The sequence below is a fragment of the Candidatus Paceibacterota bacterium genome, assembly GCA_041666545.1.
In the GTDB taxonomy this organism is placed as follows: Bacteria; Patescibacteriota; Minisyncoccia; order Phycocordibacterales; family JBAYGS01; genus JBAYGS01.
In genome coordinates this window covers 57370-277981 of sequence record JBAYGS010000001.1, presented here as the reverse complement: position 1 = coordinate 277981, position 220612 = coordinate 57370, and the positions used below count along the sequence as shown (strand labels likewise).

Here is a 220612-nt window from a genome sequence, read left to right as displayed (position 1 = left end):
GCCTTGAAGCTTTTGGGTGAACGCGCGGGAGTGCCGGTGGTTTTTGAAAATCCCGCCGTTAAAGATGAAAGAGAAAAATTGTTTGAGGCAATGGAGGAAGCGGCCAAGTTTTATGAAGAAAATTTGGTGCAAAATTCTGAAGCGAAAGATTATCTCTTAAAAAGGGGATTGACCGAAAAGACTATCTCGGACTTCCGGCTGGGATACGCGTTAAATGATTGGCACACTCTTGAGCACGAGCTTGCGGGTCGAAAGTTTAGCGAGGAAATCTTGCTTAGGGCCGGTTTGGTTAAGAAATCTGAAGGCCGAGTCTATGACACCTTCCGAGACCGGATTGCTTTTCCGATTTGTGATGCTTCCAGTCGGGTTGTGGCTTTTTCCGGCCGAATTCTTCACGACGACGGCAAGTCGGCCAAGTATCTCAATAGTCCGGAAACTCCGCTTTTCACCAAATCGAAAATATTTTTTGGCTTTGATAAGGCGAAACAGCAGATTCGGACTCTTAATTATTCTATTTTGGTTGAGGGGCAGATGGATTTACTAATGTCCCACCAGGCCGGATTTATCAACACAGTAGCTTCTTCTGGCACAGCGCTCTCCGAAGAACAATTGGTTCTTTTGAATCGGCTGTCATCAAGAATTATCATGGCTTTTGATGCTGATGGTGCGGGTTATAAAGCGGCCCTAAGAAGCACCCAACTGGCTCTGGAAAGGGGGTTTGAGGTGAAAGTTGCCAATTTGCCGGCCGACGAGGATCCGGCCTCGCTCATTCTTAAAGACAAAGAGGCTTGGAAAAAGGTCATCAAAGAAAGCACTGATGTAATTGATTTTGCCCTAAAGCGAGCGATTGAAAAAGGTGGCCGCGACAAAGTTAAGGCAGTCCGTCAGGAAGTTTTACCTTATGTAGCATTTTTGGAGAGCGCGATTGAGAAGTCCCAAGCCGTTGCCAAAGTTGCCAGGGCACTCGGGGTGAAAGAAGAGGCCGTCTGGGAAGATTTGGGCAAGGTCAGGCATCAGGAAGAAAGGCAGATCGAAAAGGAGGAGGTGGCGGAAGGTCCAAAAGTCACTCGCAAAAATTATATCGGCAAACGCCTAATTGCGATTCTTTATTGGCAGAGATTGGCCGCGACACCGTTAATCTCGGTTGCCGAGATGGAACAAAAATTTAAGGAAATTTTAGGGGTCGAAAAATTTGCGGAGGTAGATAAGTTTTATGAGAAGAAAGCAACCGAGTTATCCTTTGAGGCCGAAGTGGCCTATGCTGATGCCAATAAATTGGATCGAGAAGTCGCGGAGTTGTTCAGTGAGTTTTATAAGGAAAACCTAAGGTCAGAGCTAAGTGCGGCCATGGTCGAATTGAGAGAAGCCGAAGTTTTGGGTGATAAAGCTAAAGCTGAAAAGATTTTAAAGCAGTGCCACGAAATTTCGCTCAAACTTAAGACCTGAATAGCCCATCTCGCTTTAAACTCTATTTTTATATATAATTAATCTTTACAAAATGCCCAAAAAAACTACTAAACGCCAAGTTGGCAAGAAGAAAGCCTCCACAAAGAAAGCCTCTTCAAAGCCAAAAAAGAAGGTTGCCAAAGTAAAAGCCAAAAAAACGGGGGTTAAGCCGAAGGTTGCCGGGAAAAAGCCCGACCGGAAGCATCGGGATTGGCTATCTAAGGCTGAAAAATTAATTACGAAAGGCCGAGAACGCGGCTTTGTGACCTACGACGAGATTCTCAAGGAATTTCCGAACATTGAACAGGATGTGATGTTTTTGGATGAGCTCTACAACAAACTTTCGGTGGCCGGTATCGATATTTTGGAGGGGGGAGGCATGTTGGAGATTGATGCGCCGGAAGCTGTCGCGCCGAGCCGAAAATATTCCTATAGCCGAGGCGATTCATCTTACGACTCCATTCAGATCTATCTTAAGGAGATTGGCCAGTATCCTTTGATTTCCGCCGTAACCGAAAAAGATTTGGCTAAGCGAATTGAGAAGGGTGACGAAGAGGCAAAAAATCTGCTCGCACGCGCCAACCTGCGTTTGGTGGTTTCGATTGCTAAAAAATATGTTGGCCGCAGTCCTGATCTAACCTTGCTCGACTTGATTCAAGAGGGCAACCTCGGCCTTTTCAAGGCCGTTGATAAATTTGATTGGACCAAAGGCTACAAGTTTTCGACCTATGCCACCTGGTGGATTAGGCAAGCGATTACTAGAGCCTTGGCCGACCAGTCGCGCACGATTCGCGTGCCGGTGCACATGGTGGAAACAATCGCCAAATACAAACAAGTTGTTAGACGCCTGTCACAGGACTTGGGCCGAGAACCTTTGCCGGAAGAAATTGCGACCGAAATGGGTCTGGATGTTGAAAAGGTTTATTCAATTGAAAAAATTGACCAAGATACCGTTTCTCTGGAATCACCGGTTGGTGATGAGGGTGACGACGGTAAATCGACCCTGGGTGACTTTTTGCCGGATGATAAAATCCTTTCACCGGATCAGGAATCCTCGAGACGAATTTTGGCTGACCAAGTCAAACAAATTTTGGGCGATCTTTCACCGAAGGAGAGAAAGATTTTGGAAATGCGTCATGGTTTGATGGACGGTATTACTCATACTCTCGAAGAAGTGGGGAAGGAGTTCGGGGTCACGCGCGAACGAATTCGTCAGATTGAAGCCAAGGCCCACGAAAAAATCCGCCAGCACGAGAGAGTGAACCGACTGCGAAACTATTAATTACCGAAAAAGCGCAAGGACGCTCGACTATTGACAGTTCGGGTGTTTTGTGTATAATTAAAGAAGATAGACAGGTGCAAATTCTGACCCAAAACAAAGAATGAAAATTCAAATAAGGAGATTGACATGAGCACAGTAAAGTGTCGGCAGGCGCTCTGGTACCGTGAGTCAGGTTCCGACAATAAAGACATCAAGGCCACACGCGCTACTCTTGAAAAGCTTTTCGGTGGCAAGATGGTAGATTGGCGGAGCGATAGATTGTGGAGTGCCGTGGATCTTGTCCGGATTAGGGACATCCGACTACTCGGTGGCGATGCCTTTGTTGGCCCTAGTCGACTTAGCTTAAGTGGAGGAGAAGTGCTTTGGGAAATGGGGCAACATCAGACATGGATCCCACTCGGTATCGAAGTCTTGTGTCGGCTGATAACTGAGTCGTCGCTCATTCCAAAAGAGTGGCAAGAGGCAGCGCAAGGTCAGCATGCCAGTCGGATCTTTTTTGATGGGGAAATTTTGACCACTATGAACAAGGAGAGGGTGTCGCCATTTTTGGCGTTCGTGTCAGATGAATGGGTGGTTGGAACAGTTCCCTTGTCTGACCCTCGTCTTTATTTCGACAAGATGGCGGTGGTAAAAAGCCGTTTATCACATCGCCTCTGGTCCGCGTTCTTCCCGGAGTAGTTTCTAGAATAGTCAGTCTGACTCCATTTGACCAAGAGGTTGGATGGAGTTTTTAATTAAAAACGCCCCGAAGGTTTCGGGGCGTTGTGGTGAAAATAGTTAGGCCGTTTTAAGAGGGGTCTTGAGGTGGGGTTTTTTGCGGCCTTTGGCCGGACGAAGGAGGAAGTGCAACCTCTTGCCGACCCGACTCATTCGGACGATTCTTGGCTTGAACTTGTAGCTGGTTGCTGTCCCCTGGCCGTCAAAGAATACGGGAATGATATTGATAATATTCATAAGTTTTTCTTATATAATTTATACATATTTTACAGATAAAAGCAAGTCAGGATTTAATTTGGCTCAAATTGCCGAATGTTATACTTAACTCGTGAAAAAAGACGAAAAATTTGTTGAGCTGTACAAGAATCTCAATCCGGAGCAGAAAAAGGCCGTAGATACTATTGATGGCCCAGTGATGGTAATTGCCGGGCCGGGTACTGGTAAGACCAAAGTCTTGACGATGCGAATTGCGAAAATTCTGGCGGAAGGCTTGTCGCCGGCCGATGGGATTTTATGTCTAACTTTTACTAATACCGGCGTGAAGGCCGTGCGTGAGCGTTTGACCGAAATCATCGGACCATCGGCCCTGCGCGTGGTTATTTCCACTTTTCACAGTTTTGCCAGTTCCTTGATTGAAGAGTTTTATGAGGAGTTATCCTTGGAGCGCCCCCCGAAATTGCTTGATGAAAAAGATGCGGTTCTGCTTTATGATGAATTGCTTGAAAACAATGACTGGGAGTGTTTGCGTTTACGGAGTGGTGGCGAGCACAATTTCGGCGATTTAAAGTCCCTAATTTCACTTTTAAAGCGCGAGAGAATGGTGCCGGCAGTTTTCGCCAAAGAGATTGAATCGGAAGTTGTGAGAATTCAAAATAATCCCGAAAGTTTGTCTTCGCGTGGACCCACGAAGGGTCAATTGAAGTCGGCAGAAAAAGAGAAGGTCAAAAATCTTGAAGGGCGCACGGCGGAGACGGCTAGGTTTTACGAACTTTACGAGCGGACTAAAAAGGCACGCAATCTTGTTGATTACGATGATATTTTGGACTATTTGCTTGAGCTGGTTTCGAAGTCGTCTGAAGTTCGCGACACGATTCGTGAGCGTTTTCTCTATGTCCTGGTTGATGAGCACCAGGATTCAAGTGGGGTACAAAATGGTTTTTTGAGTGCTGTTTGGGCGGATGTCGAGAAACCAAATATTTTTGTGGTTGGTGACGATCGTCAGCTTATTTACGGTTTCGGCGGAGCTTCTTTGTCACATTTTCAGAATTTTCTTGAAACGTTTCAGGGTACCAAGCTGATTGCGCTCACGCAAAATTACCGCTCGACTCAGAATATTTTGGATTTGGCCGGGGAACTGCTTCAAAGTGATTTGGTTAAAGAGCCGCTTGTCGGTAACAAGGCCGGGTCGCAAGCGATTCGTTTGATTGAGGCGCAGTATCCTCGAGACGAAATTTTGTCGGCCGGTCTTGAAATTAAGAAAAAAATTGAGGAAGGAATCGCCCCTCACGAGTGTGCCTTGTTGGTGCCCAAACAAGCCCAGGTCAGGACGGCGGTCGCGGTTCTTAGGGATTTGGGTTTGCCGGTGGCGCGAGGTAAATCTGCCAGGCTTTTGGGTTTGCCGGTGACGCAATCCTTGCTACGGATTTTTCGGGTAATCGCCTCACCGGCGGATCCTGTTTATTTGGGTGAACTCTTGCTGGATACTATTTCTGGCGTACCGTTTCTTCAGGCTCATAAATTTTTACGTCTGCAAGGTAAGAAAATTTCACTTGAGTCGTTTGAAAAAGCGGAGAACGAAATCAAACAATTAGGCGAACTTGTTGTCGGCTTTGTCAAGGTTGGACGAGAGAAGGATGTCTATGAACTTATTCAATATGTCGGCGCGGAATTATTTTTCCAGAATGCCGACAGCCACAGAAAACTGCTTACCGAAATTGAAGTGGTACGGACTTTGCTGCACTTGGCCCTGGTTTCAATGGAAAAGAATCATAAGCTGACTTTGTCGAATTTCCTGGAATTTCTTGATCGGCTTGAATCTTACGGTGAAGATGTGCCGCTAGCGGTTTTCGAAAGTGATGAGGGGGTAAGGGTGAGCACGATGCACGGCTCTAAGGGTTTGGAATTTGAATACGTTTGGATTGCGCATTTGGATGAGAATTCGATTATGAAAGGGAGGCACTCAGGCTTTACCTTGCCGGAATCAATCAAAGAGAAGATTGCTAAGAAGGATGAGTTAACCGCGAGACGTGAGCTCTACGTGGCGATTACCCGCGCCAAACGTCACTCGACGCTATCTTATCCGGTTATGAGTTATTCCGGGAATGATTTGAAGTTGGCCAAGGTGATTGCGGAAATGCCCGAGGGACTTTTTGAAAGAAGGAGTGCCGGAGAGACAGAAAAAAGTATTCAAGCTGAAAATTTATTCGCTTATGTTGCGGCGACTCCGATTGTTGTCCCGGAGGATGCCAGGAAAGAAATTGTCGAGTTTGTAAAGAAAGAGTACTCGGACCGGTCACTGTCGGTCACGCATCTCAACAACTTTTTTAGCTGCCCTTGGAAGTGGTATTTTAGGAACTTTATCCGTTTGCCTGAGCCGGAGTCTGAGAGTCTACATTTTGGTAATCTCGTTCACTCGGCGATTGAAAAAATTTTAAAAAATAAAATTACTGCCCCAAAGGAGTTGCCGGTTTTGATTTCGGGAGTATTGGATGAACTCTTGATTTGGGATGATCGCGAAAGGGTTCGATTTTCTAGAGATGCATTCGCAATTTTGGAACCTTTGGTTGTCGATTTTGTGCCTAAACTTGGCGAAGCTCGGTCAGAGACAAACATTGCTTCTTATCGAGACCCCGACGTTCCGAATATTGCGATTACCGGAAAAATTGATTTGATTGAGGCTTTGCCTGACGGCACTTCTTCCGTCACTGATTTTAAAACTGGTAAGGTTAAAACCCGAAAGGAGATTGAGAAGAATACGGAGGATGGGCGAATGAGTGATCTGTTGCGTCAGCTGGCCATGTATTCATATTTGTTGATGCAGGTAAAAAATGAAAAACCGGTATCGCTCTCACGACTTTTCTTTGTCGAGGCTGAGGTTGGTGATAGGGATAGATTTTATGAAAGACAGATTGGCTCTACTGAGATTGAACTTTTACGCAAGGACATCAAAGATTACAACTTCCTGCTTTCTTCGGGTAAGTGGCTCGACTTACCTTGTAATTTTAAACCTTTTGGTAGGCAAAAAGAGTGCGAGTATTGCGTTCTGGCAAAAAATTTCAAATCGAGTCTGTCAGTTTAGTCCGCTTCTGAGTTGAGATTCTCAGGTTACTTGCCGAGTAAGAGAGAAACTGTTTGCTCAAACAATGGGTAGGGAATGGCGCCACTTACGCTAACTTTTAGGCCATCGGTCGAGGTTTTGACTGGCAGTTCGCCTGTCTGCGAGTCTCGATATTTTTCGTATAGAGCCAAAACGGAGGCGATGGTTTGGCTAGAAAACGGCTTGTCGGCAATAATCACCGAGTGGGGCGTGCCTTGGACTCCGACCCCGATGCCGTCTTGATATTGGTCGTCTACTTTTTGCGCGTATTTGCCGCTATTCAAACAAGTTTGGAAACTTTGCTCATTAACTTGCTCGGCTTTGGCCAATTGAAGTAGCACCGCCGGGTCAAGATTGTTATTGGCCGGAGTAGTGCTGAAAATTGCGTTGAGATATGTCCAAAAACCACTGTTGCCTTTAAGCTCGTCCACGCACTCGGTGGCCTCGGCTTCTTTGCGAGTTTTTGGGTGAATGTTATCAAGCGGGAAGTGGCGGTAAATCCAGGCAATTTCTCCGGTTTTGCCGTACTTACTCACGATTTGCTGCATGGTGGTGTGGAAAGTCTTGCAGAATGGGCATTCAGTATCAGAGAACTCAACAATTTTTAGTTGGGCGTTAGGATTACCCAAAATATGTTCGTCGGCGGAAACTGCTTTGAGATTTATCTCACTCTCATTGCTCACGGCCCTTCCGGTTGGGACTGATGGGGTAGTACTTGGCGTATAAGAAGCGTAAAAAACCGCCCCGGCAATGAGAGCTCCGGCAATCACAATTGCGGCCGGTAAGGTTAAAGAATTTTTCTCCATTTGATATTTTTGCTAGTTGCTAACAGGTTCAATCTTAGCATGATTAAGAATTAAATCTATTCAAATTTTGTGCTAGAATGCTTTTACTTATGATTATTGTCATTGCCATCGGTGCTTTTGCGGCCACCCTTCTTGGGGGACTGTTCGCCTTGCGCTATCAAGATAAATTGCATTTAATTTTGGGTTTTAGCGCCGGTGCGGTAATCGGCGTGGCCTTTTTTGATTTATTGCCGGAGGCCGTCGGGCTTTCGTCCGGTTCATTCGATATTTCTACAGTTTCTAGTGTGATTGCCCTGGGCTTTGTTCTCTTCATGATTTTGGACCGAGTTTTGGCGGCCTGTCATCATGATGACGATCATTGTGAAAACCAAAGTCATCGCGGACGCTTAGGGGCGGGGAGTTTATCCTTCCACAGTTTTTTAGATGGCCTAGCTGTGGGTTTGGCATTTCAGGTTTCGGTTTCAGTTGGTCTTGTGGTGGCGATTGCGGTTTTGGTCCACGATTTTTCTGACGGTATTAATACCGTGGGCATGATTCTTAAAAATGGTGGCACCAAAAAACAAGCTTTCAGTTGGCTAACTCTCGATGCTTTGGCGCCGGTCTTGGGAATTATTGTGGCTTATTTTCTAAAGGTGCCGGAACAAATTTTAGGAATTTTACTGGCGATTTTTTGTGGTTTCTTTTTCTATATTGGCGCGAGCGACTTGTTGCCGGAAAGTCATCATCGTCATCCAACCATTTGGACAACAGTCACTACTGTTTTAGGTATTGCCGTTCTCTACGGCGCAATTAAGTTGGCGGGGATTTAATATTTATTGTAAATAAAAACCACCAACAAGATTGCGTCTTGTTGGTGGCGGAGGACAGTGTTTGGCTCAGGCCAGGCAATGGTCGAGAACCAGCTGCGCAGTGGCGCGGATCCGGACGATGTCCTTTTCCAGCTCGCCCGGGGGCAAACTGCCGGAGGTGCAACCCATGATGGGACGATCCAAACGCTCCTCTCCGAGCAGTGGCTGTTGGGATTGCCAAGCCAAGCGGGCCGCGATTTGGCCGATCTTGGAAGTCGGCTCGGCGTCCGTCCCTTCACTCGCCATCGTCTTCAATGCGGAAGCGAGGTCGGGGCTGACTCCGAGTGCGATGGCGATTTCGGCCGCTTCCACCACAGCATACAGCCGCGGCAGACTCATGGCGACTTTCTTCCAGTCAGCAAGGGTGGCTTGTTGATCGGCGGGTTTGCCGAGGTTGGCGTTAAGAAGGGCGAAATCCCGGCTTTGGAAAAATGCTCCAATTTGCGAGCGGACTTCTGCGTCAGACACGTTTTTCATTTGTGGCCTTTGGTTTGCGGTTCTGTACCTCCTATAAGAGGTCTCTTTTGCAAGTATAGCATATTACATGCTATATGTCAAGGCCTTAAAAAGGCAGCGTATGAGTCATCGCCGAGTGACTTTTTTCTTCCCATTTGCTGGTGTCGATTTTTAATTCCTTGGTGTCTTTGCCGTCGAGGTATTTAACTTTGCCGTTTTCAAGCATATATTCGTAAAGCTCCTTGGTGATTTTGACATCTTGTAGACAGTAAGAACGAACTTTTTCAACTTCACCTTGCTTCCATAATTTAATTGCTTCCAGACCGTTGCCGGTTTTATTTTTACCCAAAGTTGCTTCGGCCAAAGTGTCTAATTTGATTCTTCGGCCTAAAACATTCTGGACTTCCTTCATCAGGTCTAAACTTTTAATTTTGGTTAGATCGCCTGGGTAATATTTATCTAAAAGCGGAATATCGAAATGGTTGGAGTTGTAGCCTATCAAAATATCAGCTTTTTCAATAATTGGCCAAAGCTTCTTGAGCTCGGATTCCAAAAAACTGCTGTAAGAATCGGTTTCGGAATCATAAATGCCCACGACAGAAATCGTGAGGGCGGCCGGGTCATTAACACCAACATCGGAAAAAAGATTGCTAGTCTCGATATCAAAGACGATCTTGTGCATAAGATGTTTGACTCGACACGAATTACGAATTAGCGCGAATGACACTAATAAAATCAAATCCAAGTTCTGCATTAGTGTAATTCGTCTTCATTCGTGTATTTGTGTCGTGTGCTACTTTTTAATAATTTTTACTAAAGATTCAACCTCGCTATCACCGATTTCAGTCTCCTTACCATCAGAAAGGCGCTTGATTTTAAACTTGCCGGATTTGACCTCATCTTCGCCGATGACTGTGACAAAAGGAATCTTGTTCTTGTCGGCATATTTAATCTGGTCGCCGATTTTTCTCTCGGTATAGTCGACAGCGGCAGAAATACCAACCTCCCTCATCTTTTGGGCGATTTCGTTGGTGTAATCGGCGGCTTCTAGATTGGTGGAGCAGATATAGATTTGAGTTTTCGGTTCAAATTTTGGAAGTAGGCCATAGGTTTCCAGAACATCACGGATGACGACATCTCCCATGCCAAATCCGAAGGCCGGAATCTTTTCCTCTCCAAATATGGCCAAGAGGTCATCATAGCGGCCACCACCAAAAATTGAGCGACGATTCTTGGGATTGGTGTCGAAAACCTCAAAAACAATGCCGGTGTAATAATCGAAGCCACGCATCAGGGTTTGGGTAAAGACCACATTGGTGATGCCAAGTTGTTCCAATTTTTCAATCAGCGTCTTGATTTCGGCGACAGCGGGTGCAACTTTTTCGGCACTGCCGATAACCTTAATAAATTCGGCAAAGTTCTCGGTATTTAAGAGTGTGAGAAAGTCATCACTTCTTTCGCCAATCATTTTCTTGATTTCTCCGGCAAATTCATCCTTTGAGATTTTCTCTTTCTTGTCAATCAGTTTGGAAATTTGGTAGGATTCGCCTTCATTAAGCATAAAAAGATCGCGCAAAATATAATTCATGATTTTGCGGCTATTGATTCGGATTTCGAATTGGTTATCCTTCAGGCCGAAATTACGAAGTAGGGTAGAGGCGAGAGTCAGGGTCTCAACTTCGGCCTGAATATTTTTGATGCCGAAAACGTCGGCGTTCAATTGCCAATGTTCGCGCAAACGACCTCTCTGGGGTTGTTCATAACGAAAAAGATTGGGAATCGAATACCAGCGGACCGGAAAGGCCATTTCTTTTCGCTTGGCGGCGATCAATCGTGCGACACTTGGGGTCATTTCCGGTCTTAAAGTGACTTCGCGCTCACCGCGGTCAGTAAAGGTGTAGGTTTGATCGTTGACGATTTCCTCACCGCTTTTGGCTCGGTAGAGTTCGGCTGGCTCCAGCACGGAAGCCCCGTACTCTTCATAACCGAAACTTTCCAAAGTTTTTTTCATGACTCCAAAAATGTAGTTTTGGGTGAATTGGTCGGCAGGGTAAAAATCTCTTACGCCTTTGTAAGGTTCAGTTGAGAGTTTTGGTGTTTTGGTATTTTTTTCTGACATGAGGCTAATTTTAACAGACTAAACGAGTAAACTAAAGCCCCGCCCCCTTGCGGGGGCGGGGCTTTAGGCTTTAATTTAAATTCTAAAACCTAAATCCTGCATTTCCACGAAAGGGACGATTGGCGGCTGATCGGCGATCATATGGATAGCTTTGTCGGCGATGATAATGGCATCAATAGTGGCCACAAAAACCAAAGCGACAATCAACCACTTGCGAATATTATCCCAAGTCAGATGCTTCATAATTTCGTAAGGTAAAACAATGGCATAGACTGAAAGCGAGAAGGGAATTAGGAGTGTGATGAAGAACAGGGCTCCCCAGAATAGGTAGGCAATATCCAAAAGCGGGGTAGAAATATTAAAAGTGTACCAAAGGAATTTAAGGGCCAAAATGACATTTTCAAAGTAAAAAAGGGCGAAATACACGAAAAAACCGAGATAAAGCACGGTGACAAAGGAACGCAAAAGCGGGGCGAAATAAAAGCCCAAAACCTGCTTATAATACGGCTTGTTGTCTTTGCTACTCATGTTTCGGTATCATAGTATACCTACGGTGTTTTGTCAAGTTTTTGGAAACAATTGTCTGGGTTTGTGTTTTTGGGCTGGTCGTGTATACTGTTTTCGTTGTAGAGTTTCTCTAGGGGTAAAGGTTTCCTTGGCCATAGTGAAGGTCGTTCTACAGGTTAATAAAATAGTTTACGATACATGGCTAAGAAATTGTATGTAGGCGGTCTTCCATATTCAACTACCAATGATGAATTGAAGGACGCTTTCTCTAAAATGGGTGAAGTCATTTCGGCAAATGTTATCATCGACAAGATGACCGGTCGCTCACGCGGCTTTGGTTTCGTGGAGATGAATGACGACGACGCTTTGAAAGCGGTTGACGCAATGAACGGAACTGATCTAGGAGGCCGAAAGATCATCGTCAACGAGGCTCGCCCAATGGGTGATCGACCTCCACGACGAGGTGGCTTTGGCGGTGGCGATCGAGGTGATCGACGCAGCTTCTAAGCAGAAGTTTGTAGTGAGTAGTGAGTAGTTTGTAGAAAATGAAAGCGAAAGCGCAGGCTAAAACAAAAACTCCCTAGGGGGAGTTTTTGTTTTACCGACATTTCAGGTATAAAAAAGCGCCCTTCCGGAGGAAGGGCGCGTGCTGGCTTGGTTGCGGAACTAAATGCTAAGAACTTCAAGGCTCAACCGGGTGTGGCTCATCCTTGAAGATCTGGCGAGCGAGCGCCGGCGCCACGAAGACTGCCGGCTGATTGCTTGAGGTGATTCGGGCGTTAGAGATCAGTCCCAGGCTGTGCATGATCAGGCTCTGGACTTCTTGCACGCCGAGATCCTCAGCAACCTCCACGAATTGGTGGCTGACCTGCGGACTCTGCATGAAGGGCTTGATTGGCAAGGTCTTCTGGTCGAAGGCCTTCAGTTTGTGGTCGATCGATTCGACAGTCGAGTCGTCGACGCGGCCGTCCTGGGTTTCGGAAGCCCGTTTGGTGATTCTGTTCCGACAAGCCTGCTCCGAGGCGTTGAACCAAAAGGTGGCCAGCTGATAGCCACGACTCTTCAGTTCTTGGACGATAGTGTTGGCCTGTTGCTCTGTCCGGATAGCGCCATCGAGCACAATCATCTTTTCCTTGTGCGCGGTGAGCCAAAGTTTGACTTGCCACATGACCGTTTCGTCGGCCACCAAGATTCCGGAATCGATGCAGTCGATGGACGGACTATGCTTGGCCTGCTGTTTCATCTCGCGGAAGAGTGCTCCAGTTTCCAGAACCGAGATACCCATTTGCCGAAGAGGTTCTGCGCCCTTGCCCTTGCCACAACCGCTCCGACCGATCAACACCACTGCAGTTTTGATATGCCTCATTCTGCCTTTCTTTACTTGTTTTTGTTTGTGCTTTATACCTAGTTCCTGCAATCTTGCAAAGAACAACCAGTTGAAAATGGTATCAGGGTAATAAATTGTTGTCAATCGATTGAACCTATTATACCCAAAGACTACCCAAACCGAGACCCTCTTTAATTTTGGCAAAAATCTGTGCTAAGATGAATAAACTAAATTTTCTAAACTAAATGAAACATCTAAAAAAGCCGATTTTCTATATCCCCTCAATCGTTCTGGTTTTAATCGTCATCGCTTTGTTTTTGATTTTCTCGCCCAAAAAAGTTGAATTGCAAACTATTGTGGTATCTCCGCAGACTTTAACTCAAGAGGTAAGCGTGACCGGCAAAGTGGTTGCGAAAAATGATGTTAAGCTGGGCTTTGAAAATAGCGGCCTAATTAGCGCGGTGTATCGAGATGTCGGTAGTGTCGTCAAGGCTGGCGACGCCATCGTGGCCCTAGATAGCTCGGAAATTTTCGCCAAGTTGCTTCAAGCTGAAGCGGAAAGAGACCGGACGCAGGCTGAACTTGATCAGCTGAAACGCGGCACGAGACCGGAGGAAATCGACATTGCCAGAGTGAAAGTCGACAACGCCGAAGTGACGCTTACGGATGCTCGGAAAAATTTGGTCGACAAGCTTAATGACGCCTTTGTAAAGTCGGATGACGCGATTCGAGCTAAAGTTGATCAGTTTATCACCAATCCGCGCGCTCAAAATCCTAAACTAAATTTTCAAGTCGATTCTCAACTGGCGGCCAAGATCGAATCAACACGGCTGGCCCTGGAAGGGACCCTGACTCTCTGGCAGACAAGCTTGGTCAACCTGACCATAAGCTCCGACCTCCTAACTTATTTGGCAAGCGCCAGCGACAATCTTTTTGTCATCAACAATTTCCTAAACGATGTGTCTTTTGTGGTCAACGCCTTGCAGGCTTCGGCCAGTTTGACCCAGACGACAATTGACTCCTATAAGGCCGATATTCTAACGGCGCGCACGAATATCAATACTGCTATTTCCAATTTGACAACCGCCGGTGAAAAGTTGCGGGCGGCCGATTCCAACTTGCGTCTGGAAAATAATAATCTCAAGTTGTCATTGGCCGGCGCGACAGCCGGAGACCTTGAGGCCGCAGAGGCTTCACTGAAATCGTCCGAAGCCAATGTCCTCAATCTGAAAAGCCAGCTGGCGAAAACCGTAATCCGCGCGCCTTTCGCCGGAGTAGTGAGCGTTCAGGATGCCAAGGTTGGCGAGATTGCTACTGCCGGTAAGATTTTAGTATCACTCTTTGGTTCAACCTTGCACATTGAGGCTTATGTGCCGGAGGCGGATGTGGCCAAAATCCATCTCAAGGATCAGGCCCGGGTGACCTTAGACGCCTATAGCAGTGAAATAGAATTTCCAGCCGAGGTGGTCTTCATGGACCCAGCTGAAACAGTGATTGAAAATGTTTCCACTTATCGAATTCTGCTCGAATTCAAAACTGAAGATGAGAGAATTCGTTCTGGTATGACGGCAAACTTGGATATTATTACCGCCACCAAAGAAAAGGCTTTGGCTGTGCCACAGCGGGCGGTTATCGGTCAAAATGGTGGTAGTTTTGTTAAAGTTCTGGTCGGCAATGAAATCGTGAATAAGGATGTAAAAATCGGCATTCGTAGCAACGATGGCCTGGTGGAGGTGATTTCCGGACTGGAAGTGGGCGATACGGTGATCATAAATTAAAAAACATGTCCCAGTCTAAAGATTCGGCAGTGGCAATCGAGACTCGCGATATACACAAGTCTTATTTTGATGAAGGCGGGGAAGAGACCAAGGTTCTCCAAGGGATTTCCTTCTCAATCAAGGCAGGCGAGTTTGTGGCGATTATGGGACCGTCCGGTTCGGGTAAATCGACCCTGCTTCACATTTTGGGTTTTTTGGATTACCCGACTTCCGGCGAATATTATTTTGGTGGCCGTCGTTTTGAGCATTTTGGCGAGGACGAGTCGGCCAAGTTGCGTAATGAAAAAATTGGCTTTGTGTTTCAGGCCTTCAACCTGTTGCCGAGGACTACGGTTTTTGAAAATGTTCGCTTGCCCCTTTTCTATTCAAGAATTCCGGAATCTGAATGGCAAGAGCGGACCGAGCGGGCCATTGACTCGGTCGGCTTGTCGCACCGGATGCACCACGAGTCAGCCGGCCTCTCCGGCGGAGAAAAACAACGAGTGGCTATTGCCCGCGCTCTGGTTGTCAGGCCGGAGATTATTTTCGCCGATGAGCCAACTGGCAATTTGGATTCAAAATCTGGCCAAGTGGTCATGGATATTATCCGTAAACTTAATGAGGAGCACGGGCACACGATTGTTTTGATTACCCACGAGACCTATACGGCCGAACAGGCCGGCAGGATTATCAGGATCAAGGACGGCTCGATTGAGAGCGATAGCAAGGTGTCAAAGCGAAGTGTTTTTATGAAATAATTTATGACTCTGAAACATATAGCCAGAACGGCGGTTAGAGGTCTCTCGGTGAATAAAAGCCGCTCGATTTTGACGATTCTCGGCATCGTTATCGGTATTATGGCGATTATTGTGATTGTTTCCTTGGGCAACGGCGCGCAAAATCTAATCCTTGGTCAGATCCAGGGCATGGGTTCAAAAACTGTTGTGGTTATCCCGGGCCGAGAACCAAGCGGGCCGGCCGATTCGGCTCAGATTTTTAGCGATTCGCTTAAGCAGAAGGATCTCGAGTCTCTGCGACAAAAAATAAATGCTCCGACAATCGCCAAAATTGTGCCGGTGGTTTTTGGCGGTGAACAGGCATCTTATGACAACGAAACCTATCGATTGACGATTTTCGGTGCCTCGGAGGCAATGGCCCAGATTTTTGACATGGAACCGGAGACCGGATCTTTTATAACGGCAGATGATGTTCGTGGTCGGGCCGATGTGGTGGTAATCGGTTCCAAGGTCAAGAAAGAACTTTTTGGACAGAGCGACGCTTTGGGACAAAAAATCAAAATTAAAGGCCGGACTTTTCGGGTAGTCGGAGTTTTGGCGGCCAAAGGCCAGGTTTCTTTTTTCAATTTTGACGAGGTGGCGATCGTGCCCTATACCACGGCTCAACAATTTATTTTCGGCATCAAATACTTTCACCGCTTTATGATTGAGGCCGAGTCTGAAGAATTGATTTCGGCTACCGTGTTTGATGTGGAGAGGACTTTGCGGGCCAATCACTCGATTAGTGACCCGAGCAAAGATGACTTTTTCGTGCAAACTCAAGCTGACTTGGCGAGCCGGCTTAGTGTCATCACTACAGCGCTAACCTTATTTTTGGTGGCGGTGGCCGCGATTTCTCTGGTAGTTGGCGGTATTGGCATCATGAATATTATGCTAGTGTCGGTGACGGAACGAACGAAAGAAATTGGTTTACGCAAAGCTGTCGGCGCTTCCAATCGCGACATTATGCTTCAATTTTTATTTGAGGCGGTTATTCTAACTTTGCTCGGCGGGTTGGTCGGAGTCATTCTGGGGGTAATTATTTCTTTTGGCGCCTCAATTATAATTGGCAAAGTGGTTGGACTGGGCTGGCAGTACGATTTCCCTTATCTGGCGCTCATTATCGGCCTGGCGGTTTCCGGTTCAGTTGGTCTGGTGTTCGGAGTTTATCCGGCTAAACAGGCGGCTAAGAAAAGTCCGATTGAGGCCCTAAGGTATGAGTAATCCCAAAAGTGGTTGTGCCGGTATTTAGAAATGAAATGAAAAAGGGAAGCGTGCGTCAACGCTTCCCGTGTTACTCCTGACTTGTTTCAGTCACTTCGCTTCTTGCGAGCGAGGTGCAATCCGAAGCGTTCCAGGTTTCCAGTTTTGGAGTCTTGCGACTTTCACTGCCCGGAGGGATCGGTAATTCCACAATAATCTGCTGGGTGGCCGGCAGAATTTTGAATACTGTCCCGATGCGACTGCCTTTTTGGACTTGTCGACCGGGGAAGGCTTGCTGTACTAACACCTGAATCACCACCTTTCTTGACCGAGCATGCGATGCTTTAGGTCGGTTTGGGGTTTATGGAGATTTTGACCTGTCTGTACGATAGCAGATTGGGAATAATGTGGCAATTCGTTGACATGAAGTTCTTTTAGGCATACCTTGGTTATAGAAAATTCAGCTCAAGGCACTTATGAAAATTATAAGCTTGCTCGGTTTCTTGTCAGTGCTTTTTGTCGGTTGCGCTTCGCCGGTTCGGCCAGTTTCGACTGTCGCGTCGCCGGAAAAAATATTGGGAAGTCCTTTCAAAATGGCGATGTCCGGCCTCTCCACGGTTAAGGATGCTTACGGTAAAAGTGCGATGATTTTGGAACCCAGAGATCTAATCGGCTGGGGTATCACCTTGAATCTAAGCGAAAGACTTTTTGACAACACGCCGGTTGATTTCGAAGTCCGTTTTGATTCCAGAACGCACCACCTCTGGATTAGAGTTTTTCCGGAGACGGAGGGGAGTACGCCATTTCCGGTTCCGTCTGATGATAATTGGTTGGTGCTTATCAAAAACCATGGCCGGACATTTATCCATCGTGAATTGCCGGATGTCGACATCTTTTCGGTTGTGCCCGGCTCTGCCCAAGATAGTGAAAGTGGTGGCGATTCGGTCGGCCTGGTCCTAGTCTTAAGCAAAGGCGAGCTGATTTTGAATCGGCTGATGCAGTACGATGTTGATTATCGGGTTAGCCCGGTGAAGAGTGCGATGGATTCCCTGATTTCAGTCACACTACGTTCTGTAGACACGACAAATCAGAGGCAAACCAAAATCCATTAAATTTGGTCCAGACTTGCGTAAAATTATGGTTGTGCTAGTATCGACCTTGGCTAGTTCATGTCTTAGGAACGGGGGTAAAAAAGCGCCCCTCGCGCTAATGACGCAACGGAGTGCTATCCACTTCCTTGCCGATGCTGCCGAGGAGTCCGTAAACAACCGAGAGCCGAAAGCCCAATAGCTGATAGGTGTCGCCCTTCTGGCCGACAACTGACGCCCTTGAGCAGGGCTTGAACCCGACCCGTGAACCGGCCACTATTTCCCCGCATGCTTGCATGTGGGGATTTTTTATTCGCATGCCCTGCCTGCCGGCAGGCAGGGCCTATTCGTAAGGGTGCTTAACTTTTTTGACTAAATTTCATTTTTTTGGCACAGTGTAGTTGTTGAAATGAAATCGCTAGCTTACGGTTATATAAAGCAAAGGTCGCAAATTGTAAGCTGGCTAAGGACCCATTTAAAATATGGAAGTGGGTTCTAGGGAAGGGCAACCTTCCCTAATGCCTTTAAATTCTTAGTCTATTTAGTAATCGGCATGTCTTTACTAGAAGCTGAAATCGTGAATCTGAACTCTCATCTCGAAAATCTTTCCGATGAGGAAGTTTTGGTGTATTCAATCAAAAATCCAGATGCTTTTTCAGTTATCGTGGATCGCTACGAGGATGCGTTTGTGCGAAAACTGCGGATGATGCTACGCGCTTCGGATGAGGTGCAAGATATTGTTCAGGATGCTTTCGTGAAAATCTATCTTAACGCCTCCAAGTATCGGCCGGTCCCCGGTGCTTCATTCAAATCTTGGGCCTATCGAATTTTGCTCAACACCTGCTTCACCAAGATGAAGAAGCTAAATCTGGAGAAGACTCGTCTGATGGATTTGGAACCGGAGGTGGTGGAGAATCTGCCTGATAAGGCTGATAGTTGGCAAAAGCACCTCGAGCTTGATGAATTTTTGTCAGTTATTTCCAAAATTTCTTCCGGAGCCAAAAGCCTACTGCAGAGTATCGTGGTAGATGGCAAAACTTCTGAAGATATCGCGACCGCCGAAGGAATTTCGATTTCAGCCGTCAGGACCAGATTGCACCGAGCCAAGAAGGAATACAAAAAAGCCAGCACTAATCTAATTTAAAAAATGTCTCAAACTATCAAACAAAATGTCATGGCGAGGGTCAAGTTCCTTTTCTATCTAAAGCGGGTTTTCCAGCCTGTAGTTTTGGAGATCTCGGCCGTCGTGCTCTTTACCGGTCTCACAGCCTCCCTGGTCTCGGTCGGTCATGTGGTTGCCAACTCGATGGGTGTGGCCGACCGCTTGGCGGCAATCGAATTTTTTGCCCAGGCATTTTTGCGCACTGATTTTATTGTTCAGTTATCGATTTTGGCGATTTTAGCCTCTGGACTTTTTCTGATTCGGGATATTTATCGGTCACTTAGAATCACTGACGGCTTAATGTTGCGTCGACAGTTGGCTTAAATCTACATTTTAGTTAACGGCTCATTTCCACCATTTGAGCCGTTAAAAGCTCTAAAAGCCGGAGGCAGGGCTTGTTTTTCCTTCAACTTTGCCTAGAATTGGCTTATGGAAGGAATAATTCTAATTGATAAACCGTCCGGCATCACTTCTTTCGATGTGATTCGTCGGCTAAGGACTAAATTCGGCGCCAAAAAAGGTGAACCAAAATGGAAGATGGGTCACGCCGGCACACTTGACCCGATGGCTTCTGGCTTAATGATTATTGCCTATGGCCCAGCTACCAAGAGGCTGAATGAATTTCTTAAATTACCAAAAGTGTACGAGGCGGGAATTTTGTTAGGCGTGAAAACTGATACAGGTGATCTTCAGGGGAAAATTTTGGAGACGGTTTCTGCCCAGGTTACAGCCGAGGCTTTAAAAGTGGCACTTAAGGAGCTAATCGGCACGCACGAGTTTGCCGTGCCGGCGTATTCAGCAATCAAACAGGGTGGGGAAGCGCTTTACAAAAAAGCTCGGCGGGGAGAGAAAATTGAGCTACCCAAAAAGCCGATGACAGTGAAAAAAATAATTCTTAAGAGTTTTTTACAAGACGGTCAGTATCAGATTATCAAGGCTGATTTTGAAGTCGGCAGTGGCACCTACATTCGTACTCTGGCCGAAGAAATTGGTTATAAACTAGGCCTACCGGCCACCCTTCAGGCATTAAGGCGGACCCAAATCGGCGATTTTTCAATCGGACAAGCCGAAAAATTAAACTAATTAAAAAACTATTGTAAATATTGACAGGACTTGCTATCTGTGTATACTGCGAAAAGAAGTTCGAAAACAACAAGTTTAACTCAACGAAAGGATTAGTGTGCAACTCAACGGTATTGAAATCAGTCGTCGGGAAAATCGCAAGCTTGCAGTTGTCAAAGTGCCGTTTTATGTCCGGACTCACCTCATTGAAAGTCGAGTGGCTTTTTTTATGGGCCTTTACGCGGCTAAGGCGGCGGTTGATCTGCCGGTAATTGATCAGTCTGACAATCTGGTGGATGGTCGGCATCGCTTCGCGGCCCTCGAGCGCCTTGAAGTGGTTGAAGCTGAATTCGGCATTGCGAAGGAGCAAGACCGGACGAAGCTCATCGTTCTGGCTTGCCAAGCCAATCTGGGCGGGTCTCTGCCGCCGACTCAACAGGATTTGGTCCATACCGCCGAGTTGCTTTTCAAACAAAAGCAGACGCGGCGCCAGATTATCGATCAGCTGATTGGAATCAGCGGCTTCCCGCGCGAATTTGCCATTCGGGTAGTGGATGATGCCAAGTCAAACATTGCCGAGGCGCGGCTCAATCAAGCAGTCCACGCAGTTGTTGACGAAGGGCTCACGGTTGTGGAGGCGGCGGCGAGATACGAGGTCGACGGTCGGACTCTTCGGGGCAAATTGTCGGGCAAGCCGGTCAAGAAAATCGGTGCCGGAGAATTCAACGCGGCCTTCAGTACCAAGTTCCGTAGTCATTCGGCGAGTGTGGCTCGCCAAATGAGGACACTCAAGAATGGTGTTGATGATGGTACCATCTCGGAGACTTCAGCCAAGGCGATTATCTGCCACGTGAAGCGTTTGGTCAGGCGGACGGAGAAGTCATTCAAGGAATGGGAACGACGGTTTGAGGCATCTTTTGATGCCAACCGCAAACTGGCCAAGCCGGGAAAGAAGCCCTAATTCGTCAAAGTTTTTCGAGTGAGACAACCCGCCCAAAGTGGCGGGTTTTTAAATACCAAAAATTGTTGACAAATCTAGTTAGTTATGTATATTTAGGACAGAATAGTTTAGCTCAAAGCCAACGCTTTTAGCTTTTGAAAACGCTAGTTAATGAGAAAGGATGCAAATGGAAAAAATATCTGGAAGTGTAGAGTTTTGCTTTACAGAGTTGGTTTCGAAGCACCCGTTGGAAATTGCCAAGATTGTGGAATTCACCGGTCTTCATCCGAATACTGTCCAAAACTGGATTGTCACCAAGAGAATGCCAGAAGGCGAAAACTTGGTCAGGCTCCGCTACTTTTTGGATGCCCACGGTTGTGAAGTTTCCGAACTGAAAGGGATTAGTCCTGAAGTGTTGGAATTGGGCAGGTTGGTGGCCTTTAAGGTCATAACTTTCGGGGAGGCGGCCAAGGTTGCGGACTATCCCAATGCGCACTCGCTGATGCGAGTTCTTTTGGGTCGGTCCGGAGTTTATCCTGTTCGGCTCAAAAAGATTGCGGAATTTCTGGCCCTGAAGCAAGCCGAATTGGTTCAGAAAATCCGGGTCTTCACGGCCGGCGAATCGTCGTCGGCGGGAGAGCAAGTTGTTCCGGTATTCGAAGCCAACATTCACACCGATCTCAGTCACGATCTTATAATCTCGGCCTTGGCCTTCCAGGTTCAGGCAATTTTGCCACTCGCCCAGTTGGTGGTTTCGGACGGTTTTACTCCGGAAGAGAGAAACAAACTCAGGGAGTTGGCCGGTGCGACCAGCATCTTTAAGCTCGCGAATCATCTCAATCGACTCTGCGGCGAAAAAGCTCGCGGAGCTGATAAACGCTAAACACGAGGAAAAAAATGAGCACTGCAACAGTTGAGCTGTCGCCTACAAGTGGCACTCGCAACCTTAGCCGGGTGGCTTATCCGTTAGGAATTGGACTCCTGCGGTTTGCCGAAGATTATCGGACACTACCGCTCGTCATTTTCGAACAGGTCCAGAACGCTTTGGATGTTAACGCAACCAAAATCTGGATCTATGTCGATCAGAAAAAGAACCAAATCATCATTCGGGATAACGGCGGCGGCACGAGTCGGGAAAACTTCGACAGGGCGCTGACTTCCTGCTTGGTTTCATCCAAGATTGATGTGACCGACAAGTTTGGTCGGTTTGGCCAAGGTCTCATCAGTCCTCTTGGCAAATGCAAACGGAACACCTTCATTTCAAAGTTGAGAGGCAGTTCCGACCATTTTGTCGAGTGGGAATTCGTGACCGAAGACATTCGTCGCCAGGTTGGCGAGATCTATATTCCCAACCGTTTGCGGCGTGATATTCGTGATGTGGAGTGGAACACTGAAGTTCGACTCTACGAAACTACGACTGACGCGATTACGCGCCGGATGTCTACCGAGTCGCTTCGTTCCGGAATTATCGAGCGCTACAATGTCGTGCTGTTGAAGCATAAGGTTGTGGTGTTTGTCGATTTCGTTGACGAAGATGGCGAGCTTGCCAGAGGCAGCTTTTCAGGTCGGGCCTATACCGGCAAACAACTGACCGACGAGTTTATCGATGATCCTGCCTGCGGGATGAGCTACTTTCGGCTCTGGCTTGCTCAAGCTGATCAGCGTGGTCGGCGGCGGGGCGTGGTAAAAGTCGGGATTGTCAACAATCCTTACACATTCGCTCTCTCGAAGATGCTTCGTCAGGTGAAAGATGAGGATTGGCTTCTGCCGGACGTGGCGGAAGCACTGTCCTCCGGAGTTTTCGAGGGCGAAATTGTCGGCACCAAGCTTGAGCTGCATGTCGGCCGGGAGAAGTTCATTGCCAACGAAGCCTTGAGGGGCTTTTGTACGGCAATTAATGCCTGGTTTGTCGGCGTCGGTTCAAGCTACTACGAAGAGACGGTTAAGACTCAAACCGAAGAGCGCTATGTTCGTTTGGGAATTCAAACTCTCGAGCGATTTCAGTCGGTGATTAAGACTGAAGCTTTCGCGGGCCTGCTCGGCGTCATTAAGAGTTTCAAGATTGGCAGTGTTGGTACCAGACACACTAAACCCGATGACACGAAGGTGCTTGAGGGCGAGGAGTTTACTGGTACGGCAGTCGGAGGTGGCGCCGGTAAGGAAAAGGAACCGAGCAAGGATCCTGATCCGGTCGCGGTGCCGAAGCCACCGACAGATGAAAAGCCAGAGCATCATCCGCTCGTGGTCGATTCTCCTAGTGGTGGTCTTCGGGTGCCGGTCAAGCGCAACAGTCTCGGTCTCCGCTTCAATCACAGTTTGATGGAAGGTTCGGATGATCTTTGGCAGTTGGACGCTGAAGCTGGCGTACTCCACATCAATATCCGGCATCCCCATTGGGTGGCCTGTGAATCATCGGATCGCCGGTTGGAAGAACTCCAACTGCATATCCTGATTCACGCTCTCGTCCTGCAAACTATCCCGCGCGGTGATTGGCGGGACACTAGCCGTTTGACCCTTGCCGAACTCATCGGGCCTTTCGTTGGTCTAATGTTGGCAGGTCGCAAGAAAAATTCCACTGATTAAAAAGTGGTAACCCTCGGAGCAATCCGGGGGTTTTTTAATTTTCAACTATTCTGAAGTTCTTGAGAATTCCAGAATGGTTTTTAGATTGATAAATAAATCAGATACTCCGTGTTGCCGTCGGTGCCGTGGATCGGGGACTCGATTTGTTTCAAGAAAACAAAACCGTTTTGTTCGGTCCAAGCGATTACATCTTGCAGAGCTTTTTCTCGGATTTTCACATCGGCGACTACACCCTTTTTATTCACAATATCCGGCCCGACTTCAAATTGGGGTTTGACTAAAGCAATAATTTTAGCTTGAGGTTTTAAGAATTTTTTGACGGCCGGTAAGACTTTGGTTAGGGAGATAAAAGAGACATCGATTACTGCCAAATCTGCCTGTTCCGGTATGGAAGCCAGATTGCGAATGTCGGTTTGCTCGATTGAAACTACTTTTAGATTTTTCTTTAATTCCGGATTAAGTTGGCCGGTGCCAACATCGACGGCGTAGACTTTGATTGCACCATTCTGAATTAGGCAATCGGTAAAACCACCGGTTGAAGAGCCAACATCAAGTACGACTAAACCGCTAGGATTTAGTTCAAATTCATCCAGGGCTTTTTCCAGTTTGACTCCAGCTCGGCTGACGTATGGCAAATCGGCAATAACTTCCAGTTTATCGATCGGGGAGATGTTGGTGCTGGATTTTTCGGCCGGCTGTTCGTTTAGCAAAACCGCACCCTGTTCAATTAAGGTTTGAGCGATAGTCCGACTTCGAGCCAAACCGCGATTCACTAATTCGACATCAAGGCGAGACATGGTAGGAAGTATAAAGTATTAAGTATAGAGTATATGGTATGGGGAAAGAAACGAGGTTTATTTTTCTGCCAGTTTGCCCATTTCAAGGGTTAAATCCTGCATCTTTTTTACAATTTCATCTGTCTCGTCAAAACCTGCAACAGCCATATCAGTTTTTGCAGAATGGAATATTTCCTCCTGAGCTCGCTTTTTAAGGTCCTGCGGAAGCAGTTCTGTTACTTCGTTTATTTTTCGTTCTATATCAACAATTTTAAATCTAACATCCTCAGTAAGTTTATATATTTTTTTCTCCGCTTCCGTCTTTTCACTTTTTGCTGAGACTCTGGCAGCTTCGCTCGCTCTCTCGTCTCCATATTTCTTGCCGATCCAACCTAGAGCTGCAGCAATGGCCAATAATCCGGATAGGGCAATAGCCAGTTTCTTTTTTTTCTCACCAACGTATTTTTTATGCTCGACTCCGGCTCTTTCAATAAATGTTAAAAATTTCTCGTTTATTCTGACCTGTTCCTCTGTGATGGCCGGTACATCCCATTTGTCGCCAATTTGCCTCTCAATTTCGTCTCGAATGTGCTGACCTTTTGTCAAGTCACCTTCAGTCAGGATATTTAAGGAAAATTGTCCTTCTGCAACTTTCTCACCCTTGTACAAATAGCCAGACTTTACCGGCTCGATTGTGAATCCGGAGATGGATCCGTCTGACAAAAGTCTCTCGGCGATTGTCTCTAGTGTTGCCTCTTCGCTAAAGATTGCAGAGATCTTTACTGCGTCAATCATTTTTTCGGCTGACTCATGATTTTCATCACCCCCCTGATTTGCCTCAAGATTATTTTCCATATATAAAATCATATGACAAATGAGCGTATTAATCAAACAAAAAGCCCGATTTTCGCTTTGCGAAAATCGGGCTGAACCTAACTAATGCCGACTAATGCCGGCCATTTTTGGCAACGAGCGTTGTGCCGATCACCAAGAACGAACCGAAAACCAACCAAGTGAGGGGAATACCAGCCGATCTGGCGAGCAGTCCGCTTAACAGTAGGCCGATGGCACCACCGAAGTGGTGGGCAATCGATTCGAAGGACAGGATTGTAGCTCGCTCTTTCGATTCGATGTTGTTGTTCAGGTAAGCATCTTTGATGGGCACAACCATGCCTCGAGGCAGTTCGTGGAGCAGGAACAAAGCAATCGCTAATCCGTAGTTGCCAAATTGCCCCATAATGGTGATCAGAATCCCAATAGAAATTTCAGAAGCAAGCAGAGCTTTTCGCTCGTTGCCATGAAATTTTTTTATTAGTCTTGGAGCCAAAGCTGATCCGATCATACAGAGAGTCAAGTTTCCGACCCAGATCATTCCCAGAATACTTTTGCTTACTCCGCTATTCTGGAAAAAGATTTGCCACTGCATATTCGGCGCCATTACAACCACATACTGAAGGGCCATAATAATCAGAACAAATCTAATTGCCCGGTTATTGCGACTGTAGTGGAAGCTGGTTTTGACGGTTCGAATAAAAGCCTGCCAACCTTCACGCCAGTTCAGTTTTTGTTTGACAAAATAGTCTTCGCGTAAAACTATTAAGCTGTAGCCGGCAACTATGAACATGCCGATTGATCCGACAAACCAGGGTAAGGCCAAATCCCATTCAGCGATGACAGCCCCTATCAGTCCGCCAGCCATACTGCCGAGTCTGCCGATTGCTCCAGCTTTTGAGAAAATCGGTGCAAGCGGTTCAGCATGGCCGTGGTGTTTCAGACTATCAACTAGCCAAGCACTGAATGCTCCGCTTGAAAAAGTCGCCCCAACAGCCAGAACCATTTCTGCCATAACGAATCCCCAAAAACTTTGAGAAAAGGCGTAGGCGCCTAGCCCTAAAGCATAGAGGAAACAAGATATGATGAAGGACGGCTTTCTTCCGAAGACATCTGCGAAAGCCCCAGTTGGGATTTCACAGATGAATAAGGTCGTGAAAAAAGCTACATTGACTAGGTTAACTTCGAATAAGTCCAAACCATGAGATTTGAGAAATAAGACGTAAGTTGCTGAGCCGATGCCGGTCCCAAACATTCCCACTAAAGCGACTAATGCTAGATATCGATGGATAATTTGTTTAGCCATAACTATGCTTTCCTGGTTGAATTTTTAAAGAACAAATCTGAATGAAGGTTGAGATTTTTTTGGCCGAGCCACGCGGCTTTAGGCAAAATGAAAAATCCCGGCTTTCATTCAGCCGGGATTTTTCTAAGCAAAATTAATAGCTGGTTAAATTAAAATTGGGGAGTTAAAAAAATTACGGCTGAATATAAGCGTTCACAATCGGCGTCATTAAGAGAAACGCCAAAAGTGCCACGAGGATAGGTGGTGTTCTTATTAATATTCATTTGGCCGTAAAAATTAGGCATGGAAATATGATACCGTGCCGGCTTAGCGATGTCAAATTAGTTATTGACACGCAGATAATTAGCTGTATTGTATAAATAGATAGAAAAAGAAAGGTGACTTATGAGTGAAGCCAAAACTGAATGGTTTATCGAAGCTGATGAAGCTACCAACCGAATCATCGCGGAGCAAGTGCCGGATGCCGAGGAGTGTCCGGGAATCATTTGTGGCGATGGCCAGGCCAGAAACCTCTGGCGGGTTCCGGCTCATCAGGTGGCAATGCTTGCGGGAAATCGCCGGAAGCTCGGCTTGAATTTTACGGTTTTTTGTCGAGTTGATACCCGTGGAATCCACGTATCGTTTCTTTTCAACAGCCCCCAAAAGCGTTCGGCCTGGAAAAGGGTCGTTATGGCGGCCTGATTTCTTGGCTTTTCGCCCCTTGCGCACTTTTGCGGGAGGGGTTTTTAAATACCTGGACCTGTGTATTACTCGCTGTTTACCTCTTGGACTTAGGAGTATAATAATGGGGTAATTAAAGTCGATCATTAATAGTTAATTTATTAAAAGTTATGAAAGGATTACACATGGTCGCTTTTATCCTCCTTATCATCGGTGGTCTAAACTGGCTTTTGGTAGGCCTCTTTAGCTGGGATATTGGCGTCATCTTCGGCGGACAGGCAGCAACGATCTCCAAGGTGATTTATGTCCTTGTCGGTCTAGCCGCTTTGGTTGAAGTTTTCAGCCATAAGGGCAATTGCAAGGCTTGCGGTACTGGCCAAGCAATGTAATTTAGCGTAAATGCTAAATAAGTAATTGTAATTGGGCTAAAACAAAAACTCCCTCAAGGGAGTTTTTGTTTTAGCCCCACTTTTGTATTTGTGGCTACTTTCCGTCACAATCAAAGCAGAAGACGAAAGACCGGTAGGCGAAGTAGATGGCGAAAACCAAAATGATGCCCGAAAGCCACATCGGAAAAGTAAAACCAAATAAGCGTGAGTCGATGCCCAAAATAATTCGCAAAGCATCAAGCCAGGCGATTATCAGAAATAAAAGCGAAATCAGTAAGTATGGCCAGTAGCGACGATTTTTCTTGAATTCCAAGACATTAATTGGTCGGCGGGTGAATTTCATAAATCAATTTTACCATGACCGGAGTCTTGGCCAATCCCCAGATTAGTTTTGGCCCTGAAAGCGGGCGAAGCGAGCTTCCGAAAGCAATCTGCCGGTCGCCGATTCCAGATTGGTCAGTTCGCCGGAAGTTATTTGAGAGTCGTCGGCTCTGAGCGCGATCTTTAAGGCGTTGCCCAGGCTCACGGCCGAAATTTCGGAAGCGTAGGAGGTGATAATGAAAAAGAGCGGTCTCGGCTTCAAGATTTTGGCACATTCAGCAAGCAAAGTAGGGAAGAGTTCCTCGAATTTCCAAATTTCACCCTTTGGTCCTCGGCCAAATTTTGGCGGGTCCATGATAATACCGTCATAAAAATTGCCCCGCTTGATTTCTCTGCGGACGAATTTTAAGGCGTCGTCCTCAATCCAGCGAATGATCGATTTCTCCAAGCCGGAGAGTTTTTGATTTTCCTTGGCCCAGGCGATGCTAGTTTTGGAAGCATCAACATGCACAACCTCGGCTCCGGCCGAAGCGGTCGCCAGGCTGGCCAATCCGGTGTAGCCGAAAAGGTTTAAAATTTTTACTGGTTGCTTAGTTTTACCGATTTGCTCACTAGCAAAATCCCAGTGTGGCGCCTGTTCCGGAAAAACGCCAAGATGCCGGAATGGTGTCGGCTCAGCCCAAAAAACGAGTTTCTGATATTGCAGTTTGAATCGCTTGGTAAATTGTTTTCGATATTTCCAACCGCCCTTGTCCTTTTCGCCGGTTTCAAAAGTCGCTGAGGCTTTTTGCCACTCGTCTTGGGGCAAGTGGGGAGGCCAGATAGCTTGCGAATCGGGACGAACAAAAAGAGTTTGGCCGAAACGCTCAAGCTTTTGGCCGTTCCCGGAATCAATCAGTTCATAATCTTGCCAATTTTTAGAATAAAGCAGTTCCAGTGGTTTGTTTGACATAGTTCTCATATGTTAGCATATAAGTAATTAGGTTAACCAGACTCACTTTGATGTTTAAAAATCCATTTGAAAATTTTGGTCAGATTCCCAAAAGACCCGAAAAAATTGAGTCTAATCGAGACGACTCGGAATTTTATGAGCGCCGCTTAAGACTGACCGCCGAAATCGAAGCCTTGGTGAAGGAAGAAATTACACTTAATACTAAAATTAGAGATATTGAAACCGGTCGCGAGCCGAATTATCACCTTTATGATGAAGGGGAAAAAGACTGGCTAGCTTCGAACCCGAGTGCTCTTTTGGAGGAATACCGCTTGAGACGAGATGAGATTAAAGCTGACTTGGCTAAATTGCGAGAAGAATTAAAGTAATTAAAACCCGCATTGCAATGCGGGTGGTAAACCATCTACCAGCCTCGGTAGAGGTAAAAATATTTGCTTTTGATTGCTCGGAAAGGGTAGAGGCCACCAATCTTGTGGCTGGGGATTTCTTCGGTGATCGCTAAAAACCGAATGGGCCGAGATTGCCACCTGGCAAAGGAAACTCCGAGCCAGACTTCAAGAGCGCCTGGAACCGTTGTGTTCCAGATTTTTCTTTTCAGACGCCAGAGCTGTTTCTTCGGGTCGCCGACTCTTTGGTAAATGCAGAAAAGCTGATCTGGGCGTTTTTCGATTTTCATTCCAGAGTTTTCCCTTTTTTGAAATGAGCTACTTTCATCAATCTACTTGAAAAGTCGATTTTGTCAATTAAAAGCCCCGCAGGTGGGTACACCTGCGGGGCGAAGGAATCAGATTACTCACCACCCAAGCTCTATAAAAAGCAATTTCTGGGCGACTTGGGCCAAGAGGAAGGCGTCATGATCGGCCCGGTGCGGCTTGATTCTGGTGTCCGGAATGCCGAGCTCTCTCAGGTTGGCATTCCATCTTTGGGTGTAACCCCGGTACAACGAGTCGAGATCGAGCCCGCCCCAACCGTAAGGGGATTTGTTTCGGTGATTCGGACCAAAGAAAAGATTGATGAAGCCACTGTCAAAAAAGACGGTGTCAGCTACGGCCTCAACTTTGAGTTTATTGCCAAGGGTCACCCGCTCAATCCAAGCCAGAAAGCGCTCCATGGCCAGCCTCGGATCCTCGCCAACTTTTTGTAGGTAAGCCATCACTCTTTCCGGCTCAAACAGGTTACTGTCAGGATCAAATCTCTTGTCGGTCCGGATGCGTTCTTCGAGACAGATGAGTTGTCGGCAGCCGACTTTTAATGCTTCAACCTCGAAATTAATCGTGCTAGGCCGGAGTTCAGTGTAGAAAATCAGATCAGGAAACGATGTGATTCGATTGCCGATTAGGTTTGCGTCTCTTGTGACAACGCAGGTTCCAAAGGATAGGGCGCAGTGGTGGCCAAGTCGATTCCCGGCGGCCTCAACATCATTAGTAATGTAAACGGGCCTTTCGTCAGTATTCATCATTAGCCTTTTTTAAAATGTTCAGGTTTCTCTAAGTTCTAATCTACAGTTAAAATCAAAAAAGTCAAATGACATAATCTATATCCTCTTACGGTATTTACCAACAAGCAAGATTTCCCCGAGCATGATTTTCCAACATACAATTTTATCGCGACCGCGAGTAAATTGTATGTTGGGAAAAGGTTTTGATTGGTGCCACTGATATTCGGTCGATGCCAAATATAAAGGCCAGACACTTGGTGTCTGGCCGGCGGAAGGGCTACTTTTTTTTCTTGGATTTCTCGCTATCGTCCGTCTTTCGAACCACCTCGATTGTGCAGTCGTTGATGACCGCGGCCATCGCGCCAACGGCGACGAAGACAGGCGCGCCGATGGTGGCGATGAGGCCGACATTGATGGGGAAGCTGGCAACGGTCTTGCCGTCTTCACCCTTGATGCGGATTTTGCTGGCGTTGCCTTTGGCGATGATGTCTTTGACCTTCTGGAGCAGTTCGCCACCTTTAACTTTGATGGCGTCAATGATCTCTTCCTTCTTCATACTTTTCCTTTCTTTTCCGAGTTCGGTTTTGTGCTTGAACTCTGACCTATAATTATCATATTCAAGTAGGAAGTCAACCACGTTAGAGATTTTTTGTTAAGAATGGCAGTCACAAAGCCAAACTCCTTTTTGTTTAGAACACCGGAGACACCTTAACTGCTACGGTCGTCGTTGCGGCGACCTATCTCTAACGGGGTCAAATCAATTTAAAAGGGCCGCGCGAAACGCGCGGCCCGAACTCGATTATCTTGTCGGCAAATTAGAGAGCTGACTCTCATAAAGGATTATGTAAGCCTTTTTTGCCCGGATTTGTAGCGAGGGAGCAAAACTTGTTATTTTGCTCGCTGGCCAGGTAAGTTGAAACTGTCTTTGCAAATCGGCAACCCCAAATCCGTTATCAGCGGTCCAACTATCTCGGCTACCGCAATTGAGGGCGGCAAAGAGTTGGCGAGAGTTGTCACCCTCTTCGGTCAAAAGTAGATAGCCAAGACCTACTTGAGTAAAGGCGGCAATTTTCTGCCCCCTGTTGTCCTTGAGCCACCTGTTGAGAACTTCCACCTCGGAATTGGTGGGATTGTCGGGCTGAACTTCGATGAACTCAAAATTGGCCGTTTTCACCTTGTCCTTTTGGTGCTTTCGGAATTCGGAAATTTTTTGCTTGATCCAACTGCTGTAGTTCGGGTAGAAATAAATTCCAAAAGTGACGCAGAGTGTAAGTGTGACGAGGGTGAGGAAGGTCTTCATAATTTTTTTTGTCGGAATTTCTTTTTCAACTATACATATCAAATATAAAAAGTCAAATAGTCCAACCCGCGAAAATGCTTGACAAAGCTTGATATTTATGCAATATAGGTAGGAGAAGTTCGTTCGTTGACATTTGCATCTAGAAAAAACGGCTTAAATGAAAGGAAAAGCCAAGAAGCAAAGACAGACGAGCTGTCAGAAAACAAACAGGAAAGGCAGAATAATGAAAAAATACAAGATAAAGTTGCTCGCAGTTTTTGTGGGCCTTTTGGCGGCGTTCAGTCTAAGTCTCCCCGCGGCCCAGTACATCGCTTCGCCGCCTCTTACCGAGGTGGTCAAGACGAAGGTTGGCCCGGTTCAGGAAGGTTCCGTGATGGAGCTTCCGATTATCACCTGGGGTGGCGACATCGCCACCATCCATGCGAATGGCGGTGGCGTGAATACGGCGCCAGGCAGTATCTTCGCCCAAGCCGGTTTGAAGTTCAAGTTGGTTCGCGAGGATGTTTTCGCCAAGCAGTTGGAGCATTATATTTCCGGCGTGACTCCGTATCTGCGGGGCACAGCAGGAATGATGAATCAGGCTTCCGAATTGACAGCGAAGGACCCGCGCACCAAATTGGTTGTCATCTACCAGATGACCTGGTCATCTGGTGGCGACTGCTTGGTGGTTAAATCCGGCATCAATACAATCAAGGATTTGAAAGGCAAGACCGTCTGCTTGCAGGCCTACAGCCCGCATGTTGAATATCTTGCCACGGTCCTCAAGAGTGCCGGCCTCCAGATGAGCGACGTCAAAATCCGCTGGGTGAAAGACTTGACGGGTACGGCGGAAGCTCCTAGCGAGGCCTTCAAGAAGGATCCCTCTGTGGACGCTTGTTTTGTCATCTCGCCCGATGCGGCGGCTTTGACTTCAAACGGCACCGTCGGCACCGGCTCTGAAGGGTCGGTGAAGGGGGCGAAAATCCTTCTCCGCACCCTTGCCAGCCGAATCATTCCCGATGTTTACGGAGTGAGAAGCGATTACTTCGAGGCTCATAAAGCGGAGGTTGGAAAGTTCGTCCATGCACTTCTGTCGGCTCAGGAAAGTCTCAGTCAGCTCGTAATCGGTAGTGCCAATCGCAAGGCCGAGTATGACAAGTTGATGACGGCTTCGGCGAAAATCTTACTCGACAGCGAGCAGGCGGTTGCTGATGCCAAGGGACTTTACGGCGATTGTGAGTTTGTCGGCTATGTGGGGAACGTGAAGTTCTTTGCGACACCGACGGAAGTTCGTAAGTTTGAGACCTTGACGAAGGAGATGCAGGATGCATTTCTCGCGATGGGTCTTCTGACCAGCAAGGTCGGTCTATCCCATGCCGGGTTTGATTACGAAGCTCTGAAAAGGGGTCTGACTCAAACCGTGGCGAGCGAAACTCCTCGGTTTCAAGTGAGCGAAGTTGCCAAAGTTATTGACCAAAGGACGAAGCAAGGACCCCTGGCCAACGGCTCGATTCTTTCACTCGAAATCTACTTCAGCCCGAACCAGAACAGCTTCAACGCTGAACTGTACAAGGCTGATTATGACAAGGCGATTGAATTGGCAGCTACCTACGGCGGTGCGATTCTCACGGTTGAGGGTCATGCCGACCCGACGCAGTATATCGACAAGAAATTGGCGAATGCGCCGGAGTTGGTTCTGTCGCGTTTGCGGCAGTCGGCCAAGAATCTTTCCTTGACGCGGGCAATCGCGGTTCGGGAAAGCTTGCTCAACTACGCCAAGTCGAAGGGTGTGGTGATGGACCCGTCGCAATATGCGGTGGTTGGTCACGGGTTTGAACAACCCAAGACCGGCATTGCGAATGGCGAACCAATCCGTCCCAAGACTCAACAAGAGTGGGCTTCCAACATGCGGGTGGTGTTCAATCTCATCCCTGTTGGTGACACTGAAATGCAGGTCTTCGCGCCGGCGGGAGGTGCGAAATGAATAAGCTCATCAAGCGCTTCGGTTTACTGTTCCTCGGGGTGTTCATCATCTCGGGCTGTGGCGATCAACCGCCGAGTCAGGCCACGGCCGCTCCGCCCAATCCCAGTCGTCTCGGAGATGTCTGGATCAAGGGAGTGGAGACCAAGGGCGTGGTGCTCGACGCCGATTTGATGCGACGAAACATCTACCTCGTCTTTGATTGCTCCGGCAGTATGGCGGATGCCAAGAACGGCGAGCCGAAGATTGTGACGGCCAAGCGGGCAATTGAAGCCTTTGGTCGGAAAATCCCGGCCGAGACTTCTCTTGGTTTGGCCATCTTCGACTCGAACGGACCCTCCGAAAGAGTGCCCCTGGGGGTTAACAATCGCAAGCAGTTCTACCAAACTGTACAGTCAGCTGGTGCCGGCGGTGCGACTCCGCTCTCGAGTGCGGTTCGCCTCGGCTACGAACAACTGCGCAAGCAAGCGGTTCGGCAACTTGGCTATGGCGAGTACCACTTGGTCATTGTGACCGACGGGGAAGCCAACGCAGGCTTTGATCCGGGAAATGATGTGAACATCATCTTGCGGGATTCACCCGTAGTGATTCACACCATTGGCTTCCACATTGGTAGCCGGCACTCGCTCAATCAACCGGGACGAACGGTTTACAAGGAAGCCAACAATCCGGCGGACCTTGAAAAGGGTTTGGCGGAGGTGTTGGCCGAGTCCGACAAGTTCTAGTTGCAATGTCAGTCGCCCCACACGTGCATGCATGTGTGGGGCTTTTTTGTTAAGAACCCTTACGAATAGGCCTGCCTGCCGGCAGGCAGGGCATGCGAATAAGAAAGCCATCCAGAATTTATGTTGACAAAACAAATTTTATGTGTATAGTGGGAAACAGATTTGTGAACCTTTAAAACCAATCAAAAAGGATAAAAATGAAAAAAAGTAGCTTCGCCCCGTTTATCGTTATGGTCGTGGTGATGTTGGGCATCTTCGGCGCGTTCAAAATTCTGCTCATGGTCAAAAGCCATTTGCAGAAGAAAACGAGTGACGCCAAAGATGTCAAAGCCAAGATTACTTTGGCCTACGACGATTGGATCGGGTATTTCCCGGTCAGTTCCGGACGGATGAAAAAGTTCCTTCGCAACGAGGGCTATTTGCTCGAGTGTCAGAACGACGGAGCCGATTACCAAGCGCGGAATAAAAATCTGCGCGATGGCAAATTGGACTTTGCGGTGATGACAGTCGACTCCGAAATCCTGAACGCCGCCGCCCACGATTTTCCGGCGACGATTATCATGGTCATCGACGAATCCAAAGGCGATGACGCAATCGTGGCCTACACCAATTTGGTGCAAAACCTCGACTCGCTGAAAAGTGGGGTCTCGCCACGGATTGCTTACACGCAAGGTTCGCCGAGTCATCAATTGCTAAAAACGGTCGCTTCGCACTTCAATGTGCCGGCTCTGAAAAATCTTGATCGCGAACATCGTTTCGAGACCAAAGATTCTCAAGAAGCCTTGCGCCTGTTGCAGAGCAAAAAAGTTTCGATGGCAATACTCTGGGAGCCGAATGTCTCCAAGGCTCTGCAGATTCCGGGCGTTGGCAAGATTATCGGGACGGAAAGCATCAGCCGGGCCGTAGTCGATATTTTGGTAGTGAACCGCGAGTTTGCCACCAAGTATCCGGAGCGGGTTGACCTGTTCCTCAAAACCTACTTCCGAGTGTTGAAGTTTTATGCCGACAACCCCGAAGAGTTTAAGAAGGACATTCACGACGAACTCAAGGTGCCCAAGGAGGCAATCCAGACCATGCTCGATGGCGTACGCTTTGTAAATCTTAGCGAGAATTGCCAAGAGTGGTTTGGAGTGAGCGGTCCTGGGCAGATTGCTGAGCAAGGCTTGGTTGATACGATTGGTTCGACAGTCTCCATTCTTTTGGAGGCCGGCGACTTCAAGGAGAGTCCCTTACCGGACAAAGATCCTTATCGGATTATCAACAGCACCTTCATTACGGCGATTTACCAAAATGGTTTGCGGACCGGTTTCGCAAGTCTCGATGGGGGAGTCAAAGCTCTCGATCCGACGGCGGCGCTGGCGCGGTCGTTCAAGGTTTTGACTCCGGCGCAGTGGAGCAAGCTTCGATCAGTCGGAAGTATTCGGGTTGACCCGATTATCTTTCAGACCGGCTCTTCTGAGTTAGGAGTTTCCGAGAAAGAAAAGTTGGACGCGGCGGTCGAAAGGCTGAAGCACTATCCGACTTTTCGGATTCTTATCGGCGGACACACCTCGCTTGATGGTGACCAGACTGCCAATGCCACCCTCTCGGAACAGCGGGCCGAATCGGTTTCGAGGTATCTCTCGATTACCTATTCGATTGACGAAAACCGAATGCGGACCGAAGGCTTCGGTGGCAAGAAACCCTTGCCTCGGGCCCCGGGCGAATCTGATCGGGCGTATGGGTATCGTCTGCCACGAGTGGAGATTACGCTCATGGCCGAATCCTACTGACTGGTTTGGGCCGATTAGTCGGCTGAGTTTACCGGTGGTGTCTTCCATCTTATTTCGTCCGGCGGGTCCGGGCGATGCATAAGACTGGGAGGCACTACCGGTTTTTTGTTTGACAAAATCATTGTTTTATGCTAAACATATTTCAGATTGTTATTTGGAAAAACTCAAAAAAAGGAAATGATATGACAGACTTCAATCAAGACTTGGAACAAAATCCAATTCGTTACCCTCTGGTTCAGGCGACAGTTCTCAAAGTGAGTTCTCGGATGCCGAAACCGACTCCGAGCATGCTCCGGAAAACTGGGACTCTGGTCACGGTTAATCCCGGCAGTAAGTTTGCCGCTTCAGCCCCGAAAGGGGTTGGCCGGATTTTTGCGCCAGACCCGAGGGAAGAGGGCTGGTCGTGGGTCAGCTTTCCTGACGGTGCCAAAAATCGTTATCGCATCGGTATGTTCGGTGTGCAGGGTGGCGCTTGCGATCTGGAACTCGCCGAAGGCGAAAAAGAGCGGTTTGCGACCGTGAATTACTCGGGTCAGATGATTGAGGTGCCGATCGACGGTCTCAACATCGAACCGGGTGATGTGGTCAAGCTGGAACGCGAAACTCTCCGCGCCGTTGGTGTGGAGCCCGCAGTTCCGACCGGTAGCATCGCTTTCGTCTCCCAGATTATCGACAAGGAATTGGCGGTGGTAGATGTTTCGGGTGGACGCCGGACAGTTTTTGCCGGTAAGTTTGCTGGCAAACTGGTTCCGAATGGCCGAGTCGTACTCGACTCGGCCCTCGCGATCGTGCTCGAAAATTACGGTCTCGAAGACGACTCGTTTGAGCTCGATCAGGCGACCGGCATCACTTGGGACGACATTTGTGGCCAAGAAGCGGCCAAGGCGTTGTTCTTGGACTCGATGGAGAGGCCGATGCGCTTTCCAAAGCATTACAAATTCTTTGGCAAGAAGCCGGCGGCCGGCTTTCTGCTCTACGGCCCTCCGGGTTGTAGCAAGACAATGTTTGCCAAGGCGGTCTACACTTCCTTGGTCAAACGTTGCGAAGAGAAAGGTGTGAGTCCCAAAGGCGGCTTCATCCTGGTTTCTGGTCCGGAGTTGCTCGACAAGTATGTCGGCGTGCCGGAAGCGACCATCCGCCACATCTTTGCGCGAGCCCGCGAGTTCTATCGTCGGACCGGCATCATGGCGGTTATCTTCATCGACGAGGCTGAAGCGATTTTGGCCAAACGCGATTCGGGGATTTCGAGTGATGTCTTGAAGACGATTGTGCCGGCCTTTCTGGCGCAGATGCAAGGCGTGCGGGAATCGGGCGCGATTGTGATTCTGGCGACCAACAAGCCGGAGAGTTTGGATAGTGCGGCAATTCGGCCCGGTCGAATCGATGTGAAAATCGAAATCAAACGGCCCACGAAGGTAGCGGTTCGGGAAATCTTTCTCAAGAACTTTAAGGGTGTGGCGATTTCCTCCACTACCTCGGCTGAATTGTTGGCCGAAGTCGGCGCGATTTCGGTTTTTTCTCCGGAGCGGAGAATCTACGAAATCAAGAAGGCTGACGGTACGACTGTTGACTTCACCTTGGCCCATATTGTGAGTGGGTCTATGATTCCGGCGATTGTCGCCGATGCCAAGCGTCTGGCTTTGGAGCGGGAACTCTTGAAGCCGGAGCCGACCGAAGGTTTGACCGATGCGGATCTGGTCGGAGCCGTCGACAATATCGCACGGCAGGAGTTTGGCATGGACCATGGAGATGCATTGCGGGAGTTCACGCACGACTTCATGGACCAGATTGCCAATGTGCAAAAGCTTCATCAGATCGGTGTCTGATCGAAGCAACCGTCTCTCCGAAGAGGGAGACGGTTTTTTATATATTCATGTGCCCTGCCTACCGGCAGGCAGGCGTATTCGTAACGGTTATTAACTGTTTTTTAATATCCGAGACCACGCCAAGTTTGGCCTAAATGCTTGACAAAAACTATACTTTGTGTATAGTGGGAAACAGATTTGTGTTCGTTGAAAACTTCAAATAACTAAAAATATATAGAAAGGCTGAAAATGAACGAAAACCCGAAAGGCGCGTCAGTTGAGCTGGATTACAGCGAAACGGCCGCTCGCAGGGCGGCTTTGTCAGATACGATTCAGCATCCGCTTACCCTTTGGCCCCCGGCCCTAGGCGTGGCGGCAGGATTTGGTTTGGGACTTTTTGGCATGGTGACAGTCCCGGCAGCGCTTGGGATTGCCGCCGGTTGCACCTTCGTCGGTGCCGCCAATTGGGCCATCAAATTTTTCGGTGGACGCGACGCGTGCCTGCAAAGGTATTACGCGGAGCTTCACGATCGATTTGAAGTCATGAAAGAGCAAAAGTTGGAGACGGTTGCGACTGACTTGAAAAAACTTGGTTGCAATCAAGGTCGAGAACAGGTCGGGCAGTTGGCAGACAAGTTTGAAAATCTGCGAACTGTTCTTTCCCGAGTTCTCAACGAAGGCGAGCTGTCTTTTACCAGATTTCTGGGTTCGGCAGAAGTGGTTTACGCTTCTGCCGTCAGTAATTTGGAGCGAGTTGCGAACATTCTCACTAACATCAGCGATATCAATCGCGGTGATATTTCGAGGAAGCTCGACTTGTTGAAAAGAAAGTTGATACGCACTTCGGCTGACGAGCGAACTGTGAAAACTTTGGAGGAGCGAGCCAAGCTTTACGACGACAGCCAAGCTGAGGTCGCCGAGCTTTTGGCTCGAAACGAAGAAGTGCTCACAGCTATCGATCAGGCCGGCTCCGCTGCGCTCAAAATCAAAGGTCAAGGCAATGGCGAGTTGGAAGGTGCCATGAGTGAATTGGTCGGTCTGATTAATCGAGTCAATAACAGATCGAAGGTTAATCCTCTCGATTTGCCAGTGGAAAAGCAAACCTAAACAGCAGAACAGAAGAAAGGAAGAGATAACATATGTCAGAACAAGTTCTCGTGTCAGCGGCGCCAGTGGCGCCTTTACAGGTTGCAAAACCTGATCAGGTCAGAAGGGATTTGGGTTTTTTGAGCGCGGATGATTTGGACAGCAAGAAAAAAGTCGATCTTCAGGTGGATCAAACCGCTCAAGAAGTGCTCGACAAGATTCTTGGTTGTGATCTGAATCAGCCCAGCCAAAGAGTCCAGATGGAGGCAGCTGTTGAATCAATCGGCGCCCCGCTCGTCAAAGGATTGCTCGCCAAAAGCGGCCTCCTTAATCGACAAGTTGGGAAATTGGCAACCACAACCGAAGGTCGGCCGGTGGCGAAATCGCTGATTGATCTCAAAGTGCAGGTTGATCATATCAATCCTGCTCGCTACAACATCTTGGCACCCGGTGCCTTTGGACGAGTGTTGTCGTACATTCCGTTTGTGGGGATTACGGCCAACCGGTACTTTACCAAGTACCAATCGGCCAGTGGCGTAATCGAGGCGATCGTTTTCCAAATGCGAGAAGGGGCAGCCCAATTGCAGAGGGACAACGATTTTCTGAGTGAGGATCAAGCGGAAATGCGCAGCCTGATCTTGCGTCTGCAGAAGACGGTTCAGGTTGCGAGACGTCTCGACGATAAGCTTGCAGAGAAAATTGCCAGCATTGATCCGGAAAGCGAGAAGTGCAAATTTCTTAACGAAGAAGTCTTGTTCCCTCTCCGCCAACGGATCGTGGACCTTCAGCAAAACCTACTGATCAATCAGAACGGCGTGATCGTCTTCGAAGTTATCCGTCGTACTAATCGCGAATTGATTCGCGGAGTGCGCCGGTGTGAAGAGGTGACAGTCAATGCTCTCAGGATTGGTGCCGCGGCGTCAATCGCCCTTGCTGATCAGCGTGTGATTCTGAAGAGTCTCGAAGCCATGGATGAGACTGCCAACGAAATGCTTGTCCAAATGGGCCAACTTGTCAAAACAGGTGTGGCCGATGTCAACAAGCGGGCTTCCGGGCAATCTCTGAGTCTTGATAAGCTGAAGACGTGTTTCGCAGACGTGGTGTCTGCTGTTGACGACATTTCTCGGTTTAAGCAGGAAGCTTTGCCGCAAATGGCGCAAAACATTGCGGAGATGGATCGGATGGCTGGCGAAGGAGAGAAGGTGATTGGTCGGATGGAACGCGGCAACGCGCAACGTTCGACGATTAGCCTCGAGCTCGAGCCTTCCGGTGCCCCTCTCAATGCCTAATTGGTTGGGAAGGAATCGGCCCACGGCAGGACGGTCTTGCCGTGGGCCATCAGTCAGAAAACAAAACCCTAAAGCAATAAGAATTGCTCGGGTAAAACAAAAACGAGAAGTCAGAAAGCCCTAAAACAGGCTCCGCCTGTTCGGGCAAGAAAGGAAAAGTCAGCATGAAAAAATACCTCAGCCTTCTTATTTTGACCATCATCAGTTTGGTTGCTTCCACTGCAGTGCAGGCCGGCGAAACCTATCGGTATCTCTGGTCCCATTACACCGGCTGGGAGCCGTGGCAATACATCAGCGACTCCGGCATTATGAAAAAGCATGCGGACAAGCACGGCGTGAAAGTCGAGATTGTCCTCATCAATGACTATGTCACCTCGATCAACCAGTACACCGCCGGTTCGGCTGTGGGTTGCGCGATGACCATCATGGACTGTCTCGATATGCCGGCCTCCGGCGGTATCGATTCCGACATCCTCGTGGTCGGTGACTACTCGAACGGCAACGACGGAGTGGTGCTCATGAATGCCAAATCTTTGCGCGAAGCGAAGGGTCGACAGTTCATGATCGTGAAGGACTCGGTTTCCAGCTATCTTCTCTCCCAAGCTCTCAAGGCCGAAGGAATGAAGGACGGCGATGTGACCGAGGTCAACACTTCGGATGCTAACATCGGTGCCACCTTCGCCAGTTCCGGTCCCAAGGGCGCTTGCGTCACCTGGAACCCGATCTTGATGCAGGTGCGTAATTTGCCCGGCGCGAAGATGGTCTTCGACTCATCCAAGATTCCCGGCGAAATCCAGGATCTTATGGTGGTTCGTCGCGACGCTCCGGAAGGTGTCAAAAGGGCACTGGTCGGAGCATGGTTTGAGGCGATGGAGATCATGACCGGCCAGGGCAAGAAAACGGATGAAGCGATTGCGGCCATGGCGAAATTCGCCGGTGGTACGGTCGCCGAGTTCAAGGCCCAGTTGAAGACGACCTACATGTTCTACAAGCCGGCGGATGCGCAGGCTTTTGCCAGCGGCCCGCAAGCTAAGAAGGCAGCCAAGACCGTGGCGGAGTTCTGTTTCGATCATGGCCTGCTTGGTCAAGGTGCGAAGTCGGCCCAACATATCGGGATCGAATTTCCCGATGGGTCGGTTTACGGCAATCCGAAGAATGTGAAGATCCACTACAAGGATCCCACCAGTTATTTGAAGTAATTATTTGCCGGAGCGCGAAGCGTTCCGGCCCAACCCCTCATCTGCTACGGCAGGCGAGGGGTTTTTATGTTAAGAACCCTTACAAATAGGGCATACGAATAAAGTACGCGAATAGCGAGACCACGAATACGCACACACGAATTCAGCTATTCGTGTATTGGTGTCGTGCGCTAACGCGTACCGGTGTCGTTATTTGTCTTGACCCCGTTAGAGATTTTTTGTTAGGAATAGCGATCACGAAACCAACTTAGCTTTTACACAAAATGTTTGGAAACAGTGACGGCCACGGTCGTCGTTGCGACGACCTATCTCTAACGGGGTTGACAGACGGCTGAAAATGTGTATACTCAAAATCAGAACCCAGTAAGGATTTAAGCCCTAAAAAGCTTGTTCTTTAAAAACAAACAAACTAGAAAGGAACCAAATGGACAACAACATCCATTGTCGGACTCCGTTATTCTTTGGCATCAATGCCAAACCGGGCGAGAAGCTTTCAAAACTTCTCGGACTCTTGCCGGTTGCGCTCTTGCTCCTGGTTTATTTCCTGATCGCCCAAAAGCGTCACGAAAAAAATCCGGATGACAAACTGATGCCGTACTTCAGTCAGATGTACGGCGAAATGAAGGAAATAATCACTGTCCCGGACAAGCGTTCGGGCAAGAATTTTTTCCTCGAAGATACCAAGGCGAGTCTGCGAAGGCTTGCCATCGGTGTCGGTATTTCCGCAGTCTTTGGCTATGTGGCCGGAATTATGATCGGACTTTTCCCGGGCCTGCGGTCCTTGTTTATGCCGATTATTACTGTCCTCTCAAATATCAACCCCTTGGCGGTGCTAGTCATCGTCTTGGTGGCGCTTGGTATCGGTGAAGCTTCCAAAATTTTTCTGATTGTTTTCGGCATCGGGATCCCGATTGCGCGAAGCGTCGAACAAATGGTGGAGCAAATCCCGAACGAGGTTAAGGTCAAGCAATTGACTCTTGGTGCGTCGCAGTTTGAAGTCTTGATGCGCATCGTGGTGCCACAGATGTTTCCGCGACTCATTGACTTGGTTCGAGTGTCGCTCGGCGCCGCTTGGATCTTTGTGATTGCGTCAGAAGCGGTAGCGTCAACGGAAGGTTTGGGTTATCGGGTTTACCTCCAACAGAGGTACATGAACATGGCCCTGATTATTCCGTATGTGATGTATATCACCGCCCTGGCCTACAGTTGCGACTACATCCTAAAGCTCTCGCTTAAGTTGCGTTGCTTCGCTTGGTATAGCAAAGTCAGCAACTAGAAAGGAAATATGGAGACAAAAACCAAGTACGACATTCTGGTTGAGAGCGCTTACCACGGCTATCCGGATCCGAAAGTTCCGGGTGGCCGCAAAGTGGTGCTCAACAATGTGGACATCAAAATCAAGAGTGGCGAGTTCGTGACCATGGTCGGGCCTTCCGGTTGTGGCAAGTCGACCCTTCTCCGTTTGATTACTGGGCAGGAGCAAGTCGATACCGCTCTGCAGTTTCAAATTATGGGCGGTCCGGCCGGTTTCCCTGATCGCAGGCGTGGTGTGGTGTTTCAGAATTACACTCTGGCTCCACATCTCACTGTTTTAGGGAATATCCTCTTGAGCCTCAAGTACCAAGCAGATCCTTGGCGGGAACTATGGTCGCCGAAGTGGAACCGACAGGCCAGATTGCTGGCCGAAGGATATCTCAAAAAAATTCGGCTCGAAGGCGCCGGGGACAAGTATCCTCACGAACTTTCGGGTGGGATGAAACAGCGAGTGGCGATTGCCCAAACGCTGATTACAATCGACCTCTTCGCTATGCCGAAAATTCTCTGCATGGACGAACCCTACGGGGCTTTGGATCCGTCGACTCGTGAAGAGTTGCAGGTCTTCATCCTGGAGCTTTGGGAGAAGTACAAGACGACGGTGATTTTCGTCACCCACGATATCGAGGAAGCGGTTTTTCTTGGTTCGCGAATCGTCACTCTCTCACAGTTCTGGCAGCCGGATGTTTCGGGCAATTCAATCACGACCGGAGCGAGGATTGTCTTTGATCAGCTCTTGCCGCGCCAGGCTCTCTCGACCAAGGTCAAAACCACGCCGGAGTTTGCAGCGATGGTGGCTAAGGTCTTGGAGCAAGGCTTCCGGCCGGAACATCGCGTCCATGTGAGCAAGTTCAACTTGTCTCATCCGGATTCGTTTCGGACACTCTCAACCGAGGAAGACCCGAAAAACGGGAAATTCTCGGAAGTGGCTCTGAACGGAAACGGCCATGGGGCAGGGAAGTAGTTTGTTTTCGTCATAGTCCCTCTAGCGCTAGTCGCTCGGGGGATTTTTTAATTGCCGTGCTCGCTATTGCAGTGTTTTGCAAAACACTGCAATAGCGAAGAAGATAAAAAGCCGAAGTTTTGCCCTCGCAAAACTTCGGTCGCGCCACATCATCAAATAAAAAACCGCTCCGACATGCTTGCGCACGCGGAGCGGGTGAATTAGGCGGTAGCCTCCTTCCGTCGATAGTTGTAGCCCCAAGGGCGAACGACCAAATGGCGGAAGTAGTGCCAGTCAAACTTGGACCAGAAGGTTTCTTCCAGCTTCTCCGTCTTCCACGGCAGGGTGAAATTGTCTTGTCCAGAGAAGGTATAGTGGGGGACGAGGTCGAGAAGTGAGGGCTTAAAAATTGGCCCGCGGTCGAGGTATTTCTTGACAGCCCGATACACCCGATCAACTTTTACAATCAGCTCGGTTGGTGATAGGGTCTCGGACCGGCTGTAAGGCTCTTCAAAATGCAGAACGACCTGCTCGTTCTCGCAGTCTCGTTCAATGCTCATACTGCCGTAACTTCTGAACCCCTCGATCTCCACCTTTGTTGACCCGAAGATCGGCATGTCGTGGTAGATGCCACCCCCGTGCTCGTGAAGGGTGTCCTCGAGCCAGTGAGGATTCTCTTGGAGTAGGGTTCGGAAGGATTTGAAACGAATGTAAAAGTCCACTCGCCAGTTTCCCTTTCGCGGATTCCCGGAGTCCTCAATGTGTTCGTTGTACCGGAGCATCACGACGAACCCCTTCCCGTGCTTGTGAAAGAATATGGAAGTGGCCCGAGCGGCGACTGTCGGGACATGGTACTCACATTCGGTGCTGTCGATCGGCACCGTTGAGATGTGAGCAAATCCGGCGCGAACCATTTCACGCTGGACCCCGTCGAAATAGCCTTTCGGCATGAGTTTATCTATCATTTTTCCTTTCTTACCCGAGCAGATTTAGCAATCTGTTTTAGGGTCTTAGCCGAGCACTTGGTGCTTTAGGCCTTGGTTGTTTAGGGACTAATTGGACAATGTTCGGTCCAACTTTCTGCCGGCAATTATATCATATCTCATACTAAAAGTCAATCAATAAAAAATCCCTCAACAAAGGGAGTTTTCTCTACATAAGACCGTCTTACGCGTAAGACGGTCTTATGTAGTTTGATATTAAAAACCGCCCAAGAAACCTCGGAGGTTTCTTGGGCGGGGCGGGGAAGTTATTCTTCCCACGGAAGAAGCTCGAGAACTTCGACTCGGCTGGTCTCGAACCAGCCACCCGGGACCAGATGAACTCGGTTGCCGACCGGTCGTTTGTTGCGACCCTCGTCGCACGGATGTGCCATGAGCACCTTCACGACCGAGATTGCGTCACCAATTTTGACCTTGAGCCGGCAGGTTTGTCAACACTCGCTAAGATCCATCTTCGTGGGTGAGGCCGGTGCAGTCTTGGCTTCGGCTTCGACAATTTTGGCCAGCTTTTGGACCGTGGTAGTGATTTCCTTCGTTGAGTTATCGACACATTCGTAAACTGCGCACAAGCGTGAATCGGCAAGACAGAGCAGCTTCAGTTCCTCATGTCCTTGGCGGTCGGTTGTGTAAATCAGTGTCGGCACTGCGATGTACTTTCTCCGGAGGACTGCATAAATGGCCATCCCTGTCCGGATGTAGCCATAAGTGCTGTGTTCGTTGACCTCCTCGGTATCACCCTGAGGAAGGAAGTTGTCCATGACCAGGATGTCCGGCCATGTCTCCTTGGGGCCGGTGAAGGCCTCGAGTACCTGAGCCGCGTCCCTACGGAAGTCCACCCGGAAGCCCAGATCTGTGAGTATCCGGACTCTTGTTGATGAAAAAATCGGATTACCGTTTGCGAACAAGATCTTCACTTTTGTCCTTTCTTTTTATTCGAAGCGACCTTTTGAGTCGTTCCGAGTTTGTTTTTTGGTTTGACTTTCTGCCTAGAATGTTATCATAGATTGAGTATTTTGTCAAATAACCAAAAAGGCCTCCAATATCAAGGTCCGACCTTGATATTGGAGGCCAAGCAACACGGGTCTTATCTTGATTCTCCCTCAAAATTCTGCGCCACCTCGCCAAATTGCATGGTGGCCGGATCGAGTTTAAGCCAAACGCTTTTGCCAACTGATGGGGAAGTGGTAAACGGTTCGTCGGGTTTTCGAATGGCGTAATTTACGATAATAACATTTTTTCTTGCCGTCCCAACCGCCGTAATTCCTTCTTCCAGCACTGTCGATTGGGGAGCAATGCGGTCACCCAACAAAAATCCTTGCGAGCCGATGTAACCGTTTGGAGTATTGAGCGCGGCGACAAAATAATAAAAGGTGCCACTACCGCCGGTTTCTTGAGTTAGCAAAAAGGCCACATCTTCCTGGCCGTCATCATTGAGGTCATGTCTGATCTCGTTGCCAAAATATCGGGTGGTAGTTTTGGTCGCGGATTCCGGAGCGCTTTCAGTCTCAGCTACACCATTAACCAAAGTGACTTTTTGATTGCCGATTTCATAAGTGGCATTTTTCTCATTAATTCCGCCCTGGACAGGGGCGGCCACTTGGGCTTTCGGCTTGAATAAGTAAATACCAGCTATAATCAAAATAATAACTATTAAAATTGTCGAAACATTTTTTGTATTCATGGTTTTAGTATAGAGCTTTCAGTTTTAATTTACAAATTAAAAGGACTCTCATGAGAGAGTCCATCGCGGTCTTAGTAGGGCATTCCCCAGCCACCAAGTGTTTGGTGGTAGCTACCGTCTTCCATGCTTCTATCGTGTATGATGGGGCCTTGTCCTCCTTGCATATCGGATTGATTTTCCCTCTCCGTGCTTGACTTGCGACCCCTGTTTTTCCGCGGTGTTTTGGTCGGTTCTCGAGTCCTTTTCGACAATTTCTTTTTCGGCATAATTTAGTCCTTTCTATCTAGTTGAAGGATATATCAAGCTGGGCCTCCGGGTCAATCCTGCAAGACCAAATCTTACAATTTTTAACAGATTAAAATGTGGCGACACCAAGGTGTCGCCACATGTTCTAGAATTTGTAATCCTAGATTTCGTATTCGATTTCTGGAACCTCCACTTCGCGAACAAACTCGGCTCGGCGTTTTGCAAACGCCACTGCTCCGCCATTCTCAATGAAGTGTTGGATTAACCACTCCGGATGGTGCCAAAGTTCCCAGTCGTCACACTTATGCTCCAAACGGGTACAATGTCGGTTGATTGGGCAGGTCAAGGCCTCGATAATCTGTCGCTGCAAAAACCGAGAGTTATCAAAAACTACTATTCTCATAACCCTCCTTTCCAAAAAGGTTTACTGTAGACAATTATACCTGAATGTTTTCTTAGATGAAATATCTAAAGTAAGTTTGTCGCAATTAAAAAACCCGCACGCGTTCGCGCGTGCGGGGTGGGGAGGTTGGATGTTAACGGCGGACCAATTGCCGTCCCTTAAGCATCTTGCCGATTTGCCAGAGATCATGTATCTCCGGGTAGGTCGCCTTCAGAATCAGGTCGAAATGATTCGGCTGCAATTTTCTGCCGTCGGCAAGTGCGGGTGCCTTGTTGGCGAAGGCGCCGAAGCGCTCCTCGACCGTATTGAGGATTGCCAAGATGGCTTCGTCTGTCTGTGCGCGCCTCTGTCTCTTGAGCTCGGGGATATCATGCAGCACGAGCTCATTTATGACCGTGTTTAAGGCCTCGATCGTGGCACCGTTTCTTCCGAATTCGGTCACTATTTCTTTAACGGGTCTCATTCGGTCTCCTTTCTTTCGGGTGCGCCTGACACATTCCTGGGCTTGTAGAGTTTCCACAACGCGAACGCCTCTGGCCAGGCTTCCTGCAGTAGGGGGCCGAAATGTTCGGGGCTGAGTCTAGTCTTGCCTTCGACTGATGGCGCGAGCCTGGCAAAGGTCTCAAAACGTTCCTTCGCTGTGGCGATGATGCCGAGGACACCACTGACAGTCGTCACAGTTCTCACTCGCTTCATTTCTGGAATGTCGTGGACAAGCAGTTCGTTAACCGCTTTGGTCAAGGCCTCACTTGTAGCACCGCTCTTCTTGAATTCTTCGACTATGTCCTTAACTTTTCTCATTTTCACCCTTTCCGTTTTTCGGGTTAACGGTGGTGACGAAGCCGAATTTGAGCTCAACCTGCGAGGGATCAATTTGGTTCGCCTCCAGGAAATCAAGCAGGTTTTGCAGCGTGATGTCCTTATGGCTACTATGGACCCCGACAAGCAATTTGTCTTTGTTTTTACCGCTTCTTGCTGCCTTTTGCAGAAAGAAACGGTCGGTTTTCAAGGCTCTTGGCATATATTCCTTTGGCTATACCAGCTACAAGCCGGCGTTCTGTTCTGTCGGGGACTGTATCATATTCATGCCAAAAGTCAAGGTGCAAAAGGTCGCCCAGCGCTCCGGCGCGGGGCGGTCTCGCTTTCCTGAATTAAAAGAGGCCCGAAAGTGTCGGAACACTTTCGGGCCAAAACGATTTAGATTTGTGACTGAGTCGGAAGCGACAGAGTGAGCGGACGGCAAGGAAGCCGGTTTTTAAGCTGGTACTTGCCCCTCTTGAGTCGGGCCAGGTGGTTGAATCCGTACCACCGATAGACTACGGTGCTTACTGAATTGCGACTCACCAATCTGCCGGTTCGGCAACCGACTCGCCTGGCAACCTCGGTTTTGCTGAGCGGCTTCTTGGCCAGCTTGAACACTCTCCAGACCAAATTTGCGACTTCGCCCTTCGATAACTGCGGCTTGGGCAATTTTATTTCGGGTGCAAAAAGATAGGTGTACATTGTGCCCCGTCCGAATCTGGAAGAGACGCGAGTGCGAATGAGCGGGCCGCCTTTCTCGGAAAGGCGCCTCAAGAAGTTGCAAGCGATTTCGATCTTGACCCCGGTCTCACCCGAGACATCGGCCGAAGTGAATGGTTGGCCCGCTTCGGTGCTGGCCCGGCGCATTTTCAAAAATTCGTACATCAGTTCATACGAATCGTTCGGATTTCTGACCTGTCCTTTCAATGGCTTCCTTTCTTTTGTTTTTGTTTGTCTGACCAATCTAACTCCAAAAGACTCTCTTCGCAGGCTAGCATATTTATGAAAATTGTCAAATATAAAATTCTGAATTATACAATGAAAGTGGAGACTAAAGGTTTCAAAACTGTGCACATGAGGCAAATAAAAACCACCTCGAGACTCTCGTCGGGAAGTGGTTTGTGGGTTAAGTGTCTAAGCTGCCACAGAGAAGCAGTTGTTTGGCTCAGAGGCCTTACTACGACACCTGGATGCTTGCAGGTGAGCCACAATTTGGCGGTGAACAAGATACAGGGTTTCGTATACCGAACGGCCGAACTTGAATCGACCGGTATCGCTATAGAAAGCGATTAGCCTTGCTTTGTCTGCCTCGAGGTGCGCGATTTTTTGTTCGAAGGTGGCGCAATCTTTCTCGTAATCTTCAAGCATTCTCCTGGCAAAATCGCTGTTTTCCTTCCGGTACGCCTTGATGTGTTCCAGAGTTCTTGTCAGGGTTCTCTGGTAGTCGGCGAGCGTCTTTTTGACCAGACTCTTCCCGTCGATTAGATACAGCGAGTAGGTGGGGAAGTTTTTCCTGAACAACTCAATCACAAATTCCAGTCGGTTTTTTGGTAATTTGTACAAATACCGATTTCCACTCTGTTTGGCTGACTGAACCTGCTGGATGAGAATCCGGCTCTTGCCAGCTAAGGAAAAGCCGATGGTCATTATGTGCTTGCGTTTGTAATAGACCAAGTAGGCAAAGGTTCCGTCGATGTAAACTCGACTGAACTTGGCGTGGCCGTACTCATTGTGATAGGTCGTGTAATCCAAACGAACTTCAAAATTTGGATCATCCGAGAAGGTGAAATGACGTAGACGGTCATAAATTTCGACGATCTCATTCCAACCACTCTTGTAAAATGACCAGCGCCACATGGAATTTGTGATTTTTTGGATCACTTCGTGTCGCACGTTTCGCTCGAAGAAGTCTCGGACCGAGCTACTCATCCTAAATTTTGAGGAATGCTTGAGCATACAGAGTTCCTCAAAAGTGAATCCGGCGAAAGCCTCAAGCGGCAGTGCGTGATACTTATCAATCATCTCGGCGTCATCGTCGGTATTCTCGAGGAGCCTTTCGCCCCATTCACCAAAGCGTTTCGCGATGCTTGCAATCGAGGTGGCTGGCTGAGAATCAAAATCCGGACTTAATTTATGGAGTTCCCACGAAAGGGAACTTAAGCGTAATCCTTTCATTTTTCTCCCTTGTTAAGGAACCGAATCGGTTTACGGTTTCTTTTACAACGATAACATACTGTTTGGTGTTGTCAAGTATGGGCAGAGTAATGAAAAAGCCGCCCGGCGGCCGGGCGGCGCTATCGAAACATTGTTTTGTGATAATGGGCAAGTGACGACGGTGTTGGTTTGGGTAGCCGTCCCCGTGATTCAGTCCTCATGCTGTAAGCAAAGCCGTCCGCGCTTGCGCGCTAGGATGTAATTCGCTCCCGAAGGTTGGAATTTAATAAACCAAACCTTTCTGATTAGGTCGTCAAACTCAGCCTCCCCGATTTTCGGAAAAGTCCGAGATTTTCGCAGGATTTTTCCAATTGCCAACCGTAAAACATTCTTCTGTTCGTCGGTTATGGGCAGTTGAGCAAGTGACTCCTCCCAATTGGTGTCAGGCAAGATTGTAGGCATAAAGTGTGAATTTCGGTTTCAATTAACTCCGAAAATAACTTAGCATACATTGAATTGAATGTCACAAATTAAAACCGCACCATTGGGCGCGGTTAGCCAATCTTTTTCTTTTGGCTTTTCATTATGCCGACAATGCCAAAAATGACTGCCAGAAGCCCAAGCAGTTGTCCCCCGGGGCTGTCGTCAATCTCGCCGTAGACAAACATCAGTGCTCCAAGTGTGATTTCAATAACCGAGTAAATTATCCTCTTTTTGTTCATGCGAAAATCATATCACAAATATTGTTCGCGAGACCGATAAGCATTTGTTTCTAAAGTAATACATTTTGTCAGTTTGAAGTTTTTTAAATTCCTGTGCGATTTTTGGAAATAAAAAAGCCGCCCGGAGGCCGGGCGGCGATAGCTAATGTACTTTTTTTGGGAGCAAGGAAGCGACGATGGTGTCGATGTGGGCCATCGCTCCCACCCCTTTTGTCTTGCAGGCCAACATACCTTCAACTGGTTCGATTGTGCCTGTATTGTAAACTCGCTGAATCGTTGCCAGATTGTCTTGAGTGATTGGATTTGACCACATCCGAGTGTTCATGGCCGGAGCCAAGATAATTCGCTTTTCCCTCGGCCAGGCCAAGACCGTGCTGGTCAGGAACTTGTTGGCTTTGCCGTGTGCCATGTCCGACAAAGTGTCGGCCGAAAGCGGGGCAATCAACAGTTGGTCGGCCCATTCACCCAAATCAATGTGGAGAACAGGAGTGTCTTTGACATAACCGCCTTCGGTCCACTCAGACTTGTCGGTGAGCACCGGAATCGGTACATCTTCCTTTCGGAAAAAGTACAGGGCCCGGTCAGTCGCGATGACTTTGAGCTCAAGTTCGGGTACTCTTTCCATGAGGGTTCGAACCAGTTTCGGAGTAAGTTTGGCAGCCACACTGCCGGTCACGCCAAGGAGTAATTTCATAGGCCGAGTTCTTGGTAGAGGTTCTCGGGCAGTTTGTCTCGACTGGTGCGAATCGGATTTCCGCCCTTCACCGAGATGATGAAGGCCTTAGCCGTCAGACCTTCCAGGGTGTTGGCAACAATGAAGTCGGCCGAGGAGTGCTTCATACTTTTCGTGGCGATTTCAATGAGCTCGGCGTCGGTCATGTCTACCTGGAGCTTGAATTTAACGAGTATTCCTTTGAAGCCCCACGGTTCACGAATCAGGTCGACGATCTTCACTGTTGGAACCATTTTCATCCACAACTCGGGGTGATCGGAACCGATTTTGCCAGAGCTGTCCAGTTGGCTGAGCTCGCGCAGGAGGTGCCCACCAATTTCGACAGCCTCGCCGGTCTGTTTGTACATGCCGGCAACCTTATAGTCAGAGACCGCGGCCGAATGAATAATCGCGTCGAAGGCTAGGTCTTGGACCAATGCCCTCATTTTAAAACGCAGTTGTTCAAACGAACTGAATGACAGGACTTCCAAATTCGGATGACACTGCTTTGCGAGGTCAGGATGCGATGTGAGTAGAGTCACCTTACAACCCTGCGTGGCGAAATATTTTGCGATTGCGACTCCGGTTCGACCTTTGAAAATGTTGTCGATACCGCGAACTCTGTCAATCGGGACCCGGGTGTTGCCGGCTGTCACGAGTATTCTCTTTATGCTCATTTGATCTGCCTTTCTTTATGTTGCGTGTGTTCTGTCCAGAAACCTGATAGCATTTCCTGCCAGAATTTTCTTTAACCCAACCTCACTCAATTTCAAGCGCCAGACCAGATCCAAAGAATCTTCATAGCTCTGGATAGGGAAGTCGGTCGCAAACATGACCCGATCTTCTCCGTTCGGAAGTAAAAGAAACTTTTGGATTTCCTCGACGATAAGTTTGCGATACTCGGGCATGTCCTCTTCGGCGCCGGAGACAAATTGTCCGGAGATGTCGGTAAAGACATTCGGGCAACGAGTCATCACTTCGCGAAGTTCCTCAAAGTGAGGGTTCGAGAGGTGACTGACGACGAATTTAACTTTCGGAAAATCCCGGGCCGGTTTTTCAACATACTTTGGTCGGGAAAGCTCGTTCCATTCTTTTGGGCATCGATGCAGTTCGCCACCATGAAGCATCACCGGCAGGCGATAAGTTTCCGCCAGCTGATAGATCCCGACAAGTTGGGTTTCGCTTGGTTCAAAACTCTGATAGCCGGGATACAGTTTGATGCCGGCGATTAAACCAAGTTGGGCCAACTTCTCAAGCTCGTCGATTCCGGTACGCAGTCCATTTATGACATTTAGACTGCCGAACATTCGAAACAGTGGTCGTCCCTCGATCCGTTTTAGCAGATCGTGATTGTGGACACCGGTTCCCCGGTGGGGGAAGTAGGTTGCCAACAGAATAATGGCTGAGATGCCATACTGCTTGGCCAACTCCTCTAGTGTGGCAATGGTCGCCGAAGTAACGTGGAGACCCTTCATCTGGTGATTTGATGTGTGTGCGTGGATGTCGATTATCAAGGTTCTGCCTTTCTCTTTAAACTTTTTTCTGCTGTTCTTGTCTGTTTCTAGCATAAATATAGCAATGTGTCAAAGCACCGTAATGGTTTTGGTAAATTAAAACCGACCACGCTTCAAAATGAAGTGGTCGGTAGGTGAGGCAAACTCTAAAAATTAAGTGCCCACATCGGCTCCGTTTCAACCCTCATGTCGAGTGGACTGTCTTTCTCGACCTTCTTCGCGGTTTCCTCGAGGGTCATGGCCGGAGTCAGGTCTTCAGGTTTAAGACCCAGCGTGACTGATAAGTTTCGGCATGATTCGGGAGTCAGGCCAATATCTGAAAGGGGAATTGATCCCCATAAATGAGGGGCGACGCTGAAGCCCGTCATTTCAAAAAGGACATCTTTAACAAAAACTTCGGCGGTGTGAAGGTTCATAATTTTGCTGGGTTGACGGGCTTCTATCTAGGGTCAGCCTATCACAATGGGTTAAACAAAAACAGCGCCGAAACGCTGTTTTTGCAAATGACCTCTAAGCTCCGGGAACTGGACCGCGGGTACGTTTTTCGAAACTTACAGTTTCAGTACCCCGATTGGATTTTTCCCGCGCCACTGTGGCTTGAAAAAATGCTCAATCGGGCTTCGAATCCAGTCCGCAAGTGAAATCGTTCACTTGCTTCCTCGGAGCGAGGTCAAACAAAAACAGCGCCGAAACGCTGTTTTTGCAAATGACCTCTAAGCTCCGGGAACTGGATTCGCCCGCGACTAAAACCTCGCCGCCGCTCGGCCTTGTCTGGGCACCGCCTCGTTGGTTTTGTCTGCTGACAAAAACACAACTCCGGCGTTCGAATCCAGACGGACGCAAAGCAGTTTGCGTCCTTTCCCGGACCTTAGATGAAGCAAAACCGCCCAAGACGGGCGGTTTGCTAAATGACCTCTAAGCTCCGGGAACTGGATTCGAACCAGTGACCAATCGCTTACACTTAATTCATCATTACTGATGGCGTGGACTATATCACCACCATATCCTTGCGGATTTAGGTGCCTCGGTATCTAGTCTCTACGGCGCCCGAGCATATAAACTTTATGTGCTCGGTTCCCACGGTATTGCCCTCAATTTTTAAATAGTAGGGTTCCACCGTTATCCCGAAGTTTTCGATTTACCTTTCGATAAAAAGCTGCATTACTCTACAGGCGACTGCTCTACCGCTGAGCTATCCCGGAGCTTAATTGTCATTTATTATTCGGTTTTCAATTTACTCTGCGCTGTCTAATTTCGTTATGCCCGCTCCGACTTCTCGGTGACAGTTGGCACACAGCAAGGCACACTTATCTAGTTCCGCTTTTACTTTTTCCCAGGATCTTGTGTACCCTTTATCACCAATTGCGAAACTTTTGTCTCGCTTGTCTAGATGATGAAGTTCTAATGCTCCCGGATACCTTTCATAACCGCAAACTTGGCATTTTCCGCCCTTGTATTCAATAGCCAGCAGCTTAATTTTTTTCTACGCTTTGCTACGGCCTTAATCAAGGCTTCTCGACGATCTGCGTATTTTCTATTATCTGGCATAGTGATAAATCAAAGAGCTGGCTTATAATAGCAAAATTTTTGAGAGTTGCAAAAGTCAGAATGAAAACCACTAGCGGGTGCTAGTGGTTTTCATTAATCCCTAGTTTTTCGAAAATTTACTTCTCAAACATCTCGCCGTGCTTCCAGGGTGTCCCAAGCTTTGGCAAAGCGAAACGGTCTAGTCCGTACCAGCCGGCAATACGCCAAGCTAGAATCAAAAATAACTGCAAAATGCCCAGAACAGGGTTGGTGCTCACGGTGCCAGCCAAAAGATAGTTGAGGTTCATAAAACTGCCGAAGAAGGCGGCAATGCCGGTAAACAAACCCAAAATCAATCCCAGACCAACCGCGATTTCGCCATAAACTACCAGATTGGAAAAAACGATTGGGTGATTCAGTACGAAATTTTGAATGAAGCTCGCATACCAGCCGGCAACATCAGGGTGCTCGCCTACGGTTTTTTGTAGGGCTCCTGCCAGAAATCCTTTGAGGGCGGTGCCAGCCTGTTCGCCTAACCAAGCCGGAGAATTAAGTTTTGAAATTCCGGCCATTAGCCATTCATAACCAACATAGAGTCGGATAACGAGCCAAAGCATGGCCAGTCGGGTGTCGGCAAATAAAAGTCTGGCCAACTTTGGCTCCGGAATGGTCGCGACAAATTTTGATTTAGTCTCCATATTTTTTTTAATTTCTAATTAAGTGAAAAGGCCAACCTTTTGTCATATACTATATAATACATATCGAATCCTCGATAGTGGGAGATGTGTCCCGTTAGAGATATTTTGTTTCGAATTTAAAGATTTTCTCAAGTTGCTGTGAAAAATTGTCTTTCGTTTTGCTCCGCAGACTTCGGAAGCGTTTCGTTAATTTGTCGGTGTGGGGTATTATTCATCTAATGTTAATTTCACATAGGGGTGTCAAAAGTACACAACTTCACGCTTCCTATCTCTAACGGGATGTACATCAAGGTAAAAGTCAAAACCAATTCGGACGAGGAGTTGTTTGAAAAAGTCTCGGACACGAGTTTTAAGATACAGGTCAAGGAAAAGGCCGAGCGCAATCTGGCCAATACTCGCGTGATTGAGCTCTTGCGACGACATTTCGGGCCGAAAGCCGGTCAAATCCGGATTGTGAATGGGCACCATAGCCCGAGCAAGCTTGTCGCGGTCGGGGATTGATAGGCAGTCTTAATAATTTTTGCTAAAATTAAACTATGACAAAAATCAATACTAAAATTAAAGCCACCGACATAACTTTAACTCCGGAAATTTCCGATTACCTCGACAAGAGACTTTCAGCTTTGGAAAAATTCGTCGATGCCGAGGACGATGCCAACATTTGCTTTGTTGAATTGGCTCGTACCACTTCTCATCATAAAGCCGGAGATATTTTTAAAGCCGAACTCACTCTCCATTTGGGCGGGCAAAGTTTTCGAGCCGTCTCGGAAATGGCCGATCTGCACTCAGCGATTGATAAAGTTAAGGATGAGTTGTTGCAAGAGTTGCGAGGCAATAAAACCAAGCAAATCAGTCTGATTAGACGAAGTGGCCGACAGATCAAGAATTTGATTAAAGGTATCAGCAATTGGCGTCCTAACAAAAAATAAATTCAATTTATGGTGAAATCAAAGACACAGCAAAAACTGTTGCCGCTCGAACTTGCGCTTGCAATAGTAATTATTTTGGGCATTCTAGCCTATGTTCTCGGTCCTTGGCGGCCAAGTCCAAAGGAGACGGACACGACCAACTTATCAACCACTAATAGTTTAAATACAAAAAATATGGCAGTTAAATCGAGCGAACAGCAAATTAGTAGAGCAATTTTGAAAACCACTTCCGGCAATATTGAAATCCAATTTTTCAGTGACAAAGCGCCGGCAACCGTGGCCAACTTTGTGAAACTCACGCAGTCCGGTTTTTATGACGGAGTTAAATTTCATCGAGTTATTAAGGATTTTATGATTCAATCCGGCGATCCTCTAAGCAAAGGCGATAACACTGCTCTCTATGGCCGAGGTGGTCCCGGCTACACTTTTCCGGATGAGATCAATGACCAAAAAATTGTTCGTGGTGTGATTGCCATGGCGAACGCCGGACCAAACACCAACGGCAGTCAGTTTTTTATTGTCACGGCGGCCGCCACTCCGTGGCTCGATGGTAAACACACTGTTTTCGGCAAGGTTGTTTCCGGGATGGATGTCGTGGATAAAATCAACAATGTAATTACAGGGGAGAGTGATATTCCTAAGACGCCGATTGTGATTAATTCAATAGAACTGAAATAAAAGTATATAGTATTAGGTGTATGGTATATGGTATGAAGAGGGAAAGAAATATGGGATAAAAGACACTAAAACAGCCCCAAGGACAGGGCCGTTTTAGTGCTTGACAAATTGGCGAGGATTTGCTATTGTGCTGAAAGAGAAAGGAAAAATTATGAAAAAAGCCGAACATGTTCTCCAGGGAATTGCCGAGGATGCTGAGATGCGCTTTTCTGAAGCCCAGGAGTTAGTAGCAAAGATCCTTCTTGCTGTGAATCCGGGGGTTGTTCTGTCAGAGTATCAGCAGGTAAATTTGGTTGAGAATATCACCACCAAGGCTAGGCATCTTCGCTTTGCAGAGCGTGAAAATTCCCGTGAGAGAGTTCAAAACGAGCTTAACTGTTTTGTCCTCTTGGTAGCGACCTATATCAACTCTTGCCGTTCCGGCTCGTAAAGGTTTGGCAGATCTAGCACCTCGCTTCGGCGGGGTGTTTTTAATTTTTTCCCTAAAACAAATTAAGAATTTGTTCGGGCAACCCTAAACCAATCGGATTGGTTTAGGGTCTAGTCGCAAAATCTTGGTAGCTAATTTCCTTTTTGCCCTCGGGAACCACTCTTTCGATTACAAATTGGCCATCTCTGAAACTGGCTTTTTTGATAATGACTCGAATTTGTTTGCCACCCTTTTCTGCAAAGAAATAAGTGCCCGGCCAGCCGAAGTAAGCGCGATATTTTAAATAGTTAGTTTTTGGGTCGGCCGTGAGATTGATGAGTCCGTCTTCTTTTTTAATTTTGTGACAAAAAGTCGCTTTGGCCGGGTCCTGTGTCTCTGGGGCGATGTTTTCGGAAATTATTTTTTCAGTAGTTTTAATTAAAAGGCTCTTGGCGATTTCATTTAGTCTCATTCGCAATTCCGGGGCAGTTTCATCCGGTCGGATTTCCGTTTTCTCGCTTGCTACTACATCTCCGGCGTCAAGCTCGTAAACCATTTTTTGGATTGAAACTCCGGTTTCAATGTCTCCATTTAGAATTGCCGACTCAACCGGTGTGGCGCCACGATATTTTGGTAGTAGGGAATAGTGGACATTAAAACTGCCAAGTTGAGGAATTTGTAAAATTGATTCCGGGATGATTTTGCCGTAGGCGGCAACTAGGAACATTTGACAATTGACCTTTGACAACTGACTGATGAATTCAGAATCTTTTAAAGAAGTGGGTTGGAGGCATTCAATATTATTTTCGATAGCCCAGGTTTTAACTGGTGGTGGTGTGACAATCATTTTTCGGCCGACTGGTTGATCGGGGTTGGTAATTATAACGGCAGGAACAAAACCGGCCCCTTTTAAGGCCTCAAGCAAATCTGCCGCCAGACTTGGCGTGCCGAAGAAAGCAAATTTTGTTTTTTGATTATTTATCATGCAGTTTCTTCGGGGGGATCTCAACGATGTCCTTGGCCTTATCAATAAAGAGAATACCTTCAAGATGATCAACCTCGTGCTGGAAAACTTGAGCTAAAAGACCGCTGGCGCCGCGAGTGATTTTTTCCGCCTTTTCGTTGTAAGCCTCGACGGTGGCGTTCTCGGAGCGTTTGACTCGACCGTATAGCCAGCGGACTGAAAGGCAGCCCTCTTCCATAAAATCCTTCTTGCGAGAGAGCTTGATAATTTTGGGGTTGATGAAAACTAAATCAGAGCCGTCTTTTTTAGTCGACCTGACCTTCTTTGACTGCTGGGCGAGAATTTTTCCAGAGACAACAAAAATCCGCAACGGTTCACCGATTTGCGGGGCGGCGATAGCAACGCCGTCATCCTGAGTGGCTAGAGCCTCCTTCATTTCAGAAATTATTTTCTGAATCTCCGGTTTACCGATTTGCGAGACCGGAACTTCCTTAGCCTTTTCTCTAAGGACTGGGTTGTCACGGTTTACGATTTCCAGCATAATTTAGCATTATATAATAGAACCACGAATATGTACACGACACAAATACACGAATGGGGACGAATGACACGAATATTCATGTGTCCTATTCGTAAAGGTCCTTAACAAAAAACCCACCGTCGCTTGCGCTAAGGCGGGTGAGAGTGGGGAGGTTATTCGAAGATTACGATTTTTCCTAGTGGGCACCGGCGGACCAATTGGAGGAAGATTCTGGCGGTTCCCGCTAGCTCCGGGTCAGGTTCGAAGACTGCCGCAGAGTGAAATGATCCGTCACTGCCGTCCTGTCTCAGGAAAATCCCTCCGGAAAGATATTCCCAGGCCTGTTTCACTTCTGTGGGAGTGGCAGTCGGGGAGATACTTTTTCTTAAATGTGAGTTCACCAAAGCCTTGAGGAGGCGTGCCAGCTCTGCCGGCAATTCTCCCTTCTTGCTCATCTCGTCCAGTTCTTGTTGGTAGTTGTTCACGGAAAGAACGATGGGTAAGGACGATTTTTGCTGAGGTGGTCGAATTGTGCCCTCCCGCGTGCCACTGTCGGTATAGATTGTGGCTTCTCCGGCGGCCCTGACCACCGCTTGCGCTCGGTTATTCAACATCCAGAAAGTGACCTCATCGGCATGACAGTTGGAGTGTTCACCCCGCAGGTCGCTAGTGTTCAGTATAATCTTCATTTGCGGTTCTGTTCTTTGCGGTTTGTTTCCTTGCTACACTATTTCTGTTTCGGCGGGTAGATTGCATTGTAGTTGCCATTGCTCTGAAATGTCGCTCTGCCGACGGCACGAATCGCCACCTGCACTTCCGGCTTGAATTTGTCGAAGCGAGTCAAACTTGTGCTGCACTTTTTATGCTCCGGCTTGAGATCGAATGAGTCAGGAAATAGTTCCATAGACGGTCCTTTCTCGGGTTTTGTTGGGTTCACTGCTCTGCCGGTAGACTATCACATATCACAAAAATGTCAACTTTTCTTTGACTTTTCTTGATTTCCCACCCTGCACTAATTGTGGCGATTGCTACAATTAGTGCAGGGTGAGGCCATTCTTTTTTGTGGCAGAGTTTTCTATCAAATCTCTTCTTCTCGCTACTTTCTGCTAACTACCCACTACCCACTACCAATCCCGACGTCAGAAGTCGGGACCCCGACCGAAGCGTCGGGGCTAGATAAGGTTTTCCGGATTAATCGCGATACTCCAGGCCGGCGATAAGCTCCGAAGTTTATTGAGCAACTCTTCATTTGGCCACTGGGCTTTAGGAATTTTGATTAAGGCATTCATAATGTGCTTGCCTTTAATAACAGCGACGAAGGCTGGAAAAACCGCCGGCTTAAATTTGGTAAAATCAATCTCAAACTTTTTCATTTCACCAAGCGCGTATTCCTTGGTGCCGCGGAGCGACAGTTTAATCAGTACGGTAAAAGGCGGATAATTAAAGCTTTGGCGCACCTCGATTTCATCTTTGTAAAAGTCGATGGTATTGCCGGAAAGCGCGTATTCAAAAAGCTTCTTTTCCGGGTTGCGAGTTTGAATTAGAAAGTTCTCGGTGCTTAGAGACCTCAAGCGCAAAAGAATTTGGAAGACGCGCTCATCAATTCGAAAATCCGGAATAGCAAATAAGGCGTCAAGCGAAGCTACCGCACAGTTTTCGATTTTCTGGTCGAGATAGGTCAGTGCCATCTCTGTGCCCAAAAGAATACTGCCGGGCGAAGCGTAAAATTTTTTGGCCACTTCGGCGGCCTGCTTCTGGGTCTTGGTCTTGTCTTTGCTAATCTTGAAAATATTGGCATCTGGGAAGTGGGCGGTGATTTCGGCTTCGACCCGGTCGACTCCGATGCCAAGTGGTTTGAGACGCCAGCTGCTGCAATTTTTGCATGTTTCTTCAGCACTGCGCTTTGTTCCGCAACGATGACAAAGGAAGAAATTGCTTCTGGCCGATGAATAAAGGATTACCGGAGCTTGGCAGTGCTCGCACATCACGGTTGTGCCACAGTCGCTACAAACCGTTTGTGGCGCCAAGCCTCGCCGAGCAGAAAAAATAAAAAGCCGGTCGTTATTGTTGCGACTCCGGTTGACGAGATCAATTAGCTCATCACCAAGAACAGAAAAAGTCTTTTCCGTGCCATCGCCCTGGCGCTTAAGGTTGACTAATTTCGTGCTGGCAGTGGAAAGTGAGCGAAATTTGAGCGGTGTATACTCAACGAGTTCGCCGCCCTTGGTGCGCCAAATAGTTTCGATTCGGAGCAGCGAGTCGCCGAGAATCAAGCGAGTCTTATTTTCCTTGGCGAAAGCTTCGGCTAACAAGCGAAAATCCAAGTAGGGTCGGGCCTGCGACATATATGATTTGGAGCTTTCCTTTTCAAAAATGATAGTGCCGATATCGTCTCTGGGTACGGCTAGAAAGTTGGCGGTGCCGATAATTAAAACTGAATGGGCTTCGGCCTCAAGTTTGTTCCAAGTCTCCAGTAAGTCTTTTTTGGGTAATCCGGAGTGCAGCAAAAAGACAAAATTCTTAATGCCCCTTTCGAGAATGTCATAAAGAGCCTGGGCCTCGAAGCTGGTGGGTAAGCAAAGAAAAACTGAAGATTTTTTGGCGAATTCCTCGCGAATCAAACTTTTATAGTGCGAAAGTCTTTCTTCATCATCCGCTTGAATGACGAGCTGTTCTGTGTGTGGACGAGACTTGTTGGTCGAAGCGCCGATTTTTCCTTTGGCCTTATCTTTAACTAGCTTTTCCAAAATAATTGGCGCGACGGCGGTGTTTAAAACCGAACCGGTTGTCGCGGAAAGATCGGTCGCCACGGCTTTGCTGGCCTTGATAAAAGCTTCCGGCAGACCACCTTTGGCTCCGATTTTTGCCAGTTTTTTAATTTCAAATCCAGCCGAGCGCAGTTCAGCTCTCGCGTCACTCGCGTTCTCAACCTCGGCAACGATGGCTGGTATTAGCTTTTTGCGAAGAGGGACAGAAACGATTGTGCCGACAGTCAAGTCCTTGGAGGTGAAATAGGAGAGCGCCTCAAGGCCGGTCGTTTTGGAGATGGGTATGACCTTGATCAATTTGAGCCCGACTGATTCTGTTTGGTCCATGGCACTATAGTCGCAGAAATATTGACTGATTTCAACTTCTTGGGATATTCTAATAACAGAAGGACTTGCTTATGACTATGATTAAAGTTTACCATCGGCCTCTCCACGATTGCCCGGTTTTAGGAAAACTGGTTCTGGTGATGCAACTTAGGGCCTACCATGATGAATTTTGCCTCTGCTGTGAACATTGCGACGGGCAAGTTGCCAGCTTTGAGCTTAGGGAAAGTGTGGAGGAAGTTCGTGAACCGCGTTCTAGGATTTGTTTGCCCGGCCACTCTTGTGGCCGGGCTTTTTTATCAAGGCTCAACCTCGCTAAGCGAGGTTGAGCCTTGATATTAGATCTCTCTCAAAATTTTTATTTTTGCGCCGAGGCTTTGCAGTCGCTTGACGATGTCTTCATAGCCACGATTGATGCTGTAAATGTTTCGTAAAATCGAAGTACCTTCGGCGGCGAGCATGCCGATTAGGATAATGGCGGCCGGACGAAGCGCCGGCGGACAGACTACTTCAGCTGCTTTCAATTTGGTCGGTCCATTCACAAAAAGTCGATGCGGGTCGGCCAAAATTGTATCAGCACGCAATTTGTCGAGCTCCTTGTAATAGATGGCGCGCTCCTCGTAGACCCAGTCGTGAATCAAGGTCTGACCCCTCGCTTGGGTCGCGATGACGGCGAAAAATGGCAAGTTGTCGATGTTGAGCCCAGGATAAGGTCGGGCCTCAATTTTGTCGGGCGGGGCGGTCAATTTTGATGGATAGGTGGTGATATCAACTAAATCAGTCTCACCATTTCGGGCCTTGTAGCGTTTGGAGATTTTAAAGCGAAAACCCATTTTTTCGAGTTTCAGAAGCTCAATTTCCAAAAAGTCGATCGGGGCGCGGGTAATTGTGATATTCGATTTGGTGGTAGCGGCGGCCGCGATAAAGAACATTGAGTCAATCGGGTCCTCACTAATCGAATACTCGACATCCTTTTTGATTTCCTTGAGACCGTGCACAATCAGAGTCGAGGTGCCGATACCTTCGACTTTGACCCCGAGGGCCTGCAGGAAAAAGCAAACATCCTGGACTTGATAGTTGGCCGAGGCGAACCGAATCGTGGTTTTGCTGGGAATGAGCGCGGCCGCCATTAAAACATTTTCAGTCACCGTATCGCCGGTCTCGTAGAGAACGATATAATTGGGCTTCAACTTTTTCTGACTGATTCGGTACTCTTTTGATTTTGTCTCGATTTTCACACCAAGTTTTTCCAGGGCGAAAACATGAGGCGCGATGGTGCGGGCGCCCAAACGGCAACCGCCAACGTGAGGCAAGGAGAATTTCTTCAAAAAGTGGATGAGTGGGCCGATGAGCATAATAATGCTCCGGGTCTTGGTGCCGGCCTCGATATCAAAATTTTTGATATTGAAATTCTGTGGCGGCTCAATTTCCAAATCACTGTTTTGCCAACGAACTTTAATATCAAGGCTGGTGAGTACTTCGATAATGCGGTTGACCTCCTCAATTTTTGGGACATTTCTCAAGGTTGTCTTGCCGCGGTTTAAGAGGGAAGCGCAGAGCAAACCGACGGCCGCATTTTTAGAGGTTTTAGTTTGGATGGTGCCGGAAAGGGGAGAAGCGCCTTGAATTTGGACATCAAGTCGCCCCTTCGATAGCTCAATTAAATTTCGTTCCAAAGCGGCACTAATTTTTGAAAGTGTTCCGGCCGAAATGTTTTGCGAGCCGGATTCGAGTCTGGCGATGGCACTCTGGGTGGTGCCAATTTTCTGAGCCAGCTCTTCCTGGGAAATGCCCCGCTCTTCTCGCAGGTTTTGAATCAATTTTCCTAAGGAGGCCAGGGTTTTATCTTTTTTCTGATGTTTCATGTTTTATGTCTAATGTTTTATACATACAATATAGCATAGACGCTATATTAATTATAGGGGTAAAAATTGGGGAAAAAGAAAAGCCCTCCGGGTGGGGAGGGCTTGGGGACTTGCTACAATTTTTTGATGGGCACTTCCCATGGAGTTGGGGAGTCCTGACCTTCGCGTCGCCCTTTCAGGAAAGCGGCGATGAGGATTGCCAGGGTGGCGCCTACCATGATCACGACCACATAGGTCGGGACCTCGAAGAACCAGAACGCCCCACCCATCATGAGTATTGCCAGGAATATAATCGGCCAAAAGATGATTTTATTCATCATAATTTGCCTTGGTTAGGGTTTACGGCTGTCCGAATACAATTTACCAGATTAAAATTTTATGTCAAGCAATTTAAAAGCCGCGCTCGTTGCGAGCGCGGCTGGGGGCTTACTGTTTTGGGCGGGCACTTTCGAGTAGCTGTTGGACAGCAGACTTGATGGCTTCATCCACTTCGATCGAAATGTTCGGGTCCCCGTCATATCCGGTGCCGGGACCCGGAATATTGAGGTACTTTCTGAAACGCAGGTAATGCCCTTGGTGGGCGGAACTGCCTCCGTGCTCGGTGATGAGCATTTCGCCGAATTCTATCTGACCGTCCGTCAAAAATGCCCCCTTCATGTCTTTGTCACTGAAAATTCGGGTGCCAGTGTCAAATTCCTCCCGACTGTGCCTGACCAGCCAAGTGACCAGCCAACGGTAAGCTGGGGTGGCATCAGGGCGAAGTCGAATTGTTAAGTTGGCGACGCTGGCCTCAATGACCAGCTGTTTGTTTGCCAAGTCAAGAGTTTTGACTTGGCATTTACCACTATGGAGGTGGTGCCAGATTGGTATACCGAACAGTCGGGATCGCGGCGCTATTTCTGTCATAAGCTTCCTTTGGTTCAGGTTGTCTAAAGCGATTATCGATATTTGCGGGCCGTTGTCAACCCCGTTAGAGATTTGTTGTTAGGAATGGCCGTGGCTGGGTAATTAAAGTCTTTACACAGTTTGATAGATGCTGAGAGTAGCCACGGTCGTCTTTAGAAGACGACCTATCTCTAACGGGGTCAAGTATTAAAATTCTCTGTATACCATATACTATATACCGTATACCTAATACTTTTTTCTCGTGTCATTTTTCTCCAAAAAACTTGGAATTGACTTGGGTACAGCCAACACCTTGGTTTTTGTGCCGGGCAAAGGGATTGTGCTAATGGAGCCGTCGGTAGTGGCGGTTTCGGAGCAAGATAATAAAATTTTGGCGGTCGGAGTTGAGGCCAAAAATATGATCGGCAAAACTCCGGAGTCGATTATTGCTTACCGACCAATGAAAGATGGTGTGATTGCCGATTATCGCGTGACAGAAGCGATGCTCCGTTATTTTATCGACAAAGCTCTCGGCCCCTTCAACTTTTTCCGACCGGAAGTAATGGTCTCTGTGCCGGCTGGTGTCACCTCGACTGAAAGGCGCGCGGTTATTGAAGCGGCAATTAAAGCTGGCGCCAAAAATGCTTATGTTGTGAAGGAGCCGATTTTGGCGGCAATCGGGGCGGGAATTCCAATTTACGAACCAATCGGCCACATGATTGTTGATATTGGTGGAGGCACCACTGATGTGGCGGTGATCTCTCTTGGTGGCATCGTGTCCTCAACTTCGGTCAAGTGTGCCGGCAACCGAATCGACTACGCCATCACCGACTACATTAAAAAAACTTTCAATTTGGCCATCGGTGATCAGACGGCTGAAGATATTAAAATTAAAATTGGCTCGGCAGTTTTGGTTGAGGAGGAGCTCGCCCTTGTCATCAAAGGCCGAGATTTTCTTTCGGGCCTGCCTCGTTCGACGGAAATTAAGACGAATGAAATCGTGAAAGCGATTGCCAAGGAACTGCGCGACATGATTAAGGCTATCAAGGATGTGTTGCAGGAGACTCCGCCGGAACTTGCTGCTGACATTATCGACCGGGGCATTATTATGACCGGCGGGTCTTCGCAATTACGCAATTTGCCGGAGCTGGTTTTTCGCCGAACTGGCGTGAAGGCCATTTTGGCCGACGACGCACTCTACTGCGTTGCCAAAGGCACCGGTATTGCGCTCGAACACCTGGATACCTACAAGAAATCGATTATCGCCAAGCGCTAATTCTTTGAAAATGACAAACCGAAACCAATCGAACAAATCGGTTAAGTCCCGGCTGGTTTTGGACCTACCGCTTCACCACGCCTACTGCCTTTATGGTCCGGCTCCGGAAATTTTTGAGAATCTCAAACTATTTTTGGAGGGAGAATTAAAAATCGAGACAGTTGGCAACCCGGATTTTTGGCAGGCCGATTTCGAGAGTTTTGGTGTGGAGGAAAGTCGGGAGCTCATCAATCGGCAACTGTTAAAATCGGCCGGCGGCGGTAAGAAAATAATTATTGTGAAAACCCCGTCGATTACTTGGGAGGGGCAGAGCGCGCTTCTAAAGGTTTTCGAGGAGCCGACACGGGAAACCCATTTTTTTCTGATTTTGCCTTCAGTCGAAAGATTGCTGCCAACCTTTAAGTCCAGATTGATGATTGTGCCTTTCGTGGGCACGAAGGATGAAGATTTGTCGCCCGAAGTCCAAAAATTTCTGAAAGCCAATTTGGCTCAGAAATTTGAGATTAGTAAAAAAATGGCTGAGCAAAAAGATGCCCAGTTGGCGATCAGATTTTTGAATTTGCTGGAAGAGAATTTGGCGGGGGAGTCGGTAGTCAAAAACCAAAAAACTTTATCGGCGATTTTACAAGCCAAGAATTATCTGAGCGATCGGGCGCCGTCCATCAAAATGCTTCTCGATTGGGTAGCCATGAGTACCAATAACCAAATAACGAATCAACCAAAACAATAACCTGAAGCCTGTCCCGTTAGAGATCTGTTGTTTTGTCACTCGTCAATATTCTTCGCCTGCGCACTATTTTTATCGTGTCATTGCGGTTGGACATTCCTGGTCATTCTGAATGACCAATCTCTAACGGGATGATATAATATTTTCATTACAAACTTAGTTTTAGTTTATGACTCATTATGTGTGTAAGGGTCTCTGTGGAAGCGAGTCGGTTTTGCCCGGTATCTGCGATTCTTCTAGTTGCGAAAAAACCGGCAAGCCATTAATGGAATGTAAGTGTGCTGACGGTAAGCACGAATCAATCGGTCGTTTGGCCAGTCGAGGGATATCCGACGATTCTCCGGCCGGTAAAGGTGACAACTAAGCGGTTCTTTTAAAAACTTCATGGGACTAGATTTTTTAATCAAAAACGGGAATGAGCTATTGGCCACAGTCGCCTCTGCCGATTACTGGAGAGATTTTTCAAGCTGGTTGGCATTGCCACTGGCGCTAGTTTTAACGACCGTCATCAGTTTGCTGATTTGGCATCGCCAGAAAAAAGCTGATCTCTTGAAATATGAGTTTATCACTGTGGTGGCTCACAAATTTCGAACTCCGCTCACATATATCAAATGGTCGGCCGAAAATTTGGCTCTTTCCAATGACCCGGCCGAACGCAAAAGGGCGGTTGATGAGATTTTGACCGCCAATGCTCGCTTGGTGGAACTCACGAATGCACTTTCAGATTTATCGATGGCGAATGGCGCTTCCTATTTTTATAAATCAGAAAAAATTGAGCCACGAAAGTTAATCGATAGTGTTTTGGGGACACTGGATTACCAAATTAAAAAGAAAAAAATCGATTTGCATATTCGTGAACTCGTCACCTCTCGAATTGTTGGCGATTTTCGTCGCCTCACTTTTGCTCTTGGGATTGTCGTGGAAAACGCCGTCATGTATACGCCGGCCGGCGGCTCGATCGGCATTACGGTTTCCCAAAGTGACAAGCTGGTCTCGATTGCGGTCAAGGATTCTGGAGTCGGCATTTCCAGGGAAGAACTGTCAGCGATGTTTTCCAAATTCTTCCGTGGCGCCAAGGCCAAACAAATCGACAGTGGTGGCGTTGGTATCGGCCTGTTTATGGCTAAAAAAATTGTTGAAAAAAACGGCGGCCAAATCGAAGTTTTTTCGGAAGGAGTTGGGAAAGGGGCAACATTCGCTATTAAATTACCGGCCGTGAAATAGCGTTTGGTTATTGTTTCTTGGTTCCTGGTTATTCTGGTATCATATTCAGATGTTTCAAAAATTTTTACTTAAAAAAATGCTGTCGACCCAGTTAAAGGGTGTGCCGGAGGCGGAGCAAGACCGCTTGATTGCCATGATTGAAAAAAATCCGGATTTATTTAAAAAAATTGCCGAGGAGGCTAAAGTTTTGACCGACTCGGGCAAGGATAAAATGGAAGCGGTTAAGGAGGTGGTTTCTAAATACCAAAAGGAGCTTAGCGGAATTCTGTAAATCTAAATTATCTGTTCCAGACTCACTAATTTTTAAAGTTTTTCAAACTGCACTAAATTCTGCTATCGCAGAATTTAGTGCAGTTGGTGAAAATGCTTTAGTGAGTCAGTGAAATAATCAGTTTTCGTATTTCGGACGATTTGTGATATCTTTTGGAGCATGTCTCTAAGTATTGGTATCGTCGGTCTGCCTAATGTTGGGAAGTCCACTCTTTTTAACGCTCTGACTCGCAAGAGTGTCTTGGTGGCGAATTATCCTTTTGCCACGATTGATCCGTCGGTGGGGGTGGTGGCGGTTCCGGATGAGCGCTTGCAAAAGCTTTCTGACTTTTCCAAATCGGCCAAAACCGTGCCAGCGGCGGTTGAATTTGTTGACATTGCGGGACTAGTGAAAGGGGCTTCGGTTGGTGAAGGTTTGGGCAATCAATTCCTGACCAATATTCGTGAGACGGACGCCATTGCCGAAGTGGTGCGAATTTTTGAAGATGACAATATTATTCATGTTGACGGCAAAATTAATCCCCTTAGCGATATTGAGGTAATTAATCTGGAATTGATTTTGGCCGACTTGCAGACGGTCTCAAAAAGAATTACGAATATCGGGAGAGATGTGAAGGCCGGCAAAAAAGAGGCAAAAATTGAAGAAGGACTTTTGGCCAAATTGAAAATCGCGCTTGAGGCAGGGAAGTTGGCTTCGACCGTTCCGGCCGATGATTTTGAGAAACCAATGTTGAAACAGCTCTGTCTGATTTCAGCCAAACCGATTATTTATGTTTTGAATAAAAAGGCCGGCGGCAAGAATTTGGATGATCTTAATGACGAAAGGTATCAGAAGCTTTTGGAATTTTTCAAACAAAATAATGCCAAGTGGGTGGCGGTGGATGCTGGGTTTGAACAAGAGCTCAAAGATATGGGGGATACGGATAAGAAAGAAATGCGTGAAGGCCTTGGCGTGAAAGACGATGGTATCAACGACTTAATTAAAAAAGGTTATGAGACTTTGGATTTGATTACTTATTTCACAACCGGCGAGGATGAAACTCGTGGTTGGACCATCAAAAAAGGTTGGACCGCGCCGGAGGCCGGCACGGCGATTCATGGTGATTTCAAAGAAAAATTTGTTAAGGCCGAGGTGATTGAGTGGGACAAACTGCTCTCTGCAGGCTCTTACAGCAACGCCCGCGAAAAAGGTATGTTGAGGACGGAAGGGAAGGAGTATATCGTCAAAGGTGGGGATGTGATTGAGTTTAAGATTTAGGCAAGAAAAAATCACAGAAATTTAGGAGTCTCAGGGAATCGCCTGGTTGACTAGCAACGCTCCCAAATTTCTGTGATAACCAATTCGCGTCGCCCCTTTCGGAGAAGTAGGAGATTGGTCAGTGTTCTCGCTACGAATATATTAATATTATCAAACTTCTAAAAAAATGAAAGATGGTAGTGCGATAGAGTTTAGAATATAGATAAAAGGCCATCACCGAAATGATGGCCGAGACTGGTCGCCGGTCGGAACTTACTTGGGGCTTGGGGGCAGAACATTCGCGGGGACCTCGATGGCGGTTTCGCCCTTGCCCATTTTTCTTCGGATGTTGCGGGGGAGTTCGCTACCGGCAGGGACTGACCCGATGATGATGAGTGTGTTGCGGTCGGTCTTGAAGACGGCTGGACAGGGGCCGACACCGCACCGAGCTTCAGTGGGAGTGATTTCTTTGGCTTTCATAGATAAGAACCCTTTCACTCGGAATTATCACATAAGATTGTCTAATGAACAAGGGGCTAAAAGAGGATGAATAGGCCCCCGTGTCAGCAGTTGTTGAAAAATAAAAACCCACCAAGACTGACGCCTTGGCGGGCTGAAGTTGGGGTCGAGGCTTTCGCAAAGGATTGTTCCGCTCGCCTTACCTTCAGATTCTGTGCTACCGGCGCTTGTTTTGGTGCCGACTTTTCGGTTTCGTGGCACTTAATGCCGCCAATTTCTTATGGCGCTCGCTCCTGAACGCACTGTTTTTGACGGTTGTAACTCGTGCGCCAATCAAGACCTTAAGAAATTTCCTGGCAGCTTCCTCTTCAAGCCGGCTAAGCCGCCATATTCCTTCAGGGTCTACCAGTCGCTTCAAATTGCGGACTGTCGCGGCGGCCTCGAAGTCCTGCTGTTCACAAAGCTCGGCTGTTACCTCCTCCAAAATTAACTTAATCGTCGCTCGCATATTTTCCTTTCTGTTGAAAACGAATCTGAGGCTATTATATCATAGCTGTATAAATTGTCAAGCGAGGCACAATGGCGGGTCTACTAGTGTTGACAAGAGGCGGTTTATATGATAGTTTCGGATTAGAGCCATTTTCGTACTTCAAAAAAGAAAGGCTGAGAATATGAAGGATATGAAGAAACCGCCGAAATCTTATCTCAATTCACGGCGTCCGACCTTCCATGAAGCGGCGGCGCTTGAGGGGGGTACCTTTATGGAAGCTATGGCTTCCTTGGAAAGGAAGGGCTACTTCGAACCTGCCCCTGGGCCATGGAAGCTTGGTATTCAGGATCGAGGCATCGGGAGAAACAACTTTGCCATTCTAGACCGTTTTGGTGATTTGGTGGTAGAAGCTCCCAGTCGAGCTACTGCCGATTTAATTATCGCGGCGGTTAACGCGAGTCGGAAGAAGAAAAAGTAATTTACAACCCGCCATCTCAAAACAGAACCCTCTGTCACGAGATGGCGGGTTTTTAATTGAAAAAGCCGAAGCGCGGAGCGCTTCGGCGTAAGGGTGATGTTGCCCTAGTGTTGACCGGTGGGCGAGGGATCGGTTGCCGACCCGACGACCTCAGCCAAACCACTATCGGTTGCTGTGTAAAATTTGCCGGCCATCGGGATAGGTGATTTCGGTGGCACGGAGGTGATAAAGCTCATGCTCTTGGGGCCACCTGCAGTTTCACCGACGAGCATGACCTTCGCAAGATTGTTGGTGTAAACACAGTGGACTTTGAAAACCTTGCCGGTGATGCCGGCGGGAAGTTCGATAATCGAAGTCTTGGCCACTTCCTCCTTAAGTTGGTTTTCCGCGGCCCTTTTCTTGGCCTTGACGATGGCAGGTAGGAGCATGGCTGCCATTATCCCAATAATTGCCAGTATCACCAATAACTCAACGAAGACGAATGCTCTCTTGTTTCTGGTTTTAATTTTCATACGGTCCTTTTCTGCTTTGCATTTTACATAAAATATTTCTGATGTCAAGGAGGCCGAGATTCTGTTTTATGGGGTTCTCGCTTTCTTAAACCGCTCTCGTCAGAGCGGGTTTTATAATGTAAAATTAACGGTATTAAAAATAATCTAATTATTAACATGGATCCAAATTCAGTTGTTTCGATTGCTAAGCCAAAAATGGGGCCAAAGGATTTCTTTCTAAATGTGGCGGCGGCAATCGTGATGTATGTCTCCGCGGGCAGTTTAATCGCTCTTTTGTTTTCAACTATCGATTATTGGCTGATTGATACTGTCAATTATTACAGCTACGGTTTTACTGGTGGGATGCGTTTTGCGATTTCTTCGCTCATTGTGCTTTTCCCGGTTTATCTTTGGCTCATGACCTTGATTCGTAAGGATGCCGACCTGCATCCAGAGAAGCGTGAAGTCGGAATTCACAAAGTGATTGTGTATCTGACATTGTTTTTGGCGGGCGGACTTATCATCGGAGATCTGATTGCCGTGATTAATGTTTTTCTTTCCGGTGAAATCGCCACCAGATTTATCCTAAAAGCTCTGGTGATTTTGATTGTTGGCGCTCTGATTTTCTCCTACTATCTCTACGATTTACGAAAAGGTAGTGCTGGTGACAGGCTGGTCCGCAATGCTTACAAGTGGGGCACGGCGGCAATTGTGCTGGTTTCCATTGTCGTTGCCTTCCTTGCGGTCGGTTCGCCAATGACGGCTCGCCAGGCCCGATTCGATGATCAAAGGGTAAGTGACCTACAAAATATTCAGTGGCAAGTGATTAGCTATTGGCAGAGCAAGGGGCGGTTGCCGACGGCTCTAACTGATCTTGAGGATTCAATTTCCGGCTGGAAAGCGCCAAAGGATCCAGAGACCAAGGTTGACTATAGTTTTGGCGTTAACGGTTCGGAGAGTCTGAATTTCAAGTTGTGCGGCAAGTTTGCCCTGGATAATTCCAAAGACACCCGCAGGGCCAATGATTACAGCTATGGAACCAATGAGAATTGGCAACACTCGGCTGGAGATTTCTGTTTTGCCAGAACGATTGACAAGGACCGCTATCCGGTAAATGTGAGGACTGTGCCGATGGGTTACTAAAAATTTAAAAAGCCGGCTCGTCAGACGAGCCGGCTTTTCTCTTTGAAAAAAACACTAATGGTTGTATGATTTTGCCTATGCACAGCAAAGACTATAATCATCGCAAAATTGAATCGAAGTGGCAGAAGATTTGGGCAAAGCAGAAAATTTATGCCACTAAGGAAGATTCAAATAAAAAAAAGTTTTATATTTTGGACATGTTCCCGTATCCATCCGGTGAAGGGCTTCATGTTGGGCATCCCAAGGGCTATATCGCAACCGATATAATTTCGCGAATGAAAAGAATGCAGGGCCACTCGGTGCTTCACCCGATGGGCTTTGATGCGTTCGGTTTACCGGCTGAGAACTATGCCATCAAAACCAAGACTAATCCGGCGATTGCGGTCGCCAAGAATGTTAAACGCTATAAAAAGCAGTTGGAGATTTTTGGTTTTGATTATGATTGGAGTCGGGAAGTAAACACGACCGACCCGGCCTATTACAAGTGGACGCAGTGGATTTTCTTAAAACTTTTTGAAAAAGGTTTGGCTTATGAATCCTTTGAACCGATCAACTGGTGCCCGTCTTGCAAGACCGGTTTGGCGAATGAGGATGTGGAAGATGGCCTTTGCGAACGCTGTAGCAGTGTGGTTGAGAAAAAGCCGATGCGTCAGTGGGTTTTGAGAATTACTGATTATGCCGAAAGACTGCTTGCCGATTTGGACGCGAAGGATAAAACTGGCGGGCCGATTTTAAACTGGCCGAATTCGATTATCGAGCTTCAGAAAAATTGGATTGGGAAGTCGGAAGGATCGGAGATTAGTTTTAAAGTTTCAAGTTTAAAGTTTCAAGTTGAGGAGGAGATTAGAGTGTTTACGACCAGAGCCGATACGCTTTTCGGCGTCACTTATGTGGTGTTGGCGCCGGAATCAAAATTACTCCAAGACTTAAAACCAAAAATTCAAAACTGGGACGAGATAGTACGATATATCGTACTATCGAAGAATAAAACCGAAATCGAGCGCACAGCCGAAAATAAAGAGAAAACCGGAGTCGAGCTGAAAGGTATTAAGGCGATTAATCCGGCCAATAACGAGGAAGTGTCAATCTGGGTGGCCGATTATGTTTTGGCTGACTACGGCACCGGCGCAGTAATGGCCGTGCCGGCCCACGATGAGCGCGATTTTGCTTTTGCTAAGAAATATAATTTGCCGATTAAGGAAGTTATTGCTCCATACTTTAAAACTGTTTCCGGACCGGATGCTGTTCGTGCCGACAAAAAGACAGAAAAGCGGAAAACGGTTTACGTGATCCTGAAGCATTGGCAAGAAGATAAGTTTTTGTGTTTGGACTGGCAAAAATTTAATTGGCACTCCTTTATTATCGGCGGGGTTGAAGACGGCGAAGATGTCACGGAAACCGCCAAGCGTGAAATCCATGAGGAGACCGGCTTTAAGAATGCCAAGTTTATTCGTCGGGTCGGAGGAGAAGTTCACAGCCACTACTTTGCCGGTCATAAAGATGTAAATAGATATTCCCTGGGCCACACACTTTATTTTGAGCTAGTGGATGGCGAGCAAGATGAAGTCTCTGAATCTGAAAAGGCCAAACATTCTCCGGTCTGGATTGAGCGCGCCAAGATGCCAGAATTCCTTAACCTGCCTAATAATCAATACGCCTGGGGCCTCTTTGATAAAGAGCAGGCTTTTGTTGGACACGGTGTTTTAATTAATTCAAGTAAATTTAATGACACTGAGTCGGCATTGGCCAAAAAAGAAATTACTGAATTTGCCGGCGGGAAAATGATTACCAAGTACAAACTCCGAGATTGGGTCTTCTCGCGTCAAAGGTATTGGGGCGAACCGATTCCACTTGTGCACTGTGCCCAATGTGCCCTTGAGACTGATCGGGCAAAGGCGAAAACTACTCTTAACTTTTATTATGAGCCGGTTTGGCGAGATTTGAAGTCAGGAGTCAAAACTGTAGAAACTCGTGCCCTTAACCCTGAAGAAAAAGGGAGATATTTTGGCGATTTCAAGGTTGGTGATTTGTTGCTTTTCAGCCGCAAGGACCAAAAAACTAGGAAAGTTAGGGAGGAACTGGTTTATCGAGTCAAATCATCTAGAGTCTATAAGAATTTTGACGAGGTTTTTAAAGATAAATCTATTTTGTCGCAATTAAGCAAAAAGAATTTTCGATCGGCGAAAGAATTGGAGATTGCCTACAGTGCTTTTGGAGCTAATTATGTCGAAAAGATTAAGCAGAATGGTTTGGTAGCCTGGGAGATTGAACCGGTCACCGTGGCCGTACCGGTGCCGGAAAAAGATCTACCGGTCAAATTGCCCAAGGTTAAATCTTACGAGCCGACTGGCACAGGTGAGTCACCGCTTGCCGCGATTTCTAAGTGGGTGAATGTGAAATGTCCGAAGTGCAAGGGTCCGGCAAAGCGCGAGACGAATACGATGCCACAATGGGCCGGCTCAAGTTGGTACTATATCGCTTATTGCATAAGCGAAAATCTCAAATCGCAAGAAACAATAACCAAACAAATTTCAAGCAACAATATTCAAAATAAAATTAAATACTGGCTTCCGGTAGATTTCTATGTTGGCGGGGCTGAGCATGCGACCCGACATTTAATCTATGCTCGTTTTTGGCATAAGTTCCTGCTTGATATTGGCGCCGTTTCGACAGTTGAACCTTTCACTAGACTTCAAACAGTCGGCTTGATTATGGGCGAGGACGGACGGAAGATGAGCAAGCGTTGGGGTAATGTGGTTAACCCTGATGATATCTCTGAAAAAGTCGGCGCCGACACTTTGCGTCTGTACGAGATGTTTCTGGGGCCTTTTGATCAAGCGATTGCTTGGAGTACCGAAGGAATTGCCGGCTCACGCCGATTTTTGGAGCGAGTCTGGCGGTTACAGTACAAACTTACAACTGACAACCAACAACAGGGGAAACTGGAAATTCTATTTAATCAAACAATCAAAAAGGTTTCAGAAGACATTTCCGAAATGAAATTCAACACTGCTATTAGCTCACTGATGATTTTGCTTAATGAAATTGAAGCAGTAGGGAAGTTGGGTGAAGATTATTTCAAGATCTTATTAAAACTTTTGGCTCCGTTTGCGCCACACATCACGGAAGAGCTGTGGTCTAATTTGGTAAGCCCTAATCCGCGAGGACGCAGTCGGGCAAGTAAGAAATCCATCCACCTTGAAGCGTGGCCGACTTTTGATCCGGCGAAAATTCAGGACTCAACCGCCAAAATTGCCATCCAAATCAGCGGGAAAACTCGGGCGATTTTGGAAATCGATATAGGGGCAAACCAGGCTGAGATTGAGCAAAAGGCCAGGCAAATGAGCGAGGTTTCTAAGTGGTTAAATGGTAAGAAACTGATTAAAACCATTTATGTAAAGGGTCGCTTGCTTAATTTTGTAGTTAGTGATATTGTATAGTGCATAGTAATAAGGCCGAAATTTGACAATAAAACACTATTAACATATAGTGTCATTTACCAAGTATTTATTTATTAATTTATTAATCGCGTCAAAGCGTATCGACAAACATGTCAAGCATTAATTTCAAATCAAAACAGGTCGTCAAGCATCTAATCACCGCTCTTCCTGAACGGGGCCGGGATATTATTACCAGTCGTTTTGGCTTGGGCAAGGATTTCGAAAAAATGACCCTTGAGGCCATTGGTAAGAAATACGGCATCACTCGCGAGCGGGTTCGACAGATCGAAAACTACGCTTTGGCGCAGATTAAGAAGTCTAAGAATTACAAAGACGAGGCCGACTCTTTTGCTCAGCTGTCAGATTTGGTCCACTCGCTCGGTGGGATTATTTCCGAAAAAGACCTTTTGAATCATGTCGCCAAGGACAAGAGCATTCAAAACCAAATTCACTTTATGTTGGTCTTGGGCGATGCTTTCTTTAAGGAGAAGGAAGACGAGGAATTTCAGCATCGTTGGCATGTCGATCATGAACTTTCCAAGAAAATTCATGAATCTCTGCGAAAACTTTACAAATCTCTTTCCGATGAAGACATTGTTCCGGAGTCGGATTTTGTCGAGACTTTTCTTGAGCACTTGAAGGATGTTTCTGATAAGTACAAAGATGAGGAGGTGATTAAGCGCTGGTTGGCCCTATCAAAAAATATTGGCCGAAATCCTTTAGGTGAATGGGGTAAGGCTTCCTCCTCAAACATCAAAGCTAAGGGTATTCGAGACTATGCCTACCTAGTTTTGCGTAGGCACGGTTCCCCAATCCATTTCCGTGAGGTCGCCAAGCAGATTGGCAATATTTTCAGCAAGAAGGCTCATGTGGCAACTACTCACAACGAACTAATTAAGGACCCACGATTTGTTTTGGTTGGACGAGGTCTGTATGCTCTCAAGGAGTGGGGTTATGCTCCGGGAGTTGTCCGAGATGTGATTCGAGCGGTTATCGAAAAGAACGGCCCGATGGTTAAAAAGGATGTTATTGATAAGGTTTTGAAGGAACGCTATGTTAAAGAGAATACGATTGTAGTCAATCTGCAAAACCCTAAGTATTTTAAGAAAGATAAGGAGGGCAGGTACGCAGTTGCGTAAATCTAAATCAAAGATTTGAAAAGCCAAAACCCCGGAAGGGGTTTTGGCTTTTAAGGGCATTCGTTTAGCTATCCTAGATAAATCTTTCCCCAAAGATGGCTAGAAACAAACCAAAGAGTGGGGTATGATATAGGGAATGAAGGATCTTTTGATCAAATTCCTCGATCTCTTTTATGCGCTCGCAACCTTGGAGCGAGAGAGGTACTTCCGCAGTTTCTTTTTTGCTTTAAGCGTGGTTGGGCTTATTTGGTGGTGGCAAAAAGCTTTCCAATTTCATCCGGAGTATTTTGCTCCAAGTTGGCAGCTAATTTTGGCGTTAGCTCCGGTTTATGTGCCCCTTATCCTTTTGCGTATTTTTTGGAAAGTCTGGTTTGACTATATCCGCTCTGACTTTATTCGGAAGCAAGGTTCGGTGCTTTTGGAGCTAAAAATTCCTAAAGAGACTAACAAGTCACCACTCGCGATGGAGATTTTTTTGACTGCGCTTTTTCAGACCGGCTCTTCGAGTTATGTTGACACTTTTTGGAAGGGTAAGGTGCGCCCCTGGTTTTCGCTCGAGTTGGCCTCTTTCGATGGCGAAGTCCATTTTTTCATTTGGACTCAACTTAAGTGGCGAAACATTATTGAGGCGCAGATTTATGCTCAATATCCAAATGTTGAGATTTATGAAGTGCCAGATTATGCCGCTGGCATACCTTATGACATTTCACGATATCCATTTTGGGCGACTCATTACAAGTTGACCAAGGATGATGTTTTTCCGATCAAGACTTATGTTGACTACGGTTTGGATAAAGACCCGAAGGAAGAATTTAAAATTGACCCGATTACTTCAGTTTTGGAATATTTAGGTTCCTTAAAAAAGGGTCAAATGGCCTGGATTCAAATTCTGATTCAAGCTCACCGCAAGAGCACCTTTACTGACGACGCCACTTTTAGTTTTGGGCGAGATTGGGTGAAGGAAGCGAAATCCAAAATTGAGGAGATTAGAAAAGAGGCGACTCCGGATCGTGGCCCTGATGTGACAGCTTTTCCTAATCCGACCAAGGGTCAAATTGAACAAATCGGTTCGATTGAAAGAAGTTTGGGTAAGTTCCCATTCGACACGATGATGCGAGGCATGTTTTTCTGGGACCCAAGTGAATTTGATGCGGGTGGCATTTCTGGCCTGATCGGCAGTGTTCGCCAATATAGCTCAAACTTTTTCAACGGATTCAAACTCGGTAAATTTACCGACTATGACTATTGGTGGCTCGACCCGGGGCGAGTGCGCCGTACGCGTCTGGAGAGGCATTACCTCGACGCTTACCGCCGCCGGGCTTTCTTCCAGCCACCGTACAAAAATTATCGTAATAAACCGTTTATCCTGACAACCGAGGAGATTGCGACCATCTACCACTTCCCAGGTGGTGTGGCGGCGACCCCAACCTTTGCCCGAATTATGTCCAAAAAGTCTGAACCGCCATCTAATTTGCCAACCTAGTCTACGGTTCCTATGGATTTGTTTGTCGAAAAAAAATTGCCGGATTATGCGCGGTCCGGTCTGCGTGGTACGAAATCACGGAGGCGGATTATGGCTTTTGGTGTGGCGCTTATAATCGGCTTTGTAGCGGCTACCTGGTGGCAGGCACCGGCCAATTTCCCCAAAAGTACTTTGATTGCGGTTTCTAAGGGGCAAGGTCTATCTTCGATTGCTAAAACTTTGAAAGCCGCACATATTATTCGTTCAGAGTTTTGGTTTAAAGGATTGGTGGTGATTTCTGGCGGAAGTCGCGGTGCACAAGCGGGGGATTACAATTTTGATATACCGCAAAATATTTTTGTGGTGGCTGACCGAATTGCGCGCGGAGTTTACAACTTGAAGCAGATTAAAGTCACGATTCCCGAAGGCCTGTCCAATCTTGAAGTGGCAAAAATATTTTCCGTGAACCTGCCGCGTTTTAATTCTAAGGAATTTCTGAATTTAGCTAAAAGCAAGGAGGGCTATCTTTTTCCGGACACTTACTGGTTTTTACCAAATGTTTCAGGTGCGGAAATTATTTCAGCAATGTCGGACAATTTCGATAAGCAAATTATTTCAATTACTGATCAAATCCAAAAATTCGGCAAACCACTTAATGATGTGATAATAATGGCCTCAATCATTGAAGAAGAGGCGAGGATTATGGAAACTAGGCAAACTATTGCCGGAATTTTATGGAAGCGCTTAAAAGAGGGGATGTTGCTCCAAGTTGACGCGCCCTTCTCTTATATCAATGGTCAGGCTTTGCCAAAAGTTTATTTGGACGATTTAAAAATTGATTCACCCTACAATACCTATTTATATAAAGGTCTGCCACCAGGTCCAATCGCAAACCCCGGCCTTGATGCGATTAAGGCGACTATCAATCCAGTTGCCACCAAGTATTACTATTATCTTACTGACAAAGACGGCGTGATGCATTATGCCGTGACGCACGATGAGCATGTAGCCAACAAAAACCTCTACCTGAAGTAGAGGTTTTGGAATCATGAATTAGGATTTAGGAATCAAGAATTGAAAATCCAACATACACTACAATTTCCGTACGGAAATTGTAGTGTATGTGGGGAATGGGTGGGGAAAATTAAAAACCGAGCGCGGGGCGCGCTCGGTGGGTGGGTGGGGGCTATTCAGGGATACTTTTTCCGGTAATATTTCTGAAGAGATTTGGCTAAGCGGTTAAGCTGGCCCTGGGTTATCTTGATTTTAGCGTCGCTGAGAAGGCTGAGGATTAGTCTCCGGCCACGATCCCTCTTCAGGGCATCAGCGCAATCGAATCTCTGCAGTGTGTCAAAATTCAGGATACTGTCGCGGATTAGCCACTTGAGGTTCGCAAGTGCTTGGGGTCTTTTTCTCATTGTCTCTATTGGGGTTGCGGTCTCTACGGTTTGGACGGGTCGATTTCAAAACTGACTTCATAACAGATGGCGACCGTCAGGGCGGAAAAGCCGACTGCCCCTTCTATTGATATTCCACCTTGTCTTGCGAAAATAATGGCAATAACCATTGCACTTCCGGAGATAATAACTGCTCGAACTGCTTTTCTCAGTTTCATAAAGAGCCTCTTCAGTTGAGGTTTTCTATCTAAAGTGATACCATGCGTATCTATGAAAGTCAAAGGTCCAAGGTCAAATGTCAAATGTTCTCGATCGTCTGTCTGTGTCGGCCTTTCCGGCGGGGTTGACTCGTCCGTTTCGGCCGCCTTACTCAAAAAGGCCGGTTTTGACGTGACCGGAGTTTTCATCAAAGTCTGGTCGCCGGATTTCATAAGGTGTACCTGGAAAGAAGATCGACTTGATGCGATGCGGGTTTGCGCTAAATTAAGAATTCCTTTCAAAACCTTGGATTTGGAAAAGGAATATAAAAGGGAAGTGGTTGATTGTATGATTCGAGAATACAAAGCTGGTCGAACCCCGAATCCTGATGTGATGTGCAACCAGCAAATAAAATTTGGTGCCTTTTTCAACTGGGCGATGAAGCAGGGTGCAGATTATGTGGCGACGGGACACTACGCTCGAGTCGCTCCGAGCGTGACTCGGGAAATTCCAAATTCCAATATCCAAGCTCCAAACAAAACTGGAAAGAAAAATTCTAAACTACTCGCTACCCACCACTCACTACTCACTGCCGAGGATACAGCTAAGGAGCAAAGCTATTTTTTGTGGACATTGACGCAGAAGCAATTGGCTAAAACACTTTTCCCAATCGGTCATTTACAGAAAAGTGAAGTTAGAAAATTGGCAGAAAAGTTTGACTTAATCACGGCAACCAAGAAAGACAGTCAAGGACTTTGTTTTATTGGGAGGGTGGATATGAAGGATTTTCTCAAAAGATTTATCAAAGAGAAACCCGGAAAAGCCTTGAATGTCAAAGGTGAAGTAATCGGTTCTCATGATGGTGTCGTTTTTTACACTCTTGGAGAAAGACACGGTTTCCAGATTTCTAAGAAAACTCCCGAGAGCGAGAGGTTGTATGTCGTCACCAAAAATTTGAGAAATAACACCATTACGGTCTCCAACAATCCAAAAGATACTGAAGTTGGACCCAAACAAGAGTACCGACTATCGAAAGTAAACTGGATCTCAAAACCACCGAAAGATTCTGTTAAGTGCGAAGTGCAAATCAGGTATCACGGTGAAATGATAGGCGCAGAGATTTCCAAACTTAGTGGTACGAAAGCCGTTATTCATTTTTCGCTGCCGCAGCTTGTGGCCTCGGGCCAATCGGTGGTATTTTACAAAAATAATGAATGCCTCGGTGGCGGAGTTGTAAACTAGGTAGATAGTATATGGTATTAGGTATATGGTATTATAAAAATAATCTCCCGATTTTTAATTTTTGAGATTTACATTTTAATTTAATATCATGGATTTAATCAAAGCGGACGGTGAAAGGGAAGTGTTTGATGAAGGCAAGTTTCGCAATTCTTTGACACGCGCCGGCGCGCCGGATGCTCTTATCGACAAGATTGTTGTCCAAATTAAGCCCAGGCTGAAGCATGGCATGACAACCAGCGAGCTTTACCGGCTGGCTTTTGATTTGCTAAAAAAATATGAACGACCGATTGCTTCCCGCTATTCTTTAAGACGGGCCCTTTTGAGTTTCGGGCCGTCCGGATTTCCTTTTGAAAAATTCTTGGCCGATTTGATGATTGAGCACGGCTATACCGCGCTTACTGACCAAATTGTAAGCGGGCACTGCATCACTCATGAGCTTGATGTGGTGGCCTATAACAATGAGAAGCTGATAATGATTGAAGCTAAATTTCATAATGAACCCGGTACGAAGACTGATGCCAAAGTGGCTCTCTACATCAAATCCCGAAAAGATGATTTGAGTAATGCGGAATTTAATTATGGTCACAAGCGAAAGATGGATGATTTTTGGTTGATTACTAATACCAAATTCTCAAGTAGTGCGATTCAGTATGCCAAGTGTATTGGTTTGAAAGTTGTCGGTTGGAACTATCCGTCCAAAGGTAATTTGCAAGACATGGTTGAAGCTTCCGGTTTGCACCCGATTACTTGTATGACTCATCTCACGAAAAGTGAAAAAGATATTTTGTTGGGCAACGGTTTAGTGCTTTGCCGAGATGTTGCCGGTAAACCTGAAGTATTGTCATCGCTTGGGTTTTCTGATCTCGAGGTCGAAAAGGTTTTAGCCGAGGCCGAGATGTTGTGTCGTTCCGAGCGACCGGCTCTGCCGACACATCTGGCCTAAAATCAAGGGTTTTTGGGGGCAGTTTGGTGTTTGAAAGCTCTCAAGGATTGACGGCTGGCTTTTTTGGTTTCCAATAAACTCTGTGGGTTTACATTGGGGTAATTTTAGCTAGACTGTAGCTATATAATTTAACTTATTAAGAAATATGGACGAGAAGAAATCAAACGGTAAGTATGTGGTCATCGCAGTAGTCGCCTTCTTGGTCGGCTTTGGCAGTGCCTGGTTGTGGCTCACTAAATCTCCAGCCGGAGTCGCAATCGTTGGTGACAAAACTTCCGGCAAGGTTGAAAATAAAACCGGTCTAGAAATTACCGGCAATTCAATTGTGGTCGGCGACCAGGTTGCAGGGATTTCTGCGAGCATTGATTCGGTGAAAGTCGAGAAGACTTCTTGGGTGGCGATTCATGAAGACAATAACGGCGCACCAGGAAACATTTTGGGGGCGCAGCTTTTCGAAGCCGGTGAGCACTCCGGTTCAGTAGAGCTTTTGCGCGGTATGTTGCCGGCCAAAACTTATTATGCCATGATCCATACCGAAGACGGAGATCGAGCCTTTGATCCTAAAAAAGATTTGCCATTAATCGATGATGTTGGCCAGCCGGTTTGGGCCATCTTCAATACTCTAGCTGAATAAAAGATTTAAAACCGCCCTTCACCTGTCGCAGGTGAAGGGCGGTTTTCTGTTGCTTTTGTTGTATATCTGTGTTAGTGTCAGGAAAGAACAGAATCATCAAAAAGGAACTAAATGACAACTTTGTTTGACCCAGTCTATGACCCGTCTCAAGGAGGGGCTGTGGGTGATCTCGAAAAGTCCGGTTTTGATATCACCATTGTCGCCAGGATGAAGCACGGCGCTCTCTATAACGCGATTAGAAAGCGGGGCTGGACTGTAGGGCAAGCGGCGGAATTTCTTGGACTTCAAAAAGGAGTGCTCTATGAGGTTTTGGCAATGAAGCGCCTGCCACCACTAGTTTTTTCCAAACATCGGGCTAGTCGTAAGGCTGTTGCCAGGAAGGCTGGAATTTTGGAGGAGAAGCTGATGAAGCTCACTGGCCAAACGATTGACGAGCTTTTCCCTGAAGAAGTTCGTAGTGAGTTGTTTCTTGGTCGGGCTCGATTGATAGTGATTGATCGAAAGGTATCACCAAGCCAGTTGCTTGAACTCGCGCAAGGTCATTTTGCGCATCAACTCGAGGCGCCCCCGTCTCCGGCCGAAGAGGCCACTAACAATGAAAAGTGGGAAATCGTCTCAGCTTTTATCAAAAAGCATTTTGACTGGCGGAGTGCTCAAATGTTCCAGTTGTACTATTTCGGCGATGTGACCATGGCGGAAATTGGACAAAAGTTCGGGGTGACCGGCAGCAATGTTGGCGCAATCCTTCGGCGCGTCGAACGAAAGCTCAAGACGCACCCGGAGCTTAGTGAAATTCGTGGTGAGTCCAGTCAGATTGGTGAAACCTCAGATCTTTTGGAGTGGGCCAAAAACAATCGCAAACGGATTTCCTGGCTGGCCAAGAGAAAAAGATTCTAAATATTCCAAACCGCCGGTTCGCTGGCGGTTTTTAAATGCCCAAAGTCCCATACTTTATACTTTCAACTTTATACCTTATACTGATTGCATGGCCTACGAAAAAAAGACCAAAAGGAGCGCCAATTGGAATTATGGCGGGGAAAGGTGGCGTTTATCGCGGTCAAAAATTGACCTCTTTACCGAGTGTGAGAGGTGCTTTTATTTAGATAACAAAATCGGCGTTTCTCGTCCAAGGGGGCCGTCTTTCACTCTGAATCTTGCCGTCGATGCACTTCTGAAAAAAGAGTTTGACATTCACCGTGCGAAAGCGACCCAGCATCCACTCTTGAAGCGCTATGGGGTTGAGGCGGTACCGTTTCAGCATAAAGATATTGATCTGTGGCGCGATAATTTCCAAGGCCTGTCTTTTTATCACCAGCCGACCGGTTTTACCGTCTCTGGTGCGATTGACGATCTCTGGGTTAATCCGGCTAAGGAGCTCATTGTGGTTGATTACAAAGCGACCGCCAAAGACGGCAAAATGGACGCTTTGTCGGATACTAAGTGGGAGGCTCAATACAAGAGGCAAATGGAAATTTATCAGTGGCTCTTGAGGAACATGGGTTTTAAGGTTTCTGATACCGGTTATTTTGTTTATGTAAACGGCAAAAAGGATCGGGAGGCGTTTGATGGTCGATTGGATTTCGATATCACTTTGATCCCTCACCTCGGCAAAACCGATTGGGTAGACGGCATCTTGCTCAAAATTAAGGAGTGTTTGGACTCGGCCGAACTTCCGAAGGCCGGCGCTGACTGTGAGTTTTGTCCTTATCGCGAGGCGGTCGGACTTTCAATTAGAGAATTATATAAAGCTAATGAAGCGAAAAAAGCCAAAGTCAAAGAAGTCGGTGAAGGGAAAACCCTCTTTTAGATCTCAAGTTCTAAGGGTGGTCGCCAAAATTCCGGCTGGCCAAGTTATGACCTACCAGCAGGTCGCCAAGTTGTCTGGGCATCCGCTCTGGTGTCGTGCTGTGGGATCGATTTTAAAAACCAATTTCGATCCACACATCCCTTGTCATCGAGTGATAAAGAGCGACGGCACGCTCGGGGGTTACAACCGCGGCCCGGCTCGTAAAAGGCGAATTTTAAAAGCGGAAAAATTTAAATTTGTTTGAATAATTAAAATGGATAAAGAACAGTTTCTGACTCATCTAAAAGAGGGGACTAAGGTATTTCAGAATGAAGCCATTGAGAAAGCTTTTCGGGCGATTGACCGAGCCGATTTTGTGCCGGCAGATTATCAGATCGAAGCCTACGAGGATTACGCCTTGCCACTGGGTTTTGGACAGACTATGTCTCAACCGTCGACGGTCGCTTTTATGTTGGAGCTTCTGGAGCCTAAAAATGGTGATTGGGTCTTGGATGTTGGTTCGGGCTCCGGCTTCTCTACGGCGTTGCTCTCTCACGTCGTTGGCAAATCCGGAAAGGTAATCGGTGTGGAAATTGTGCCGGAATTGGTAAAATTCGGCCAAACCAATTTGGCCAAGTATAAATTGCCTCAGGCTAAAATCATAAGCGGCAAGGATCTTGAGATTGGTTTCCCGGAAGAGGCACCTTATAATCGGATTCTGGTTTCGGCCGAGGCTGAGTTAATCTCCGAGGAACTGCTAAATCAGCTTAAGATTGGCGGGATAATGGTAATGCCGGTCAACCATGAACTCGTGCAAATCAGAAAGACTTCCGAGACCGAAATCGAGACCGAGGAGTTTCCGGGATTTAGTTTTGTGCCTCTGATATACTAGAAATCTATTTAGCCATCTTTCCTAAGCTTATGAAAAACATCGCCAACTTTCTCTTTGAAATAGGAATCCTGTCCAAGACACCGAGAAGCGGTTTTCATTTCTTGGGTACCGGCGATCAGAGCGTGGCCGAGCATGTCAATCGGGCGGTTTACATCGGCTACACCTTGGCGAAACTCGACGGCAAAGTTGACGCCTCGAAAGTGATTAAAATGTGTCTATTTCATGACTTGGCCGAGGCCAGAGTTTCAGATTTGAATTATGTCCACCAAAAGTATGTTGAACGAAAAGAGGCTAAGGCAGTGGATGATTTGACTCATACCTTGCCTTTCGGAAAAGATATTTTAGAGACCATTCATGAATATGAAGAGCGCAAAACTCCGGAATCGATTTTGGCCAAAGATGCCGACAATTTGGAATGGATTATTTCCTTGAAGGAGCAAGTTGATATCGGTAATACCAGGGCCAAGGATTGGATTAATTCTGCTCTGCAACGGCTTAAGACCAAAGTGGCGGAGGATGTGGCGGCGGAGATTATGAAGTCGGAATCGACCGATTGGTGGTTCGGCGACAAGAATAGTTCTTGGTGGGTGAATCGTAACAAATAAGATGGTCAAGACAGATTTAATGCGAATAATTAAGGAGGAGGTTTTGGCGTTAAAAAGTTCTCCGCTTTACGAATATCGGATTTCAAACAATTATTTCCCGGTAATCGGGGAGGGAAGCCATGACTCGAGGATAATGTTCGTTGGTGAAGCGCCAGGCCGAAATGAAGCCAAAACTGGCCGGCCATTTTGTGGCGCGGCGGGAAAAATTTTGGATGAGCTTTTGGATTCAGTAAAAATTCCTCGCACCGAAGTTTATATAACCAATATCGTCAAAGATCGTCCGCAGGAAAATCGCGACCCTTCACCCGAGGAAATAGAAATTTATGGGCCTTTTTTGGATCGTCAGATTGAAATTATTCAACCAAAAATTATTGCGGCACTTGGCCGGTATTCCTACGGCTACATTATGAAAAAATTCGATTTGGATTTTGAAATGGAGCCGATAGGCAAGGCTCATGGTAAAAAATATCCAGCCAAAGCGAGCTACGGCGATATCCATATCGTAGCCCTCTATCATCCGTGTGTGGCGATTTACAACCGGACTAAATTGCCTGAATTGAAGGAGGATTTTAAAATTCTAAGCAAAGTTAAGTAGGTATTGACAAGAAATACAAAAAATGTTAATCTGAAAAAAGATACTTAGCTGTATGGCTAAGTCGTTCTCTGCACCACAAGGTGGGGAATAAGGGGCTATATCCGTGCCCTAAACGGATTGTTCACTAAGAAAGGAGTGCTGTATGGCACAACAAACCAGAGTTAGAGTCGGGACCTTTAAAGTCACAGACGGCCCATCAAGGGAGCTTTTGAGAGACGCTGTTGGCGGACTGCCCGGGCATCGTCCTGGAGTAGAGTTTGCTCTTGATGTACCAAATCGACATCTTCCTAGGTTTCGTTTTGTCGCAAACAATGATCCGAAGTGGCTTGCTGAGCGAACTACCGTAGCACTGTTTGGTTGCGTGAACAGTTTTACCTGGGTGGGTGATTCTGGAGAGGATTTTATCCTTCGGGGTCGGTTTGTGAGATTGAACTTCCAAGATTCCTTTGGCAGTTACATTGTTAGGTACAACACAAGGAATCGAACTGGATTAATGTCGATTATGCGGGGCTAGAGGTTATCGCCAGGCCTGAATAGGTCTGGCGATATTTTTGTTTGCAAGATTGGCTTTTAAAAATATTAATAGCTGTTATATTTAGAGGATGAATTCCGTTAGAAATAGGTCATAGAGAATGACCGTAATACTTTAAATTATGGTGGCCTTTGCGAGTGAATCTGCTAGACTAAGTAACACTAAGTTATTAACTAAAAATTTCTAACGGGATGAAAACCACTTGGAATCTTGATTTGCTATACAAATCCATCTTGGACCCGAAAATTGAACAAGATATTAAAGCTCTGGAAAGGGCCTACGGCCTTTTTGCTAAGAAATATAGAAATAGCAAATCATATACAACTGACGAAGGTGAGCTCTTTAAAGCACTGACCGATTACGGGTATCTTTTTGACAGTTTGCGATCTTCTTGGGCTTTAAACTATTTGGGTTATCGCCAGGATCTAAATGCTCACGACCATGAGGCAGAGGCCAAGTCCAATCTTTTGCTGGACCGCCTGACCAAAGCTGACAACTCGCTTTTATTTTTCCGGTTGGCACTGGAGAATATTTCTCCGACCCTACAAAAGCAGTTTTTGAAATCAAAACAGCTCGCCCCATTCAAGTATTATCTCAAAACAGTTTTCCGATGGTCCAAGCATCATCTCTCCGAGCCGGAGGAAAAAATTCTCAGTCTAAAAGCCCAGCCGAGTCAGAGTCTGTGGGTAGCCGGCAATGAGAAAATTTTGGGCAGGAATTCAATCACCTTCGGCAAAAAGAAATTGTCGATCGGCCAGGCCATAAATTTGGTGGCCGATTTGCCAGGAGGTGAAAGAGTGCTCCTGCACCGCGAGATTATGGCCAGACTGAAAGATTTGAGTAGCTTTGCCGAGGCCGAACTCAACGCGATTGTCATCGATAAGAAAATTAACGATGAATTGCGCCACTTTAAAAAACCTTATTCAGGTACGCTTCTCTCCTATGAAAATGAGGAGAAAACCGTAGAATCCTTAGTGGCGGCCGTAAATGACCACGCTTCAATTAGTCATCGCTTTTATCGCTTAAAGGCCAAACTATTGAAGGCTAAAAAACTGACTTATGCCGACCGCAATGTTTCAATCGGCCACATTAACCATAAATTTGCATTTGCCGATGGGGTGGACTTGATTAAGAAATCTTTTGGCGCGGCGGATCCGGAGTTTGCCAGAATTTTTTCGGATTATCTTGAAGCCGGGCAAATTGATGTTTTTCCTAAAGTCGGCAAAACTGGCGGAGCCTATTGCTCGAGCAACCAAATCGGTCCGACTTTCGTGCTCCTTAATCATGTGGACACGGCCGACTCGGTGATGACCTTGGCACACGAGATGGGTCATGCAATTCACGGTGAATACAGCCGTAAAAACCAACCACCACTTTATCGCGATTACACGATTGCCTCGGCTGAAGTTGCCAGCACCTTTTTTGAAAATCTGGCTTTTGAGGAAATCTTCAGCCGTTTGACCGAGGCTGAGAAGGTTATCGCCTTACATGATCGGATCAACGATGACATTCAAACTATTTGGCGTCAGATTGCCTGTTTCAATTTTGAATTGGCGCTTCATAATCAGATTAGGGCGAAGGGCGCTTTAACTAAAGAAGAGATTGCGGCTCTAATGAATTCAGAAATGAAAAAATATTTGGGTTCGGCGGTCGAGCTTACCGAGGACGACGGCTACTTCTTCGTCTATTGGTCCCATATCAGACGCTTTTTCTATGTTTACTCCTACGCTTTCGGCCAGTTGGTCAGCAAAGCGCTCTACGAAAGATACCGGGCCGATAAAGGCTACCTGGCCAAGATTAAACAGTTCCTAAGCGCCGGTGGCAGTCAAAGTCCTGAAGACATTTTCCGGTCAATTGGTATTGATGTATCTGATCCGGCTTTCTTTGTTGAGGGCTTGAGATCGGTCTCGAAAAACATCGACCGGCTTGAGTCGCTCCTCAAAAAGCGGTAAAGTGGAGCCTATGAAGCTAAATGATGTTAGGACAAAATACCTAAAATTTTTCAAAAGCAAGGGACACAAGATAATCCCTTCGGCCTCTTTGATTCCAGAAAACGATTCGACGACACTTTTTACCGGTTCAGGTATGCAACCCCTGGTGCCGTATCTTTTGGGCCAAAAGCATTCGGCAGGCACGCGCTTGGCCGATTCACAGAAGTGTTTCCGGAGCGAAGATATTGAAGAAGTTGGTGACAATCGTCATACGACTTTCTTTGAGATGTTGGGTAATTGGTCGCTGGGGGATTACTGGAAGGAAGAGCAACTCAGCTATTTGTACGAGTTTTTAGTTAAGGAGATCAAACTTGATTCTAGAAGACTTTGGGTGAGCTGTTTTGAAGGTGACAAAAAGCTCGGACTTCCCAAGGATACTGAATCGGCGGAAATTTGGCGAAAATTAGGGATCGAAGATAGTCACATTAGATTTTACGGTGCCACGAAAAACTGGTGGTCACGTTCTGGGGTGCCGGAAAATATGCCAGCGGGAGAACCAGGAGGTCCGGACTCTGAAGTGTTCTTTGATTTTGATCCTGATGATGAAAAGGGAACTCATGCTGGTTCACAATGGAAAGCTGATAAATGTCATCAGAATTGTGACTGCGGACGTTTTATGGAAATCGGTAATTCGGTCTTCATGGAATATCAAAAACAGGCCGATGGAAGCTTTAAAAAATTAGCCCAGAGAAATGTAGACTTTGGTGGAGGGCTTGAGCGAATAACTGCAGCGACGAATTACGACCCAGACATTTTGACCGGGAGTGTGTTTGAACAGGATGGCCTTTCGGTAGTCAGAGCAATAACTTCTGTTCTTGGCGATGACCTGAGATCGCTCAGAATAATTGCAGATCACTTGCGTTCAGCGATATTCTTGATTGTCGACGGCGTGCTTCCGTCAAATGTTGATCGTGGATATTTTTTGCGCCGTTTGATTCGTAGGGCAGTCTCTGTTATCCCAAACAAGACGATTTCGGAATTAGAAATAAAATCGATTGTTGAAATGGTTGCTTTTGTCTACAGCGATACTTACAAAGAAATTGATAATCGGAAAGAGGAGATTATCTCGGTGATTTTTCATGAAGTCGTCCAGTTTGGTAAGGCTTTGCAGCACGGTTTGAGTAAATTGGAAAAAAACGCAAATTCAGACATCTCAGGTGCAGATGCTTTCTTGCTGTTCTCGTCCTACGGTCTACCTATAGATATGATAGTAGATTTTGCTAAAAAGCGTGGCCTTTCGGTCGATGTTGCTGGATTCCGAGATGAGATCGAAAAGCATAAAGAGATTTCTCGCGCCGGTGCCGAGAAGAAATTTAAAGGCGGGCTAGGGGACACATCAGAAATGTCGGTTAAGTACCACACGGCAACCCACCTGCTTCACCAGACGCTTCGAGATGTTCTAGGTAACCACGTTTCTCAAAAAGGCAGTAATATCACGCCGGAGAGATTGCGTTTTGATTTTACTCATCCGCAAAAAATGACCGATGAAGAGAAGAAAAAAGTCGAAGCGATTGTAAATGAGAAAATTCAGGCCGAACTCGATGTTCATCGAGTCGAATTGCCAAAAGCTGAAGCGGAAAAGTCTGGCGCCCTGCATTTCTTTGGTGACAAATACGGCGAGACGGTTTCAGTTCACTATATCGGCAATGATTTAAGCTCAGCCTACTCAAAAGAATTTTGTGGCGGGCCTCATGTGAAAAATACTTCCGAGCTCGGTCACTTTAGAATCCAAAAAGAAGAAGCGGTTTCAGCTGGCGTGCGGCGTATTAAAGCTGTACTCGAGTTATAATTGTGTCAGCCTAGAATTTTTCGCCACGCAGGCACTCTTTTTCCAATCTAAGATAAACCGCCACATGTGTGTGCTCTGTAGCTTTTCCTACAGGTTTTCTTTAGCTGTTCCTCATACATTTTTATCGCGGTCGTGGAAAAAATGTATGAGGAGGCAAGGTGGGCTGGCGAGGATCTGCCGTGGGATTGGAATGATTTTCCGGAACTAAATGGTGACAATATTTTCAGGTCTGTCGCCACCTTAGAATTTGGGACTGATAAAATTTTGAAGGCAAAAGGGTCAATGGTTGCTAGTCATTGGTCAAGCCAAATTTGGTGCGAATTTGGCGATCGTTTTCAATGGAGTCAGCAATCACATATAGCAAATCTTTACCGACCTTTAGGTCGGCCTTTAATAAGGTGATGAAATCTTCACAATCGTAGGGATAAACCCAGACACTATTCTGGAGTCGAATGAAGCCGATACTGCCTAAAATATTTCTGATTTTATCCCGCAAACTGTGCCGATACTCCGGAATATCAAAAACCAAGATTCGCCATTTTTTGTCCCATCGGTTAGGCCGCTTAAGCGCATAGCTTTTAGCCTCTGATATTCTCAAAAACTGTTCGCCTTTGTCGGTTAGTCGTAGATAACCACCGGCTTGCCACTTAAGAAGACCCTGCTTAATAAGTCGATTTCGTGACCGATTTACCCGTGATGTTAGGTTTGGGCTTTTTGAATTTAGAGATCGAAACATTTTTAGAGCGTTGGGTGCGAGCAGGGCAACGGACAACACCCCGGCCGCTTTTACAGCCAGCAGAAGTGTCTCCTTGATTTTCTCCCTCTGCTCCCGTTTTCCTGATTGTTCTTCAGCCTTTCCCATAACATACAAATTATACACGACCGCGAGTAATTTGTATGGGGATAATGATGAGGGGATAGGGGGAAGGCTTGTTGCAAGGTGTTGGTCGGGTATTGGACTGCGGTTCGAATTTTTAGATAAATTAATGACCTCCTCCCCGGCCTCCGCTCCGCTACGACCGAGGTTTCCTTTCAAGGCATCAGAATGATTACGGCTTAGCACATCAGAATGCGCTAAGCCGTTGCCCACTCAGCCCCGCCCTAGAGAGGGAAGAGTCGGACGGGGTTTCCTGGGATTGAAAAAACCTCACCCTGGGAAGAGTGAGGTGTGAGCGAATTAAGTCAGCTCAAGATTTGATGGTTCGCCAGCCGAGCCTGAGGGAAAGAATTTTCCAATCGAGCCAGGCCAAACCAAAGCCGGTGAGGGCGCCAACCAAGGTGGCCGTCAGCCGGCCAAGGTGAGGCAATTCAAGCGAACGGCCGGCGATAAATCCGGCGATGGTGCCGGCGGTAAAGCAGATCGCATAAACGGCCCGCTCATCACTGTGGACAAGACGAATCAGGTTTTTCAGGTGGCGAGCTGTGAATTTCACGACAGTCAGAGGAATGAAGGGGACCCAGAATAAGGGGTTCAGGTATTTGAACCCGGAACTAATCTGGGCGATGTCTTTCTCAAAGTACTCCTTAGATTCGTTGCGGAGCCCATGGGCGGAGAGTACCGCAACGGTAATCCCCAACCCAAAACCGAATTGTAGGCCGGTGATAGTTGCATTAGCAAGAGCTTGGAGTGGCGACAGAAGGAACACCTGGCCAGCGCGATGGAAGACTGTTAAGTCGATTGTTGTGCACACAAGAAAAGTTGCTAGGAATACCTGCGGCACGAGAATGGTGATGAATGCGGCCCCAAGAGTGTAATCGCGGATTTTCAGAGACCGCATTTCTGCGTTGCTGTTCGGCATGGTGTGGCCGAAACAATTCTTAAATTTGGCCGAGATTTCCGACTTGGCCTTGCCGTAGGTCTGCCGACAGCCGACGAGGAAGCCAGCATAATCCGCCGAAATCCAGCCGGTCAAGGCGGAGATGGCCGAAATGAGCCACCACCAGGCTTGAAACTCAAACGCCAGAGTGGCGCCAATCGCTCCACCGCACGCACAAAACAGAAACCGCTTTTGAATGCTTGTCATAATTTCCTCATTTTTTGATTGTTTTTCTCAAGGAGCTGCTCTCTAAATAATACATAATTAAGGAAATTTGTCAAACATCACAAGTTAGTCGTAGGTGGCGACAAGTATTCACAGTTCAACCGCCAGTCTTCATGTTATAATTTATAAATGAATTTTTTCCCTTTCAGAAGACAGCCAAAGGAAGAAGTTAATTTGATTTTGGAAATTGGCAGTTCAAGTATCGCGGCCACCATTTCAAAAATTTCTAAAATTGACCGGCCGGAGGTTGTCTACACTTATCGAGAGCCGATTCCAATCGAGCCAAATCGGGACCCAAAGCGTTTTGCGATATTGACGCTCGAGACCTTGAATCGTGTTTTAAAAAGAATTTCTAGAGAGGGCCTGGAGCACCTGCATTTTACTCGTTTTGGTGCTGGGAAGATTAGGCAAGCTCACTGCATTTTATCCTCACCGTGGTTTGCTTCAGAAACGAAAAGACTAGTGATGCGACAAGACAAACCTTTTGAAGTTACGCCAAATCTGGTCGCCAAATTGATAGAGGGTGAGGAGAGCCGGTTTTTGACCGTGGAGGAGGCGAGTGATTTTGGCGAGCACGGTGGTCGGCAAATGGTGAAGCTGGAAAAACACGTCATCCAATTGAAGCTCAACGGCTACGAAACCGCCAAGCCATACGGGAAAGAAGCGGATGAATTGGCTCTAACACTTTTCTTGAGTGTGGCTCCGGCTGATTTACTCCAAAAAATTCAGGAGATGGTGGCGCGAGAGTTTCTCGGTGTCTTACCTAAATTTCACACCTTCACTTTGTCTAGCTTTTCGGCCCTCCGAAATATTTTTCATTCCGAAACCGATTTTCTTTTGGTTGAGATTGGTGGTGAAGTCACTGAAATCTGGTTGGTTCGGGATGGAATTTTGCATGAGGCGGTCTCATATCCGCTTGGCGGTAACTCTCTAGTTCGGGCGGTGGCCAAGGCGGCCGGAGCGCCGAACTCGGTGGCAATTTCGTCAATCAAAATGCACCAAGAACGCTTGGTCAATTCGCCGACTGAAGAAGTCAAAACACCGCTTGCCCTTAAAGAAGCCAACGAAGAAACTAAATTGGCATGGCTCAGGCAGTTTGATTCGGCCCTGAAACGGCTCGGTGCCAACGAAGTTTTGCCGGAAAAACTTTTTTTGATTACCCACGAGGAATTTATGGAAACTTTAGTTCTATGGGTTAAGAGTGCCAAGTTTACTCAGTTTGCCGCACTCGAGCAGACTTTCTCGGTCAAGGTTGTCTCGGTTGCCGATCTTCGGCAATTTTGTCGACTCGGCAAAAAGGCCCAAATCGACCCGTTTTCAATCCTACATACCATTTTTCTAAATAGTCTTTAGGGGTGCGACTTATGCACAGGCGAGAATTATCTAGACCTGTGTTAAAATTTAGGAAATAACCTCTTTTGCCATTTTAATTATGCCTAAAAATATTTTACAAGATGTTTTGCCACCAAATGAGCGAAGTATTCGCAAGATTCCTCTGCCTAACGGCCGGAAAGTTCGACCGGTAATGAAGCGCAGTGACCGCCTGCAGATGCCCGATGACGACCGACATTCTGGACTAGCTCGTAAAGTGCTTTGGGGTTTGGCCGGCTTGGCCGTGATTTTTGCCGCGGCCGCTTTCATGTCCTTATTCTCAAGCGCGAAAATTAGTATCAATCCAAAATCAGCGACGGCAAATCTAGACGCTTCTTTTGTGGCCTATCCGGAATCAGTGAGCGATAGTAATTTAATCTACCAAGAGTTGTCACTGAAAAAAAGCGATAGCGAGGAAGTCAAGGCCAACGGCGAGGAAGCGGTTTCGCAAAGTGCCTCCGGTCAGATCATCATTTACAACAACTACAGTGGGGCAACACAGAGGCTAATTAAAAATACCCGCTTCCAGACTGCCGAAGGTCTAGTCTATCGCATCCATGATTCGGTGACTGTGCCGGGTCGAACCAAGAGTGGCGGAGTTTATGTGCCGGGCAGTGTGGAGACAACTGTTTATGCTGATGAAGCCGGAGAGAAATACAATCTCGGCCTGGTTGATTTTACAATCCCGGGCTTCAAGGGTGATCCAAGGTATCAGGGTTTTTATGCCCGTTCCAAGACTACTATGATCGGCGGTTTTGTTGGCACGGTGAAAAAAGTTGAGGAGGCCGATCGAATTGCCGCCCTTGCCAAAGTTGAGGCTCGCCTTAATGAGGCTTTGCGCGCCGAGGTAAAAAAATCTATTCCTCAAGGCTTCACAATTTTCAATGAGACCATCAAGATTGGTTTTACGCCAACCCCGATTGCTACGGTTGATAAAAATACGGCGTCAGTCGGCGAAACCGGTGAACTTAAAGCTGTGATTATCGAGTCTGGTCGCTTGGCTCGGGCTGTGGCGGAATCGACTCTGGCTACATTCGATAAGAAACCCGTCGAAATCGCCAATCTAGCCGACCTGAAATTCGCCCTGGTTAGCCAAGGTGCCGGCAAGACCGGGAGTGATCAGGCCCTAACCTTTACTTTGAAGGGTCAGCCGATAATCGTGTGGAGTGTTGATACTAAGGCCTTGAAAACCGATTTGGTCGGCTTGGTAAAGTCTGACACTAGCCGAGTCTTTGCCAACTATCCTGGCATTAAAGATGCTTCGGTCTCAGTCCGACCTTTCTGGAAGAGTAATTTGCCGGACGAGGAAAATCGAATCAACATCGAAATTGTTGAGCCAAAAAATTAGTCACCAAAAACCGGCGGGCGCCGGTTTTTTGTATTCACTGCGATAATCTGATTGGTGTAAAATGACAGTATGGTCAAAAGCCGAGGAGTCAGAAAAAATCGCCAGCAGAAAACTCTTTTCGAGCCAATCCTGCCGGAACTAAAAAATAATCCGAAAAGAATCATCGCCCATCTTGATATGGATGCTTTTTTCGCTTCGGTTGAAGAAAGAGACCGACCGTATCTTTCTGGTCGACCAATTGTGGTTGGCTCGGATCCAAACGGTGGTCGAGGTCGGGGAGTGGTTTCAACCGCCAATTATTTGGCCCGAAAATATGGGATTCGCTCGGCCATTCCAATTTCTCGCGCTTGGCAGTTGGCCAAGGAGGCCAAAAAGCGCGGTGAGCCGGAGGTGATTTTTCTTTCGACCAACTTTCACGCTTACGAAACTACTTCGGAGAGGATTGGTGCCTTAGCCTTGGCCACCCTACTTAAAAATGGGGCTGATAGTCGAGAGCCAATTCTTGAGAGTGCCGGAATTGACGAGATGTATCTTGATTTAAGTTTTGCCGGCAGTTTCGCCAAAGCTCGAAAAATTGCCACTGCGATTAAGTTGGAAATTAAAAAACAGGAAAAACTGACTTGCTCGATTGGCCTTGGCCCCAACAAATTGATTGCCAAAATTGCCTCCGATTTTAAAAAACCTGATGGTTTGACGGTAGTCGAAACTGGCGAGGCGGGAAAGTTTATCGAACAAGTGCCCCTGCGTTCGATTCCAGGAATCGGGCCGAAAGCTGATTTGGCCTTCAAAAAAAGACGGATTTCAAGTGTTGCCAAGGCCAGAGAGCTATCTTTAGCGGAAATGATTGATATTTTCGGCAAATTTGGCCACGAGCTGTTCGGAAGATTGAGGGGGATTGACCTCCGGCCGATTGAAGTTGTCGAGGCGGCCAAATCGATCGGCCAGCACGAGACCTTGCCGGAGGATTCGAATGAGCTTGGTCAGTTATTGCCGAGAATCGAAGAAATGGCCAGGAAGATTTGTGTCAGATTAAAAACCGGCGGTTTTCAGAGTTTTAAAACCGCGGTGCTTACGGTGCGTTTTTCGGATTTTACAACTAAGACCAGATCAAAAACTTTCACTGTTCCAACTGATTCTGAAGAGGCGCTCGAAAAGTGGGCAGTTAAGACTCTTTTGATGTTTTTGGACAAAAGAGAAAATAAATACGGTCAGCCGATTCGTCTAGTCGGTCTGCGAATTGAGCATTTAAGCTGATGCGGACAGGGTAGGGTTCGAATGTGCTATCCCGTTAGAGATATTTTTGTTCTGTACATTATTGCGGCTCCAAATTTTACATACTCTCTCAAAATAAAGTGGTTATCCCCACGTGACGGTCATCCGGGATGACCTATCTCTAACGGGATGCTATCATAATAGCCTATGAGTTTTGGGCCGGAACAGTTATCGGATATTGGAACCTTCGCCGGACACCTTTCTTACTTAGGTATCTTTTTGAGTGCGATTTTTTCGGGCGGTATTACTTTCTTCCCGGAGGAGATTGTTCTAATTACGGCGGGCTATGTGAGTAGTACCGGCTCACTCAACCTTTACGCGGCAGTCTTGGTCTGTGTCGTGGCAATGATTTTGAGCGATACGATTTTGTTCGGCTTGGCTAGGCGCAACAATAAGCATATCAAGACCCTTCGCTACTATGCCGGTAAGGTAAAAATTACCCGCAATCTGGAGTTTGTCCGCGCCCACCTCAAGAAATTTGTTTTCGTGGCCAAGTTTTTGCCTCTCTTCCGTTTCGTTGGCCCGATTATGGCCGGTACTCTGAAAATGAAACCGTACCTATTTCAAATTTACAATCTTTTCGCAATTGTTCTTTACACTCTGCTTTATGCCGGCATCGGCTATATTTTCCATAGCCAATTTTTGGTCCTGGTTTCAAAATTTGAAAATGTTCGACATGGAATTTTCGTTTTTGTAATGTTTATCTTGGGTGTGGCCAGTTATATTTTTGTTCATAACAAAATCGATCGTTGGTTAGACGAGAATACTCCCGAAGAATACAATGACTGAAACAATTTTAATTATTGGTTTTGCAGTTTTGATGCTACCAGCCTTGGGTTTGGTTTTTATTCCCTTTGCCCCGACTCTGCCTTATCTGGTTTTGGTGTCTTTAATTTTCAGCGCGCTCGGCTCCTTCAAGGCCTTAACTTTCAAAGAGTTGGGTGTTCTTGGTTTGCTTTGGCTCATCTCAATTCTGGTTGATTCATTTTCCGGACTTTTAGGAGCGCGATATGGCGGAGCTTCCCGCCAGGCTATGCTTTGGGGCCTGATAGGTGCCCTAGTGGGCTCATTTTTGCTACCTTTCGGGCCTTTGGCCGGCCTATTTCTGGGAGTGCTAATAGGGGAGATTTATGGTCGTAGGGGGCCAAAATCGGCCCTAAAAGCGGCCACGGGCAGTCTTATCGGGACTTTGGCGGGCATAATCATAAACCTGGTGATTGTTGTCACCTTTATAACGCTTTTTCTGGTTTTTGCTTTTTAGGAGTAGCTAGCTAATCAGACTCTGGCCAAGCATACTCTTCGGCGCCCCGAGATTTAAAAGTTGCAAAATTGTTGGGGCAATATCGGCGAGTCCGCCATCTTTCAATTTGTAATCGTGAGAAGTCAAAATGGCCGGGACCGGGTTCGTGGTGTGCGAGGTGTGAGGGATTCCAGTCTGCTGGTCAACATTGATTTCGGCATTACCGTGGTCAGCTGTGATAAAAGCGACTCCGCCTGCAGCCGTGAGGGCTTCGATAACTCGCTTGAGTTGCCGATCAGTCTCCTCGATAGCCTCGACAATTGCCGGGACATTCGCGGTGTGGCCGACCATGTCTGGGTTGGCAAAGTTGATGAAAATAAAATCATCGCCGGCCTTGATTTCCTCAACGGCCTTATCGGCAATTCCTTCGGCCCGCATTTTCGGAGCCTGGTCGTGAGTCTTAATATCCTTGCGACTCGGCAGCATAATGTGCTTTTCGTTTTTGTAGGGTTCTTCTCGTCCGCCATTTAAAAAGTAAGTGGCGTGAGGGAATTTTTCTGTCTCGGCGATGTGGGCTTGAGTGAGTCCGGCTTTGGAAATTTCAGCGGCCAAGGTCGTTTCGATTTTGATTGGCGGGAAGGCGACCAGGCATTTGTAATCCGGGTCGTATTCGCAAAAAGTGACCACCGCCAAATTGTCGGCTTTTTGGCGCTCCAAAATTTTCTCGGTGAGCATTCGGGCACGGTCAGCTCGGAAGTTGAAGAAAAGCACGCCGTCATTTTTGCTGATAGCGCAACCCTGACCTTTTTCGTCCAAGCAGACAATTGGTTCTAAGAGTTCGTCTTTAAGATTTTGTTTATAAAGTGATTCAAGGTAAGCGGAGGGCTTGATGCTGCAAACATTACCCTTGCATTCAAAAATTGCCTCTTCGGCTTTTTTCAGACGGTCCCAGTTTTGATCTCGGTCCATGGCATAAAATCGTCCGGAGATTGAGGCGATAAAAGCGTTGCCAACTTCGGCAACAACTTTTTCCAGGTCTTTCAAATAACCGGCGCCACTTTGCGGGGCAGTATCTCGGCCGTCAGTGAAAACATGAATAGCAACTTTTTTAATTCCAACTTTTTTGGCTAGACGCAGGAAAGCATAAAGATGCTCTTGGTGGCTGTGGACCCCGCCGGAAGAAACCAGACCTTGAGCATGCAGGACCGAGTCATGTTTTTTGACATGCTCGAATAGGGAAGTGAAGGCTGGATTTTTATCAAACTCGCCAGATTCAATTGACTTGCCGATTCGTACAAGTTCGGTATCGCAAATTTTTCCGGCGCCGATCGTGGTATGTCCGACTTCGCTGTTGCCCATCTGACCTTCCGGGAGGCCCACGGCGTTGCCAGAAGCCTTAAGTAGGGAGTGTGGGTAATCTCGCCAAAGGGAGTCGAAGAACGGCTTTTTAGAGGCCGCGATGGCATTATCTTTTGGGTCCTCTCGATAACCCCAGCCGTCGAGGACGATTAAAGCAACTTGTTTAGATTTGTTCATAGAGCCTATATTTTAGCCTATTTTGAGGCCGGTTTCTAGGGCTTGATATTTTGTATGGATATGTGATATAAGGATAAAAGAAAACCTGGACCGTATTCAACAAATACAGCCCATACAAGTAGGAGAAAAAAATGAACCTTGTTCTAAGAGTCCGACACGGGTCAATCTTGCCGGAGTTGCTGAAGATGCTTCTCAGTCTTGAGGGTGCGATTATCCCCAGGCTCGGTCAGGCTTTTGACCCTCGGGAAATGGATCTCGTTTGGACAGTGTCCAGCATTTGGGGTGATGACAGAGAGATTGAGGCCGAGCGGCAGAAGGAGTTTGAGTTGGAAGCCGCGATTTGTCGGCATGGTCGCACAGTTTCCGTTGGACCACATGTCGGAGATGAGGATGCGCCTTCTCCGAGAACCTGGGTTGAGATTGTGGCGTGTTCGACCGCGGTTCGGCCCCGGGATACGCAGTTTACGTACTGGACCCATTGGTTGTGGGACGGTCCAGGTTCGGGGATGTTTGAATCTCCTTGCGTAAAGATCACGGACTATTTTGTGCAGGAACTGGGTGAGGGTCTTCATTAAAAGGGGTTGTGGATTTGTTCTCTCAAACCGCCTAGGCGTAAGCTTCGGCGGTTTTTTAATTTACCGCGACCGCTTGACATTTAGCTACGAAGTATGATATAATAAGTGGAGAACAAGTAACCTCCCGCTACCCCTCAAGTAGGACACTCGTTAAGTTTGTAATAATACTCCGAAGGTGTCTGGAAACCAATGATTTCTCTCGGTCGGTCGTTTAGGAAGGACTGTATTTCCTGCAACTCTTCCTCAGTCACTGACCCGATGTCTCTTCTTTTGGGCACAAAACATCTGATCCAACGGTTGGTATTCTCAACCAAGCCCTTTTCCCAAGAATGGTAAGGGTGTGTAAAATATATTGGTACCTGCAGGAGGGCTTCCAATTCTCTCCAGCAGGTGAAAGCCAGGTCATTGTCCGTGGTGATACTTCTCAAGGCAACACCGTGGAACAGACCGGAAAGCGCGGCACGAATCGTGTCGCGTTTTCTGTTGGGCAATTTCCTGACCCAAGTTTTCTTGGCCACGAAGTCCACCGCGACCAAAAGTACCCACGAGCTTTCTTTTGACACAATGAAGTCGAGCTCGAGGTGTCCCGGTCCGTTCCGGACAGGGCGGGAATCGATATATTTCCGGCCGTCTTTCAAGGTTTTCCACCGCCCCCGTTTCCGTCCGCCCTTGTGATTGTTCCAGCCCCAAAAGAGCAGGTGTTCCAGGCCTCTCGACTCGGCAAATTTGTAGATGGCCTTGGCAGAACAACTGATTCCGAGCTCTCTTTTCAAGTACCCGCTGATTTGCTTGGGTGACCATTTCTTCTCCAGTCTTTCTTCGACAAACAGACACAGGAAACTTGAGAGTGCCACCTTCAAACATTGTCGCTTGGCTCGTCACCTTTTCATTGAAACCCGCTGTTTGGCTTTGGTCGCATCATATATGCCATTAACACTGTGTTTCTGTATTTCTCGGCTGATTGTATTCGCGCTCCGACCGAGAAACTCGGCAATTTGACGAACAGCCGAACCGGCGCGATACATTTTCTCAATCGCAAACCTCTCCTCAAAAGACAAATGATGATATTTCATATGACAGTTGATTAATTGCTAGTCCATTAATTCTAACTGTCCTACTTCAAAGGTATCTGGGGGAAAAACAACAAAAAAAGAAAGGAACTCAAGTGAAGACTCTGAAAAATATCGGTTTGACTATTGCTTTGATCGTTGCGATTGCTTGCCCGGCCTATTGCATCTGGAAGCTGATCAGTAAAAGTCAGCACCTGGCGGAGAAAGGAAAAGTTGAGGGCCACTTCTGGCTTCCGGAAAATTCAAAGGTCTTTACGAATTATTCTGAATGGGACAAAGCCTCTACCAACGGTTGCCTGTTCCGCTTTGGCAGAGACACGATCGAGTTCGGAAAGTTCAAGGAACTTGACGGGCAGTACCTGGTCTATATCTCGGAGTATGAGGCTGTATACAGGAACTGCCAAGGGGCGGTTATGCTGCAAGCTAGTCGCAGTTATGCTCCTGAAGCACTTGTGGTCTCCACCAGCAATTTCAAGTACCTCGGTGGTGGCAAGGTTAGCTGGGATGTCAGTTTCGACAAACGCAGTACGGCTGTTGCTGTGGTCGGAGGTTTACTGGTGGGGGTACTTGTGGATGTGGCAATTTTTATCGGTACCGTCATTTCGGTCGCCATTTTCTGCGGTTTAGCCAGCTGCATAATGAACTGGTGGGACGAACGCAAAGAACGCTGTTCAGCCACCACTCGCTAAAGCTGACGACGCCGATTCACCCCCCTCGACGGAAGTTGAGGGGGGTTTTAATTTACAAAACGCCCCGCGATTCCGATCGCGGGGCATTCTTCTTCTATTTTTTTAAAGCGGACTTGCCGGCATATTTGGCTTCTTTGCCAAGTTCCTCCTCAATTCGCATCAGTTGATTATATTTGGCAATTCTTTCCGAGCGGGACATTGAGCCGGTCTTAATCTGTCCGGTACCAAGACCGACCACGAAATCAGCAATGGTGGTGTCTTCAGTTTCTCCCGAGCGGTGGGAGACGACGGCAGTAAAACCAGCCTCGTGGGCCATGTTGATGGCATCAATAGTTTCGGAGACTGTGCCAATCTGGTTTAGTTTAATTAAAATCGAATTGCCAGCCTTTTCCTTAATGCCTCTTTCGAGTCTCTTGATATTGGTGACAAAGAGGTCATCGCCCACAATCTGAACTTTTGAACCAAGCTTTTCGGTGAAGAGTTTGAAACCGTCCCAGTCATCTTCAGCCAAGCCGTCCTCAATCGAGACAATCGGATATTTCTCAATCCAGCTTTCATAAAGGTCAACCATTTCTGCGCTCGTCAGATTTTTCTTTTCTGTGGCCAAATCGTATTTGCCATCTTTGTAAAGTTCAGTGGCGGCGGCGTCAATGGCGATAAAAATGTCTTGGCCTGGTTTGAAACCGGCCTTTTCAATGGCTTCGATGATGACCTTGAGTGCCTCTTCGTTGGAAGGTAGAGACGGAGCATAACCGCCTTCATCGCCGACAGAAGTGTTGAGGCCGCGCTTGGCCAAAATTTTCTTCAAAGCGTGAAAAGTTTCGGCGCCATAACGGATTGCTTCGGAAAAAGTCGGCGCGCCCAAAGGCATAATCATAAATTCCTGAAGGTCGGTAGAATTTTCGGCATGCTTGCCACCATTTAAAACATTCATCATCGGAGAAGGCAAAAGAAGCGGTTTTTTCGTACCACTGATTTCTCGGAAATATTGATACAGCGGCTTCTTCTCCGACTTGGCCGAGGCATGAGCAAAGGCCATCGAGACGCCGAGAATGGCGTTAGCACCAAGTTTGCCTTTGTTCTCGGTGCCATCAAGTTCGATGAGTTCGGTGTCGAGTTCGCGCTGATTGAACTCGTTGCCGACTAGGCGGTCTTTAATTGTCGTGTTCACATTCTGCACAGCTTTAAGGACTCCCTTGCCGCCAAAGCGAGTTGTGTCTCCATCTCGAAGCTCCACGGCTTCATGTGAGCCGGTTGAAGCACCGGAAGGAACGGCCGAACGGCCGAAAGAGCCGTCAGATAGCGTTAAGTCGACCTCGACCGTCGGATTACCTCGAGAGTCAATAATTTCACGAGCCTTCAATTCTTTTATTTTTGCCATGGTTTTAAATTAATGAGGTTCAATTATAACTCCGCCTGCTCCAGCTTGCCAGTTGTGGCAAAGTGTTGGAGTTAGTATAATTTGTTGGTTATCATTAATTTTAATTTTAAATGCGGAAATTAAATCAATACAAAAATCAAGATCTCGGCTTATTCTTGGTGCGGTTGGCTTTGGCGGTTGTCTTCATAATTCATGGTTGGCTCAAGCTTACCGACATGTCCGGGACTGTTAGCTTTTTCGAATCGATGGTTGGTGTCGCGGGTTTTTGGGCTTATGTAGTGGCGCTGGTCGAGTTTGTTGGAGGAATCACGATGCTTCTGGGAGTCTGGACTTATTGGACCGGTGTGCTTCTGGCCATCAATATGCTTTTTGCCATTATACTCTTTAAGCTTGGCAAGGGCTTTGTCGGCGGTTGGGAGTATGACTTTGTGCTTCTGCTCTGCGCTTTATCGATTGCCACGGTTGGTCCGGGGATTTATACGGTTAAGAAAATTATTGGGCGTTAAAGAAAAACAGCCCCGCCTTGCGACAAGGCGGGGCTGTTTTGTTTTCCGCGTTCTAGACTCGGCTTAACGGAGCTCTCTTTATAATTTCCAAAATTTCATCCACACTGTCGGTAATCGTGTAAAGTCTGGTATCCGGTTCGTCGATAGTTTTATGTTCATGTAGCATGACTGATTTGATCATTTTATCGATAGGTGCCCAGTAGTCTTGGCCTACGAGAATAACCGGCGCCCAAGGGATTTTATGTGTTTGAATTAAGGTTAAAATTTCAAACAATTCGTCAAAGGTTCCGAATCCGCCTGGGAAAAATAAAAAAGCTTCGGCGGAAAATGACAGGACGACTTTTCGGACGAAAAAATAATAAAAAGATAAGGATTCATTGACATAAGGATTAGCAACCTGCTCCTCGGGTAGTTGGATCAAAAGCCCCACCGATTTGCCGTTGGCGTCTTTGGCGCCACGATTGGCGCCCTCCATGATTCCCGGACCGCCGCCGGTGATAATGGCATAGTCGAGTTTCTTAACAATTTCCGAAGCAACCTTTTTAGCTTTTTCGTAGTGGACATTGCCTTCCGGGAAGCGGGCTGAACCGAAGAAGGTGACCGACTTGGGGTATTTACGAATAAAAGAAAATCCATCGACAAATTCCTGTAGGATTACTGATAGGCGGTGCTGTTCTTTGGGGCCGAGACTGGCCACAATGTCATCGATTGTGTGAGGGATTCGGTTTAATTGGAAGTCCGGGATATTAATATTCTTGCGCTCTTTATCGTCTTGCATATTTTTTAAGTTTAATTAGGGCAATTGTACGCTAGGGCAAGAGTCGGGGCAAGCTATTAATCTGTGGAAGAGTGCTTTGTTGAGCTTGGCTTTCGTACTATAATAGAGGAACTATTAACGCGGTTTTAATTTAGTTTAAATTATTATGAAATCACTTTCGACTAAAGAGGCGATTGCAGTCGCTGTTGCAATCGTAATCCTCCTCGCACTGGTTTTATTCGAAAATCCTATTGGCTCAGGAATCAATTTCACCAACAAAGCACAAACGGCCGCGCCGGTCGTTCAGGACTCCGGCTCGGAGGCGATCGTCGTCGACGATGTGCTAATCGGCACAGGTGTAGAAGCTGTGGCCGGCAAGACGGTGAGTGTAAACTACACCGGCAAATTTACCGATGGCCAAGTTTTTGACACGAATCTTGGAAAAGCGCCTTTCGGCTTCGTACTGGGCTCCGGACAAGTTATTCCGGGTTTTGATAAGGGTCTAGCTGGAATGAAAGTTGGCGGTAAGCGGGTGATTACCGTGCCACCGAGTGAGGCTTATGGTAGCCAGCAAGTTGGCCCAATTCCGGCCAATTCCACTCTGGTCTTCGAGGTTGAAATGCTCGATGTAAAGTAATCTAATTTGATGAAAGCAGATTGGGCCCGCCGAATTTTTGCTCCGCAAAATTCGGCGGGCCGTTTGCTTATCTTGAATTTCTCTGTTAATTTTGATTGACATGACTAAGGAATTTGGTTTTAAAATTGAGAAAAAACTTGCGAATGGTTTGGGACGAGCGGGTGTAATCCAAACTCCCCACGGCGAAATCAAAACGCCGGCTTTTATTGTGGTTGCCACTAAAGCCAATGTGAAATCACTGACGGTTGAGCAGGTCAAAGGTTTGGGCGCGCAAGCGGTTTTGGCGAATACCTACCACTTATATTTGGAACCGGGCGATGAGTTGGTGAAAAAGGCCGGGGGTTTTCCTAAAATGATGAATTGGCAAGGCCCAACCTTCACCGACTCCGGCGGATTCCAGGCTTTTTCGCTTGGTGTGGCTTTCGGTACGACAATCACCAAACTTTCAAAAGGCGAGACTGAAGCGGCCGATTCGACCAAAAATTTTGCTCGTAGTACCGACCAGGAGCCACTCGCAAAAATTACCGAGGACGGTGTGGAGTTTAAATCCTACCGCGATGGCAGTAAGCATTTTTTTACGCCGGAAAAATCGATGGAGATCCAACGCAATCTTGGCGCCGATATTATTTTTGCCTTTGACGAATGCACCTCGCCGACAGCCGACAAAAAATATCAAAAGGAGGCGATGGAACGAACGCATAGATGGGCAGCGCGAAGCCTGGAAAGGCATCGCGAGTTGCAAGCTGAAAGTGAAAAGTTGAAAGTTGGAGAGGGAAACAGAAAACAAGCCCTATTTGGTATCGTGCAAGGTGGTAGATTTCAAGATTTAAGAAAAGAAAGCGCCGAAGTAATAGGGAAGATGGATTTTGACGGTTTCGGCATCGGTGGCTCATTTGATAAGACCGATATCGGTCTTTCAGTTGGTTTGGTCAACAAAATTTTGCCTGAAGAAAAACCGCGACACCTTTTGGGTATCGGCGAACCGGAAGATATGTTTTTGGCGATTGAAAATGGTTGTGACACTTTTGACTGCGTGGCTCCAACTCGCACTGCAAGAAATGGCACGCTTTATACCAAAGAGGGGAGAATTCACATTGAAAATAATCAGTATCGGGAAGATCTGGGCCCGATTGAAAAAGGCTGTGGCTGTTATACCTGTAAAAATTATTCAGTCGCGTATCTCTCCTTTCTTCACCGTGCCCACGAATTAACTTTTCATCCACTGGCTTCAATTCATAACCTGTATTTTTTGGTTAATTTGGTAGATAAAATCCGTCAGTCAATTCTCGACGGTAATTTCGAAGAATTTAAGAATAGCTTTCTAAAAACCTACAAGTAAAAAAGCGAGACTCAGGTCTCGCTTTGATTTTTCCGGCAGGCTAGTGGTCGCCCATGACATGTCCGCAGTTTAAACATTTGTAAACTGCACCGTCAGGTGTGGTCAATGTGCCGCAATCTGAACACGTTGGCGGATTGCCAACCGCGTGACCGCAAGTAATGCATCGGTAAACTGATTCATCCGGCATCATTCCGCCACCACATTTCGGGCATTCCGGAGGATTGCCACCGGTAATTCTCCTTTGATCACCACCGTCCGGCACAACACCGTGTTGAAACGCTACTCCGCCTCCGTCCGCTTCAACAAATTTGCCGGGTATCGGGTTGCTTCCGCCGTCGGGACACAGTTGTTGATTGCAATATGTGCAGGTGAAGTGGTCTCGGACCCAAGTCCTCACAGTCTTGCAGGTCGGGCATATCGGATGCTCTACCGGCGGTTCAGGTGCTTGAAGCTCCAGAGTATCTGCCGCGCCAAGCTCCTGGAGTTCGACATCAAGCACCAATCCGGGCTCAGCCTCCGGAGGTATCCGATCAAGCAGTTCATTGCTGAATGCCGTGATGTCATCGGTTCTTTTCTCCACTACTGCTTCGACCAGGAGAACCATTAATTGATCCTTCCTAAGTGATTTTAGGTTGGTCGCCATATAGTCCTTTCTTTTAAACAAGTTTTCCTCAAATCATCCTACTCGTTCCTGACTATTTTGCAAGTGATTCTACATAGGGCAGTCCTATGACATAGGACTGCCCTATGTAGAGAAACTGTGTAGAGAATGCCGGATATCCACAGGAGAAGCTAAAAAGAGGTGACAAAATGCACAGGTTTTGCTAGGATTTACCGACACCAATGAAAATTCATTCCTACATTTCCATTAAGAATTTGCCTGTCCTCACAGAAGATTTGAGGGTTGGTTCTTGGTGTTAAGAAAATTTATCTCAACATTAAAAACGAGCCCTCAAGTCAAAAGCTTGAGGGCTCTTCGTTTGGCTTATGCTAGGCGGATTGTTCCTTCGGTAAAACTCAATAAAGCACAACAAAGAGAAAGGTATAAAATGACACCCGAGATGGTTATGAAGACCTCGCACGAACCGGTTTACGCTGAACTGTCGCAATTCAAATTCAAGCGAGATGAAGTTTACACAACTCCGGCCTGCGGGAAAATCGCTATGCCCAGACACGGTCAGGAGGGTTATCGGGTTGTTGGTGACGCGAATGTCCCAGCAACTCAAAAAGTTGTCTTCTGGAACCGAGACGGCTATAACAGCTGGATTACCATGACGAAGCGCGAGGAAATTCGGCTGGCGCGCAGGAACGATTGGCTCGTTAGTCGGGCCACAGCCGAATGTCAGGCCAGACAGCGGAAGCGAGATTGCCTAGGCCTGGAGAATCAGTCTCCATTTGCGGGTTATGCTCCGGGATAATTCTTGAGCAATCTTTGGGTGGGTTTGCAAATGCCTCGGCATAATGCCGGGGCTTTTTTGTTGGGAACCCTTACAAATAGGGCATGCGAATAAAACGAGAGTTGGGAACTGACAACTAATAGCCCACAACCTACAACAAACAAAGGTATTAAAGTTAAGGATTTTGTTGTATAGTGTTGCGATGGAATTTAAGCTAAGAACTGGTTATGAACCAGCAGGAGACCAACCTACGGCAATCAAGGCCCTGGTTTCAGGGGTTAGAAAGGGCCTTACCAAACAGACTCTTTTGGGCGTGACCGGTTCGGGCAAGACTTTTACCGTTGCTAATGTGATTGAGCAAATCCAAAAGCCGACTTTGGTAATTGCTCACAACAAAACTCTCGCGGCCCAACTGGCCCAGGAGTATCGGGAATTCTTTCCAGAGAACGCCGTTCACTATTTTGTCTCTTATTACGACTACTATCAACCGGAAGCCTATATGCCGGTTTCCGACACTTATATTGAGAAGGAGGCGATGATTAACGAGGAGATTGAGCGCCTGCGTCACGCTTCGACTCAAGCCTTACTCACCCGCAAGGATGTGATTATTGTAGCCTCGGTCTCCTGTATTTATGGCTTGGGCAGTCCGGAAGAATACGAAAAAGTGAATTTAAAGTTAAAAATTGGTGACAAGATTTCTCGTGCCGAAATGATTAGAAAATTGATTGGGATTTATTTCGAGCGCACCAATGCCGATCTTGAGCCGGGTAAATTTCGGGCAGTGGGGAATACGGTCGAAGTGATGCCTGTCAACGAGAAGGTAATTTACCGATTTGAATTTAGCGAGGAGATAATTGAGAAAATTCGGCAGATCGATGCGATTTCGCGTTCCGAAATCGGTGGGCTGGATTCGATTTTTATCTTTCCGGCCAAACATTTCGTGACACCGGAGGCAGAGCGGGCTCGCGCGATTGCCGACATTAAACTCGAGCTTGAAGAGCAGTTGAAGGTTTTGAAGAAGGAAGGCAAGGTGCTCGAAGTAGAGCGTCTGAAGCGTCGGACCAATTATGACCTAGCGCTTATTCGAGAAGTTGGCTATTGCAATGGTATCGAAAATTACTCGCGCCATTTTTCCGGTAAAAAGCCTGGCGAAGCGCCTGATACCTTACTTTCATATTTCCCGCACAAGGCTGACGGCTCACCGGATTTTCTCACTATCATCGACGAATCGCACGTGACCGTGCCACAACTTAATGGTATGTATGCCGGCGACGCCTCGCGGAAAAAAACCTTGGTTGATTTCGGTTTTCGCTTGCCGTCAGCGAAGGATAACCGGCCTTTGAAGTTTGATGAATTTGAAAAACGAGTCGGCCAGGTAATTTATACTTCGGCCACGCCGAGCAATTTCGAAAGGGAAAAGAGTCAACAGATTGTTGAACAGGTGATTCGTCCGACCGGACTTATTGACCCGGTTGTGGATATTAAGCCGGTTGTTTCGAGTAAAGAATATTTGGGTCAGGTGAAGGATTTTATTGAAGAAGCCGAGAAAACCATTAAACACGGCGGTCGGGTAATTGCCACGACTTTGACCAAGAAGATGGCCGAGGATTTAAGTGAATTTCTCAAAGAACGTGGCATCAAAGCTGAATACTTACACAGTGATATCAAGACGATTGATCGAATCGATATTCTAACTGAATTCCGACGCGGCAAATTCGATTGTATTGTCGGCGTGAACCTTTTGCGTGAAGGTTTGGACTTGCCGGAAGTCGAGCTTATTGGAATTCTTGATGCCGACAAGGAAGGCTTTTTGCGTTCGGATACTTCACTCATTCAAACTATCGGCCGAGCGGCGCGAAATGTGCACGGGCGGGTGATTCTTTATGCTGATGTGGTGACCGGTTCAATCAAGCGGGCGCTCGACGAGACTAATCGCCGACGAGAGATCCAGGTTGCTTACAATACAAAGCACGGTATAACTCCGCAGACGATTATTAAAAAGATTCACGATATCACCGAGGAGATGAGAAGTGAGCATGACAAAGCTGTGGCCTCGCTCGTTGAAATTGATACCCAATTGTTCGGCAAGAATATCCGCAAACTAATTAAAGAAAAAGAAAAGCAGATGAATGAAGCCGTAAAGGTGCTGGACTTTGAGACAGCCGCTTTAATGAGAGATGAAATTGAGGCGATCAAAGTCAAAAGTGGCTCTAATAAGTCAAAAAGTAAGGTCAGGAGGAAGAAAGAATGAAAATACTTGACAAAAAAGGTGGCGTATGCTATACTCTAACAGATGAACATTGAATTCGGGCCACACCAGCCTGCGCTCTTACATTATAAAATTAATTTAAAAACTAATAACTAAAGAGCGCAGACTGGTGTCGCTAAAGCTAAAAACAAAAACCCCGCGAAGCGATTCGCGGGGTTTTTGTTTGTGCGGGTTTGACAGCTTGTCATAAATGTGTAGTCTTAAGACAGAAACGAGAAAGGGAATTTATGATGAATAATATGACCGGAATGATTGTGGACCGAACTAGGACCATGATTGCCGATTGGCAACAAGAAGGCACCTGGGCCTATTGGATTGTGGACGATTACGACACGGTGCCGATGACTCCGGTTCGAGTCCGGTATACCAAAGGGGTTTGGCAAAATGTCGGCTGTTGCCTTCAAGATAAAATCGACATTCCTCCCGAAGAGGTTTTGGAATTTTGAAGAGTGGCGCGCGGGTGATTAAAATTCACCGCGCGCCTTTAAATTTATCAAAAAGAAAAGGCGCGGACAGAGTCCGCGCCTTAATAGTGAAAGTTGCTGATGTTCAATGGTGCCAAGGGGGCGGGCATTTTCTGGTTTCGGGCTTCACTCGTTCGGTGTGCCGGTTGGGCTTGAAGGATTTTCGCGGCGGGGCTTCTTCGGACGCTGTGGGGGTTTTGCCGTGGCTGCCTATGCTACCACCAAACAAGGAACCCGAACGCAATCCTGAAGGAATGAGACCGCGACTACCACTGCCGATACCAGAACTGCCTGAGACTCGGAACATCATCACTGCCATAACTGCCTTTGGTTGAGGTTGGTACAAGACTATCCAGCTTTAATTCTACACGAAAATATAAAAACGGCGAGGGGTTCGCCGTTTTAGGATCGAGCCTTATGGCAAGGGGAGTCGGCCTTGTCCGGCCACAGCGTCCTGACTTAACGCGGCCCTTTGGGCGAGCCTTTTCAAAGAAGGGCTTTCGGTCCGTTTCAGGCGATCCTGTTGAGCCTTGCTTAAAGGCGATACCGGTCGATTGCCGATTACTTCTGCCAACTCGGGCCGGTCAGCAATCGTTCGAGCGAAGTTGAGGAGCGCGTGGCACCTCGAAGCGGAAACAGTCTTCATAAATTATTCTCCAATCTACCGCCATACTACCATACTTTATATGGAGAAGTCAATAGTAGAAGAAAAGCCCGGTTTTCTTATATGGATCCATCGGCTGCGGGCACATAGCCTGATGTGTCGGGCAGTTCGCACTTCAGCTCTTTTAAGGCGGCAATTTTGGCGGCAGCCCTAGCTCGACAGTTTGGGCTTACACAAATGCTATTAACCATGGTGCCTGCAGGGTTCAGTAAGGTGGCATAACCTGCGTCATAAAGTTTACCGCTGAAGCTGTATGCTGGAACCACGACAGTATATTCCCCAACTGTTGGAGGTTCACAGGTGGCGATGTATTCTTGGTCCGAATTGTAGCAGGTTAGCTCGTCAGTGACCTGGCTTTTAAGAAAAGCGAGGGCCATCTCATCGGCCAACTCTTGGGAGTCAGCAAAAATCTGATTTTTGGGAACACTCTTGCTAATAACGGTATCTCCGACAGGCATGTCGGCGGCCGCAAATTCCTCGCAACTCAGCTGATAACTTAGGGCGCTATTACCGTAAGCTTTGTACTTAAAACCGCCAAAAAGCCCGGCAGTTTGGGGGCCGATCAAGCTACCGTTTCGGGCTAGGATTTTTGAGCTATTGCGCCCGGCAAAAACAATCACCGTAATAATGGCGATTAGTAAAATCGTTCGGAATAAAATAATCAGAGCGCGGGTTTTGCTTTGTGGGCTCATGATTTAAAACAAGGATTCCACTACTTTTTTAACGGTGGCGCCGTCAGCTTGGCCTTTAAGCTCTTTCATCACGGCTCCGACTAAGACACCGAGTTTGCTATTATCGGTCACTCCTAGTTCCTTTTTTTTGGCCTCGGCGACTTTTGTGATGTCGGCTTCGCTCATCATTTGAGGGAGAAAGGTTTCTAGAATTTTCAATTCGGCAGCTTCACTTTCAGCCAAATCGTCACGGTTGCCGGCTTTGAATTGCTCGATTGAATCCTTTCGTTGCTTGACCGAGCGTTTGATTACCGTGAGGACATCTTCATCGGCTAACTCTTGGTCCGGCTTTTTGCCTTTGGCGACCAATTCGTTGGTGAAAGCGGCCAGGAGGCCACGCAAGACTCCTAAACGCACCGCCTCGCGTTTGAGCATAGCGTCTTTGACTTGGCTTCGAATATCGTTTTGTAGAGACATGGTAAGGTGAGTAAAAATTTGGTCTTAATACCATATACTATATACCCGATACCTTATACTTTCCAGTCTTCTGGAGTATAATGTTTTTATGTCAGACACACTTTTGATTATTCTTACGGTTTTGGTCGCGATCCTAATTGGCGCGGTTATTTTTTTAATTATGAAATTTAATAGCCGAGCGGGTGCGAATGAGGAGGCGGAAACTAATGGTATGAAGCTTTTGCTTCAGCAGGTCAACGAATTGTCTCGCACCGTCGATGCCAAGATTGGCGAGGGGACCAGGCAAATGAATGATTCTGTAAAGATGCAATTAAGTGAAAGCCGAAATGTGACAGGGCAATTTTTAAAGGAGCTTTCCAACATCGCCGACAAGGTGGCGAGAGTTGAGGAGACCGGCAAAAACATGGTGACTTTTGCTGACCAACTGCAGTCGCTTCAAGATATTTTGAAAAATCCAAAACAGCGGGGGATTTTGGGGGAGTACTATCTAGAAACCCTTTTGAAAAATGTTTTGCCTCCGGGGAATTATCAAATGCAGTATGCTTTTAAAAATGGCGAGATTGTCGATGCGATTGTGCGGGTAAAGGATAAAATTATTCCGGTTGACTCAAAGTTTTCCTTGGAAAACTACAACCGTTTAGTTGAAGAGAGAAATCCGGCGGAAAAGGAAAAACTGGAAAAAATTTTCGTCAATGATTTAAAAAATCGAATTGTTGAGACTTCGAAATATATCAGGCCGGGCGAGGGGACGATGGACTTTGCTTTTATGTTTATTCCGCACGAGGCGATTTACTATGATCTGTTAATCAATAAAATCGGCGCTTTAGCCGACGATACGGAAAACCTAATTCAACGGGCGGCGGGGAAGTACAAAGTGATAATTGTTTCGCCGACCTCGTTTTTGGCCTATCTGCAGACCGTTTTACAGGGCCTAAAAGCGATGCAAATCGAGGAGCAGGCCAAAGAGATTGTGAAGAATGTTGATGGCCTAATGAAGCATTTAAAGAGCTATGATGAGTACCACAATAAGCTTGGCAACGCTCTCTCCACGGCGGTAAATCAGTACAATATTTCCGGTAAGGAATTTAAAAAAATTGATAAAGACATCCTAAAAATTACCGGCGTTTCGGCCAAAATTGAGCCGGCGCTCCTAGCTAAGCCGGAGAGTGATGAACTGGAGGGGTAATCTTGCGAGTTCGTCGCAACCTTAGGGGTTTTCCATATCTTTATATTCGTGTGTGCGTATTCGTGGTCTCGCTATTCGTGCACTTGCTTTTTAATTGGCTTTGTGTAAAATAGTCCCATTATGCCAATCAAGAAAGGCGCAAAACCAAATAAGACTGAAGAATTTGCGGTTATTGCTACTGGCGGAAAACAGTACAAGGTTTCCGTGGGTGAATCAGTGCGAATCGAGAAACTTCAGGGCGAGCACCAGGTTGGTGGCAAAGTTTCCTTTGATAAGGTGCTTTTGGTTGATAATGGCCAAGATACCACTATCGGCACCCCTTACATTTCCGGTGCCAAAGTTGAGGCCGAAATTGAAAAGATTGGCCGATTGCCAAAGGTGACTGTCATCCACTACAAGCAAAAGAGCCGATACTACAAAAAGGCCGGACACCGACAAGATTTCTTCCAAGTTAAGATTACGGCGCTCAAGTAAAAAAACCGATCCACTAGGGTCGGTTTTTTTATTAAGCTAAAACCGCAAGCCCGGTAGGGTTTGCGGTACAGTTGGGACGGAGGTTTTTCTCTTGGCCACTTTGTACTGGCTAGTGGCAGATTATGGCGGCGAAGCCAAAACCGAAGGCGCATGAGGCGGCAATCCAAAGCAGTTCCTGAAGTTTGCCTACTACAGGCTTGTTCGGATCGTGAATCGAAAGTGCCCAGCCAATGATTAAAAGGATGGGCAGGCTAAGCAGGGCTTGCATAACATCCTTTTGTTGAGATTTCTACTAAAATAGTATCACCCCGCTTGGAAAAATCAATCGACTTGTCTACCGAAAGCTAGAAGCGATTTTTGAGGGCGCTCTTGATTGTCTCTCGGTCGGCGTATTCGAGTTCCGCACCGGTCGAGAGGCCACGGCCTAGGTGGCTAATTTTAATGTCGCGGTCGGCAAAGTTTCTCCTCAATTCAGCCTCAACAAAATCACCGGTGTGTTCGCCGTCGGGGTTTAAATTCATGGCCAAGATGATTTCCTTGATTGCCGGCTCGGATCCGACTCGATTAAGCAAAAGTTGTAAACGAATTTTCTTTTCGGGCTCCGGTTCGAGAATCGGCAGGTTGCCGCCAAGAATAAAATAGTTGCCGTGGTAGCTGTTGGCTTTCTCGATGCTTTCCAAATCAATATCTCGGGCGACTATCATTAAAGTTTCGGCTTCGCGATTTTTGTCTCGGCAGATATTACAGATTGGATTGCCTGCGCGCTCCTTTTCAAAATAACGCTGACATTTTTGACAGGCGATAATGTTGCCTCTTAGTTCGGCGATTAGTGAAGCGAGCTCTTTTAGGGCGGTGGGCGGTTGGCTTAAAAGGAAGTAGGCGAAACGACGCGCCTGGCGGGGCCCAATTCCCGGAAAGTTTCGAAACTTTTCAACTAATTTGTCGATGGCGTTCATATAATTGAGGCACCCTCTCCGCCGGCAGTGTCAAAATCGCCGAAGTCAGATTTTTCGACGCTTAGGAAGGTGGACTTGCGGTCATCAAAGTAAAGTTGAACTGTGCCGGTTGGCCCGTTGCGGTGTTTTTCGATCATAATTTCTGCCACATTTGATTTGCTACCCTTACTAGTGTCTTCCTCGCGTTCACGATGAATGAAGAGAACCACATCGGCGTCCTGCTCGATGGAGCCGGAATCGCGGAGGTCGGAGAGGCGAGGTTTACCGCCACGAGCTTCGACGGCACGGGATAACTGGGAAAGCGCTAGGACCGGCACATCAAGTTCGCGGGCCAAATTTTTAAGGGAACGGGAGATTTCCGTGACTTGCTGGACCAAGTTGTCGGTCTTGTGGGAGTTGGTCGGGACCATGAGTTGTAAGTAGTCGACCACAATGAGACCGAGACCCTTTTCGCTTTTAAGTCTTCTCGCAATGGCGCGCATTTTCAAAATGTTGTTGCCGGCCTGGTCATCGATGTAAATCGGGGCCTTGGAAAGGCTGGCGAGCGAATCTCGAATCTTGCCGAAGTCTTGCTCCATGGAGAGCTTACCGGTGCGAAGTTTCCAAGCGTCGACTCGGGACTCGGCGGCGAGCATACGGTCGACCAGTTGCTGAGAGCTCATTTCCAAAGAAAAGATGGCCACAGGAATTTTGTGGGTGATGGCGGCCTGGCGGGCAATATCAAGAGCGAGCGAAGTTTTACCCATCGACGGTCGAGCGGCCAAAATAATCAGGTCGGATTTTTGGAGGCCAGCTAATTTGTCATCTAGACCCGGAAAACCGGTTGGCACGCCACGCAGTTCGTTGCCGGACTTATGAAGCTTGTCGAGGCGCTCCCAAGCTTCATCGAGAGCATCCCCCATGGTGATATATTTGTGGACGCTTGAGTTGTTGGAAATGTCATAGACATGTTTTTCCGCTTCGTCCATAATCTCTTCGAGCTCATTTTCCTCGTTGTAGCCTAAAGCGCCGATTTGCTCGGAGGCGTGAATAAGCCGGCGCATCATATATTTTTTCTGAACAATTTTGGCGTAGTGCTCGACATTGACGGATGAGGGGACGGCGTTGGTGAGTTCCGAAAGATAACTCATACCGCCGACTTGCTCCAAAGCTCCCTTGTCATTGAGACGAGCGGAAAGAGTTAGGCTGTCGATGGCTTGGCCTTTGCCCCAGAGCTCGATCATGGTCTCATAGATCAGACGATGTCTTTCGGTGTAAAAAGATTCGGCGTTTACGAGATCCAGAACTTCGTTTAGAGCATCCGGGCGTAGCATTACTGATCCCAAAAGCGCCTGCTCGGATTCGAGGTTGTGTGGCGGTACTCGCAAAGATTTTTTATTATTCTCGTGCATTGGATTAATTCTACGGGCGTTCCTTAAACTGCGCAATCCAAAAAATCGCACAAACTGTGGTCAAACTGTGTATTGCTTTTTGTCTTGACCTCTGCGGTCTGGGTGCTACTATTTGCGAAGAACAGTCCACGAAAGAGAGACCAAAATGAGCTCACAACCCAAAAGGCGGTTAACTGGTAGGACAGCCAAACCTAAACGTGGTTTTGCGGTCTCGAGCGAGGCCTTACGAGAACAGGCCGATTGGCAGGCGTTGAGTCTGGAACTTCGCAAGGTTCGTCACGCCGGTCACAAGCTGCCAAGAAAGCCTGATCCTTTGGAGGTTCTCTAGAAGCGAGTAAGTTAAGGGCCGATCTAGCGATTGGCCTTTTTAATTTCCTGGCCGGATTTGGAGTCCAAAACTTCGAAACCTTGATCCTCGATTTGCTTGCGCAATTGATCCGCCAAACTCCAGTCGGATTTCTCCCGCGCGGCTTGTCTCTCTGTGACAAGCTCCGCTATAGCTGTCGGGATCTCAAAAGTTTCAACTCTATCTAAAGTGAGCCCAAAAACTCGATCAAAATCAAGCAAGGTGGCCTTTTTATCCGGTGCAGAAATTTTGTCATCTTTAACTAATTCCCAAGCCAGGGCCAGAGCTTTTGGCAGGTCTAAATCGTCAGAAATAAATTCGTTGAATTGTTTTTGGTAATTCGGTTCAATTTTTCCGGCAGATTTGATCCCGGAGACAAAATTTCGTAAACGGCCGAGAGCAACTTCGGAGGCTGTTACGACCGGCACAGAAAAATTTAGCGGACTTCGATAGTGAGTGGTAAGCAGCAGATAGCGGTAGGCGAGGGGACTGGTCCTGAGCTTGAGGAGCGAATCGATAGTTAAAAAATTATCTTCTGACTTGGCCATCTTTTCGCCGGCAGCCAAGGTGAGAAAAGCGCTGTGCAACCAAAAGTTAGCGAGTGGTTTGTCATTAGCCGCTTCGCTTTGAGCAATTTCGTTATTGTGGTGAACCGGAATGTGGTCGATGCCGCCGGTGTGAATGTCAAAAGGTTGCCCCAAATATTTTTCCGACATGGCGGAGCACTCGATGTGCCAACCGGGGAAGCCTTTGCCCCAAGGACTTTCCCACCCGATTTGGCCATCGAATTTCCAGAGGGTGAAGTCGCGTTGGTCCTGCTTTTCCAGATTGGCGGAAATTCGCGCCTGCTTATTTTCCTGATTTAAGCCACCCAGCTTTCCGTAAGTTGGCAGTTTGCCGACAGCAAAATAAATTCCATCGGAGGTTTTATAAGTGAAGCCCTTAGTCTCCAATTTTTTGATGACCTCAATATCGTCATTAATGTGCTCGCTGGCTTTTGGCAGATAGTCGGGAGTGAGAATGTTCAAAGCTCTGAGGTCAGAGACGAAGGCTTGGGTGTAAAAATTGGCCAATTCAGCCATAGCCTCCAAGGTCAGAGGCTTGCCTTCGCGTTTCAGGGCTTTAGTCATCTTATCCTCGCCGGAGTCGGCGTCACTTACAAGCTGGCCGACATCGGTGATGTTCACGACTTGTTTAACCTTGAAATTTTCATATTCGAAAACTCGCCTCAGCAAATCGGCAAAAACATAAGCGCGTAAGTTGCCCAGGTGCGCATAGTTGTAGACCGTCGGTCCGCAGTGATACATCGAAACTTCACCTGCTTTTATCGGGGCGAAATTTTCCTTTTGCTTGGTCAGAGTGTTGTAGAGTTGAATCATGAATTATGGGTTATGAATTAAGTGAGGAATTTGAATTCATAATTTCCAATTCCTAATTCTGGCGCGCCTCGCGCCTACAGCCAGCGTTTCCGCTTGAAGGCCAGGAAAATAATTATGCCGATTATTGCCATCGTGCCGGAGATAATCCAGAAGTCATTTTTCACGCCAACGAAGGGCCAAAAGGAGGTGTTCATGCTGTAGAGCGAAGAAATGAACGATAAAGGCAAGATGATGAAGGCCATGACCGTGAGGGTTGTCATAATTTCATTTTGCTTTGTAGAAAGAAGGGAATTGTTCGTCTCGCGCAATTCGGCCAAAGCCTCGATGTGGCTTTTGATAATCTTGTCGACTTTGAAATATTCACTGCTGATTGCTTGAAGATAGTGCTCAAATTCGCCAGCGAAAAATATTTTACCGGCTGCTTCGAAGGATTGAAGAATGTCGTTATGGAGTGAAATCGTGGTTTTGAAATTCAGCAAATTTCGGCTGATTTTGGAAAGAGCGAAAACCATGGCGCGCTCTTCGCCGGCAAAAATCTGGGTCTCGATTTCTTTGAGCGAGTCTTCAATCGCCTCCAACTCATTGGTGCTGGCGCGATAGATGCTTTTCATCATGTGATAGAAAATGAAGCCGGCATGGTCGCCAATATGACTTTTGTCGAGAATGCTGTTGACCTCGAAAATTTTTGCAAATTCATGGAGAGGGTCGACTGTGTCGTAGTGCGAGGTGATAATGACATCTTTGCCGATGACGAAATCAATTTCCTGGTTGGCGCCGGCAGTTTTCTGGTGACTGTGCTTCAGGGCGGGGAAGTGGAGAATTAGATAAATGAAATCCTTATAGAGATCAACCTTTTGCTTGAGGCTGGGATTGATCAATTCATCGGCGATTAGGGGGTGAATCCGGTACTCTTCCATAATCGAACGAATTTCATCCTTGGTCGGAGACTCCAAGTCAATCCATTTGAGTTTTTTGTAGGTGTAGATATTAATCATGGGAATATTATATCATCCCGTTAAGGTTAGGCTATGTCCGATTGAAGTTGGCTGCAGATTTCTTGACATTGTTTCAGTGTCGAAGTAATATGGTCGCTATGAATAATACGAGTCACAAGAGTTTGCTCTCGGGTCTCTTGCTCCTCCCTACGGTGGAGAGTTTGCTCGTATTCAAAATCTAGTTAATGTAGACAAGGAGAATTAAGGTAGATTGTGAACACAAGTCAGCTCTTCACCCGAAGACGCTGATTTTTGTCTAGACTAGAGTCTCGATAAAAAGTGGGGGGCTGTTCCTTGAAAAACAACATAATTGTATCCGAAACCACTCCTTGTTATGAAAATTAAACCTGGCAAGTACGCGTCTTTTCCTGTTATTGTCTTACCTGACCGCAAGTGGCCGTCCCGAGTTTTGACACGGGCGCCAATCTGGGCGAGTGTAGATCTGCGCGATGGCAATCAAGCTCTTCCGGTGCCGATGAATGTCGCCCAGAAACTGGCGATGTTTCAGTTACTCGTTAGGCTTGGTTTCAAAGAAATTGAAATCGGTTTTCCATCTGCTTCGAACACCGAGTATCGCTTCACGCGGCTTCTAATCGAAGGCGGACATATCCCCGATGATGTGACCATTCAGGTGTTGGTTCAGGCCCGCGAAGATTTGATTGACGCCACTTTCAAAGCGCTCGTTGGGGCCAAGCGGGTTATCATTCATCTGTATAACTCAACTTCTCCGGCGCAGCGCCGGGTTGTTTTCTGCAAGTCCAAGGCCGAAATCAAGGCGCTTGCTGTCTATGGCGCAGAACTGATAAAAAATCGGTTGGGGTTGCTTGTTGGGACCCAGGTGACGCTCCAGTATTCTCCTGAAAGTTTTTCAGCCACTGAAGTTGAATTCTCAAAAGAAATTGCTGAGGCGGTCATGGATGTTTGGCAGCCGACACCGGAGCGGAAGATGATTCTAAACCTACCGTCGACCGTCGAGGTTGCGATGCCGAATGTTTACGCCGACCAGATTGAGTGGATGTGCACAAATATTAAATGGCGCGAGTCTTTGATTATCAGTTTGCACACACATAATGATCGGGGTACGGGTATTGCCGCTACCGAGTTGGGATTGTTGGCAGGCGCCGACAGAGTCGAGGGTACGCTTTTCGGAAATGGCGAGCGGACGGGCAATTTGGACATTGTGGTCTTGGCCTTAAACCTCTTGATGCACGGCATCGACCCTGGTTTGGACTTCAGTGAACTTGGCGCGATTCGCCAGGTTTGCGAACAGTGTACGGGCATGCTTGTCCCGCCTCGTCAGCCATTTTCGGGTGAGCTGGTACTTACGGCTTTCAGTGGCTCTCATCAGGACGCCATCAAAAAGGCCCTGGCGGAGCGCGAAGCGGATGGTCGAATAGTTTGGGATGTTCCGTATTTACCGATTGATCCGCAAGATATCGGTCGGCAATATCGGGAAGTCATTCGGGTTAATAGTCAATCCGGCAAAGGCGGGGTTGCCTACCTCTTGGAAAAAGAATTCGGCATACTTTTGCCGAAGGAAATGCAGAGGGAGTTTGGACCCATCGCAAATGACCAAGTAGATTCTCTGGGGCGCGAAGTGACGCCGACCGAATTGAGAGAGATGTTTTATAAGGAATACATTGCACTCGATTATCCCTGGTCGCTCGTTAAGTTTAAATCGACAGGTGACGGCGAATGCGTCTGCAACGCCGAAATTCTTCACGACTACAAAGTGGAGTGGGTTACCGGTGCTGGCAACGGTCCCATCTCGGCCTTTGTTCAAGCTCTGCTAACTCAAGCCCTGGCGGATTATTTTACTGTTGTCTCTTACCACGAACATTCTCTGGGTGTCGGCGAGAGTGCCGAGGCCATTGCCTATGTTCAGATTGAAAATTCCAAAGGTTGGCGTTGCTGGGGAGCAGGTACGGATACCAACAGCGAAAACGCTTCGATTAGGGCGATTTTAAGTGCCTTGAATCGACTTGATCTAAAAATTCGCAAGGCTCAAGGTCTGCCGTCCTCAGAATAGTTATAGTTCTTGTTAAAGCCAAACCGTTGCGACTGAAGTCGTGGCGGTTTTTTTATGTGGCTTTCAAGTGTTCGTAAAGCTTGCTCCTGGCGACTAGCTTTGAGATAATGGAGCCCATGCGAAACTGGCAAAAAATTGTTGTTGCTTTAGTTGTAATCGGGGCATTAGGGATTTCCTTTGCCTCCGGAGTTTACCTTGGACGGGAAAATCAGCCGGCAATTTCACAAATTAATTCAGTTATTAACAAAGAGGCTTCAGCTTCGGTGGAGGCTGTCGACTTCGCTCCTTTTTGGGAAGCCTGGAAAACTATCGATGATAAATTTGTGCCGACGGGTAAAGCGGCTACGACTACCAGCAATCAAAAGCGGGTTTGGGGTGCAATTCAGGGCTTGGCCTCCTCTTTGGGCGATCCTTATACGGTTTTTTTCCCGCCGGATGACGCGAAAATTTTCGAAAGCGAAATTAACGGTAATTTCTCTGGCGTTGGTATGGAAGTTGGAATTCGCGAGGGAGTCCTGGTGGTAGTTTCGCCACTTAAAGGTAGCCCTGCCGAGCGGGCCGGACTAAAACCGGGCGATAAAATCATTAAAATTGACAATCAACTATCATCGGATTTTCCGGTTGAGAAGGCAGTTAAACTTATTCGCGGTAAAGAAGGTACGGTCGTAAAGTTGACGGTTTTGAGAAATGGCGACGGCGGTCCCAAGGAGTTCTCAATTACTCGCGAGACCATCAACATCCCAACTGTCGATACCGAAGTCAGAAGTACTCTCTCGGTTGATGCGCAAGGCAACGGCACTCTCGCAAATGGCGTTTTTGTTCTGCGACTCTACAATTTTTCGGTTAATTCGGCCGATTTGTTCCGCCAATCACTTCGTGAGTTCGCCCTCTCCGGTACCAACAAACTGGTTCTTGATTTGCGTGGCAATCCCGGCGGCTACCTGGAGGCGGCGGTAGATATGGCGAGCTGGTTTTTACCGGTTGGTAAGGTGGTAGTAAGCGAAGATTTCGGCAAAAAGCAGGAACCGCTAATTTATCGCAGTAAAGGCTACAATGTCTTTAATGATAATCTGAAAATGACAATTTTGATTGATGGCGGTTCGGCTTCAGCCGCCGAGATTTTGGCGGGGGCGCTAAAAGAGCATGGAGTCGCCAAATTGGTGGGCGAGCAAACTTTTGGTAAGGGGTCAGTTCAGGAATTGATAAAATTGACTCCAGACACCTCGTTTAAGGTCACGATTGCCAGGTGGCTGACTCCAAACGGCAAATCAATTTCCGAAAATGGCTTGATACCGGATGTGGCGGTCAAGCCGACCGAGAAGGATGTGAAGGCCGGCAAGGATGTGCAGTTGGATAAAGCGATTGAATTATTAAACAATTAATAGAGTTATCAGCAGTTAATTTAAAAAAATGAAAGTCATCTTAATGAAGGATGTGCCGAAAGTCGGAAAGAAGTTTGAGGTCAAAACAGTTGCCGATGGTTTTGCAATTAATTCGCTCATTCCACAGCAGTTGGCAGAGGCCGCTACTCCCAAGGCACTTGCGCGTCTGGCGACAATGAAGGCCGAGAGTGAGACTGAAAAAAAGATTCAGGAGAATTTGCTTCTCAAAGACTTGAATTCAATTAAAGGTCAGACAATCAAAATTGAGGAGAAGGCCAACGAGAAAGGTCACTTGTTTGCTCAGGTTCACAAGGTGGAGATTGTAAAAATTCTCAAAGATAACTTGCAGGTCGACTTTTTGCCGGAGAATGTGATGCTGGATAAGCCAATTAAGGAAGTCGGAAAATTTAAATTGGTAATTGCGGTTGGTGATAAGAAAGCGGAGTTTAGTCTTGAAGTGTCACCGAAGAATTAAGTTCAGAAAACAAAAAACTCCCCTAGGGGAGTTTTTTGTTTATACCTAGTTTACATTTACTACTCGCTTAGTGACAACATCAGAGTTAAATTTGGTTTGGCGCTTGGTACCAAAAGAAACTGTGCCATCCTTAAGAGCGAAGAGGGTGTGATCTTTGCCGACGCCGACATTTTTACCGGCCAAAGTGTCTCGGCCCTTTTGTCGAATAATGATCGAGCCGATTTTAGCTCTTTCGCCAGCATAAAGCTTCACGCCCAAGAAGCGTGGATTTGAATCGCGACCATTTTTAGTTGAACCGGCGGCTTTTTTATGTGCCATGGGGAAGTTGGTAGTGAGTAGTTTGTAGTGAGTGGTAAGGAAAAAGACTACAAATAATCACTAAATTACTGATATAATAACCAGGTGAGTATAAAGGAAATGGCTTTAAAAATCAAGGGGGTGGGGGAAAGGCGGGAAATCTTCATCTCGCTTCTTATTATTCTGGTGGCTTTTGGCAGTTTTGGGCTTGGTCGGCTCTCTAAAATCTACGATACTCGGCCAGAGGTTAAGGTCAGGCTAAGTGACGGTACGGAGGCAGTTCCAGAGGCTGATTTGAGTGGCAAAGTTTCGGTCAAAGCGTCAAATCTGGCGGCCGTTTCAGTTGCCGAAGGCTCCGGAAAAGTGGTAGCATCTAAGTCTGGCACTAAATATCACTTTCCGTGGTGCGCCGGGGCCAGTCAGATTAGTGAGGCCAATAAAATTTGGTTTGACTCGGTGGCAGCCGCCGAGGAGGCCGGGTACAGTAAGGCGGCAAATTGTAAGGGACTCTAACTAGCCCCGACGCTTTGTCTGACAAAGGTCGGGGTCCCGACTTCTGACGTCGGGATTGGTAGTTAAGAAAATAAGGAGGAGAAGAAAGAAACGGGATGTAGTATAACGGTAGTATGTACGATTCGGGTTCGTACGATCCGGGTTCAAATCCCGGCATCCCGACAAGCGGAGCGAAGCGGAGACTTTCGGGATGAGTGAGCAAACTGCTTTGCTCACATCCGGGATGTGAAAGGCTTTTCCTTATCGAGTCTGCGAGATGGAAAAGCACCTGGCTATGTAGTAGCCAAATCCCGGCATCCCGACAAGTCGAACGAAGTGAGAATTGGCGGGATGAGCATGTGCTGGGGAGCACATGCGCCCGGGATTTGAAGCCCTGTTGAGTATAAATTTGAGTCCGTTGCGGGCGAAAAATTTATCCAACAGGGGTACTGAAACTGTAAGTTTCAAATCCTGGCGCACTTTCTCCCTAACCCATAGGCTCTGATCCTGTAAGGATCAAATATCCCGGCATCCCGCAGTTGAATTGTTACAGTGAATTAAATTTATGTTTTCTAGACCAGATAATTTTGAAGCGATGCTTGGTGGTAGCCATGTCAATTTTAGGAAGCGTGAGAGGTCACCACTTTCCGAGCAAGAAAATGAGCTTAGATTGGAGAATGAACGGAGACTGCAGGAGGGGATTGTAATCTTGCGGAAATTTAGAACGCAAGCACTGGCAGATCAGGATTTTGCCGAGTGCCAGAGTCATCTAAGAAAAGCGCATCAATTCTCTAGCAGAATGGCCGATGTAATTCTTGATCAAGCAATTAGCGAAAAGCCAACATCGGTTAACCCTGATTTTTTGGAGACATTGCGGAAAATGCGGGATGATTATCAGGACACAGGCGCAGGCTCGGCACATGATCTTCCTCCCCAATTTTCGATAGGTAATCTGTTTAGGGCGGTAGACGATATGCTGGTCAGGGTTGAAGAAAAGTGTCAATCATTGAAAAACCCGAATCACAGATTGACGGAGGAGGAAACACGGTATGTGTTGCAAGAGTTTCTGTTGGGTACAAATGATCTTAGTGTGAATGCAATAAAGAAGTTTTTTCTTAAAAATACAAAGATTGGTGGAATTTTGAGCGGCGGAAGTGTTTATGTTGAGGTTGTTAAAAAACTAGTCGAAAGATATTCTGACCAGGCTCTCACTGTAAATACTTTTGCAATTGCTGTCGATAAGGAAAAGAAAAAAGCAGTTTTTGAATCTGATGACGCCGATGATACTATGCAAACAGTCGTAGTTGTTGATGATATGATTGATAAGGGTGGTACGATACTGACCGCCCTTTGGGCTGTCGGCGAACAGTTTCCAAATGCTACAATTTATTCAGGAAAGGGCACTGACCAACCTGGTGGTTTTGAAGAGCGTCGGATTCGGAAGCACATGACCCACCTTAGTGTGCTATTTCAGGATTTTGCCGACTTTTCCGAGGCGGGCAGGAATGATGAGGCACTTATGCTTTTTGAACAAGCAGAACAATATGCCAAGAGTAATGGAGTGCTTTTGCAAAACGGCTGGTATAAGCGGAAAGAGCGGATTGAAAAACTAACTGGTAAGGGCGGAGGACAAAAGTGATTGTTCAAATGGTTTAGACTCACCAGAGATTTCCTTATTGAATGAAAAAGAATTTCAAAAAAATTGCTTGGCAGGTTGTGGCGATCGGCCTCATTTTGGTCGGTGCTGCGGGGCTTCTTTTGCCGTTTCTTCAGGGGATAATTTTTATTTTGCTTGGTCTATTTATTTTATCCCTAGTTTCTGACCCTTTTAAGACTCGGTGGCATAACTGGCGAAAAAAATTTTCTGGTCTCCACGCAAGGATCTCAATTATTGAGGAGAAAATCGAAAAGAAAATTGGTCACTGGTTCCATGATTAGATTTTGTCTTCTTTGATTCTTATACCGCATACCTTATACTTAATACCATATACTCTTAAAATGATTGTCGTTGATGTTGAAACATCAGGTTTAAATCCGGACAAGCACTCACTTCTCTCAATTGGGGCAGTCGATTTTAGTAATTCAAAAAGGCAATTTTATGAAGAATGTCGGATTTGGGACGGTGCCCATATTGATGGCGAGGCTCTGGCGGTTAACGGTTTTACTAAAGAGCAGATTGTTGATCCAAAGAAGAAATCTGAGGCCGAGATCGTGAAGGACTTTCTGGATTGGGCGCAAGCTTCCGAAGAGTACACGGTAGCGGGGGAGAACCCGTCGCTTGATGTGGCTTTTATTGTGGCGGGGGCTAGGAGAGCTCATATGACCGCGCCACTGCATCATCGTACAATCGATTTGCACTCAATTTGCCTCGCCGACATGATTAAAAGGGGAATCAGGCTTCCAATTAAGGACAAAAAGACAGATTTGAATTCGGATAAAATAATGGCTTATATCGGAATTCCGGCCGAGCCGAAACCCCACATCGGAATCAATGGGGCGAAGTGGGAGGCAGAGGCCCTTTCCAGATTGCTATATAACAGGCCGTTTTTCGAAGACTTTGGACAATATCCAATCCCATGGCTCAAAAACGGCCAATCCTAGCCGTTTTTATCCAAAGACTTCGGCCGGCTGTCAAGTAAAAAATGGCTTCATTAAGCCATTTTTTGGCATTTGACACAAGGTTCTGACCGTTGTTTAGTATTGACAAGTGCCCACGAATATGCTAAACTATTGCAAATAGAGCTTCGGCTCTGTTTTTGTTTCTCTAAAACGAAACAAGGTGAGATTTCCTCGAATATTTGTGGCTTTACTACAAACTACTAACCACTCACTATAAACTAAAATATATGATTGAACTTGCAACCACTTTGACACTTTTAGTCTCAACTTTGTACGGCAGTCCGGTCGCTTCGGCCGAGGGGATTGCTTCGGTAAGCTCTGAACCGCAGGCGATTGTAAGCCCGATTACTTTGGAGGATCATGTGAAGGAATACTTCAAAGATGCTCCGATTATGGCCGAGATCGCCAAGTGCGAATCGACTTATCGGCAACTTACTAAAGATGGCAGGATTCTCCGTGGCGAGGTCAACCGAGCCGATGTGGGCGTGATGCAGATTAATGAGTTCTATCATGCCAAGCAGGCCAAAGAAATGGGCTTTGACATCAAAACTCTTGACGGCAACCTGGCCTATGCCAAGTGGCTCTATGAGAAAGAAGGTACCAGGCCTTGGGCTTCGTCTAAACCATGTTGGAAACAGTCGGTAGCCGCTTCGGCTCCGCTCATCGCGAAACTAAACTAAGTCAATTAAAAGAAATCCAGTTTTCCAGTCATACAATTTACTCGCGGTCGTGAGTAAATTGTATGACTGGAATATGGATAAGGAAAACAAAAACCTCCGCCACTCGCGGAGGTTTTTGTTTTCTGGTAGGGTTATTTAAGGAGAAGTTCTTATGAATCGAGAAAAAGTTCACCCGGTTGAAGTTCCCGGTCGCGCACTTGAATCAAACAGTATTCTCGGTGAAGCCATTGGTCGGCTCAGATATGATCAACAGCCTTTGATTCTCGAGGCCCTGGCCAAAGAGCTCGGCCGACAGTCCAAAGGTGATAGAAAGCGAGGTCGCATTAAGCTTTCGGCCTTGCTCGCCAGAGCTCAAACTGAGACCTTGGCCCTAAAGAAAACCTTTGGTGAAATCCTGAAGTTGTGCCGGCCCTACATGAGTAGGGAATTTGAGATTTGGCCGGAAGCCAAAAAAATTCGCCGACGGCGGTGAGCCATAACACCGATCGATTACTTTTTAACCCCTTAACGAATTTATTTGTTGAGGGGTTTTAATTATTCCGGAAATACAATGTATCAAAAGAAAAAGGAGACCTCCAGATTGAAGATCTCCTCATTGAACGCGCTCGCAGTTGGCTTTAAGGTACTCGTAGAGCCGCATGCCAGTGCTCTCGTGGTCTGGGCTCTGTGGTGGGTTCGGAAGATCTGTCAGAATGACGAATGTGGTCTTAATGTTCCGTTCGTCATCCTGCCAGTGAACCTGCACCTGGTCACCTGGCTTTACTCTATACCAATCACGAGTATAGCTAGAGCGGGCATGGCGACGAGCAGTGTTGTCGTCCATTAGGCCCATCGCGCGAGCTTCCGATTCTGCGATAGGTGATCCATTGCATTGGACATCGAAAATGAAGTCGGATAGTCCGATATAGCTTCCGAGCAAGATAATAGTACTCACAGCTAGATTCCTTTCTTGAGCAATTATAGCATATCAACCTCTCACTGTCAATTATTGGGGGAGGGGGGTCAAAAGGTGGACACGCATCGTCTCGCTTTAGATTATGTGTCGCACAATATATCTTTTGTACATTAATAAATCCCTGAACCGGATTTGTACATATTACAAAAACGAAAACCGAGGCCTAGTTGGCCCCGGCAGTATTTAATAGATCGACATTTGGTCCTGAAGTATTGAGCTGTGGCTGCTCGCCATTCTTGATGTGGCCAAGCGCTCCGGTAAAACTCTCCCAGAGTATTCCGATAAAGATATTGTTCCAAAAATAAGTGACCGGCTGTGATAAGTAGTTATTCCACACATTGGTGACGATACCCCAGACATAGCCTAAGTTATTTTGGGCTAGCGGTGACTCAACTATGCCCTTGATATCAATATGAAAGTAGCTTAAGACCAGAATTGCAACCAGAACGATGAGAACGGTTCTAACTAGACCTCGATTCCTGGGAAAATTGAATATATTCATTGAGTGTAATTATACAAAATAAAAGCCACTAAAAACAAGCCTACAAGTAGGATAACGGATTCAGGTATGCTTTCGGGTCAGCAATCGGAACGATTGCGTTTTTGCAGTTGAGGCTGTTCTCGTACTTGACAATTCTTATACCCTGTGTTGCATAGACACCAAAGTGTAAGTGGGGTCCGGTCGCATAGCCGGTACTGCCACTATAGCCAATAATATCTCCGGTATTCACGGTTTGTCCCTGTCTTACTGAAATTACCGAAAGATGGGCGTAGAGAGTAGAGAGACCGTCGTTGTGGTCAATCATGACCCAGCGACCATACGAGTAGCAACCTTTAATCAAGTCGGTATCCCCTACTCCGGTGATTTTTCCGGCGCCGGCAGCCTTGATGGCTGTGCCGATTGAGGCGCGGAAATCTATGCCGGTGTGGCCTTTACCGTTATAGACTTGAGGATTCTTTGAAGCAAAATCAGTGTTGCCGAAATATTGAGTGATTAAGACCTTGTCGACTGGCCACTTAAGTACTCCAGTCCCGACTGAGGGTAATTTTGAAGGGTCGATCGCAATTTGCAACTGCGACTCAAAGGCAAACAACTCGGCCTCGAAAGCGGACTTTTTTGCCAGTTTATCCTTTAGGATGCGCTGATATTCGGACTCCTGATTTTTGGTGGCAATTAGCAAATTATTTTGGGCAGCCTTGTTCTGGTTTACAACCTGCTTTTGACCGGAGAGATTGTTTTTGAGCTTGCCGAGTTTGTCCTTTTCGGCTTCCTGGGATTTCCTTTTGGATTCAAGGTCGGCCTTGGTGGCGATCAACTGATTGATTTTTTCACGCACACTTTCTTGCAGTCGGTTTGAGGCTTCGATATCGTTCCAGACTTCACTGAAGCTGTTGTAAATAAGAGCCGCCTCAACCATTGATTGGCCCTCACTGCGGTCGACTTCCCGTAAGATTTTTGCCACCGCCTCGGTATTGGTCTCAATGCTCGCTTGCTGTTTTTTAATCTCTAGTGTCAGCTGATTGATGGTATAGCCGGTAGCGGCAATTTGGGTTTCGGTCAGGGCGACATCGCGGTTTAGTTTGGTGATGGTTAGGTTTAGGGTCTTGATATAATTTTGCAGAGTCTTGGCCTTGTCACCGACTTCGTTGATTTGTTTCTGGTAAGTCTCAATTTCCTTTTCCAAATCTGAAATCGCCTGATTTTTTTCGGCAATTTTGGCCTTGAGATCGTCAATTTCGGCTCCCAGAGATGGCGAGGCCAGGAATCCAAAAACGGCAAGAATCGAAACTGAAATTAGAATTCTGGAAACAAGCGTCTTCATTTTGGCAGTTATTTCAGACTTAGAATTCGAACCGCTTCCTCCAGCCGTCTTACAGTCGCGGTTTTGCCAATCATGGCGGCAACACTAAAGGGGTCGGGTGATTTATCCAGGCCAGTCAAGCCAAAGCGCATTGGCCAGAGGACCGCCCCGCGCCCAGTTTTCTCGGCGTAATCCCAAACGGCAGTCCTTAGTCGGTCTTTATCTGCAAAATCGCTCTCGTCTATCGGCCGAATGAGACCAAGGATTTGCTCGAGGTTTTGAGCGGTTCTCGTGGCGTCACTCCCCTTCCAAATCAATTTTTCTCCGTCATATTTAGGGTCGGATTTTAAGTAATTAATCTCGCCTGAGGTGAGCATTTTTTTAATGTCATCCCAAACCTGGATTCGCTCGAAAATCGTCTCGAAAATCAACTTAATTTGGGCGGGGCTTTTACCTTCCAGAATTTCTGTCGGCAAATAGGTTGTTGGCTCGAAATCAGGTTTTCTAATTTCCAGTTTCAGGTACTCTTTGTTTAACCAGTTTAGCTTTTCGAGGTTGAAAATTGCCCCACCCTTGTTTACTTTCTCGAGCGCAAATTTTTCAATCAGCTCGCTTTTGGTAAAAATTTCCTTGGTGGCATCGGCGCCCCAGCCCAAAAGTGCCAGGAAGTTAAGCATGGCTTCCGGCAGGTAGCCGGCATTTTTAAAATAACTCAAGGAGACGCTCTCGCCATGTTTGCGCTTGGAAAGTTTGGATTTATCCGGAGCTAGAATTAAAGGAATGTGGGCATAAATTGGCTGAGGGGCGCCAATGGCCCTTTGGATCAAAATTTGCCTTGGTGTGTTTGAGATGTGGTCTTCACCTCGAATGACATGGGTGACGCCCATTTCGAAATCGTCGACTACCACCGCCAAATGGAAAATCGGTTCATCCAAGCTTTTGGCAATGACAAAATCCTTGAGCTCAGCAGTGTCAAAAGTAATTTCACCTCGGATTTCGTCGTTGAAGGTAATCTTCTCGCCCGGATTTCTAAAACGAATTACTTCGGCCCGGCCGCCTTCCTTGGGGGCTTCCTTGGAAATGTAGGCTGTTCCATCGGCAATCATTTTTTCCAGATAGCCACGGTAAATCGTGGTTCTTTCGGATTGGCGAACGACCTTGTCTTGATTGTCGAATTCCAGCCCGAGCCAGGCCAAGGAATCGAAAATTTCTTTCTCGTATTTGGCTTCCGATCGCTCCTTATCCGTGTCTTCAATTCGGATCTGAAAACGGCCCCGATTGTGCCTGGCAAAAAGGTAGTTAAAAAGCGCGGTCCGGGCACTGCCGATGTGAAAAAGTCCGGTTGGTGATGGTGCAAAACGAACAACTGGCTTCGTATTTGAAGTCTTAGTCATAAATCTATTATAGCAGAAAATCGCGTAGTTTTAAGGCTGCCTGCCGGTTAGATTATTTTTCGTGGGAGAGACCAATTCGAATAAGTTCTCGGGCGATTTTATCGGCGGCGTCGGGTCTAGCAAAAGCTTTGGCGCCTATCGACATATTTTTTAAAATACCCGGGTTCCCAAATAGGCGGTTAATTTCGGAAACTAGCAAGTGGGTGGAAAAATTCTCCTCTTCAATGACTAACGCTCCCCCACTTTTGGCATAAGCGAAAGCGTTGCTTTTCTGGTCGTGGGAAATTGACTCCGGTATCGGCACGATGATACTTGGAATTCCCCAAATGGCAATTTCAAAAATTGTTGAACCGGCTCGAGAGATTATCAGCTTGGCAGCGCCGGCGCCCATTCGCATTGCTAAGTCGTTTACATAAGGTAATGGCTTGTAGCGATTTTTGTAAGTATTGTCCTTGAGAATTGATTCGGCAGTAGCCCTGACCTCCTCAAATTTCTCCTTGCCGGTCTGATGAATAATCTGGTAGCTGGCCAATAAATCTGGCAAGGCATCCAAAATGACATCATTAATAGCGGAAGCGCCCTGTGAACCGCCGAGAATCATGATGACCGGCAGGGTCGGTGAAAATTGCCAATATTCGAAAACTCCGGCCGTGGTTGGGGTGACAATCTCGGCTCGAACGGGGTTGCCGGTGTAAGCAACTTTTTCTTGGTCAAAAAATTCACCGGCTTCGGGATATGAGACGGCAATTCGCTTGGCGAACTTCCCTGCCCATTTGTTGACTCGGCCCGGCGAGCTGTCTGACTCGTGGATCATGACCGGAATACCGAGCAGTCGGCCGGCGAAGAGTGCCGGAAAACTGGTATAACCACCTTTACCGAAAATAACATCAGGAAAAATTCTAAAAATAATGATGGTGGCCTTGAGAACCCCGAAAGCTGTTTTGAACAAATCAAAAAAATTTAACAGTGAAAAATAGCGTCGGACTTTGCCGGCCGGACTTTGGACAAAGGTGATTTGATTATCGAGCAGAGCGCGTTCGTTGTAAGGCGCATTCGACATAAAGTACAGACTGGCCTCTAGCAGTTTCTCATCCTTGGCAATTTTGTTAAGGGCTTCAGCGACGGCGATGATTGGGTAAAAGTGTCCGCCCGTACCGCCGCCTGTAAATAGAATTTTCATAGCTAGTAGTTAGTAGTAAGTAGTTAGTAGTTAGTAGGTTCAGAATGAATTTTGCTCCCATACACCATCACATTAAGCATTTTCATGATTTCGGTTAGCAATGAATCAATTTTCTCATACTTTAGATTTTTACCAAAAGGCAAGCGTCTTAAGATTTCAATTTGTGTTTCAAGTTCTGACCCTGAGCCAAAGGAAATACTTAGGAAGTGCTGAAAATCCTTCTTGCTCCGTCGCCGGCTTCCTTCAGTTATATTTGACGGAATCGAGACGGCGGATCGTTGGATTTGTGAAATTAATCCGTAGGTTTCTGACCTGGGCAGTTTCGCGGTAAGTGCATAAATCTCTGTCACCAGGTCAACTCCTTTTTGCCACACAATAAGTTTTTTATAACTTTTTTCCATTTCCGCTATTCTGCATTTCCTACTTACTACTTACTACTAACTACTTACTATATCTAGAAATGTTCAAAATAATTCCAATTTCTGCCAGGACAAAGAAGAGTGCTGTGCCGCCGTGACTCACGAAAGGTAGAGTAATTCCGGAAAGTGGCAGAAGACCAAGCATCGCGCCGATGTTCAGATAGGCTTGGATAATGATAAGTATAACAATGCCGACCACTACGAGTCTACTGAAGGCGTCCGGTGCTTGGGTTCCGATTTTAAGCCCACGCAAAGTAAAGTACAAAAATAGAAGTAAAAGCGAGACTGTCCCCACGAAGCCAAATTCTTCTCCGGCTACCGCGAAAATCGAGTCCCCAATCGGTTCTGGTAAGAAGTTAAATTTTTGAATACTCTGTCCGAAACCGCGCCCCGTGATTTGGCCCGACCCAATGGCGATTAAGGACTGCTGGATCTGATAGCCGGCACCCAAAGGGTCGCTGGCCGGGTTTAAAAAGACTGTAATCCGTGACATCAAATATGGTCGCTGCATCGCGAGGAGACCGATGGCAAGGAGTGATAAAATTCCCAGAATGAGGATATCTCTAAAACGGCCACCTTCCGAAATAAACATTGCCAAGCCGGCAGCAAAAATAACCATAAAAGTGTCGGTGTCTGGCTGGGCCAAGAGGATGGCCCCGACAAGCCCGACAATAATCAAAAATGGCAACATGCCAAACCTGAATAATTTTATCTTCTCCTTCACACCGGATAGCCAGGCGGCAAAATAAATGATGAAGCCGATTTTAATCAGCTCGGCCGGCTGGAAGGAAATTCCGGCAACAATTATCCAACGGGTGGCTCCCCCATGACTGAAACCGAGTCCTGGAACATAGACCAGCAGGCTCACAAGCAGCGAGCCGAGAAAGATATAAAAAGCGTAAGTTCGCCAGAATTTGTAATTTAATCTTGAAGTGAGATAGGCGGCGATAGAGCCAAAGACCAGTCCGAAGACAATTTGGTTAAAGGCGGTACTGCTAAAACTTGCCCCGGTTCTCGCGAGTAGCCCCATCGAGGCAGAAATGAAAATCAAAAGGCCGACAGCTGCAAGCAGGAAAACCGCAACTAAAAAAGGTTTGTCGAGAGGTTTATCGCGCATACCTAGCCAATTAGTCCGAGGATTAGACCGATAATGGCAAAGACGACACCTAAAACCCAGTAGCGCATGGTGACTTTATAGGCCGGCCAACCGAGCGCCTCGAAGTGGTGATGCAAAGGCGCGACCAGAAAAACTTTTTTCCCATTTCGGAATTTTTTTGATATATACTGGATAATAACAGAGGCTGTGGTAATGACGAGTGGAAAGGCGATAATTGGCAAAACAATCAGTCCGTGCCCTTCACCAACTGCGTCTGTCATAAACGCCACAATCGTGAGGGTAATCGTCAGGGCCATGCTACCGGTCTCGGACATATAAAATCGCGCCGGCGGGATATTGAACCAAAGGAAAGCGAGAATGGCGCCGACGATCGTCACGCAAAAAGCCGCCAAGTTGATTTGTTGCTGGTAGAAAGCAATGCCGGCGTAGGCGGCAAAAATTGCCGCAAAAATTCCACCGGCCAAACCATCGAGCCCATCGATGATACCGCCAGAGTAGATGGCGGCCGCAACAATAACAAAGAGTGGCACGAAGAGCCAGCCAATCTGCAATTCCCCACCAAACGGGAGACCGATTGAAGTGATGCCGAGCTTAAAGTAAAACCAGAGGGCCGATAGCAAGGCGACGAAGCCGACAATCAAGAGGCGTTTCTTCAATGAGAGCCCGCCGGCAATATGATCACCGGTGCCACGGATGTCCAAAAGGTCATCGACCCAGCCGACCAGGCCGCCGAAAACCATCGCAAAGAGCGGTACCCAGGTTTGTGAGCGACTTAAAAAGTCCAATTTTTGCGTAAAGTCCGAAGGGAAAAACCGAGCCAAAAGCCAAATGAAAATTACCGTAATGGCAGTTGAGCCCCAAATAATGATGCCACCTAATCGGGGTGTGCTGGTCTCGCGGACCTGGTGAAGCTTATTAAAAATTGGCGTGCTACTGCCGTCAAAAGAGACGGTCTTGGCCTTTTTTTTCCACATTTCCTTTCGATACAAAATGGCGGTTAGAGATGGGGTCAGTAAAATTCCGATGATGAAGGAAAGTGCGGCCGGAATAAAAATTTTTACGATGTCGATTATCATTTAGTCTTATTTAGAGTTTACTCTAGGTTCGTGGTCTCCGAGATACTCAATGGCGGATTTGACAAGCGCCAGTGCGTCATCGAACCGGCCGGTTTCAGTTGATCCCAAAATGGAAACAATGACCGGGTGCATCAGGCCGGCATCGAAAGCGATTACCAAGTTGCCGCCGGCCAAATCGGTGAAGCCGGTCTTAGAGGCGACGAGGCCGCTAATTTCCGAAACGATTTTGTTGGTATTTTTCGCGATATGGATACCATCATTAATTTTAACAGAAAAATCAGGATAACCGGTATCCAGAAAAACATCTGCATGTCTGTTTAGGGCATAGCCAAACAGTTTGGCGACATCCCGCGCAGAGCCATAGGCGCCACTTGTGCTACTGCTTACATCAAGTCCGGTTTCGTTGAGGAAAAAGGTTTGGGACAGTCCGAGGGTATTTGACTTCTGATTCATCAGGTTAACAAATTTACCTCGATCGGATAAATCGGCAGTTTGGTTTTGGTTTAGTGCCTGTTCGCCGATGGTCTCGGCGATGGCTCTTACTCCGTCATTTGATGAGGCGGTAAGTGAAAAACCTAGAATTTTGCGAAGTGGCCAGTCCTCCCCGACTTTAAGGCCACTGTCCCCTTCTTCTCGAAGTGAAGAGTTGCTAATTCTAATATTTGTAAAATCTGGTACCGCCTCGAGAGCGACGATTGCCGCCATGGTTTTCGTGAGCGAAGCCAAAGGCAGTTGCGCCTCGGCGTTCTTACTGAAAATCTCCCTGCCGGTCGTAAGGTCGAAGACATAGGCTGCCCTGGCCCCGAGCTCAATTGACTTGAAAGGGTTGGCGGCTTCTTGTTTGGCGATTAGCTCGACCTTGGTTTTCTCTTCTGCAACTTTAATTTCCGAATAACTGATGAGACCTCGGATAATCGCAAAAATAATTAAAATAACCGCCACCGAAAAAATTGTCGGGTAGTATTTTTTCCAGAAAATTATGTAGTTTTGATTACTGGGTGGCATTTTGGTTGTTCTCATCCTGATGGCTCGCCTGCTCGGGCGCTTCGAGCTTACCCTCACTTGTCGCCTTTTCAGTTTGAAAGGCCTCAAGTTCCTTTTTGACCGCCCCGTATTCAGGTAAGTCACTGATTTTGCTGATACCCAAGAGGGTTAGCAATTCGAAGGTTGGTCGATACAAGAAGCGGCGCTCATCTTTGGGATCGCTGATTCTTTCAACTAAGCCTCGGATTGAGAGATTTCTTAAGATAAAACTTGAATTGACACCTCTAACATAATCAATTTCTGATCTGGTAATCGGTCCTTGATATAGCACAATCGCCAAAGTCTCGAGACCGGCCTTACCAAGTTCTCGTGTCAGCTCTTCTTTAGTCAGCTCTTGAATCAGGGTCGAAGCATTGGGTGCGGTGGCGAGTGTGACTTCGTCGTCTTTCCTCACCAGTCGAACACCACGAGTTTCCAGGTTGGTTGCAAGTTCGGCGAGCCGGCTTTCGAGTTCAGGAATGGAAACTTTGACCATGCCGGCCAGTTTTTTGACAGTGATCGGCTCGCTTTGCCAAAACAAGACTGCCTCGATTAAGTTTAGAGTTTCCTTTTCCATTTGATTAATTATAAGTTGGTAAGCCGACGTGATTGGTCTCCATAAAAATGTCATCGAACTGTCTTTCTTGTCTGACCTGGATGCTACCCTGCTTGACGAGCTCGAGCATTGCCAAAAAACCGACGATGATATTAACTTTCCCGGCTTTGCCGAAACCGGAGAATTCCTTAAAGCTCATTTTCAGATTCCTACTGATTCGTTGGGTTAGGTTGCCGATCATTTCTTCAAGGCTGATAACTTTGTCGACAACCGCCTTGGGTACAAATTGCTTCTTTGGCAAGTTTTGTAGGGTGTTATGAATGGCGCCAAGCAAGGATTCCAGAGTAATGTCGGCGCTTGGCGAAAAAATCGGAGCTGTTGGTCGAGGCTCTGATAAAAATAATGGTGTGGCTCCAAGTTTGGGCCGAATCATGGTTGCCAAGGCTTTGAAGCGTTGATAAATCTTAAGTCGCAATTCCAAATCTCTGATGTCACCCCGCTCTTCTTCGGTTAGCTCCAGGGTCGGCAGAAGCGATTTCGACTTGATAAGCAAAAGTGTCGAAGCAATCAGGACAAAGTGGGCCGCCTCCCCGACCGGAAATTGTCCCAGGCCTTTAATATAGGCAATATAGTCGTCAGCTACTTTCGAAAGGGCGATATCATTAATCAGCAGCTTACGCTTCTCAATCAATTGCAGGAGCAGGTCTAAAGGGCCTTCAAAAACAGCGGTTTTCACCTGATAGGTTGCGCCAATCATCCTTGAAATATAACCCAAAAAGGCCATTTCCTCAAGATATTGATTATTTCCCATACCTCTTTTCTCTATCCTTGGTTATTGTTTCTTGGTGCCTGATTATTCCCCACCTTGGGCACGGGGTTGTCCACAGTTTTTTTGAGTTTTGGATTTTCTCTTTGTTATACTACTACTTCCCTCCGCTCCGGCGGATGTATTTTTTTCTCAAAATTCTAATCAAAAATAGTTCTTATGATTTTTACACCCAAAATTCAAAAGGCCATCGATGTCTCGGCGCTTGCCCATCGCGACTTCAAGCGAGTAGGCCTTGATCTACCCTACGTCGTTCATCCTTTTGCGGTGATGCTGATTCTTTCACAATACACTGAAAATGAGGATTTACTTTGCGCCGCCCTGCTTCACGATACGGTTGAAGATAATTTCAGTTATTCAATCGACTATCTGACTCGAGAATTTGGGCAAGGTGTGGCAGATTTAGTTGATAGTGTGACGGAAAAACGGACCGCCGATGCGAGCGGTTGCTTCAAGGAAAGTTGGCAAGAGCGTAAGGCCGGTTACCTGGCGAGGTTGTCCTCTGCCACCGAGGGTGCAGTTTTGATTTCAGCAGCGGACACAATTCAGAATTTGGATTCACTGGTCGCAACTTATGAGAAGTGCGGGCCACAGATTTGGAAGAAATTCGGCGCTTCCATTGAGCGTAAACTTTCCTATTATCGGCAGATTGAAGCAATTGTGAAAGTCAAAACCACCTGCAGGATTCAGGACGATCTGACCTGCTCCTTGCGCCGACTCGAATCAGTTTTAGCTGCTCCGCTTTCTTCAAGAGTTTTTACCGAAAGTCTACTCCGACAATCGGACGTCAATTCGGTTTAGGTCTCGTGGGAAAAGAGTAGCTTCTTTCACGTTGTCCAAGCCAAGCATTTTTTGGGTCAATCTCTCCAAGCCCAAGCCGAAACCACCGTGCGGCGGCATGCCGTATTTGAAGGCCTGAAGGTAGAAAGCAAATTTCTCCGGATTTAATCCTTTCTCTTTCATCGAAGAAACCAGAGCGTCATAGTCGTGGATTCGCTGGGCACCGGTCGTAATTTCCACTCCCCTGAACAAAAGGTCGAAGCCTTTGGTGTAGGTCGGGTCTTTCTCATCTCGATAGGTGTAAAAAGGCCTTTTAGCAGTCGGGAAATTGGTGACGAAGATAAAATCTGAACCAAACTCTTTTTTGGCATATTCACAGAGCCATCTTTCATGCTCCGGCTCGAGATCCGGCTCATGGGTGCAATCCTTACCGGTCTCCTTGGTAATCAATTTCTGGGCCTCTCGCAAAGACAGAGCCGGAATTTCTTTTGGTACTCTTGGAATTTCGGCTTTCAAGGTGGCGAACTCACCGGCGCAGTTGGCCTGTAAGTCAGCCTCCAATTTTTGGAGGAAGCCAGTCTCGGTCAGCATCACATCTGTGTGGTCTTTGATGAAGCCCATTTCAATATCGAGCGAGGTGTACTCGTTTAAGTGGCGAGTGGTACTGTGCTTCTCGGCTCGGTAGACGTTGCCGGAAGTGAAAACTCGCTCAAAAACTCCCACCATAATTTGTTTGTAAAGCTGTGGGCTTTGCGCCAAGTGGGCCACATGCTTGAAGTAGGTAATGTCAAAAGAGTTGGCTCCACCTTCAGCATCGTCACCGATAAGCTTTGGGGCCTGAAATTCAATGAAGCCCTCGCTCATAAAATAATTGCGAAAACTCTTCATGATTTGTGACTGAACTTTGAAGATGGCTCGGGAGCGATCCTTGCGCAAGGTGAAAGGTAGGTTGTCGAGATAAGTGTCGATGTTAACTTCAGTATTTTTTTCAAACGGCAATTCTTGGGCTTTGCCGAGCACCTTTACTTCAAGCGCCTCAATTTCAATTGTCCCATTAAGCTCATCCTTGTTAATCATTTTCTCGGGCCGGGCGTTCACCTTGCCCTTGATTTCCAGTACCCACTCCGGCCGCGATTCCTTTGCCACCTCTTGCGCCTCCTTATGGTTTGGCAAAATTACCATCTGAACTTTGCCGGTGACATCTCGCAAATCCATAAAAATCAGCTTGCCGTGATCTCGCCTGATATCGACAAAACCGGCGATTGTAACTTCCTCGCCTACCTTGGTTTTTAAGTCCTTGATGTATGCTCTTTCCATGTTAATGGTGAATAGTTAATAATATAAAATAAAACGCCCTTGCAAAAACGAAACGATTTTCGTTCTTGCAAGGGCGTGCGATGATTCGCCGCGGTACCACCTCGCTTATTTCTCTTTTAGGCTTTAACGGGCCACCCGTGAGGGTCTAATCAGGTATTTGTACCCTTTCTTCCCCAAGCTCCGCCTTGTTTTAGGCATCAATGCTTTCCTGTATATTAGCATATCCGATAGGGCTGCCAATGATTGACAAAGTACACCGTTTATGCTATAATAGCCAAAATTGATCTTTAAAACTCTCTCTAGCGATACCAGCTCCCTACTTATGAATTATAGGAATTTGGTATCGCCGGAGAGAAAAGGCCGGCGATGTCGGGTTGGTCACTGTGTGGTCAACTCTTTGCGTGTCGCTCTATCATAATTAGCGACAAGCCATGAGTCATCCGAGACTCTGATACGGACGGCATAGAATTGGCCGCAAACTAACTTAAGGAAAAGTTATGAAAACATTAGTTGGAGTCGCAGAGCTATGGGTTACCCTAGTAGTGTCTTGTGTGCTGGGGTGGCTTATCGCCGCTCTGGTTATGGAGTGGCACGAACATCATCGTCGGGGGAATCCGCAGATCTCTTCCGGCCGGAAGTTGCTCGGCATTTGGAGGGGGTTCCTCCGATTGCTGTTCTTCTTCCTGCAACTCCCCAAGCTCAGAATCGTCCGCCGACTTCTTGGCGGTCACTGGGAACGTTGGTGGGTTGATCATCCGGTTTGCTCTGATGTCTGGCACTGGGTGCCAGAATGTCACGTACAAAATGGCAACCGGCCATCAGCCATATGCCGGGGTCGTCCGGTCTGTGAAGACCACGGCAGGCCGACGTGGTCCGTCAAATACCTAGAGGGGGCATAGTCGCCTCGACCAGCAGAGGAGCTCACGCTCCCCTGCTGGTTTTTAATTTCAAGGGTTGACAAAAACACTGTGTCATGCAAAATATGGAGAGAAATGGAGAGTACTTATTATGAAAAAAATATGGAATATTCTTATCGGTGCCAGTCTTTTAAGTCTGTTGCTACTCTTGCCAGCCTGCAACGACTCGAACGGTGAAAATACGCGGATTGAGCAGGGTCGTGTCGAAAAAGTCTTTATGCATACGGGAACCCACTTCTCGTTTTTAGTTGAGCAAGGCACGAATAGCTATGTCCTCAGGGACTTCTACCTGCGCCGTCAGCGGGCTCGGTTTATTGTCGATGTCCGGCCGGAGGATAGTATGTGGGTCAAGATTAAAATGAACAGGATGGGAATGGCCGAGGAAATGGAGATTCATCTCCGCTCTCTGTCCGAGGTCAACGGTTCGGGCTGGCAGGGTACTAAGGGGCGCGCCGGCAGTACCACGGTAATCGAATAATCTGCAACAAACTCCGAAGCGGGTCGCCTCGGAGTTTTTTCAATCCCAGGAAACCCCGTCCGACTCTTCCCCCTCTAGGGCGGGGCTGAATGGGCAACGGCTTAGCGCATTCTGATGTGCTAAGCCGTAATCATTCTGATGCCTTGAAAGGAAACCCCGGTCGGAGGCTTGGCGGAGGCCGGGGAGGGGGTCATTAAAACCAAAACTTTAGCTCCCGACCTACCCCCATACATTATAATTTACGACCGTAAATTATAATGTATTGCGTTAATGTTACTCCTTATATCCCTTGGCTTGGAGCCTAAAGAGACCAGCGTAAATGCCATTTTGAGCAATCAGTGTCTTATGACTGCCGATTTCAGCTATTTTTTTGTCTTTCAAGACAATAATTTTGTCGGTCTTTTTAACAGTCGAGAATCGGTGAGAAATTAAAATAGCCGAGACCGAATCCGGCAGAGCGGTAAATCTCTCGAAAATTTTAGCCTCTGATTCAGCATCTACCGAAGCGGTCGGTTCATCCAAAACCATAATTTTAGGGTCGCGGAAGAAGACTCTGGCCAAGGCCAGTTTTTGGATTTGACCCTTTGAAGGGTCAATCCCCTCCTCAAATTCTTTACCGAGCATCTGTTCATAGCCTTTCTTCCATCTCATGATAAATTCATCGGCCTCCGCCATTTGCGCAGCCCTGGAGATGTGCTCGTGCTTGGCTTCGACCTGTGAACGCCCAAGCGCGATTACCTCCCGGGCCAAAAAATTGTAGGAAGCAAAATCCTGAAACAGGACACCTAAATGTTTCCACCATGAGTCCAGGTCGATTTCTTTCAAATCAACACCATTCACCAAAATCTGTCCCGCAACTGGATCATAGAATCGGCACAACAGTTTAATAAGCGTAGTCTTCCCTGAGCCATTGATTCCTACTAGAGCCAGTTTTTCACCCGGCTCAATTGTAAAACTAATGTCTTTAAGAATTAAGCTCTCACTCTTCGGGTATTTAAACGAGACATTTTTGAACTCAACCCTGGGCGCGATTGTGTAGTCCACGAGGGTCGGATTTTGCGGCGGTGTGATTATTGGCTGAGTTTCCATAATACTGAAAATATCAGTCACAAAAAGATTTTCCTCGTATCTCTTGCCGACATTCAAGAAAAATCCGGATAGTGCGTTGCCAAACTCAATGACCGAACCGATTACGAAAATCATCGTACCGGGACTAATCTGACCGGAGAAAGCTGAATTGGCAACAGTAAAACCAAAAAACAGATAGGCTAAGCCACTCAAAATCAGAGCAAATAGGGTCAGTCGTGTTTTGCGCCACTCGTTAGCCTTTTGGTCGCTGCTAAAATCGGCTAGAATTTTATTGATGCGTTTGGAAAATTCGGAGACGTTCTGAAATAGTTTTAGTTCGGTAAGCTTCGGTACGTCATAAAAATGCCCGCGCAAATCCCAATAGCGTCTTCGGTCGTGCGCGCTCGCGTTAAAAATTCCCCAAACATCGCGGCTATATTTGATTTCCACGTAGAGCTTGGGAATCAAGGCTACGAAAATCAGCAGGAAAAACACCCAATTGTAGAAAATCAAAATTATACCGGCCACGATGACCCCGATAATGTTGGAAATGTTGGCAATCAGGCCGTCAGCTAAATTTACAATCGGCCACATCCCCCTTTCAGCCGCATTATTCAGTAAATTATTGAAGTTCGAATCTTCATATCTCGCCACATCAATTTTGGCCTTGTGTTTGAGATAGCGCAATTCGAAAATCTTCTGAATATCAATATAAAATCTTTTATCAAAATAACCTTTCAGACTGTAAATAAATTCTGGCAAAACCAGAAGCAAAACCACGAGCCCGAGCACGTATGTCAGTTTACCGGAATTCGGCACGGCAATGACGTCAACCAACAAGGCATAGGCGCCCTGTTTCAGAAACGGCAAAGCCGAAACCACCAGGGTCAAGCTAATGATCGTTATTAGGAGACGGCCCTGATCTTCAAAGCAGATTTTCAGGATCCTAACGGCGTTTTTCCAAAGGCTTTGGAGCCCCGTCAACTTCCACTCCATTTTGTTGTAATCCATAAGTTTAAGCGGTCAAAGTCAGGCCGGTCAGTTTACGGACCTCTGCCATTTTAGCTTCAGCGCGGGCGCGGGCTTTGTCGCCTCCAGCTTTGAGAATTGCCAAGACCCCTGCCCTATCCTTAAGCAGTTGCTCCCGTTTTTCACGGAAGGGTGTCAAGAATGAGACGAGGTCATTGTAAAGAGCCTCCTTTAATTTTTGATACTTGCCGGCAAATTCTGTGTAAACTTTTTCAAGCTCGGCTTCCGGTTTAATCAGCTTATGAATGGCGTAAACATTTTCGGGACGTCCGGAGTTGGAATCGGTGACAATCCCCATAACTAGTTTTTTGATCTCTTCATCTGAAGCGAAAATAGGAATGGTGTTGTTATAGCTCTTGCTCATTTTTTGACCGTCAATTCCGGGGACCACGGCGACATCTTTCAGGATGTAAGGTTCAGGAATTTTAAAGGCTTTACCGAAGGTGCGGTTAAATTTTTCCGCCGTGTCGCGAGCGTATTCGACATGTTGTTTCTGGTCTTGCCCCACCGGTACGATATCAGCATCCTGGATTAAAATATCAGCGGCCATCAAAATTGGGTAATCAAAAAGTCCGATGTTGGCCTCTTTACCTTTGGCGACCGCGTCCTTATAGGCGTGAGCTCTTTCGAGGTATGGCACAGTTGTTAGACAGTTGAAAATCCAGCAAAGTTCGGTCACTTGGGGCAGGTCGCTTTGCTTGAAAAGCGTCATTTTCGTCGGGTCAAGACCCAAGGCCATGTAATCTACCGCAATGTTAAAACTATTCTCTGATAGTTCCTTGGCATCAAGGAGAGTTGTCATGGCGTGATAGTCGGCGATGAAAACATAGGAATCGTACTTATTTTGCAATTCTACGAATTGCTTGATCGCTCCGAAATAGTTGCCCAAATGCAAATTGCCGGTTGGTTTGATGCCCGATAGTAAAATTTTCTTTTTGTCGGCCATAGTTGCTTCAGTATATCTCAAAATTTAATTGTGATAAAGCAATTAAAAAACCTCCCGAAGAAGGAGGCTGGGTTTTAGATTGCCACGATTTCGACCTTGGGCAATTCGGCGAAAATACTCCTCTTGGCTTGCAATCTGTCAGGTGTGGTCATCACCACGAGCCGGTCAAAGCCAAGGTAGGCAGTTTTGACCATCTGGTCACCGTTAACATGGGTCCTAACTCCTCCTAGGTCTAAAACAGGCACAATCACCTTTGCGGTAATTCCTAAACGTGCCAGTTTGTCCTCAAGAAGCGCTTGATTTTTCAGTAGCTCGCCTTCCGCCACCTGTCTCAGTTGTGGGGTTGCCAATTCCCGACCAAGTGGACCATGGGATTTTCGTTCGATTCCGATCTTTTCGAGGGCAGCATTAATCTGTGAACCACCACCGACACAAATCACCAGTCGGTGATACTGTAGTCGCGACATCATTCTTAGAAACTCTGCTGAGGTAAAAAGACCCCCAGAAACCTTTACAAAAATTTTAGGTAACATAAAAGCCTTTCAGTATTCTAGGTTTAGAATACTCATATTCAATTGAATTGCAAGCTGGTGTCCTCTAGGCTAATTTGTTCTTAAAAAATGAGACGAGTTCGTCGGATCTAATTCGGACTTGTTCCATCGTGTCTCGGTCACGGACAGTGACAGTGTCATCTTTTTCAATGGTGTCGAAGTCGACAGTAATGCAAAATGGCGTGCCGATTTCATCTTGCCTGCGATAACGCTTGCCGATGTTGCCATTGTCATCAAACATCACTCGGCCAAATTCCTTTTTCAAGGTTTTGTAGATTTCTTGGGCTTTTTCAACCAACTTCGGCTTGTTTCGGAGAAGCGGCGAGACTGCGAGCAATACCGGAGCAACTTTAGGGTTAAATTTCAAAACAATCCTCTCATCCTCGCCAGTTTTCTCTTTTTTGAAGGCGCTTGAAAGGACCGCCAAAACGGTTCGATCAAGACCAAATGATGGCTCGATGCAGTGTGGCACTAAAGTCTCGTTGGCTTCGGTGTCAGTATAAACCAAAGTCTTGCCACTTTCGGTTTCGTGGGCTTTCAGGTCATAATCGGTACGGTAAGCCAAGCCGTAAAGCTCGCTTTGGCCAAAAGGGAAATCAAATTCAAAATCAATCGTGCGTTTGGAATAAAAGGCCCGATCGGCATCGCCGATTTCTTTTTCGTGGACTTTGTCCGCAGAAATTCCAACGGCCGAGATAAAGTTTCTCATTTCAGAAACGAAATGTTCAAAAATCTTCTCCCAACCCTCTGGTTTAACAAAATATTCAATCTCCATTTGTTCAAACTCACGAGCTCGGAAAGTGAAGTCTCGAGGCGAGATTTCGTTTCGGAAAGCCTTACCGACTTGGGCCAGACCAAAAGGCAATTTAGGATGGAAGGAATCCAAAACATTTTTGAAATTCACAAACATACCTTGAGCGGTTTCCGGTCGCAAATATGACAAACTTCCTCCACCTTCTTCAGGGCCGACATTGGTCTTAAACATCATGTTGAATTTTCTCTCTGGGCCGAAATTGCCCCCACATTCCGGACACTTGGTGGCGCCGTTTAGGTGGTCAGTGCGGAATTGTTTTTTGCATTTTAGACATGGGGTGAGAGGGTCGGAAAAGTTAGTCGCGTGGCCGGTCGCCTGCCAAACTTTTTGATTCATCAAAATCGCGGCATCCATCCCGTACATATCGTCACGGTCGAGTACAAATTGTTTCCACCAAATCTGGCGGATGTTGTCTTTAAGTGCCACACCCAAAGGGCCGTAGTCCCAGGTTCCGGAAAGACCGCCGTAAATCTCGGAGCCTTGATAGATAAAGCCTCGCCTCTTGGCGAGTGAGATTATATCCTCCATGACGGCCGGGTTGTCCTTGGCGGGAGCTTTTTTCATATGAGAAGTTTATCAGAATTTACCAAATTAGAAAAGCGGCAATGGATTGAATTGAGAATTATGAATTAGGAATAATGGGAAACTGATAACCTACAGCCATAGCCAAATTCGTAGGGGCTTTCAACTCCGTGCCCCAATTTGTGTGCGCGTATTCGTGGTTTCGTGATTCGCATACTATATTCGTGTGCCCTATTCGTAAGGGTTCTTAACTTCTTTGTATTCGCATGCCCTATTCGTAAGGGTTCTTAACGATTGATGAAATCGCGATTTTTGATATAATCCATAACAAGTTAAATTTTAAATATGTCTATCGAAGATACACGCTCTGAGCGTCTGGCCAAATTGGAAATATTGAGGGGACACGGCATCGATCCTTATCCGGCCGAGTCTTTTCGTAGTCATGATAATCGGACTTTTGCCGAGTCTTTTGAGGCGCTTTTGAAATCCGGAAAGTCGGTCACCCTGGCTGGCCGGATTATGTCTCGTCGAGATCAAGGTAGCATTATTTTCGTCGATTTGTTTGATGGCACCGCTCGTGTCCAGGCATTGATTAAGAAAGATGACTTGGGTGAGGACAGTTTTAAATTGTTCACTGAAACAGTTGATACCAGCGATTTTATAGAGGTGACAGGCACCCCATTTACTACCAAACGCGGGGCCAATTCCCTACTCGGCACCAGTTGGCGAATGCTCGCTAAAAGTCTGCGCCAAGTGCCGGACGAATGGTTTGGTCTGAAGGATGAGGATGAACGGTACCGCAAACGCTACTTGGATATGCTTTTAAATCCCGAGGTGGCCGAAATTGCGAGGAAGCGCTCGATTTTTTGGAATGCGGTCCGTTCGTTTATGCTTGTGCGGGGTTTTGTTGAAGTTGAAACTCCGATTCTGGAGACCAAAACTGGTGGCGCTGAAGCCCGACCTTTTATCACTCACCACAATGCCTTGGACTTGGATGTTTATCTTCGCATTTCGACCGAATTGTGGCACAAGAAGTTGATGGTCGGCGGGATTCCAAAAACCTTTGAAATCGGACGAGTGTTCCGAAACGAAGGTATGTCCTACGAACACGCTCAAGACTACACTCACTTCGAATTTTACGAGGCTTTTCAAGATGCGAGAAAGGGTGTGCCGATGTTGATTGATTTGTATCGCGAAGTCGCCCAGAAAACTTTCGGCACTCTGAAATTTACGATTGGAAAGTTTGAGATTGATCTCGGGGCAGACTGGCAAAAGCTTGATTACAACGACCTGATGTCTGAAAAATATGGTTTTGACCCCTGCACGGTTGATTTGAACACGGTGTTTGATTCTCTGAAAAAAGAAAAAATTCCTCACGAACCCAAGATTGATGTCGGGCGAGGCGTGGATTTGCTCTGGAAGCAAATCCGCAAGACTCTCGGCGGTCCGGCAGTTTTGACTGGTATTCCGGTGTATCTGGAACCACTCGCTAAGATGAATGCTAAAGATAATCGGGTAGTTGATCGCTTTCAGATTGTCCTGGCGGGTAGTGAAGTTGGCAAGGCTTTTAATGAGCTTAATAATCCTATCGATCAGCGTGAGCGCTTTGAAAAACAGCAAAAACTCCGTGATGCCGGCGATGAAGAGGCCCAAATGGCCGACTTTGAATATGTTGAGGCGATGGAATATGGCATGCCGCCGATGTTTGGTTTCGGTGTCTCGGAGCGACTCTTCAGTTTCCTCTCTGGTAAAAGCATCCGCGAAGCTCAGCTTTTCCCTCTCATGAGGCCGAGGGTATAGTCGCTGATTATGCTTTTTCCCATTCGTCACTTGTAATTTCCGCCTGCCTAAGTATCTCTGCTACCAAATGTTTTGAAATGTCGCCTTTGTGTGGGTTGGGGATTCTCACTTTTAGATCCCTTTTGGCCATAAAAAGATGACGACTACCGGAATAGGGGCCGTCAAAACCCAGTGCCCGAAACTTTTTAACTAACATCCGAAGCGAGATGTTCCTAGGCATAGGAAAAATCTTTGCGTCGATCGAAACTCAGTGGTAAGCCGGAGATTTTGTTTCCGTTTCGCACTTGCAGTAAAATCCAATCCTCAAGCACCTCACGGAGCTCTGCCCGACAAGACTCAAGGGTTTTGGCATTTGCCCAAACACCCTTAACCCCTTTGATTTCGCCAAAGTAGGTCTTGTCTTCTAGGATTTTATATAGAGCATTTTTAAGCTTATTTTCAACAAATTCTGAAATCATATATTTGATAGAATAGCATATTTTGTGTCATAAAACAACCTCAGCTTAATTCTAAAACTCTTTAACTCCTCAACATCTAAACTTCAAAACTTCTCAACTAATCCCTTGCTTCCTCAACCTCCACATAGAATTGGCTACCCTTGCCCTTACCTTCGGATTCGGTCCGATCCTACCTTCGAATGGAACCGATGGGAAACTCAAGATAACCTTTTAACAAAAATCATCTCTGGATGACTTGGGGGTAGCAAAATAAAAGCCCACCCCGATATGAACGAGGTGGGCTTGTTTGTTGCCGAAAGAACTACTTCTTCGGCCGACGAGAGATGTTCCGGTGTTCCCCGATAAGTCGAAGGAACTCAACCTTCGGAAACAGAATGCCTTGACGAACACAGAATTCCTCCAAAAGATCTTCGGGGATGCCTATGCCGGTTTTCAAAGTGAATGCGTGTTGCGCATCCAACTCCTTAGAGGCCACGATCTTGTCGAGATACTTCCTGCTGCGACGCATCAGCTTCTCGAAGCTGTCACGCTCCTCGCTGAGCCAGTGAGCAATAACAGATTTCTGACGGAAGGTCAGGTCCTTGTTATCAATCACTTGACTAAGGGAGTCTGCCCACTCCTGAAGAATGGTCAGATTGATCCCCCGCAGGAAGACACCAATCATTGCACGCCGAAGCGCACGACGGAGAAGATACCCTTCCCGAGTGTTGCTTGGGACGATACCTTCCCGAATCATCAGAATCGAGGTCTTGACATGATCAAGTATGACCCGTGTCCATGCCGTATCACCAACGCGCTGATTGATGAGTTGATAGGTCAAATCGTACTGATCGATTTCGTGAATCGAAGCACGATCCTGAAGAATCATTGCGAAACGCTCGAGCCCTGCGCCTGTATCCACACACTTCATAGGAAGCGAGGAAAAATTCCCCTGCTCATCCTTGAAGTATTGCATGAACACTCCGGCATTCCAGATCTCAATGTGCCGCCCAGGAACCAGCACGTCGTCGATTTTTTTCTCGGCGAATTCCTCACCTCGATCAAAAAAAACTTCAGTGCACGGTCCACATGGACCACTGGTTCCAGCTGGACCCCAGAAGTTATCGACTGGCGGTCGGCCAATGATACGATCTCGTGGCAGGAACTTTTCCCAGATACGGGCTGACTCTTCATCGCTCGGCACACCGGGTAGACTTTCGTCGGCCATGAATACTGTGGCAGAAAGTCGGTCAACAGGGATTCCGAATCCGTCGGTAATGAGTTCAAAGGCAAGCTCAATAGCTCGTTCCTTGAAATAATCTCCGAAGGACCACGACCCCATCATCCGAAAGTTCGTTCCGTGATAAGAGTCGCCGACGCTTTCAACATCCACAAACCTGATGCAGTCCTGCACATTCGTCAGACGTGGGGATGGGGGCTTCTCTTGGCCCGTGAAGAAGGGCTTGAGCGGAGCCATGCCCGAGTTAATGAACATGAGGGTCGGATCGTTCTTTGGGATGATCCCTGATGGCTCGATGAGACGATGATCACGTTTCAGAAAATGCCCCAGAAATGTCTGGCGCACTTCCTCTGTTGTCTTGTACGGCAGTTTCATTGCAGTATCCTCTCTTTTGTTAAGGTTTCAAATCCTAGAATAGATTAACATGTATTCTAATTATTGACAAGAGTATAGTTGACCTGGCACCGATTTTGTTATAGTCTTATGCTAGAAGCAATTAACTAAAAGCTCTTTAACAACCTCAAAATTAGGAGAAAAAACATGAAATGGTTTGAACGGCTCTACTTCGGCACATGGCAACTTGGAGGACAGTTCAAAAATCTGTCCCCCGCCTACATTGAATCGCTTCTACTTTTCGCCATCAGCTACGGTATTCGTCGTTTTGATACGGCGGCTGTCTATGGTGGAGGGGAAGTTGAAGAGATACTTGGTTCATGCTTGCCGGAAGATGCGGTCATTGTGACCAAAATTCCCGCGATCAAAAAACCTGATTTGAAAGCTCCTGCTCCAATCAATGAATTCTACTCGCGTGATCATCTCGATCAAAGTGTAGAGAACTCACTGAGTAGGCTCAGGAGAACACAGATCGACACAGTCTTACTGCACAACTGGCTTCCTTCATGGTCGTCAGACGCAGTGTTTATTCTTCAGCACCTGCAAGAGGTGAAGGATAGTGGTATCGCTAAAAAGGTAGGAATTTCTCTGCCAGACGATTTTTCATCAGACATCAGTGATAAGGTCTTGCCTTACATTGATGTTGTCGAAGCTCCTTTCAATCGGAATCAAAAATGGGTGCTTAAGCAGCTCCCTTCTTTACTCGCGATGAAAAAGGAAATTCTTCTGAGAAGTCTTTTCTGCCAGGGTAAGTTGCTTACCAGTCACACCGCCGAGCAGCTCGTCAAAGATGCCCTGCAGCTTAAAACATCCGTTGTCATTGGTATGACGACGGAAGAACAAATAAACCGCAACATCAACCACTTGAAAGGAGTTGTCACATGAATTCCAAACAGGAATACTTCGCGGCAGCCAGTTCGGAACCGCGTGTCACAATCAACGGGATGACTACGGGCCGAGAATTTTCTGTGCGTGAATACACGTATGGAGTTCTTGTTCCTGACAGTAATCATCCCCTCTCGTGCGTCAGTGTGTCTAACAGCTCACTGAGTATTGATCTCTGGATTGGATGCTCGTGGCAGTGCAGATACTGCCACGTGCAAGACACCAATCAGGATCTTGCTGATCAAGGCACAATGCCGAAAAGACCGAGGCGACGCAATCAGTTCACCGTTGACCAAATCATCGACGAACTGATCAAGCATCCATTCTTCGTTGCAAATGAGACAATCATCAGCATCGGAACCGCAAGCACTGAACCGTTCGCTCCTGGACCGGTCACAGATAGCACATTCGAGATCATGGAAGCATTCGTGCAACGTGGTCTGCGAAATCCCTTTTGGATCGTCACTAAAGGTGGCGTTCCGAAAGGGAGAAAGCTCGATATCGCCCGCATCACAAATGCGACGCGGGGCTTGATGTTGTCTCTGTGCTGGGCAGACAATCCTGATACGATTGAACCTGCTCACAACAACCGCTTTCTGAATGCTGAAGAAGCAAAGGAAGCTGGTGCCACCATCGCATGGTACATGCGACCGATCGTTCCTGAATGGAGCGGAAACAAGGATCGCATCGAAATGATGATGCTCTGGGTCGAAAAGCACTATGGCAACGTCATTGACATGATCATCCCTGGAGGATTGCGTTGGACTGAAGGTATCGAAAATGGCCTGGTGGAGATTCACAAACTTCCCATGCCAAAAATTCCTAAGAATGACAATGTGAAGATGCTGCCTCAAGATCTGATAGACTTTATCTTTTCCTTGAGCGCTGAACACTTCTCTGGAGTTCCAGTATACCTGAAATCCTCATGCGCGCTTACTCGGATGCTCAAGATTCCTAGCATCACTTCGGTTCAGGCATTTGCCAGACACGAGTGTGAGGAGTCTCGTTGTCCTCTTGCTCAGCGGCAAATCTGTGCTCATGGATCAGCATATTCCATGAACATCGAACGTGCTCAGGCAATATTGGATAATCTCGGGATTCCGGCTCATGTCGTAAGTTGGGACACTAACCACGGACTTGTCACTCATCCCGTGATGAACAAGTTCACCTACGCAGTCAGGCAGACTGTATTCAAACACTTGGCAATGGGAGGTTCCACATGAAGTCGTATGCTGAAATAAAGCGCCACTTCGGGACCTTCGGTTTCAAGTGGCAAGACAGTGTTCCGATCGCAAGTTCAAATCCGAAACTCCTGTTTAACATCTCTGGTGGAGTTGTATTCGAAGACGCGATCTCTAATGGGACATCTCCCAAAAGTAGTCGCGTCGTCTCGGTGCAAACCTGCTTGAGAACTGATGGATGGGAGAAAATCGGTCGTTCAGGAAGGCATCATCTAGCATTCGACATGCTTGGCCACTTTTCCCTCTACGAGGACAAAGAAGCTGAAGTGAAGGATGTGATGATCGAAAGTGCATGGAGATATTTGACGGTGTGCTTAGGTATTAATCCCAGCACACTGTCAGCGACCGTGCACCCACAAGATGAAACGTCTCAAAGAATCTGGGAAAGGCTAGGTGTTAGGATCATCAGCAATGATGGAAACGTCACTTATACACCGACTCGGAACCGATGCGGCGTTCGTACGGAGATTGTTTGGCAAAATCCAGGCACAGGGAAGTCAATGGAACTTTGGAACTTGGTCTTTACCCAATTCCAAGGCGAAGTCCTCTTTGAATCTCCGCTGGAGATGATTGCTGCCGATTCAGGGGCTAGTATTGATCGCATCGTAACTGCCGTTGAGTGCAGCCGAAGCGACTATGAAAACTCGAACTGGGTAGGTGTGGTCAGCTCTCTCACTAAACGATCCAAAGTTCAGGATCAAGCCAACATGTGTCGCTTAGCCGATCTCGGCAAGGCGGCGGTGATCCTGGTATCACAAGGGCTTCGGCCTGGAAACAAGGCAGCGGACTATGTTCTTCGGAAACTTATCCGAGAAGCATTCATCCTCTGTCAGCAGGCATCGATTCCATTTGATGAGTTTGTCATGATATCAGGAAACCAGTGGTCTTCGGCCGAGACGGTGAAAACCGTATTTGCTGAAGAGGTGTCAAAATTCGAGAAAGGCCTTGAGCGTGGGAGAAAAGAGTATCAAAAGCTCGTTTACCACAGGGATGGCCCTCTAACCGAATCAGACATCGAGTATCTGGCATCCACATTCGGTTTTCCAAAGGCCTTAATCGGGTTTGAGGAAGCGAAACGCGGAAAGGGGGCGCTATGAAAAGTAGCGTAACCTCTGATCTTGCTCACGTTCTGCGTGAGATGCAGGGTATGAAAATGCTCTTACGTGTCGGACGGAAGAGGAATTCGTCGGAAGGCAAAATTGATCTCTTGGCAGGTTGCGATGAGGGTAGAATTGAGACATATTCGTCCATCATCGAATCTTTACTGAGAAAACGATGGCCTGATGGAAACTTTTTCGTGTGCGACGATAGCGTACGCTTTGATCTACCAGCGGGTACGGGTGGTGTCGCAGTTTGCGATGTGGCCCTACTTGTTCGGCAGGTTGAAGGATGGATCAAGGGCAAGAACCTGGGCGGTCAACATCGCTCATGGGCTACCGGGTACTGGTTGCCGGAGGCGTTGTGCGGAGATTTGGCTACGGCTGAAACTTTGTACGACGTAACCGACACCGGTGACCGCTTGAGGGAGTTACTTATTCCCTATCCTGCTTTGCTCTCGAAAAACATCATTGAGTTGTGCACTGAAGAGATAAAACAAAAACTCTCAACACTTGAAAAATTGCATGGAAATGCAACCATCGAGCGAGAGCTATGCCTCTCAGATGCTACAGCTGCAATGATCAGGTTGGCGTTTGCACGCAGCCGCCAGTACCTCCGTGGATTCCGTTCGCTTGAGCGACAAGCAATTCTCCTTCGGCCCTCGGACCGGCCTATCTATGAAATCGCCCTCGGACTTTCTAAAAGGAAAAGGGTGAAGGATCTGACAGGTAATATTGAGAAGTTGCTCTAACATGGAGACATACGCAAGTGTGTCTCCATTTTTATTCAACAATAGTTTCTTCTCCGTTTTCTAGGAGAGCAGCCTGGGAGTCGTTCAAGCGCTCAACTCTCACTCCGTATTTTTTCTCAAAATCAGCCGTTGCCGGCTCCTTTTCTGAGGAATAATGAGGAAGAATAATAAGATTAGTAATGCTAAAACCAGCAAGATCTTTTAAGCCGATATCATTTGGTTCGGGTTCTACCTCGTTGGTGATGTCAATTGAAGGACCGACAATAATGCTTCCGGCACTAACGCCAACATATACACCACCTCGACTCAGGAGGTTTTCAATTGAAGTTTTAAAATTTGCTTCTCGGGCAAATTTGAGAAGCTTAAAAGTGTTTCCTCCACATACATAGATAACTCCGTATGAAGAAAAGTCTCTGCTTGGCTCTGCCTCAAGATCAACAAAATCAATCTTAACGAATCCCATTTCCTCTAACTGTTTTTTTGCCAATTGAGAATATTTATTTTGATCCTTACCTTCTGCCGCCGTTGTTACTATTGCAACAGTCTGGCTTCTAGGATCAGCAAAAAAACTCTGAAATCTTTTTGCGATATTTCCAGAAGATAAACCTGTTGATGTTAGAAGTAATTTGCCAGATTTCATATGGCTTTTGTTATTAAATTTACTTATGTCTTCGCTCGGCGAGCTTAATGAATAATTCTTGCATGTGCTCTAGAAAACCAGACTTATAGTCTCTCAAGAATAAATCTCGTACTTCCAATTGATAAAGCTTGAGTTCGGACAGTTTACTAATCTCGATCCACATTGGTTCATATACTTGTTTGCCACTCTTCATCTGATGAATTTCTTCCGAGTCCGATCTCAATTTCGGCTCTCCTGAAATGTAATCGCAGAGGTAGAAAAAATTCTCTTCACCCGTATCCCAGGTAATGTGATATACGGGTCTTCCTACCTTTACTTTGATGGTTGTTTCCTCATCAATTTCACGGACCGCTGTTTGTTCTGATGTTTCGCCGTCTTCCTGTCCGCCACCAGGAAATACCCAGTATTCATCGCCTCTATTGATACGATGCATCACAAGAACTTTATCGTCCTTAATTACTATTCCAGCTGAACGGTTTCTTTTCATGAAATGATTTTAATTCGTTATATCCCTCCTTTAAGGTAGCGTACCTCACAGGAGGGGGCTTAAATTACCGAGTCCTAATTATTCCTTGGCCCCCAGCTCCACATAAAACTGACTCCCCTTACCTTTACCCTCGGATTCGGCCCAGATTTTGCCTTGGTGGGCTTCGATGATTGATTTGGCGAGAATCTAAAATTACTGATATAGTGAGTGGTCCCCTATGTCGAGGAATATGACATTCTTGTCGACAAATTCAAAAATAATTCTACACTTTCTATTAACCGAAAAACTCCATTGATTTCTTAATTTTCCGTGAAGTTTGTGAGTATCGAGACTCGAATTAAACGGATTAATTCGAAATATCTTTTCCCTATCGATTGCCCTTGCCTTGAGCGTAGTCGACAATTTGCTAAATGACTTTGCAAATCGTGGATGAAAATAAATTTTCATGCAATCTTTTACAAAAGATTTTTAAGAGAGTTCAGAAGAGGTAATTTACCAGCTCTTTTAAGTCTTTTAGCTTCTCGAGACCAGCGTAGAACATCATCACCTTTTATTTCTTCATTGCCGGAAATAATGGCTAAAAAGCGATCATACTCCCGTCTAGGAATAATGACTAGTTCCTCCCCCTTAGTTATTGTTTTGGGAATAGCGATTGTGCTCATATCGTAAATAATACCACAGCGAAATTGGATGCGCAATAAGTCCACTACCTTCTAAACTTCCAAACCTCCCAACTTCAAAACCCCGGCGTTTCAGTCGGGGTCCCGACCTTGCGACAAGCGTCGGGGCTTTTTAACTTCTCAACTAATCCCTCGCCTCCCTAAAACCGTTCCGAACGGTTCGGGCGACCAAATTTACTAATCTGGTTTAGCCTCCAACTCCACATAAAACTGGCTGCCTTTGCCTTTGCCCTCCGACTCGGCCCAGATGTAGCTCCTAATAATTTTTTCAAAAGATTGCAAAATTTAAAAACCCGACAAAATACATCGGGTTTGCGTGGTTGTTTTAGTCGCAGTTAAGATAGTCTAGCAACGCTTCGGTTATCGGCATGCCGGTGAGATTTTCAATCCAAACCCATTGACTATTAGGGTTCATTTCAAAAAAAATGTACTGGCCGGACTGGTCAAACGCAAGATCAAAGGAGGCGAAGTGAATTCCGAAGGTGCTCATCACAGAGAGAATTTTCTCATTAATTGCGGGTGGTAATTCAATCTGAGTATGTGGCACATTCTTGAAATCATATTTTCTCCAGTCGATTTTAGTTTTCTCGCTCTTTTGGGACTCAATTTTGCAAGAGAAGATTTGATCACCTACGACCGTTGCCCTGATCTCGTAGAGTTTTTCGATACAGGTCTGGAAAACAACTGGCACACATTTCAATTCCGATAATCTAGCCAAATCCTTTTCTGTAACTTGGCTCGTATAGATCGCTTCAAACTCTTGCCGATCGGTATGGACTTTACCAAAACCACCAAGAGATTTGACAACAATCATGCCACCGTGCTTTTCATAAAATTGCTCCACTAGCACCCTGTCTGTTGTGACCAAGGTGTCAGGAACAGTCAATCCCACTCGTTTCGCACACTGAAGCTGAAGGAGTTTGTTGTAAGCGAATTTTAGCCGGTGCTCGGGATCCAACACCCGGCCATCCGGAAGTGAATTAATCCACCACTCAAACAATAGTCTCCATTCTTTTTCCGCGTACTCGTTTGCTTCTGGGTCAGGAAACCCCATTTTGATTGTGGGAATTCGCCTTTGCCACACCCTTTTAATCTCCCTGCTATCGATTTTGCCGGTGTTGGCATCAATAGCCCAGGAGCCGTTACCCATGATCGACACTGTTCCTTCTTTCGGCAAGGAGTCCAGATCAACCCTGTGAACTCCTATCCCGCGCATTTTTGCTTTTTCACAGACAAAATCTGCCGTTGGGTCGTAGGACTTGGTTAGAATAAGAATCATAAATCCTCAATTTTTGAATGTTCGGTTGACTTCAAAATTAGAGTAATATAGCATGGTAGACATGTCAAGGAAAAGATTGAGTAAAATTGTGGGTCTGTTCTTAGCTGGCCAACGAGATAGAAAAGCGAAACTTTTCGAAAAAGACTTCGCTCTTATGGTTAAGAGGGACAACTATCGACTGGCAGAAGCTAAGCGGATAGTTAAAAGTGGACAACTAAAGAATGGTAAGGAATTTTACTGCGCAGCTATGATATTTCACCATAGTGGCAAGCTCTCCGACACAAAAATTGCCTTGCGACTTGTCAATGGGAGTATGGAAAGGAATTATAAACCAGCGAAATGGCTTTTCGCTGCCGTCACAGACCGAATTCTCACCCAACAAGGATTAAAGCAGAAATTCGGGACTCAATTTCAGAGAAACATTAAGACCGGCAGGTGGAAGCTGTTTCCGATCGATCCAAAAACGACCGACTCGGAAAGGATTGAGTTTAATGTCCCAACCCTAAAGGAAATAAAAGCTAAACTGGTGAGACTTAATAAAAAAACACTTTGACTAGAAATCTGATCTGATCAAAGTGTGTGCTTGTTCCGTCAAAACTTACGGGTCCTCATCATATTCGGTTTCTCTTCCGCCGGAGCTTGTGGTGTAGTAGGTACCGCCACACGCCTGCGAGTTAGCGACCTCTTCTTTCAAGTCGACGCTAACCTTGAAACCGAACATGAAGGGTTGTTGGGCCTGGGAATCCATACAATCGCCTTTCATTTTGGGTTTTTTTGGAGCAAATCCGACACCTATCGGCTGTTCCCTTGTATTCTAGCTAAATTTTCTTAGTTTCGTCAAGTTCGACATAGAATTGTGAACCCTTCCCCTTCCCCTCCGACTCGGCCCAGATTTTGCCCTGATGGGCTTCGATGATGGCTTTGGCGAGATACAAACCGAGACCTGTGCCGCTAGTGTTGGTCAAGCTGGCATCTTGGGCGCGGCTAAATTTGGCAAAGAGTCTCGGCAGAGTATCTGGCGAAATTCCCACCCCCGTATCCTTGACGGCAAACTTGATTTTCTTGCCATGCTTAGTGACGGAGACTTTGACGGAGCCTTTAGGTGTGTATTTGACCGAATTGTCGATGATGTTGGCGATGACCTGCTTGAGTTTGACCTGGTCGCCGTTGATTGGGAATTTTTCCTCCTCCTTGGATTCAAAAGTAAAATTCAGGCCGGCTTTGTCGATATTCGGTTTTAATTCATTGACAATCTCTTTCACCAAATCTCGAAAATCAAAAATTTTAAAATCATATTTCATTCGGCCCTGCTCGATGCGCGAGACATCCAAGAAGTCACTAACCACGAGGACAAGTGATTCGGTCGATTTATAAATATAGTCGAGCGCCTCCTTCACCTTGGCCGAAATTCGGCCGTAATCTCCTTCCATAATGAGTGACGCGTAGCCCTTGATCGCGGTAAGCGGGCCGCGGATTTGATGGGTTGCCAGCGACACAAATTCACTTTTCAGCTGATCCAACTCCTTCAGCTTTTCATTCGCCACCGCCAAATTTTTGTTAACCCCTTCCAGGGCCTCATTCGACGCTTCAAGCTTAGCGGCCAATTGCTCGATTTGTTGGCGTTGCTCAACTTCGCGATACACACTTTTAATAAGTAAATAGCCGAAGATTCCGACAACGATGAAAAGACCCCCTTTGAGGACTGCTTCAGTAGCCGACTTGGATAGAACGGCTTGGACAAGTAGAATAATTTCGATGAAGAAAACTAAGAGCTCGGTGGCGATTGTTTTTGCGTCGAATAATTTAAACTTTAAAACTGAGTAGCCTAGCAAAAATGGAAAGGCGGCGACCAGAAAATTTCCATATGGCGGAAGAGGAATCCCGAACCAAAGTGGGAAATTTGTCAGACCGCCACCAAAACCAAGAATCGCTCCGATGAGTATGTAAAGAATCTGTCCCTTGCGATCGTTGTCAGCGGCAAGTCGATACGAGCGGATCAAAATATAAATTGTATAAAGAATTAAGCCGACATAAATATAAGAAAAATAAATGTCATACACCATTCCGGCATTTGGCCAGAAGGTAAAAATCGATTTACCTTCTAGGTTTGCAATAAAAAGTGGTGAATTTACAAAAAAGATAATGATTACGGCGATTGCGTAGACAATTTTTAGAACAACACAGTTATATGTCCTATTTTTAGTTAGCTGAATGACCCAATGAAAGAAAAAAATTGGGATAAACAATGATCCAACAGAGAGGGTGCGCACCCAAAAGAGGGCGGTTGTGTAGTCACTAGATAAAAGCCACTGCCAATAGCTGAAAGACCAGAGAGCTAGAGCTGCAGTCATCAAAAAGTATAACTGGTTCGAACGATCCTTCCAGTTTTTTAAAATAACAAGAACACCGAACGCGGTGGCGACAATCCCGTTGATTAAACCCGATATCGCAAATATCTCCATAATTATTTTCTTACAACACCTATTATATGAACTTTCAGGGGCTCTGTAAAAATGTCGGGTTCGGCGTTAAACCCGCTTTGCTTTAAAATCGTGCGAATATCTTCAGGCGTCTTGTAGTACATTTTGGGCCAGCCAGTCTTGTAGACAAAAGGCATTTCCGAATTCGGAAAAACATTGGCGACAATAAACATACCGCCAACTTTGAGGGCATTATAGATTTGTCCGATGACTTGGGTGCCTCGATCGTTTTGAAAGTAATCTAGCAAACCAACCATTTCAACTAGGTCGAATGATTCTGGGCTCACCAGTTTTGAGATATTACGAGCATCGTCATTAATCCACTCAAAACAGTGGCCGAGCTTTTGTTGCTCTGCAATCTTTTTACCCAGCTCGATAGCTCGAGCATCTTTATCAATATTGGTTACCTTAATTTGAACATTCGGGTGGTCTTGGAAGATTCGATTCAGAACGTGCATAATCGCTCGAGACGAACCGCCCCCAACATTTAGAATCCTAACGGGGTCAGTGTCTACACTTTTCTCGGAGATTATTTTCACAAGCTCCTTTTCAATCGCCAGCTCTACAATTTTTAACCGATTTCGAATCGCTTTTGGCTGAGAAATCACATGATGCCAGAAACTATCGGCCAGTCCTTGCCAAAATCCTCTTGAAAAAATACTCCGGCTGTGGCGGCTATACATGGCTTCGAGGGCATGAGTCGATCCTCCCCTCTCTACCACGGCCGAGGCATCCTTGCTAGATTTTTTCATCATTTTCTGGACTAAGGAGGCGGGTAGATTGTTCAATAAAGGAACAGTAAAAATCCTAATGACTTTTACGCCAAGACTATGTCTTTCCAGATTTTCGGTCGATAAGTATTTTTCCATATCAATCAATGATATCAAACCAGGCTCACGTGGTAAACGGATAACCTAAACGCTCAATTTGTCTTAGCGAGACTGTCCTTAAAGAATGATAGGTAATTTTTTGGATTGGCATAAATATCATGATGGTCGCCTTTAACCAAATGAAAGTCTATGTAGCTTAAATTTCTAAGGTCTCGCATCCCTTTAATTGGGAAAACCCAATCGTCAGAGCCGTGAATGATTACAGCCTTGAGACCGCTTCGGTATAGTTTTTCTAAAAGAACCAAAAGCTTGGTATGAGAAATGGCTCCGCCCTCAAGTAGGCCCATAATCGGGTTCTTAAGAAAATATTTTGCGGTTTCTTCAGCAGATCGCAACAATCGAACGCGGGCCGCCGGTTCTCTAGCGGCTCTAGCCACCCCCTCCAATAGGTTCAGAATAAAACGGCCAACTAGTTTAATGAATGTCTCTTCTCGCATCAGGCCACAGGGTCCAACTAGAATCATGTTCCGAAAAAGTTCCGGCCGGAGCGAAGCCGATATAATACAATTAATAGCTCCTTCAGAATGAGCAATCAGGCTGACTGCGTCCACTTTCTGCGCCTCCAGTATTTGCAGGATAGTCTCAGCTTTTTGTAATTCCAGATGAGGCAAATTGCCCTTTGTAATCAATTTCAGATCCTGCCTTGAATGTTCAACACATAAAACCCGAAATCCGGCCTCAAATAACACCCGGATGGTATCCTTAAAGGTATTCGGTGTCTCTCCCCAACCGGGTCCCAAAAAAATCGGCACCTCGACCGCTTGATTTGGGGCAACATCCACAAAGTAAATGTTTTTACCGCGGACAGTTACTGAAAATTTTTTCCGAAACTGCTCTTCGAAATTCATACTGCAAATTCAAAAATTCTGATTATAATTTCGCCATCTCCTCGGCTGTGACCTGAGTCCCCTCTTTAATCCCCAGCATTTCCTCAATCGCTCTTTGGCTTAGCATGGGGGTATTATATCAAATCCCTATCTTTCTGCCGAAAAATTTAGAAAGCTAATTTTTTTAATAATTTTTGTGCATCTTTTTCGGCTTGAGCAGTATATTCCTGTAGGCCTGAAATTCTTCTGATAATTTTGTGTTCGAGTAGATAGATAGAATCCAGTCGCGTTTTTTCAAGAAAATAACGATCATGAGAGACTAAAATAACCGTTCCTTCATACTTTTTAAGTAACTCTTCCAAAACTGCGGTGGCTTCAATGTCCAGATGATTTGTCGGCTCGTCTAGGATCAAGACATTTACAGAGAGTAGAGAGAATATTGTGAGCGAAAGTCGGGCACGGGCACCTGGGCTTAATTCTGAAATCTGACCTCGAATATTTCTCTCAGAGAAACCAATTTTTACTAAAGCGTTGTAAATCTCATTCTCGGCAAGTCCTGTCTTTTGCATTAAAAAGGTCATCACCATTTCGGTTCGTGGAAGATTGTTATGTTCCTGCATCATATTGCCGACACGAACTCCTGAACCAATGCTAGTCTGGCCACTTTTAGGCATAGTTTCTCCCGAAATAATTTTGAGCAAGGTCGATTTGCCCGAACCATTTTCTCCGACTAGGCCAATTCGTTTACCGTATCTAATCTCCAGAGAAACAGGGCCAACGGAAAAACCACTAGCATAGCGCGCCACCGCATCGACCAGATTGATATCCGCCTGTGCACCTGAATGTATAGCTTCTAGGTTGATATTGAGCGGGATTTTTTCTTCAATCTTTTCAATTTCTTCCATCTGTTCAATTCGCTTTTCCAACGTCTTAGCCCCCCGCCCTGATTTACCAGCTTGTTCCCGTTTGAAACCTCTTAAAAACTTATCGTTGTCCGTCCCCGTCCAGCGTGTGCCCTTAGCAGATTTTTCTTTTCTTTTTTTTGCCTCCAGCGTAAGTCGTTCAATTTCCTGTTGCTGAGATAGATATGATTCCTTTTGTCGCTTAATCAACTTTAATTTTCTTTCGAGGTAGGAACTATAACTGCCTTTTTCTGCGGTTATAGTATGTTTCGCCCAATCCAGCTCCAAAACTCTACTAGTCACGTTATCCAAGAAGCGTTTATCGTGGGAGACGACAATGTAAATTGCGTGGGATTTTTTAAGAAAATCCTCAAGCCAAATGAGAGAGGGTATGTCAAGATTATTGGTCGGTTCATCAAGCAGCAAAAGGTCAACGTCTTTAAGTAGCAATCCAGTAAGCGCAATTTTTGTTTTCTGCCCACTACTTAAACTTGAAAGCTCTCTGTCTAGAGAAATGTCACCCAAACCAAAACCTGCCAGTACCAGTTTCATTTGATGCTCAAAATTATATTCAGCCGCTTTGCTCCCAGCCTTATTTCCAAAGTCAGACACAAGATGAATATATGAGAGTATTGTCATCTCTTCGACAAAACTTACATCTTGAGGCAAATAACCAATTCGAATTTTGGCTGGGTATTTGATCGAGCCACCATCATAATCTTCTATGCCAGCAAGAATTTTGAGCAAAGTAGTTTTCCCTGTGCCGTTTGGTCCGACAAGCGCGACTTTCCATCTATCTTCCAGACAAAAAGATATCTCATTGAGAGCAACGAGTGTTCCGTAGCTTTTTGAAATATTTTTGACTTTAATCATCATTTTTATTTTTCCGATATCTATTTGAAAATATAAAGAGCACGTTTTTCGCGTGCCCTTTAGTATCCGTGTCGTCGTTCAGATGTCGAATTCACCGGCACGAACTCCTTGCAAAAACGCCTTCCATTCGGAGTGTGTAAATGCGAGGGTTGTTTTGGAAGGATCCTTTGTGTCGCGAACCGCCACCACATCGGGGGTGCGGGCCACGGCAACACAATTGATGATTCCTCCTGGCTGGCTGTAGCTCGATTTCACAAAAGAGCTGTCGGGGACTGGTCTGCTTATCATACTGATTTCCTCACCATTTGGGGTTTGACTGGTTGTTAGGAGTAACCGCATTTACGGTTCTCTGATGTTAAGTATAAGTACTCTATATATTACTGTCAACATGAGCAATATTGTTCCAACAACCAGCAAAAATTCTAAAACTGCTCTTCAAAATTCATGCGGAAAGTCAAAATTTTAATTAAAAGGCCATCTTCAAACTCTTGGCCATCTCCTCGGCCGTAATTCGAGTCCCCTCTTTAATACTCAACATCTTCTCAATCGCTCTTTGGCTTAGCATGAGGGTATATATCAAATTTTCAGACTCTTCCCCTTTTTTCTGAAACCGACCACGCAATTTTATAAATCACTTGGTTATACCGACCCTAACCGCGAATTAGTTTTTTATAATCGTCCCAACTGCCCATTTCCAAATCGGCGCGGCGTTTTTCTAGGTTTGCCTCGTCCTCGATTGGCAGGAACTGAACATCGTCGCCATTTTTCTTGTATTGCGTGCCGTAGAGCTGGGGGAGATTTTTTAAAATTCTCAGTCGGTCAATCAGATACCCCAAATCCTTTCGACGAATCTGCTCATTGTTTGCTTTTAAAAATATTTCAATTACCTTGCCCATAAAGCCGTGGTCGCAGGAGTGCTGTGTAATTAAAAAGGCGCTTAAGTAGGCCTTTTCTGAGGCCACGTTTCTAAACGGAAAACCATATTCAGCGATAATCTGCTTAAGTGTCTCTGTGCTTTCTTGGTTTATTTTTTCTAATTCTGGTCCAGACAACTTCCCTAGTCTAAATAGCTTAATAGATTGTTGGTCTGTATCGTAAAAATCTTCGATGATTTTCGTTTGCTTTTTTGGGTACATATCTATTCTACCATTCGCGCGAATTAGCCGAGTTTGCTGATTTCAAGCATGACACTCTGGGCGGCAGATTTAAAATATTCGGCGTTACCGTCTGGACTTGATGGTGATTGAATACCAGCGAAAACATCTGACTGATTCATCGCTTTTCCAAATGCAACCTTGACGTGGCGTCGGCGGAGTAGGAAATCTGAAAGGGAGATTTGGAAATGGCCACTGATGTGTACCGGCACAATCGGAATGTCGAGAGTGTGCGACAAAAAAGCCACTCCCCCGTGCCCTTCCTGCATTTGGCCGTCTTTAGTTTTTCGGCCTTCGGGGAAAATCAGTAAACTTTTACCATGGCCCAAAATCTTAATGTGGTCTTGGAGTGATTCGGCGTAGTTGTGTTTTCCCGAATGAAGCGCGTGCGAGCCCCAAATTTTGAAAAATAGTCCACCGTAGAATATTTGTCGCCAGCCGCTGTTCTGATAGAACTTCTGCTCTCGTGAGGTGTAAAACATCGGCATCAATCGTGATAGAAACGGTAAGCTGGCCGGCACGAGAATCGGATCAAGCTCACTTGAGTGATTGCAAGCAAAAATCAGGCCGTGGTTATTCGTGACAGACTTTAGATTTTCCACCCCGTCGATTTTGAGGTGCAGAAAAAAACGAAAAACTGGTCGAGTAATCGGCCAAATCAGAGTCTGTAATACCAAAGGTGAAATTAAAAAAAATCGATTCATTCTGAATAGGATGGGTATTTCGTGGCTGACTGTGCCAAAATTATACCAGATCCTGACTTTCTTGTCTTGTTTTTTCGGACGCGAGATTTTGTCTGCACCCAAAAATTCACCGCCACCTTATTATTCGCCTATTCGCGCGAATCAGAGATATATTTAATGACCGGATGAGTGCTGGCCAGACGGTAGAACATTTGCAGACTTCGCTGTTCCTTTTCAACAATATCAGCCGCGTATAGAACGCCCAGGTGCTTGGAGGTGGCCTTGAATGAGAGCTTGATTATGGTCGAAATGTCGCTCACACTCGCCTCTTTGTTTAGCGCTAAATATTTAATAATGGCGATGCGTCGTTTATTTGCCACAGCTTTTAAAATTTTTTCCAAATTATTCATTTTATTCTTTACTTCAATTTACATTTGCTCTCTGTTATCTACTCTCGACCCCCTCATCTATTCTACCATTCGCGCGAATAAGCCCATAGACAAAATGTGGATAGTGTGAGGGGGTAAGTAGTGAGTAGTGAGTAGTGAGTAGTGAGTAGTGAGTAGTGAGTAGTGAGTAGTGAGTAGTGAGTAGTGAGTAGTGAGTGGTGGGTGGTGAGTAGTGAGGCGCTTTTATTCCTTCTTGAGACTGTTTGCGATCTTTATAGCCTTGGACATGAGGTGACTGCCAACCGCTCCCCAGTCGAAGTATTTTTTATAGTCGGAAGGGTCGATAAGCTTGATTTCAGTGATGTCTCCGTCCGGGTCGGAGATGAAGTCGCCAAAAGGCTCAACGAGACAAACCGAACGGGTCTGTCTGACAATTTTTGTTGGCTCGAAGACATCTTGATAACCGATAAATTTCTGCTGTAAAACGCGCATATTCGTTTCCTCCTTGACCTCGCGAGTGACGGCTTCTTCAAAGGTTTCGCCTGGCTCGATGCCACCACCTGGTGGCGTCCAACTTCCCTTTTCTCCATTGTAGACCAGGACAAATTTGCCTTCGCAGAAACAGAAGGCGTGGACGCCTTGCACAATTCTACCTTCGAGCCTATTGGTCGGGTTGGCCTCGCGATAAATCACATCTAGAACCTGATTGGCCTGATTTGTGAAAGTCGATTTGATTTCCATGTTTTGATTATAGCAGATGATTAGTCCTCGAAAATTAAAAGCCGCCACTAGGTTTTAGGGCGGCGGGGCTTGGTGGAAATGGCCAAATTAGGCTACGGATGCCTCCTTGTCGGCGCTCGGCGAAAATTTCACCGTCTCGTCTTCCTGCAGGCTCAAATGCGGATCAGCTTCGATGGCCTCGATGCTAAACCACTGGTCGAGTGTTTTGCAATAGAACAAACGGCCATCACTGGTGACTTTCGGCTCGGTTGAGGTTGCACTCATAACGTCTGTCCTTTCTTGGTATGTTCCTCTACCGTAAAGTTTAGCGCTCGCACACAGTGTGTCAAGCTGATTTGGCAAATTAAAAACCCCGTGAATTGCTTCGCGGGGCTAGATGAACTGAGTGAACTAAGGCGCGATGATACCGAGCTTTTCTCGAACCAGCTCGAGGGTCGGCCGAATTATCTCACGGGCTTTTAAGCCACCGAAGTGCAGGACTTCACGGACGAATTCCCTCTTCCCCCCCAGTTCGCGGCGTTTGACGCGAACTGGTTCAAGAATTGAGTTCACCATTTTGGCGAGTTCAGCCTTGCACTCCTGGCAGGTTCGCGAACCGACCCTACATCCGTTTGCAACTTCTTGAAGCAAGGAGGACTCCTCCCCAAGAAGGACTTGGTAGACCGGATAGATTGAGGCACAATTTTCGGGAACACCGGAATCGTCGCGTTTGACCTTGTTCTTGTCGGTGACTCCGTGCTTGGCATACTTTTTCGCCACAACCTCAGCGGCGTCATCAATGAAGATGCAGGAACTTTCGTCTGACTTGGCCATTTTACCGCCACCGAGGCCCGGGATCTTAACCTTCTGCTCTCCGATTTCGGGAATCACGAAGGTCTGGCCGAAACGGCGGTTGAACTTCTTCGCCAAACGACGCGCCAATTCAACATTTGGAATCTGATCAGAACCAACCGGCACTAAGGTCGCCTTTGGACCCAGGATGTCGGCAGCCATGAGGACCGGGTAAGAGAGATGGCCCAGATTCATGTTGGCACCACCACGGAGCAGATCCTTGAGTGTCGGCAGAACTTCGAGTTCACCTTTGTCCTGAATCATCGAAAGATACAGGGCAAGCTCGGCAATTTCTGGAACACTGGACTGCGCGTAGATGATTGATCGCTCCGGATCGAGTCCTGCGGCGATGTAATTCATGGCGATTTCAACACTGTTGCCGGTAACGGTGGCGGCATCCTGACAGGTCGTCAGAGTGTGCCAATCGGCAATGAAATAGAGACACAGGTTGTCGCCTGTTGAATACTGGACGAACTGTCGGATTGCACCCAGGAAATTTCCCAGGTGAAGACGGTTGGTCGCCCGGATTCCAGAGAGTACCACTTGTCGAGATTTGCGGTCCATATCGATAAGCGATTGGACTGTTGTGTCGGTGACAAACTCTGTGTGGCAACTGTCGCAGATGAGAATCTTGAATTTTTCCGTGCCAGATGTTGCCTTGTGGCAGACCGGGCAGAGCATCAAGATTGAATTGCAGCCTGGACAGTGGCGGACAGAGGCACCAGGATCATTTTCGATGCCACACGTATTGACCTTACACTTTCCACAGTGGAAAGTGACAGATTTCATGGCTCGCACTTCCTGTTCGACTTTTAGCTCAGGAGACCCTTGTCTCCTGGACGCCAACAGTTCAGAACGGTCCAGATTTGGTGGGCAGAGAATTCGACGGATTTCACTAATTTCGGTAATCGGAACGGCTTTCGTTTTCATTTGTTATTGTCCTTTCCTGTCCGAACCTTATCATCTGGAAGACAAAAGTCAAGTTGACACCAAGAGTTGGATTCAAGTAAACTTAAACAAACTTATTTCGATCCTCGGCGAAATGTTTCCGAGGGCTGGGTCGAAATTTGCTGCCGACTGTAAGATAGTTGGTAGCGAAAGTGATTTCTGCGATAGTGGAAATCCGGACTCCCCCGTTATCAGGAATGCTGTTGTTTGCCTGAAGTGGCGTAAGACAGCGAAGTGGCAGAAAGGAATACCTTTTTGCAAATAAGGTGGCACCGCGGTAATCCGCCCTTAGTACATAATCATTGGATTGTGTTATAAGGGCGGATTCTTGCTTTTGGGCAAGAAACTGCCGCAATAGTTCCTTAAAATCTTCGTCAATCGAGGAGCAATTATGAAGACGCCAAGCGATTTTGTTTTGGCTGGTAGTGGAAAAGAAGTCAAGTTTCGAGGTTTCAGCGTAGGGGTGCTGGCAAAACCTAAACTAGCTTTCAGCAGAGCTCCAAAGGATTTCTCAGAGGCCCTGCTGGAAAAACTCTACCGAACTGGAATATCTAGTTTCGGCCGTCCTGAAAGCCGGGGCTTTTATGACGATGTGAAGGAGCATACGCAGGATGGAGACATGCTTGCCTTGGCCTATTCCGACACGGATGTGCTCGGGTTTGCCTCGGCCAATCTTCATTCAGAGCATGATCTCTTCTATCTGTTTGGGGTTTTGATTGGGAAACAACACAAGACTCGCGGTGTTGGTATTGCGACAGTTAAGACACTGTTCGCAGAGTCTGGACTTCGGAAGATTGGGTTTACCACCCAAAATCCCGTCATGTTCTGTTTTTTGCGGAAACTTTGCAAAAGGGTTTCCGCAAACCCGGCCAGTCCAATTGTTCCTGCCGAGTGGCGAAAATCTGCAAAGGTGCTCATGAGCGACCGAAACGGTAGCTTCAATGAGCAAACCTTCGTGTCACATGACCTCTACAGTCAGTGCCTGTACGATGAGATACCGAAGTCTGATGATGAGGAAGTTAACCGATGGTTTCAGACTTCCTTGCGGATTAGAGACGGCAAAACCCGTGACGGCTTTCTGTTTTTGGGCGAAGCCTGCTAATCCTAAATATTCAGGGTTCCTTTTACCACTTAGTTTAAGGAACCTTTTTTATACATATGAAAAAACTGACATCAATATTAATTAATGGTGGCACTCATGGCACAGAAAGCCTGGGCCAGAGAGTGATCGCTTCTTTAAAGGAACTCGACCTGTCAAAAGGTAGGGTTGATTTTATGATTGCCAACGAGCGAGCGGTTAAAGAAAGGAAGCGCTTTATCGAGTCTGACCTTAACCGGTCGTTTCCCGGAAGGAAGGATGGCACTTATGAGGAGCGCTTAGCTCATCAGTTGTTACCTAGGATAAAATCCTACGATGTTGTAATAGATGTTCACTCTACTGAAAGCGAGCTTAAATCCTGCGTGATTGTCACCAAACTTGATGCTGAGACAATGAAAGTTGTTAAGGCTACGAATGCAAAAAATGTTCTCTACATGAAGGCAACCGAAAAAAATGCCCTGATATCAAACGCGAGAATTGGGATTGGACTCGAATTTGGCAAAGACAGAAGCACTAAGACTTTTAAGGATACTCGAAATGCCATTCTTCTGATACTTCAGCATTTTAAAATTTTAGATCGATCTGGCCTAAATCCGGAGCAGAAGAAATTATTTCTCGAAGTCTATGCCACTGTCCCAAAACCGAGGGGCTTCCGTCTGACAAAAGGTGTTGAGAATTTGAAAGTTTTTAAAAAGGGCGAGGTCTATGGTTTTAATCCTTCGAACAAAACTGAGATTAAGGCCACACAGGATTTTTACCCAGTCCTATTTGGGGAAAAAAGGTACAAAGATATTTTCGGCTTTTCTGCAAAAAAATTAAATGACAACTAGGTAATTTGTAAAGTTGTCATGATTCCTAATTGTGATAACCTTGGCACAGAGTAGCTTCCTTGCAGCGGCGTCGGCTAATGGTAGGCCAGCGGTCTCCAAAACCGCCCGTAGGGGTTCAAGTCTCCTCGCCGCTGCCAATTTCAAACCCCGATGACAAGTCGGGGTTTTTTAATGCCTAGCGGAGTTTGGCCGACAATTCAGAGACAGTTTTGGAGCGGATTTGTTCGTGAATGTCGTTAATTTCTTTGCTGGTCAGGGTTCGCTCCGGAGAACGGTAGACAACTCGAAAAGTGTAGCTGATGTTGTCCTTGCCGAATTTTTTCTCATCATCATAGGTGTCGAGTAGTTTAACCTCTTCAATCAAATTGCCACCACAGTCGCGGACAATCTCGTAGTAGTTATTGAGGCCGACGCCTTTGCCAACAATGAAGGAGATGTCGCGAACGGCTTGCGGGTATTTGCTGACTTCCTTGAATTTCGAATCCAAACTGGTGAATTGGCGGGTAATTCTTTCGTCATCAGACCAAAGTACTCGGATATCATTGATACCCATTTTAATCATCGCTAAACGATCCAAGCCGAAGCCGAAGGCCCAGCCATTGTAAACTTTTGGGTCAACACCCAAGTTCTCGAGAACAATATCCCGGACCAGGCCCGCTCCAAGAATCTCCAGCCAATTGCCGTTCATCATGATGTCCATTTCGACACTCTGGTGCGTGTAAGGGAAATCATCCGGAATCACCTTCCACTCGACTTTCTCGCCGTAGAGACTTTTGGCGATATCGACCAGTACATCAACTAAATCTTTTTGGGTAATGGTTCGCTTCTCGCGTTTGCACAAATAAAGGCCGTCGATTTGGTGGAAGGCCGGAAAATGGTTGCGGTCAATTTCGTCCTTGCGATAAACCTTACCAAAACAAAGCGCCCCCGCTTCCCCGTCGTTGTTGAGTTTTTTGACGATTGAAGGTTCGCGGAGATAAAAGGGCCAGACATCGGTCATCTGGGTCCGCAAGACCATATCCGGCGAGGCGTAATAGGTGTCACTTTCGCGTCGGCTCGGGTGATCCTTGGGCGTATTTAGGACATCAAAGTTGTTCTTAACGCTGATAATTTGGGGAATTGAGACAATATCGAAATCCTTGAAGCGCGGCAAAGCAACAACCTTGTCGACAATAAATCGGATTGGTGAGTTTGTCTTTAGCGTCAGGTCTGGTAATTTTAAAAGATTTTGAATTCTAATACCTTTAAAATCCGTTCGCTTGTGAATTTCGGCGAGTAATTTAGCCTCGGTTTCGTTTTTAATTTCCAGATGGGTCCTCATATTTTTAGCTTAAATTGATTTTGGAATCATATCAGCGCGGAAGCATTTCGGCAATCCTGGCCATCAAGTATTGGCTACCGGCTTGAAAATCTTTGACCGTAGGGTGTTGTTGCGGTACCAGGGCGGAGGCTTGAATCGGATCGCCATAAGTGATGACTATCCGGCGCTTGAATAGTAGCAGGTCGCGCAGGCTGAGCTTGTAAAGACCGTGAATCGCAATCGGCACTACCGGCTTTCGGTAGGTATGGGCGAGAAAGGCCACGCCACCGTGGGCAAAGTCAATTTCCCCATTCACAGTTCGCTTGCCCTCGGGGAAAATTGCCACACTACGACCGGCTTTCAAGAGCGAATCAAAATCCTGCAAGGAATAGGCGTAGTCACGATGACCGGAATAGGCCGGATAGGAACCGAGCAGTCTAAAAAGCAGGCCACCGTAAAATATTTTCCGCCAGCCGGATTTGGTGTAAAACTCTTTCGGTCGCGAGACATAATAGAGTGGGGCTAAGGGTCCGAAAAATGGCAGGCCGATGCGCAACAAAGGAACATCAAGCTCGCTCACATGATTGGCGGCAAAAATGGCGCCACTGGAAAGAGCGCGGACTTTTTCCGTCCCGCGAAACTCTATTTTGGCGAAAATCTTAAAAAACAGCCAGGCCAAAGCGCAGATAATCGGCTGGAGGATTTGTGGTATTAGTCTCGGGACCCAATATTTTCGGTTCTTCATAAATGTAAAAACGGGTCGCCCCGTATCACCATTATAGCGCTTTCGGGTTGCTTTTTCATACCAGAGTGATAAATTTAGAAAAGAACAAGAGGTCGGGATAGGACAACCAAAGGAAGTTGCGTGCAAGTTAACCTAAAGTTTGACAATAGCTTTTCAGCTAAGAGTCTGGCTGGCACAGCGATACCGCTTGGGTCGGCAAGTAGTGGTCTGGGGTCGCCGCCGATCGAGCGTTTCAAGGGAAGGGCCAATTGCCAGGATCCCAAGTGTCAGCATCCTGAAGTAATCTTATCTACCTACAATACCACCACGGTATTTGAAGGAAAAAATGAGATTCGAGTCTGTTTCGCCTGTCAAAAGAGACGACATGCCGAATTGTTGGCTACGGCCGCGCTTCTCTCTGCTCCGGTAAGTCAGGTTGAGCTCATGGCTGCCGCCAGAAAGGTTGCGCAAATGGTCGGGCATCATTCGATTACCGGACGCAAGACCAAAAGTCTTTCCTGATAACGCAGAAACTCGCGAGTCTCGCGAGTTTTTAATTTCTGCTATTTGATGTTGATGACCTTGTAGCTCACAACACCGGCCGGTGTCTTGAAGGTAAATGTTTCGTCAACTTTTTTACCCATCAAGGCGAGCCCGAGCGGTGAGAGATTGGACAGCTTGCCGGCGGCCATGTTGGCCTCTTCGGAGCCGACAATCTGGTACTTATATTCAGTCTTCTCTTTGCCTTTGTGGACAACCACAGTAGAACCAACCTCAACCTTTTCGCTGTGGTGAGATCCGACAATCGAAGCGGTCTTGAGCATATTTTCTAGATAGCCGATACGGTCTTCAATCTGGGCCTGAAGCTCTCTGGCTTCCTGGTATTCGGCGTTTTCTGACAAATCGCCCAAGGATTTGGCCGCTTCCAGGCTTTCTGCCACCTCCTTTCGCTTCACAGTTTTGAGGCTTTCTAGCTCGATTTTTAGCTCGTTAAATTTGTCTTGAGTTAGGTAAGATTTTTCTTTATCCATAAAAAATTGGGTTAAAAGTTGAGCCATTATACAGAAATCAGGGCCAAAGTCAAATGACTTGGTCTCACAACTTTAGGGGTTTTGGACCCACTAAGCCCTTGTACTCTACTCAAGATACTCGGGGGCATTTTGGTATAACCAGTCTAGAAATTGACGCATTACATAGGCGGCGCCGACCAGATTGGCGACTGGTCCCTTTTCCATAATTACCGCGAAGGCGTAATGTGGATCTCGATATGGGAAAAAGCCAGTCACCCAGGAGTTGACGAAACTTTTAGTGGTGCCGAGTTCGGCTGTACCGGTTTTACCGGCGACTTCGACTTGCAGAACATTCAGAGCCTGGGTCGTGCCCATGAGCACGGCCTGTCGCATCCCCTCTCGCACCACGGCATAATGTTTTTCGTCAATCGGAATTTGCAGAAATTGAGCCGGAGTTTCCGACCTGATAATTTGCGGGTCAAAAAGTTTTCCGCCGTTCGCTACTGCACCAATGGCGCGCACGATTTGAAGCGGTGTCACTTGAAAACCGTATTGACCGATAGCGGTGTTGTAGGTGTCGCCGACTCGCCAAGTTTTATCCTCAAAGTTGTCAGCTTTCCACTCCGGGTTGGGAATCGTGCCGGCCGTCCCGTTGAACATCTCGCCCGGCACATCACTACCCAGACCAAACAAGCTGACATACTTATCGATTCGGGAGATTCCCAAGCCGGGCTGACTCTCAAATCCGCCGCCAATTTCGTAAAAATAAACATCCGACGAAACAGCCAGGGCCTGTCTCATATCAACCCAGCCGTGGGCGCGCCAATCTCGAAAAGTTGATTTTTTGGTCGGGTCATACTGGTTTGGAATTGAGATTGAGCCGGTACTCAAGATTTTTGTGCTCGGGTCTATCACATTTTCTTGGAGGGCCCCGAGAGCGACAAATGGTTTGACGATTGAGCCAGGGGTGTAAAGTCCGGCGATAGTCCGAAAAAGAAATGGGGTGCGTTTGTCATTAACCAAGGTGGCGATTTTCGCCGAATCGTCTCCATCAGTAAGTACCTGCGATTGGTACTCCGGATAGGTTGTAAGCACGACGAGCTCTCCGGTTTTAACATCCATGATTACGCCGGCCCCGCCGGTAAATTTTGACGAATTCGCTAATTCCTTGATGAACTTAAACATGGCCGATTGCAATCCGGAGTCGATTGAGAGAGTCAGACTCTCGCCGTCTTTAGGAGGACGCAGGACACTCTCGGACTGGATTTTATTCAAGGCATCTGTCTCGGTGATTTTGAGGCCGTTCTGACCACCAAGCTTATCGTTGTAGGTCTTTTCCAGCCCATCGAGACCGATGAAGTCTTCGCGATAGTAGAAGCCAGCACTATCCTTAGAAGGATATTTGACATAACCCAACAGGTTGCCCACGCCATCAATCGGCGCGTAGCGACGGAGGGAAAACTGGGTTTCCTTGGCGCTTGGAATATTCCAGGCCAAGAGATTTTTATTGCGGTCGGAGATAATTCCCCGCTCGGCAAATACCAGAGTGTGGCGCAAGCGATTGGCCTCGCTCTTGGCTTCGTAAAGCGCACCCTCGGCGATTTGTAGGTGCCAAATACGGGCACCGAACAAAGCTCCCACTAGGAGCAAAAAAATGCCGGCCGAAATCACTGAAATTTTGGAGATGGCTTTTTCCAGCCGACCTTCGAATTGGTAAACATCAAAGGCCGGCAAATTGGCGCCGTCAAGCAGAATTTCGTCCGGGTCGATTTCGCCACCCCTTCTCATCCCTCGTCGCACAAATATTCTTTTAATTTTAGCAAACCACATTGTTTTCAATTATCACCCAATCAACGATTGTAGACAATCAGCCGAGTTTTAATGATCGTGGCCAGCAACAGAACCGAAGCCGAAAGCAAAAGGCCGGCAAAACTTCTAAAAATTTCTCCCGAGATGTGTCCTGGCCCGTAAAGCAGATCGAAGCAGAATCCCAGAATAATGATTTCGTAAAAGTCTTTAAAAACAAAAACTGCGACCAAACCGAGAGCAAATGTCAGCCACCACGGCGTGAGAAGCAACGCCAAAAGAAGCAAAACGCCGGAGACCACTCTCGTTAATATTGGTCGAGTTGTCATCTGATTTAGTTAACAGTAACCCAGTCTAACTCGGAGACATTGACCGGATTTTTAAAGTAGATAGTCTGAAAAGAGTCGGTTGGCTTGAGTAAGACATCCTCAACTACGGCGAAGGCGTGGGAGTCAATTTCAGGAATTACAATCGCATCGCCAGATTTAACCTCGACTTCTCGGGGCAATTTGGCTTCAAAATTTCCACCACCTCGACCAATAGCCGTGGTGATAACTCCGCTGTCGCCAATCAGAGCGTCGGCGCTTTTACCTGGAAAGGAAAATAGTGTGGCGCGAGCCGTGTTTGTGAAAACCTCGGTTATTTGGGCGATAGCCACACTGCCAAGCGCAACAACCCTATCACCTATTTTAATACCATTTTCTTCACCCCGATCAATTAAAATTGTGTCGAAAGGCGTCTGGTTGGGACCACTGATCACCCGTGTCAGAATTTCGGATCGGTTGATTTCTTTCCGACCCAGTAAATTTTTCAATTCAAGATTCTCTGCGGAAATCCGATTAAACTCCAGAAGTTTAGCGTCCAGACCTTGAATTTGCTGTCTTAGGCCGGCAGTTTCAATAATCAGGGACTGCTTTGCCTGAATTAGACTGCTGTCCACGAGGAAGCCCCGCCAAGCAGCAGTTTTAAAATCCCAGAATGGCCGGGCCAAATCTATGGCCAAATTTCGGATCGGTGCCAGACTACCGAACCAGCCTAGAAGGAGGACGACTACTAGAATCGAAACTAATCGGGCAAAAATCGGCCGGCTTCGTCTAGAGCTACTTCTTAGGTGGTAGGTCATCTTCGTTTTCAATAAGTACTTCCTGGTATTGGGGCAAATTTTCCAAAATCACGCCGGCCCCGCGCGCAATCGCCGTTAGAGGATCGTCAGAAACGAAAACCGGGATTTTCAAATAGTCAGAAAGTAGGCGATCAAGGCCACGGATTAGTGCCCCGCCGCCGACCAAGTGGATACCGCGTTGCATGACATCGGCCAAAATTTCCGGCGGAGTGGTTTCCAAAACTTCCTTTGATGATTCGAGCAAGTTGTCAATTGATTGAGCCATGGCCTCCCTAATGTCCGAATCGGTGACGATTACCTCGCGAGGTAGTCCGGTCACCAAATCTCGGCCACGGATCGTAGCTTCAGTCGGGCGTTCACCGGAAATCACCGCACCAATTTTAATTTTCACCTCCTCAGCAGTTTTTTCACCAATCAAAATTTTAAACTCGCTTCTGATGTAAGCGATAATATCATTATTCAATCGGTCGCCGGCCACGCGCAAATTTTTCGAGCGCACAATCCCGCCGAGTGAAATCACCGCGATATCCGAAGTACCTCCGCCGATGTCGATTACCATATTGCCGACCGGTTCCATTACCGGCAGTTTAATGCCGATTGCGCCGGCCATCGGCTCCTCAACAATCAAAACTTCCCTGGCGCCGGCGTTTTTGGTGGCGTCACGCACAGCGCGAGTCTCGACATTGGTGACACCGGACGGCACGCCGACTACCACGCGCGGGCCAAAAAATTTCTTTTTCCCACCTTGGGCTTTATTCAAAAGGTAGAGAATCATTTCCTCGGTCACTTCGAAATCGGAAATGACCCCGTCAACGAGCGGGCGTACCGCCACGATGTGGGCCGGTGTGCGGCCGAGCATTTGTTTGGCCTCACTACCGACGGCGACCACGCGTCCGGTTTTTTGGTTGATAGCGACTACCGACGGCTCGTTGATGACGATGCCTTCCCCACTCACATAAACCAAAGTATTAGCCGTGCCCAAGTCGATACCGATATCCTGGGAAAACATCTCGCCAAATTTATTTATAATTCTTTTCATAAAATGTAATACCAATCCACGAATTTTATCCCAATCTACGAATAACTAATAGGAGAAAAACTTCCCATTCGGATATTAGTTGATGGGAATCAAATTCGCAGATTGGTATTTTAGACCTGGCTTAAAATGTGCTCCTCTGCCACAATTCGGACTGCCCCACCCTTGCGCTCTTTGACTTCCACGCCACCAGCCTTCAAGGATTTATCACTCACGACTACTCGAAGCGGGAGACCCAGCAAATCGGCTTCGGCAAACTTTTCGCCGGCGCGCAATTCTCGGTCATCGAACAAAACTTCCGTGCCACTTTTGAGTAGAGCCTCATAAATTTTCTCCGCCTTTTCCTTAATCTCCGGCTTGCCACCGTCAACTGAAATCAGGTGAATTTGGAAGGGTGCCACCGCTTTTGGCCAGATGATGCCATTTTCATCGGAATTAATCTCAACAATGGTACCCATGACTCGGCCTGGGCCGATGCCGTAGGAGCCCATAATCACCGGTTTCTTAACGCCGGCCTGATCAAGATACACCAAATCCAAGGCTTTGGAAAACCTATCGCCAAGACTGAAAATATTGCCGACTTCAACCGCTTTTTTGACTTCGAGTTTGTCGCTTTTACAGTTCGGACAGGTTGGCTGATCTTTAATAATTTCCTCGTTGACGGCGATGCGGCAGGAATTACAAACATAAATATTATCTTCACCGGCTGAGGTCAGAGTTTGGAATTCGTGGGAATATTTGCTAAAACTTCCTCCGGAAGCAAAAGTCACATAGGTCTGATCACCCAAGCCGACTTTTTGGAAAATTCGACTGTAAGCGCCCTTAACCCTTTCATAAAATTCATTGTGCTCTTTTTCGTCTTTAGAAAAAGAATACAAATCCTTCATCAAAAATTCTCGACCACGCAAAATGCCACTCTTGGCGCGGGCTTCATTTCTAAATTTGGTTTGGAATTGGTAGGCTGAGAGTGGTAAATCCCGAAAAGAGCTGATGTGATTTTTCATCAAGGCCGTCAGTGGTTCCTCGTGAGTAAAACCTAAGCCTAATTCAGTGCCACTTTTTAATTTAGTTTTAAACCAGTTATCAACTTTATCGTCGCTCCAGCGGTCAGTCTTTTCCCAAACAGTTTTTTCTTGTAGCGCCGTCAAAAAAAGTTCCTGGGCGCCCAAGCCGTTCATCTCCTCGCGGATGATCCCAACAATTTTGTTTAAAGTCCTTAAGCCCAAAGGCAAATAAGAATAGGCACCGGCCATTTCTTTATTGATAAAACCGGCTCGAATCAAAAGTTCGGCGTTCTTGGCCACCTCATCTTTTGGAGCCTCTTTGCGTGATTTAGTGAAAAGTTGTGACTGGCGCATTTTGTTGGTTCATAGTTCAAAAATTTAGTGCCAGCGACTCTGACTTCAAAACTTTCAAACCTCTAAACTTAGGATTTGTCCCAATATAGTACCGCAAAAATGGCTTTAAAACGATGTTGACAACTCTAATTTAATCTGTATTGTTAGAAATAGAACCGTTGGGATCTGGCACTGCTACTTCCCCTAAAAAATCAAATCAGACTGAAATTATGAACCTTCTCGATCAACTAAGCCTAGACATCGCAAATTTGGATGGTGCAGGCATCTTCTGGTTAATGTCCCCGGTCTTCTGCGGCCTGTGTGTACTTTTTGGTGGAATTATTTTGCTACGCCAAGTGCGCAAGAAAGCAACCCTTTACTCGGTCTTCTCTCACGGCCGGAGTCGGCGGGTGATGTTCTTTGCAACTGTTTTGTCACTGTCCATTCTCTCGATGGTGTTGGTCCTCCTCGGAACATTGCCGCCTGTCCTGTTGTCAGAGTTTCGATTCGAAACAGTCAAACCCATGACAATGCTTGAGAACCGGGAAGGCCATGTTTTGAGGATTTTCCGACACGGTGAGTTTGTTCGCCGTTCGGATTTGAAGCTCTGGACCGGCCAGGGCTATCACCTGACCGACTATCACGAACAGACGGTGGAGGTCGCCATGGTGGTTCGACCAGTCACCGAAAATCCCAAGGTCCAGCAAATCTCTTACCAAATCGTTTACAGCGAAGGTGGCAGTCCGCGGGCCAAGGTCCAGGCGACGGCCTTCAAGCGCAAAATGGGAGCGGAAAGGCACCTGGGCAGCATCGCCGACTGTGTCCGGTTTCATCTTTACAACTTCCAGTTCCAAAACAGCAAGGAGCTCGCGAAGTTTAGCAATCCGATGGATTACGAACAGCAGATTGCCTTCGAGAAAATGGTTCGCGCCTATCTCGAGCCGAAATTGGCCGAGGGCTGGGTTCGAATCAGGTCGGTTCAGTTTCAGTTGGAGTGAGGACCTATTTGAATCAATTGCCCACGTTTTGCAGTGCAAAACGTGGGCTTTTTAATGGTTTTTCAGGGCTTGACTTTATCCCCTTTTGGGTGTATAGTCCGATGCAGAAACGGTAAACATCAAAAACCAAAAAATTGAAAGGTGGCCTTATGACAGACTTCACTTCCATCCTCTGTAGCACTACCCACTTCTGTCTCTTCCTCTGGTTAGGGTTGGTCCCTGCCGTCGGCTTTGGCGTCGGCCTGATTTGCCGACGCTTTCCGAAGAGGTTCGATTTCGGTGATCAATTGGAGTTTGGAGCCGTTGCGGCCCTTGTCGCGCTTATCCTCGGAGGAGTGGTGGTCGGAACATTTCATGACGGAAATATCACGGGTGTGGCGCGACAGATCGTCCTTATCAACCCGCACACCTTACTGGTGAGCCGTAGTGGGGCTGTGGTCTATCGCGTGTTCAAGCACGAAGAGGCTATCAGTCGTGATTCGTATGAGACGATACTCAATAACGGACTTCGATTGGTCAGTTACAACACACACCCTGCCATGACGGAAATGAATGTTGTGCCGATAACCTCGAACCCAAAAGTTCGGAGTATCCTGTACGAAACAAGGTTCACATATGGTGGCACGCTGGCAGAGATGGCAAGTCTCTTGAGCTTCACGGCGACGGCCAGCGAAAAGTACGGCTTCGAAACGAAGTCCGAGGACGAAATCGTGAAAAAGTACTTGGCGATGCTGTTGTATGATTTCCAAGATCAGCACAGCAAAGAAATGGCCGAGTTCACGAACCCGCTCCGGCAGGAGCAACAGAAACGGTTCGAGGAGCTGGTCATGAACTATCTTCGGCCCCGCCTCGACGGCGCGCCGATTCGGCTCACCAGTGTCCGGTTTCGATTCCCGGACACGAAGTGAAGAGTGAAGAGAACGCAAGAGAAATCGAAAACCACCCGCGAAATCGGGTGGTTTTTTAATTACTTCAGCAATTCCTCGATTTTTTGCAGAGCGACTTGCTCATCCTCAATATCATCATGAGTATGATTGACGAAAGGCAGGGCTAGTTCCTGGTTCTCGTGCAGAATTTGCATCAGCCTCTTGGCATTTTTCTTGCGCCAATCCGAGATTGCCTTATCTGAAGTCTCCCCGGCAAATTTGATTGCTAATTGCTTCTCCAATTCTTGTAGCATACCGATCCTGTCTTCAACAGCCGAGAGGGCGTCGCCCTCGGATTCCTGGTAGCGTTTAAGGAAATCTGGATCGTCCCTTAGTATTTGGAAGAAACCCTCGCGATATTCGGGAGAGCAACAATCAACCCAAATTTCAAAATTGGCGCTGGCGCCACCTGGGTGATCTTTTAGCATTCGCTTCATCAATTTCATTTGCACGCCATTGTAAAGTCGCAAATCGGCCAACAACTTTTCGGCTTGTGCACTCTTATCGAATTTTATCTCTTCTGGATTCGGATTCATACCTATACTTTACACTTATACTTTCTAGCTGACAAGTTTGGCAATATCGTGATAGGTCACCAAAATCATTAGGAGAATTAAAATGGCAAAACCGATGCCGTTTACAATATTGGCAATTTTGGGATTAATATTTTTTCGGCGAATCGCTTCGATAGCGACGAAAAGTAAGCGACCACCATCGAGCGCTGGAAAAGGAACCAGATTGATTACGGCTAGGTTAATAGAGATAAAAGCTGTAAAGGTTAAGAGGTATGATAGGCCGGACTTGGCGGCGCCACCAACTAAACCGACGATTCCTACTGGCCCGGCTACCTGAGAAAAATCAGCTGAGCCGGCAAAAATCTGATAGACAAATTTAGCCAGGCCGATAGCTGTTTCCTTTGTCAGGCTCGCAGTAATTTTGGCACCTTCATAAATTGCCCGGTGAATTGGCAGTCGCAGGGTGCCAACCAGATCGAGAGAAACCCCGATAGCCATTTTGTCTGGCACAATCCCCGCCTCCGGTAAAACTGTTAGGTCAAGCTTCTCCATCCCTCGAGTTGCCGCGATTTTGATGGGTGTCCCGTTGGAATTGAAAATGAAATTTTGAGTGTCGGCAACCGTAAGTTTGGATAATTGATTAGCGCCAATTGAAAGATTTTCGATTTTATCCCCCGCCTGAAGACCGGCTCTGAAGGCTGGCGAATTCGGCAGAACTGAGACAACCAAAACCTTGGCGTCCGGCGAGTATTTTTCATAACCGGAAACGGAAGTGTTAAGACCTAAGCTTAAACTGCCGGAAATTAAAATCCAGGCAAAAAGTAAGTTGAAGAGGATGCCGGCAATCAGAACCCCCGCCTGAATGCCACGGTTCTTATTTACAAAACTTCGGGCGGAGTCGGGGCCGGAAATTGATTCATCGTCAGGGTTTTCGCCGAAAATTTTTACGAAACCGCCGAAGGGTATCAGATTGATGGTGTACTTAGTTTCACCTCTTTGCCAGGCGAAAATTTTCGGCGGAAAGCCGATAGCAAATTCGTCCACTCTAATACCGGATTTTTTGGCAATCAAAAAATGCCCTAATTCATGGACAAAAATTAGCACGGCGAGAATTATTAGAAAAATGATTATGGACATAAGAGGTGAAAAACTAAATCAAAGTTTTTGCAAAATAACCAATAATCAAGAAACAAGCTCCAAACAATATTCAATGAATCAAAATTCCAATTGATGACTACGCGTTCGGACTTGGTTATCGTCTCTTGGTTATTGGTTATTGCTCGCTACGAGCTAATTTCTTGCTCTTTTTTACCGAGCATCTCTTCCAGTTTTTTATTTCCGGCATCAACCAACTTTTGTACATCACCTTTGAGACGGAAAATGTCATCTTTGCCGAGACCCCCTTCCTTTTCCTTACCTTGCAGTTCGCGAACAACTTCGTCGCGGTTAGCGCGCAAGGATTTGCGGGCATCCTCCAGTTTAGCCTTGGCTAATTTAATAATTTGTTCTCGCCTCTCTGCCGAAAGTTCCGGAAAAGTCACGCGCACACCCTTATCGTCGGCCGAGACCGAAACTCCCAGATTGGCAGCAGTAATTGCTTTCTCAATTGTCTTCCCTTGTGAATGATCCCAAGGGGCAATGCGCAAGCTTCGGGCATCTTCGACCGAAATCGCAGCAATCTGATTTATGGACATCAATGAGCCGTAGGAATCGACTTTGATGCCATCAAGAAAGGCCGGGGTCGCGCGATTGGTTCTGATGCCGGAGAATTCTTTAGTAAGCCAAGCTTCAACTTCGGCGATTTGCTTTTTAATTTTGGTGAAATCAAACATATTTTTAATTTTTAGTTAGTTTATTTACTATGCCTACAGTATAACCGATTGCTCGAGAAATCGAAACTCGGCATTAGACGGGTACTTACGACTGCACTAATTCCCGCTATCGCAGGAATTAGTGCAGGTGGGGATTGTGGCTAAAAAATCGGAGATTGAAGATATATTAAGAAATATAAAAGGCCCGATCCAAAGGATCGGGCCTGGCTTATCCAACAAAAGAACTGAGAACCGATTTCAGGCGTTGCCGGCAATCGCCGCCACGCTTCGGCTGAACTGGTTGATTTCATGACGGATCTCCGGAGGCTCGGCGCCAGGTGTCACAATCGTCTTGATACCCATTCCGGTAAAGCAGGCATGGTACGCCCTGACCGCCCCTTCGTCGAGGCGATCGGAGTTGATGCGGAGAGCACAACCCATCCCAACGACATATCCCACCTTTTCGACATACGCCCTGAAGTCTGCCGGTTGGTCATCGGGCAGGCCGTCAGTAATGAGAAGCATTGCCGTGCTAGCCGAGATTCCCATGGCGGCATAGCCTTCAGCCACTTGTTGCATTTTCTTCACCAGGCTGATGGCAGTTCCAACGAGGGGCGTACAACCGTGATTAGGTACATACGCATTGAATGAGTCCTTGGTGACTTCACCAATCAGACCTTCGAAGTAGAGCTGATTGAATCCTTCAACAATGAGATAGAAGTCGCTACCTCTCGCACCCCTGAAGGCCTCCACTCCGACGTGAATACCATCAATTGCTGACTTGTAGATGTTGCCGTCCTTCATCGACCCAGAGTCGTCGAGAAGAATCCCGACGACAACCAAGCGGTCGGAGGTTGGCGGCGCCAAAGTTTGGCGTCGCGGCGGGGTCGGTTCATTTTCGCCCTCGCTCACATCCGAATCGCTATCTTGATTGCCAGGGGTCGCACCACCCAGAAACGAATCCAGATCAATCTCATCGACTGGTTTTGGATTCCGGCCACCTTGACCTCGTAGAATTGGAGCATTTGCCATTTTTTTCCTTTCTCGTTGGCCAGGCTCTAAAGCTTGGCTTGTTTTTTGTTTTCAGACACTGATGACTTACCCAACAGGGACTCGAACACTGCCTTCTCTGGTACAAACCGCTCACCACGATGAAACACCTGGAAAAATATCTCAAGAATCGGCCTCGGAACCTCTTTCAGGGACCTGGCGTTTTCCGGATAAATTACCCGTGGATCAAAGACGGTGACGCGGTTGGCCAATCTCTCACTAAGATCCATTCCGGCAACAACGCCGGCATACGGATCAGTGAAAGTAAGAAGCCTCATGACTGTCACCAAATAGGAGTACCAGTCACCCAGCTTGTAGTGCGGCGCCACCAAAGAATAGACAGCCTTGTTGACTGCCGACACCTCAGGGATAAGCTTCTCAGCTTTTTTGGTTTTCCGCTTTCGGGTAGTTTGGGTCGAAGATTTCCGACCGGTCGAACGAGTCTTTTTGGCTTTTGCAAGTTTCGTCGGAATTTCTAGCCCCACGTTTCCGCCGATACCCAAAATCTTCGGGTCGACGAAACGGGGCACAAATGTCCGGCATTGATAGGGTCCAAATTGGAGACTATCAGCATCGATCATCCGAAGCGCCAAATCCTGCTCGCGGAGCAAGAGGTTATTCTCGCCTAGATCTCCGACCACGACATCTTTGGCATGAAGGCCAGAGATTAGGTCGTGAAGTTCGGTGATTACTTTGTACCGCTCTCTCAGGCTAAGTTTACTGTCGGTTCGGGTCTCGGCATCCAGTGAGGTGCCTTTGACAAACGGCATCACATAACCAAAGACTTCGTCGCGACCATCAACAAGGACAGCAGTCGGGGCAATCAGAGCCTCCGGCAGATCCGTTGGGAATTCCAGGAGCTTAGTTTGCATTTCATCCAGCCTGACTTTCGCGGCCTCTCTTGAGGCAGCGTCTTCCTTGAATTCCAAATCGTCCGGCTGACGGAAGATTTTGGCAACCAAGTCTTCTCTCATTTTGTAGATGACGGCTTCGCCACCCTCACCAATCTGCTTGAAATTCCGTTGTTTCCAATCACGCACTTTGATGCGGAACATTTTTCCTTTCCGGCCCTTTTAGCGAGCCCTTTTTTGATTTTGGTTCCGATCTAGCCACAGGTCGTAATAAACGTACCGCCGGGATCACCACCATCGTCTTCAACAACGATTTTGGTTGACGAAGCCGGTTTGCCGGAAAGTAGGCTACCGATTGTGCCCAGGAAGCCCGGAGGCCTCACTGTCACCTTCTTGACCCTGGTCAGTTCAACCAGTTCTGTGGCGAGACGCCGAAGTTGTCCTCGTCCGGTGACACCATCAAACTCCTTGGCCTTAGCCAAAAGTTTCGGTGCCATTTCCGACAGAGCTTCAAGCTTGCCGAGCTCCCTTTTTAGCCTTTTGACTTCAGCTTCGAGGCTTGTGCATTCTTCTTCGAACGCCTTCGCCTCGGCAGTGGTCGTAGCGAGCTTGGCGGTCAGATCATCAACCTTGCCAGTCAGTTTCGTGATCTGGCCTTTGAGAACCACCATCTCATGACGCGCAGCCAGAAGCTTATTCTGAGCCTCATCAGAGCGGGCAATCACCAGACTGACATCATCGCGACACTGCCCGGGAACAAACGTGCCCGATTCGATTCGCTCGGCTGTGTGGATGTTGAGCCAGCGTTGCAGGTTGGTCTTCTGAACTAAAGACGGATGATGGAAATCCTCGCCGACAAGTGGCTTGAAACCATCAGTCGCCACAACCAAACCCTTTTCAAGTTTCTTGAGGTCGAAGGCGACAAAGACGGTGAAGCTTAGATGCTTCACCAGATTCGGATCGTGATAGGCGGTCTTAGTGAGCAGATTGTAGGCCAGATAGGGCGGACTGTTCTTGATAGGCGGATCCAAAATGGTCGCGTCATCTTCAACAATCAAAACCCCGTCGCCCAAATGAGCCACTGCAACCGCATCACCAGCAATCACGAGAGCGATAATCGTGAAGAGAAAGGTCGATTCGATTGTTTTCTCGAAATCGGCCCTCTGATCTCCTCGGGTCATCGTCTTCGCAATTGCCGCGATTTGCTCACAGACTTCCGATTCTACTTGCTCCCAGTCGAGCTTGTCCGGCACGACCCCTCGGTCGAGCTGACTTGTAAGCGCCTTCGCGACCAGTTTGGCACCGATATCGGCGCCGGTCGCAGAATTTGGCTGCGAACCGCAACCGTCACAGAGGACGGCGACCAGACCATCCGGTCGGTCGATTCGCAAAACCACATCCTGGTTATTGATCTTACCGGGTTGGCCCGGGTTGATATGGGCCGAACCTGGTGCAGTTGCAATTGAAACGTGCATATACTAGCCTTTCTTTTTGTTGTTAAAGGTCTCCTAACCAAGCAAATTGATGCTCAGCATTCTGTACTTTGTATATACTAATTGTCCAAAAATGTCAATAGAATAGCCGGTTTTCGGGCCATCAGTGAAACCGCCCCGATTTTAAGCCAATAATTAGGGTCGAGCTGGACCAAAAATCTTTTAGCACCGGAAAGCTCTAGAGATCAATATTTCGAATTACCTCTGCAATAATTAGTGAAAAATCGTCTTCTTGGATGGCGCCGTAAACGCGGACCGTGTCCCCTTCCAAATATCGCCCCAACTTCGTTTTGTTTTTCTTGTTGTCCAGAATCAAAATATCAGTCGGCAATTTTACCGTATAATCGGTGCCGGCGATGGCGATTGTTGCCTGGGTCGGTAAAGTGGTTGAATCCAGACGCCTCAAAACGCCTTGAAAATTTTTTGGCCAAAACATACTCCTGTTTAGGTAGACTTCCAAATTTTTAGCGGTCAGAATTTTTTTCGGAATATCGTAGGTACCGTCAGCTTTGGTAATTGTATCCCCAACTTTCAAAATACTGCGGTCGATGACTCGACCATTTCGAATTATTGAAGTGTCGGAACCAAGCGCGACCGTGATGTCACCCTTGGTTTTGTCAGTTAGGGTAAATTGCGAGTTGGCCAGATTCAAACTTTTGACCTTACCGGAAAAAGCTGATTTCTCGTCATTCAGTGACAAATTCTGAATTGTCTTGGCTTTAATTGAAATCGTGTCAGACGAGGCGTCGAGGTAACCCTCCAGGTTTAGAAAATGATCGGCCACGACTTCGCCGACTACGGCCGGTCCGCCAAAATGGCGAGTGAAAACCGTGTCAGAATCGGTCTTTATGATGTAGCGGATGAATGAATTGCCCCAGGTGGTGCGAGCATAAAAAGTTGTACCGGCCACCTGAACAACTTTGACCCCGCCAAGCTTAATGCTGCCAGCCGCATCAATCGAAATAGTGACGGGTAAATTTTCGGCTCTGGCCAAATCGGAGCCCGTGGCCAGGAGTGCTGTTACGACCAGTAAAAATAAAACTTTAATTAGGTTCTTCATTTAGATAACTTTACGCGTTTTTCGCGCCCTGTCAAACGCCGCGGCGGCGTTTGACAGGGCGCTGATTCTCGCTACTATGGAAGTGGACCCCGAACCTTAACAAGAGGATTGAAATGAAGCATCACATTCTCCGCGCCCAGCAGTTTGATCGCAGTGCCCTTGAAAAGTTGTTCCTTCAGACCCAGACAATTCGTCATCATTTCCAAACTCAGCAGGGGGTCGACCTCCTGCGGGCCTCTTTTCCAAGCAAAACTCTGCTCTACCATTTTTCCGAACCTTCGACTCGAACTCGCATTTCTTTCCAAATGGCCGCGCTCAACTTGGGCATGAGAACTCTCGGCACCGAAAGCGGTCGGGAATTTTCTTCGGAAGTGAAGGGTGAAACTCTTGAGCACACCATCCGCGTACTATGCGGATTCTACCCTTCCGTGATTGTCATTCGTCACAGTGACACCGGCGCGGCCGATCGCGCGGCCGCCGTGAGTGACAGTTGTGGCTTCAACATTCCAATCGTGAACGCCGGTGATGGCACTGGCCAGCACCCCACCCAGGCGCTCCTCGACCTCTGTACCATTCATGAGCAATTTGATCACATCGACGGTCTCACGGTTGTGATTGGTGGAGATTTGGCGCACGGGCGAACTGCTCGATCTCTCGCCTATCTGTTGTCGAAGTTTAATATCAAGTTGATTTTTGTCTCCACTCCGGAGCTCACCATCGGCGAAGACATCCAGGCCCACCTTAAGGAAAAACAGATTGAATTCCGTTTGGATACCGATCTTGAGGAGTCATTCCCGGAGGCCGATGTGGTTTACTGGACCCGCTTCCAAAAAGAACGCGTTGGTGACGCCACGGCCAATCTGCCTCATCGGATTACTCTCGAAACAATGGCCCTGCTCCGTTCAAAGGCGATCTTGCTTCACCCCCTACCCATCGTTGGCGAAATTGCCAGGGAAGTGGATGAACATCCGCAAGCCCGCTATTTTCACCAAGCCCAAAACGGCATGTTTGTCCGGATGGCCCTGCTTCAGAATATTCTGGCTTAGTGCCAAAACGACACTTGGCCCCTTTGCTCGCACGAGCAAAGGGGCCTTTAAATTTTACAAACCGTTGACACTCAGATTTTCTTATCCTAGAATTCGAGCGGATAGTTTCTTCGTCAACCATCAACAGCAAGAGAGGACCCCATGAAAAGTCGTGTTCAGATTACCCTGCTCCTGACGGCGTGTACAGTCTTGTTTCTCGGTTGCGATAATCCGCAACAAACCAGCAACCCCAGACCCGGAGGCGCAACCGCAAGAGCGGTCGCAGTCTCGGCCGAAATGGCCGGCGAACATCCTCTCGGCCAACCATGGGATTACTTCCCGACCGATATCGGCCACCGATGGTCATATCGGATTACCATACCCGAAGGTCGCGATGCTCTCAATCATCGAGTGGTTTCTTGGGCATCCGGTGACAAGGGCGGCGTTCGTGTGGAAACTCGCGGCCGCTATCTGCCGGACAAAAAGGGTACGAAGTCCTCCTATCGCCTTGTCATCAGCATAAAAAAGCAGGCGCCGAAACAGGGCCCTTTGTCTTACCCAGAAGGCTACGAAATCGGAATCGATGAGGATGAGCTCGGAATCTTCGAATCGACGATGGGTGTTTTTCTGGCCGTAAGTCGAAATCCGCGTTATTCGGTTGATTTGGTGACGACTCACGACCCGAGTTCCTCCTCGGCACCACATACCGGTAGCCCTTGGGGTACCAGCTACAACAAGCCGGGCTTCGGGATGCGCGTTTATTTCTTTGGCGAAAAACCTGGCGTGCAGATTGGTCTTTCGGACCAAAATGACGCCGTACTGTTCGATGGGCCGGAAAAACTTAACGGCAAAAATGCCCTGAAATTCATCCGGAAGGTCGAAGCAAGTAAGAAGACCGACTTTAGCCGAGACATCGACAAAGGCACCTCTGTCCTCGACAAAGGGTTTGAGGAGGAAATGTACTTCGTTCGCGGAGTAGGTCTGGCGAAGTTAACCCAAAAAGTCGACGGCAAAATAACCATGACCTGGGAATTGGAGTAAACAATAATCTAGGCTGGTTGCAAATATCAAAGGCCCGCTTGCCAAGCAAGCGGGCCTTTTCTCTTCCTTTCTCCCCCCGCTTTTCCCCCTTGACACGACCTTTTAATTTAGATATACCAATACTAGCAGTTCCTAAAAACAAACAAAACCAAGGAAGGAGTCGGTTATGTCAAAGCGAATGATTCTCCCAAATGGGCTGCGTGGAGTGGCCATTGACGAGGCCCACAAAGTCCCTAGTGGTGCTTTTGTTATCTTTACAGAAAATTCACCTCGCTATGTTTTTTTCGTTAGCATTAGAGGCGATATGCAGGGTTTTTTCGCTGTCAAAAAGGATGGCACAGTCGACCGGCAATTCGAAATACTCGACTTAGTTGAGGCTCATGGCCGGCCCGGCGCCTTCTCCCCGGTTGAAGCCTTTGGCGGCGACGATATTCCTGGACTAAAGATCCGAAGAGGTAAGATTGTCTGGGACAACGAGGAACTGGATAAAAAGCCTACCCGAAAGCACGCGAAATGAATAACCAAACCCTCCTAAGCTACACTCCCAAGGATGACGACTTCGGAGTTTATGTCGGGCGACTAAATCCGATGCACCTCGGTCATCAAGCCATGGTCAGCAGTCTGCTTCAGACCTTTGGCCCAAATCACCTTCTGCTAATCGGGAGTTGCAACAAGCCGATTTCAATTCGTCACTTGTTCAATTATGCTGACCGGTGTGACATCGTGCGCGCGGTTTTTCCTGAAGTTCGAATCGCTCCACTTCCCGACTTCGATGGTAGTGACGCCCTTTGGTTTCGGGCGCTTGATGACATCTTGTGGCTGACCGGGATTGATCCTACCAAAGTCTTGTACATCGGTGGCTCTCGCGAAGATGTTGAGTTTTACCGACTTTTCGGTCGGAAGGTTGAAATCGTCAATCGCTTCGGTGGCCTGACAGTCAATGTAAGCGGCAGTGAAATTCGGGACGCTCTCATCGAACATCGCCCGCTTGAGGCCATGCTCGACCCACGAGTCATTCCGATAATTCAGGAACGATTCGCCATTCGCTGGGAGGAAGTCAAAAGCAGATGATTTACACAAACCACCGGCCTGCGCCAGTGGTTTTTTAATTCAAGATCACACTGGCTTGCGTTTTTAAAAATCAGTGGTAGTCTAGAAAATAGAAAGGGTCCCCTAAATATGAAAAAACTTCTGCGAATCGATCCACCGCGCCGGACCAAACACTCCCGCAGAGCTGGTCGCTTGGCGCCAAAACGTTTCCTCGTCTGGAGCCTTCCCACTCAGTATCGCCGGGCCATCCTCGTGGCCGCGCGTCGTCAGATTAGTCGTCTCTATCGTAGGCGTGGTCGCCCGAATCCCAAGGGGATGCTCGTGCGGTCGCTTTACAAGGAGCGTGGCCTGATCACGACCCTCGTCAACACCGACCTCATGACTCTCAAGTTGTGGGATCGCTGGACCAGGATTGACGACGCGCTCGCCGCGAAACTGGGCAAGGAGTTCCTCCCGGCCTTCGACTGATGCTTGTGAGGCCTTGCCTCACAAGTGCGCTAACTTCAAACCAGGAGGGCATCATGAAAACCTTAAGGGTTTGCCAAACTGCCGGTCATAAGGTTGTGAGAAGCCGATGTCCGGTATGCCGTCAGGTTTTCACTGAGGGTGAATATTTAATTGTACTTTTCGATAACGGCGTGCCGAGAGGTGCCGTCGCCTTCGACCAGGTAACCTGTTGTGGTCAAACCGGTTCTGGACCGCAACTGTTCGGGAGCTCGTTAGAGGCCGAAGCCGGTGCCATCATGCTTAGCGTCGGTAGCAACGACCTTGAGCTGGTACCTTTGGATCCGAAACTGTTTTGAATTCGCCCCGCCTGTCCGACAGGCGGGGCTTTTTTCTTTTCAAAATCAAATTGACTCACACTCTCGAGAGGCATATGCTGACCATGAAAGGAAAGGTCTTTCTATGAGTAAACTCGCGACGCTACTATTTGGTGTGGTTATTTGTCTCACCGTGGCTATTCCCTGGGCCATAATTTTCTACTTATTTCGCGCCGAGATACTCCGGTTTGTCGGCGATAGTATAATCCGGGGAATCTTCGTTAGCCTGGGCCTGGCATTAGTTGCAACACTGCTTGTGACCGGTATCGGCTGGGCGATATACAAGATTAGAAACCGCACACATTGATACATCGGGCGGCTACACTCCCTTACCCTCACCTCAAAGCAAACACCGCCCAGTCCAATGTGGGCGGTTTTAAATTGTCAGGAAACTCGAGTCTCGCCTGTCTGGCCCCACTGGCCCCGTTTCGACCAGGTCGAAACGGGGCCTTTCTTTATCAGACTACCTAATCCCGGTATCACAAGCCAAATTCACCTCGGCCATCTCATCCGGTCCGACTGTCACATTTCTAGTTTCGCATCTTGGCAACATTCTTCCACCAACCGGCTGCAAACCATATTCACCTGGAGGCAATTTAATTTCATACCTGCCGTCCTTGTCAGTTTCCGCTGTCGCAAAGGGCGAACTTTTCGGACTACCGATGGTAATCACTTGCACGGTCGTCTGATACGGCCGGTCGGCACAATTTGGATCCGGTGGAATCCTCATCACTGGACAAGTTGGCCCCAAAAGCACCTGACCCTTCACGCCGGATTTAAATGGCAAAATTCCCGAACCGCCCGAGCCTGCGGCGCCCCCAGTTTCTTCCGTTGCCAGAAATTTAATCGAATCAAGCAAGGGCTCGAAGTCTTTTCGAGTCAAGGAATTTTCATCCAAAAAAGCGCCGGAAAAAAGATAGATATTTTTATTGTACGCCACCGCGACCGTGTCGGTCCGATAGAGACCGTCAATCAAATAGCGAACAGCTTTTTCGCCGGCCAACACATAATCCCGATTGACGACACCGGACAAAAGTCCAAGATTGGAAAGCGAAGGGTTATTTTCCGCCCATTCTCCGGCAGTTTCATTCTTAAGATTTTTAAAAACTGAAATTTCGATCGAAGCTGGGCCTTCGCTCGCTTCGCGATTCCCTGCAAAGCTCTCATAGTCGCTCGCTGGCATAAGCGAAAATATTTTAATGAAACTCGGATCAGCCAGATTATCCGCCGAGTGTTCTCTCAAAATATAGCCATTGGGGCTCACTCGATACCTGAAGGATAATCCGACCATTGAGTCGGCCCGCACTGCGTAGCTCTCATTTCCGCGATTTTCCTGATACCAGAAAACCAAGAACCCGACCACGAGTAGTGTGCCGAGCGTCAAAACTATTTTCCATATTGTCGCATTCTTCATTTAAATCTCCATTTAAATATCATTGTGCCCTACCACTCGCCTTCGAACGTGCCCAAGTCTTCCTCACAAACGGCAGGGAAAGCGTGGACAGGATATAGCCACCAGCCGGCACAAGAGCCTTCAGCCAGGGTAGTGAATCTTTGATCGTCAGTAGCCAAATCCCGGCGACTATGTAGGTCGAAAGTGCAATAAAAAATCGCCGGGCAAAGCTTATCTCCCAAGCTTTATCCTGCTCTACTCGTCCGTTCCTATCTTTAATATTTCTGATTTCCGTCTCAACATCCATAAAATTATTTCAAAGCGAAACCGATTTCAATGTCGTGGAGGTAAACCACTCGGTCGCGGAAGCCACAGGCCCGAGTCAGTTTTTTAAGTGCCTGGGGAGTTATAGCTTTAAGTTTCCGATACAACTCCGCCTGCCCAATCAACTTCTCATCAGGTATAAAATGCTTACCGTCAGTACTCGTGATACCACCTTGCCTCCTGATCAAACTATACAGATTATCAAAATTCATAACCTCACCGATCGCCACTTCCAGATCCTCCGGACTGAGCTTCTCTCCTTCCGGCAGATTTTCACTTTTCTGCGGCTTCTGGGCCGGCTTTCGCAAATAATCAGTCTCCAGTTCCCGAGTTTTGCGAATTCTCTCAGCCATAGTAATAACCACCTCCTTGGCATCCGGATGAATCTGCAAATATTGCACCATCGCCTCCTGCAAAGCCTTGGCCGAGCTGGGATCTCGCATCATTTCACCCAAAGTGATGGAGCTGGTCTCCGCACTGACATCCCCCGGATTTTCCGAATTTTCCGGAGCCGTGGTTTTTGACCCACCTAAATCAGTTTCTCTAAACATGCCTTTAAATATACGCCTTGAACTCCAAAATTACAACGAACGCTATTTAGCTACCTACAACCCCTAAACCGCCCATATTTTTCCGACTTTACGCAAGCAATGAGTGGTGCACTTGGAAGTTGAATGTACCAACTCGGCATTTGACAAATGGATCTCGATATGTAATATTAATTTTGAAAGGACGATCTTTGCATGAGAGCTACTGCAACGCTGGTAATTTTTATTATTGCGCTCTGCCTACTGATTTTACCCGGCGAACTCAGTCTTCATTTATTCGGTCCCCAACTTCGTGAATTTGTGGCCGGAAGCAAGGCGTGGGCCATTGTGGTTGCAATCGGCATGGCTATCACCGGAGTCTTGTTTCTTCTTCTAGTAGGCAAGATTTGTCAGCATTTCTTCTTTCCCTACCTAAAGGTCAAAGATGAAGACCTGCCGGACTTACTCAATGACGACGAGAACGAGTAGGCTTGAATTTCGACCAGCTACCTTCACAGCCGCCTTTGACAGGCGGCTTTTAAAATCACAGGTTTCTCTTTGTGGACCATGCCGGGATCGAACCGGCCGCCTCATCCATGCCATGGATGCGCTCTACCAAATGAGCTAATGGCCCAACTGGCCAATATACTATCACATTTAAATAGATTTTGAAGACCAGCAAAGATATGTTAGTCTTTCTTGGTAATCATAATACGGGCCGTTAGCTCATCTGGTAGAGCACCTCATTTGCAATGAGGGGGTGGCAGGTTCGACTCCTGTACGGTCCACAAAAGCACAAAATCCCGCCTTCGCGGGATTTTGTGCTTTTGTGGAAGGCGGAACCATATCGCATCAGCAGATGCGATGGTGAGCTGGGGTCGCGAACACTTATGTATTTTGTTGACCTTTGCAACAAAATACTTAGTGACTCGTCGTACACCAAACAGAGAAAACCTGCTCTGAGGCAGGATTTTTGATTTTCGCTTAGACCGGAACTATACCTCGCCAGCATATATTGACTTTTCTATTGATATATGCTAGTATGTTTGTAGAACCAGATGTTCCTAAAAACTTCTAAAAGAAAGGCTCCCTATGGCACGCAAGACAGCTAAGACATACCTGCACGAGGTTTCAGAGATCGACCGGCATGCGGATTTTGGCAGGCGGCACAGTTTCGTCAGTTTGATTTTTGCCGGCGTTAATGATGACGCGTCCTTAAACGAACTGCAACAGAATCTTTGCGACAAGCGGATTAATGAAGCATACTCAAAGCACGCTAGCGATGAGGCGACACTGACCGAAGCGGCTATGAATATTGCCACGTTCCTCAACACCTGCCATGCTACCTTGCCCCATAAGCCAAAGTAGCCTTGCAACATTTCGCACTCCGACCACAAGCGCACTCCGGTGCCCGATTGGCCGGAGTGTTTTTATATTCCAACTCAACTAAGCCGCCCTCTTTCTCTGCTCAAAACTTCTCTCTTCCGCTTCTTCTTGCGCTTTCTGCCACTCGTCCATCGCGCCGGCGGCGGTTTGAAAATTTTTAGGTTGCGTTTTGGCGCTCTCAGATTTAGTGATAATTTTCGAGGCAACAGTTCCTGCCTCATCAATAACCTCCTCCGCCTCAACTTTTCCATCGACAACCTTTCTCATCAAATCAAAAAGACCCTTCCCCTTTTCCGGTGGCACATATTTTTCTTGCGAGTTCATGGCTAAAGTATATCGCAATTTAAATTTTTCCTAAACCTATGCTACGATTTCATCCTACAAGAGGATACTTGTAGGGCTCATAGTAAAGTGGTATTACGCGTCATTCGCATTGACGAGGCCCGGGTCCGATTCCCGGTGAGTCCACAAATGGGTGATTCATCATTGGTTCAAGGTTCCGATTTGTCTGGTGTCACTTATTTAAATAGGAGTACAAATGAATAAACTCGTAATCCGAGTCTACACAGTAGCAGACCTAGAGCAAATCATAAATCTTCACAATATCGCCTTGGAGGCGACTGGCGCCCATGTCGGGAATGGCCACTGGGACCGTGACTTATGGGACATTGAGAACATCTACCTTAAGAACAACGGCACATTTCTAATTGGATCACTCCAAGGCCAAATTGTTGCCATGGGTGCGTTGCGTAGAATCTCAGAGGAAATGGGCGAGATTAAGCGCATGCGCGTCCTGCCACAATTTCAGAGACAAGGGTTTGGACAGGCCATACTGACCGCCCTTGAGACCGACGCCGCAAAAAGAGGATACAAACTTCTTTGCCTCGACACGACTGTGTTACAGGTAGCATCGCAAAAAATGTACTTGAAAAATGGTTATACAGAGACTAAGCGCACGAAGGAGGGTTTTCCATTTGAGACAATTTTCTACGAGAAGCGTCTGTCAGCATAGACGGGCTCATACTCGCGGGAGTAAGGCAACTAATCTCAGTTGCCTTTTTACATTTCTTCGCCAAGGATATAAGATGAGCTCATGCATTTTGTTTATGAAACAACAATAACCATTCGAAACCTTGTTCTAGGTTTCGCGTATCGAAGAATTCTGAAGCCAATTTTTTTTGCTTTTGACCCGGAAAATGTTCATGATTTTTTCATTCTGGTCGGCCGACTGCTCGGAAGCAATCCGGTCTCCCGACTAGCCACTTCCCTGCTCTTCAATTACAAAAATCCCACAGCGCTGGGACAAAAAATTTTAGGGATTGAGTTTCCAAACCCAATCGGCCTGGCCGCCGGTTTCGACAAAAACGCGCGTCTGGGAAAGATTCTGCCGGCCGTCGGCTTTGGTTTTATCGAATTTGGCTCAATCACCGGCGAGACTTGCCCAGGTAATGATAAGCCGAGAATTTGGCGCCTGAAAAAATCGCAGTCCCTAGTGGTCAATTATGGACTACCCAACGACGGCGCCGAAGCAATCTCAGCGCGACTAACCGGACAAGAGTTTAAAACTTCAATCGGCATCAGCATCGCTAAAACCAATTCTCGCGAAACCGTCGAGACCAAGGTCGGCATTGTCGACTATGCCAAGGCCCTTGGCAAATTTATTGAGATTGGCAATTATCTGACAATAAATATCAGTTGCCCAAATTCTTACGGTGGCGAGCCGTTCACCGATCCGACCAAACTCGATCTTTTGCTCGACCGGCTGGAAACATTTAAATCCAAAAAGCCAATTTTTTTGAAGCTTTCACCTGACCTCTCAACTTCTCAAGTCGACGCGATTTTGGCAATTTGCAGTCGCCACAGGATTGACGGATTCATTTGTGGCAACCTAACCAAAAATCGAAATGAACCGGCACTTCAGGAAATCCCACGGGTGGCGGGTGGCCTAAGTGGTCGTGCTGTTTCCGACCTGTCCGATCGGCTCGTCGGTTATATCTACAAGAGAACTGTTGGCAAATATATTCTCGTGGGCTGTGGCGGTATTTTCACAGCCGAGGACGCGTATTTTAAAATTCGGCAGGGTGCCTCTCTCTTACAGCTAATCACCGGCATGATTTTCGAGGGGCCACAACTAATCGGCCAAATTAACCAAGAGCTTGTTAAACTTCTGAGGAACGACGGTTTTGAAAACATCTCTGAAGCTGTTGGGGCAAATTTTAGGTTATAATTTACAATATGGACACTTTTACACTTTTGGCCTCGCCGTGGTGGGTCAATCTGCTTTTTCTAGTGCCATTCATCGCCTACTGGTCTTGGCGAAAAAATCGACTGGAACTGACTTGGCAGGTTTTAATCATTGCCGGTATTTTTGGCATCGCCTTCGGCTTCGTCGAGGCTTCGGTTGTCGTCTATCTCCGCGCTGCCGTCGGTCTACTCCCCGGCTATGGTGGCACCCTCTCCGAGGTCGCCAATTTATCAGCCGGCTTCTATCAGCAAGCTCAAATTTTGACCGAACTGCCGAAAAGTCTGGTGACCGTGGAATTTTTCCGCGAAGCCGCGACCATGATTATGCTAATTTCAATTTCACTGCTTGCAACAAAAAAACGCGCCGAGCGCTTTGCGATTTTCCTTTGGACTTTTGCAGCTTGGGATATTTTTTATTATGTCGGCCTCAAGGCCACTGTCGGCTGGCCAACTTCACTCCTCTCTCCCGATGTTTTATTCTTAATCCCTGTCCCTTGGCTTGGCCAAGTTTGGTTCCCAGTTTTAGTCAGCCTTTTCTCGATGCTCGCTATCGCTCTTAGTCGAAAGTCAGGCACTAATTCGTAAGCAAAGCCTGCTTCACCAAGTGATCCAAGAAACTTGGCAAATCCGCGCCAACCGCCTCAAGGGCTTTGGGGAAAAGTGATTCACTGGTAAGCCCCGGCAAAGTGTTCGTCTCCAAGGTATAGATACCGCGTTTTGGGTTAACGATAAAATCAGAGCGCGAATAATGCCTCAGGCCTAAAGCCTCATGCGCCTCTTTTGCCAGCCTTTGGATTTCAGTTTTTTCGGATGGACTGAAGTTTCCCGGACAAATTTCCTTGGCCTCGCCGCCATACTTGGTCTCATAATCAAAAATGTCATTTCCAGTCGGCTTAATTATTTCAATCGGCAAAAGTGAATATAATTTTTGACCGCGAAAATTCTCCACCACCCCGCAGGTCGCCTCACGACCACTGATAAATTCTTCGATCAAAGCCGAACCAAATTCCGAAAGCACCCTCGGAAGCACCGCTTCGAGTTCGTGAAAATTTTCGGCCTTCGCCACACCGAAAGACGAACCGCTGCCAATCGGTTTGATAATCGCCGGCAAATGGAAACTGCGAAAAATTGAGTGGATATCCTCGGTGCGATATTTTTCGGCCGTGACTACCATCGCAACCGGAGTTTTAATCCCTTGCCGACGATATGCCTCCTTCGCCGTCGCCTTATTCATCGCCAAAGCCGAAGCGAAAGATTGTGAACCGGTGTAGGGAGTCTGGTGATAATCCAAAATCTGCTGGACTTTGCCATCCTCGCCGTACTCGCCGTGCATCGCGTTGAAAACCACATCAACATGTTTGAGAACCTGGAGTGGCAATTTAGGCAAACCGTGCAGATGCCAAGTACCGTCCTTGGAAATAAAGACATCTACTGGAAAATAGTGTTCGGGCAGATTTTTAAGAACGGCTTCGCCGGTTCTGAGCGAAACATCATATTCGCGCGACGGTCCTCCTCGTAAAACCCCGACTCTAATCTTGTGCTGTTGCATTAGCTAAATTATATCATCCCGTTAAAGATAGGTCATAAGAATAACCGATGTAGTTAGTGGGCGTGCTAATTCTCTGATCAACGAAAATTTGGATTACAATATAATTTGGAACAAAAGATCTCTAACGGGACAATGAAAAAGGCGGCTGCCGAGTCTGCAAAACAGTTGCAGATCGACAACCGCCGCACCGAAGCGACCTCCGGTGTTTGTACCGGCATTAACGCACATCGATTACGTTAACGCCCCTAAAAGCTATTACAAAATCGCCGGTCAGTCAAGGAAATTTGACTTGAGCCGTCGCCTAAGATTTTTGATGGCAAAGCGGTGTGCCTCGGCATTTAGGAGGACAATCTCCTTTTTGAATTTATCAATAATTTCCGAGCGACCGGAAACACTTTTCGGCTTATGCCTCTCATCTTTCGTCACGGCAACAATCGGAATACTTAGTCCGCTTTTCACCACAACTGTCTCAGCCGTATGCTTTTGGCCGGCCCCGCCGTCAACAATAATCGCTTGAGGTAAACCCCACTCTCGGTGCCCAAATCGCCTAGTCAAAACTTCTCGGAGTCCGCCCACATCGTCGCCTGGCTTGGTATTTTTTAAATTAAAAATTCGGTACTCTGAATTATCGAGCCCGCCATTCTGCCAAACCGTCATTACTCCTAAAGCCGAACTGCCACCCAAATGGGCCACATCGTAGGCCTCCAGACGCAAATCGGTCACATCTTGAGCACTTGCCTGATTTTCCTTAATCAAAGCGACATCCTGAATATGCTTAAGAGCGAAAAGCTGTTTTTTTATTTCCCCGGCCTTTTCGAATTCCCTTTTCTTGGCCGATTGCTTCATCTCCTTATCTAGTTGTTTAATCAGGGAGCTTTTTTTGCCGGAGAAAAACAACTTGAGGTGGCGGATGGTTCTGCCGTACTCAGCTTGGCTAATCGCTCCAACACAAATCCCCGGACAGAGACCAATTTGATAATTGAAACACCCCCGCCCAGCCCCAGCCCCATAATCTATTCTAATGTTCTTGAGAACATTAGAATAGATCGGCTCGCAGGTGTCACGAAAAGGAAAAACTCGCCGTACAATTTTAAGGGCTGTTTTTAATTCTCCTCCATTTGTAAATGGCCCCCACCATTCTTGAATCTTGAATCCTGAATCCTTAATCAATCCATTGACGATGTCTCTTTGGCGAACAATTAAAACCCGCGGAAAATCTTCCTTGGTAATCACCAAGCAATTAAAACTCCGATCATCCTTTTCTTTGGTGTTGTAGGGCGGTTTAAACTTCTTGATCAAATCGGCTTCGAGGATTAAGGCCTCAAGAACCGAACCAGTCTTCTTGAAATCTAAAGAAACTGCCTCATTCACCATTTTCAAAATAAGCGGACTGCGGGATTCCAAAAGATCGGAAGCGAAATAGCTTCGGACTCGATCCTTAAGCGAGCCGGCCTTGCCGATGTAGAGAATTTTTTTGTTGCGACCGAGAAAAAAATAGACCCCTGGCGAGTCCGGCAACTGCTTCTTTTTGAGATATTGACTTTTCACATTGCAATGCTATCATACGGCGAGAACCTGCACAATTACATATTCTATGAATCCCCAAACTGGAGCCCCTGTAGGTTGGATTACCGCAATTACTTTCTCGGGCCTGGCCGTTGCAATTTTTGCACTTACCTTGCTCGTCATTGGCATCTGGATCGGCCTGCGAACCGCAGTCGCGCTCATCGCCGTCATTGCCATCATCACCCATCGCCACGCTTATGGAAGCCTTGCCCCAACTAAAACAGCCGGAGCTCAACCTATCAGAAACCTCCGCGGAGAAAGTGACTGGCGCGACGGCTGAAATCAAGGCCGAGCCCTCACCGGATCCGCTTCGCGAGTCGTACCATCGGTTTGTTTTGCCAAGAACCAAAAGACGAATACTTGGCATTCGCCGGAAAAATTATCGAATGCTTTGAAGAGACCGCCCCGCGCTTGCAGCAAGCGCGGGGCTCTTAATTTTCCCAAAAGAAAAAGGCCGCCCGAAAGCGACCTTTGAAACCTCCCGTCGACTACTTTTTATCGTCAACGGGCTTTATGCGGTAATTGAATAAAATGTTCGACTCGACGGCAAACTGCGCGATTGCCCCATCCCGCTTTTTGACTCGGAAAATTGACGGCTTCTGAACACTTGCGTGGTAAGTCATCACTTCGGTGACTTCCGGATCAAGGATTTGAATTTCCTTCAAAACCCCACTCTCAGTGACATAAAAGTTTCCCATGCAGACCACCGCAAAAATCATGGCCATTGCCAGGATGATTGCCACCAACGCGACCACATTCAGCAACTCAATAAGAGTAAAGGCCTTATTTCGTCGGGCTTTCAATTGCACACTTTTCCTTTCTTTGAGGTTAACCGCTCCTTCCTATTTATACAGGTTTGCTAGCTTTTGTCAAGCACCTGACTACTTCAAGTGCTTTTTCAAATATTTTCCGGTGTGGGACTTTTCATTTCTAGCGACCTCCTCTGGCGTGCCCTTGGCCACCACTTTGCCACCGGCTTGGCCACCCTCCGGACCGATATCGATAACATAATCAGCTGATTTAATAAAATCGATGTTGTGTTCAATGACCACTACAGTATTACCATGTTTCACCAGCTGATCCAAAATCTCAATTAACTTCTTCACATCTTCATAATGCAAGCCGATGGTCGGCTCATCCAAAAGATAAATAGTTTTCTGAAGGTGCGGTCGATAAAGCTCAGAAGAAATTTTTACTCTTTGTGCCTCGCCACCGGAAAGAGTTGTTGCAGACTGGCCGAGCTCGAGATAACCCAGACCAACCTCGTTTAAGGTTCTTAAGCGGTCAGAAATCGCCGGAATATCGTCAAAAAAATTCACGGCCTCCTCAACCGTCATCTGCAAAACATCGTAAATACTTTTCTTTTTGTACTTGATATCCAAAGTCTCCTTGGTAAAGCGCTTGCCTTGACAGACATCGCAGGGCACATAAACAGTCGGCAAAAAGTGCATCTCCACCGCGATTTCACCGTTGCCCTGGCAATTCTCGCAGCGCCCACCTTTCACATTAAATGAGAAGCGATTCGGCGCCCAGCCCCGCGCCCTGGCCTCCGCGGTCGAGGCAAACATGTCTCGGATAAAAGTAAAGGCTCCGGTGTAGGTAGCAGGATTGGACCTAGGTGTTCGACCAATTGGCGACTGGTCGATTAAAATGGTCCGGCCCACATATTCAGTGCCAGTAAACGAAGCGCAATTGAAAATTTCCGCCGTCCGATAGCGTCGCTCCAATTTGGCCTGCAAATTTTTGTGAACAATCTCATACATGAGAGACGACTTCCCTGAACCGGAAACTCCGGTAATCGCCACAAATCGACCAAGCGGGATATCGACATTCATCTTTTTGATATTAAAAATGTTGCCATCGCGAATAGACAATTTACCCTTATCTTGAGTGCGCCTCTTCTCCGGCGATTCGATTTGTTTGGTCCCACGCAGATAATCCAGAGTAAGCGACCCCGATGGGTTGGTTTTGGCCGTGATTAATTCGTCCAGAAAACCAGAAACAACAATTTCGCCCCCGTGCACGCCGGCACCTGGGCCAATATCGACAATATAATCAGAAGAGAAAATGGTATCCTCGTCGTGCTCGACCACAATAATCGTATTCCCGATGTCTCGCAGATGGAGCAGGGTTTTAATCAAGCGGTCATTGTCGCGTGAGTGGAGGCCGATGGTCGGCTCGTCCAACACATAAAGCGCGCCCACTAGGCCGGAACCAAGCTGTGAAGCCAGGCGAATGCGTTGCGCTTCCCCGCCGGAGAGAGTATGAGACCGCCGGTCGAGCGTTAAGTATTCAATGCCCACATCAATCATAAACTTAAGTCGAGCCTCAATTTCCTTAATGACCACTTTGGAAATTTCCATCTCGGTCTTGGTCAATTTAATCTTCTTGAAAAACTCGTCGGCCTCGGAAATCGATTGCGAGACCACTTCTACAATATTTTTCCCGCCCAGACGCACGTGCAAAGCCTCCTCACGCAGTCGCTTGCCCAAGCAAGCCTCACAAGGCTCATCACCAAAAAGATGTTTGGTGCCCAGGCCCTTACATTCCGGACACGCGCCGTAAGGTGAGTTGAAAGAAAAAAGGCGCGGCTCGATTTCCGGATAGGAATAACCGTCATACGGGCACATAAATTTTACCGACATCAGTTTTTCACCGGCCGGAGTAATCAAACGAAGTAAGCCCCCCGATTCCTCGATAGCCTTCTCAATCGCCTCACTCAACCGTTCCTTGGCCGAATCCGGCTTGCTTGCAAATTCACTCAAATAAATCTCGTCAACCAAGATATCAATATCGTGCTTTTTGTTCTTCGCTAAAATAATTTGCTCGCGGAGTTTTTTAACCACGCCGTCAACGCGCACCTTCTCATAACCCTTACCCAATAGATCATAGAGCAGTTGGTAGTACTCACCCTTTCGCCCAACCACCACCGGCGAGAAAATCTGGATTGACTCCGAATTGACCGCCACCCCCATCACCTCTTTACCCTTCACACTTTTATTCAAATCCAGAGCGTGACGCAGAGTCGTATCCAAAATCTCCTCGTTTGAAAGCCGGCTAATTGGCCGATCACAAAGCAGACAGTGTGGCTTACCGACCCTGGCAAAAAGCACTCGCAAATAATCATAAATTTCCGTGGTCGTGGCGACAGTTGAGCGCGGATTGTTGGAGCGAGACTTCTGGTCAATCGAAATCGCCGGCGAAAGGCCGATAATTTCATCGACATCCGGCTTTTGCATCTGGCGCAAAAACTGCCTCGCGTACGAGGAAAGCGACTCAACATATTTTCTCTGCCCCTCGGCAAAAATCGTATCAAAAGCCAATGATGACTTCCCCGAACCGGAAAGGCCGGTGAACGCGATCATTTTATTGCGAGGCATGGAAACCGTCACATCTTTTAGATTGTGGGTCCTTGCCCCCCTAACAATGATTTTCTGATCTTCTGATTTGTTTGGCATAATTTTAATTTAAAATTGAAAAGTAAAAGTGTAAAATGAAAATGTAAAATTTATAATATTACTCGACATGACATTATCTTAATTTGTAATTTTCCATTTTGAGATTTCCAATTTACATTTTGTTCTGCAGATAGCAGTCCGGCCCCAGGGACAAGCCCTAGGGTGATGGTGTGAATCATACTAGACAACACAGAAAAAGCAAATTAAAAACCTGCGGCACCGGCGCAGGTTCGTTGGATTTCTGATGCTCAGCCAGACCCCGTAGACAGGGAATTCAGCCTGATAGCCTCTAGGACGGTTAAGTCTTTGTCCGGCCACCATTCGGCAGGAAGCGCCCTGTGCCGCTCCTGAAACGTTCTTAGTCTATTAGACGGCTCCGACGCTTATCGGCTTTGCTGAGAGAGATGACCACGGACAACGGAAGGCCCGCACCCACGAATTCCTGAAGCACCGAAATGCTTCCCTCCGAAACGAAGGCTTCATCATTGATCCTTTTACATACTACTCAAAAATTACAGCAAGTCAACTCGAAATCAGAGTCTTCACTTAGACCAGAGTGACCCAGCGTAGGCCACGCCGACACAAGGCAATCTCTTGATTTGTCCTTCTGACAAAATCACCCCCAACCAATCACCCGCATTCACCAGTTGACACAGTGGCTCAAATCAGTATTGTTTCAATAGAAAATACTCAAAGAAAGGCTGTTATGGGTGCCAACACCACTAAGAACTCCAAATGGAATGATTCTGCGTTGAAAATCTATCGCGACCAGCTGACCGATGCGAGGTACGCCCCGGCCACCCAAGAGCAAATCGCGACATGGTCCCACCAGGCTGCAGCCGGCGACCTTGCCGCAAAACACAGAATGATCGAAACCAATTTGCGCCTTGCTGTCGTAATTGCCCTGGAATTCTCCGCCGGAAATTGTGCATGGCTCGACCTAATCCAGGAGAGCAATCTTGCCCTCACGCACTCGGTCGTACAATTTGAACCCGAAAAAGGCTTTCGGATTTCGACCTATGCGAAGCCGTGGATCATCAACCGATGTCGAAGCTTCATCCGAGCTCATGGGCGAAATGTGCGAATTCCAGTGTATATCTATGAAGCGGCGAGGCGATACTCCGAGGTCATCACGGAAGTCTGGCAGAAACTCGGACGAGCGCCGACCCACGATGAGATTGTCGAAAATGTCCCGGTTAGCCGAATGAAGTGGCTCCTGATGCTTGCCATTCTTCAGGGTGAGGATAGTCTCGACCAGGAAATCGCCGCGGCCAATTCTGACTCTGACGATTATCCTCATTATCCTTTGGACGGATACGACTTGGTCGCGGACCAGTCGACGCTGTCACCGTCAAGCCGATTAATTGCCAAGGAAGAATTTGTCGAGCTTTATTCTGGCTGGTTGCGGTTTAATACTGTGCTTGAATATCGGCGGGCCGAAGAACCCGAATCAGTTCGTCGACTTGAGCTTAAGGCGGGGCTCACAAATTCTGGAGTACCGACCACGCTTGAATATGTCGGGGAAACCTGCAACCCCGCCGTCACCCGAGAGGCAATCAGGATTTCCGTTCGAAATTCCTGGCGCAGACTGCACAGCCTTGGCTCGCCGTTCAAAAATGAAGACGACCTTATCGAGTCGAAAAATGCGCTTCAAGATTTGCTTGACATATTTACAGACAAGACAGAGGTTGAGGCGATGCAAATTGAGGCAATGAAAGCCCACGCGAGGTGGTACACAAAGTTTAAAGCGAAGCACTAATAGCAATCCCTACTGCCCGCCAACTCGGAGTTGGCGGGCTTTTAAATTAAAAACCACCTCTCTTGCGAGGGGTGGTGTGAAGTGTGGCAGAAATTCAGCTTGTCGTTATTGCCGATACAGAAGCTGCTGTCGGCTTGCGAAATGCCACGATTGTGATGATGGCGCAGAGAATGGTACAGACTCCGTAATAAAGTCGGTCTTCGACCGTCCAGGCTTTACCTCCCATACAGGAGAGACCATTAGCCAAAACATAGCCGAAGTAAATCATGGCCATCTGGCGATCCGGCCTAAGCCAAGCATTCCGAAGCTGCGGCAGTCCGGAGATAGCAACTGCAATCGTGCTAGCAACCGTGGTGGCCTTGGGGCCATTTAGATACCAGACGATGAGACAAACAACGACCATTGCCAAAATGCTACTTTCAAACCACGACCAATTAAATTGCCTCTTGTAGATCAGAGTACTGGTGACCAGTGTGCCACCGAAGCAGTAGCATGCCACAAGAGCAAAGTTGCCGTGCTGAATCACGGTAGCAACAAGCAGAATCACATCGAGCGCCACCCAGAGAATCCAGGTGGCGAAACTTTGCTCGACTGTGCCCTTCAAAATTCCCTTGACGAGCGGATAGTAAAGCAGGAGCGCGATCAGACTGCCGGCGCAGATCAGAATAAACTTGATGTCCACAAAATTCCTTTCCTTCTTGGCCGAGCACGCGAGTGCTTTAGCCTTGGTTTTTTCTAAAACAGTTCTCCTATAAATATACACATCTACAACCACTTGTCAAGGATTTGAAAATTAAAAAACCGCGGTCATCTTTCGACGACCGCGGTATGTAACGCGACTGGGCTAAGGTTTGATCGAGAGCGTGATGCTCTCGATGTTCACCTTACCGCCCACCCGGCTACTGTGCCGGACGCTCACCATCTCAAGCCCTTTGCCCTTCACTTCGGGGAAGGCTTTGCCAGCCGTGGCAATGGCCAAGATGAACTTGCCAACATCATCATGCAGGCCGCCGGAATTGCAGAACCGGCCTTCGGCCAATTCCCCGGTCGGCTGAACTTTCAGTTCTCCGGCCACTGTCTGGACCGTCAAATTCCCTATCGGAGACTGCACCACGAAGGTGTCGTCCGCAACAGGGGTGACTGATGCCGCTTCCACGGCCGACTGCCAGATGATGTGATTGGACCAACCGAAACTGGCCGCGGTCAGCACGACGGCGATAATCGCTGCACCGATGGCAAACGGGAACGGGTCCCGCCTAACCACCAGCCGGAAGCCGGCCTTTTCGATTGAGGCCGTGATGATCTTGCGATCGGCCTCGGTCCAGCAACCCCAACTGACGGGGCCGAGCCTAAGCGTCCGCCCCGAAATGTCGAAGCGCACACTAAGGCCAACCTGAACCACTCCATCCGCGGATTGGTAGGACATCCAGCCCTCGTTCCGCGAAAAATCGGAGAACGAGAAGGATTTCACCTGGAGACGGACCGCGCGCCCACCTGAGTAAACATGGAAGATACCTTTACCGGGAACCATCCAGGTGTTGTCGGTAAGCGTTTTGGCCTTTCGGGCGTCCTTTTCACTGAGGGTAATCATTCCGGCTGGGATTTTCCCGGCGATCGTTTGCGTACATGTAGGACTCACAATTTTCCTTTCGTTTTTGCTTTTTGATTTCGAACTTCTGTTTCAATTATAGCATTTCCTCATGCCATTGTCAATCTCTCCTAAACCGCTCTGTAAAGGCCTGAATTCTGGGCCGACACACGATTCCCCTACTCAAACAAACATCCCCCCCCGTTCCACTTTAGTCAAGTAAAGTGGAACGGCATTGATATTCAAAAATTAATTTTCAGCCCAAGACCCCTCTCGAAACCTAGGAAGCATAAACGGCGCGCGCCGCTACCAAAGTCCGTGGGTAGCGTTTATTTGGCGCAGTAGACAAATTATTTTCAATCATTTCCGCCGACCGAATTGTATCTTCCCAAATTTTTTCACCTGACGGGCCAAGTTCATTCAACCTTTCAATGAAAATTTTTCGATACTTTTTCACTCCCCCACCAACATCCAGATGAAACATATCGCCAAGACTTGGTGCAACATAACTTGGATAAATCGGTCGAGCTTTCTCATAGGCCACGAGATCATCAACGCTACTACCACGCGGTGGCCGACTATCTGCCCACCCCTTAACCTTTGCGTCATATTCCTCACGAGCTTTGTAAAAGGCGAGCAATCTTGCAATCTCCATATCTATCACTTTCTCCGAAATGGGTCGACTACGAATATGCTCGACATCCTTATCTTCAAGTCCGGTTCTTTCTCTAACACCCGCTCTAAATTCAAGAATATACTTTTTGGCAACCTCCTGAGTCAAATAGGTCTGGTTTAATGTGACACTGTTTTCGAGAACCTGCTCCTCCGAGATACCCTCCCCCTTCGCCACTTGAGCCGAATCAATATACAAATATCCATCAATGTCACTTCCTTCATGCGCCATGCCTTTGACCATCGAGCCAAACATGCAAAAGGAAAGTACTTCGGGAAATTTTTTTTGCATGTCAGCAACCTCGGCCTTCACTGCTTCGAGACGATTGGTTAAAAATTTTTCGCGAGACAAAACGAAACGCTTAGGACTTTCGTTTTCGGAACGCTTCTTAGATAGTGAAGCAATCTCCTCCGGACTATAACTTTTTTCATCCATTATTTTATTATAGCAAAATTATGGAATAATGATGTTGGACTTTAGTTAAGTAAGGTGGAAAGCCCTGTACCAGCCCAAGATTTATTGTCATTTCTACAAAAAATGCTATGCTCTCTGTGTTGTAGTTAGCTCTGTCTTTTCTCAATCCTTAACTACAAACTACCCACTACCAATCCCGACGTCGGAAGTCGGGACCCCGACCTTTGTCAGACAAAGCGTCGGGGCTAAATGCTGGCCCTATCGTCTAATGGTTAGGACACGGCCTTCGAGAGGTGAGGAATGGGTTGGGACCCATTCCGCAAGACCCTGACAGATATTTTTGAGTGTAATCACGAGAAAAATATCGACAGGGTGTACTGCTCCTGTAAGGAGGTAAATTCGGGGAAATTGTTTGCATTCAACAAAATATTGGCCCTATCGTCTAATGGTTAGGACACGGCCTTCTCAAGGCTGTAATCGGGGTTCGACTCCCCGTAGGGTCACATGACACAGAAAAGACTGAACTGCTTCAGTCTTTTCTGCTATATGTGAAGACGGAAGCATGTTTTTCTAGCAAGAAAAACAGCTGAGTCCGGGGCTGGAAAATTCACTTTCGACGGAAAATGAATTATTGTGGCCCACGCTATTCTGTACACGCTAGTGTTCCATTTTTTGTTTCTAGACTGTATCCTGTCGTAACGAAACCTCCCAAACATAGTAAAAATTTTTAGGGTCATGATCACCTATAGCATTAAGACGACGCAGATTAAGAGAAGTTTCAGATTCATAATAGCCGATTGTCTCCCAAACCGTCTCCATAAGTTTCCTGTAAAGAAATCCCCACTCAATTACCCTTCCATCAACATCAATCGCTTCTTCTCCCCATAAACCTGCCCCGCCTTTCCACCAAAACTGCCCGATTGGTTTGGGTAAATTAAAAATAATCATTAAGCCATTTTCATCCTTCATTTCATCCAGGCCGTATTCTATGGTTTTTGAAACAGCCCGATCTCCCCAAAACATCGAAAATTGCGCGAGATTCATTTCAGTCTTTTCCATGTAGGCCAAAATTGCCGGAGGAATGGGCGTAGTCGCCTTCTGCGTCTCAACTTCAGCCATAAGTGCGTCAAGTCGATTCTTTAAAAGTTTTTGCATATCTGCAGTAAAATCAGTGGCAACCTGTAACAACTCCATTCTTTCTGGTCCCTTCGCACTCTCGTTTAGACCAGTAAGATCGTATATATCGTTGGAATTCTGGAAGCCTTCTTCGCGACGAAATTTCCCAACCTGATTTTCTAGAGAATCCTTCATAAGCAAATTATACAGAAGCATGTTCAAATTACAACTTCTCTTCTACAGACGATTTTCCAACTAATGATGTGCTACCGTTCTAGATTTCGACCCCGCCCAGAACCTCTGATTTCCTTTATCAAACATGCTATACTCCCTAAGCACGCTGTTTTGTGAAGAAGGTGAAATTCCTTCGCTGTATGCGCAACGGTAAGCCAACATGGCAAGTCCGATCCAAAACAGGCAGGAGCAGGAAGCTCTCGTGCCCGCTCGCATAAAGCCCAATCATTTTGGAAACTTATGCGCCCGCATAGGTTTTTATTTTTTACAAAATGAAATCATTATTTAGTGCCATAAGTTTTCTGACTATCTTCCCTGCCAGCACACCTCGGACTGGTGACATGGAACATTTAAAATTTTCCTGGATTTGGTTCCCTCTCGTCGGATTATTAGTCGGTGCCGTAATTGGAACTGTTTTTGAAATCGCATATCTTTATTTACACCTGACAAAACTTGTCTCGGCTACACTGACCATCACAGCGTCGATCCTGATTACCCGAGGTTTTCACTACGATGGCCTGGCCGACACCGTCGATGGTTTATTTGGTGGGTCAAATAAGGAGGAACGTCTGAGGATAATGAAAGATTCTCACATCGGAAGCTTCGCAACTTTGGCCTTAATCTGCACGATTTTATTGCAGATACAATTTACCGCCAATATACCAATCTATCGGCTGGTTCCCACCCTCGGGGCCGTCGGCCTGTTCTCGCGACTTACGGTGCTTGGGCCGATGTTGTGGTCCCCTTATGCCAACGAGTTGAGCCTTGGTCGAGTATTTGAAAGAAGCCTTTTCCTTTACCTGATCGCCATTTTTTATAGTCTCTGGCTGGGGTATCTTTTGGTTGGCCAACAGGTAATCGGCGTAATTCTAATTACTTTCGGCACCGCCTTAGCAATCAGCTATCTTGCCAAGCGATTGCTGGGCGGTATTAATGGAGACATCTGTGGTTGCCTTATTGTAATTAGCGAATTGGTCGCTACAATTTATTTGTCACTCAATTAATTTCAAAACATCTTATGGCTAGCAAAATAAAAACGAGTAGGTCAGGTGCTCTTAGGCTTATTCTGGTCCGACACCCAGAGACCATCTGGCAGGATATCAAAAATCCGGAAAATAATAGTCATGACCATCGACTACTCGGCCAGACTGACATCGACCTAAGTAAGGAAGGTTTAACCCTGGCCCAAAAATTGGCCAAACATTTTAGTAAGCAAAAAATCGACCAAATTATCACCAGTCCGCTAAAGCGAGCTTACGCCACCGCAGAGATAATCGCCTCGGCTAATGGGGAGAGTTCGGCACAGTTCGAAAATGGCTTAAAGGAGATAAGCTTTGGCCTTTGCGAAGGGCTAACCTTTGGAGAGGTGGCCGACAAATTCCCTGAAGTTTATAAAGCATACCTATCACAAAGCGCCAGTATAACCTTCCCTGAAGGCGAATCATTCGGGTCGTTTCAAATCAGAGTCAGGAAATGGCTAAATAAATTTATCGCTAAAAATAAGAACCAGACTGTTTTAACTGTCGCTCATGGCGGGACAATCAGAATAATTCTTTGTGCCCTGCTTGGCTGGCCAACAAAATCATTTTGGCAGATTGGGCTCCACTATGGGAGCATTTCGATTGTCGAGGTTTATAAAAAGAGTCGCGTTATCGAATGTCTAAATTGTAAAATCTAAATTATGAAGAAACTGACTAAAATTATTTTTATTATCGGTGGTGCCGCGAGCGGCAAGTCTACCTACGCCCAACAGTTGGCGATAAAATCCGGTAAGCCCGTAACTCTGATTGCAACAGCCACCGCTTCAGATCCCGAGATGGCCAGCAAAATTGCCGCCCACCAAAAGGCCCGACCACGGTCCTGGCTTACGCTTGAGACACAGAACGAATCACTTTTCAAAATGATTAAACTAGCCAAAACTCCAGTGATAATTATTGATTGCCTCACGATGTTCGTCTCCACCCAAATGGTGATTAGTGGAAAAAACAAAGACCAAATATTAGTCCAGACTGAGTCAATTATTAAGGCTATCAAAAACCACAAGGCCTGTAAGAAATTTATTATTGTCTCAAATGAAGTTGGAAGTGGCCTGGTTCCCGACAGCAAGCAAAGTCGTGATTTTAGAGAAATCCTCGGTGCCGTCAACAAAAAATTTATGGCCGCGGCTCACCAAGGCATTTTGATGGTCGCCGGACAGCCACTACATGTAAAATAAAAAACTCGCTGCGACAACCTTGTCGAAGCGAGCTTACGAGAACCTTCTCTGGCACTATCGGCTCAATAAGCCGATGCGCCAACTTGATAGCAGACCGAGAAATGTGGCAAGGGCTAAAGTGAAAAATGTCCAGAGCGAGGTGTGACAGACGTAGAGGTATGTCATGCAGTGCCGACTCGACAACGCCTCGTACCAATGAAAATTCTTAAAGGCGCCGAGAAGCCAGCCGTCATTCACAAACAAATCATACTGGACACCGGCCCAGAAAAAGAGAAACCAGCAGGCAACCAGCGCCACGGGCAACACCAACACTTTGATGAGCTTCATACTAAGCCTTTCCTTTTATTTATTTTACTAACCCTAAATTCTGCTGGCATGATAGCACTTATAGCCGTAAAAGTCAAGCTTCCGGCAACTTTGGCTTAAAATATGGACAATTTTTAACCTTGACAATATATTTAAATCGTGTATAATTGTGACAGAATCGACTATGGAACGGATCAGCCCCAGTAAGGCTGGACGCAGCTCCTAGCGATAGAAAGGTCCTATGTCAGTTAATGTATACCTCAAGGAAAGTGTTCGCCAGTCCCCGCAGTTTAAGGTCAGAACTACCTCGGATGGCTCGACACTCCTCTGCTTTGACGGCATGAGCATCTTCAACGACAAGGGTCGTCTGCATGTCATGCTCAATGACACCGACATCGTCCCGCCGGCGCTTGATGAATTCGTCGCCGGGGTCAGCATGCATGTCCGCATTGCAGCCGAACGTACCAAGCGCGAACGTGGCATTTACCGGCACCAAGATGCCGAGGCCGAGGTCGAAATCGATGACGGCCCAGGAGGACGCCAAAATTTCCTCCTGATGGTCAAGGCAGAGAAGCTTGAGTCGGCCTGGGCGCTAGTCAGAATGATCAAAGCCGGCACCATTCGCCCGACGGAAAGCTTCGAAGGTGCCCAATCCGGCAAATCGCGGGCCGAGCTCGAAGTTGAGCTTACCCAAGCCGAGTGCCTGATCGGAGCGGCCACGACAACCAAACGGGCGCTTGAAACACAACTAAGGAAGGCGCAGGCCGATCTTCAGTTGGCCCAAGAGCGGGTCATGGCAGCCTACAAGCTCGCCACCGAACTCGCGAAGGAACCCTGGCCGTGGTGTTGCAAGAGCACCATGACCGAGCGGCTCCATAAGATACTTGGCGACGCCCCGGACACCACCGTCTGGTAGGCGCAAAAAATCACAGGCCCTTCGCGCAGCGCGAAGGGCCTTTTTATATCTGATTTGACAAATTCGAGACCTGGGCGTAGGCTGGAGGTAGTAGACACCAAGTGTATCAAGAGTATGGAGTGTAAAGGGCCTGGCCCGATCTCCATCGGCAACCCTTCCCCTTGGGAAACGGTGCCAATTCCAGCCCGCGTGTGCGGGAACGATACGCTAACTCCTAAGTTAGTTTATGGAATATCTCCCTGATACATCGCCTTTAACCGGCGGTGTTTTAGTTCATTGAAAGGATCATATGTTCTACCAAACGCTCAAAGGACAGGTCATAAATTTAAACCTGCTTACCCATTTGCAATTCAACCTTCTGGTTGGTGAGCTCAATCTTATTGGAATCCCGGAAATACTCTTCTTGAAAAATCCGAAGATAAGCTTGCGAAGTGCGAGAATGTCAAAGATTGCGTGCCGACATGACTCAAGCTTCGTCAAAGACGAGTGGCACCTCATGGTACGAAGGTTGCTACCCAGGGCAGAACAGCCAGATGTTCTCAATGGGCCATTAGCAGTCGTGATCGACGATTTGCTCACTCGAATCCGGATTGCTGAAGGCCGAGAAAAATTTCCGGCTAAATTGAAAGGAGTTCAACCTGCCAACCAAGAGCGCCTCAATATTCGTGATTTAGAACAGCAGGAACTTGGTGTCCGAATTGCCCTACTCACGCAAACCCTGAAAGCTCTTGGCTTCAATCAGTACCAGATTGTCTGCATCACCCAGCTTGAATTCATGGGAAGAGGTGGCCAGCATTCCGATTCGGTTCAACCGCTGGTTGCCAGGGCACTTCACAACTTCGCCCAGGTTGATGCGCGTCTAAACAAAGACCAGCGTCGAGCGCTCAGTCGTAAAATATCGGCCTTCAAAGTCGCCCCTCTCGACTGCTTAGACTTCAGATTGTTTGTCAAAAAGTATGGCTGGTTGATCTTGGCAATCGAATTCCACTGGCTGGAGTCCGACGGCTTGATTCCAATTTTACTTTTTGGAGATATCGCCGAACTCTGCCGGTTCAGACTGAAGACGGCAGACTTGGATCGAATTTTGGCTACGAGTCAGGTTCATTCCGAGAGTCATGGAACGAAATCTGGACGCCAAAGCAAGGAACTGAAACGGCGCGCTGCCAATAGTTGCTGGTATGACCATATTGCCTGCCAGCGCGGAGCCGGGGCAAGACAGGTCAAGACTGCTGATGATGCCGTACCACCTCAAGAAAAACTCCCGAGGCTTGTGGCAAAATACCTAGACCGAACGGAGATGTTACTCAAGGTGAAATCCTACTCCTGGCAACTACTGCCCATCATCGCCCGCTGGTTCGCCGCTTGCTCAGGTAAAAATCTGTCGATGGCGGAGATACTCGCACAAGTTAGAACCTGAGCAATTGCAGAATCAAGCCGCGACCTTCGGAAGGTCGCGGCTTTTAACTTTTCGCCTCTCCATTTCTATTCTAGTGTTTTGCAAAACACTAGAATAGAGGTTGAAGTAGTTCCAAACTGTTGAGCCGTAACAGAAGCTTGCTTTTTTGTGCCTTTGTGGTAATGTCACAAAAGAACAGGAACCTCAAAACACTGAGCATCAATGAAAAAATCCTTCAGATTGCCCACCTTAGCTGAGATTGAAAGCGCCTTTTTTTCAGCAATGTCAAAGGGTTATATTCAAAATCTTCCGCCGGAGCACACCCCCAAGATTCCCGGGCTCAAGACCGTTTCGATTGCTGTTGGAGATCTCTTGGTCATTGACTCGTGGGTCACAACACCAATTTCCAAGAAGAGTTCCGGTACCACCACAATCTCACACAGGAGGTGCCCGGTTTGGATCATGCACTACGGAGGCTGGTTTGAGGAGGATGTAGTACCCTTCCTGAAAGCGGCTCTTTACAGCGCCTACATGATTGAACGGAAATTTTACGGTGGTCGAGGCCCAGTCGTATTTGACTCGGCTGAATTCCCGAACTGGGTTTATCGAAACACAATCCTTCGGAATAGTTTTCAGCAATTTTCCGGACAGGAGGAGATTCATACCCGCACCGAGTGTTGCCTTGGGTATCACTGGTACCGAGGTATGTCTCTGCTCCCCTAGCCAGCATCCAAATCTCAAGCGCGGACATCCTGTCCGCGCTTTTATTGTTCCAATATTTTTCCAAACTTTTAAACTTCCAGCTTCTAAACTTTTAAACTAACGCTTTCCCCATTCCTCATCCTGCCTAACCAAAAGCTCCGCCCGTTTATCTGGCTCGGCCATAATTTCTTCAACAATTTTTTCCATACGCACACCTTGCGAGCCTTTTACTAAAATAACATCACCGGGAGCGAGCAGATTTTGAATCTCCTTGGCAGCGGAAATTGAGTCTTCAAATTGTAAAACTTTTCGCTCATTCAAACCGGCGGAAAGCGCGCCCTCGGCGAATCCCCTTGCCCTTACCCCGACAGTTATCAGCAGATCAGCATCCTTGGTCATGGCTCCGATTTCACGATGCTCGTCCGCCGAGTGTCTTCCGAGTTCGAGCATATCGCCCAGAACGGCAATCTTTCGACCGGCCACCTCCAAGCCGAACAAAGTCTCGAGGGCACTTTTGACGGCGACCGGCGAGGAATTATAACTATCATCAATAATCATTGTTTCCTTAATCCCAGAAATCAGACGCATTCGGCCAGGCGGGCTCTCGTGGTCGGTAATCGCCTCAGCAATTTCTGAAAGTTCCAGACCTTGCGAAACCCCGACAGCCGCGGCGGCGAGAATCGGGTAAGCCTGTTGAGTGCCGATTGTACCGGAGACATTAATTGGAAACGACCTAGCGTTAACTTTTAAGTCACCGCAAATTCCCTTCGGAAACTGAAAACGACCATAGCCGGCATAGCAAATTTTAATGTTGGCGGCCGAAACATTCGAATCCCCGGTCAAACCAAAAGTTGTCACCCGATTTTCTGACTTCTCGATAGCTTTAACGATATCTTCGTCATCACTGTTCGCGATAATCACTCCGTCACGGCTAAGCGAGCTGAGCAGAGACATTTTCTCCGCAATCAACTCCTCGCGAGATTTAAAGAATTCGATATGCACCGGCACTTTGCCAAAACGGGTAAAAACCACAACTTCAGTTTTCAGCCATTTGGCAACCTTCTGGATATCACCCGGTCGGTCGGCACCGACCTCGAGAACCAGCCACTCCGGATACGGCTTGCGACTCATTATCACCACCAAGCCTCTCAAAAGATTCCAGAGCCAGAGCCAAGGATTTGCCCAGGCATTTTGCAAGCCAAGAATCGTGAGCGGAATTCCGATTTCACTATTAAAACTTTTTTCACTGCGACGCACGAAAAACTTTTTTGCCAAGACACTGTAAACCGCATCCTTGGTGGAGGTCTTGCCAACACTGCCGGTCAAAGCGACAACCCTCGGACGAAATTTAGCCAAAACCAGTTTGGCCTCAAAAGTTAAAATGGCAACAATAATCGGTTTAAATAAATTCTTCATTGGAATTTGCTTCTTGGTGTTTGGAATTTCCAGATAGATAAACGTCGGACGTTTATCTATCTGGCGGGATTTCATAATAACTGATTAAAAATTTGGCGAGTTTGGAAAATGGCGCCGCCAAGGTTTGTGAAGCATACTCTACCCCTTGTGGCTCAAGCTGATAAAGAAAGACCAGAAATTTCGGGTCAAAGGCCGGAAAATAGCCAAAAAACGAGTGCAGGTATTTGTCTTCATAGTACCCTCCGCCGTTCGGATTTGCAATCTGGGCTGTACCAGTTTTGGCGGCGATGCTGTAGCGTGCCATCTTATACTTGCCCTCTCCCAGGGCCTTATCAAAAACCTGAACGAGCATCCGCGAAATGGTCTCGGAGGTATCCCGCTTTAAAACCTGCTTCGGCGGATCAAAGGTTAGAGTCTTGTCAAAACCAATTTTGTAGTTAATTTTCCTGACGAGATGAGGCGTGACCAAAACTCCGCCGTTTCCCAAAGCTGAAAGGGCACGCACAATTTCGATTGGCGTAAGCGCAATTCCCTGTCCAAACGAGGCAGTCGCCAGTGAAATGTCCTGTGGCTCCCCGGCAGTCAAATTGCCGATAAGTCCGCCGGTTTCGTTGGGCAGATCAATCCCGGTCTCCTCGTCGAAGCCATAGCTTTCAAAGTAATGTGGCAGGGCCTGCTTGCCAAGCTTCAGGGCAACGAATGTGGCTCCTATGTTGAGCGATTGATTTAAGACTTCCTGCATCGGCACGACCCCCCTCGCCTTACCATCAAAATTTTGAATTTTCCGGCCATTTAAAATTAAAAAGCCGGTATCATTATAGGTGGTGGTGGCGGTAATCACGCCGGCGTCCAAACCGGCGGCCAGCGTCAGCGGTTTCATGATCGAGCCCATCTCGTAGACATTCTCGACCAGAGGATTACTAAAAACATTAACATCGCTTTCGGCCCAGAAATAATTCAGATCAAAAGTCGGACTAATTCCCAGAGCGTAAATCTCACCGTTCTTCGGATTGATAATAATTCCACCAACCTCCTTCGAGCTCCAAGCGGTTTTGATATTTGTCAATTCACGCTCAAGAGTCGCCTGAACAGTCGGCTCGATTGTTGTGACGATGTCACCCTCCAGGCTTTTGCTATGCAAAAAAGTATCACGCAAATTTGAAAAAAGTTCGGCAAAAAAGTTGACGAAGGTCGAATCCGGCGATCGTACCAGATTATCTTGATAAAATCTTTCCAGGCCATAGCGACCAGCCAAAATGTCTCCTTGATAAGCAACGAATCCAATTTCCTGAGCAGCCAGGCTGTTGCCAGGATAAAAACGCCACTTGTCCTTATAAAAACCCAGACCTGGGATGCCCAACGCCTCCAACTTGGTGACATCCGCTTGAGAAATTTTCTTGGCAATCTCCTCGTAAGGGTCGCTCTTCCTAGCTGCGCTCGTAAAAAAAGTGTCGTGGTCGATTTCAATAATTGGCGAAATCTTTTGATAGACCTCATCGGCATTCTCAATCAACTTGGGATTAAAGTAGGCCGTAAAACCGGACTTCAGGGTGGCAGCGCTAATCAATCCGCCATCCTTGCCGGAAAAGAAAATTGACCCACGATCAAAGGTGTCGTTGGTCTGCTTCACATATTGGCCTTCAGCGCGAGACGCCAAGTCTGCACCGGAAACAACTTGCACCAAATAGAGCTTCACGGCAATCAAGCCTCCAACCAAAATGACCAATATTGATATTAAGCGAATCCTTGAGCTAGTTGGAACCCCCATTAGATTGATGACTCAAACGACAACCCACGGCCAAGGGTGGTTTTGGCCACATAAGCGACACTGTCGACATTCTGAAAGCCGAGTTTCTGGGCAAGCTCGACCGTGACCGTCTGATCTAGAGCGATAAATCTTGATTCCAAATCGGCGACCTCCCCATTTAGCTCCGATAACTGGGAGCTCATTTTCTCGCTGGCGACTGCGCTTTTGACCATATTATTGACCAGAAAGCCGTAAATTAAAAGCAGGCTAAGGATGCCGGCACCCAAAACCCAGATTAAATCCCTTATTAAAATATCACGATGAATTGCGTAAGTTCTCATATTAATTTCTCAATAATTCGGAGTTTGGCACTGCGAGATCTGGGGTTATTTTTGATTTCCTCATCGGTCGGTACAATCGGCTTTTTACTGATTGGAAGTCCCCTCTCGGCCTTGGCTAACTCTTTAAAATAATTTTTAACAATGCGGTCTTCTAAACTGTGGAAGGAAATTACCGCCAATCGTCCTCCCGTCATTAATTTTTCGAAACCTTTGATAAGCCCAAGTTTTAAATTATTCAGTTCGTCGTTTACGGCAATCCGCAAGGCTTGAAATGTTTTGGTGGCCGGATTGATTCGGCCATGGCGGTAAGATTTCGGAACCGCACTCTCGATGGCTGAAACCAGATCCAAGGTAGTAATAATCGGCCGACTCCTTCTCGCCTCAACAATCGCTTTGGCAATCTGTCGGCTATATCTTTCTTCGCCATACTCGTAAATCACTTTGGCCAACTCCGCTTCCGGCCAAGAGTTTACAATCTTAGCGGCGGTCAGATCTCCTTCTTCAGGCTCGGCTTTGAAAGTCATGAGCAGTGGCTCATTCTTTTGGAAACTGAAGCCGCGTCCGGAGGATTCAAACTGATTTGAGGAAAGGCCGATATCTAAAAGAATTTTGTCCACCGACGGAATGTTAAGGGCTGCAAGCGCGCTGTCCAGGTCTCGAAAATTTGACTGGTAGAGAACAAAGTCCGCTTTGGCCTCTTTGAGTCGTCCTTCAGACCGTGATAGTGCGTCTTGGTCTAAATCCAAACCGATAATTTTTACTTTCGGAAATCGTTTGGCGATTTCGAAGCTGTGTCCGGCCCCGCCAAGCGTACCGTCGAGAATGACATCACCCTCGTGAATATTGAGCCCATTGATGACTTCTTCAGTCAGAACAGATATATGAACGTTTGCCATTTGATCGTCAAATTAGAAAGCTCCAACTTCACCCAACTTCTCGGCCAAGAGATCACCTTGTTTCTCAATTCGCTTTTTGTAGTTGTCCCAGATGCCTTCATCCCAGATTTCAACTCGACTGGCCACACCGGCAAAAACAACCTTGGTTTTTAGTTTGGCAAAATCCTTCAAAAAATCCGGAATCAGGATACGGCCGATGGAATCAACGGCAGTTTCAATCGCACCAGAAAAAATGAATCGACTGAAACCTCGGGAGTCGGCCTGGCCCATGCCTAATTCGGAAAGCTTGCCGGAAATTTTCTGCCACTCTTTTTGCGGATAAAGAAAAAGACAATTATCAAGACCGCGAGTGATCACCACCTTTTTCCCCAACTCCCCTCGAAATTTCGAAGGGAGCGAAATTCTATTCTTCTCGTCGATACTGTGAAGGTATTCTCCGATCAGCATAGAATTTAGGTTAAGGTGTTAATGCCACTTCGTTTGACCGAAGCGGTCTCTCCACTTTGTTTTGCCTCAAACATTGGTCTCCAAAATATTCTTTCGAAACCAATGTTTGAGGGAATCAGCACTGGTTCAGTTTGCCGATTCCCACTTCTTCCCACTTAATGAATATTATATAGCACTTCTTCCCACATCACAACAGAGTTATCCACACTAATTGGTATATGGTATTAGGTATATGGTATATGGGAGGAAACAGAGCGGAGATAAGAAAAAACCGCACGGTTAAGTGCGGTTTGAAATATCCGAGTTAGGACCTAGCTGGCCTTCTTCCTCCATGTGGCCACAAAGTCAGTGGTAGTCGTAATTGCTACAGGCCTGCCAACCGACAGCTGGGCGACCGTACCCAAGTTCCGATAGAGTGTTGAACCTGGTTCGGCTGAAGCTATGCAACGGTTCACAAACTCTTGAACGCGATCCTTACCGATAAGGTTTTTCATGGCGTTGCTACACAATTCAAGGCGATTCAAATCCCTCGCCCCGGTAATCGCCATCGACAAACCAACAAGCAGCCTTTGGTGGAATTGGCTCGGAAATTGATTCTCCGCCAGCAGTTGCAAGGCCGTAGCCTTAAGGCCGAGCAAAACATTCTCCGGCCCGTCGAATGACACCTCTGTCGCGGCCTCACGGGTATTCAATACCTGAAAAATGATCTCGGCCAAAGCGGAGAAAACTTTTTCGTCAGCTTGGGGCACAACAGTCGGCTCTTCTGGAGTCGAACCCGGACTGACTTCCTCGAGAATTGCCACCCGAACCTTCTCGATATCAATAAGGCCGAGTTCCTTTAAAACCTTGGCCGCCACCCCCTCGCCCTCTCGGAGAATTCCCAAGAGAAGATGCCCGGTTCCGACAAGTTTGTGATCAAGACGCCTGGCCTCCTTCTCTGCCAACCGAATAACCTTTTTTGATCGTGGAGTGTAAGGCGCACCGCCAGGAATTTTCTGATCCGGTCCAGTGCCGATTGCGGCAAGGACAGCCAACTTTATTGCGTCGAGCGAAATACCAAACTTACCAAGGACGCTACAGGCTTTGCACTGACCAAGAATCACCATCCCCAAAATCAAATGCTCTGCCCCGATAAAGTTGTGGTTAAGCCTGTCGGCTTCCTTGCGGGCCAACGCCAATACCTGCTGGGCTCGTGGCGCAAACTGTATACCGTCAAACGGAGTTTCACTCATAATAACCTTTCAACTATCCTATACTCATTCTCCATAGATAACTGAATTTGTCAAATATAAAAGCCGCGCGTTGCGCGCGGCTTGGAAAAACCCTAAACCCTAGGGCGGAGGCCACTGGGAAACAAAGTTCACGCTGACCTGGACGGGTTTGCCGGTAATCAACTGCAAGGCGGTGCCCCACCGCTGATATTCGCCAGAACCAGGTCGCACTTTGGCAAAAGCGATATCAGCCATTTGAGCAGCCTTTTCGGCACCCAAAATTGCCACGAGAGCACGGATGCATTTCTCAATCCGATCAGTATTCGGCGCAGACGAAATCAACTTAGACAAGAGC

Annotated in this window: 247 protein-coding genes, 6 tRNA genes and 2 riboswitches (2 of these 255 running past the window's edge); of the genes, 118 read left to right on the top strand and 135 right to left on the bottom strand. The window is 47.1% G+C overall.

Going from position 1 to position 220612, the window contains the following annotated elements; translation table 11 throughout:
- The 3 genes from dnaG to WCT25_01545 all read left to right on the top strand — a co-directional run.
- A protein-coding gene (dnaG, locus tag WCT25_01555; protein MFA6536101.1) for a DNA primase crosses the window boundary here: on the top strand, nucleotides 1–1446 show its 3' portion. The gene continues 237 nt to the left of window position 1, outside the view; the window shows 1446 of its 1683 coding nt (coding positions 238–1683); its start codon lies beyond the left edge, outside the window; its stop codon occupies nucleotides 1444–1446.
- A 52-nt stretch (nucleotides 1447–1498) separates the two neighbouring features.
- Nucleotides 1499–2728 (top strand): sigma-70 family RNA polymerase sigma factor, encoded by a 1230-nt coding sequence (locus tag WCT25_01550; GenBank protein ID MFA6536100.1) that lies wholly within the window; start codon nucleotides 1499–1501, stop codon nucleotides 2726–2728.
- A 126-nt stretch (nucleotides 2729–2854) separates the two neighbouring features.
- Entirely contained in the window at nucleotides 2855–3406 is a 552-nt protein-coding gene (locus WCT25_01545; protein ID MFA6536099.1) for a hypothetical protein, read from the top strand.
- Between the two features lie 99 nt (nucleotides 3407–3505).
- On the opposite strand, the gene WCT25_01540 is transcribed toward WCT25_01545, so the two are convergent.
- Entirely contained in the window at nucleotides 3506–3682 is a 177-nt protein-coding gene (locus WCT25_01540) for a hypothetical protein (GenBank protein ID MFA6536098.1), read from the bottom strand.
- A gap of 91 nt (nucleotides 3683–3773) precedes the next feature.
- Here WCT25_01540 and WCT25_01535 point away from each other — a divergent pair, with 91 nt between their 5' ends.
- Complete coding sequence (locus WCT25_01535) at nucleotides 3774–6743, top strand: ATP-dependent DNA helicase (GenBank protein ID MFA6536097.1); 2970 nt, start codon at nucleotides 3774–3776, stop codon at nucleotides 6741–6743.
- Between the two features lie 26 nt (nucleotides 6744–6769).
- Here the strand turns inward: WCT25_01535 and WCT25_01530 are convergent, their stop codons facing one another.
- Nucleotides 6770–7567, bottom strand: coding sequence for a DsbA family protein (locus WCT25_01530; protein MFA6536096.1), 798 nt, complete (start codon nucleotides 7565–7567; stop codon nucleotides 6770–6772).
- An 89-nt stretch (nucleotides 7568–7656) separates the two neighbouring features.
- Between WCT25_01530 and WCT25_01525 the strand changes: the two genes are divergently transcribed.
- Nucleotides 7657–8376, top strand: coding sequence for a ZIP family metal transporter (locus tag WCT25_01525; protein MFA6536095.1), 720 nt, complete (start codon nucleotides 7657–7659; stop codon nucleotides 8374–8376).
- A 66-nt stretch (nucleotides 8377–8442) separates the two neighbouring features.
- On the opposite strand, the gene WCT25_01520 is transcribed toward WCT25_01525, so the two are convergent.
- The 4 genes from WCT25_01520 to WCT25_01505 all read right to left on the bottom strand — a co-directional run bounded on the left by WCT25_01520 (nucleotide 8443) and on the right by WCT25_01505 (nucleotide 11518).
- Entirely contained in the window at nucleotides 8443–8892 is a 450-nt protein-coding gene (locus WCT25_01520) for a hypothetical protein (GenBank protein ID MFA6536094.1), read from the bottom strand.
- An 85-nt stretch (nucleotides 8893–8977) separates the two neighbouring features.
- Nucleotides 8978–9553: a ribonuclease H-like domain-containing protein gene (locus WCT25_01515; GenBank protein MFA6536093.1), complete on the bottom strand. Its 576-nt coding sequence runs from the start codon at nucleotides 9551–9553 to the stop codon at nucleotides 8978–8980.
- A gap of 111 nt (nucleotides 9554–9664) precedes the next feature.
- Nucleotides 9665–10990 carry a histidine--tRNA ligase gene (hisS, locus tag WCT25_01510; protein MFA6536092.1) on the bottom strand — a complete coding sequence of 442 codons (1326 nt, stop codon included), beginning with the start codon at nucleotides 10988–10990 and terminating at the stop codon, nucleotides 9665–9667.
- Nucleotides 10991–11065: 75 nt separating this feature from the next.
- On the bottom strand, nucleotides 11066–11518 hold the full coding sequence (locus WCT25_01505; GenBank protein MFA6536091.1) for a hypothetical protein: 453 nt from the start codon (nucleotides 11516–11518) through the stop codon (nucleotides 11066–11068).
- Between the two features lie 177 nt (nucleotides 11519–11695).
- On the opposite strand from WCT25_01505, the gene WCT25_01500 reads away from it, so the two are divergent.
- Entirely contained in the window at nucleotides 11696–12004 is a 309-nt protein-coding gene (locus tag WCT25_01500) for an RNA-binding protein (GenBank protein MFA6536090.1), read from the top strand.
- Nucleotides 12005–12179: 175 nt separating this feature from the next.
- Here WCT25_01500 and WCT25_01495 read toward each other — a convergent pair whose 3' ends face one another.
- Nucleotides 12180–12863: a nucleoside monophosphate kinase gene (locus WCT25_01495; protein MFA6536089.1), complete on the bottom strand. Its 684-nt coding sequence runs from the start codon at nucleotides 12861–12863 to the stop codon at nucleotides 12180–12182.
- Nucleotides 12864–13069: 206 nt separating this feature from the next.
- On the opposite strand from WCT25_01495, the gene WCT25_01490 reads away from it, so the two are divergent.
- Genes WCT25_01490 through WCT25_01480 form a run of 3 tightly spaced genes read left to right on the top strand, consistent with a single transcriptional unit; the run spans nucleotide 13070 to nucleotide 16581 of the window.
- The gene (locus WCT25_01490; GenBank protein ID MFA6536088.1) at nucleotides 13070–14602 is read left to right on the top strand and encodes an efflux RND transporter periplasmic adaptor subunit; all 1533 of its coding nucleotides are present in this window, start codon (nucleotides 13070–13072) and stop codon (nucleotides 14600–14602) included.
- Between the two features lie 5 nt (nucleotides 14603–14607).
- A complete protein-coding gene (locus tag WCT25_01485; protein ID MFA6536087.1) occupies nucleotides 14608–15339 on the top strand; it encodes an ABC transporter ATP-binding protein in 732 nt (243 codons plus the stop codon).
- Nucleotides 15340–15342: 3 nt separating this feature from the next.
- Nucleotides 15343–16581, top strand: coding sequence for an ABC transporter permease (locus tag WCT25_01480; protein ID MFA6536086.1), 1239 nt, complete (start codon nucleotides 15343–15345; stop codon nucleotides 16579–16581).
- A 70-nt stretch (nucleotides 16582–16651) separates the two neighbouring features.
- On the opposite strand, the gene WCT25_01475 is transcribed toward WCT25_01480, so the two are convergent.
- On the bottom strand, nucleotides 16652–16876 hold the full coding sequence (locus tag WCT25_01475; protein ID MFA6536085.1) for a hypothetical protein: 225 nt from the start codon (nucleotides 16874–16876) through the stop codon (nucleotides 16652–16654).
- 160 nt (nucleotides 16877–17036) lie between these two features.
- On the opposite strand from WCT25_01475, the gene WCT25_01470 reads away from it, so the two are divergent.
- Nucleotides 17037–17672 (top strand): hypothetical protein, encoded by a 636-nt coding sequence (locus WCT25_01470; protein MFA6536084.1) that lies wholly within the window; start codon nucleotides 17037–17039, stop codon nucleotides 17670–17672.
- Nucleotides 17673–17766: 94 nt separating this feature from the next.
- Here WCT25_01470 and WCT25_01465 read toward each other — a convergent pair whose 3' ends face one another.
- A complete protein-coding gene (locus tag WCT25_01465) occupies nucleotides 17767–17946 on the bottom strand; it encodes a hypothetical protein (protein ID MFA6536083.1) in 180 nt (59 codons plus the stop codon).
- A gap of 255 nt (nucleotides 17947–18201) precedes the next feature.
- Between WCT25_01465 and WCT25_01460 the strand changes: the two genes are divergently transcribed.
- The 6 genes from WCT25_01460 (at nucleotide 18202) to WCT25_01435 (ending at nucleotide 23395) form a co-directional block, all read left to right on the top strand.
- Complete coding sequence (locus WCT25_01460) at nucleotides 18202–18792, top strand: RNA polymerase sigma factor (GenBank protein MFA6536082.1); 591 nt, start codon at nucleotides 18202–18204, stop codon at nucleotides 18790–18792.
- A 3-nt stretch (nucleotides 18793–18795) separates the two neighbouring features.
- A complete protein-coding gene (locus WCT25_01455) occupies nucleotides 18796–19134 on the top strand; it encodes a hypothetical protein (protein ID MFA6536081.1) in 339 nt (112 codons plus the stop codon).
- Nucleotides 19135–19239: 105 nt separating this feature from the next.
- A complete protein-coding gene (gene truB, locus WCT25_01450) occupies nucleotides 19240–19893 on the top strand; it encodes a tRNA pseudouridine(55) synthase TruB (protein ID MFA6536080.1) in 654 nt (217 codons plus the stop codon).
- A 97-nt stretch (nucleotides 19894–19990) separates the two neighbouring features.
- A complete protein-coding gene (locus tag WCT25_01445) occupies nucleotides 19991–20833 on the top strand; it encodes a hypothetical protein (protein ID MFA6536079.1) in 843 nt (280 codons plus the stop codon).
- Nucleotides 20834–20999: 166 nt separating this feature from the next.
- The gene (locus WCT25_01440; protein ID MFA6536078.1) at nucleotides 21000–21695 is read left to right on the top strand and encodes a hypothetical protein; all 696 of its coding nucleotides are present in this window, start codon (nucleotides 21000–21002) and stop codon (nucleotides 21693–21695) included.
- Between the two features lie 14 nt (nucleotides 21696–21709).
- A complete protein-coding gene (locus WCT25_01435) occupies nucleotides 21710–23395 on the top strand; it encodes an ATP-binding protein (GenBank protein ID MFA6536077.1) in 1686 nt (561 codons plus the stop codon).
- Nucleotides 23396–23475: 80 nt separating this feature from the next.
- Here the strand turns inward: WCT25_01435 and WCT25_01430 are convergent, their stop codons facing one another.
- The 3 genes from WCT25_01430 to WCT25_01420 form a co-directional block, all read right to left on the bottom strand.
- Nucleotides 23476–24192, bottom strand: a complete 717-nt coding sequence (locus WCT25_01430; GenBank protein MFA6536076.1) for a TlyA family RNA methyltransferase — start codon at nucleotides 24190–24192, stop codon at nucleotides 23476–23478.
- 57 nt (nucleotides 24193–24249) lie between these two features.
- Nucleotides 24250–25026 carry a hypothetical protein gene (locus tag WCT25_01425; GenBank protein ID MFA6536075.1) on the bottom strand — a complete coding sequence of 259 codons (777 nt, stop codon included), beginning with the start codon at nucleotides 25024–25026 and terminating at the stop codon, nucleotides 24250–24252.
- A gap of 91 nt (nucleotides 25027–25117) precedes the next feature.
- Nucleotides 25118–26308, bottom strand: coding sequence for an MFS transporter (locus WCT25_01420; GenBank protein ID MFA6536074.1), 1191 nt, complete (start codon nucleotides 26306–26308; stop codon nucleotides 25118–25120).
- 384 nt (nucleotides 26309–26692) lie between these two features.
- On the opposite strand from WCT25_01420, the gene WCT25_01415 reads away from it, so the two are divergent.
- Nucleotides 26693–26989 (top strand): hypothetical protein, encoded by a 297-nt coding sequence (locus WCT25_01415; GenBank protein MFA6536073.1) that lies wholly within the window; start codon nucleotides 26693–26695, stop codon nucleotides 26987–26989.
- Nucleotides 26990–27138: 149 nt separating this feature from the next.
- Nucleotides 27139–27357, top strand: a complete 219-nt coding sequence (locus WCT25_01410; GenBank protein MFA6536072.1) for a DUF378 domain-containing protein — start codon at nucleotides 27139–27141, stop codon at nucleotides 27355–27357.
- Between the two features lie 94 nt (nucleotides 27358–27451).
- Here the strand turns inward: WCT25_01410 and WCT25_01405 are convergent, their stop codons facing one another.
- Both WCT25_01405 and WCT25_01400 read right to left on the bottom strand, forming a co-directional pair.
- A complete protein-coding gene (locus tag WCT25_01405; GenBank protein ID MFA6536071.1) occupies nucleotides 27452–27700 on the bottom strand; it encodes a hypothetical protein in 249 nt (82 codons plus the stop codon).
- A 42-nt stretch (nucleotides 27701–27742) separates the two neighbouring features.
- A complete protein-coding gene (locus WCT25_01400; GenBank protein MFA6536070.1) occupies nucleotides 27743–28639 on the bottom strand; it encodes a class I SAM-dependent methyltransferase in 897 nt (298 codons plus the stop codon).
- 41 nt (nucleotides 28640–28680) lie between these two features.
- Here WCT25_01400 and WCT25_01395 point away from each other — a divergent pair, with 41 nt between their 5' ends.
- Complete coding sequence (locus WCT25_01395) at nucleotides 28681–28998, top strand: hypothetical protein (protein MFA6536069.1); 318 nt, start codon at nucleotides 28681–28683, stop codon at nucleotides 28996–28998.
- Nucleotides 28999–29033: 35 nt separating this feature from the next.
- Here WCT25_01395 and WCT25_01390 read toward each other — a convergent pair whose 3' ends face one another.
- The 4 genes from WCT25_01390 to WCT25_01375 all read right to left on the bottom strand — a co-directional run bounded on the left by WCT25_01390 (nucleotide 29034) and on the right by WCT25_01375 (nucleotide 31368).
- Nucleotides 29034–29306: a hypothetical protein gene (locus WCT25_01390; protein ID MFA6536068.1), complete on the bottom strand. Its 273-nt coding sequence runs from the start codon at nucleotides 29304–29306 to the stop codon at nucleotides 29034–29036.
- Nucleotides 29307–29423: 117 nt separating this feature from the next.
- Nucleotides 29424–30086: a hypothetical protein gene (locus tag WCT25_01385; GenBank protein ID MFA6536067.1), complete on the bottom strand. Its 663-nt coding sequence runs from the start codon at nucleotides 30084–30086 to the stop codon at nucleotides 29424–29426.
- Between the two features lie 259 nt (nucleotides 30087–30345).
- Nucleotides 30346–30624, bottom strand: coding sequence for a DUF4342 domain-containing protein (locus tag WCT25_01380; protein ID MFA6536066.1), 279 nt, complete (start codon nucleotides 30622–30624; stop codon nucleotides 30346–30348).
- Nucleotides 30625–30867: 243 nt separating this feature from the next.
- Nucleotides 30868–31368, bottom strand: a complete 501-nt coding sequence (locus WCT25_01375) for a hypothetical protein (protein ID MFA6536065.1) — start codon at nucleotides 31366–31368, stop codon at nucleotides 30868–30870.
- A 223-nt stretch (nucleotides 31369–31591) separates the two neighbouring features.
- Between WCT25_01375 and WCT25_01370 the strand changes: the two genes are divergently transcribed.
- The 9 genes from WCT25_01370 to WCT25_01330 all read left to right on the top strand — a co-directional run bounded on the left by WCT25_01370 (nucleotide 31592) and on the right by WCT25_01330 (nucleotide 43482).
- Entirely contained in the window at nucleotides 31592–33331 is a 1740-nt protein-coding gene (locus WCT25_01370) for an ABC transporter substrate-binding protein (GenBank protein ID MFA6536064.1), read from the top strand.
- The gene (locus WCT25_01365; protein ID MFA6536063.1) at nucleotides 33328–34053 is read left to right on the top strand and encodes a vWA domain-containing protein; all 726 of its coding nucleotides are present in this window, start codon (nucleotides 33328–33330) and stop codon (nucleotides 34051–34053) included. Before WCT25_01370 ends, WCT25_01365 begins: the two co-directional genes overlap by 4 nt.
- A 197-nt stretch (nucleotides 34054–34250) precedes the next feature.
- Nucleotides 34251–35825: a phosphate ABC transporter substrate-binding/OmpA family protein gene (locus WCT25_01360; GenBank protein MFA6536062.1), complete on the top strand. Its 1575-nt coding sequence runs from the start codon at nucleotides 34251–34253 to the stop codon at nucleotides 35823–35825.
- Nucleotides 35826–36007: 182 nt separating this feature from the next.
- The gene (locus WCT25_01355; protein MFA6536061.1) at nucleotides 36008–37651 is read left to right on the top strand and encodes an AAA family ATPase; all 1644 of its coding nucleotides are present in this window, start codon (nucleotides 36008–36010) and stop codon (nucleotides 37649–37651) included.
- A 228-nt stretch (nucleotides 37652–37879) separates the two neighbouring features.
- On the top strand, nucleotides 37880–38737 hold the full coding sequence (locus tag WCT25_01350) for a hypothetical protein (GenBank protein ID MFA6536060.1): 858 nt from the start codon (nucleotides 37880–37882) through the stop codon (nucleotides 38735–38737).
- A gap of 32 nt (nucleotides 38738–38769) precedes the next feature.
- Nucleotides 38770–40005, top strand: a complete 1236-nt coding sequence (locus WCT25_01345; GenBank protein ID MFA6536059.1) for a toxic anion resistance protein — start codon at nucleotides 38770–38772, stop codon at nucleotides 40003–40005.
- Nucleotides 40006–40169: 164 nt separating this feature from the next.
- The gene (locus WCT25_01340; protein MFA6536058.1) at nucleotides 40170–41204 is read left to right on the top strand and encodes a putative urea ABC transporter substrate-binding protein; all 1035 of its coding nucleotides are present in this window, start codon (nucleotides 40170–40172) and stop codon (nucleotides 41202–41204) included.
- A 424-nt stretch (nucleotides 41205–41628) separates the two neighbouring features.
- On the top strand, nucleotides 41629–42480 hold the full coding sequence (locus tag WCT25_01335; protein MFA6536057.1) for an ABC transporter permease subunit: 852 nt from the start codon (nucleotides 41629–41631) through the stop codon (nucleotides 42478–42480).
- Nucleotides 42481–42489: 9 nt separating this feature from the next.
- Nucleotides 42490–43482 carry an ABC transporter ATP-binding protein gene (locus tag WCT25_01330; GenBank protein MFA6536056.1) on the top strand — a complete coding sequence of 331 codons (993 nt, stop codon included), beginning with the start codon at nucleotides 42490–42492 and terminating at the stop codon, nucleotides 43480–43482.
- Nucleotides 43483–43682: 200 nt separating this feature from the next.
- On the opposite strand, the gene WCT25_01325 is transcribed toward WCT25_01330, so the two are convergent.
- The 17 genes from WCT25_01325 to WCT25_01245 form a co-directional block, all read right to left on the bottom strand.
- Complete coding sequence (locus WCT25_01325) at nucleotides 43683–44426, bottom strand: hypothetical protein (protein ID MFA6536055.1); 744 nt, start codon at nucleotides 44424–44426, stop codon at nucleotides 43683–43685.
- Between the two features lie 284 nt (nucleotides 44427–44710).
- The gene (locus WCT25_01320) at nucleotides 44711–44836 is read right to left on the bottom strand and encodes a hypothetical protein (GenBank protein MFA6536054.1); all 126 of its coding nucleotides are present in this window, start codon (nucleotides 44834–44836) and stop codon (nucleotides 44711–44713) included.
- Nucleotides 44837–44893: 57 nt separating this feature from the next.
- Nucleotides 44894–45376: a hypothetical protein gene (locus WCT25_01315; GenBank protein ID MFA6536053.1), complete on the bottom strand. Its 483-nt coding sequence runs from the start codon at nucleotides 45374–45376 to the stop codon at nucleotides 44894–44896.
- A 170-nt stretch (nucleotides 45377–45546) separates the two neighbouring features.
- Nucleotides 45547–46143 (bottom strand): hypothetical protein, encoded by a 597-nt coding sequence (locus WCT25_01310; protein ID MFA6536052.1) that lies wholly within the window; start codon nucleotides 46141–46143, stop codon nucleotides 45547–45549.
- A 406-nt stretch (nucleotides 46144–46549) separates the two neighbouring features.
- Nucleotides 46550–46792 (bottom strand): hypothetical protein, encoded by a 243-nt coding sequence (locus WCT25_01305; protein ID MFA6536051.1) that lies wholly within the window; start codon nucleotides 46790–46792, stop codon nucleotides 46550–46552.
- 133 nt (nucleotides 46793–46925) lie between these two features.
- Nucleotides 46926–47255, bottom strand: a complete 330-nt coding sequence (locus tag WCT25_01300; protein ID MFA6536050.1) for a hypothetical protein — start codon at nucleotides 47253–47255, stop codon at nucleotides 46926–46928.
- Nucleotides 47252–47593 carry a hypothetical protein gene (locus WCT25_01295; protein ID MFA6536049.1) on the bottom strand — a complete coding sequence of 114 codons (342 nt, stop codon included), beginning with the start codon at nucleotides 47591–47593 and terminating at the stop codon, nucleotides 47252–47254. Before WCT25_01295 ends, WCT25_01300 begins: the two co-directional genes overlap by 4 nt.
- Nucleotides 47580–47813, bottom strand: coding sequence for a hypothetical protein (locus WCT25_01290; GenBank protein ID MFA6536048.1), 234 nt, complete (start codon nucleotides 47811–47813; stop codon nucleotides 47580–47582). The genes WCT25_01295 and WCT25_01290 overlap by 14 nt, the downstream gene beginning before the upstream one ends.
- Before the next feature lie 176 nt (nucleotides 47814–47989).
- Nucleotides 47990–48520, bottom strand: a complete 531-nt coding sequence (locus WCT25_01285; protein MFA6536047.1) for a hypothetical protein — start codon at nucleotides 48518–48520, stop codon at nucleotides 47990–47992.
- A 207-nt stretch (nucleotides 48521–48727) separates the two neighbouring features.
- Complete coding sequence (locus WCT25_01280; protein MFA6536046.1) at nucleotides 48728–49768, bottom strand: hypothetical protein; 1041 nt, start codon at nucleotides 49766–49768, stop codon at nucleotides 48728–48730.
- A gap of 189 nt (nucleotides 49769–49957) precedes the next feature.
- Nucleotides 49958–50209, bottom strand: coding sequence for a hypothetical protein (locus WCT25_01275; protein ID MFA6536045.1), 252 nt, complete (start codon nucleotides 50207–50209; stop codon nucleotides 49958–49960).
- Nucleotides 50210–50301: 92 nt separating this feature from the next.
- The gene (locus tag WCT25_01270; GenBank protein ID MFA6536044.1) at nucleotides 50302–50469 is read right to left on the bottom strand and encodes a hypothetical protein; all 168 of its coding nucleotides are present in this window, start codon (nucleotides 50467–50469) and stop codon (nucleotides 50302–50304) included.
- A 142-nt stretch (nucleotides 50470–50611) separates the two neighbouring features.
- Complete coding sequence (locus tag WCT25_01265) at nucleotides 50612–51163, bottom strand: flavoprotein (protein MFA6536043.1); 552 nt, start codon at nucleotides 51161–51163, stop codon at nucleotides 50612–50614.
- Nucleotides 51160–51858 (bottom strand): phosphopantothenoylcysteine decarboxylase, encoded by a 699-nt coding sequence (locus WCT25_01260; GenBank protein ID MFA6536042.1) that lies wholly within the window; start codon nucleotides 51856–51858, stop codon nucleotides 51160–51162. Before WCT25_01260 ends, WCT25_01265 begins: the two co-directional genes overlap by 4 nt.
- Nucleotides 51859–51873: 15 nt before the next feature.
- Nucleotides 51874–52749, bottom strand: coding sequence for an amidohydrolase family protein (locus tag WCT25_01255; protein MFA6536041.1), 876 nt, complete (start codon nucleotides 52747–52749; stop codon nucleotides 51874–51876).
- Between the two features lie 92 nt (nucleotides 52750–52841).
- A complete protein-coding gene (locus WCT25_01250; GenBank protein ID MFA6536040.1) occupies nucleotides 52842–53111 on the bottom strand; it encodes a hypothetical protein in 270 nt (89 codons plus the stop codon).
- A 1248-nt stretch (nucleotides 53112–54359) separates the two neighbouring features.
- On the bottom strand, nucleotides 54360–54920 hold the full coding sequence (locus WCT25_01245; protein ID MFA6536039.1) for a DoxX family membrane protein: 561 nt from the start codon (nucleotides 54918–54920) through the stop codon (nucleotides 54360–54362).
- 279 nt (nucleotides 54921–55199) lie between these two features.
- Between WCT25_01245 and WCT25_01240 the strand changes: the two genes are divergently transcribed.
- The 4 genes from WCT25_01240 (at nucleotide 55200) to WCT25_01225 (ending at nucleotide 56957) form a co-directional block, all read left to right on the top strand.
- A complete protein-coding gene (locus WCT25_01240; protein ID MFA6536038.1) occupies nucleotides 55200–55421 on the top strand; it encodes a DUF167 domain-containing protein in 222 nt (73 codons plus the stop codon).
- A 35-nt stretch (nucleotides 55422–55456) separates the two neighbouring features.
- On the top strand, nucleotides 55457–55849 hold the full coding sequence (gene raiA, locus WCT25_01235) for a ribosome-associated translation inhibitor RaiA (GenBank protein MFA6536037.1): 393 nt from the start codon (nucleotides 55457–55459) through the stop codon (nucleotides 55847–55849).
- Between the two features lie 9 nt (nucleotides 55850–55858).
- The gene (locus WCT25_01230; protein ID MFA6536036.1) at nucleotides 55859–56527 is read left to right on the top strand and encodes a peptidylprolyl isomerase; all 669 of its coding nucleotides are present in this window, start codon (nucleotides 55859–55861) and stop codon (nucleotides 56525–56527) included.
- 151 nt (nucleotides 56528–56678) lie between these two features.
- On the top strand, nucleotides 56679–56957 hold the full coding sequence (locus WCT25_01225) for a hypothetical protein (protein ID MFA6536035.1): 279 nt from the start codon (nucleotides 56679–56681) through the stop codon (nucleotides 56955–56957).
- A 103-nt stretch (nucleotides 56958–57060) separates the two neighbouring features.
- Here WCT25_01225 and WCT25_01220 read toward each other — a convergent pair whose 3' ends face one another.
- The 5 genes from WCT25_01220 to priA all read right to left on the bottom strand — a co-directional run bounded on the left by WCT25_01220 (nucleotide 57061) and on the right by priA (nucleotide 61515).
- Nucleotides 57061–57921, bottom strand: a complete 861-nt coding sequence (locus tag WCT25_01220) for a methionyl-tRNA formyltransferase (GenBank protein ID MFA6536034.1) — start codon at nucleotides 57919–57921, stop codon at nucleotides 57061–57063.
- Complete coding sequence (def, locus tag WCT25_01215; protein ID MFA6536033.1) at nucleotides 57911–58441, bottom strand: peptide deformylase; 531 nt, start codon at nucleotides 58439–58441, stop codon at nucleotides 57911–57913. The genes WCT25_01220 and def overlap by 11 nt, the downstream gene beginning before the upstream one ends.
- 152 nt (nucleotides 58442–58593) lie before the next feature.
- Nucleotides 58594–59109, bottom strand: a complete 516-nt coding sequence (locus tag WCT25_01210; protein MFA6536032.1) for a hypothetical protein — start codon at nucleotides 59107–59109, stop codon at nucleotides 58594–58596.
- A 38-nt stretch (nucleotides 59110–59147) separates the two neighbouring features.
- The gene (locus tag WCT25_01205) at nucleotides 59148–59324 is read right to left on the bottom strand and encodes a hypothetical protein (protein ID MFA6536031.1); all 177 of its coding nucleotides are present in this window, start codon (nucleotides 59322–59324) and stop codon (nucleotides 59148–59150) included.
- A gap of 268 nt (nucleotides 59325–59592) precedes the next feature.
- Complete coding sequence (gene priA / locus WCT25_01200) at nucleotides 59593–61515, bottom strand: primosomal protein N' (GenBank protein MFA6536030.1); 1923 nt, start codon at nucleotides 61513–61515, stop codon at nucleotides 59593–59595.
- Between the two features lie 71 nt (nucleotides 61516–61586).
- Between priA and WCT25_01195 the strand changes: the two genes are divergently transcribed.
- Nucleotides 61587–61841 (top strand): hypothetical protein, encoded by a 255-nt coding sequence (locus tag WCT25_01195; GenBank protein ID MFA6536029.1) that lies wholly within the window; start codon nucleotides 61587–61589, stop codon nucleotides 61839–61841.
- A gap of 9 nt (nucleotides 61842–61850) precedes the next feature.
- Here the strand turns inward: WCT25_01195 and WCT25_01190 are convergent, their stop codons facing one another.
- The 3 genes from WCT25_01190 to WCT25_01180 form a co-directional block, all read right to left on the bottom strand.
- Nucleotides 61851–63377, bottom strand: a complete 1527-nt coding sequence (locus tag WCT25_01190; GenBank protein ID MFA6536028.1) for a UDP-N-acetylglucosamine 1-carboxyvinyltransferase — start codon at nucleotides 63375–63377, stop codon at nucleotides 61851–61853.
- 113 nt (nucleotides 63378–63490) lie between these two features.
- Nucleotides 63491–63694: a hypothetical protein gene (locus WCT25_01185; GenBank protein ID MFA6536027.1), complete on the bottom strand. Its 204-nt coding sequence runs from the start codon at nucleotides 63692–63694 to the stop codon at nucleotides 63491–63493.
- Nucleotides 63695–63803: 109 nt separating this feature from the next.
- Nucleotides 63804–64283 carry a hypothetical protein gene (locus WCT25_01180; protein MFA6536026.1) on the bottom strand — a complete coding sequence of 160 codons (480 nt, stop codon included), beginning with the start codon at nucleotides 64281–64283 and terminating at the stop codon, nucleotides 63804–63806.
- 241 nt (nucleotides 64284–64524) lie between these two features.
- Between WCT25_01180 and WCT25_01175 the strand changes: the two genes are divergently transcribed.
- From WCT25_01175 to ychF, 6 genes are all read left to right on the top strand, one after another.
- Nucleotides 64525–65538 (top strand): rod shape-determining protein, encoded by a 1014-nt coding sequence (locus WCT25_01175; protein ID MFA6536025.1) that lies wholly within the window; start codon nucleotides 64525–64527, stop codon nucleotides 65536–65538.
- A 10-nt stretch (nucleotides 65539–65548) separates the two neighbouring features.
- On the top strand, nucleotides 65549–66268 hold the full coding sequence (locus WCT25_01170) for a hypothetical protein (protein ID MFA6536024.1): 720 nt from the start codon (nucleotides 65549–65551) through the stop codon (nucleotides 66266–66268).
- A 166-nt stretch (nucleotides 66269–66434) separates the two neighbouring features.
- A complete protein-coding gene (locus tag WCT25_01165) occupies nucleotides 66435–66629 on the top strand; it encodes a hypothetical protein (protein ID MFA6536023.1) in 195 nt (64 codons plus the stop codon).
- 20 nt (nucleotides 66630–66649) lie between these two features.
- On the top strand, nucleotides 66650–67489 hold the full coding sequence (locus WCT25_01160; protein MFA6536022.1) for a HAMP domain-containing sensor histidine kinase: 840 nt from the start codon (nucleotides 66650–66652) through the stop codon (nucleotides 67487–67489).
- 49 nt (nucleotides 67490–67538) lie between these two features.
- Nucleotides 67539–67760, top strand: coding sequence for a hypothetical protein (locus tag WCT25_01155; GenBank protein MFA6536021.1), 222 nt, complete (start codon nucleotides 67539–67541; stop codon nucleotides 67758–67760).
- A 159-nt stretch (nucleotides 67761–67919) separates the two neighbouring features.
- Nucleotides 67920–69017, top strand: a complete 1098-nt coding sequence (gene ychF / locus WCT25_01150) for a redox-regulated ATPase YchF (protein ID MFA6536020.1) — start codon at nucleotides 67920–67922, stop codon at nucleotides 69015–69017.
- 252 nt (nucleotides 69018–69269) lie between these two features.
- On the opposite strand, the gene WCT25_01145 is transcribed toward ychF, so the two are convergent.
- Nucleotides 69270–69476, bottom strand: coding sequence for a hypothetical protein (locus WCT25_01145; GenBank protein ID MFA6536019.1), 207 nt, complete (start codon nucleotides 69474–69476; stop codon nucleotides 69270–69272).
- 196 nt (nucleotides 69477–69672) lie between these two features.
- Nucleotides 69673–69963, bottom strand: a complete 291-nt coding sequence (locus WCT25_01140; GenBank protein MFA6536018.1) for a hypothetical protein — start codon at nucleotides 69961–69963, stop codon at nucleotides 69673–69675.
- Between the two features lie 163 nt (nucleotides 69964–70126).
- Between WCT25_01140 and WCT25_01135 the strand changes: the two genes are divergently transcribed.
- Nucleotides 70127–70423 (top strand): hypothetical protein, encoded by a 297-nt coding sequence (locus WCT25_01135; GenBank protein ID MFA6536017.1) that lies wholly within the window; start codon nucleotides 70127–70129, stop codon nucleotides 70421–70423.
- A gap of 104 nt (nucleotides 70424–70527) precedes the next feature.
- Here WCT25_01135 and WCT25_01130 read toward each other — a convergent pair whose 3' ends face one another.
- Entirely contained in the window at nucleotides 70528–70935 is a 408-nt protein-coding gene (locus WCT25_01130) for a type II secretion system protein (protein MFA6536016.1), read from the bottom strand.
- A gap of 156 nt (nucleotides 70936–71091) precedes the next feature.
- On the opposite strand from WCT25_01130, the gene WCT25_01125 reads away from it, so the two are divergent.
- From WCT25_01125 to mltG, 5 genes are all read left to right on the top strand, one after another.
- On the top strand, nucleotides 71092–72057 hold the full coding sequence (locus WCT25_01125; protein MFA6536015.1) for a DUF5671 domain-containing protein: 966 nt from the start codon (nucleotides 71092–71094) through the stop codon (nucleotides 72055–72057).
- Nucleotides 72058–72134: 77 nt separating this feature from the next.
- Nucleotides 72135–75497: a class I tRNA ligase family protein gene (locus tag WCT25_01120; protein MFA6536014.1), complete on the top strand. Its 3363-nt coding sequence runs from the start codon at nucleotides 72135–72137 to the stop codon at nucleotides 75495–75497.
- A 110-nt stretch (nucleotides 75498–75607) separates the two neighbouring features.
- Nucleotides 75608–76636, top strand: coding sequence for a sigma factor-like helix-turn-helix DNA-binding protein (locus WCT25_01115; protein MFA6536013.1), 1029 nt, complete (start codon nucleotides 75608–75610; stop codon nucleotides 76634–76636).
- A 136-nt stretch (nucleotides 76637–76772) separates the two neighbouring features.
- The gene (locus tag WCT25_01110; protein MFA6536012.1) at nucleotides 76773–78119 is read left to right on the top strand and encodes a hypothetical protein; all 1347 of its coding nucleotides are present in this window, start codon (nucleotides 76773–76775) and stop codon (nucleotides 78117–78119) included.
- 12 nt (nucleotides 78120–78131) lie between these two features.
- Complete coding sequence (gene mltG, locus WCT25_01105) at nucleotides 78132–79133, top strand: endolytic transglycosylase MltG (protein MFA6536011.1); 1002 nt, start codon at nucleotides 78132–78134, stop codon at nucleotides 79131–79133.
- Nucleotides 79134–79539: 406 nt separating this feature from the next.
- On the opposite strand, the gene WCT25_01100 is transcribed toward mltG, so the two are convergent.
- Nucleotides 79540–79713 (bottom strand): hypothetical protein, encoded by a 174-nt coding sequence (locus tag WCT25_01100; GenBank protein MFA6536010.1) that lies wholly within the window; start codon nucleotides 79711–79713, stop codon nucleotides 79540–79542.
- Between the two features lie 52 nt (nucleotides 79714–79765).
- Here WCT25_01100 and mnmA point away from each other — a divergent pair, with 52 nt between their 5' ends.
- From mnmA to WCT25_01045, 11 genes are all read left to right on the top strand, one after another.
- Nucleotides 79766–80935: a tRNA 2-thiouridine(34) synthase MnmA gene (mnmA, locus tag WCT25_01095; GenBank protein ID MFA6536009.1), complete on the top strand. Its 1170-nt coding sequence runs from the start codon at nucleotides 79766–79768 to the stop codon at nucleotides 80933–80935.
- A gap of 88 nt (nucleotides 80936–81023) precedes the next feature.
- Nucleotides 81024–81878, top strand: coding sequence for an ATP cone domain-containing protein (locus WCT25_01090; protein ID MFA6536008.1), 855 nt, complete (start codon nucleotides 81024–81026; stop codon nucleotides 81876–81878).
- A gap of 145 nt (nucleotides 81879–82023) precedes the next feature.
- On the top strand, nucleotides 82024–82512 hold the full coding sequence (locus WCT25_01085) for a hypothetical protein (GenBank protein ID MFA6536007.1): 489 nt from the start codon (nucleotides 82024–82026) through the stop codon (nucleotides 82510–82512).
- A 111-nt stretch (nucleotides 82513–82623) separates the two neighbouring features.
- Nucleotides 82624–83409 carry a sigma factor-like helix-turn-helix DNA-binding protein gene (locus WCT25_01080; protein ID MFA6536006.1) on the top strand — a complete coding sequence of 262 codons (786 nt, stop codon included), beginning with the start codon at nucleotides 82624–82626 and terminating at the stop codon, nucleotides 83407–83409.
- A gap of 88 nt (nucleotides 83410–83497) precedes the next feature.
- Nucleotides 83498–84319, top strand: a complete 822-nt coding sequence (locus WCT25_01075; GenBank protein MFA6536005.1) for a PD-(D/E)XK nuclease family protein — start codon at nucleotides 83498–83500, stop codon at nucleotides 84317–84319.
- Nucleotides 84297–84563, top strand: a complete 267-nt coding sequence (locus WCT25_01070) for an MGMT family protein (GenBank protein ID MFA6536004.1) — start codon at nucleotides 84297–84299, stop codon at nucleotides 84561–84563. The genes WCT25_01075 and WCT25_01070 overlap by 23 nt, the downstream gene beginning before the upstream one ends.
- Before the next feature lie 9 nt (nucleotides 84564–84572).
- Nucleotides 84573–85190: a protein-L-isoaspartate O-methyltransferase gene (gene pcm, locus WCT25_01065; protein MFA6536003.1), complete on the top strand. Its 618-nt coding sequence runs from the start codon at nucleotides 84573–84575 to the stop codon at nucleotides 85188–85190.
- Between the two features lie 29 nt (nucleotides 85191–85219).
- A complete protein-coding gene (locus WCT25_01060) occupies nucleotides 85220–85795 on the top strand; it encodes an HD domain-containing protein (GenBank protein MFA6536002.1) in 576 nt (191 codons plus the stop codon).
- Between the two features lies 1 nt (nucleotide 85796).
- On the top strand, nucleotides 85797–86390 hold the full coding sequence (locus tag WCT25_01055; GenBank protein ID MFA6536001.1) for a uracil-DNA glycosylase: 594 nt from the start codon (nucleotides 85797–85799) through the stop codon (nucleotides 86388–86390).
- Between the two features lie 723 nt (nucleotides 86391–87113).
- The gene (locus WCT25_01050; protein ID MFA6536000.1) at nucleotides 87114–88874 is read left to right on the top strand and encodes a M3 family oligoendopeptidase; all 1761 of its coding nucleotides are present in this window, start codon (nucleotides 87114–87116) and stop codon (nucleotides 88872–88874) included.
- 10 nt (nucleotides 88875–88884) lie between these two features.
- On the top strand, nucleotides 88885–90702 hold the full coding sequence (locus WCT25_01045; protein MFA6535999.1) for an alanine--tRNA ligase: 1818 nt from the start codon (nucleotides 88885–88887) through the stop codon (nucleotides 90700–90702).
- A 289-nt stretch (nucleotides 90703–90991) separates the two neighbouring features.
- Here the strand turns inward: WCT25_01045 and cas2 are convergent, their stop codons facing one another.
- Together cas2 and WCT25_01035 are read right to left on the bottom strand one after the other, a co-directional pair.
- Nucleotides 90992–91564 (bottom strand): CRISPR-associated endonuclease Cas2, encoded by a 573-nt coding sequence (gene cas2 / locus WCT25_01040; protein MFA6535998.1) that lies wholly within the window; start codon nucleotides 91562–91564, stop codon nucleotides 90992–90994.
- 325 nt (nucleotides 91565–91889) lie between these two features.
- Nucleotides 91890–92726, bottom strand: a complete 837-nt coding sequence (locus WCT25_01035) for a hypothetical protein (protein MFA6535997.1) — start codon at nucleotides 92724–92726, stop codon at nucleotides 91890–91892.
- Nucleotides 92727–92873: 147 nt separating this feature from the next.
- On the opposite strand from WCT25_01035, the gene WCT25_01030 reads away from it, so the two are divergent.
- The 5 genes from WCT25_01030 (at nucleotide 92874) to WCT25_01010 (ending at nucleotide 97996) form a co-directional block, all read left to right on the top strand.
- A complete protein-coding gene (locus tag WCT25_01030) occupies nucleotides 92874–94097 on the top strand; it encodes a hypothetical protein (GenBank protein MFA6535996.1) in 1224 nt (407 codons plus the stop codon).
- A gap of 79 nt (nucleotides 94098–94176) precedes the next feature.
- A complete protein-coding gene (locus tag WCT25_01025) occupies nucleotides 94177–95463 on the top strand; it encodes a hypothetical protein (GenBank protein ID MFA6535995.1) in 1287 nt (428 codons plus the stop codon).
- 69 nt (nucleotides 95464–95532) lie between these two features.
- Nucleotides 95533–96717 carry a DNA polymerase IV gene (gene dinB / locus WCT25_01020; GenBank protein ID MFA6535994.1) on the top strand — a complete coding sequence of 395 codons (1185 nt, stop codon included), beginning with the start codon at nucleotides 95533–95535 and terminating at the stop codon, nucleotides 96715–96717.
- A gap of 165 nt (nucleotides 96718–96882) precedes the next feature.
- Nucleotides 96883–97524 carry a DedA family protein gene (locus tag WCT25_01015; GenBank protein MFA6535993.1) on the top strand — a complete coding sequence of 214 codons (642 nt, stop codon included), beginning with the start codon at nucleotides 96883–96885 and terminating at the stop codon, nucleotides 97522–97524.
- Entirely contained in the window at nucleotides 97517–97996 is a 480-nt protein-coding gene (locus WCT25_01010; GenBank protein ID MFA6535992.1) for a DUF456 domain-containing protein, read from the top strand. The genes WCT25_01015 and WCT25_01010 overlap by 8 nt, the downstream gene beginning before the upstream one ends.
- A gap of 6 nt (nucleotides 97997–98002) precedes the next feature.
- Here WCT25_01010 and gpmI read toward each other — a convergent pair whose 3' ends face one another.
- Complete coding sequence (gene gpmI / locus WCT25_01005) at nucleotides 98003–99511, bottom strand: 2,3-bisphosphoglycerate-independent phosphoglycerate mutase (GenBank protein MFA6535991.1); 1509 nt, start codon at nucleotides 99509–99511, stop codon at nucleotides 98003–98005.
- A gap of 131 nt (nucleotides 99512–99642) precedes the next feature.
- Here gpmI and WCT25_01000 point away from each other — a divergent pair, with 131 nt between their 5' ends.
- Nucleotides 99643–100086, top strand: a complete 444-nt coding sequence (locus WCT25_01000) for a hypothetical protein (protein MFA6535990.1) — start codon at nucleotides 99643–99645, stop codon at nucleotides 100084–100086.
- Between the two features lie 134 nt (nucleotides 100087–100220).
- Here WCT25_01000 and WCT25_00995 read toward each other — a convergent pair whose 3' ends face one another.
- Complete coding sequence (locus WCT25_00995) at nucleotides 100221–100940, bottom strand: IS30 family transposase (GenBank protein ID MFA6535989.1); 720 nt, start codon at nucleotides 100938–100940, stop codon at nucleotides 100221–100223.
- A gap of 24 nt (nucleotides 100941–100964) precedes the next feature.
- Nucleotides 100965–101159 (bottom strand): helix-turn-helix domain-containing protein, encoded by a 195-nt coding sequence (locus WCT25_00990; GenBank protein ID MFA6535988.1) that lies wholly within the window; start codon nucleotides 101157–101159, stop codon nucleotides 100965–100967.
- A gap of 92 nt (nucleotides 101160–101251) precedes the next feature.
- Between WCT25_00990 and WCT25_00985 the strand changes: the two genes are divergently transcribed.
- Nucleotides 101252–101845, top strand: coding sequence for a hypothetical protein (locus WCT25_00985; protein MFA6535987.1), 594 nt, complete (start codon nucleotides 101252–101254; stop codon nucleotides 101843–101845).
- 94 nt (nucleotides 101846–101939) lie between these two features.
- On the opposite strand, the gene eno is transcribed toward WCT25_00985, so the two are convergent.
- Nucleotides 101940–103226: a phosphopyruvate hydratase gene (gene eno, locus WCT25_00980; GenBank protein MFA6535986.1), complete on the bottom strand. Its 1287-nt coding sequence runs from the start codon at nucleotides 103224–103226 to the stop codon at nucleotides 101940–101942.
- A 110-nt stretch (nucleotides 103227–103336) separates the two neighbouring features.
- Between eno and WCT25_00975 the strand changes: the two genes are divergently transcribed.
- A complete protein-coding gene (locus tag WCT25_00975) occupies nucleotides 103337–103732 on the top strand; it encodes a DoxX family protein (GenBank protein ID MFA6535985.1) in 396 nt (131 codons plus the stop codon).
- Between the two features lie 52 nt (nucleotides 103733–103784).
- Here WCT25_00975 and WCT25_00970 read toward each other — a convergent pair whose 3' ends face one another.
- Nucleotides 103785–104510: a TIGR00730 family Rossman fold protein gene (locus WCT25_00970; protein ID MFA6535984.1), complete on the bottom strand. Its 726-nt coding sequence runs from the start codon at nucleotides 104508–104510 to the stop codon at nucleotides 103785–103787.
- 145 nt (nucleotides 104511–104655) lie between these two features.
- On the opposite strand from WCT25_00970, the gene WCT25_00965 reads away from it, so the two are divergent.
- Both WCT25_00965 and tgt read left to right on the top strand, forming a co-directional pair.
- Nucleotides 104656–105126, top strand: coding sequence for an FKBP-type peptidyl-prolyl cis-trans isomerase (locus WCT25_00965; protein ID MFA6535983.1), 471 nt, complete (start codon nucleotides 104656–104658; stop codon nucleotides 105124–105126).
- Nucleotides 105127–105226: 100 nt separating this feature from the next.
- Nucleotides 105227–106465 (top strand): tRNA guanosine(34) transglycosylase Tgt, encoded by a 1239-nt coding sequence (tgt, locus tag WCT25_00960; GenBank protein ID MFA6535982.1) that lies wholly within the window; start codon nucleotides 105227–105229, stop codon nucleotides 106463–106465.
- Between the two features lie 40 nt (nucleotides 106466–106505).
- Here tgt and WCT25_00955 read toward each other — a convergent pair whose 3' ends face one another.
- Nucleotides 106506–107108, bottom strand: coding sequence for a hypothetical protein (locus WCT25_00955; GenBank protein MFA6535981.1), 603 nt, complete (start codon nucleotides 107106–107108; stop codon nucleotides 106506–106508).
- Between the two features lie 406 nt (nucleotides 107109–107514).
- Here WCT25_00955 and WCT25_00950 point away from each other — a divergent pair, with 406 nt between their 5' ends.
- The 3 genes from WCT25_00950 (at nucleotide 107515) to WCT25_00940 (ending at nucleotide 110577) form a co-directional block, all read left to right on the top strand.
- Nucleotides 107515–107883, top strand: a complete 369-nt coding sequence (locus WCT25_00950) for a hypothetical protein (protein MFA6535980.1) — start codon at nucleotides 107515–107517, stop codon at nucleotides 107881–107883.
- A gap of 181 nt (nucleotides 107884–108064) precedes the next feature.
- On the top strand, nucleotides 108065–110113 hold the full coding sequence (gene uvrB, locus WCT25_00945) for an excinuclease ABC subunit UvrB (GenBank protein MFA6535979.1): 2049 nt from the start codon (nucleotides 108065–108067) through the stop codon (nucleotides 110111–110113).
- Between the two features lie 245 nt (nucleotides 110114–110358).
- On the top strand, nucleotides 110359–110577 hold the full coding sequence (locus WCT25_00940; protein MFA6535978.1) for a hypothetical protein: 219 nt from the start codon (nucleotides 110359–110361) through the stop codon (nucleotides 110575–110577).
- A gap of 433 nt (nucleotides 110578–111010) precedes the next feature.
- Here WCT25_00940 and WCT25_00935 read toward each other — a convergent pair whose 3' ends face one another.
- From WCT25_00935 to WCT25_00925, 3 genes are all read right to left on the bottom strand, one after another.
- On the bottom strand, nucleotides 111011–111241 hold the full coding sequence (locus tag WCT25_00935; protein ID MFA6535977.1) for a hypothetical protein: 231 nt from the start codon (nucleotides 111239–111241) through the stop codon (nucleotides 111011–111013).
- Between the two features lie 77 nt (nucleotides 111242–111318).
- Nucleotides 111319–111951: a hypothetical protein gene (locus WCT25_00930; GenBank protein MFA6535976.1), complete on the bottom strand. Its 633-nt coding sequence runs from the start codon at nucleotides 111949–111951 to the stop codon at nucleotides 111319–111321.
- 3 nt (nucleotides 111952–111954) lie between these two features.
- The gene (locus WCT25_00925) at nucleotides 111955–112407 is read right to left on the bottom strand and encodes a GatB/YqeY domain-containing protein (GenBank protein ID MFA6535975.1); all 453 of its coding nucleotides are present in this window, start codon (nucleotides 112405–112407) and stop codon (nucleotides 111955–111957) included.
- 88 nt (nucleotides 112408–112495) lie between these two features.
- Between WCT25_00925 and WCT25_00920 the strand changes: the two genes are divergently transcribed.
- Both WCT25_00920 and rplU read left to right on the top strand, forming a co-directional pair.
- Nucleotides 112496–113593, top strand: a complete 1098-nt coding sequence (locus tag WCT25_00920; protein MFA6535974.1) for a DNA recombination protein RmuC — start codon at nucleotides 112496–112498, stop codon at nucleotides 113591–113593.
- A 120-nt stretch (nucleotides 113594–113713) separates the two neighbouring features.
- Nucleotides 113714–114067 (top strand): 50S ribosomal protein L21, encoded by a 354-nt coding sequence (gene rplU / locus WCT25_00915; protein MFA6535973.1) that lies wholly within the window; start codon nucleotides 113714–113716, stop codon nucleotides 114065–114067.
- Between the two features lie 109 nt (nucleotides 114068–114176).
- Here the strand turns inward: rplU and WCT25_00910 are convergent, their stop codons facing one another.
- From WCT25_00910 to dnaB, 3 genes are all read right to left on the bottom strand, one after another.
- Nucleotides 114177–114335 (bottom strand): hypothetical protein, encoded by a 159-nt coding sequence (locus WCT25_00910; GenBank protein ID MFA6535972.1) that lies wholly within the window; start codon nucleotides 114333–114335, stop codon nucleotides 114177–114179.
- 76 nt (nucleotides 114336–114411) lie between these two features.
- Complete coding sequence (locus tag WCT25_00905; GenBank protein ID MFA6535971.1) at nucleotides 114412–115023, bottom strand: toprim domain-containing protein; 612 nt, start codon at nucleotides 115021–115023, stop codon at nucleotides 114412–114414.
- Entirely contained in the window at nucleotides 115020–116414 is a 1395-nt protein-coding gene (dnaB, locus tag WCT25_00900) for a replicative DNA helicase (protein MFA6535970.1), read from the bottom strand. Before dnaB ends, WCT25_00905 begins: the two co-directional genes overlap by 4 nt.
- Nucleotides 116415–116559: 145 nt before the next feature.
- Here dnaB and WCT25_00895 point away from each other — a divergent pair, with 145 nt between their 5' ends.
- Nucleotides 116560–116742 (top strand): hypothetical protein, encoded by a 183-nt coding sequence (locus tag WCT25_00895; GenBank protein MFA6535969.1) that lies wholly within the window; start codon nucleotides 116560–116562, stop codon nucleotides 116740–116742.
- A gap of 23 nt (nucleotides 116743–116765) precedes the next feature.
- Here the strand turns inward: WCT25_00895 and cysS are convergent, their stop codons facing one another.
- Both cysS and WCT25_00885 read right to left on the bottom strand, forming a co-directional pair.
- Nucleotides 116766–118139: a cysteine--tRNA ligase gene (gene cysS, locus WCT25_00890; GenBank protein ID MFA6535968.1), complete on the bottom strand. Its 1374-nt coding sequence runs from the start codon at nucleotides 118137–118139 to the stop codon at nucleotides 116766–116768.
- Nucleotides 118140–118213: 74 nt separating this feature from the next.
- Entirely contained in the window at nucleotides 118214–119134 is a 921-nt protein-coding gene (locus tag WCT25_00885) for a CorA family divalent cation transporter (GenBank protein ID MFA6535967.1), read from the bottom strand.
- 334 nt (nucleotides 119135–119468) lie between these two features.
- On the opposite strand from WCT25_00885, the gene WCT25_00880 reads away from it, so the two are divergent.
- From WCT25_00880 to rplI, 3 genes are all read left to right on the top strand, one after another.
- Nucleotides 119469–121163 carry a 2-isopropylmalate synthase gene (locus tag WCT25_00880; GenBank protein MFA6535966.1) on the top strand — a complete coding sequence of 565 codons (1695 nt, stop codon included), beginning with the start codon at nucleotides 119469–119471 and terminating at the stop codon, nucleotides 121161–121163.
- A gap of 116 nt (nucleotides 121164–121279) precedes the next feature.
- Nucleotides 121280–122545 (top strand): S41 family peptidase, encoded by a 1266-nt coding sequence (locus tag WCT25_00875; GenBank protein ID MFA6535965.1) that lies wholly within the window; start codon nucleotides 121280–121282, stop codon nucleotides 122543–122545.
- Nucleotides 122546–122573: 28 nt separating this feature from the next.
- Entirely contained in the window at nucleotides 122574–123020 is a 447-nt protein-coding gene (rplI, locus tag WCT25_00870) for a 50S ribosomal protein L9 (protein MFA6535964.1), read from the top strand.
- Between the two features lie 45 nt (nucleotides 123021–123065).
- Here rplI and rpmA read toward each other — a convergent pair whose 3' ends face one another.
- Nucleotides 123066–123338, bottom strand: a complete 273-nt coding sequence (rpmA, locus tag WCT25_00865) for a 50S ribosomal protein L27 (protein MFA6535963.1) — start codon at nucleotides 123336–123338, stop codon at nucleotides 123066–123068.
- Nucleotides 123339–123437: 99 nt separating this feature from the next.
- Here rpmA and WCT25_00860 point away from each other — a divergent pair, with 99 nt between their 5' ends.
- From WCT25_00860 to WCT25_00830, 7 genes are all read left to right on the top strand, one after another.
- Complete coding sequence (locus tag WCT25_00860) at nucleotides 123438–123830, top strand: hypothetical protein (GenBank protein MFA6535962.1); 393 nt, start codon at nucleotides 123438–123440, stop codon at nucleotides 123828–123830.
- A gap of 91 nt (nucleotides 123831–123921) precedes the next feature.
- A tRNA-Pro gene (locus WCT25_00855) sits at nucleotides 123922–123992 on the top strand.
- Between the two features lie 616 nt (nucleotides 123993–124608).
- Nucleotides 124609–125448: a phosphoribosyltransferase gene (locus tag WCT25_00850; protein ID MFA6535961.1), complete on the top strand. Its 840-nt coding sequence runs from the start codon at nucleotides 124609–124611 to the stop codon at nucleotides 125446–125448.
- 41 nt (nucleotides 125449–125489) lie between these two features.
- Entirely contained in the window at nucleotides 125490–125747 is a 258-nt protein-coding gene (locus WCT25_00845; GenBank protein MFA6535960.1) for a hypothetical protein, read from the top strand.
- Between the two features lie 60 nt (nucleotides 125748–125807).
- Entirely contained in the window at nucleotides 125808–126410 is a 603-nt protein-coding gene (locus tag WCT25_00840) for an exonuclease domain-containing protein (GenBank protein MFA6535959.1), read from the top strand.
- 245 nt (nucleotides 126411–126655) lie between these two features.
- Nucleotides 126656–127108, top strand: coding sequence for a hypothetical protein (locus WCT25_00835; GenBank protein ID MFA6535958.1), 453 nt, complete (start codon nucleotides 126656–126658; stop codon nucleotides 127106–127108).
- A 151-nt stretch (nucleotides 127109–127259) separates the two neighbouring features.
- Nucleotides 127260–127580, top strand: coding sequence for a hypothetical protein (locus WCT25_00830; GenBank protein ID MFA6535957.1), 321 nt, complete (start codon nucleotides 127260–127262; stop codon nucleotides 127578–127580).
- Between the two features lie 646 nt (nucleotides 127581–128226).
- Here WCT25_00830 and WCT25_00825 read toward each other — a convergent pair.
- From WCT25_00825 to WCT25_00780, 10 genes are read right to left on the bottom strand one after another with little or no spacing between them, the layout of a single operon-like run.
- Entirely contained in the window at nucleotides 128227–128565 is a 339-nt protein-coding gene (locus WCT25_00825) for a hypothetical protein (protein ID MFA6535956.1), read from the bottom strand.
- 40 nt (nucleotides 128566–128605) lie between these two features.
- Nucleotides 128606–129886, bottom strand: coding sequence for a peptidoglycan DD-metalloendopeptidase family protein (locus WCT25_00820; protein MFA6535955.1), 1281 nt, complete (start codon nucleotides 129884–129886; stop codon nucleotides 128606–128608).
- A gap of 8 nt (nucleotides 129887–129894) precedes the next feature.
- Nucleotides 129895–131259: a glutamate--tRNA ligase family protein gene (locus WCT25_00815; protein MFA6535954.1), complete on the bottom strand. Its 1365-nt coding sequence runs from the start codon at nucleotides 131257–131259 to the stop codon at nucleotides 129895–129897.
- Nucleotides 131260–131311: 52 nt separating this feature from the next.
- Nucleotides 131312–132439, bottom strand: coding sequence for a UDP-N-acetylglucosamine--N-acetylmuramyl-(pentapeptide) pyrophosphoryl-undecaprenol N-acetylglucosamine transferase (locus WCT25_00810; protein MFA6535953.1), 1128 nt, complete (start codon nucleotides 132437–132439; stop codon nucleotides 131312–131314).
- A 23-nt stretch (nucleotides 132440–132462) separates the two neighbouring features.
- The gene (locus tag WCT25_00805; GenBank protein MFA6535952.1) at nucleotides 132463–132840 is read right to left on the bottom strand and encodes a four helix bundle protein; all 378 of its coding nucleotides are present in this window, start codon (nucleotides 132838–132840) and stop codon (nucleotides 132463–132465) included.
- 40 nt (nucleotides 132841–132880) lie between these two features.
- Nucleotides 132881–133975, bottom strand: coding sequence for a putative peptidoglycan glycosyltransferase FtsW (locus tag WCT25_00800; protein ID MFA6535951.1), 1095 nt, complete (start codon nucleotides 133973–133975; stop codon nucleotides 132881–132883).
- A 2-nt stretch (nucleotides 133976–133977) separates the two neighbouring features.
- On the bottom strand, nucleotides 133978–135051 hold the full coding sequence (locus WCT25_00795; GenBank protein ID MFA6535950.1) for a hypothetical protein: 1074 nt from the start codon (nucleotides 135049–135051) through the stop codon (nucleotides 133978–133980).
- 6 nt (nucleotides 135052–135057) lie between these two features.
- Nucleotides 135058–136071 carry a hypothetical protein gene (locus WCT25_00790; GenBank protein MFA6535949.1) on the bottom strand — a complete coding sequence of 338 codons (1014 nt, stop codon included), beginning with the start codon at nucleotides 136069–136071 and terminating at the stop codon, nucleotides 135058–135060.
- Nucleotides 136043–136651, bottom strand: a complete 609-nt coding sequence (locus tag WCT25_00785) for an SMC-Scp complex subunit ScpB (protein MFA6535948.1) — start codon at nucleotides 136649–136651, stop codon at nucleotides 136043–136045. Before WCT25_00785 ends, WCT25_00790 begins: the two co-directional genes overlap by 29 nt.
- A 4-nt stretch (nucleotides 136652–136655) precedes the next feature.
- Nucleotides 136656–137441, bottom strand: coding sequence for a ScpA family protein (locus tag WCT25_00780; protein ID MFA6535947.1), 786 nt, complete (start codon nucleotides 137439–137441; stop codon nucleotides 136656–136658).
- Nucleotides 137442–137615: 174 nt separating this feature from the next.
- On the opposite strand from WCT25_00780, the gene WCT25_00775 reads away from it, so the two are divergent.
- Nucleotides 137616–138257, top strand: a complete 642-nt coding sequence (locus tag WCT25_00775; GenBank protein MFA6535946.1) for an HD domain-containing protein — start codon at nucleotides 137616–137618, stop codon at nucleotides 138255–138257.
- Here the strand turns inward: WCT25_00775 and aspS are convergent.
- A complete protein-coding gene (gene aspS, locus WCT25_00770; protein MFA6535945.1) occupies nucleotides 138225–139553 on the bottom strand; it encodes an aspartate--tRNA(Asn) ligase in 1329 nt (442 codons plus the stop codon). The genes WCT25_00775 and aspS overlap by 33 nt on opposite strands.
- A gap of 1008 nt (nucleotides 139554–140561) precedes the next feature.
- On the opposite strand from aspS, the gene WCT25_00765 reads away from it, so the two are divergent.
- Entirely contained in the window at nucleotides 140562–140948 is a 387-nt protein-coding gene (locus tag WCT25_00765; GenBank protein ID MFA6535944.1) for a hypothetical protein, read from the top strand.
- Between the two features lie 273 nt (nucleotides 140949–141221).
- Here the strand turns inward: WCT25_00765 and WCT25_00760 are convergent, their stop codons facing one another.
- The 4 genes from WCT25_00760 to WCT25_00745 form a co-directional block, all read right to left on the bottom strand.
- Nucleotides 141222–143027 (bottom strand): ABC transporter ATP-binding protein, encoded by a 1806-nt coding sequence (locus WCT25_00760; GenBank protein ID MFA6535943.1) that lies wholly within the window; start codon nucleotides 143025–143027, stop codon nucleotides 141222–141224.
- A gap of 4 nt (nucleotides 143028–143031) precedes the next feature.
- Nucleotides 143032–143991 carry a tryptophan--tRNA ligase gene (trpS, locus tag WCT25_00755; GenBank protein ID MFA6535942.1) on the bottom strand — a complete coding sequence of 320 codons (960 nt, stop codon included), beginning with the start codon at nucleotides 143989–143991 and terminating at the stop codon, nucleotides 143032–143034.
- A 74-nt stretch (nucleotides 143992–144065) separates the two neighbouring features.
- Nucleotides 144066–144524, bottom strand: a complete 459-nt coding sequence (locus WCT25_00750; GenBank protein MFA6535941.1) for a hypothetical protein — start codon at nucleotides 144522–144524, stop codon at nucleotides 144066–144068.
- A 64-nt stretch (nucleotides 144525–144588) separates the two neighbouring features.
- On the bottom strand, nucleotides 144589–145920 hold the full coding sequence (locus WCT25_00745; protein MFA6535940.1) for a glycine--tRNA ligase: 1332 nt from the start codon (nucleotides 145918–145920) through the stop codon (nucleotides 144589–144591).
- Nucleotides 145921–146223: 303 nt separating this feature from the next.
- Between WCT25_00745 and lysS the strand changes: the two genes are divergently transcribed.
- On the top strand, nucleotides 146224–147678 hold the full coding sequence (gene lysS, locus WCT25_00740) for a lysine--tRNA ligase (GenBank protein ID MFA6535939.1): 1455 nt from the start codon (nucleotides 146224–146226) through the stop codon (nucleotides 147676–147678).
- 7 nt (nucleotides 147679–147685) lie between these two features.
- Here the strand turns inward: lysS and WCT25_00735 are convergent, their stop codons facing one another.
- The 3 genes from WCT25_00735 to WCT25_00725 all read right to left on the bottom strand — a co-directional run bounded on the left by WCT25_00735 (nucleotide 147686) and on the right by WCT25_00725 (nucleotide 149730).
- Nucleotides 147686–147898: a type II toxin-antitoxin system HicA family toxin gene (locus tag WCT25_00735; protein MFA6535938.1), complete on the bottom strand. Its 213-nt coding sequence runs from the start codon at nucleotides 147896–147898 to the stop codon at nucleotides 147686–147688.
- Nucleotides 147891–148136 carry a type II toxin-antitoxin system HicB family antitoxin gene (locus tag WCT25_00730; protein MFA6535937.1) on the bottom strand — a complete coding sequence of 82 codons (246 nt, stop codon included), beginning with the start codon at nucleotides 148134–148136 and terminating at the stop codon, nucleotides 147891–147893. Before WCT25_00730 ends, WCT25_00735 begins: the two co-directional genes overlap by 8 nt.
- Nucleotides 148137–148437: 301 nt before the next feature.
- The gene (locus tag WCT25_00725) at nucleotides 148438–149730 is read right to left on the bottom strand and encodes an alanine--tRNA ligase-related protein (GenBank protein ID MFA6535936.1); all 1293 of its coding nucleotides are present in this window, start codon (nucleotides 149728–149730) and stop codon (nucleotides 148438–148440) included.
- A 165-nt stretch (nucleotides 149731–149895) separates the two neighbouring features.
- Between WCT25_00725 and WCT25_00720 the strand changes: the two genes are divergently transcribed.
- From WCT25_00720 to WCT25_00705, 4 genes are all read left to right on the top strand, one after another.
- Nucleotides 149896–150633 (top strand): aldo/keto reductase, encoded by a 738-nt coding sequence (locus WCT25_00720; GenBank protein ID MFA6535935.1) that lies wholly within the window; start codon nucleotides 149896–149898, stop codon nucleotides 150631–150633.
- A 212-nt stretch (nucleotides 150634–150845) separates the two neighbouring features.
- Complete coding sequence (locus tag WCT25_00715) at nucleotides 150846–151856, top strand: hypothetical protein (GenBank protein MFA6535934.1); 1011 nt, start codon at nucleotides 150846–150848, stop codon at nucleotides 151854–151856.
- Nucleotides 151853–152971: an alanine--tRNA ligase-related protein gene (locus WCT25_00710; protein MFA6535933.1), complete on the top strand. Its 1119-nt coding sequence runs from the start codon at nucleotides 151853–151855 to the stop codon at nucleotides 152969–152971. Before WCT25_00715 ends, WCT25_00710 begins: the two co-directional genes overlap by 4 nt.
- On the top strand, nucleotides 152968–153723 hold the full coding sequence (locus WCT25_00705; GenBank protein MFA6535932.1) for a hypothetical protein: 756 nt from the start codon (nucleotides 152968–152970) through the stop codon (nucleotides 153721–153723). The genes WCT25_00710 and WCT25_00705 overlap by 4 nt, the downstream gene beginning before the upstream one ends.
- Nucleotides 153724–153754: 31 nt before the next feature.
- On the opposite strand, the gene WCT25_00700 is transcribed toward WCT25_00705, so the two are convergent.
- From WCT25_00700 to WCT25_00680, 5 genes are all read right to left on the bottom strand, one after another.
- Nucleotides 153755–154363 (bottom strand): Type 1 glutamine amidotransferase-like domain-containing protein, encoded by a 609-nt coding sequence (locus tag WCT25_00700; GenBank protein MFA6535931.1) that lies wholly within the window; start codon nucleotides 154361–154363, stop codon nucleotides 153755–153757.
- A 19-nt stretch (nucleotides 154364–154382) separates the two neighbouring features.
- Nucleotides 154383–154850, bottom strand: coding sequence for an NUDIX domain-containing protein (locus WCT25_00695; GenBank protein ID MFA6535930.1), 468 nt, complete (start codon nucleotides 154848–154850; stop codon nucleotides 154383–154385).
- A 192-nt stretch (nucleotides 154851–155042) separates the two neighbouring features.
- Entirely contained in the window at nucleotides 155043–155297 is a 255-nt protein-coding gene (locus WCT25_00690; protein ID MFA6535929.1) for a type II toxin-antitoxin system RelE/ParE family toxin, read from the bottom strand.
- Nucleotides 155298–155305: 8 nt separating this feature from the next.
- Entirely contained in the window at nucleotides 155306–155512 is a 207-nt protein-coding gene (locus tag WCT25_00685; GenBank protein ID MFA6535928.1) for a hypothetical protein, read from the bottom strand.
- Nucleotides 155513–155855: 343 nt separating this feature from the next.
- Nucleotides 155856–156809, bottom strand: a complete 954-nt coding sequence (locus WCT25_00680; protein MFA6535927.1) for a hypothetical protein — start codon at nucleotides 156807–156809, stop codon at nucleotides 155856–155858.
- 52 nt (nucleotides 156810–156861) lie between these two features.
- Here WCT25_00680 and WCT25_00675 point away from each other — a divergent pair, with 52 nt between their 5' ends.
- Nucleotides 156862–157362, top strand: a complete 501-nt coding sequence (locus WCT25_00675; GenBank protein MFA6535926.1) for a hypothetical protein — start codon at nucleotides 156862–156864, stop codon at nucleotides 157360–157362.
- A 45-nt stretch (nucleotides 157363–157407) separates the two neighbouring features.
- Here WCT25_00675 and WCT25_00670 read toward each other — a convergent pair whose 3' ends face one another.
- From WCT25_00670 to trpS (WCT25_00615), 12 genes are all read right to left on the bottom strand, one after another.
- The gene (locus WCT25_00670; GenBank protein MFA6535925.1) at nucleotides 157408–157557 is read right to left on the bottom strand and encodes a hypothetical protein; all 150 of its coding nucleotides are present in this window, start codon (nucleotides 157555–157557) and stop codon (nucleotides 157408–157410) included.
- A 70-nt stretch (nucleotides 157558–157627) separates the two neighbouring features.
- Nucleotides 157628–159271 (bottom strand): ATP-binding protein, encoded by a 1644-nt coding sequence (locus tag WCT25_00665; protein MFA6535924.1) that lies wholly within the window; start codon nucleotides 159269–159271, stop codon nucleotides 157628–157630.
- Nucleotides 159272–159273: 2 nt separating this feature from the next.
- Complete coding sequence (locus WCT25_00660) at nucleotides 159274–160158, bottom strand: class I SAM-dependent methyltransferase (GenBank protein MFA6535923.1); 885 nt, start codon at nucleotides 160156–160158, stop codon at nucleotides 159274–159276.
- Between the two features lie 53 nt (nucleotides 160159–160211).
- Nucleotides 160212–161027 carry a hypothetical protein gene (locus WCT25_00655; GenBank protein ID MFA6535922.1) on the bottom strand — a complete coding sequence of 272 codons (816 nt, stop codon included), beginning with the start codon at nucleotides 161025–161027 and terminating at the stop codon, nucleotides 160212–160214.
- Nucleotides 161028–161173: 146 nt separating this feature from the next.
- The gene (locus WCT25_00650) at nucleotides 161174–162781 is read right to left on the bottom strand and encodes an ABC-F family ATP-binding cassette domain-containing protein (GenBank protein MFA6535921.1); all 1608 of its coding nucleotides are present in this window, start codon (nucleotides 162779–162781) and stop codon (nucleotides 161174–161176) included.
- A 78-nt stretch (nucleotides 162782–162859) separates the two neighbouring features.
- Nucleotides 162860–163120 carry a DUF397 domain-containing protein gene (locus WCT25_00645; GenBank protein ID MFA6535920.1) on the bottom strand — a complete coding sequence of 87 codons (261 nt, stop codon included), beginning with the start codon at nucleotides 163118–163120 and terminating at the stop codon, nucleotides 162860–162862.
- A gap of 311 nt (nucleotides 163121–163431) precedes the next feature.
- Nucleotides 163432–163917, bottom strand: coding sequence for a DUF6624 domain-containing protein (locus WCT25_00640; protein MFA6535919.1), 486 nt, complete (start codon nucleotides 163915–163917; stop codon nucleotides 163432–163434).
- A gap of 23 nt (nucleotides 163918–163940) precedes the next feature.
- Nucleotides 163941–164537 (bottom strand): lysophospholipid acyltransferase family protein, encoded by a 597-nt coding sequence (locus WCT25_00635; GenBank protein ID MFA6535918.1) that lies wholly within the window; start codon nucleotides 164535–164537, stop codon nucleotides 163941–163943.
- 230 nt (nucleotides 164538–164767) lie between these two features.
- Nucleotides 164768–165028, bottom strand: coding sequence for a metalloregulator ArsR/SmtB family transcription factor (locus WCT25_00630; GenBank protein ID MFA6535917.1), 261 nt, complete (start codon nucleotides 165026–165028; stop codon nucleotides 164768–164770).
- Nucleotides 165029–165250: 222 nt separating this feature from the next.
- Complete coding sequence (locus tag WCT25_00625) at nucleotides 165251–165748, bottom strand: NUDIX hydrolase (protein MFA6535916.1); 498 nt, start codon at nucleotides 165746–165748, stop codon at nucleotides 165251–165253.
- A gap of 87 nt (nucleotides 165749–165835) precedes the next feature.
- A complete protein-coding gene (locus tag WCT25_00620; GenBank protein ID MFA6535915.1) occupies nucleotides 165836–166012 on the bottom strand; it encodes a hypothetical protein in 177 nt (58 codons plus the stop codon).
- 126 nt (nucleotides 166013–166138) lie between these two features.
- Entirely contained in the window at nucleotides 166139–167509 is a 1371-nt protein-coding gene (trpS, locus tag WCT25_00615) for a tryptophan--tRNA ligase (GenBank protein ID MFA6535914.1), read from the bottom strand.
- Between the two features lie 409 nt (nucleotides 167510–167918).
- On the opposite strand from trpS (WCT25_00615), the gene WCT25_00610 reads away from it, so the two are divergent.
- From WCT25_00610 to WCT25_00600, 3 genes are all read left to right on the top strand, one after another.
- Nucleotides 167919–168629: a hypothetical protein gene (locus tag WCT25_00610; GenBank protein ID MFA6535913.1), complete on the top strand. Its 711-nt coding sequence runs from the start codon at nucleotides 167919–167921 to the stop codon at nucleotides 168627–168629.
- A 56-nt stretch (nucleotides 168630–168685) separates the two neighbouring features.
- A complete protein-coding gene (locus tag WCT25_00605) occupies nucleotides 168686–169456 on the top strand; it encodes a succinylglutamate desuccinylase/aspartoacylase family protein (GenBank protein MFA6535912.1) in 771 nt (256 codons plus the stop codon).
- Between the two features lie 63 nt (nucleotides 169457–169519).
- Nucleotides 169520–169593, top strand: a tRNA-Trp gene (locus WCT25_00600).
- Between the two features lie 38 nt (nucleotides 169594–169631).
- Here WCT25_00600 and WCT25_00595 read toward each other — a convergent pair.
- Together WCT25_00595 and WCT25_00590 are read right to left on the bottom strand one after the other, a co-directional pair.
- Nucleotides 169632–170777: a hypothetical protein gene (locus WCT25_00595; protein MFA6535911.1), complete on the bottom strand. Its 1146-nt coding sequence runs from the start codon at nucleotides 170775–170777 to the stop codon at nucleotides 169632–169634.
- A gap of 31 nt (nucleotides 170778–170808) precedes the next feature.
- On the bottom strand, nucleotides 170809–171501 hold the full coding sequence (locus WCT25_00590) for a lysophospholipid acyltransferase family protein (protein ID MFA6535910.1): 693 nt from the start codon (nucleotides 171499–171501) through the stop codon (nucleotides 170809–170811).
- Between the two features lie 120 nt (nucleotides 171502–171621).
- Here WCT25_00590 and WCT25_00585 point away from each other — a divergent pair, with 120 nt between their 5' ends.
- Nucleotides 171622–172002 carry a hypothetical protein gene (locus WCT25_00585; GenBank protein MFA6535909.1) on the top strand — a complete coding sequence of 127 codons (381 nt, stop codon included), beginning with the start codon at nucleotides 171622–171624 and terminating at the stop codon, nucleotides 172000–172002.
- Between the two features lie 41 nt (nucleotides 172003–172043).
- Here WCT25_00585 and greA read toward each other — a convergent pair whose 3' ends face one another.
- The 6 genes from greA to WCT25_00555 form a co-directional block, all read right to left on the bottom strand.
- The gene (greA, locus tag WCT25_00580; protein MFA6535908.1) at nucleotides 172044–172511 is read right to left on the bottom strand and encodes a transcription elongation factor GreA; all 468 of its coding nucleotides are present in this window, start codon (nucleotides 172509–172511) and stop codon (nucleotides 172044–172046) included.
- A 105-nt stretch (nucleotides 172512–172616) separates the two neighbouring features.
- Nucleotides 172617–174320 (bottom strand): penicillin-binding transpeptidase domain-containing protein, encoded by a 1704-nt coding sequence (locus WCT25_00575; protein MFA6535907.1) that lies wholly within the window; start codon nucleotides 174318–174320, stop codon nucleotides 172617–172619.
- Nucleotides 174321–174340: 20 nt separating this feature from the next.
- Nucleotides 174341–174625, bottom strand: a complete 285-nt coding sequence (locus WCT25_00570) for a hypothetical protein (GenBank protein ID MFA6535906.1) — start codon at nucleotides 174623–174625, stop codon at nucleotides 174341–174343.
- A 5-nt stretch (nucleotides 174626–174630) separates the two neighbouring features.
- Nucleotides 174631–175419 carry a rod shape-determining protein MreC gene (mreC, locus tag WCT25_00565; protein ID MFA6535905.1) on the bottom strand — a complete coding sequence of 263 codons (789 nt, stop codon included), beginning with the start codon at nucleotides 175417–175419 and terminating at the stop codon, nucleotides 174631–174633.
- Nucleotides 175397–176458, bottom strand: coding sequence for a rod shape-determining protein (locus tag WCT25_00560; protein ID MFA6535904.1), 1062 nt, complete (start codon nucleotides 176456–176458; stop codon nucleotides 175397–175399). Before WCT25_00560 ends, mreC begins: the two co-directional genes overlap by 23 nt.
- 110 nt (nucleotides 176459–176568) lie before the next feature.
- Complete coding sequence (locus WCT25_00555) at nucleotides 176569–177813, bottom strand: aminoacyl--tRNA ligase-related protein (GenBank protein MFA6535903.1); 1245 nt, start codon at nucleotides 177811–177813, stop codon at nucleotides 176569–176571.
- 209 nt (nucleotides 177814–178022) lie between these two features.
- Between WCT25_00555 and WCT25_00550 the strand changes: the two genes are divergently transcribed.
- Nucleotides 178023–178790, top strand: coding sequence for a hypothetical protein (locus WCT25_00550; protein ID MFA6535902.1), 768 nt, complete (start codon nucleotides 178023–178025; stop codon nucleotides 178788–178790).
- 149 nt (nucleotides 178791–178939) lie between these two features.
- Nucleotides 178940–179698: a hypothetical protein gene (locus WCT25_00545; GenBank protein MFA6535901.1), complete on the top strand. Its 759-nt coding sequence runs from the start codon at nucleotides 178940–178942 to the stop codon at nucleotides 179696–179698.
- A 59-nt stretch (nucleotides 179699–179757) separates the two neighbouring features.
- On the opposite strand, the gene WCT25_00540 is transcribed toward WCT25_00545, so the two are convergent.
- The 7 genes from WCT25_00540 to WCT25_00510 all read right to left on the bottom strand — a co-directional run bounded on the left by WCT25_00540 (nucleotide 179758) and on the right by WCT25_00510 (nucleotide 186496).
- Nucleotides 179758–180252 (bottom strand): hypothetical protein, encoded by a 495-nt coding sequence (locus tag WCT25_00540; GenBank protein MFA6535900.1) that lies wholly within the window; start codon nucleotides 180250–180252, stop codon nucleotides 179758–179760.
- Nucleotides 180253–180276: 24 nt separating this feature from the next.
- Nucleotides 180277–181368: an RIP metalloprotease RseP gene (gene rseP / locus WCT25_00535; protein ID MFA6535899.1), complete on the bottom strand. Its 1092-nt coding sequence runs from the start codon at nucleotides 181366–181368 to the stop codon at nucleotides 180277–180279.
- A gap of 146 nt (nucleotides 181369–181514) precedes the next feature.
- Nucleotides 181515–182063 carry a ribosome-recycling factor gene (locus WCT25_00530; GenBank protein MFA6535898.1) on the bottom strand — a complete coding sequence of 183 codons (549 nt, stop codon included), beginning with the start codon at nucleotides 182061–182063 and terminating at the stop codon, nucleotides 181515–181517.
- Nucleotides 182064–182300: 237 nt separating this feature from the next.
- Nucleotides 182301–183074, bottom strand: a complete 774-nt coding sequence (locus tag WCT25_00525) for a hypothetical protein (protein MFA6535897.1) — start codon at nucleotides 183072–183074, stop codon at nucleotides 182301–182303.
- Nucleotides 183075–183100: 26 nt separating this feature from the next.
- Nucleotides 183101–184147 (bottom strand): hypothetical protein, encoded by a 1047-nt coding sequence (locus WCT25_00520; protein ID MFA6535896.1) that lies wholly within the window; start codon nucleotides 184145–184147, stop codon nucleotides 183101–183103.
- 50 nt (nucleotides 184148–184197) lie between these two features.
- Entirely contained in the window at nucleotides 184198–185418 is a 1221-nt protein-coding gene (locus WCT25_00515) for a protein phosphatase 2C domain-containing protein (protein MFA6535895.1), read from the bottom strand.
- A 196-nt stretch (nucleotides 185419–185614) separates the two neighbouring features.
- Nucleotides 185615–186496, bottom strand: coding sequence for a hypothetical protein (locus tag WCT25_00510; GenBank protein ID MFA6535894.1), 882 nt, complete (start codon nucleotides 186494–186496; stop codon nucleotides 185615–185617).
- A 113-nt stretch (nucleotides 186497–186609) separates the two neighbouring features.
- Here WCT25_00510 and pyrB point away from each other — a divergent pair, with 113 nt between their 5' ends.
- The 6 genes from pyrB to WCT25_00480 all read left to right on the top strand — a co-directional run bounded on the left by pyrB (nucleotide 186610) and on the right by WCT25_00480 (nucleotide 190415).
- A complete protein-coding gene (gene pyrB, locus WCT25_00505; GenBank protein MFA6535893.1) occupies nucleotides 186610–187542 on the top strand; it encodes an aspartate carbamoyltransferase in 933 nt (310 codons plus the stop codon).
- Between the two features lie 141 nt (nucleotides 187543–187683).
- Nucleotides 187684–188562 (top strand): hypothetical protein, encoded by an 879-nt coding sequence (locus tag WCT25_00500; protein MFA6535892.1) that lies wholly within the window; start codon nucleotides 187684–187686, stop codon nucleotides 188560–188562.
- A 166-nt stretch (nucleotides 188563–188728) separates the two neighbouring features.
- Nucleotides 188729–189079 (top strand): hypothetical protein, encoded by a 351-nt coding sequence (locus WCT25_00495; protein ID MFA6535891.1) that lies wholly within the window; start codon nucleotides 188729–188731, stop codon nucleotides 189077–189079.
- On the top strand, nucleotides 189076–189633 hold the full coding sequence (locus WCT25_00490; GenBank protein MFA6535890.1) for a hypothetical protein: 558 nt from the start codon (nucleotides 189076–189078) through the stop codon (nucleotides 189631–189633). The genes WCT25_00495 and WCT25_00490 overlap by 4 nt, the downstream gene beginning before the upstream one ends.
- 108 nt (nucleotides 189634–189741) lie before the next feature.
- Nucleotides 189742–190080: a hypothetical protein gene (locus WCT25_00485; GenBank protein MFA6535889.1), complete on the top strand. Its 339-nt coding sequence runs from the start codon at nucleotides 189742–189744 to the stop codon at nucleotides 190078–190080.
- Nucleotides 190081–190133: 53 nt separating this feature from the next.
- A complete protein-coding gene (locus WCT25_00480) occupies nucleotides 190134–190415 on the top strand; it encodes a hypothetical protein (protein MFA6535888.1) in 282 nt (93 codons plus the stop codon).
- A gap of 481 nt (nucleotides 190416–190896) precedes the next feature.
- Here WCT25_00480 and WCT25_00475 read toward each other — a convergent pair whose 3' ends face one another.
- Genes WCT25_00475 through WCT25_00465 form a run of 3 tightly spaced genes read right to left on the bottom strand, consistent with a single transcriptional unit; the run spans nucleotide 190897 to nucleotide 192701 of the window.
- Nucleotides 190897–191847 (bottom strand): hypothetical protein, encoded by a 951-nt coding sequence (locus tag WCT25_00475; GenBank protein MFA6535887.1) that lies wholly within the window; start codon nucleotides 191845–191847, stop codon nucleotides 190897–190899.
- 19 nt (nucleotides 191848–191866) lie between these two features.
- Nucleotides 191867–192133 carry a hypothetical protein gene (locus tag WCT25_00470; GenBank protein ID MFA6535886.1) on the bottom strand — a complete coding sequence of 89 codons (267 nt, stop codon included), beginning with the start codon at nucleotides 192131–192133 and terminating at the stop codon, nucleotides 191867–191869.
- Between the two features lie 4 nt (nucleotides 192134–192137).
- A complete protein-coding gene (locus WCT25_00465) occupies nucleotides 192138–192701 on the bottom strand; it encodes a hypothetical protein (protein ID MFA6535885.1) in 564 nt (187 codons plus the stop codon).
- A gap of 192 nt (nucleotides 192702–192893) precedes the next feature.
- Between WCT25_00465 and WCT25_00460 the strand changes: the two genes are divergently transcribed.
- The gene (locus WCT25_00460) at nucleotides 192894–193166 is read left to right on the top strand and encodes a hypothetical protein (GenBank protein MFA6535884.1); all 273 of its coding nucleotides are present in this window, start codon (nucleotides 192894–192896) and stop codon (nucleotides 193164–193166) included.
- Between the two features lie 72 nt (nucleotides 193167–193238).
- Here the strand turns inward: WCT25_00460 and WCT25_00455 are convergent.
- Nucleotides 193239–193311, bottom strand: a tRNA-Ala gene (locus tag WCT25_00455).
- A gap of 81 nt (nucleotides 193312–193392) precedes the next feature.
- Between WCT25_00455 and WCT25_00450 the strand changes: the two genes are divergently transcribed.
- Nucleotides 193393–193465 (top strand) — tRNA-Ala (locus tag WCT25_00450).
- Between the two features lie 304 nt (nucleotides 193466–193769).
- On the top strand, nucleotides 193770–194045 hold the full coding sequence (locus tag WCT25_00445) for a hypothetical protein (protein ID MFA6535883.1): 276 nt from the start codon (nucleotides 193770–193772) through the stop codon (nucleotides 194043–194045).
- 78 nt (nucleotides 194046–194123) lie between these two features.
- Here WCT25_00445 and WCT25_00440 read toward each other — a convergent pair whose 3' ends face one another.
- Nucleotides 194124–194387 (bottom strand): hypothetical protein, encoded by a 264-nt coding sequence (locus tag WCT25_00440; protein MFA6535882.1) that lies wholly within the window; start codon nucleotides 194385–194387, stop codon nucleotides 194124–194126.
- A gap of 73 nt (nucleotides 194388–194460) precedes the next feature.
- On the opposite strand from WCT25_00440, the gene WCT25_00435 reads away from it, so the two are divergent.
- From WCT25_00435 to WCT25_00420, 4 genes are all read left to right on the top strand, one after another.
- Nucleotides 194461–194531, top strand: a tRNA-Ala gene (locus tag WCT25_00435).
- Nucleotides 194532–194601: 70 nt separating this feature from the next.
- The gene (locus tag WCT25_00430; GenBank protein MFA6535881.1) at nucleotides 194602–195075 is read left to right on the top strand and encodes a GNAT family N-acetyltransferase; all 474 of its coding nucleotides are present in this window, start codon (nucleotides 194602–194604) and stop codon (nucleotides 195073–195075) included.
- A gap of 81 nt (nucleotides 195076–195156) precedes the next feature.
- Entirely contained in the window at nucleotides 195157–196290 is a 1134-nt protein-coding gene (locus tag WCT25_00425; protein ID MFA6535880.1) for a quinone-dependent dihydroorotate dehydrogenase, read from the top strand.
- Nucleotides 196291–196298: 8 nt separating this feature from the next.
- Nucleotides 196299–196892 (top strand): hypothetical protein, encoded by a 594-nt coding sequence (locus WCT25_00420; GenBank protein MFA6535879.1) that lies wholly within the window; start codon nucleotides 196299–196301, stop codon nucleotides 196890–196892.
- On the opposite strand, the gene WCT25_00415 is transcribed toward WCT25_00420, so the two are convergent.
- Together WCT25_00415 and WCT25_00410 are read right to left on the bottom strand one after the other, a co-directional pair.
- Nucleotides 196882–197856 (bottom strand): D-alanine--D-alanine ligase, encoded by a 975-nt coding sequence (locus tag WCT25_00415; protein ID MFA6535878.1) that lies wholly within the window; start codon nucleotides 197854–197856, stop codon nucleotides 196882–196884. The genes WCT25_00420 and WCT25_00415 overlap by 11 nt on opposite strands.
- Before the next feature lie 270 nt (nucleotides 197857–198126).
- Nucleotides 198127–199404: a UvrB/UvrC motif-containing protein gene (locus WCT25_00410; GenBank protein MFA6535877.1), complete on the bottom strand. Its 1278-nt coding sequence runs from the start codon at nucleotides 199402–199404 to the stop codon at nucleotides 198127–198129.
- Nucleotides 199405–199450: 46 nt separating this feature from the next.
- Between WCT25_00410 and WCT25_00405 the strand changes: the two genes are divergently transcribed.
- The gene (locus WCT25_00405) at nucleotides 199451–199702 is read left to right on the top strand and encodes a hypothetical protein (GenBank protein ID MFA6535876.1); all 252 of its coding nucleotides are present in this window, start codon (nucleotides 199451–199453) and stop codon (nucleotides 199700–199702) included.
- Between the two features lie 208 nt (nucleotides 199703–199910).
- On the opposite strand, the gene WCT25_00400 is transcribed toward WCT25_00405, so the two are convergent.
- Entirely contained in the window at nucleotides 199911–200231 is a 321-nt protein-coding gene (locus WCT25_00400) for a type II secretion system protein (GenBank protein MFA6535875.1), read from the bottom strand.
- Nucleotides 200232–200303: 72 nt separating this feature from the next.
- The gene (gene uvrA, locus WCT25_00395) at nucleotides 200304–202880 is read right to left on the bottom strand and encodes an excinuclease ABC subunit UvrA (GenBank protein MFA6535874.1); all 2577 of its coding nucleotides are present in this window, start codon (nucleotides 202878–202880) and stop codon (nucleotides 200304–200306) included.
- A gap of 706 nt (nucleotides 202881–203586) precedes the next feature.
- On the opposite strand from uvrA, the gene WCT25_00390 reads away from it, so the two are divergent.
- Nucleotides 203587–204639, top strand: coding sequence for a sigma factor (locus tag WCT25_00390; protein ID MFA6535873.1), 1053 nt, complete (start codon nucleotides 203587–203589; stop codon nucleotides 204637–204639).
- Nucleotides 204640–204733: 94 nt separating this feature from the next.
- Here WCT25_00390 and WCT25_00385 read toward each other — a convergent pair whose 3' ends face one another.
- The 3 genes from WCT25_00385 to WCT25_00375 form a co-directional block, all read right to left on the bottom strand.
- On the bottom strand, nucleotides 204734–205321 hold the full coding sequence (locus WCT25_00385) for a hypothetical protein (GenBank protein ID MFA6535872.1): 588 nt from the start codon (nucleotides 205319–205321) through the stop codon (nucleotides 204734–204736).
- 162 nt (nucleotides 205322–205483) lie between these two features.
- A complete protein-coding gene (locus WCT25_00380; GenBank protein ID MFA6535871.1) occupies nucleotides 205484–206230 on the bottom strand; it encodes a hypothetical protein in 747 nt (248 codons plus the stop codon).
- A 277-nt stretch (nucleotides 206231–206507) separates the two neighbouring features.
- Nucleotides 206508–207335, bottom strand: a complete 828-nt coding sequence (locus WCT25_00375; GenBank protein ID MFA6535870.1) for a nucleotidyltransferase domain-containing protein — start codon at nucleotides 207333–207335, stop codon at nucleotides 206508–206510.
- A 410-nt stretch (nucleotides 207336–207745) separates the two neighbouring features.
- Between WCT25_00375 and WCT25_00370 the strand changes: the two genes are divergently transcribed.
- Nucleotides 207746–207817: transfer RNA gene (locus tag WCT25_00370), tRNA-Glu, on the top strand.
- Between the two features lie 175 nt (nucleotides 207818–207992).
- On the opposite strand, the gene WCT25_00365 is transcribed toward WCT25_00370, so the two are convergent.
- Nucleotides 207993–208625 (bottom strand): hypothetical protein, encoded by a 633-nt coding sequence (locus WCT25_00365; GenBank protein MFA6535869.1) that lies wholly within the window; start codon nucleotides 208623–208625, stop codon nucleotides 207993–207995.
- Between the two features lie 108 nt (nucleotides 208626–208733).
- A riboswitch (cobalamin riboswitch) is annotated at nucleotides 208734–208867 on the top strand.
- Nucleotides 208868–208936: 69 nt separating this feature from the next.
- Here WCT25_00365 and WCT25_00360 point away from each other — a divergent pair.
- The 3 genes from WCT25_00360 to WCT25_00350 are packed head-to-tail and all read left to right on the top strand — an operon-like array spanning nucleotide 208937 to nucleotide 210879.
- Entirely contained in the window at nucleotides 208937–209668 is a 732-nt protein-coding gene (locus WCT25_00360; GenBank protein MFA6535868.1) for an adenosylcobinamide-GDP ribazoletransferase, read from the top strand.
- A gap of 14 nt (nucleotides 209669–209682) precedes the next feature.
- A complete protein-coding gene (locus WCT25_00355) occupies nucleotides 209683–210342 on the top strand; it encodes a histidine phosphatase family protein (GenBank protein MFA6535867.1) in 660 nt (219 codons plus the stop codon).
- Between the two features lie 3 nt (nucleotides 210343–210345).
- Nucleotides 210346–210879, top strand: coding sequence for a bifunctional adenosylcobinamide kinase/adenosylcobinamide-phosphate guanylyltransferase (locus WCT25_00350; GenBank protein MFA6535866.1), 534 nt, complete (start codon nucleotides 210346–210348; stop codon nucleotides 210877–210879).
- Nucleotides 210880–210933: 54 nt separating this feature from the next.
- Here the strand turns inward: WCT25_00350 and WCT25_00345 are convergent, their stop codons facing one another.
- Nucleotides 210934–211206, bottom strand: a complete 273-nt coding sequence (locus tag WCT25_00345) for a hypothetical protein (GenBank protein MFA6535865.1) — start codon at nucleotides 211204–211206, stop codon at nucleotides 210934–210936.
- 220 nt (nucleotides 211207–211426) lie between these two features.
- Here WCT25_00345 and WCT25_00340 point away from each other — a divergent pair, with 220 nt between their 5' ends.
- The 3 genes from WCT25_00340 to WCT25_00330 all read left to right on the top strand — a co-directional run bounded on the left by WCT25_00340 (nucleotide 211427) and on the right by WCT25_00330 (nucleotide 214220).
- The gene (locus tag WCT25_00340) at nucleotides 211427–212101 is read left to right on the top strand and encodes a hypothetical protein (protein ID MFA6535864.1); all 675 of its coding nucleotides are present in this window, start codon (nucleotides 211427–211429) and stop codon (nucleotides 212099–212101) included.
- Nucleotides 212102–212201: 100 nt separating this feature from the next.
- Nucleotides 212202–212310: riboswitch (SAM riboswitch) on the top strand.
- A gap of 80 nt (nucleotides 212311–212390) precedes the next feature.
- A complete protein-coding gene (locus WCT25_00335) occupies nucleotides 212391–213518 on the top strand; it encodes a hypothetical protein (GenBank protein ID MFA6535863.1) in 1128 nt (375 codons plus the stop codon).
- A 201-nt stretch (nucleotides 213519–213719) separates the two neighbouring features.
- On the top strand, nucleotides 213720–214220 hold the full coding sequence (locus WCT25_00330; GenBank protein ID MFA6535862.1) for a hypothetical protein: 501 nt from the start codon (nucleotides 213720–213722) through the stop codon (nucleotides 214218–214220).
- Between the two features lie 96 nt (nucleotides 214221–214316).
- Here the strand turns inward: WCT25_00330 and murF are convergent, their stop codons facing one another.
- The 7 genes from murF to WCT25_00295 form a co-directional block, all read right to left on the bottom strand.
- Nucleotides 214317–215690: a UDP-N-acetylmuramoyl-tripeptide--D-alanyl-D-alanine ligase gene (gene murF, locus WCT25_00325; GenBank protein MFA6535861.1), complete on the bottom strand. Its 1374-nt coding sequence runs from the start codon at nucleotides 215688–215690 to the stop codon at nucleotides 214317–214319.
- The gene (locus WCT25_00320; protein ID MFA6535860.1) at nucleotides 215668–217383 is read right to left on the bottom strand and encodes a penicillin-binding protein 2; all 1716 of its coding nucleotides are present in this window, start codon (nucleotides 217381–217383) and stop codon (nucleotides 215668–215670) included. The genes murF and WCT25_00320 overlap by 23 nt, the downstream gene beginning before the upstream one ends.
- Nucleotides 217383–217703, bottom strand: a complete 321-nt coding sequence (locus tag WCT25_00315) for a hypothetical protein (GenBank protein MFA6535859.1) — start codon at nucleotides 217701–217703, stop codon at nucleotides 217383–217385. Before WCT25_00315 ends, WCT25_00320 begins: the two co-directional genes overlap by 1 nt.
- Nucleotides 217700–218599, bottom strand: a complete 900-nt coding sequence (gene rsmH / locus WCT25_00310) for a 16S rRNA (cytosine(1402)-N(4))-methyltransferase RsmH (GenBank protein MFA6535858.1) — start codon at nucleotides 218597–218599, stop codon at nucleotides 217700–217702. Before rsmH ends, WCT25_00315 begins: the two co-directional genes overlap by 4 nt.
- A gap of 12 nt (nucleotides 218600–218611) precedes the next feature.
- Complete coding sequence (mraZ, locus tag WCT25_00305; GenBank protein MFA6535857.1) at nucleotides 218612–219046, bottom strand: division/cell wall cluster transcriptional repressor MraZ; 435 nt, start codon at nucleotides 219044–219046, stop codon at nucleotides 218612–218614.
- Between the two features lie 311 nt (nucleotides 219047–219357).
- On the bottom strand, nucleotides 219358–220278 hold the full coding sequence (locus tag WCT25_00300; protein ID MFA6535856.1) for a Clp protease N-terminal domain-containing protein: 921 nt from the start codon (nucleotides 220276–220278) through the stop codon (nucleotides 219358–219360).
- A 99-nt stretch (nucleotides 220279–220377) separates the two neighbouring features.
- A protein-coding gene (locus WCT25_00295; GenBank protein MFA6535855.1) for a Clp protease N-terminal domain-containing protein crosses the window boundary here: on the bottom strand, nucleotides 220378–220612 show its 3' portion. Its footprint extends 665 nt past the window's final position; the window shows 235 of its 900 coding nt (coding positions 666–900); its start codon lies beyond the right edge, outside the window; the stop codon is at nucleotides 220378–220380.

What these genes read in the sequence shown, in the direction of transcription:
- WCT25_01550 (MFA6536100.1), top strand. Translation starts at nt 1,499, where the DNA reads ATGCCCAAAAAAACTACTAAACGCCAAGTTGGCAAGAAGAAAGCCTCC.
- WCT25_01545 (MFA6536099.1), top strand. Translation starts at nt 2,855, where the DNA reads ATGAGCACAGTAAAGTGTCGGCAGGCGCTCTGGTACCGTGAGTCAGGT.
- WCT25_01540 (MFA6536098.1), bottom strand. Translation starts at nt 3,682, where the DNA reads ATGAATATTATCAATATCATTCCCGTATTCTTTGACGGCCAGGGGACA.
- WCT25_01530 (MFA6536096.1), bottom strand. Translation starts at nt 7,567, where the DNA reads ATGGAGAAAAATTCTTTAACCTTACCGGCCGCAATTGTGATTGCCGGA.
- WCT25_01525 (MFA6536095.1), top strand. Translation starts at nt 7,657, where the DNA reads ATGATTATTGTCATTGCCATCGGTGCTTTTGCGGCCACCCTTCTTGGG.
- WCT25_01520 (MFA6536094.1), bottom strand. Translation starts at nt 8,892, where the DNA reads ATGAAAAACGTGTCTGACGCAGAAGTCCGCTCGCAAATTGGAGCATTT.
- WCT25_01515 (MFA6536093.1), bottom strand. Translation starts at nt 9,553, where the DNA reads ATGCACAAGATCGTCTTTGATATCGAGACTAGCAATCTTTTTTCCGAT.
- hisS (MFA6536092.1), bottom strand. Translation starts at nt 10,990, where the DNA reads ATGTCAGAAAAAAATACCAAAACACCAAAACTCTCAACTGAACCTTAC.
- WCT25_01505 (MFA6536091.1), bottom strand. Translation starts at nt 11,518, where the DNA reads ATGAGTAGCAAAGACAACAAGCCGTATTATAAGCAGGTTTTGGGCTTT.
- WCT25_01500 (MFA6536090.1), top strand. Translation starts at nt 11,696, where the DNA reads ATGGCTAAGAAATTGTATGTAGGCGGTCTTCCATATTCAACTACCAAT.
- WCT25_01495 (MFA6536089.1), bottom strand. Translation starts at nt 12,863, where the DNA reads ATGAGGCATATCAAAACTGCAGTGGTGTTGATCGGTCGGAGCGGTTGT.
- WCT25_01490 (MFA6536088.1), top strand. Translation starts at nt 13,070, where the DNA reads ATGAAACATCTAAAAAAGCCGATTTTCTATATCCCCTCAATCGTTCTG.
- WCT25_01485 (MFA6536087.1), top strand. Translation starts at nt 14,608, where the DNA reads ATGTCCCAGTCTAAAGATTCGGCAGTGGCAATCGAGACTCGCGATATA.
- WCT25_01480 (MFA6536086.1), top strand. Translation starts at nt 15,343, where the DNA reads ATGACTCTGAAACATATAGCCAGAACGGCGGTTAGAGGTCTCTCGGTG.
- WCT25_01470 (MFA6536084.1), top strand. Translation starts at nt 17,037, where the DNA reads ATGAAAATTATAAGCTTGCTCGGTTTCTTGTCAGTGCTTTTTGTCGGT.
- WCT25_01465 (MFA6536083.1), bottom strand. Translation starts at nt 17,946, where the DNA reads ATGCAAGCATGCGGGGAAATAGTGGCCGGTTCACGGGTCGGGTTCAAG.
- WCT25_01460 (MFA6536082.1), top strand. Translation starts at nt 18,202, where the DNA reads ATGTCTTTACTAGAAGCTGAAATCGTGAATCTGAACTCTCATCTCGAA.
- WCT25_01455 (MFA6536081.1), top strand. Translation starts at nt 18,796, where the DNA reads ATGTCTCAAACTATCAAACAAAATGTCATGGCGAGGGTCAAGTTCCTT.
- truB (MFA6536080.1), top strand. Translation starts at nt 19,240, where the DNA reads ATGGAAGGAATAATTCTAATTGATAAACCGTCCGGCATCACTTCTTTC.
- WCT25_01440 (MFA6536078.1), top strand. Translation starts at nt 21,000, where the DNA reads ATGGAAAAAATATCTGGAAGTGTAGAGTTTTGCTTTACAGAGTTGGTT.
- WCT25_01435 (MFA6536077.1), top strand. Translation starts at nt 21,710, where the DNA reads ATGAGCACTGCAACAGTTGAGCTGTCGCCTACAAGTGGCACTCGCAAC.
- WCT25_01430 (MFA6536076.1), bottom strand. Translation starts at nt 24,192, where the DNA reads ATGTCTCGCCTTGATGTCGAATTAGTGAATCGCGGTTTGGCTCGAAGT.
- WCT25_01425 (MFA6536075.1), bottom strand. Translation starts at nt 25,026, where the DNA reads ATGGAAAATAATCTTGAGGCAAATCAGGGGGGTGATGAAAATCATGAG.
- WCT25_01420 (MFA6536074.1), bottom strand. Translation starts at nt 26,308, where the DNA reads ATGGCTAAACAAATTATCCATCGATATCTAGCATTAGTCGCTTTAGTG.
- WCT25_01415 (MFA6536073.1), top strand. Translation starts at nt 26,693, where the DNA reads ATGAGTGAAGCCAAAACTGAATGGTTTATCGAAGCTGATGAAGCTACC.
- WCT25_01410 (MFA6536072.1), top strand. Translation starts at nt 27,139, where the DNA reads ATGAAAGGATTACACATGGTCGCTTTTATCCTCCTTATCATCGGTGGT.
- WCT25_01405 (MFA6536071.1), bottom strand. Translation starts at nt 27,700, where the DNA reads ATGAAATTCACCCGCCGACCAATTAATGTCTTGGAATTCAAGAAAAAT.
- WCT25_01400 (MFA6536070.1), bottom strand. Translation starts at nt 28,639, where the DNA reads ATGAGAACTATGTCAAACAAACCACTGGAACTGCTTTATTCTAAAAAT.
- WCT25_01395 (MFA6536069.1), top strand. Translation starts at nt 28,681, where the DNA reads ATGTTTAAAAATCCATTTGAAAATTTTGGTCAGATTCCCAAAAGACCC.
- WCT25_01390 (MFA6536068.1), bottom strand. Translation starts at nt 29,306, where the DNA reads ATGAAAATCGAAAAACGCCCAGATCAGCTTTTCTGCATTTACCAAAGA.
- WCT25_01385 (MFA6536067.1), bottom strand. Translation starts at nt 30,086, where the DNA reads ATGAATACTGACGAAAGGCCCGTTTACATTACTAATGATGTTGAGGCC.
- WCT25_01380 (MFA6536066.1), bottom strand. Translation starts at nt 30,624, where the DNA reads ATGAAGAAGGAAGAGATCATTGACGCCATCAAAGTTAAAGGTGGCGAA.
- WCT25_01375 (MFA6536065.1), bottom strand. Translation starts at nt 31,368, where the DNA reads ATGAAGACCTTCCTCACCCTCGTCACACTTACACTCTGCGTCACTTTT.
- WCT25_01370 (MFA6536064.1), top strand. Translation starts at nt 31,592, where the DNA reads ATGAAAAAATACAAGATAAAGTTGCTCGCAGTTTTTGTGGGCCTTTTG.
- WCT25_01365 (MFA6536063.1), top strand. Translation starts at nt 33,328, where the DNA reads ATGAATAAGCTCATCAAGCGCTTCGGTTTACTGTTCCTCGGGGTGTTC.
- WCT25_01360 (MFA6536062.1), top strand. Translation starts at nt 34,251, where the DNA reads ATGAAAAAAAGTAGCTTCGCCCCGTTTATCGTTATGGTCGTGGTGATG.
- WCT25_01355 (MFA6536061.1), top strand. Translation starts at nt 36,008, where the DNA reads ATGACAGACTTCAATCAAGACTTGGAACAAAATCCAATTCGTTACCCT.
- WCT25_01350 (MFA6536060.1), top strand. Translation starts at nt 37,880, where the DNA reads ATGAACGAAAACCCGAAAGGCGCGTCAGTTGAGCTGGATTACAGCGAA.
- WCT25_01345 (MFA6536059.1), top strand. Translation starts at nt 38,770, where the DNA reads ATGTCAGAACAAGTTCTCGTGTCAGCGGCGCCAGTGGCGCCTTTACAG.
- WCT25_01340 (MFA6536058.1), top strand. Translation starts at nt 40,170, where the DNA reads ATGAAAAAATACCTCAGCCTTCTTATTTTGACCATCATCAGTTTGGTT.
- WCT25_01335 (MFA6536057.1), top strand. Translation starts at nt 41,629, where the DNA reads ATGGACAACAACATCCATTGTCGGACTCCGTTATTCTTTGGCATCAAT.
- WCT25_01330 (MFA6536056.1), top strand. Translation starts at nt 42,490, where the DNA reads ATGGAGACAAAAACCAAGTACGACATTCTGGTTGAGAGCGCTTACCAC.
- WCT25_01325 (MFA6536055.1), bottom strand. Translation starts at nt 44,426, where the DNA reads ATGATAGATAAACTCATGCCGAAAGGCTATTTCGACGGGGTCCAGCGT.
- WCT25_01320 (MFA6536054.1), bottom strand. Translation starts at nt 44,836, where the DNA reads ATGGCACATCCGTGCGACGAGGGTCGCAACAAACGACCGGTCGGCAAC.
- WCT25_01310 (MFA6536052.1), bottom strand. Translation starts at nt 46,143, where the DNA reads ATGAATACAAAAAATGTTTCGACAATTTTAATAGTTATTATTTTGATT.
- WCT25_01305 (MFA6536051.1), bottom strand. Translation starts at nt 46,792, where the DNA reads ATGAGAATAGTAGTTTTTGATAACTCTCGGTTTTTGCAGCGACAGATT.
- WCT25_01300 (MFA6536050.1), bottom strand. Translation starts at nt 47,255, where the DNA reads ATGAGACCCGTTAAAGAAATAGTGACCGAATTCGGAAGAAACGGTGCC.
- WCT25_01295 (MFA6536049.1), bottom strand. Translation starts at nt 47,593, where the DNA reads ATGAGAAAAGTTAAGGACATAGTCGAAGAATTCAAGAAGAGCGGTGCT.
- WCT25_01290 (MFA6536048.1), bottom strand. Translation starts at nt 47,813, where the DNA reads ATGCCAAGAGCCTTGAAAACCGACCGTTTCTTTCTGCAAAAGGCAGCA.
- WCT25_01280 (MFA6536046.1), bottom strand. Translation starts at nt 49,768, where the DNA reads ATGAAAGGATTACGCTTAAGTTCCCTTTCGTGGGAACTCCATAAATTA.
- WCT25_01275 (MFA6536045.1), bottom strand. Translation starts at nt 50,209, where the DNA reads ATGCCTACAATCTTGCCTGACACCAATTGGGAGGAGTCACTTGCTCAA.
- WCT25_01270 (MFA6536044.1), bottom strand. Translation starts at nt 50,469, where the DNA reads ATGAACAAAAAGAGGATAATTTACTCGGTTATTGAAATCACACTTGGA.
- WCT25_01265 (MFA6536043.1), bottom strand. Translation starts at nt 51,163, where the DNA reads ATGAAATTACTCCTTGGCGTGACCGGCAGTGTGGCTGCCAAACTTACT.
- WCT25_01260 (MFA6536042.1), bottom strand. Translation starts at nt 51,858, where the DNA reads ATGAGCATAAAGAGAATACTCGTGACAGCCGGCAACACCCGGGTCCCG.
- WCT25_01255 (MFA6536041.1), bottom strand. Translation starts at nt 52,749, where the DNA reads ATGCTAGAAACAGACAAGAACAGCAGAAAAAAGTTTAAAGAGAAAGGC.
- WCT25_01250 (MFA6536040.1), bottom strand. Translation starts at nt 53,111, where the DNA reads ATGAACCTTCACACCGCCGAAGTTTTTGTTAAAGATGTCCTTTTTGAA.
- WCT25_01245 (MFA6536039.1), bottom strand. Translation starts at nt 54,920, where the DNA reads ATGGAGACTAAATCAAAATTTGTCGCGACCATTCCGGAGCCAAAGTTG.
- WCT25_01240 (MFA6536038.1), top strand. Translation starts at nt 55,200, where the DNA reads ATGTACATCAAGGTAAAAGTCAAAACCAATTCGGACGAGGAGTTGTTT.
- raiA (MFA6536037.1), top strand. Translation starts at nt 55,457, where the DNA reads ATGACAAAAATCAATACTAAAATTAAAGCCACCGACATAACTTTAACT.
- WCT25_01230 (MFA6536036.1), top strand. Translation starts at nt 55,859, where the DNA reads ATGGTGAAATCAAAGACACAGCAAAAACTGTTGCCGCTCGAACTTGCG.
- WCT25_01225 (MFA6536035.1), top strand. Translation starts at nt 56,679, where the DNA reads ATGAAAAAAGCCGAACATGTTCTCCAGGGAATTGCCGAGGATGCTGAG.
- WCT25_01220 (MFA6536034.1), bottom strand. Translation starts at nt 57,921, where the DNA reads ATGATAAATAATCAAAAAACAAAATTTGCTTTCTTCGGCACGCCAAGT.
- def (MFA6536033.1), bottom strand. Translation starts at nt 58,441, where the DNA reads ATGCTGGAAATCGTAAACCGTGACAACCCAGTCCTTAGAGAAAAGGCT.
- WCT25_01210 (MFA6536032.1), bottom strand. Translation starts at nt 59,109, where the DNA reads ATGAAGATTATACTGAACACTAGCGACCTGCGGGGTGAACACTCCAAC.
- WCT25_01205 (MFA6536031.1), bottom strand. Translation starts at nt 59,324, where the DNA reads ATGGAACTATTTCCTGACTCATTCGATCTCAAGCCGGAGCATAAAAAG.
- priA (MFA6536030.1), bottom strand. Translation starts at nt 61,515, where the DNA reads ATGGACCAAACAGAATCAGTCGGGCTCAAATTGATCAAGGTCATACCC.
- WCT25_01195 (MFA6536029.1), top strand. Translation starts at nt 61,587, where the DNA reads ATGACTATGATTAAAGTTTACCATCGGCCTCTCCACGATTGCCCGGTT.
- WCT25_01190 (MFA6536028.1), bottom strand. Translation starts at nt 63,377, where the DNA reads ATGAAACATCAGAAAAAAGATAAAACCCTGGCCTCCTTAGGAAAATTG.
- WCT25_01185 (MFA6536027.1), bottom strand. Translation starts at nt 63,694, where the DNA reads ATGAATAAAATCATCTTTTGGCCGATTATATTCCTGGCAATACTCATG.
- WCT25_01180 (MFA6536026.1), bottom strand. Translation starts at nt 64,283, where the DNA reads ATGACAGAAATAGCGCCGCGATCCCGACTGTTCGGTATACCAATCTGG.
- WCT25_01170 (MFA6536024.1), top strand. Translation starts at nt 65,549, where the DNA reads ATGACAAACCGAAACCAATCGAACAAATCGGTTAAGTCCCGGCTGGTT.
- WCT25_01165 (MFA6536023.1), top strand. Translation starts at nt 66,435, where the DNA reads ATGACTCATTATGTGTGTAAGGGTCTCTGTGGAAGCGAGTCGGTTTTG.
- WCT25_01160 (MFA6536022.1), top strand. Translation starts at nt 66,650, where the DNA reads ATGGGACTAGATTTTTTAATCAAAAACGGGAATGAGCTATTGGCCACA.
- WCT25_01155 (MFA6536021.1), top strand. Translation starts at nt 67,539, where the DNA reads ATGTTTCAAAAATTTTTACTTAAAAAAATGCTGTCGACCCAGTTAAAG.
- ychF (MFA6536020.1), top strand. Translation starts at nt 67,920, where the DNA reads ATGTCTCTAAGTATTGGTATCGTCGGTCTGCCTAATGTTGGGAAGTCC.
- WCT25_01145 (MFA6536019.1), bottom strand. Translation starts at nt 69,476, where the DNA reads ATGAAAGCCAAAGAAATCACTCCCACTGAAGCTCGGTGCGGTGTCGGC.
- WCT25_01140 (MFA6536018.1), bottom strand. Translation starts at nt 69,963, where the DNA reads ATGCGAGCGACGATTAAGTTAATTTTGGAGGAGGTAACAGCCGAGCTT.
- WCT25_01135 (MFA6536017.1), top strand. Translation starts at nt 70,127, where the DNA reads ATGAAGGATATGAAGAAACCGCCGAAATCTTATCTCAATTCACGGCGT.
- WCT25_01130 (MFA6536016.1), bottom strand. Translation starts at nt 70,935, where the DNA reads ATGAAAATTAAAACCAGAAACAAGAGAGCATTCGTCTTCGTTGAGTTA.
- WCT25_01125 (MFA6536015.1), top strand. Translation starts at nt 71,092, where the DNA reads ATGGATCCAAATTCAGTTGTTTCGATTGCTAAGCCAAAAATGGGGCCA.
- WCT25_01120 (MFA6536014.1), top strand. Translation starts at nt 72,135, where the DNA reads ATGCACAGCAAAGACTATAATCATCGCAAAATTGAATCGAAGTGGCAG.
- WCT25_01115 (MFA6536013.1), top strand. Translation starts at nt 75,608, where the DNA reads ATGTCAAGCATTAATTTCAAATCAAAACAGGTCGTCAAGCATCTAATC.
- WCT25_01110 (MFA6536012.1), top strand. Translation starts at nt 76,773, where the DNA reads ATGAAGGATCTTTTGATCAAATTCCTCGATCTCTTTTATGCGCTCGCA.
- mltG (MFA6536011.1), top strand. Translation starts at nt 78,132, where the DNA reads ATGGATTTGTTTGTCGAAAAAAAATTGCCGGATTATGCGCGGTCCGGT.
- WCT25_01100 (MFA6536010.1), bottom strand. Translation starts at nt 79,713, where the DNA reads ATGAAACTGAGAAAAGCAGTTCGAGCAGTTATTATCTCCGGAAGTGCA.
- mnmA (MFA6536009.1), top strand. Translation starts at nt 79,766, where the DNA reads ATGAAAGTCAAAGGTCCAAGGTCAAATGTCAAATGTTCTCGATCGTCT.
- WCT25_01090 (MFA6536008.1), top strand. Translation starts at nt 81,024, where the DNA reads ATGGATTTAATCAAAGCGGACGGTGAAAGGGAAGTGTTTGATGAAGGC.
- WCT25_01085 (MFA6536007.1), top strand. Translation starts at nt 82,024, where the DNA reads ATGGACGAGAAGAAATCAAACGGTAAGTATGTGGTCATCGCAGTAGTC.
- WCT25_01080 (MFA6536006.1), top strand. Translation starts at nt 82,624, where the DNA reads ATGACAACTTTGTTTGACCCAGTCTATGACCCGTCTCAAGGAGGGGCT.
- WCT25_01075 (MFA6536005.1), top strand. Translation starts at nt 83,498, where the DNA reads ATGGCCTACGAAAAAAAGACCAAAAGGAGCGCCAATTGGAATTATGGC.
- pcm (MFA6536003.1), top strand. Translation starts at nt 84,573, where the DNA reads ATGGATAAAGAACAGTTTCTGACTCATCTAAAAGAGGGGACTAAGGTA.
- WCT25_01060 (MFA6536002.1), top strand. Translation starts at nt 85,220, where the DNA reads ATGAAAAACATCGCCAACTTTCTCTTTGAAATAGGAATCCTGTCCAAG.
- WCT25_01055 (MFA6536001.1), top strand. Translation starts at nt 85,797, where the DNA reads ATGGTCAAGACAGATTTAATGCGAATAATTAAGGAGGAGGTTTTGGCG.
- WCT25_01050 (MFA6536000.1), top strand. Translation starts at nt 87,114, where the DNA reads ATGAAAACCACTTGGAATCTTGATTTGCTATACAAATCCATCTTGGAC.
- WCT25_01045 (MFA6535999.1), top strand. Translation starts at nt 88,885, where the DNA reads ATGAAGCTAAATGATGTTAGGACAAAATACCTAAAATTTTTCAAAAGC.
- cas2 (MFA6535998.1), bottom strand. Translation starts at nt 91,564, where the DNA reads ATGGGAAAGGCTGAAGAACAATCAGGAAAACGGGAGCAGAGGGAGAAA.
- WCT25_01035 (MFA6535997.1), bottom strand. Translation starts at nt 92,726, where the DNA reads ATGACAAGCATTCAAAAGCGGTTTCTGTTTTGTGCGTGCGGTGGAGCG.
- WCT25_01030 (MFA6535996.1), top strand. Translation starts at nt 92,874, where the DNA reads ATGAATTTTTTCCCTTTCAGAAGACAGCCAAAGGAAGAAGTTAATTTG.
- WCT25_01025 (MFA6535995.1), top strand. Translation starts at nt 94,177, where the DNA reads ATGCCTAAAAATATTTTACAAGATGTTTTGCCACCAAATGAGCGAAGT.
- dinB (MFA6535994.1), top strand. Translation starts at nt 95,533, where the DNA reads ATGGTCAAAAGCCGAGGAGTCAGAAAAAATCGCCAGCAGAAAACTCTT.
- WCT25_01015 (MFA6535993.1), top strand. Translation starts at nt 96,883, where the DNA reads ATGAGTTTTGGGCCGGAACAGTTATCGGATATTGGAACCTTCGCCGGA.
- WCT25_01010 (MFA6535992.1), top strand. Translation starts at nt 97,517, where the DNA reads ATGACTGAAACAATTTTAATTATTGGTTTTGCAGTTTTGATGCTACCA.
- gpmI (MFA6535991.1), bottom strand. Translation starts at nt 99,511, where the DNA reads ATGAACAAATCTAAACAAGTTGCTTTAATCGTCCTCGACGGCTGGGGT.
- WCT25_01000 (MFA6535990.1), top strand. Translation starts at nt 99,643, where the DNA reads ATGAACCTTGTTCTAAGAGTCCGACACGGGTCAATCTTGCCGGAGTTG.
- WCT25_00990 (MFA6535988.1), bottom strand. Translation starts at nt 101,159, where the DNA reads ATGAAATATCATCATTTGTCTTTTGAGGAGAGGTTTGCGATTGAGAAA.
- eno (MFA6535986.1), bottom strand. Translation starts at nt 103,226, where the DNA reads ATGGCAAAAATAAAAGAATTGAAGGCTCGTGAAATTATTGACTCTCGA.
- WCT25_00975 (MFA6535985.1), top strand. Translation starts at nt 103,337, where the DNA reads ATGCGGAAATTAAATCAATACAAAAATCAAGATCTCGGCTTATTCTTG.
- WCT25_00970 (MFA6535984.1), bottom strand. Translation starts at nt 104,510, where the DNA reads ATGCAAGACGATAAAGAGCGCAAGAATATTAATATCCCGGACTTCCAA.
- WCT25_00965 (MFA6535983.1), top strand. Translation starts at nt 104,656, where the DNA reads ATGAAATCACTTTCGACTAAAGAGGCGATTGCAGTCGCTGTTGCAATC.
- tgt (MFA6535982.1), top strand. Translation starts at nt 105,227, where the DNA reads ATGACTAAGGAATTTGGTTTTAAAATTGAGAAAAAACTTGCGAATGGT.
- WCT25_00955 (MFA6535981.1), bottom strand. Translation starts at nt 107,108, where the DNA reads ATGGCGACCAACCTAAAATCACTTAGGAAGGATCAATTAATGGTTCTC.
- WCT25_00950 (MFA6535980.1), top strand. Translation starts at nt 107,515, where the DNA reads ATGACACCCGAGATGGTTATGAAGACCTCGCACGAACCGGTTTACGCT.
- uvrB (MFA6535979.1), top strand. Translation starts at nt 108,065, where the DNA reads ATGGAATTTAAGCTAAGAACTGGTTATGAACCAGCAGGAGACCAACCT.
- WCT25_00940 (MFA6535978.1), top strand. Translation starts at nt 110,359, where the DNA reads ATGATGAATAATATGACCGGAATGATTGTGGACCGAACTAGGACCATG.
- WCT25_00935 (MFA6535977.1), bottom strand. Translation starts at nt 111,241, where the DNA reads ATGAAGACTGTTTCCGCTTCGAGGTGCCACGCGCTCCTCAACTTCGCT.
- WCT25_00930 (MFA6535976.1), bottom strand. Translation starts at nt 111,951, where the DNA reads ATGAGCCCACAAAGCAAAACCCGCGCTCTGATTATTTTATTCCGAACG.
- WCT25_00925 (MFA6535975.1), bottom strand. Translation starts at nt 112,407, where the DNA reads ATGTCTCTACAAAACGATATTCGAAGCCAAGTCAAAGACGCTATGCTC.
- WCT25_00920 (MFA6535974.1), top strand. Translation starts at nt 112,496, where the DNA reads ATGTCAGACACACTTTTGATTATTCTTACGGTTTTGGTCGCGATCCTA.
- rplU (MFA6535973.1), top strand. Translation starts at nt 113,714, where the DNA reads ATGCCAATCAAGAAAGGCGCAAAACCAAATAAGACTGAAGAATTTGCG.
- WCT25_00910 (MFA6535972.1), bottom strand. Translation starts at nt 114,335, where the DNA reads ATGCAAGCCCTGCTTAGCCTGCCCATCCTTTTAATCATTGGCTGGGCA.
- WCT25_00905 (MFA6535971.1), bottom strand. Translation starts at nt 115,023, where the DNA reads ATGAACGCCATCGACAAATTAGTTGAAAAGTTTCGAAACTTTCCGGGA.
- dnaB (MFA6535970.1), bottom strand. Translation starts at nt 116,414, where the DNA reads ATGCACGAGAATAATAAAAAATCTTTGCGAGTACCGCCACACAACCTC.
- WCT25_00895 (MFA6535969.1), top strand. Translation starts at nt 116,560, where the DNA reads ATGAGCTCACAACCCAAAAGGCGGTTAACTGGTAGGACAGCCAAACCT.
- cysS (MFA6535968.1), bottom strand. Translation starts at nt 118,139, where the DNA reads ATGATTCAACTCTACAACACTCTGACCAAGCAAAAGGAAAATTTCGCC.
- WCT25_00885 (MFA6535967.1), bottom strand. Translation starts at nt 119,134, where the DNA reads ATGATTAATATCTACACCTACAAAAAACTCAAATGGATTGACTTGGAG.
- WCT25_00880 (MFA6535966.1), top strand. Translation starts at nt 119,469, where the DNA reads ATGAAAATTAAACCTGGCAAGTACGCGTCTTTTCCTGTTATTGTCTTA.
- WCT25_00875 (MFA6535965.1), top strand. Translation starts at nt 121,280, where the DNA reads ATGCGAAACTGGCAAAAAATTGTTGTTGCTTTAGTTGTAATCGGGGCA.
- rplI (MFA6535964.1), top strand. Translation starts at nt 122,574, where the DNA reads ATGAAAGTCATCTTAATGAAGGATGTGCCGAAAGTCGGAAAGAAGTTT.
- rpmA (MFA6535963.1), bottom strand. Translation starts at nt 123,338, where the DNA reads ATGGCACATAAAAAAGCCGCCGGTTCAACTAAAAATGGTCGCGATTCA.
- WCT25_00860 (MFA6535962.1), top strand. Translation starts at nt 123,438, where the DNA reads ATGGCTTTAAAAATCAAGGGGGTGGGGGAAAGGCGGGAAATCTTCATC.
- WCT25_00850 (MFA6535961.1), top strand. Translation starts at nt 124,609, where the DNA reads ATGGCCGATGTAATTCTTGATCAAGCAATTAGCGAAAAGCCAACATCG.
- WCT25_00845 (MFA6535960.1), top strand. Translation starts at nt 125,490, where the DNA reads ATGAAAAAGAATTTCAAAAAAATTGCTTGGCAGGTTGTGGCGATCGGC.
- WCT25_00840 (MFA6535959.1), top strand. Translation starts at nt 125,808, where the DNA reads ATGATTGTCGTTGATGTTGAAACATCAGGTTTAAATCCGGACAAGCAC.
- WCT25_00835 (MFA6535958.1), top strand. Translation starts at nt 126,656, where the DNA reads ATGATTGAACTTGCAACCACTTTGACACTTTTAGTCTCAACTTTGTAC.
- WCT25_00830 (MFA6535957.1), top strand. Translation starts at nt 127,260, where the DNA reads ATGAATCGAGAAAAAGTTCACCCGGTTGAAGTTCCCGGTCGCGCACTT.
- WCT25_00825 (MFA6535956.1), bottom strand. Translation starts at nt 128,565, where the DNA reads ATGAATATATTCAATTTTCCCAGGAATCGAGGTCTAGTTAGAACCGTT.
- WCT25_00820 (MFA6535955.1), bottom strand. Translation starts at nt 129,886, where the DNA reads ATGAAGACGCTTGTTTCCAGAATTCTAATTTCAGTTTCGATTCTTGCC.
- WCT25_00815 (MFA6535954.1), bottom strand. Translation starts at nt 131,259, where the DNA reads ATGACTAAGACTTCAAATACGAAGCCAGTTGTTCGTTTTGCACCATCA.
- WCT25_00810 (MFA6535953.1), bottom strand. Translation starts at nt 132,439, where the DNA reads ATGAAAATTCTATTTACAGGCGGCGGTACGGGCGGACACTTTTACCCA.
- WCT25_00805 (MFA6535952.1), bottom strand. Translation starts at nt 132,840, where the DNA reads ATGGAAAAAAGTTATAAAAAACTTATTGTGTGGCAAAAAGGAGTTGAC.
- WCT25_00800 (MFA6535951.1), bottom strand. Translation starts at nt 133,975, where the DNA reads ATGCGCGATAAACCTCTCGACAAACCTTTTTTAGTTGCGGTTTTCCTG.
- WCT25_00795 (MFA6535950.1), bottom strand. Translation starts at nt 135,051, where the DNA reads ATGATAATCGACATCGTAAAAATTTTTATTCCGGCCGCACTTTCCTTC.
- WCT25_00790 (MFA6535949.1), bottom strand. Translation starts at nt 136,071, where the DNA reads ATGAGAACAACCAAAATGCCACCCAGTAATCAAAACTACATAATTTTC.
- WCT25_00785 (MFA6535948.1), bottom strand. Translation starts at nt 136,651, where the DNA reads ATGGAAAAGGAAACTCTAAACTTAATCGAGGCAGTCTTGTTTTGGCAA.
- WCT25_00780 (MFA6535947.1), bottom strand. Translation starts at nt 137,441, where the DNA reads ATGGGAAATAATCAATATCTTGAGGAAATGGCCTTTTTGGGTTATATT.
- WCT25_00775 (MFA6535946.1), top strand. Translation starts at nt 137,616, where the DNA reads ATGATTTTTACACCCAAAATTCAAAAGGCCATCGATGTCTCGGCGCTT.
- aspS (MFA6535945.1), bottom strand. Translation starts at nt 139,553, where the DNA reads ATGGAAAGAGCATACATCAAGGACTTAAAAACCAAGGTAGGCGAGGAA.
- WCT25_00765 (MFA6535944.1), top strand. Translation starts at nt 140,562, where the DNA reads ATGAAAAAAATATGGAATATTCTTATCGGTGCCAGTCTTTTAAGTCTG.
- WCT25_00760 (MFA6535943.1), bottom strand. Translation starts at nt 143,027, where the DNA reads ATGGATTACAACAAAATGGAGTGGAAGTTGACGGGGCTCCAAAGCCTT.
- trpS (MFA6535942.1), bottom strand. Translation starts at nt 143,991, where the DNA reads ATGGCCGACAAAAAGAAAATTTTACTATCGGGCATCAAACCAACCGGC.
- WCT25_00750 (MFA6535941.1), bottom strand. Translation starts at nt 144,524, where the DNA reads ATGTTACCTAAAATTTTTGTAAAGGTTTCTGGGGGTCTTTTTACCTCA.
- WCT25_00745 (MFA6535940.1), bottom strand. Translation starts at nt 145,920, where the DNA reads ATGAAAAAAGCTCCCGCCAAGGACAACCCGGCCGTCATGGAGGATATA.
- lysS (MFA6535939.1), top strand. Translation starts at nt 146,224, where the DNA reads ATGTCTATCGAAGATACACGCTCTGAGCGTCTGGCCAAATTGGAAATA.
- WCT25_00735 (MFA6535938.1), bottom strand. Translation starts at nt 147,898, where the DNA reads ATGCCTAGGAACATCTCGCTTCGGATGTTAGTTAAAAAGTTTCGGGCA.
- WCT25_00730 (MFA6535937.1), bottom strand. Translation starts at nt 148,136, where the DNA reads ATGATTTCAGAATTTGTTGAAAATAAGCTTAAAAATGCTCTATATAAA.
- WCT25_00725 (MFA6535936.1), bottom strand. Translation starts at nt 149,730, where the DNA reads ATGAAACTGCCGTACAAGACAACAGAGGAAGTGCGCCAGACATTTCTG.
- WCT25_00720 (MFA6535935.1), top strand. Translation starts at nt 149,896, where the DNA reads ATGAAATGGTTTGAACGGCTCTACTTCGGCACATGGCAACTTGGAGGA.
- WCT25_00710 (MFA6535933.1), top strand. Translation starts at nt 151,853, where the DNA reads ATGAAGTCGTATGCTGAAATAAAGCGCCACTTCGGGACCTTCGGTTTC.
- WCT25_00705 (MFA6535932.1), top strand. Translation starts at nt 152,968, where the DNA reads ATGAAAAGTAGCGTAACCTCTGATCTTGCTCACGTTCTGCGTGAGATG.
- WCT25_00700 (MFA6535931.1), bottom strand. Translation starts at nt 154,363, where the DNA reads ATGAAATCTGGCAAATTACTTCTAACATCAACAGGTTTATCTTCTGGA.
- WCT25_00695 (MFA6535930.1), bottom strand. Translation starts at nt 154,850, where the DNA reads ATGAAAAGAAACCGTTCAGCTGGAATAGTAATTAAGGACGATAAAGTT.
- WCT25_00690 (MFA6535929.1), bottom strand. Translation starts at nt 155,297, where the DNA reads ATGAAAATTTATTTTCATCCACGATTTGCAAAGTCATTTAGCAAATTG.
- WCT25_00685 (MFA6535928.1), bottom strand. Translation starts at nt 155,512, where the DNA reads ATGAGCACAATCGCTATTCCCAAAACAATAACTAAGGGGGAGGAACTA.
- WCT25_00680 (MFA6535927.1), bottom strand. Translation starts at nt 156,809, where the DNA reads ATGATTCTTATTCTAACCAAGTCCTACGACCCAACGGCAGATTTTGTC.
- WCT25_00675 (MFA6535926.1), top strand. Translation starts at nt 156,862, where the DNA reads ATGGTAGACATGTCAAGGAAAAGATTGAGTAAAATTGTGGGTCTGTTC.
- WCT25_00670 (MFA6535925.1), bottom strand. Translation starts at nt 157,557, where the DNA reads ATGGATTCCCAGGCCCAACAACCCTTCATGTTCGGTTTCAAGGTTAGC.
- WCT25_00665 (MFA6535924.1), bottom strand. Translation starts at nt 159,271, where the DNA reads ATGGAGATATTTGCGATATCGGGTTTAATCAACGGGATTGTCGCCACC.
- WCT25_00660 (MFA6535923.1), bottom strand. Translation starts at nt 160,158, where the DNA reads ATGGAAAAATACTTATCGACCGAAAATCTGGAAAGACATAGTCTTGGC.
- WCT25_00655 (MFA6535922.1), bottom strand. Translation starts at nt 161,027, where the DNA reads ATGAATTTCGAAGAGCAGTTTCGGAAAAAATTTTCAGTAACTGTCCGC.
- WCT25_00650 (MFA6535921.1), bottom strand. Translation starts at nt 162,781, where the DNA reads ATGATTAAAGTCAAAAATATTTCAAAAAGCTACGGAACACTCGTTGCT.
- WCT25_00645 (MFA6535920.1), bottom strand. Translation starts at nt 163,120, where the DNA reads ATGCGGTTACTCCTAACAACCAGTCAAACCCCAAATGGTGAGGAAATC.
- WCT25_00640 (MFA6535919.1), bottom strand. Translation starts at nt 163,917, where the DNA reads ATGTACCCAAAAAAGCAAACGAAAATCATCGAAGATTTTTACGATACA.
- WCT25_00630 (MFA6535917.1), bottom strand. Translation starts at nt 165,028, where the DNA reads ATGAATAATTTGGAAAAAATTTTAAAAGCTGTGGCAAATAAACGACGC.
- WCT25_00625 (MFA6535916.1), bottom strand. Translation starts at nt 165,748, where the DNA reads ATGGAAATCAAATCGACTTTCACAAATCAGGCCAATCAGGTTCTAGAT.
- WCT25_00620 (MFA6535915.1), bottom strand. Translation starts at nt 166,012, where the DNA reads ATGAGTGCAACCTCAACCGAGCCGAAAGTCACCAGTGATGGCCGTTTG.
- trpS (MFA6535914.1), bottom strand. Translation starts at nt 167,509, where the DNA reads ATGAAAACGAAAGCCGTTCCGATTACCGAAATTAGTGAAATCCGTCGA.
- WCT25_00610 (MFA6535913.1), top strand. Translation starts at nt 167,919, where the DNA reads ATGAAGACGCCAAGCGATTTTGTTTTGGCTGGTAGTGGAAAAGAAGTC.
- WCT25_00605 (MFA6535912.1), top strand. Translation starts at nt 168,686, where the DNA reads ATGAAAAAACTGACATCAATATTAATTAATGGTGGCACTCATGGCACA.
- WCT25_00595 (MFA6535911.1), bottom strand. Translation starts at nt 170,777, where the DNA reads ATGAGGACCCATCTGGAAATTAAAAACGAAACCGAGGCTAAATTACTC.
- WCT25_00590 (MFA6535910.1), bottom strand. Translation starts at nt 171,501, where the DNA reads ATGAAGAACCGAAAATATTGGGTCCCGAGACTAATACCACAAATCCTC.
- greA (MFA6535908.1), bottom strand. Translation starts at nt 172,511, where the DNA reads ATGGATAAAGAAAAATCTTACCTAACTCAAGACAAATTTAACGAGCTA.
- WCT25_00575 (MFA6535907.1), bottom strand. Translation starts at nt 174,320, where the DNA reads ATGTGGTTTGCTAAAATTAAAAGAATATTTGTGCGACGAGGGATGAGA.
- WCT25_00570 (MFA6535906.1), bottom strand. Translation starts at nt 174,625, where the DNA reads ATGACAACTCGACCAATATTAACGAGAGTGGTCTCCGGCGTTTTGCTT.
- mreC (MFA6535905.1), bottom strand. Translation starts at nt 175,419, where the DNA reads ATGACCTACCACCTAAGAAGTAGCTCTAGACGAAGCCGGCCGATTTTT.
- WCT25_00560 (MFA6535904.1), bottom strand. Translation starts at nt 176,458, where the DNA reads ATGAAAAGAATTATAAATAAATTTGGCGAGATGTTTTCCCAGGATATC.
- WCT25_00555 (MFA6535903.1), bottom strand. Translation starts at nt 177,813, where the DNA reads ATGCGCCAGTCACAACTTTTCACTAAATCACGCAAAGAGGCTCCAAAA.
- WCT25_00550 (MFA6535902.1), top strand. Translation starts at nt 178,023, where the DNA reads ATGAACCTTCTCGATCAACTAAGCCTAGACATCGCAAATTTGGATGGT.
- WCT25_00545 (MFA6535901.1), top strand. Translation starts at nt 178,940, where the DNA reads ATGACAGACTTCACTTCCATCCTCTGTAGCACTACCCACTTCTGTCTC.
- WCT25_00540 (MFA6535900.1), bottom strand. Translation starts at nt 180,252, where the DNA reads ATGAATCCGAATCCAGAAGAGATAAAATTCGATAAGAGTGCACAAGCC.
- rseP (MFA6535899.1), bottom strand. Translation starts at nt 181,368, where the DNA reads ATGTCCATAATCATTTTTCTAATAATTCTCGCCGTGCTAATTTTTGTC.
- WCT25_00530 (MFA6535898.1), bottom strand. Translation starts at nt 182,063, where the DNA reads ATGTTTGATTTCACCAAAATTAAAAAGCAAATCGCCGAAGTTGAAGCT.
- WCT25_00525 (MFA6535897.1), bottom strand. Translation starts at nt 183,074, where the DNA reads ATGGCAAATGCTCCAATTCTACGAGGTCAAGGTGGCCGGAATCCAAAA.
- WCT25_00520 (MFA6535896.1), bottom strand. Translation starts at nt 184,147, where the DNA reads ATGTTCCGCATCAAAGTGCGTGATTGGAAACAACGGAATTTCAAGCAG.
- WCT25_00515 (MFA6535895.1), bottom strand. Translation starts at nt 185,418, where the DNA reads ATGCACGTTTCAATTGCAACTGCACCAGGTTCGGCCCATATCAACCCG.
- WCT25_00510 (MFA6535894.1), bottom strand. Translation starts at nt 186,496, where the DNA reads ATGAAGAACCTAATTAAAGTTTTATTTTTACTGGTCGTAACAGCACTC.
- pyrB (MFA6535893.1), top strand. Translation starts at nt 186,610, where the DNA reads ATGAAGCATCACATTCTCCGCGCCCAGCAGTTTGATCGCAGTGCCCTT.
- WCT25_00500 (MFA6535892.1), top strand. Translation starts at nt 187,684, where the DNA reads ATGAAAAGTCGTGTTCAGATTACCCTGCTCCTGACGGCGTGTACAGTC.
- WCT25_00495 (MFA6535891.1), top strand. Translation starts at nt 188,729, where the DNA reads ATGTCAAAGCGAATGATTCTCCCAAATGGGCTGCGTGGAGTGGCCATT.
- WCT25_00490 (MFA6535890.1), top strand. Translation starts at nt 189,076, where the DNA reads ATGAATAACCAAACCCTCCTAAGCTACACTCCCAAGGATGACGACTTC.
- WCT25_00485 (MFA6535889.1), top strand. Translation starts at nt 189,742, where the DNA reads ATGAAAAAACTTCTGCGAATCGATCCACCGCGCCGGACCAAACACTCC.
- WCT25_00480 (MFA6535888.1), top strand. Translation starts at nt 190,134, where the DNA reads ATGAAAACCTTAAGGGTTTGCCAAACTGCCGGTCATAAGGTTGTGAGA.
- WCT25_00475 (MFA6535887.1), bottom strand. Translation starts at nt 191,847, where the DNA reads ATGAAGAATGCGACAATATGGAAAATAGTTTTGACGCTCGGCACACTA.
- WCT25_00470 (MFA6535886.1), bottom strand. Translation starts at nt 192,133, where the DNA reads ATGGATGTTGAGACGGAAATCAGAAATATTAAAGATAGGAACGGACGA.
- WCT25_00465 (MFA6535885.1), bottom strand. Translation starts at nt 192,701, where the DNA reads ATGTTTAGAGAAACTGATTTAGGTGGGTCAAAAACCACGGCTCCGGAA.
- WCT25_00460 (MFA6535884.1), top strand. Translation starts at nt 192,894, where the DNA reads ATGAGAGCTACTGCAACGCTGGTAATTTTTATTATTGCGCTCTGCCTA.
- WCT25_00445 (MFA6535883.1), top strand. Translation starts at nt 193,770, where the DNA reads ATGGCACGCAAGACAGCTAAGACATACCTGCACGAGGTTTCAGAGATC.
- WCT25_00440 (MFA6535882.1), bottom strand. Translation starts at nt 194,387, where the DNA reads ATGAACTCGCAAGAAAAATATGTGCCACCGGAAAAGGGGAAGGGTCTT.
- WCT25_00430 (MFA6535881.1), top strand. Translation starts at nt 194,602, where the DNA reads ATGAATAAACTCGTAATCCGAGTCTACACAGTAGCAGACCTAGAGCAA.
- WCT25_00425 (MFA6535880.1), top strand. Translation starts at nt 195,157, where the DNA reads ATGCATTTTGTTTATGAAACAACAATAACCATTCGAAACCTTGTTCTA.
- WCT25_00420 (MFA6535879.1), top strand. Translation starts at nt 196,299, where the DNA reads ATGGACACTTTTACACTTTTGGCCTCGCCGTGGTGGGTCAATCTGCTT.
- WCT25_00415 (MFA6535878.1), bottom strand. Translation starts at nt 197,856, where the DNA reads ATGCAACAGCACAAGATTAGAGTCGGGGTTTTACGAGGAGGACCGTCG.
- WCT25_00405 (MFA6535876.1), top strand. Translation starts at nt 199,451, where the DNA reads ATGAATCCCCAAACTGGAGCCCCTGTAGGTTGGATTACCGCAATTACT.
- uvrA (MFA6535874.1), bottom strand. Translation starts at nt 202,880, where the DNA reads ATGCCAAACAAATCAGAAGATCAGAAAATCATTGTTAGGGGGGCAAGG.
- WCT25_00390 (MFA6535873.1), top strand. Translation starts at nt 203,587, where the DNA reads ATGGGTGCCAACACCACTAAGAACTCCAAATGGAATGATTCTGCGTTG.
- WCT25_00380 (MFA6535871.1), bottom strand. Translation starts at nt 206,230, where the DNA reads ATGATTACCCTCAGTGAAAAGGACGCCCGAAAGGCCAAAACGCTTACC.
- WCT25_00375 (MFA6535870.1), bottom strand. Translation starts at nt 207,335, where the DNA reads ATGGATGAAAAAAGTTATAGTCCGGAGGAGATTGCTTCACTATCTAAG.
- WCT25_00365 (MFA6535869.1), bottom strand. Translation starts at nt 208,625, where the DNA reads ATGAAGGATTCTCTAGAAAATCAGGTTGGGAAATTTCGTCGCGAAGAA.
- WCT25_00360 (MFA6535868.1), top strand. Translation starts at nt 208,937, where the DNA reads ATGAAATCATTATTTAGTGCCATAAGTTTTCTGACTATCTTCCCTGCC.
- WCT25_00355 (MFA6535867.1), top strand. Translation starts at nt 209,683, where the DNA reads ATGGCTAGCAAAATAAAAACGAGTAGGTCAGGTGCTCTTAGGCTTATT.
- WCT25_00350 (MFA6535866.1), top strand. Translation starts at nt 210,346, where the DNA reads ATGAAGAAACTGACTAAAATTATTTTTATTATCGGTGGTGCCGCGAGC.
- WCT25_00345 (MFA6535865.1), bottom strand. Translation starts at nt 211,206, where the DNA reads ATGAAGCTCATCAAAGTGTTGGTGTTGCCCGTGGCGCTGGTTGCCTGC.
- WCT25_00340 (MFA6535864.1), top strand. Translation starts at nt 211,427, where the DNA reads ATGTCAGTTAATGTATACCTCAAGGAAAGTGTTCGCCAGTCCCCGCAG.
- WCT25_00335 (MFA6535863.1), top strand. Translation starts at nt 212,391, where the DNA reads ATGTTCTACCAAACGCTCAAAGGACAGGTCATAAATTTAAACCTGCTT.
- WCT25_00330 (MFA6535862.1), top strand. Translation starts at nt 213,720, where the DNA reads ATGAAAAAATCCTTCAGATTGCCCACCTTAGCTGAGATTGAAAGCGCC.
- murF (MFA6535861.1), bottom strand. Translation starts at nt 215,690, where the DNA reads ATGAAATCCCGCCAGATAGATAAACGTCCGACGTTTATCTATCTGGAA.
- WCT25_00320 (MFA6535860.1), bottom strand. Translation starts at nt 217,383, where the DNA reads ATGGGGGTTCCAACTAGCTCAAGGATTCGCTTAATATCAATATTGGTC.
- WCT25_00315 (MFA6535859.1), bottom strand. Translation starts at nt 217,703, where the DNA reads ATGAGAACTTACGCAATTCATCGTGATATTTTAATAAGGGATTTAATC.
- rsmH (MFA6535858.1), bottom strand. Translation starts at nt 218,599, where the DNA reads ATGGCAAACGTTCATATATCTGTTCTGACTGAAGAAGTCATCAATGGG.
- mraZ (MFA6535857.1), bottom strand. Translation starts at nt 219,046, where the DNA reads ATGCTGATCGGAGAATACCTTCACAGTATCGACGAGAAGAATAGAATT.
- WCT25_00300 (MFA6535856.1), bottom strand. Translation starts at nt 220,278, where the DNA reads ATGAGTGAAACTCCGTTTGACGGTATACAGTTTGCGCCACGAGCCCAG.